The sequence below is a fragment of the Paenibacillus hodogayensis genome, assembly GCF_039536325.1.
Classification (GTDB): Bacteria; Bacillota; Bacilli; order Paenibacillales; family NBRC-103111; genus Paenibacillus_AB; species Paenibacillus_AB hodogayensis.
In genome coordinates, this window is sequence record NZ_BAAAYO010000020.1 from 1 (window position 1) to 173,214 (window position 173,214).

Genomic DNA, 173,214 nt, shown 5'->3' on the forward strand with positions numbered 1-173,214 from the left:
ATTAGGCACGCCGCCAGCGTTCGTCCTGAGCCAGGATCAAACTCTCCAATAAGGTCGACAACCCCCTCGCGGAAGTCACCGTTTATTCTAGAGCAGATTGCTCATTTCGTACTGACTTGTTTGTTGAATCCTAATCGCTTGCGCGCTCAGAAACAACGTTTATGGTCCGTTTCATTTGTTCAGTTTTCAAAGAACTTTGTGAGTCTGTCCGATGATTCTCTAGCCTTAGAGACAAGCTCGTTTTTTAGCGAATCATGCGGTGACAAGAACTTATATTAACAGGTTTAAAAACGAAATGCAACTGTTTTATTAAAAAAAGTAAAAAGAAGTGTCGCGGCAGCGATGCCGCGAACACTTCTTGTCTGTCCGAATCAGCTTTCGAGCAGCTTCAGCAGCTCCTCTTCGTCCTCGATAACCGGGATACCCAGCTCTTTCGCTTTGGCGAGCTTGCTGCCTGCGCTCTCCCCGGCGATGACCAAATCGGTCTTCTTCGACACGCTCCCGCTGACTTTGGCGCCCAGCGCCTCCAGCTTCTTGGAAGCGTCGTCCCGGGTCAACTTGGTCAAGGTCCCGGTCAGCACGACGGTTTTGCCGTAAAGCGGATGCTCGGTATTCGCCGGGGCCGTCTTCTCCTCCGCGAACGGCTTGACGCCTGCGGCCAGCATCCGTGCGATGCTGCCGGTCATGACGGGATCGGCAAAAAACGAAACGATGCTCTCCGCCACAATTCCCCCGATATCCGGAATCACGACCAATTCCTCGGCGGAAGCGGCCGATAGCTTCTCCAGGCTGCCGTAATGTTCGGCCAGCGCCTTCGTCGTTGTCTTGCCCGTGTTCGGGATGCCTAGCGCAAACAGGAAAGACGCCAAATCGCGCGTCTTGCAAGCCTCTAACGCCTCCAGCAGCTTTCTCGCCTTCTTCTCTCCGAAACGCTGCAGCTTGACGAGATCGTCAAACTGCAAGTCAAACAAATCGGCCGAATCGCGCACCCCCAGCTCGTCGTACAACTGTTCCGCGGTTTTCACACTGAACGTCTCGATATCCATCGCATCGCGCGAGGCGAAGTGCGTAATGCGGGCAACCAGCTGAGGCCGACAATCGACCCGATTCGGACAAAACAGATGCGCGCCCCTCTGCTCCAGCTCCGTACCGCAAGCCGGGCAGCGATCCGGGAATATAATCTCTCCGCCATCGGGCTCATCGGTTACTTTGCCGAGAATTTCCGGAATTACTTCATTAGAGCGTCTGACAAAAATGGCGGTGCCGAGGGCAAACTTCAAGTTTTTGCGCTCAATGTCGCCGATATTATTCATTGTCGCATGCTGCACGGTAGCGCCGCCGATATCGACCGGCTCGAACGTCGCACCCGGCGTCAGCTTGCCCGTCCGTCCCACTTCCCAGGAGACCGACTGCAGAATCGTCGTCGCTTCTTCCGCCTCGAACTTGAACGCAACGGCCCAGCGCGGGAACTTGTCGGTATAGCCCAATGCTTCGCGCGTCCGCATATCATTGATCTTCACGACGGCTCCGTCGATCAAATAATCAAAATCATGACGAACCGTCTCCAGCCGGCGCAGCTCCGCGAAGACGTCTTCGATTTGATCGAAGAAGGTGACGTACGGATTGACTTTGAACTTGTTGTCGCGCAAAAACTGCACCATCTCGCGGTGATCGGCAAAACGTACTTGATCGGAAAAACCGACATTATACATAAAAGCGTTCAGCTTTCGCTCCGCGGTCGCCTTCGGATTCAGGTTGCGGAGAGCGCCGGCGGCAGCGTTGCGCGGGTTTTTCAGCACTTCGGCGGCTGTCTTGTTATAAGCGTCGAACACCGACAGGAACATCATGCCTTCGCCCTGAACCTCGATCAGGCCGTCGCGATAAGGAATCTCCAGAGGGATGGAGCGAATCGTCTTGACTTGGGCCAAAATCCCCTCTCCCACTTCTCCATTACCACGGGTGGACGCTTGGACCAATTGACCGGCTTCATACGTTAAATTCAAGGAAAGACCGTCGAACTTCAATTCCACCACGAACGTCGGGGAAGGCAATAGATTCTCCGGGTTGCGCGTATTATAGTCCTGAATCAGTTTGAGCACGCGCGTATGCCATAGCATGAGGTCGTTCTCGTCTTGGGCCTTGTCCAAGCTCCATAGCCGGGCTTTATGACGGTGCGGCTGGAAGCCGTCCAGCAGTTCGCCTCCGACGCGCAAAGTCGGAGAATTCGGCAGCGTTACGCCGGTTTCCCGTTCAAGCTCCACCAACCGGTCGTAAATTTCGTCGTACTCCTTGTCGCTGATGGTCGGCTCGTCCAAGGTGTAGTATTGATAGTTGTGTTTGCCGATTTCCTCGATCAGTTCTTTCATGGCTTCCATCGCTTGTGCCACCGTTCGACTCATCCTCTCTTCAACGAATCCAGCCGTTGCCCGATCTCGCCCTATGCAGCGCGTGGTTCCGGCGCCCGATTTTTTATATAGCATGGCCGATTATGCCGGCAAATATGGGAAGCGGACGAACCGCCGCACCTACTCCTTCGTAATCGGCGCAAACTTCGCCAAAAGCCGTTTGACGCCGACGGGAGCGGGGAAGGCGATGTGCAGCTCCGTATTGTCGCCCGTTCCTTTCACGCTTACAACGACCCCGGTCCCCCATTTGCCATGGCTGACCTTGTCGCCGTTCGTATACGACGTGGCCCCGCTTCCCCCTGTCGGAGCTGCGGCAGGACGCTGCTGCGCGCCGCCCGGACGGGCCGCGGACGAACCACCGAGCGCGCTGCCTGCGGGAGCGCCGTAAGCTCCGCGTCCGGACGAACCGTACGCCGACGAGCCTGCTCCTCCATAGCTTCCGCGCCCGCCGTAAACGGTTCCTCCGCCTCCCGAGCCGTAGCCCCCCACGGTGTCGACTAGCTCACCGGGAATCTCCTTGAAGAAGCGGGACGGGGCGTTCGCCGTCGTCTTCCCGTACAGCGTCCGCATCCGAGCGCACGTCAAGTACAGCTGCTCTTCCGCTCGTGTAATGCCGACATAGGCGAGCCGCCGCTCCTCTTCCAGCTCTTCATTATCCATAAATGCCCGGCTATGGGGGAATACGCCTTCTTCCATGCCGATAATGAAAACGAATGGGAATTCGAGGCCTTTGGCGCTGTGCATCGTCATCAATATAATCGAGTCTTTGCTCGTCCCGTCGTCTTCCTTGTCCATCGTGTCGATATCGGCGATCAAAGCCAGATCGGTGAGGAACGATACGAGCGATTTCTCTTCGCTGCGCTTCTCGAAGTCCAGCGTAACGGACAAGAACTCGTCTATATTTTCCAGACGGGACTTCGATTCGAGCGTATTTTCCCGCTGCAGCTCCATGCGGTATTCGGTCATTTCCAACATTTTCTCGGTGAGCTCGGTTACTGACAAATATTCGAGCATGGCGTTCAGATTGCGGATCATGCCGTAAAAATCGGTCAACGTGCCTCGAAACCGGGCGCTCAGCTCCAGCGAGTCGACCTGCTCCAGCATGGCGAAGATCGAGATGCCCCTCGCCGCGGCGGCGTCGGCCAGCTTGTCCACCGTCGTATCCCCGATTCCCCGCTTCGGGACGTTAATAATCCGCCGTAGGCTAATATCGTCGTCCGGATTGGAAATCAAGCGCAAGTACGCGAGTATATCCTTGATTTCTTTGCGGTCGTAAAACTTGATGCCGCCTACAATCTGGTACGGAATGTCGGATTTGATCAAAATTTCCTCGATAACCCGGGACTGGGCATTCGTCCGGTACAAAATCGCATGCTTGGCGTACGCCCTGCCCTGCTTGCGGCTTTTGTTGATCTCTCCGGCGATAAAATAACCTTCCTCCTGCTCGGTCGCCGCCTCATAGCGGATCAGCTTGCTTCCGCCGCTGCGATCGGTCCACAGGTTTTTGGGCTTGCGCCCGGTGTTGTTGTTGATGACGGCATTAGCCGCATCGAGTATATTCGAACTGGAGCGGTAATTCTGCTCCAAATAGATCGTCCGCGCTTCCGGGTAGTCTTTCTCGAAGTTCAAAATGTTGGCGATATCCGCGCCGCGCCACCGGTAGATAGACTGATCGCTGTCACCGACGACGCAGATGTTGTGATGCTTGTCCGCCAGCATCCGACACAGCATATACTGCGCCCGGTTCGTATCCTGATACTCGTCGACATGAATGAACCGGAACTTGTTCTGGTAAAAGTCGAGCACTTCGGGGACGTTCTTAAACAGCTCGATCGTCTTCATGATCAAATCGTCGAAATCGAGCGAATTGTTCGCTTTGAGCTTTTTCTGGTAAAGCGTGTATACTTTGGCCACGAGACCTTGGAAATAATCTCCGATCTTCATCTCGTAGCGGTCGGGGGTAACCAGCTCGTTCTTCGCCGTGCCGAGCTCGGCCTGAATGGCTTTGGGCTCGAATTTTTTGGCGTCTATATTCAGTTCCTTCATGCACGTTTTGATGACGGACAGCTGATCGGTGGAATCCAAGATGGAGAAGTTCGAGGAGTAGCCGATCCGCTCGATATCACGCCGCAAAATGCGTACGCACATGGAGTGGAACGTGGATACCCAAATATCCGAAGCGGAAGCTCCGACGATTTTGCCGATACGGTCCTGCATTTCCCGGGCCGCTTTATTCGTAAATGTAATAGCCAGGATGCTCCAAGGAGCCGCTTGACGGGTGGCGATCAAATAAGCGATGCGATGGGTCAGCACGCGCGTCTTTCCGCTGCCCGCACCCGCCATAATCAGGAGGGGACCGCTCGTGGCTTCCACCGCAATGCGCTGCTCCTTGTTCAGCTTGGCTACCGCTGCATGAATATCGATGCTTCCATTCATAATTATAGACAACCTTTCTCCACGTCTTGTATCGCCTGAACCGTCTCCAGCGCCCGGTCCAAGTTCTCGTAAATGGCGTTGCCGACTATGATCGTATGGGCCGCCGCCGCCGCCTGTCTGGCCTTCTCCGGGCCGTCGATTCCTCCCCCGTAAAACAACCGGGCATCTTGCAACGAGGACGCCGTCCGTCGAACGAGCTCCATATCGCCAAACGTTCCACTATATTCCAAATACAGCACGGGCAGGCGAAACAAGCGCTCGGCAATCTTCGCGTAAGCTTCCACATCCGAACGTTCCAGCTCCGTACGGGCTTCCGTCACTCGGGCTGCGGTCGAATCGCCGTTCAAGATGACGTAGCCTTCCGCCACGATCTGGTCCCATTGCATCATCGGTCCGTATTCCTTGACGGCCAAATGATGGTGTCCGATGATCCAGTCCGGGTTGGAGGCGTTCAGTACGATCGGAATGAAATATAAGTCAAAACCGGGAACGATCGCATCCCGGTCGGAAATTTCCAGCACGCAATCAACTTCGAACCGGCGGATACGGGACAACAGGTCCACGGTGTTATCGAATGTCACACCGCTCGTTCCGCCGACCATGACGGCATCAGTGCCGGACAAGCAAATCCGCTCCAGCGCCATGTCGTCGATGTCGCGATCAGGGTCAAGCTTGAACACATGTTTCCAACGGCGCATATCGATCATCTGACAGATTACCCTCCGCATAGTGAAGCGTAGTATGCAATAGCGCAATTTCGGCCCATTTCGATAACCGATTGGTTGCGGCCATCGGGATGGTTGCTTCTTTGCGCCACCGTGCAGCTGTTCTTCGAGAGTACAAGCTACTATCAGTCTATGCGAGCGTCCCGGGAGTGTCAATTCTCCCTCCATCATAACAAAAGCGAATACACGTTCGCAATAAGTCAAAGGTAGCGCAACAGGGCATTCGCCTTGAAAACACGGATTTTTCTGTTTCGATCATACCGGGTGTTGCTTGCATGCAAAAAAGGCGCCCCCATTCCGCTTATGTAGCGGAGCTGGGAGCGTCTTATAGCGCGTACGGATGTTTTGCCAACCGTTCTATTTGATAGGGGGACAGGACCTGTTCTAAGATTGCTTGTCGTCCTTCTCCAACCGGGCCAGCTTGGCGCGCAGCTCGTCAATCTCCTTTTGCAGCGCCTTCTTCTCCACATCCTTCATCATCTCGTCTATGCTCGGACCGTTCGAAGCGGCCGTTGGCCCCCGACCGTGCGGCGGCATGCCGCCATTCCCATAAGGCGGCGTATTCGTGCCGTAACCGGCCGAATACGAACCGGCTCCGTTTCCATACGGCTGATGCGTCCCTGTAGGTCCGCCTCCATAATACGTATGCGTAGGACCGGGGTTGGACGAGTACGGACCGTAACCCTGCTTGTTTGAATATCCGTAATTCGGATCGTAATACGAATCGAATGCCGGCTCTTTCGGAATAACCAGACACGATATAAAGTAGATGGGAATGAGCGTACCTCCCGTGAAGAAGGTCGTCACCAATAATACGACACGCAGCAGCGTGGAATCGACATTAAGCAATTCCGCCAGCCCGCCGCATAAACCGAACAGCTTGCTGTCTGTACGGGACCGGTAAAGTTTCTTCATGACGGACATCACCTTTGTTTGGATTGGCCGCCCCGCCCGGAAGCGGACAGTACTCGGCCTTATACCCCTAGTATAGAGAAATTGCGCCTCGTCCAGAACCGACCGGAGATGGTTTACGGACTGGACCTAAGCCGGGGAACATACGCTCTCCGCGTCCTCTGACGGGAACCGTTATTTCCTTCAATGGCAGAATGTATTACTATTAAGGATAACGTCTTGACGGCAGCAATTCAAGAAGCAACCGCGCGCAAATTCGGCCAAGCCGGATGAAGCCCGGTTTTGAATCCTATACAGAAAGTGGGCATACCCGATGAATACTTACCTGCAGCTATGCAAAACGATATTGGACGAAGGCGTGCGCAAGTCCGATCGGACCGGAACGGGAACGATCAGTCTGTTCGGCTATCAAATGCGCTTCGATTTGGAGCAGGGCTTCCCTCTGCTGACTACGAAAAAACTGCATCTGCGCTCGATTATTCACGAGCTGCTCTGGTTTCTGCGCGGGGAGACTAATATCGCCTATTTGCAGGAGCACGGTGTGACGATCTGGGACGAATGGGCCGACGAAGCCGGCGATCTCGGGCCCGTCTATGGCCAGCAATGGCGTTCGTGGCCGAAGCCGGACGGAACGACAGTCGACCAGATCTCCATCGTGATGGACCAAATACGCAACAACCCGGACTCCCGCCGCATGATCGTCAACGCCTGGAACGTCGCCGATCTGGACCGGATGGCGCTGGCACCCTGCCACTGCCTGTTCCAGTTTTACGTGGCCGACGGCAAGCTGTCGTGCCAGCTGTATCAGCGGAGCGCGGACGTCTTTCTGGGCGTGCCGTTCAATATCGCTTCTTACGCTCTGCTGACGCTGATGATGGCACAGATTGCCGGACTCAAGCCGGGACATTTCGTGCATACGCTCGGGGATGCGCATATTTACTCCAACCACCTGGAGCAAGTCAAACTGCAATTGACTCGGGAGCCGCATCCGCTGCCTGTCATGACGCTGAATCCGGAAGTTACGTCCATATTCGACTTCCAATACGACGATTTTACGCTGTCCGGCTACGACCCTCACCCGCGCATCAAAGGGGAGGTGGCCATATGAGCAGCAAACCGACCGTCTCGATGATCGTGGCGATGGACCGAAACCGCCTGATCGGCGCCGATAACAGACTTCCTTGGAGGCTCCCCGCCGACATGGCCTTTTTCAAACAGACCACGATGGGCCATCCGGTGCTGATGGGACGCAAAACGTACGAGTCGATTGGCAAGCCGCTTCCCGGCCGTCTGAATATCGTGCTGACGCGGGACCCGAACTTCTCAGCGGAAGGCTGCGAAATCGCTCGGACGGTAGACGAAGCGCTTCGGATAGCCGGCGACCGGGAGCTATTCGTCATTGGAGGAGCGCAGGTGTACGAGCTGTTCGCGCCAATCGCCATGAAGCTGTACGTTACGCAAGTGGAGGGCGACTTTGCCGGGGACACCCATTTTCAGGAAATCGACGAGAACGAATGGGAGCTGGCCGAAAGCCGTCCAGGAGTGGTCGACGAACGCAATGTTCATGCGCACGACTTTCTCACCTACTTACGAAAGCACCCATAAGGAGGAGCCATCATGACCAACGAACATACGACCGATTTGATCGCTGCGTACAATCACCACGCCGAGGAACGGAACCATATGCACATCGCCGACTGGAAAGTGCGGGAACGCGGGCAGTTTTTGGACATGCTGAAAAAACGCAAAGCCGCGACGCTCCTGGAGATTGGCTCCGGTCCCGGAAGGGACGCAACCTTTTTTCAACAGGCAGGGCTCGATGTAACCTGTACCGACCAGTCGCCCGAAATGGTGCGGCTGTGCCGGGAGAAGGGACTGAAAGCGGAAGTACGACCGTTCCAGTCGCTCGGCTTTCCCAATGGTACATTCGACGCCGTATTCGGCCTGAATTGCCTGCTGCATGTGCCCAAAGCGGAGCTGCGCGGCGTGCTTGAGGAAATCCGTCGGGTGCTCAAGCCTGGAGGACTGTTCTATATGGGCGTCTATGGGGGCCCCGACACCGAAGGCGTATGGGAGCAGGATACGTACGAGCCGAAGCGGTTTTTTGCGATGTACACAGATGAGCGGCTGTTGAAGGCGGTGGGCGGGGTGTTTACAATTGTGTATTTCAATACGGTACCTCTGGAGGCAGGAAACCCCTACTTCCAATCGCTCGTGCTAGAGGCGCCGCTCTAAGTGTACGCCATGTACTCGGGAAAACCCGCAGAACGAAAAGGACGGTCCGTCTGAGGTCGGCCTTTTTTGGCATGCGCTCCAGAAAAGAGGGTTTGACAATAAATCAAACAAAATATTAAAATGTTTACTATAAATCAAACAAAATTAAAATGATCTAAAACGGGGAGGATTGAATATGGATCGCAGAAAAGAGCTGGTCGAACAATACAAGGAACTCAAGACGGAGGCCGGTATATACAAAATCGAGAATACCCGGAACGGAAAACTATTTGTCGCGAGCACCAACAACTTCAAATCGATGAACAGGATGCGAATGATGCTCGGTCTCGGCAGTCACCCGAACCGCGCTTTGCAACTAGAATGGACGCAATACGGCGGAGACGCCTTTACGTTCGAGGTTTTGGAGGTTCTGAAGAAAAAGGACAGCGCGTATTTCGACACGAAGAAGGAATTGAAGAAGCTGGAGGACCAGTGGCTCGATCGGCTTCAGCCGTTCAAGGAGCGCGGCTACAATACCCCTGCTCCCGCACGCGAGTAAGAAAAGGGCGAATGCTCTCGCCCCTCCCCGCACGCTAGGACACGGGCACAGCCGCCGGCGCGATCGCCTCCACGCGCGAACGAAACGTCTCCTCGTCCAACAGCCCCGCCCAGTACAGTTGAAGCTCGTAAAACAATTTCCGATACTCCCCTTCCCCGATGTTCAGGTCCGTAAACAGCCGATAGCTCGGAATAATTTCGCGGAACAAGGAAAAACGCGAAGGGCGATTGATCGCCGTCGCTTCCGGCCCCGACCATTCTGCGGCCGTAATGCGGGCAGGAAGGCTGCACGTTTGCTGCCGAATGAACAGCTGCGTCTTGGCGGAAGTCATGAATTCGACCAGTTTGTGCGCCGCTTCTTTATGCTTGGAATGACGATGGACCGCCAAACCGATCATAAGCAGTACCGTCAGCGCCTCCCCGAAGTGAGGGACGGGCGCTATGTCGTAGTCCAGCTCGGCATCGCGCAAATGATTGAGCACGAAATAACTGGTCATCACAATGGACAGCTTCCCTTGACGGAACATCTCCATCTTGGGCGCATCCCAGTCCATCAAGCTGTTCGGCAGCGAAGGGATATGCTCGTAGATGTCCCGGCTATAGCGGAGCGCATCCATCATGCGAGTGCCTTCCAGCCGAATGCGCCCGTCTTCTCCACGCTCGAACGCATGACCCCTCTGCATCAACAAAACACTCGCCCGATTCGACGTAGAAAAATAGCAGTGAAACCCGAGCCGCTCGTTCGGAATGCGGAGCGATTCCGCGCATTCGAACAGCCGCTGCCAGCTCCAGCCGCTATTCGGCTCCTGCAGCCCCTTCTGCGCAAAATGACTGCGGTTGTAGCACAGGATCATAGGCGAAAACACGAAGGGCTGCACCCTAAGCGTACCGTCCTGCGTAAAAGCGTCATTCAAAAACGGATACAGCTCCTCTTTGCGCGCGAAGCCGTCCAGGTCGTCCAGACAGCCGTTCTCGCGGAATTGACAGAAGCTGTCGTAGTTCATTGTCATGACGTCGAGCATGCCGAGGTCGAGATACGACTTGAACTGGTCGTGGCCGATTTCGCCAAGCGGCACAGCCTGGACCCGGATCGTCGGATGCTCCCGGTGGAACAAAGCAATCAAGCTGTGGATGTCCGCATCGTCGGGGATCGTAGACGTATAGCCGAATCGGATCGTCACGGCCCCCTTCTCGGCCGGGTCCACCACCTGGCTCCCGACCTTCGGAATTTTGACGATCAGCCCTTCGCCCACAAGCAGCTCCAGCCCTTTGCGAACGGACTGCACGCTCAGTCCATATTGCTCGGCCAGCTGCTTTTCGGAAGATAAATATTGCCCGGGCTCCAAATTGCCCGTAATGATATTGTTGCGGATCGAGGAAACCATTTCGTCCAGCCGGGGACGAAACGTTTTGCGGCTGGGCCGGCGCTCCATATCAGTATCAACCTTTATAAGTGATTTGCTTTGATCTTAGTGGATCGTATCCGTCTTGTCAAACGTTTGTAATTGGCATCGAAACAAACTTTTCGTCATTACAAATCAGATAAGTATCAGCATATAAGAATACCCTTATAAAAAACCACATTATTAACGAAAAAACGGGACTAAATTTTAATATTGACAGTATCTGATTTTTAAAATATATTCTAATTGTTCTCATTAAGTATCAGTTGCATATCAATTTTACAACAAGACTCTTACCCGCAATGAATACCATCCGCATGTAACCTTTATCTGCACTGTAAAGGAGGGTACAAAATGTAAGCGCTTTACATTGTTGTTGTAATTGGCAGTACCCGCTCATAATCCAGATGACTATGAAAAGGAAGGTCGATCCGCTTGAGCACAGTTCACAAATGGACCCATCGACTACTCGGCCTGTCGCTGGTCGCGCTTCTCTCTGCGTGCAGCGGCGGAAGCACGGCCCCGAATCCGGCCGCCCCGGGCGGGGACGCCGGCCCCAAGGCGGAAAAGCCGCCGGAGACGATCGAATTGAAACTGCACTTTTACGGCGTTACCGAGCAGGAATTCAACACCCGCTTCAAGGACATTCTTCAAAAAAAGTTCCCTCACATCACGTTCGTCTGGCTCCCGGCGTCCGGCCCGCAAACGCTGCAGGAGACGATCGCACAAGGAACGGTACCCGACATTGTTCGCGTTATTTCCAGCACCGTGCATACGAACTACTTGAACCTGGGACTCGGTTACGACATGAACGAGCTGGTGCGGGCCAACAATTACGATCTGAGCCGTTTCAATCCGATCTTCGTAAAAGGCTTCATGGACCTCACCTCGCAAAACGGCGAGCTGTACGGACTGCCCGTATCGCCGTTCTTTTCAAGAGTGCTGTACTACAACAAAGACTTGTTCGACAAATTCGGCCAGCCTTACTTGCGGGACGGCATGAACTGGGATCAAATCTATGACGTTGCCCGGAGCATGACCCGAACCGAAGCCGGCGTCGAATATCGCGGCTTCAGCGCCAACGTCTCCACCTTCCTCACCTACAACGAGTACTCGCTCTCTACGCTGGATCCCGCCAAGGATGAGCTGTCGCATTTCGATACGTGGCAGCGCATCTTGAACAACTACATGCGCTTTTATCAAATTCCGAACAATGCCATCCGCCCGAATCTGACCGAAGAGGGCGCCATGTTCCAGAAAGGAACGGTCGCGATTCACGCCGATATTTACTCCCCATACCTCGATTTGAGCATGCTCAAAAACTGGGATATGGTATCGACCCCGATCATCGACGGCGCGCCCAAAAAAATCGGCATCTTCCCGCCCGGCTACCTCATGATTACGAAGCAAAGCAAGCATAAGGAGGAAGCGTTCCGGGTCATTATGGAGATGCTCAGCGACGAAGCGCAGATGCGGGATTCCCGCAACGGCTTTTTGCCGACGTTAGCCAAGAAGGAGTTTCTGGACGTTCTCGGCCAAGACAGCGCCGTCTACAAAGGCAAGAACATGAACGCCGTCCGCTACTACGAGTTTGCCCCGCTGCGCCCGTCGCGCAACAAAGGCATGACCGTGATCGAGACGAATACCGCCGATGCGCTCATGCGGGAAGCGTTTTTGAACACGGCCCAGGGCAAGGATGACGTCAATACGGCTCTCAGAAAAGTGGACGAAATGCTGCGCAAGGAAGTGGAGAAGGAAAAGAGCAAAACCAAGTGATGCCGCACGTGCGCACCGAGAAAGGAGTCCGACAGCGATGACATTACTCCTCACTATGAATCCAAGGAGAGGTCCCTATGATCGTCGGAAGCAAGCTCATCCAACGCTGGAGCGCGATCTTGTCGTTCGCGCTCCTCTTCGGGCTGGTGAATACGATGTCCTATAATTCGGTTGTCCAAGCGGCGGATGCCGGATGGCCGCCCTCCGTCCTGAACGGGCTGAATATGCCGTTTCGGCCAGCGGATACGCTGGCCACGACGCAAAATCCGCCCGACTTCAGCTGGCCGTTTGTCGCTGATGCGGACTCGTACCATCTGCAGGTCAGCGGCGATTCGGCGGTGACGCAGGTCGTTTACGAGCAGCAAGCGCTGGCGATGAATGTGTACAATTTCCCGCACGTGTTCGAAGCGGGAACCTGGTACTGGCGCGTTCGATTCCATACGCCGAATACGGACTGGTCGGCCTGGAGCGATGTCCGCTCCTTCCGCATCGATCCGCAATACGTGCCTTTCCCCGTTCCGCCGATCGATTCCATCATGGCGAACATCCCGGTGTCGCATCCTCGCGTATGGGCCACTCAGGATACGCTGGCCGACTTCCGGGCGCTGTCCCAAACCGTCGGCCAAACGGTATATCAGTCCAAGCTGACGTCTGTGACAGCCAATCTGAACAGCCCTCTGCCGGCAGAGCCGACGTTCGCTTACCCGCCGACGTATCCGAAGAACGACCCAGCCTACGTGAAAGCCCAGCAGGTACTGTTGACCGCGTCCAATGCGGCGGTCAACCGGATGCTCGATGCAGCCTTCGTCTATCTCATCAGCGGCTCGGCGGAAATCGGCCAAAACGCCAAAGCCCGTCTGCTCGGCCTCGCGTCCTGGAATCCGAACGGGGCGACCGGCTATGCGGTACACGATCAGGCGCATCGCTACATCACCTATTGTTCCGCCATGGCGTACGACTGGCTGTACGATCTATTGTCCGAGAGCGAGAAGCAGCAGGTGCGGAATATGATCCAGACGCGTACGGAAACCATGATGCACGATATTGTGCTGGCCTACCCGATTCAAAAATATCCGTACAACTCTCACGGCTGGACGGCGTTCGGGTATATCGGCATTATCGCCACCGCCATGCTTCACGACATTCCGGAGGCCGAGGACTGGTATAAACGGACGGTACCGGCTTATATCAATATCATGCCTCCGTGGGGCGGCGAGGACGGCGGCTGGTCGCAGGGCACCGGCTATTGGCAATGGTCGTCCATGTTCGGCAAGGAGTTTATGGACGTTCTGCTGAGCTCCAGCGGTTTCAATCTGTACGATAAAGCCTATTCCCGCAACGAAGGGCTCTACCCGCTGTATGCTTTCCCGCATGGCAGCCCGAAGGGTATTTTCGGAGACGACAGCGAGTATGCCCCCGGGCCGACGAGCGTCAGCATGCTGAACCGGTTGTCCCAGGTCAACGGCGATCCGCGGCTGAAATGGGGAGCACAAGCCATCGGAGCGGCACCTCGGCCGGAATTGAACAATTATTTCTACGGAGACCCCGGACTCGACTCGCGGCCTCCGGCCGATTTGCCGAAAACGCGATGGTTCAAGGATATCGGGCTGGTCGCCATGCATTCGGAGCTGTACGATCCGGATCGCGTATCCATGTATTTCAAATCGAGTCCGTACGGAAGCTTCAATCACAGCCATGCCGATCAGAATAGCTTTATCGTGAACGCTTTCGGCGAGTCGCTGGCGATCGAGGGCGGGTTTTACGACTTCTACGGAAGCGTCCACGATCTCCAATACGGCAAGCAAACGTTCTCCTCCAATGCCATCACGTACGACGGCAAGCGGGGACAGCCGATCGACAATATCGATGCCGACGGCCGGATTTTCGGCTTTGCGACGCATCCCGCATTCGATGCGGCGAGCGGAGACGCGTCGGCCGCTTACATGGGCGCGCTGTCACAGGCGCAGCGGCACATTTTGTATGTGCGTCCTTCGACGTTCGTCGTCATCGACAAGCTGAAGACGAATCAGCCTGGCGGCTCCGAATTCGAGTGGCACCTGCATGCGAAGGATCATCTGGAGCTGAAGGCGGATTCGTCCGGAGCGACCATCGTGAAGGGCAACGCGGCGCTTCAGGTCGACCTCCACTCCCCGCAGCAGCTGCGGACGACGCTGGAAACAAACTATTTGAGCATGAACGGCACCGAGGTCAAGCCGACAGGCGCGTATGCCGATGAGCAGCAGCTGCACGCCGCATTCATCACGAACAGAACGAGTGCCGCAACCTTCGTCGCCACGCTGGATGCCTATAGACGGGACGACGCCCCGCACAGCGTGCAAAGCGAAACCTACGGCAACTATATGAAGCTGACCTTCCAGGACGGGACCGTCGTATACGTTCGGATGACGGACAGCGGGGAAATCGACGCCGGAAGCGTTCGCTTCGACGGAGCGGCGTTGGCGGTCAAAGGAAACGCGGTGCTGCTGGTCGACGGGACGAAGGCCGTCCGGAACGGCGTCACGATCATCGACAGCGATAAACCGGCTACGATCGCCTACGGCGATAACGTATTGTCCGTCTCCTCTCCTTCGCCCGTACAGGTCGAGTTGAATGCCCCGTCCGTGACCAGGGTGCGGGACAGCGATAGCGGCCTCGATATTCCTCAAGGCGGAGCCGCGGAGGAAAACGTCCGGCTGCGCGGCGTACATTGGCAGACGGCGGGCGGCACGCTCTCGCTCCGGCTGGAGAAAGGATACCGTGCGTTCAAGCTGAACGATGCGCCCTCCCCGCAGCCGATCGCACCGGTCGTACTGCCGATCGAGACCGACGGCGCGGCAAGCTCGGTCACCCTGCAAGCGTACAGCGACATCGACGGTGTCAGCGTCGCTTGGGGCAAGCTGTATAACGACGCGGGCTTCTACGACATCGTGTCGGCCCCGGACGGATTGACCTTCGAGAAGTATGGCTTCCGCAAAAGCGTGTTCCTCGATGCCAACGCTTCGGTCATCGTTCGCGGCACCCCTGGGACGCTGAAGCTGAAGCGGATCGGCGCGGGCACCGCCTCGGACACGTTGCTATGGCCAAACCCCGATGAGAAGCGGGCCAGCCTGTCCATGCTTTGGCAGGAAGCGGAAGCCTTTGCCGGTTCGGGCGGCAAAACGCCGAGCCGCTACACGAACCGTCCCTTTTTGTCCGGCGGCATGGGCATGGGCGACTGGGATCAGACCGGGCAATGGGTCAAATGGAATTTCACGGTTCCGAAAGCCGGAACGTACGACCTTGCGCTCAAATATGTAGCCGGCTGGGACTTGCCGGCAGGCACGCAGACGGCGCGTTACGCCATGCTCGGAGACGAAACCTACTATTTCGAGGCGCCGACTACGGCTGACTTCGGAACGGTTCCGGAGCATTGGCGCGGGCTGCGCATCAAGACCGGGAAGGCGTTGCCCGCAGGCCCGGTCGAGCTAACGATGTGGCACGGACGCGGAGGGATGAATCTGGACTGGCTGGCGCTGATCGAGGTCAAGGACGACGAGCAGGTGCCGACGACACCGGGCGATTTCCGGCTTGTCTCCAAAACGGACCAGTCCGTCACGCTCGCCTGGAACGCGTCCGACGATAATGTAGCGGTCAAGGAATACGTCATTAGCGTAAATGGCGTCGAGCAACAGACTGTACCGGCAGGGACGCATACCGCGACCCTTACGGGGTTGAACGCGGGCCAAACGTATACGTTCGCGGTGAGAGCCGTCGATACGAGCGACAACCGCTCCCCCATGACGAACCCGATTACCGTGACGCTGGACGATACGACCGCCCCGACTTGGGGCTCCTCCGCCTCTCTGCGCGCGGTTCGCCTGTTCCCGAATGCCGTAAGGCTCGAATGGGATGCGGCGAACGATGATTCGGGAAGCGTGGTCTCCTACTCGGTGTACCGAAGCGACGCCTCGGCAGCGCAGCCCGCGACCGTTACCAAGACGACCTACGATGCGACCGCGCTCTTGCCGGGCATGACGTATACGTTCAAGGTAGAGGCCCGCGATGCGGCAGGCAATACGTCTGCGGACGGCCCATCCCTGACGGTGACCTTGCCCGCAACGAGCGCCTCCTTCTACGATTCGTTCGACGAGTGGCCGGTCGGAGAAGCCGCGGACGGAGGAGGCTGGACGTATACCCGCAGCGACGGAACGCTTGTCACGATCGCGCCCTTGCAAGAGGGCGGCAACGGCATGAAGCTGACGGACAACTATTATTCGCCTTCCAACGAATATGCAACGTCCCCGGTCGTCCTGAGGCAGCATGCGCACATGAACGGCAAAGTGACGGTGGAGACGAAGACCCGGTTTTCCCGGCTTCAGCACAACGTAGGCAATTATCAGATCGATATTATCGGGAACGGCAAAATCGCCGCGCAATTCATCGGCTTCTCCGACGGCACGTTCGGCTACCAGCAAATCGTCAACGGCTTCACCAAGTCGATCAAGTTCCCGTCGGCGAGCGGGTATATCCAACCGCCGGATGAATGGATGACCGTCCGCTTCGACATCGATTTCACGACGCGAACGTACGGAATCACGATGCAAGCCGACGCATTCCAATCGTATGCCGGTTATGTCGATCCTCCGGGAATGCTGGATAAACAAAGCGGCGTATATCGGGTGGACGGCATTCCGTTCTACGACAGCAGCGCCTCGCTCGTGAACATCGATCATTTCCGGTTCCGGGCGTCCCGATTTACGGGCATCTACACCCTCGATTACGTCACGATGTACCCGACGAACGAATAGCCGCGGGACTGCTGCCCGGTAAGCAGGGCATGCTGCCGCCCCCGCGGAAACGCAAGGAAAGAAGCAGTACACACGGATAGAGGAGACTGGCAGCCATGAGCTACAACTTGTACGAACTGAATCAGAGAGGCTTGCCCCGGTTGCTGGAGGGGGTGAAGAACGTCGAGGACTGGAAGGTCAAACGCAGCGGGATTCGGCGGCAATGGCTGGAGGTGATAGGCGGGGTGCCTGAGCGCGCCCCCGTCTCCTGGAATGTGTGGAGCGAAGAGAAGGAACGCGACCATATGCGGATTCATCTCGCGTACAGCACGGCATATGGGGACACGGTCCCGGCCTACTTGCTCGTACCGGACGATACCGTAGCGGGACAGGACGAAGCGGGCCGCCGCCCGGCGGTGCTGGCCCTTCACCCGACGCACGAATCGGGCAAAGCTAACGTCTCCTTGTCGACCGGCCGGGACAACAGACGCTACGGACTGGAGTTGGTCTCGCAGGGCTATATCGTCCTCGCCCCAGACGCATTGACGGCCGGAGAGCGTATCTACGAAGGGCTTCCCGGCTTTCACAGCGATCCGTTCTACGAACGGCACCCGACCTGGTCCACAGTGGGCAAAAATGCGGTCGACCATCAGTACGGGATCGATCTGCTCTGCTCGCTCGACGGCGTCGCCGCAGACAAAATCGGCGTAATCGGTCATTCGTTCGGAGGCTACAACGCCTACTTCCTGGCCGGACTTGACGACCGGATTCAAGCCGTCGTCAGCAGCTGCGGCTTTAGCCCGTTCTACGGAGACCATCGGCCGACGCATTGGGGCGAGCGCGACTGGTACACGCATTTGCCTGCAATCACGGACTATTTAAGCCGGTACGAGGTTCCTTTCGAATTTCACGAAATCGCCGCCCTCGCCGCTCCAATACCGTCGTTTCATTATTTTGGTCAAAGCGATACGATCTTTCCGCACTGGAAGGCGATCGGCGAGTGCATGGAGGAGCTGTACGGACTGTACCGGTTTCTCGATGCGGACGATTGCTTCCAGTCGGTAATGACCGTTCGGGAGCATGACTTCCCCCCGGACATCCGCAGCATGGCGTATAGGTTCCTCGACCGCTTTTTGAAAACCGGGCATGTCTAAGCCGCACAACCAACGCATGGCACGGAAACATACCAAACGAAAGAGCAGAGAGGCCGCATCGGCTTCCCTGCTCTTTTCGTTTTATCCGCGTTCCCCTTGTTACTGCGCCGCAGCTTCCGGTACCTTGATTTTGTCGAATAACTCCTGGATGGTCGCTACCGGAATGGAGTAAGCCCACATCCCGCCCTGCTGCGCCAGCCAGATTTGCTCGCCGTCGATTTTGCCGACGTACACGGAGGCTGTCTCCTTGCCGTCCTTGCTCGACTTAAGCGCCAGCTTCATTTCCGGCCCGTCCAGCTTCACCTCGGAAGCGGCTTTCAACATCTCGTCGGAGTTCATCAGCAGCATTTTGTCGAGAATCGGCTCGACGTCGCTGCCCTTCAGCTCCTTATCGCCCAGCTTCCAGGCCGACTCTGTGGACGTTTTGGCGACATCGACCTTTTGCAGCGTCTTGGAGGCGCCCTTCCAATCCATCTGAATGTTGGACACTTCATTGTACGTCATTTGGAACGGACTTTTGTCCACGAATTCCGCCACGTCTTTTTGCAGCGCGGTGATCTGATCTTCCGGCACCCGGTAAACGCTCGGAGCTTCTTTGAGCTTCGCGTAACGATGGCCCGCAATCGGCAGCGACGCGCCGATCTGTACGGTTTTCACGGACCCGTCCGCCAACGTGACGGCAAACTCCTGCTCCGGAGCCGACAAGCCGTATTTGGACAAATCGGAGGCATTCGCTTCGATCTCATCGTCCTGGGTCAAGGCTATGAACGCCCCCGCCCAGCTGTCGCCCGAGTATGCATTGGTCGGATAGGCGGCCGGCTTGGACATCGTCCATTTGCCGTCTTTTTTCTGCAATTCGACCCCGCCTTGCTTGATCTGGATACCCGTGATGTCGGTTTGCTTGACGGCTACGAGCGGCTTCGGCTTGGCAGCATCGTCTTCTTTCTTGAAAAACGATTGGCTGGAGGCATACCAGAACGCTCCGATGCATACCACGACGAGAATGATCGTTGGAATGAACCGTTTCATCCTTTTCTCCTCCTCCACCAGATGGCTCCGCCCAGCGCCAATATCGCCAGCGGGAATATGACGACCGTACCATAGAATATCATGTTGGCCTTGTTCGGCATAATAAACGCTTGCTGCAAGGCCGCCTCCTCGCGGGGACGAATGGTCACCTGCTCGGTTTGTTCCTGCATCCAGTTCACGCTATTCAAGGCAAAATCGCGGTTGCCTTGCTCGGTAATGATCTGGTTCTGGAGGAACTGGGCATTGCCGATCACGACGGCCTTCGGCTTGTTATCCTTGTCCATAACGGCGTAAGCCATATCCAGCGGCCCTTTCAAATCGGCGGCATCCTGCTTGGAGGCATTGGACGTAAGCTGGTTCATATCCGTCTCGCCGTAAGCCTTATCGGACGATTTGAGCAAGGAGTTGGCTTTCCAGTTCGCATTGCCCGAATCGGTCGAGAACGCGATGGCGACCGGCAGCACGACGACCCGATTTTGATCGGCCAAATCGTTCGTGATGGTGTGAAATTGAATGTTAGGCACGATTGTCAACGGATTGTTGTAAAGGGTCCGGCCCGTTTCCACGACGACAGCCTTCTCGTTCTTGACGTTTACGGCCGTCAGCAGTTCGTCGAGGTTTTTCGTGTTTTGCAATTCTTTGGAATAGCCAAGCGAGATGAACAGCTTGCCTTTGCCTTGTACGTATTCTTTCAGCAAAGCGGTTTCCTTGGGATCCAGATCGGTCTGCGGGCCCAGGATGAAGATCGCCTCGGCGTCATCCGGAACTTTGCCTTCTTTGTACAGGTTCAGGTCGGTAATCGAGTAATTCTCGCCTTCCAGATACGTGCGGAACATCGAGATTTGCGCAGCCGGCAATTCGTTATGGCCGGTCAGGAAATAAATCGGATGCTTCACGTCGGAGATGAGTCCCATGATCGATTGCGTAAATTTGCTTTCGCCCATGAAGGAGTAGGCTCCCTGCGACTGTCCGGCCATAAACAGCTCATAGCTGTATACTTTCTTCTGCTTGTCGCCCATCTCGAAGATAATCGTGCCGGCCTGATCAATCTTGTACTCCTGCGCCTTCGCAGGGTCGCGATTCGGATCGATTTCCTCGAACGTAATTTTGCCGGAACGCTTCTTGTACTCGTTCAGCAAATCCCGCACGTCCCGGTACATGATCCCTTCGTCGGTCGAGCCGCCGCCGGTGAACATCGTAATTTTGATATCCTTGTCGAGCTTCTTCAGCACGGAAATCGTCTGCTCGGACAACGAATATTTCTTGTTAGCGCTCAAATCCCATTGAATGCCCTTCATCGAGTTCAGGAAGAGCGTAACGATAATAAATATCCCGATCACGGCGATGGAAATGATCGTCGCGTTCGTTCCTCTTATCCACTTGTTCACGTCTCTTCCCCCTATCTCCACCGTTTTCGTTCAAGCGCTTGAATGCTCAGGACCAGGAACACGGCAACAAGCAGCACGTAGAACATGATGTCCCCCAGATGCAGGATGCCCTTCTGCAGGTTCACCTGGCGCTGCGTCAGCGAGAATTGGTTGACCCAATCCTTCAGCTTGCCGCCGAAGCCTTCTCCGGCCCAGTCGATAATCCACAGCAGCAGCAAAATAACGAACCCGGCAATACCCGCGACCATCTGGTTGCTGGACAAGGTGGAGGCGAACAACCCGATCGCCATCATCGAGGCTCCGAGCAGGAACATGCTCAAGTACGACAGCCACAGCACCGTCTGGTCCAGATCGCCAAAGCCGGACATGATCCACGGATAGATCAGGCTGCAGATGACCAGCAGCAACTGAAGCGTCAAAGCGGCGAAATATTTGCCCATGACAATCTCCGTAATGCTCGCCGGCGACGTCAGCAGCATCTCGTCCGTGCCCTGGCGGAATTCATCGGACACTAGCCGCATCGTGAGCAGCGGAATAATGAACAGGTAGATAAACGTCGTATTGCCGACCACCAGACGCGCATCCACAATGCTTGTGCTCGTCAGCACGAAGTTCAGATAGAACATGATGCTGGAAAGGAGCACATAAAACGCAAACGCCACATAAGCGGTGGGCGAATAAAAATAGAGCTGCAGCTCTTTGCTGCATATCGCAAATGCTCTACGCATGGGCTTCGACCTCCGGCTCTTCTTCCTGAGAGTCGGGAACTTTCTCGTCCGTCGTCAGCTTCAGGAATATATCTTCCAGACTGAGGCTTTCTCTCTTCATTTCCAATATCGGATAGCCGCGCTCGGCCATGCGGTAAAACAAAGCTTCCCGTATATCGTTGCGGTCTTTGGCTACGACTTGCAGCAGCACCGTGTCCGATTCGATCGCCTGATCGCGCTCCACTTCCTTGACGCTGCCGACGTCGGACAAACCGCCCAGCTCGCGCAATACGTCTTCCTTCGGACCCTTGACTTCCAGCCGGACCTGGAACGACTCGCCCATTGCCCCGCCGATCTGCTCCGGGTGTTCGTCCAGCACGATGCGCCCCTGGTTGATGATCAGCACCCGGTTGCAGATTGCGTTGACCTCGGGCAAAATATGCGTACTGAGCAGTACCGTATGATTTTCGCCCAACCCATGAATCAGTTGGCGAATTTCAATAATCTGCTTCGGATCGAGACCGGAGGTCGGCTCGTCCATAATGAGCAGATCGGGCTTGTGCAGGATCGCCTGTGCCAAACCGAGCCGTTGCCTGTAGCCTTTGGACAAATTGCGGATGACCTGCTTCTCCCGGCCTTGCAGTCCCAGCTTCTCGATGACTTCCCCGATGCGCATCTTCTGCTCGCGGACAGGCACGTCGCGCAGATTGGCAACGAATTTCAAGTAAGACGTGATGGTCATCTCCGGGTAGAGCGGCGGCGTCTCCGGCAAATAGCCAATCTTCCGGCGCGCCTTGCGGGGATGGTCGGACATCGACAAGCCGTCAATGGCAATCGAGCCTTTGGTCGGATTTAAGTACCCCGTGATCATGCGCATGGTGGTCGTTTTGCCAGCGCCGTTCGGTCCCAGAAACCCGACGATCTCGCCGCGGCTCATCGAAAAGTCGATGTTCTGGACCCCTCTCTGATTCTCGTACAGCTTGCTGACCTGCTTTACTTCGAGCACCTTGACTCCCTCCTCATCAGTGGCGGCAACCTTAACAAACTTGTTGCAAACGTTCTCAATATCGAGCTTAACCAAAAACAATACTACTTCCCTAACAATAAGCAAACCTTAAACAAATCTGAAAATTGGCTTAAAATTTTGTGTCTAAATTGTGACAATGAAAATCCTTTGGAAAAAAAAGGACCCCATTCATTATGGAGTCCTTTCCTATGGCTTGTCAACCGCTTAGATCAGCTTATGCCGGTTGGCCGCCGCCTGCCGCGATGCGTGTTCTGACGACCTTTGCCGCCTCGACCATGTTGGTCAGCGAAGCGACCGTCTCGTCCACGCCTCTTGTCTTCAATCCGCAGTCCGGATTGACCCAGAACAGCGCCGGATCGAGTACTTCCAACGCACTGTCGATAATCGACACCATCTCCGGAACCGGGGGAACGCGCGGGCTATGAATATCGTAGACGCCGAGACCGATGCCGAGCTCGTAAGGCTCGCGCTCCAGCGCCGGAATCATTTCCCCGTGGCTGCGAGACGTCTCGATCGAGATCACGTCGGCATCCAGGGCGCGGATCGAATCGATCATATCGTGGAATTCGCAATAGCACATATGCGTATGAATTTGCGTGGACTCGCCGACGGAAGAGGTCGCGAGCTTAAACGCCCGTACCGCCCATTCCAGGTAACCCGGTCCGTCTTCGTCTTTCAGCGGCAACCCTTCGCGCAAAGCCGGTTCGTCGACCTGAATCATGCCGATGCCGGCCTTCTCCAGCAGCTCGACTTCCTCGCGCAGCGCCAGCGCGATCTGGTTGGCCACTTGCTCGCGGGACAGATCGTCCCGGACGAACGACCAGTTCAAAATCGTAATCGGTCCGGTCAGCATGCCTTTGACCGGCTGGGACGTCAGCGATTGGGCATAAGCCGTCTCCGCTACCGTCATCGCCTTCACATGCTCCACATCGCCGTAGATTACCGGCGGTTTGACGCATCGGGAGCCGTACGATTGTACCCAGCCGTTAGCCGTGAACGCAAACCCGTTCAATTTCTCGCCGAAAAATTCGACCATGTCGGTCCGCTCGAATTCCCCGTGCACGAGCACGTCCAGGCCGATCTGCTCCTGACGCTCGATCCACAAACCGATCTGCTCGCGAACGAACGCTTCATACTGCTCCTCGGTCCATTCGGCGGAACGCCACTTGCGACGCGCCTGGCGAACGTCAGCGGTCTGCGGGAAGCTGCCGATTGTCGTCGTAGGCAGCACAGGCAAGTTCCAGCGGGCCAGCTGAGCGCTGTACCGCTCGGCGAACGGCTTGCTGCGCGCCGGCTCCGATCCGTCGGCTGCGGCTACGGAAGCGCGCACGCCGGCGCTGACGCGGCCCGGATGAGCCTCAAGCGCCTCAAGCGCTTCGCGGGAAACGAGCAGCTCGTCGGCAACCGCCGCTTCTCCTTCGCGGAGCGCGCGTACGAGCAGGACGATTTCTTCCAGCTTCTCGTCTGCATAGGCGAGGGCTTGCTTCAGAACCGGATCGAGCTCCTTCTCCCGGCTTGTCGTCACCGGTACGTGCAGCAGGCTGCAGGAAGGCTGGAGGATCTGCCGGTCCAGCGGGACTTGGGCTGCCAGTTCGTTCACAAACGCCAGCTTGGCGCCCAGATCGCTCCGCCAAATATTGCGGCCGTCGATCAATCCGACCCCGAGAACTTTGTCAGCCGGGAAGCCGAACTGCTCCAAATGCTTCTTGTTCCGCACATAGCCGTGCACGAAATCGAGTCCGATGCCGTCCACCGGCAAAGCGACCGTTTCCTCGTAATGCTCGACTCCCTCGAAATACGTTTGCAGCAAGATTTTCACGCGCGGAGCAGCACGACGCACTTCCTCATAGATACGGGCAACCCGCTTCATCTCGGCCTTTGGCAGCGATACGGACAGGATCGGCTCGTCGATCTGCACCCACTGTACGCCCTCTTCATCCAGCTCGCGAATCAATTGCAGGTAAGCCGGCAAAAATTGATCGACCAGTTCGTCCAATTGTTCGGCTTTGTAGCCTTTGGACAGCTTCAGGAATGTGTACAAGCCGAGCACGACCGGTTTCCCTTCGATCGAAAGCTTTTCTTTGGCTTCCCGGTACGCCTGCAGCGGACGGTTTTCCAGAAGTGCGGGCTTCGCTCCTTCCAGCTCGGGCACGATATAGTGGTAATTCGTGTTGAACCATTTGGTCATTTCGGAAGCGGTCGCCCCTTGCACGCCCCGAGCTATCGCGAAATAAACGGAGAGCGGCACCGGTCCTCCCGTATGCCCGAAGCGCTCCGGCACGACGCCCAGTTGGACCGCCAGATCAAGCACATGATCGTACAAACTGAAGTCGCCTACCGGCACCAGATCGATGCCTTTGTCGCGCTGCGTGCGCAGATGATTCAAGCGGATCGTTTCCAATTGGGCCAGCAGTTCGACCTCGCTCGTCTTTCTCGCCCAAAATGCTTCAAGCGCCTTCTTCCATTCCCGGTCGGCCCCGATTCTCGGATACCCGAGCGAGCTGCTGCGTATTGTTGTTGTCCCCATAGCCGTTCCTCCTCTTATTGTCTCGCGGACTGCTTATTGCTTGAAAACATCAAAAAAGACATCCTTTACCCGGAAAAACGCATAGGTAAAAGATGCCCCCTCATTAGTACGTATGATGGCCGCTATCTTTAACACCTCCCTATCTCCCGTAGGTAAAGCAGTGCTGTCAGAACAGGCAGGTCTCCTGGCTCCGGGATCGACATGTTTGACGGCCTTCCCGATCATTCGATCAGTGGCGTTGTTCGTCAAACACTACTCCGTTACAGTGGCGGGACCGCGTCGGTATTGCACCGATCTTCCCTTTTAAGCACCGGCAGCGCCGGCACACCTATTCCCACATTATTCGGTTATGAAAACACAGTTACACAAGGATCATACAACACAATGCCCGGTTGTGCAAACCCTATCGGAATAGTTATTATTGGATTAGGTGCCCGAAGAATCGGTCGAGAGATGTTCTTTCTCCTCCGCCAGCCGCTCGATTTCCGCTACAGACAAACCCGTTACTTTGGCTATGACAGTCATGTCTATCCCCTCGATCAGCATAGCTCTGGCCGCCTTGGCTATTCCTCTTGCTTCTCCTTTTGCTTCTCCTTTTGCTTCTCCTCTTGCTTCTCCTTCGGCGATAAGACTGTTTCGCTCAATCAGCGAATGTTCTCGCGCCTCGTATAAACGGATCGTTTCTTCATCGCTGCTCAGCCACTCGAGCCGTTCTTCCGTTTTGGCAATAATAGGGTCCATCCCGATCAGCTCCTTCAAATTGTGACAGTCAAACCTGATCGGCAAGCATGTCCCGGAAGAGTACTCCGTTTTTTAAACCTCGTTTATACATATAACTTCGGCCAAACTGTGAAGATGATTGATTTTTTCTTCATAGGCGAATAAGACCGCCACCTGTTCTTCAGGTAGTCGGTCTTGCAACATTTTAAATAAACTGATGATCTCTGTCTTTGTCTCATCGTACTCGGACAACCGGTCAGCCAGCAGCTGCCCATGCATAATCGTTTGATCGAGAATAAGCTTTTGAAAGGAATGGCTGATGCTCATCAAAATCCCTCCGCCTCAAAATTTCAGGAATCAGGCGTAAGGAAAATGAGTTCTATCGAATTCCCATCACGCCTTCTTCTAATTTTATCCTATAATGGGAATATGGCGCTACGGTTTATACTTGGTTAACTATAGGTAGAGAACTATACTTCGCAAATGCAAGCCCGAGCGTCACTTCACAATCATCACCGATCCCCTCAACCATGCGACACTGCATCGTCAATGTTTGCCAAATGTCTTCGCCGCGCCAGAACGATAATAACACCAAGTAACACCATGCAAGCTCCGAAGAAAAACGGGATACGCGGACTGAACCACTCGGCCAACTTGCCCGCAAGCCATGGCGAGATTGCTCCGCCCATGAACCGGACGAAGCTATAGGCGGCGGATGCGACAGAGCGTTCTACCGGAGCCGATTCCATAACCGCCGTTGTAATCAGCGTGTTGTTAATACCGAGAAAAACGCCGGAAACGACTACGCATGCAATAATGACTGTCGGGGTGTACGCCCCCGCGCCCATAACGAACAGAACGATGGCGAACAAAGTAAGCACGATGCTGATCGAAGCGACCGTGCCCAACCGCTTCTGCAGCTTTGGCGCCACGAACACCGAAGTAACGGCGAGAAGCAGTCCCCAGCCGAAAAACACATAACCCAGCCCCCGCTCGTTCAGCTCCATCACATAAGGCGAGTAAGCCATCAGAGTAAAGAAACCGAAGTTGTACAAAAAAGCGGCCAACCCGAGCGTCAGCAACCCCGGATAAGCAAGCGCTCTGAACGGCGCGCTGAGCGGACTTGGCTTCTTGGGCTTAGCCACGTTAGGCATAATCACAAGCAGAAAAAGAAACGCTATACCCATCAGCACGCTGACTCCAAAAAACGGACCTCGCCACGAAATCGAGCCGAGTTCGCCGCCAAGCAGCGGACCAACCGCTATACCTAGACCCAGCGCGGCTTCATAGAAAATAATCGCCTTTGCCGTTCCGGACGTGGATAAACCGACGATCGCCGAGAGGGCGGTGGCCAAAAACAGCGAATTGCCAAGGCCCCATCCCCCACGAAGTCCCACGATTGCATTGATGGTATCGGAATTGCCGGCAAGAGCGGAAAATAAAACGATAAGCAAAATCCCCATGATCAGCGTCCACTTGGTCCCCAATCGGCTTGAGACGAAGCCAGTAATCAGCATCGCGATGCCGGTAACGAGATTGTAGCTGGTAAATAATAGCGAGACCTGACTGGGCGTAGCGTCCATCTTCTTGGCGATAGCCGGCAAGATCGGGTCGACCAGCCCAATGCCCATAAAGGAGATAACGCAAGCGAACGCAACGGCCCAAACCGCCAAAGGCTGGCTGAACGTGCCGGAGCGCTGACGGATTTCCTGATACTGCGGGTCTGTCGAAACGGTTGACATCATCGATAGCCTCCAAATTATCCAAAATAAAAGCTTTATCCTTCATCCGCTAACATCCATGGGAGCCCAAAACTAATTGTATAGTACAATTATTATTTATTTGTATTATACAACTTCATTCGGCAGTGTCAATGGATTTCCGCAAAAACCCCGTAGGGTCACGGCTTGCCCTTTCCGCGAGATTTCGGGTAAAGTTAACGAATAAGAGAAGGAAAGCAGGAGGTTGATAACGAATGGACAAGCACGATCTGGAGGCGCTCGATCTGGAGCTGGCTACATTCGGTCGGAGGGCAACGGCTGTGGCAATGGATAAGAAGCTTGGAACGCTGGAAAGGTCGGCGTACTTGCTTCTTCATCATTTGTCTGTCCACGGGCCGACCGGAGTCAAATCGCTGGCCGAGCAATTCCGGCTGGATATTTCCACCATCAGCCGCCAGACGGCCGCTCTGGAAAGCAAGCTTTACATCCACCGTTTGCCCGACCCGACGGACGGACGGGCCAGTTCTTTTGAGATTACGGAGTCCGGTTCGGCGGAGCTGCGCAAAACAAAGGAGCTGCGCCTGGCCCGCTTCGCCAAGCTGTTCGAAGGATGGACGCCTGACGAGTCCGATCAGTTCCTTCACCTGCTTGCCAAGCTGAACCGCACATTTGTCGATTAGTCGACGGGACTGACACAGCGGTGGAAAAGTGTTTTTTATTCGGCTACATCCACCGGCTTTCCCGACGTATAAAAAAAGAGAACCCCTATGAACCGGGATTCTCTTGTGGACTTATCACGCATTTTCTTTTATTTCACCAGTTGCCCGCGCGTAACACCCAGCTGATTGGTAGCCTTCAACGACCGCCAAACGGTCGTTCCGGATATTTTCCCCGCCAGCGCCCGTCCGTACAGATCGAGCACCTCGCGAACCTGTTCCGGCGACTCCTCCAAAAACTCGACGCGATAAGCGGTCACGCCCAGCTCCCGGAACTGCGGCAAATATTCCGCACCCGATTGTTCGATGGCATTGTATACGGTATTCCGGCAGCCTTCGTCCACCCGCACCGGGTGCGACATGCCGATCCGGTCCTGAAGCGACACCCGGTGTTCCTCGCAAGGCCGCCCGCAATTCGTATAATTCGTCCCTTCGCTCAAAAACGTGCAGTACACGCAATGCTCGGTATGGAACATCGGCAAATGCTGGTGGATCACAATCTCCACCTGCGACGGGTCGGTACGGCGAAGCAGGTCGATCATCTGCTGAATGTTCAGGTCGTACGACGGCGTGACGCGGCTGCAGCCGGCATCGGCGAACAGCTCGACCGTCTTGTGATTGACCGCATTCAGCGAGAAATCCCCGATCAGCTCCGGCGTATAGCCGTCTTTGCTTTCCGCGCGGTGCTTCATGAAATAATACATCGCGCCCGTATTGCGGATCAGCATGGCGTCGGGACGCAGGTTCAGCATATTTTTGAAATAACCGGTTTCGTTCGGCATATGAATGCGCGGCGTCGCCAGCGCGATTTTCCGCCCAGCCGCACGAACCGCTTCGATCGCTGCAGGGAACTGCTTAATGAATTCGAAATCGGCGTACACCCACTCTACGTCCGTGGTCAATACCGCTTTCACCTGCTCCACATTGCGGCATAGCGCAATTAGCCGCGGCTCTTGCCTCAAACCTGCCCCGTCCGTCGACACGGAGCCTGTAGCAGCTAAAGACGGAGCGTCCGAGCCGGCGGCGAACGATCCAGCCGGAACTATCCGGTGCGCGTCGCCGTATACGTCCACCTCGCGCTTCACGTAGCGTGGCGGCTTCTGCCTAGCTTCGGCCAGCAGCTCCACCGCCTGACGGCGCATCTGGTTCAGCTCCCGCATCGGAACGATCAGCGATCCCTCCAAATCCAAATCCAAAGCGCTCAGGGCAAAATAAGTGCCGCCGAGCCGCCCGAATTGCTCCTCGAACAACGTCCGGTCCATCGGGCGCTTCTCCGCCTGCACGGCATGCAGCTCCGAGCGCACCTCTACCTCCTGGCCCGTCTGCTCGTCCGTCCATACCGCCTGCAGCGGCTCGCCGAGCCTTCCTTTCACAGCGACGCGCACCGGGAATACGCGGTAAGGCTTGTCGGTTTCGAACGTCTGACGCAGACGCTTGTCCAGATGAGGATCGCTTGTCTTCCAAATTCGGTCGCCGACGCGCACCCTCTTCAGATCGACGTCGTTCCTCCCCGGGACGATCTCGATTAGGCCGCCAGCCGCTTCGCCCTCCAGCTTCTGGCCTTTACGGCGAATGTCGTAGACTCGCCCGCCCTCCTCCGGCTTGGTCGGGTCCCCGGCATCGAACACGATGCCGTCTCCGCGCTTGAGCGGAGCCTCCAGCTCGCACAGCACCCCGTCGCGAAGCAACTGCTTGACCCGGCCCAGATAGACGCCACGGCTTTTCGGAAACGTTCCTTCCACCAGTTGCTTATTGTCCGTCCCTTTGAGGAAACCGTACGTGAATCCCCGGGAAAAGCTCTGCTGCAGCTCGCGCAGCTCTTCCTTGGACGGCAACGGATCGCGTCCGGCGAAATAGCTGTCGATCGCCTTGCGGTATTTGCCGACCACATTGGCCACATACTCCGGCGATTTCAGACGTCCCTCGATTTTAAACGACGTGACACCCGCCTCGATCAGCTCCGGCACAAGCTCCAGAGCCGCCAAATCTTTGGGGGACAGCAGGTAGGCGATATCGCCCATCGGCTTCTGCACGCCATCGATCATCAGGTCGTACGGCAAGCGGCACGCCTGGGCGCATTCGCCGCGGTTGGCCGAGCGGCCTCCCCACATTTCCGACGTGAGGCATTGCCCGGAATAGGACACGCATAACGCCCCGTGCACGAACACTTCCATCGGCAGCTTCGCTTGATCGCCGATCTGACGGATCTGCTTCAGGTTGTTCTCCCGCCCGAGCACTACCCGTTCAATATCGAAAGGCTTCGTAAACTCCACGGCCTCCGGCGAAGTGATCGTCATCTGCGTCGAGCCGTGGATCGGGAAGTCCGGCGATATATCGCGGATCAGCTTCACAAGCCCGAGATCCTGCACGATCACGGCGTCCACCCCGGCATCGATGCACGCTTCGATCAGTTTTTTGGCATCGTTCAATTCTTCCTCGAACACGAGAATATTGAATGTCACGAAGCCTTTCACTCCGTACAGATGCAGGAAAGACATTACATCCGGGAGCTCGTCCATCGTAAAATTTTTTGCCCTCACGCGGGCATTGAATTTGTCCACGCCGAAGAAGACGGCGTCGGCCCCATTGGCCACGGCCGCCCTCAAGCAGTCCCAATCGCCGGCAGGGGCCAGCAGTTCAATATGTTCGATGCGAATATCTTCGCGCATGTCTCGTTCCTCCAATGTCTTGCGTGAAACGGTCGAATACCGCTCTCTATTCTACCAGTTTACCAGAAAAGGAGAGGTTCATGCCATCCCGCCTGCGGAGGAAGAAGCAGGGAGCTGTTTTCGGCAGTGTCCGAGCCGCTCGGATCGGGAGCCTAGGTCAGTTACTGCTCTTCGTTCGGAACGACCAGCCGCCGGATTTCGTCAAACGAGACGGGCGTATAATCCCAATGCTCCACGCTGACGTTGATATAGTGGCTGCCTTCGTATTTCTGGCCATGAATATGACCGTGAATGTTCACGTACGGCATATGCTTATTCATATACATCGGCTCGTGCGAGAGAAAGAAAAAGCCCGCGTATACGATCGGATGCTCGCTGACCTCGTCAAAACCGGCTTCGAGCCACCATGTCCGGGAACGCCCCCGGTCGTGGTTGCCCATAATCAGTGTCTTGTATCCATGCAGCCGATCCACGATTCCCCGCGTCTTCTCTTTGTTCAAAAAGGAGAAGTCGCCCAAATGAAACACTTTGTCGTCGGACCCGACGACGGCGTTCCAGCGGTCGATCATCGTCTCGGTCATCTCCTCGGCGTCGCCGAAAGGACGCGATTCGAAATCGATAATCGATTTATGGCCGAAATGATGGTCGGATATGACAAAAACGTTTGCCATCCGTTCAACCCTCCTCGCCAAGCTTCTCGTTAACTTGGGAAAGCGCAGGCAGTGCCGGAATCGCTCCCCGCCGGGTCGTGGTCAAGGCGCCTACGGCATTGGCAAGACGCAGCGTCCTCTCCGCAAAGGCCCGGTCCTCCATCGCCTTCTCCAGCTCCGCCGCCTTCACCCCGGCCTCCGCCAGTCCCCACAACAGACCGCCTACGAAGCCGTCTCCCGCCCCGGTCGTGTCGACAGCCTCGACCTTCACGCCGGACACCGTCGTCTCGATCGTCCGCGTAAATACGCGGCAGCCAGCGGAGCCCAAGGTGACGATGACGCAGCGCGGTCCCAGGCTGAGCATCAGACGCACGCCTTCTTCCGTATCCGCGCCTTCATACAGAAATCCGACCTCCTCCTCGCTCACCTTCACCAGATCGGCGAATGGCAGCTGGTCGAGAATGATCCGTCGGGCGGTCTCTGCGTTCGGCCACAGCGGCAGACGCACGTTCGGATCGTAGGAGACGAGGGCACCGCGGGCTCTTGCCCTTCGGGCAGCGTCCAGCGTGGCGCTGCGGCTCGGCTCCACAATCAGGGACAGCGATCCGAAGTGGAAAATGGCCGTATCTCTCAGCCATTCCTCCCGCACATCCTCCTTGCGAAGCAGCATATCCGCCCCAGGCTCGCGATAAAAGATAAAATCCCGCTCCCCGTCTTCCTTTAAAGAAACGAACGCCAAGCCGGTACGCGCTTCGTCCGTCTCGACCAGCGCCGGCTCCACTCCGGCCTCCCGGAGCGCCTCGTGCAAATACCGCCCGAACGGATCCCGGCCGACTTTTCCGATAAACCGCGAACGTCCGCCCAGCTTGGCCACGGCCGCCGCTACGTTGGCGGGAGCTCCCCCCGCCGCTCTATGAAACGCTTCGACTTGCGAAAGCGGCAATCCGTTTACATCCGGCACGAAATCAATCAACAGCTCGCCCAAACAAACGACCGTATGCTTTTCCATGAGACCTTCATCCTCCTTGGTGGAACTCCTTGTCTCGAATTATAGCCGACCGTCCGACAAAAGTGGAGCATAAGCGGCAACTTTCTCCCCGCCCATTCGTCAAATGTTTAACAAGCCGTATCCGAAATGCTATAATGTCACTAGTCCTTTAACCAAATCGACACCATTCGAACCGGAACGACCATCCTACAAGTTTTGAGGGATCGCTTTGTCATTGCGCAAACAAGCGGCCTGGTTCGCCGGCGCCCTTCTGCTCGTCGCAGTGTTCGCGCTCGTCTTCGGCCACAGGCAGGAACGGGTAAGGCTGCTGTATGCGAGCAACGGAGACGCTTACGACCAGGCGGCTTATCTGAACTTTCAACAATCGCTCGTCGCCAACGCCGAAATGAATCGATTTTCGCTGGACAAGCTGAGCGGACGAAACCTGGCCTCCTACGACGCGATTTATCTCGACGTCTCCTTGAAGCATTCGGCTGTTCTTCGGGACGCCGTTCCGAAGCTCGAAACCTATGTCAAACAGGGCGGCCATCTGTTCGTCGAGAACGATCTGCTCGCCGACCTGCCGATGCCACTGCTGGGCGCATCCGCGCTGGTGCCGGTCACCAGTATGGCCAAGCCCAAGTTCGATTATCCGGCGGTACGCGGGAATGTGCAGGGCATCCAGCAGGTTTTCAAGCAATTTGCCGATAATTATACCGCCCATGGCTACATAACCGATATGAACGACACGATGCCGGGCTTCGACTGGGGGCAAGCGATCGTCCCTGCCACCGCGGAAACGGTAGTCGCGATGAACGGCCAAGCGCTGTTTACGGTAAATCGGTACGGGAGCGGAACCGTTATGGCCGCCAGCACGTTTTTGCCGAACCGCTACTTTATTACCGGCTTCGATCTGCAAAGCGGGATGGATCCTGCCAAAGGCTTCCCGACTCGGGCAGAGATGCACGACAAGGCGCTGGCGACGCCCGGCCGGTCGCTTTATTTCGACTTTAAAACAGGGCTTCCGCAGGAGCCTTACTTTCATTTCGCTTTCGCTGCGGCCAATCATCTGCTTCGCAACGAGTATATGGCCTATGTATCGAAGGAAACGCTGGGTTATAGCCTGAAAAAAGTGCTAGGCCCATACGGACGGCCCGCGATGGCCTACCAGAACCATTTCGAGGCGCTGCCGGCCATCGAGCATAAGGAAGGAATCGCCTGGGCCGAGCTGCTCAAGACGTACAACCAGCTTCCTTCGTTCTCACTTGTCCGTTCGTCGTTCGACTGGCATCACTGGTATGAGGGCGTCACCGTCCACTTGAATACGGGTACGAACGCCGAACCTCGATTCGTCGGGGAATTCCCGAACTCGTTCTATTCCAGCGGCACGCTGCTGGCCAGCCAAGGCTCCCCGCTGACCGTGGCGGCGTATCCGGGTAAAAACCAGCTCGGTATGAGACTGGAGCTGCCTTATCGCGCTTATCCCGCTCTGGCCGACCTGAACGGCGACGGTAAGCCCGATCTGCTTGTCGGCAGCGCCGACGGCTATGTGTACCGTTACGCGAACGCGGGGACGACGCTGACGACGCAAATGGTGCCGGAAGGCTCCGCTTATCCGGACGGCTTCGGGGCCCCCGAGAAGCTCCGACTGGACAACGGGCAGCTATTCCGCACCGACGGCTACGCTACCGTAACAGCGGCAAGCTTGCGGGGCAACGGCTTGACCGATCTGATCGTCGGCAGCGCCGACGGCTCCATCGTAGCGCTGCTTCGCCAGCCAAAGGGCGGCTTTGCGGCTCCCGTCCCGCTGCTGTCCGGCGGAAAACCGATTCGCGCCGCCGCTAACTCCGCTCCCGCCCTGGGCGACCTTAACGGGGACGGCGTACCGGACCTGGTCGTTGGGGACGCGGACGGGAACGTGACGGCCTATTACGGTGTTGCCGGCCAACCACTGCACTTCGGCCCAGCCGTACCGCTATTTACCATTGACGCCAAATACGCCGCTCCGGCGGTGCGCGACATGAATGGCGACGGGAAAGCCGATCTCGCGATCGGCAATAGCGAAGGCGACCTGCTCGTTTATGTGCAGCGTGACGGAACTTGGGTGCCGCAAGGCCCTATCGCCGGCCAGACGAGCAACCAGATGGGCACCAAGGCGCTCGTCGGCGGTCAATATTCCGTACCGCTGTGGGCCGATCTGAACCATGACGGCAAAGAGGATCTGATTGTCGGACAGCTCCAGTACAGCAAGCCGGTAGCGCTGGACGATCCGGCCTTCCCGCACAAGCCAGAGCTCCAGGCTTTTCTCGACTACGCGCGGACGAACAAGCTGGAGATCGTGCCGCACGTCTACATGCATAGCTTCCTTAGCCCGGAGCAGGAGAAGCTGGAGCTGGAACTGCAGCGCAAAACGTTCGCCGCGCTCGGCTTGCCGTGGACGAAAACCGGGACGAACCAGCATACGTGGCGCATTAACCAAATGGACCGGCTGCAGACGCTGCGCAACGAGAACGAGGCCGATATTTGGTACAATTTCGGGTTCAAGCCGTCCAACAGTCCGACCGAGCCGCAGTGGGGACAAGACTTTATATGGAGCTTCCCTTTCCTGCTGGAGGACGACAAGCTAAAATCGCCGATGCTGCTATATGCCCCCGGCTTTCTGTTCAGACCCGGAGAAACGGCTGGGACGGCGGATCTATACAAATCGCAAGCCGCCTTGGATATGCCGATCGATTATTTCGAGCATATCGAGTACCAATACGACGATCCGGCCAAAACGGCCATGCTGACCGAGTTTGTTCGCTTCTTCGACGAACTGCGAACGTCGTATGACTACAATTTCATGTCGGAACCGCAAATGGCCCGCTCGTTCCTCTCCGCGATGAAAAGCGATATTCGCGTGGAACGTCCTTGGCTGTTATATGCAATCGACAAATTGAAAACGAAGCTCGGGCGCGGTCTTCATCTGACGCTATCCATCTCCGCGGACACGCGGGACGTGCCGGACATGGCCGCGGAATACCGCGACACCGCCGGCGTCGTCTTCGAGCCCGGGGAGAAATACGACGGCTATCCGTTCGCTACCGATTCTCCGGCCTTTACGAACAACGGCGACAAGCTGTATATTGGTCTCGGATTGCGCCGATTGACGAGCGTTTCCGTCCAGTGGGGCGACGAGCCTTTCCATATCGTCCGCTCCAACGTACCGGTCCGAATCGAGAACAGCGGCTCCGTCTGGAACATAAAGCTTGATTCCGAGGGTATGCAGCAGATCAAGCTGTATGGCCCGCTGCCGCTCCAAATCGCCGGAGACGACTTGAAGATCGAGAAAGACCCCGACCGCAATCTGTACACGGTCACCCATTTCGGAGATAAGACAAGCATCACCGTCACGATGCCTAGCGACTGAGGCGCGTTAACGCTTTGGCCCTCGCGTCGCGGCAATGACCCTGACCCGTTCCGACCGCGGTTCCAAGAATGGAATTCAGCCTTTTCAGACCAAAGGAGACTTTGCCATGGATGAGATCATAGAGCAGCTCGAACGTCATATCCGTGAACGTTACGAGATCGAAAACGACGACGATGATTTTGGTACCGACGTTCATTTGTTCGACTACGGGTTTATCGATTCGATCGGGGCTACAGCTTTGATCGCCCATATCGAGAAAACGTACGGCATTCAAGTGACGAATCAAGATTTGATGCTCTATTCGCTGAATACGATCACGGAGATCGCCACCTTTATCGCGGCGAAGACGGGGAGGTAATACCATGAAAACCGATAATTCGACCCTTTATACCATTTCTCTCGAGCGTCTTGACCCGAATCAGCACGGGCAATTGAAGTACGCTTCGGCCTTCGTCAGCGAGTACATCGACGACGTTCGTTTGGATAACGGGACATTGACGATCGTCCATCGCGACCCCGCCGGCAGCGATCGCATCCAGGCCGGCGTAGAAAAGCTGATCGAGCGTTTCTCCAAGGGCGACTTTGGCTTTAAAGAGCATATCTTATTCGAAAATCGCGGCAGGATGCCTTATCGCGGCGATATTATCGCCGACCTGGTCGCAGCCAAAACGATCAAAGTACTCGACCCGGGGCTGTTTATATTCCGCGAGCCGTTCTCCAGCCTGCTGCGCTTCTTCGACGATACGTTCGTGCAGCGGATTGCCAAGGCGTTCGGAGCCAAGGAAGAATCGTATCCGGCCATCATTCATTTGTCGACGTTGGACAAAACGAACCATTTCACTTCGTTTCCGGAGCATTTGCATTTTCTGAGCCATCTGCGGGACGATCTGGACGTCATCGAGTCGTTCTCCGATTCGATCCGTGCCGCCGGTGGCTGGAAAGAAGACGCGCCGCTCGATCTGAATCGCAATATGCCGAAGCCGCGCTTTGCCATGAACCCCTCCACCTGCTACCACTGCTACGAGGGGCTGCAAGGCGAGACGTTGGAGGGCGACGGTATTGTCGCGACCGCCGTAGCCAAATGCCACCGCTACGAGTCGAAAAACCATACCGATTTCGGTCGGCTGCTCGACTTCAGCATGCGGGAAATCATTCTCGTCGGCAAGCCGGAATTCGTCCGTGAAAACCGCCTGAAAGCGGTAGAGCATCTCAAGCAGTTGGCTATCGAATGGGAGATTGACTGTCTGATCGAGAACGCCAACGATCCGTTCTTCACGAACGATTTTCAAGTGAAGGCCTCGTTCCAGCGCAATCAGGAAATGAAATATGAAATGCGCTTGACCATTCCGTCCATCAACAAATCGATCGCCTGCAGCTCGGTTAACTTCCACAGCACCGCTTTCGGCACGGCGTTCGATATCAAGACCGGCAAACGGCCGGCCACGACCGGCTGTATCGGCTTCGGCCTGGAGCGGTGGGTGTTCGCCTTCCTGGCGCAATTCGGCTTGGATGAAGCGGGCTGGCCTGCAACGTTCCGCGAGCAGTATCACGCATGGCACAATAAATCCAAATAACGAGTGATTGTCATGAAGGTATGGACGTATGTGAGAAAAAACAGCTTCGTGCTGCTGCTCGTCATTGTCTTCGCGCTCCTCGATGCGTTCGTAGCCTGGCGCGATCCGATGTCGGTTTCCGAGCGGTTCGAGAAAGACGATTTTACGAAGACGCTTATTCACCATCAATGGCAACGCTCCGGCGCCGTCTTCTTCGGAAACTCGGCGGTAACGGGCGCCTATATGGAAGACAAGGCGAAGCGGCCGCTTGTGGAGATGGGGATGTCGTACGGGAAATTGACCGATCTGAAGGAAATTTTGCAGAGAGGGCTGTATGAACCCAAGCAGAGGCTGGTGGTCGGGATCGATGTCCACACGATGCTGGATCAGATGCAGACCGACCCGCGTTTTCCTTGGTCCCGGCCTTGGTATAGTCCCTATCTGTTCTACTACCGGGACTATTTCCAGGATGCGGGCAGCGAATGGCTTCGCAACGCTTGGACGGGAGCCCGTTCGGGCAAGCTCGATTTCCATACGTACGTGCCTCGCTGGATGGACAAAGAGCTATATTTTGGCCACGAACCTGCGGAACAGTTGAAGAAGGACTTACAGCGGTACGAGGAGCATTATTACTGGATGACGCTTGCAGATATGAAGGACAACCTCGCCGCCCTGGATTGGGTGGTCGCCTATGCGCAGCAAAACGGGCTGCCGCTTCAAGTCGTATGGATGCCGCTGAATCCCGATCCGGCCTATCCGCAGCCGAAATACTGGCAGGCGTTGAGACAGAGCGTGAACAAGACGCTGCAAGCGAACGCCATTCCGATGCTCGATTTGGCCGACGCCTTCAAGCCGGACGAATTTCACGATCTGGTGCACTTGAACCGGGAAACCGGCGCGCCGAAATTTACCTCGGAGGTGGACCGATGGCTGCAATCCTTCGAAAAGCCGGCGAAGTGATCGCGTATGCGATCATGCTCGCGCTGGTGGCCATTTGCTTTACGGGCAAAGGGCTGTTCATCTATGAAGGCTTTTAAGCTTCCGCCTATTTCCAAAGGAGCCCTCCCATGTCTTACTTGTTGAACCTGCACGCCTTGGCCGCGCTGCTCGGCATGGTCGTCGTGCTGCTGCTCACGCGGCGTTGGCCGCACAACAAACGAATACTCGTGCTCTTGTTCAACCTCTGCTTCCTGTATCTGTTCAGCCGGAAGCTGTTCTTGTTCTCGGCTGTCTATGTCCTGATCAACTATGCGGGATATGTGTGGCTGTGCTATGCGCCAAAGGGCAAGAGACTGCTGTTCGGTGCAGCGATTGTGCTGAATGTGGCTGGCGTCTCTTCGCTGCGGCTGTTTGGCATGAACGTGCTGGAGCATCCGTTATTCGACGCGATCTACTTATTCGGTCTAATCTACACCGTGCTAAAGGTCATCGATGCCTACTACTTCGCCTACTATATCGGTAAGGACGGCAAGGCGCCGCTGCTCGATTTCGTCAATTATTTGCTTTTCATTCCGACCTTTACGTCCGGACCGATTTTAAAATTCCGCGACTTTATGGCCGACTCCCGGAAGCCGTACACCGTATCGGCCAAAGACTTCGAAGCCGGTATTAAACGAATCATACTCGGCTTGTTCAAGAAGGTCGTGCTGGTGGCGGGAATGACGGTCGTCTTCCATGACGTGCTCGATCATGACTTGAAGTTTTACCACAGCCTGTTTTTGATGATCTGGTTCTATGCGCTTATATATTTCGACTTCTCCGGCTACTCCGATATCGCCATCGGTTTCGGCCGGCTGATGGGCTATACGATTCCAGAAAACTTCAAGCAGCCGTTCCTGTCGCCTACGCTGACCCAATATTGGCGCAATTGGCACGCTACGCTGGGAGACTGGTTCCGTGATCACATCTTCATGATTTTTTCGCGCCGGTTTTCGTCAAGAGGAGCGGCGGCCGGATTGTCCATTGTGATCATGCTCGGCATCGGCTTGTGGCACGGGTTCTCGTGGTTGTACCTGCTATGGGGACTGTACCACGGGATATGGATGGCGATGGAAAGCTTGCTGCAACTGTCGTTGGTCAATCGTAAAAAAGTATCGCGCTCCTACTTCTACTTCCGCTGCATCTGCACGCAGCTGATCGTCACCTTCGCCGTTATCGTCTACAGCGGCAACAGCGATGTCGTGCTGCGAATTTATAAAGGCTTGCTTCATTTTTGAAAAAGACCGGTCCTTTCCCAGAAAACCGTTGGGTTCTAGCAGCCTAACGGTCTTTGTCGTGCCCTATGGGAAGGGAAATCCGCAAACCGGGGAGGTAGAAGGCCAACAGGCTGAGCCCGCAGGGGCTAAAACAGGCACTCGCCGAAAACAAAAAAATGCCGGGCCTGAGTGCCCGACATTCCTCTTTACCGAAAGTATTACAAGGTATGACCGATTCGTTTCCTGAAGCTATCCGGCTCTTAGCCCATCCAGCCTTGAACCATGAACACGTCCAGTACGAGGAACACGAAAAGGCTGAAAGCGCTAAAACCGATCGCAAATTTATTTTTAACCGGCGCCGCGACGCCTCTCACCAACGCGACGATCAACAGGATCGTGAACAAAATCATGAAAAGATCGAACGTATGGAAGTTGGACGTACTTGCCGCAGCTGCTTCATCTGCCAAAAACATAGCTAGGGACCTCCTTATGGTAACCATCGAATAAATAAACACACTTATTCTCATTTTCTTCTATGTTATCGTGCCCAGTCAACCGTTGCAAGCGAATTTTGCTTTGTTAACAACTTTGTCACCATTTGAACCGTGCTTTTGAAAGTACGGACCTTTCGGAACCGGAACAGCCCAGCTTCACGTATAAGATGTCCATCTTTGCTAACATTTATAAGTCCCCTCACAAACAGAACCAAAGAACGGACTGATGCTCTCCGTCCTCTGGTTCGCGTTAGGGCCATACTATCGTCAAACGGCCGCATTCTCCTGTACCTGATCCACCTGTTCTTGCGCTTGCTGAATCGTTCTTTCGCGATCCCGCTCCAGAATCGGCCTCAAATATTTGCCCGTATATGATTCTGCCACCTTCACCACTTGCTCCGGTGATCCCGTCGCAACAATCGTGCCTCCCCGATTGCCGCCCTCGGGACCCAAGTCGATCAAGTAATCGGCGGTCTTGATGACGTCCAGGTTATGTTCGATGACCAGCACCGTTTCCCCGCTATCGACGAGCCGGTGCAGCACGTGCAGCAGCCGGTCGATATCGTGAATGTGCAATCCCGTAGTCGGTTCGTCAAGAATGTAGATCGTCTTGCCGGTGCTGCGACGGTACAATTCGGCCGCGAGCTTCACCCGCTGCGCCTCGCCCCCCGACAGCGTCGTGGCCGGCTGGCCGAGCTTCATATAGCCAAGTCCGACATCCAGAAGCGTCTGCAGCTTGCGGTAAATGCGCGGAATGTTCTGGAAAAATTCGCAGCCGTCCTCAATTGTAAGCTCCAGCACCTCGGCGATGCTTTTGCCCTTATACTTAATATCCAATGTTTCGCGGTTATACCGTTTGCCTTTGCATACTTCGCAAGGGACGTAGACATCGGGAAGAAAATGCATCTCGATCTTGATAATGCCATCTCCCCGGCACGATTCGCAGCGGCCGCCCTTGACGTTAAAGCTGAAACGGCCTTTCTTGTAACCTCGCACCTTCGATTCTGTAGTCGATGCGTACACGTCGCGGATATCGTCGAATACTCCGGTGTATGTGGCCGGATTGGATCTCGGCGTGCGCCCGATCGGCGACTGGTCGATATCGACGACTTTCTCGATATGCTCCAACCCCGCGATTTCCTTGTGTTCGCCTGGACGCGTCTTGGCCTTATTCAGATCGCGGGCCAGCGCCTTGTACAAAATATCGTTAATCAAGGTGCTCTTACCGGAACCGGACACGCCGGTCACGCAAGTGAACACGCCAAGCGGAATTTTCACGTTGACGCCCCGCAGGTTGTTTTCCTTCGCCCCTTTGACTTCCAGCCATTTTCCGTTCGGCTTCCGCCGCGGATTCGGTACGGCTATAAACTTTTTACCGCTCAAATATTGGCCGGTCAACGAAGCGTTATCGTTCATAATTTCTTCGGGGGTCCCCTGGGATACCACTTGGCCTCCGTGAATGCCCGCTCCCGGTCCGATATCGATAATATAATCCGCGGCCAGCATCGTATCCTCATCGTGCTCGACGACGATTAGCGTGTTGCCGAGGTTGCGCATATGCTCCAAAGTCTGAATCAACCGGTCATTGTCGCGTTGATGCAAGCCGATGCTGGGCTCATCCAAAATGTACAAAACGCCCATTAGGCTGGAGCCGATCTGGGTTGCTAACCGAATCCGCTGCGCCTCCCCCCCGGACAACGTTCCCGCCGAACGGCTGAGCGACAAATAATCCAGACCCACATTCACGAGAAAACCGAGACGCGACTCGATTTCCTTAAGCACGAGGTTCGCAATGGTGCGTTCCTTTTCGGTCAATTGCAGTCCTTCGAAGAAACGTGCCGCTTCGCCGATCGACAAGTTCGTCACGTACGCCATGTTTTCGCCCGATACCGTCACGGCCAGACTTTCCCGCTTCAGCCGGTGGCCTTTGCAGCTTTGACAAGGCTTGGCGCTCATATATTGCTCGATATGCTCGCGAATGCCGTCCGATGCCGTTTCCCGGTAACGCCGCTCCAGGTTGCGTACGATGCCTTCGAATGGGACTAGAGCGTCCTTCGTAAACCCGAAGTCGTTTTCGTAGCGGAATTTAATTTTCTCTCCGCCAGTGCCGTACATGATTTTCTTCATATGCTCGGCGTCCAGCTCGGAGACGGGAACGTTTGTCGGGATGCCGTAGTGCTGGCAGACTGCTGCCAGAAACTGCGGGTAATAATTGGACGTGCTTCCCGCCCACGCTTCGAAGGCGCCTTCCTCGATCGTAAGCTGCGTATCCGGGATGAGCAGGTCCGGATCAACGATCATTTTCGCCCCCAGACCGTCGCAATCCGGGCAAGCTCCGAACGGGCTGTTGAAGGAGAACATGCGCGGGGCCAGTTCTTCGATGCTAAACCCGCATTCCGGGCAAGCAAACTTCTGACTGAACAGAAGCTCCTCTTTCTCCATCACATCGACGATAATGCGTCCGTCCGCCAGCTTGAGCGCCGTTTCCAACGAATCGGCGAGACGGGCTTGAACATCGCTTTTGATCACGATCCGGTCGACGACGACCTCGATCGAATGTTTTTTGTTTTTCTCCAGCTCGATTTTCTCGGACAGATCGCGAATTTCTCCGTTGATGCGGACACGGACAAATCCTTGCTTCTGTACGTCGGCCAGCAGCTTCGAGTGCTCGCCCTTGCGGCCGGATACGATCGGAGCCAATATTTGCAGCTTAGTCCGTTCCGGATATTCCATAATGCGGTCGATCATCTGCTCCACGGTCTGGGATGTAATCTCGACCCCATGATCCGGACAGTGAGGCCGACCGATACGGGCAAACATCAAACGTAAATAGTCGTAAATTTCCGTGACCGTGCCGACGGTGGAACGCGGATTGCGGCTCGTCGTCTTCTGGTCGATGGAGATAGCGGGAGAAAGCCCTTCGATCGAATCTACGTCCGGCTTGTCCATTTGGCCTAGAAACTGTCTGGCATACGCGGACAACGATTCTACATAGCGCCGCTGTCCTTCTGCATAAATGGTATCGAAAGCAAGCGACGATTTGCCCGAGCCGCTCAGGCCGGTCAGCACGACGAATTTGTCGCGGGGAATCGTCACATCTATATTTTTCAGATTATGCGCTCTTGCTCCTTTAATAACGATGCGGTCTTGTGCCACTTCGGATCACCCTTTCCGGTCTGGCGTTTCATTATTTCATCATAGCACGGCAAGAAGGGCGGCGAAACAGGCCGCTTGTTGGAACATTCTCCAAGCGGCCTTGCCGGTTACTGCGCCTTCAATTCCAATATAGCATCGCGAAGCTCTGCGGCCCGCTCGAACTGCAGGCTCTTGGCCGCTTCCTTCATCTCCGCTTCCAACCGTTCGATCAACGAAGCGCGGTCCTTCTTGGACAGCTTCTCCGTCTTTACGTCCGCCAAGTAGCTGGACTTTTGTTCGGCGACCTTCGTAGCCTCGATAACGTCGCGAACGCGCTTCTGCACCGTCTGCGGCGTCACCCCGTGCCGTTCGTTAAACTCCATCTGGACGCTCCGGCGACGCTCGGTTTCCGCAATCGCCCGATTCATCGAATCGGTCCGCTTGTCGCCGTACATAATAACGCGTCCGTTTGCATTCCGGGCGGCCCGGCCGATCGTCTGGATCAGCGAGCGATCCGAACGCAGGAAACCTTCCTTATCGGCATCCAAAATCGCCACAAGCGATACTTCGGGCAAGTCCAGGCCTTCCCGCAACAGGTTAATGCCGACGAGCACATGGTACGTGCCTAGCCGCAAATCGCGAAGCAGCTGCATCCGCTCCAGCGTCTTGATGTCCGAATGCAAGTAACGGACCTTGATGCCGAGCTCTTTCAAATAATCGGTCAAATCCTCCGACATTTTCTTCGTCAGCGTCGTAACCAGAACGCGCTCGTCCTTGGCAATCCGATCGTTGATCTCGCCGATCATGTCGTCAATCTGCCCTTTGGTCGGACGCACTTCTATCAACGGGTCCAGCAGGCCGGTCGGCCTTATAATCTGCTGGACCATCGTAGGGCACTGCTCCAGCTCGAACGGCCCCGGCGTGGCCGATACGAAGATGGCCTGGCCGACCTTTCCTTCGAATTCCTCGAACCGCAGCGGCCGGTTATCGAGCGCGGAAGGCAGCCGGAAGCCGTGGTCGACTAGCACTTCCTTGCGCGCCCGGTCGCCGTTGTACATCCCACGAATCTGAGGCAACGTTACGTGCGACTCGTCGACGATAACAAGCATGTCGTCCGGAAAATAGTCCATCAGCGTATAAGGCGTCGCCCCCCGCTCCCGAAACGTAAGCGGTCCGGAATAATTCTCGATGCCGGAGCAGAAGCCCATTTCGTGCATCATCTCCAGATCGTAGCGAGTCCGCTGCTCCAGCCGCTGCGCTTCCAGAAGCTTGTTTTGCGAGCGCAGCTCGGCAAGCCGGTCCTCCAGCTCCTGTTCGATATGGACGAGCGCTACCTTCATCGTATCTTCATGAGTGACGAAGTGAGACGCTGGAAAAATAGCCACATGATCGCGCTCGCCGATAATTTCCCCGGTCAGCACGTCGATTTCGGTAATTCTCTCGATCTCGTCTCCGAACAGCTCGACGCGAATCGCCTGCTCGCCCCGCGAGGCCGGGAAGATCTCGATCACGTCTCCGCGCACGCGGAACGTGCCGCGCACGAAGTTCAAGTCGTTGCGCTGGTATTGAATATCGACCAACTTGTGCAAAATCTCGTTGCGCGGCCGCTCCATGCCGGTCCGCAGCGACAGCACGAGATTGCCGTATTCGATCGGCGAACCGAGGCCATATATGCACGATACACTGGCTACGATAATCACGTCTCGGCGTTCGAACAGCGAGCTGGTGGCCGAGTGACGAAGCTTATCGATCTCTTCATTGATGCTGGAATCCTTCTCGATATACGTATCGCTGGACGGGATATACGCCTCCGGCTGGTAGTAGTCATAGTAGCTGACAAAGTATGACACGGCGTTGTTGGGGAAAAACTCCTGAAACTCGCTGCAAAGCTGGGCAGCCAGCGTCTTGTTGTGGGCGATGACGAGCGTCGGCCGGTTCAGCTTGGCAATAAGCTGGGCGGCGGTGAACGTCTTCCCGGTTCCCGTAGCGCCAAGCAACGTCTGATATCGTTTACCTTCCTTGATTCCTTGAGCCAATTCCTCGATTGCCCTCGGCTGATCGCCCTGGGGCTGGAAGTCGGATACCAGTTGAAACGGTTTGCGTTCAAGCACAATATCGCTCATTGATTTACCCTCTACTTGGGTCTTTCGCCTCTATTGGTTCATTTGGCGCAGACCGATATATGGTATGACATGCAGGGAACCACCGAATGTTTGTTCTCATTATTATACCTCTTTTCCTGAAATGTTGCAAATTTTCAAACAAAGGGTGTGGGCCTGGACTTATGGATGTGACTACGCTGCTAGGCATTGCGCTCGGCCTGATCGCCCTGATCGGCGGCTTCCTGCTCGACGGCGGCCATATTAGCGGACTGCTTGTTTATACCGCCGCTATCATCGTCTTCGGGGGAACGTTCGGGGCCGTGCTCATCAGCTTTCCGAAATCTCAGCTTAAACAGATTCCCAAGGCGCTCCGCCTGGCGTTTCGCGAGTCGAAATCCGAACCGGACGCATTCATAACAGAGCTGGTCGAGATGGCCGTCATCGCCCGCCGCGAAGGCGTGCTGGCGCTTGAGGATCGCGCGCAGCAGCATCCGAACCCGTTTCTCCGCGACGGCTTACAGATGGTTGTAGACGGCACCGATCCCGATCTGATCCGCAACATTTTGGAGGTCGAGATCGAGTCGAAGGAGAAGCTGTACGCCGGCTATACGAAAATATTCGAAGCGGCCGGCGGCTATGCCCCGACCATGGGTATTATCGGCACGGTCATGGGTCTGATTCATGTACTCAGCAATTTGTCCGATCCCGAATCGCTCGCCAGCGCCATTGCCGTCGCTTTTACCGCTACGTTGTATGGGGTGGCCAGCGCCAATGTGATCTATTTGCCGATTGCCAGCAAAATCAAAGCGCGCAGCGAAGAGCATATCGCCGAGATGGACATGATGCTGGAAGGCATCTTGTCGCTGCAAGCGGGGGAAAATCCTCAGCTTATCCAAAAAAAGCTGACTTCATTCCTGCAACTGGAGACGTCGGGCGACGGAAAGGGTCAGAAGGCCGATGGCGAGAAGACGTAGATCGAAAGAAAACAATCATTCGACCAACGAACGTTGGCTCATTACGTATGCCGACCTGATTACGCTGTTGATGATATTCTTCGTCATCATGTATGCGATGAGCAAAGTAGACTTGGCCAAATACGAGACTTTATCCAAAGCGCTGCAAATGCAGTTCGCCGACGGCCCCTCCATCATTCCGAAAGGGACCGGCGTGATGGGCGAAGCCGTTCCGGGCGACAGCAGGGCCGGAGACAACGCCAAGAAGGACCCCGACGCTCCGGAAGCAAAGCTTGAGGACAAGACCAACCAGGAAGAGCAGGCGAAGAAGGAAGCCGAGCTGCAAAACCTGCTCAAGGTGGTCCGTGAATATATCGCCGATCAGCATTTGGAGGGTCAGGTGTCGGCCAGCGACACATCGCGCGGCATTGCCATCACGCTGAACGATTTGTTTTTGTTCGACCTGGGTCAGGCGGATTTGAAGAAAGACGCTTACCCTGTGCTGGAGAAGCTCGCCAGCCTATTCCCGAAGCTGAATGCGAAAGTAAGCATCGAGGGGCATACCGACGATTTGCCCTTTGCCGCCGGCTCGCTGTTCCAGGATAACTGGGGCCTCTCTCAAGCCCGCTCCGTTTCGGTTATCCGGTATTTCGTCAATTCGTCCAAGCTGCCAGCGGATACGTTCATGTCCTCGGCGTATGCCGATACGAAGCCGGTAGCCCCGAACGATTCGGAAGCCAACCGGCAAAAAAACCGCAGGGTCGAAATCGTCGTCTTGCGGGGCCAATCTCAAAATTGATATCGATACTCCAGGGCAGGCGCGAATCGATCCTAGCGGCCCTATGGGTCAAACAGGTAAAGCCTTCAGGACGGCGAAATCGTCCCGAAGGCTTTATTTGTTTGTAGCCTGCCATTCCGGCGAATTACGTTTACAGCGAACGTCCCGAGCCTGAGCTTCCTCTGGATACGGCTGACGATTTGCGCCGCTTCGCTGCCGTCCACCAGTGGATGTTGCGTTCCTCCAGCACGACCATCGCCTTCTCGTCGGGGGCCAGAAGGACGCCCAGCAGATGGTGCTCTCCGGCGAACAAAGCCCGCTGCACGAATTTGCTGTGACCGTCGGTATTGATTACCTCCAGCTTGCAGAAAGCGCCGTTCGACTGCAGCGCCTCGTGCAGCTCCTCCTTCGTCCCCACCTTGATGCCGTTCACTTTGTGTATGATTTCCCCGGGCAGCAGACCCATCTCTTTGGCTGGGCTGCCGGGCAGCACGGCCAGCACCTTCAAGCCCCGATCGTCGTGAACGAAATAAGGGGGGTGCACAATCTCCTCGCGTCGGCTCCACCATGTCAGCGCCTCATGCAGCGCGATTACGCCGATTGAGCCGACTATCGCAAATCCGGGGGCCCATTCGGCGCACGCCGCCAGCCCGAGCACCAGGCAGGCGTAAACGGCCAGCCCGCCCGCACTCCGCTTCGCCTTCGCGTCCGGCAGGAGAGTCGTCGTTCTTTCGGCAAAGCCGAGCATCACCGGCAGCGCCGCAAACGCCCATCCGGCAGACCATATATCGCCGCCGAACAGCGGGGTCCATGGCAAGGCGGGACCCGAGGCTCCCTGGACAGGAACGAGCAGCAGCAGCGGGACAGGCCAAAACTGCTGCAGCTGATAGCCTCCAATAACCTTGCCCCGCTTGCTTTCCACGAAAAGCGGCATGGCCATGGAGGCCCCCTGCTTGCCGACAAAGATGGCCTCGATGGCGTGGAGCACGCCGACCAGTGCAAGCAAGGACGATACAGGCAGCTCGCTAAGCGGTTCTAGCGCAGATCCGATATAAGGGATATCCACAACGGCGGGAAAGCCACGGACGACCGCATGCAGCAGTCCCAGCACGCCAACCGCGTAGGCTAAGCAAATGAAGCGTACCTGAATGAGGGCGAACAGCGCGGTTATCCCCCACAGCCATACGATAACGGCAGGCGGTACCGTCGCTCCGATGAAAGCCATAACAAACGACGCGGCCATGCCCGCTATTAGACCCCACAAAACCGTTTTCCAGGCAGTGTCGAGCATCGTATGCAGCCGCGTGGAGAACATTTGCCGCTCCAGCACGATTTGCCTGTGGTATTGCAGCAAAACGAAGATGATTCCGATATAGTAAAACGGTTGCGCTGCCAAATGCAGCAACGCGCGCAGCACGTTACGCGCCAGCTCTGCCGCGACGTCCATCAAACCCGCTCCTTTAGCTTAACGAACTGTGAAAAGGGAAGGCCGGGTAGTCCGGCCTTCCCTTTCTATTTTCGACGCGATCGCATGCGTTTCCTGCCGACCGGCCTATTTTCCAGTTGCTTCCTCAGCCTGCTACTTGATCGCTTTCTTCATCTCGTCCACAGCGGCTTTCAATTGCAGATCGCTTTCCGGATTGCGGATTTGTTTCGTAATCGCATCCTCCAGCGTTTGAGCCGTCTTAACGTCGACCTCGCCGTTTGCCGTCAGTCCGTGCTGGCTCTGGAACGATTTTACCGCTTGCGTGGTCTTGTCGCCAAAGTAACCGTCCGTGCGTCCAGGCGGGAATCCGAGCCCGTCCAGCATCAGCTGCAGGTTTTTGACGTCGTCCCCCAGCATATCGTACTTGAGCGTCGTTTTCTTGGACATCGGCGACGCCTTGTAATAGGGCGGCTGCTCGACCGCCACGTCGGGGGCGATCCCCTTCTGATGAACCCAGTTGCCGTTCGGGGTCAACCATTTCATCACGGTCATTTTGATGTTGCTGCCGTCTCCAAGCTCCTGCTGATACGTGACCTGCACCGTGCCTTTGCCGTATGTCTTCTCGCCCACCAGCTTGGCTCCGGCCGCCTCCTGAAGTGCGCCCGCCATAATCTCCGACGCGCTGGCGCTGCCGTTGTTGATCAGCACGGCAATCGGATACGGCTTGGTCGAGCCTTTGGATACGGTCTGCTCCCGCTGGCCGTTGCGGTCTTCGACCTGCACGATCGGCTTGCCCTTCGGCACGAAAGGTTCCAGCATCTCGACAACCGCTTGCAGCATGCCGCCCGGATCGTTACGCACATCGATGACGAGCGCCTTCATGCCCTGATCCTCGAGCGCCTTCAATTGATCCTTAAAGTTCTTGGCCGTGTTTTGCACGAATTCGCGGATTTCGATCTTGCCGACCTGACCGTCGATCATCTCCGACAGCACGGTTTCAATCGGGATATCGTCGCGCACGACGACGATCTCGATCGGCTCCGCACCCGCCCGCATCACTTGCAGCTTGGCTTGCGAGCCTTTGGTTCCGCGGATTTTCATCACCGCTTCGGATAACGACAGCCCGTCCAGCTTCTCCCCGTTGACCGACAAAATAATGTCGTTCGTCCGGATCCCCGCCTTGTCCGCCGGGGAGCCTTTAATCGGCGATACGACCTTAACACGGCCTTCCTCCAGCGACACTTCGGCGCCGATTCCTTGAAAGGTGGAGTTCAGCATGTCGTTAAACTGCTGCGCTTCCTTCTGATCCATGTAGGTAGTGTACGGATCCTCCAACGAGCCCAGCATGCCGCTGATGGCGCCGTTGATTACCTTGGTTCGATCTGTCTCGTGCAGATATTGATTCTGAATCAGCTCGTATGTCGTGGTCAGCTTCTTCAATTCCTGAGGGGTGAAGCTTCCCGTCCCGGTTTTGCCCCCGGACACGCTCTGTCCGGGCTCGGCCAGCGAATACGGTCCGACAATCGTAAGCGTCAGAATACTGCTTGCGAACATGGCAAGCAGGACAAACGCTAGCAAAATGTACAGATTGCGCCCTTTCCAGAACATCAGTCTTACTCACCGCCTTCGCGTGCTTGTCTCGATATGCCATTCTAGTGTATGAAGAAGACCGGATAATTAGTAGACTATTTTGTTACGTACGGAATCGGATCGACCGGCACGCCGTTCTGGCGCACCTCGAAGTGCAGATGGTTCCCTGTCGATTGCCCGGTGGAGCCCACGTAAGACACGACATCGCCGGTCTTGACGTAATCGCCTTCGGAAGCGGCCAGCCCGCGCGCATGCCCGTACCACGTTTGCAGCCCGCCCCCATGATCGATCACGATCGTATTGCCGTAGCCGTTCACCCACTGGGCGATAATAACCGTCCCGGGCGCGGCGGCATGAATCTCGGTGCCTGCCGGAGCCGGAATATCGATGCCCTTATGGCTCTCGTTCTTCTTGGTAACCGGGTTAATCCGCTGCACGAATCCCGAAGAAATCGTCGAGCGGCCGGGCAGCGGCCAACTAAGCTTGCCCCCGCTGTAAACGGCCGTCGGCTTGTTTTTGGTGTTGTTCTTGTTCTTCTCCGCCCAAAGCTTGGATTTCTCGTCGGCCAGCTTACGCGCGTATTCTTCCTGCTCTTCGGTAATCTGCTCCGTCTTCTCTTCCTCGCGGGCAAGACTTGCAATGACGACTTCCTTGTCCTTTTGCTTCTGCATCATTTCGTTCTGCGCTTTTTCGCGTTCTGCATATTGCACTTGGACCATAGCAAGCTGTTCCTCGACCTTAACCTTCTTCTGCTCCACCAAGAGACGATCCCGTTTATTGGACTGCAAAATTTCCTTGTCCTGGCTGACAATCGAACGGAGCGCATGGTACCGGTCCAGGAAATCGCTGAAGCTGGTCGATTCGAACAGCACCTCCATGTATGAAACGAAGCCATTCGTATACATGAGTCGAACCCGGGATTTCAGCAGCTTGTCGCGGCTTTCCACGCGTTCCTCAGCTTCCTGCAGCTCGTCGTTCGTTTGCCTCACCGTTTCTTTGGTAGACGAAATTTGCTCTTGAATTTCGTTCAACCGCTTGCCTTGGTCTTCGATTTGTTTCTTGATGTCTTCCAGACTTTTCGTTTCCTCGGTTTTGCGGGCGACCAGTTCTTTCTTCTGCTTCTCGTTGTCTTCCAGCTTCTTGGCGTTGTCGGCCTCGATTTTTTGAATTTGAGTGAGTCGTTTGTCGATTTCCGTATTGGTCATAGCATTGCCCAAATCGGGCGTGCCCATAAGCAGCAAAACGGCGCTGCAAGCGAAAACGATCGTTTTTTTCACCGTGTTCAAGAAGTAACTCCTCCTTGGCCTGTAGGACTTCCGTCGAAAACGGGCTTATACTTTCAAAAATTTGCGTACAGACAACAAGCTTCCCCAGATGCCGATCATTACGCCGATGCCGACTAGAAGCACCGGAATGATGAAAACAAGCTCGTGCAGCGGAATGAGCCGGATGAGCATCAAGCCTAGCGGCACCTGCGTATATTTCAGAAACTCCGCATAGCCCCACAGCAGCACGCCTACTGGAATAGCCGAGCCAATAAAGCCGAGCAGCGACCCTTCTATAAAAAAAGGCCAGCGTATAAAGCTATTCGTCGCGCCGACCAGCTTCATAATGCCGATCTCCCGCCTGCGTGCGACTATCGTGATCTTAATCGTATTGGAGATCAGGAACATGGCGGTAAAAGCAAGCAGCAATACGAATACGAGCCCCACATTGCGTACGATGTCGGTCGCCTTGAACAGCGTCTCTACCGTGCCTTTGCCGTAATTGATTTTATAGATCAACGGAGGATTTCGGGCGGCATCCATCGCTTTGATCTGCTCGGCCACGCTGCCGACCAGACGCGGATCGGTCACCTCTACCGTGAACGAGTCGTTCAGCGGGTTATTGTCCCCGTCGAAGCCCTCGAGCAGCTCCTTCCCTTCATCGCCCATCTTCTCGCGTAAAATGACCAAGCCTTCCTCTTTCGACACGAAGGTCACTTTTCTCACATCGGGAAGGGCGGCAATGTCGCGCTGAACAGTATTTCTTAACTGCTCGCTCGTGTTGACCTCCAAATAAACGCGAATTTCAATCTGACTTTCGAATTGATCGGCCAGCCGGTTCACATTCAGCGCAAGCAGAAGAAAAATGCCCAGAACGAACAGCGAGATGGAAATCGCGCTAATGGACGCAAACGTCATCCAGCCGTTGCGGGCGACGTTGCGGGCACCTTCCTTCATGTGCCGACCGAAGGTGCTAATCCTCATAGCCGTATTCCCCTCTCAGCTGATCGCGGGCGATATTCCCCTTCTCGATGGCAATGACCCGTTTGCGAATCGTGTTGACGATTTCCTTGTTGTGCGTAGCCATGACGATCGTGGCGCCGCGGAAGTTGATCTCCTCCAACAGCTTCATAATGCCCCACGACGTTTCCGGGTCCAGGTTGCCCGTCGGCTCGTCCGCGATAATAACCGCCGGGTTATTGACGATAGCCCGGGCGATCGCGACGCGCTGCTGCTCCCCGCCGGAAAGCTGCCCCGGCAGCGAAGCCGCCTTGTCCTTCAGCCGGACAAGCTCCAATACCTCCATCGTACGCTTCTTCATCAGCTTCTTCGGAGCCTCGATCACTTCCATCGCATAGGCGACATTTTCGTATACCGATAGCTTCGGGAGCAGTTTGAAGTCCTGAAAAACAATGCCGATATTGCGGCGGACATAAGGAATTTTACGCTGCTTCAGCTTCTCCAGATTGAATCCGTTTACGAAAATGTGGCCTTTGCTCGGACGCTCCTCACGATAGATGAGCTTCATGAAGGTCGATTTGCCCGCCCCGGAGGGGCCGACCACGTATACAAATTCATGCGCGTCGATTTTTACGTTTATCCCTTTCAATGCATGGGTTCCGTCCGGGTACGTTTTCCATACATCCTGCATTTCAATCACACCATCACATCCTGTTGAAAAGCTGCTAATGACGAAAGAAGTCCGCATCGCGCCGGACTTTCCTGCTATATCGACAAAAACGAACAGCCGCGTATCGCCCCTTGCGGACGATTTCCGCAGCCCTACCTGCTCCAGCATATAGAAGTTCGACACTTGGCACGAAAATCCTCTATGAAACTTTGTGATTCAACATATTCTTTCAGCATTCCTTGTTCGACAGCGGACGCACACGGCGCCAACGAACGACTTCCACATTCCAGGCAAATCGGGACAGCCTGCCGCATATACATGGACAAGAGCGTAGGAGACGCCGTTCATTCCGATGATCGGCCCGGCACTCCATGCCATGTCATGAACGGAGGAACATATCCTATGAGTCGCCAACTGGCAAACCGCTTCCTGCTTGCCGCCGTGGCCGCCATCGCGTTGTTGTGGGGCTGGTTTTGGTGGTACTCCGGACTTCGCACCGTTCCGGCGGGCGTTCGTCTGGGGGGATGGAGCATAGGGGGATTAACGCAGCGCGAGCTGGAGCTGGGATGGCAGTCGCGTCTGGAGCGGCTGCGCGCCGAAAAGGTCCGCCTGGTGCCCGACGGCAAGGAGGAGGCTGCGCGAACGTTTACGTTGACCGAGCTTGGCCTCATTGCGGACGAAAATCGTTTGGCGGAGCTGACCGATTACGTATTCGGAGGATCCCGGCTGGACAAAGCCAAACGGCGCTGGGCGATGCGCAAAGCGTATTTGCCTTTCGAAGCCGGGCTGTCCGCGCAAGCCATGAACGGCGTTCTGACCGCCGCCTGGCCGCAGGGCATGAAGCCGAACACCATAAATGCCAAACGGATCGTAACGGCTGACGACCGCATCGATTATACGCCTGAACAGGGCGCTACGGTCATCGATACGGCAAAGTTGGCCGAGCGCCTTACCGCTTTGGCGCGGGAACATTTCGATTCCTTCGCTACCGTGGAATCTGCCGGGAATGGCGCGAATCCCGAATCGGCGACGGTCATGCCGCTACCGAAGCGGGAAGTGCCGCCCGAGGTCACGGTCGAGCAATTGAAGGCGCAAGGCGTAAGCCGGAAAATATCCGAATTCTCGACATCGTTTCCCGGAGGCGCGCCAGGCCGGGTACACAACATTCAGGCTACGGCCGGCACGATTCACGACAAGCTGCTTGCGCCGGGAGAGCGCTTCGATTACAGCACTGTGATTCGAGAAACCGAGCTTCGTTCGGGCTACCAGGAAGCGCCCGTCATCTTCAACGGCAAGCTCGTCCCGGGAATCGGCGGCGGCATCTGCCAAGTGTCTACGACGCTCTACAACGCCGCCCTGCGGGCGGGACTGCAGATCGACGAGCGGCGCAACCATTCCCTGCCCGTCAGCTACGTACCGCTCGGTCAGGACGCCACATTCGCCAGCGGGTACATCAACTTTCAATTCACCAACAATACCGGAGCCTATCTGCTGATTCACACCGAATCGGGCGCAGATCGGATCACCGTCAAGCTGTTCGGCACGATGCCGGAGTCGGCCGTATACGAGATCGAATCCCATATCGTTCAAACGCTCGAGCCGCCTGTCAAGTATGTGCGCAACCCGACGCTCGCTCCCGGTGCGCAGTCCGTCCTGCAGAAGGGCAAACCCGGTTATGTGGTCGAAACGTTCCGCACCCGTAAGGAAGGCGGGGTTGTCGTCAACAAAGAGCGGGTGTCCAAGGATACCTACCAGCCGCAACCGACTCTGATCGCCATTCGCGGCTCGGATGCCCCTTCCCCCGACGGCAAGGAGCCTCACCAAGGGGGCGGAACCGTCATCGAAGACGGCGTAAGCGGACCGGTATTTCCGCGGGGAAGGTAGTCTGGGACAATCGACTGTTCCACGCAAACGGAGATCTCCCCTCTCAAGCATATTCGTTCTTCCGCCGAGCGGGCCGCAGCGCAACACCCGGCTTCCGGATCACTCTACGCATAGGCTTCCATATAGCAAAAGAAAGCTTCCATCTCCACTTTATCAGTGGTTCCGGAAGCTTTTTTGGCGAGGATGTAACACACGGTTTGCTTATTTGCTTTTTTCCAAATATTGCTCAAGCCAGGCGGCATTTTCCGCGAGGGCTTCCTCGGCCCGGCCAATCGCATCGGATACTTGCGTTGTCGCCGTACCGCCGTATACGTTGCGGGCGTCCACGACCCGTTCCGGCTGCAGCACCTCATAGATGTTTTCGTCGAACAGATCGGAGAACTGCAAAAACTCCGGCAGCGTCAAATCAAGCAAATATTTTTGCTGCTGGATGCAGTAGAGCACCGTCTTGCCGATGACCTCGTGGGCTTGACGGAACGGCATGCCTTTGCTCGCCAGGTAATCGGCAATGTCCGTCGCGTTGGAGAAGTCCTGGTTGACCGCCTGACGCATCCGGTCGCGATTGACCTTCATCGTGGCGATCATCGGCGCGAACAGTTGGAGAGCGCCCTGGAGCGTCCGTACGGTGTCGAACATGCCTTCCTTGTCTTCCTGCATGTCTTTGTTGTAAGCCAGCGGGAGAGCTTTCAGGACGGTCAGCATCCCGACCAGATTGCCGTATACGCGTCCCGTCTTGCCGCGCACCAGCTCCGCCACGTCCGGGTTTTTCTTCTGCGGCATGATGCTGCTGCCGGTCGTGAACGCGTCGTCCAGCTCCACGAACTGGAATTCGGTGCTCGACCACAGGACGATTTCCTCGCACAGCCGGGACAGATGCGTCATTATAAGCGAAGCATTGGCCAGAAACTCGACGATAAAATCACGGTCGCTGACCGCGTCCAAGCTGTTCTCATAGACGCGCCCGAAGCCAAGCTGCTCGGCCACGAAGTGGCGGTCGATCGGGAACGTCGTGCCGGCCAAAGCGCCGGCTCCGAGCGGCAGCATGTCCACCCGCTTGTAGCTGTCGCGCAGACGTTCGATATCCCGTCCGAACATGGACACATAAGCCATCAGGTGATGGGCGAACAAAATCGGCTGTGCCCGCTGCAAATGCGTGTAGCCCGGCACAATCGTATGGAGGTTGGCTTTGGCTTGTCCAATCAGCGCCTCCTGCAGCTTGACGAGCATGCCGACAAGCTCGACGACCCTTTTGCGCAAATACAGATGCATATCGGTAGCGACTTGGTCGTTGCGACTGCGGCCCGTGTGCAGCTTGCCTCCGACCGGTCCGATCTGATCGATCAGCGTCTTCTCGATATTCATATGGATGTCCTCGTCGGACACCGAAAATTCGACTTCGCCGCGACGGATCATCTGGGCAACTTGATGCAGCCCGTCTTGGATTTTCTCCACGTCCTCGGCCGGCAAAATGCCGCACTTGCCCAGCATCGTCACATGGGCCAGACTGCCCTGGATATCTTCCTCGGCCAATTCCTTGTCGAACAAGATCGAAGCCGTATACTCCTCGACCAGTTGGTCGGTCTTCTTCGTAAAACGTCCACCCCAAAGCTTCGACACGCTATCGATTCCCTCCTCCGGTATCGTTCGTCCATTCGCCCGAAAGGCAAGGGACGAGCCGCTCCGTCCGCTGTGCTGCGGATGGCGCCGGCGCGTCGCCTTGCCCCTCGTGAAGGATCAAATCGGTTACAATGCTTATTGCTTGCCAGCGTTCTGAGCGACGCCGGACGCGACGCGCAGACGCAAAGCGTTCAGACGGATAAAGCCGGTCGCATCGCCTTGATTGTACGCCTTCGACGGATCGGCCTCCATCGTGGCGATGTCCGGGTTGTACAAGCTGACCGGGCTTTGCACCCCTGCTCCCATGATGTTGCCCTTGTACAGCTTCAAGCGGACCGTACCGGTTACGTTCTTCTGGCTTTCCGCCACCAGCGCTTGGATCGCATGGCGCTCCGGAGCGAACCAGAAGCCGTTGTATACGAGCGAAGCGTATTTCGGAATAAGCGAATCGCGCAAATGCATAACCTCGCGGTCCATCGTTAGCGACTCCATCTTGCGGTGCGCGGTGAACAAGATCGTGCCGCCCGGCGTCTCGTACACGCCGCGGCTCTTCATGCCGACAAAGCGGTTCTCGACCATGTCGACGCGGCCGATTCCGTGCTTGCCGCCCAGCTCGTTCAGCAGCTCCATCGCTTCGAGCGGGTTCAATCGCTTGCCGTTAATCGCCACACAGTCGCCCTGCTCGAATTGCAGCTCGACATATTCGGCCTCGTCCGGAGCTTCCTCCGGCGCGCGGCTCAATACGTACATCTCGCGGTTGGAATCCGCGCTCGGATCGAACCACGGATCTTCGAGCATGCCGCTCTCGAAGCTGATGTGCAGCAGGTTGCGGTCGGTGGAGTAAGGCTTGGACGCCGTTGCCGTCACCGGAATGCCGTGCTTCTCGGCATAAGCGATCATCTCCGCGCGTCCCGGGAATTGCTCGCGGAACTCCTCGATGCGCCATGGCGCAATGACGTCCAGCTCAGGCGCCAGCGCCGCGGCGGTCAGCTCGAAGCGCACTTGGTCGTTGCCTTTGCCTGTCGCGCCGTGCGCGATTGCCGTAGCGCCTTCCGCGCGGGCGATCTCGACCATGCGCTTGGCGATCAGCGGGCGGGCGATGCTCGTACCGAGCAAGTACTGCCCTTCGTACAGAGCGCCGGCCTGGAACATCGGATAAATAAAGTCGCGGGCGAATTCCTCGCGCAGGTCGTCGATATAAGCCTTCGTCGCCCCGGTGCGCAGCGCCTTCTCTTCAAGTCCGTCCAGCTCGTCCTTTTGTCCGATATCGGCGGTAAACGTAATGATCTCCGCATCGAACGATTCCTTCAGCCATGTCAAAATTACCGATGTATCGAGCCCGCCGGAGTAGGCCAATACGATTTTTTGCTTTGCCATCGTTTTGTTCTCCCTTTCTATATCGCAGTATCAGCCCATCAATGCGGCCATGACCGCCTTTTGCGCGTGCAGGCGGTTTTCCGCCTGATCGAAAATAATCGAATTCGGACCGTCGATGATCCCTCCGCTCACTTCTTCCCCGCGGTGTGCCGGCAAGCAGTGCATGAACAAATAATCCTTCTTCGCATAGCGGGCCAAGTCCTCGTTCACCTGGTACGCCGCGAAGGCGACTTCCCGTTCCTTCTGCTCGGCCTCGAAGCCCATGCTCGCCCATACGTCCGTATACACGACGTCGGCGTCGGCGATCGCTTCCTTGGGGTCGCGGGTGAGCAGCAGCGAACCTCCGGTTTGCGTCGCATTTTCACGGGAATTGCGCGCAACCTCTGGATCGGGATCATACCCTTCGGGCGAGGCTACAGCCATATGCAGGCCAAGCTTGGCCGCGCCCATCATTAAGGAGTGTACCATATTATTTCCGTCGCCGATATATGCGATTTTAAGGCCCGAAAGCTTGCCCTTCTTCTCCAGAACGGTCTGATAGTCGGCCAGCGCCTGACAAGGATGCGAACGATCCGTCAAGCCGTTGATGACCGGCACCGTAGCCCCGCGCGCCAAATCGATAACCGTACGATGTGCATACGTCCGGATCATGATGCCATCCAAATAGCGCGACATCGTTTGAGCGGTATCCATCACGTTTTCCCCGCGTCCCAGCTGCAGGTCGTTTTTGCTCAAAAACAGCGCATGACCGCCAAGCTGGTACATGCCGACCTCGAACGATACCCGGGTGCGGGTGGACGATTTTTCGAATATCATGCCAAGCGTCTTGCCCTTGAGCGGCTGAGCGCCGATTCCGGATTTCTGCTTCTTCTTCAGGTCGATGGCCAGATCGATCAAATAACGGATTTCCTCGGGTGTGTAGTCGACAAGCCCCAGAAAATCGCGGCCCTTCAAGCTGGCCGCCATGTCTTGCAGCAATATTTCGGACATCGGTATTCCTCCTTTAAGCAAAGTCCGGCCCCTTTCGGAGCCGACTTTATGATGAATAGCTCAGTTGACTGAAGCTGCCGCTTTCTGCGCCAGTACGGCGGCGATAATGGCAACCCCTTTATTCACGTCTTCTTGGGTGACCAGCAGGTTCGGAAGCAGGCGGATGACATTCGGTCCTGCCGCAGTGACCAGCAGGCCCGCTTCATGAATGGCCGGAACGAGTTCAGACGCCGGAAGCGTGCACTCGATACCGATCAGCAGACCCTTGCCGCGAATTTGCTTCACGAGCGGATTGCCCGCCAACTGCTCCTGCAGCTTGCTGACCAGGTAATCCCCTATCTCGGCCGCCCGTTCGGGCAAACGGTCCTCGACCAAAGTCTCGACAGTAGCGATACCGGCCGCGGTCGCAATCGGCGTGCCGCCGAAGGTGGAACCGTGGCTGCCCGCGGAGAACGCTTCGCGCAGCTTGGCTTTGCCGAGCATGGCGCCGATCGGGAAGCCGCTCGCCAACCCTTTGGCCAGCGTGAAAATGTCCGGCTCGAAGCCGTAATGCTCGTAAGCGAACAGTTTGCCCGTACGACCCATGCCAGTCTGAATTTCATCGACGATCAGCAGCAGGTCGTGCTCCTTGCACAGTCTTACAACCTCTTGGACGAATTCGGGATCGGCCGGGTTCACCCCGCCCTCGCCTTGCACCAGCTCGAGCATGATCGCGCACGTTTTGTCGGTCACGAAGCTTTTCAACGCCTCGGCGTCGTTGTAAGGAGCGTATACGAATCCTTCCGGAAGCGGATGAAACCCTTCCTTCACCTTGTCCTGACCCGTAGCGGTCAGCGTAGCCAGCGTCCGGCCGTGGAACGAAGTATGGAAAGTTATGATTTCGTAGCGGGGCTTGTTCAGCACCTTCGCATTGTAGCGGCGGGCCAGCTTGATCGCCGCTTCGTTGGCCTCGGCTCCGCTGTTGCAGAAGAAGACGGCGTCGGCGCAGCTGTTATCGGCCAGCAGGCGGGCCAACCGCTCTTGGTTCGGAATGTGGAACAAATTGCTGACATGCCACAACTCGCCCAGCTGCTCCACCAGTTTATTTTTCACACGTTCCGGCACATGGCCCAAGTTCGTAACCGCCAGTCCGCTGGCAAAATCGAGATATTCCTTCCCTTGGTCGTCCCATAGACGGCTGCCCTCGCCTTTGACCAACGTAATCGGGAACCGTGCATATGTCGGGAACAAGGCGCTCTGTTGTTCGCTCACAAGTGTTCACTCCATTTCTATAGTGGATACATTCCGCATTAGCGCTGAATGCGCGTACCGATCGGCTCGCCGCGCAGCACCTTGCTCAGCACTTCCGGCTCGCTTCCATTGACGATGACGACCTCGGCTACTTGCCCTTGAATGCACTGAATGGCGGCGCGTACTTTCGGGATCATGCCGCCGTAGATATCGCCGCTTGCGATCATCTGCTCGATATCGGCAACCGTCACGACCGGCAGCACCTTCTTCTCGCCGTCGACCACTTTCAGGATGCCCGGTACGTCGGTAACGACGATCATCCTTTCCACGCCCAGGTGAGAAGCGACCGCCCCGGCCGCCGTATCGGCATTGATGTTATAGCGCTGGGCGTTCTCACCGATGCCTACAGGGGCAATGACCGGCATATATCCCATCTCGACAATTCCTTGAATGAGCGGCGCATTCACATGAATAACGTCCCCGACAAGGCCGACTTCGGCGGCATGAGCCACCGGCCTTGCTTCGATCAGATAACCGTCCACACCGGACAAGCCCAAAGCTTTCGCTCCCGATTGCTGCACCTTGCGAACGATCTCTTTATTGATTTGCCCGGACAGCACCATCTCCACGACGTCGAGCACCGCTTCGTTCGTCTTGCGCAGCCCGTTCACGAACTCCGTCTCAATGCCCAGCTTGCCGAGCGTATCGGAGATCGCCGGGCCGCCGCCGTGAACGATGACCGGAATCGTCCCTTCGTCCTGCAGCTTCTTCAGATCGCCGAAAAAGGCGTCTGGCAGCGCCGCGAGCGTGCTGCCTCCGCATTTCATCACAAAACAATGATTGCTCATCATCCTAACCGTGCTCCTTTATCCAAGAGAAGGCCGCTCAAAACCGGAAAATGCAGCCTTCGGTAATAGGTTCAAACGAATAAGCCGTCCTGCCCCGATCAAGTCCGATATGCGGCGTTAATGCGGACGTAGTCGTACGTAAGGTCGCAGCCCCAAGCCGTTGCCGTATGGTCCCCCATATGCAGATCGACGTGGATGAGCACAAACTCGCCTTTCAAATACTCGGCGGCCTTCTCCTCGTCGAATTTGACCGGACGGGATTGCTCCAGCGTCACAATGTCGCCCAGGCGAATGTCGACCGTCTCGACGTTGACCGGGTATCCGGCCCGGCCGATCGCCGCAATAATGCGCCCCCAGTTGGCGTCGGCTCCGAAGCATGCGGACTTGACGAGGCTCGAGCCGATGACGGTTTTGGCAAACGCCCGCGCCGCCTCCAACGATTCCGCCCCTGTCACGCTGACCTCGATCAGCTTCGTCGCGCCTTCGCCGTCGCGGGCGATCGCTTTGGCGAGCACCTCGCCGACATAACGGAAGCCGGCGGCAAAAGCCGCCCAATCGGCATGCGCCTCATTCAACTCGCCGTTGCCGGCCAGACCGCTGGCCAACACGACAACCATATCGTTCGTGCTCGTATCTCCGTCCACCGTAATCATGTTGAACGTCGTATCCGTCGATTCGTTCAGCAGCTTCTGAAGCGAAGCCGGGGAAATCGCCGCATCCGTGGTCATGAAGCCGAGCATGGTGGCCATATTCGGATGAATCATGCCCGATCCTTTGGCCGCTCCGGCAATATGTACCGTACGGCCGTCAACCGTCAAACGGACACAGACGGTCTTCTTCACCAAGTCGGTCGTCAAGATGGCCTGGCTAAACTGATCTCCGCCCTCGTCTGTGGCCGAAACGCGTTCCGGCAGCCGCTCGATGCCGGCCTTCACCCGGTCCATCTTCAACAATTCCCCGATCACGCCCGTGGACGTCACGCCGACGTAATGATCCGGCACCCCGAACATGCGCGCCGCTTCCGCCCGCATCGTTCTGGCGTCCTCCTCGCCCTGCTTGCCCGTGCAAGCATTGGCATTGCCGCTATTGACGAGCATGACCTGCAGCTTGCCTTCTACGGCAATGCTTTCCTTCGTTACTTGAAGCGGAGCCGCTTGAAACGCATTTAACGTGTACACGCCCGCCGCCGCAGCGGGAACGTCGCATACGATCACGCCAAGATCGTTGCGCTCCGTTTTCTTCAATCCGCAGTGCAGTCCGCCCGCACGAAATCCTTGCGGCGTCGTGACCGACCCGTTATCCACCACTACAAATTCGTTACGATGTCCCATACCGCAACCCTCACCCATCTTTCTGCAAACATGCTATCGGAATCTATGATTATCGCTTACGGGTATACCGGCGTAAACGCCAGCCCCGTCGCTTCGTCCCAGCCCATCATCAGGTTCAAGTTCTGTACGGCCTGCCCGGCCGCGCCCTTGACCAGATTGTCAATGACAGAAATAACCGTCACCCGGTTCGTCCGCGAATCGACGGATACGCCGATGTCGCAATAGTTGGAGCCGTATACTTCTTTCGTTGCCGGCCATTTGCCGACCGGGCGCACGCGTACGAAGGGACGTCCTTCGTAATAGTGGCGGAACAGCTCCAGCACGTCCTCGTCCGTCCTAGCCTGCTTCAGCTTGGCATAGCTCGTTACCAAAATACCCCGGGTCATCGGCAGCAAATGCGTAGTAAACGTAATCGTAACGTCTTCGCCAGCTACCCGGCTGAGCGTCTGTTCGATTTCCGGTGTATGCTGATGCTTGTTCACTTTATAAGCGAATGTACTTTCGTTGATTTCCGAGTAGTGATAAGCAAGGCCAAGGCCCCGCCCGGCTCCAGATACTCCTGTCTTGGCGTCAGAGATAATCGTCTCCGGATCGATCCAGCCTTCCTTAAGCAGCGGCACAAGACCGAGCGCCGTCGCCGTCGGGAAGCAGCCGGGGTTGGCGATCAGGTCGGCGCCGCGAACGTCGCTGCCGAATACTTCGCACAAGCCGTATACGGCGCGGTCCAAGTAAGCCGGATCGGCCGGCTTTTTCTTGTACCACTGCTCGTATACGTCTCCCCGCTTCAGACGAAGGTCGCCGGATACGTCGATGACTTTCAAACCGGCCTCTATCAGCTTAGGCGAAAGCTCCGTACTTACGCCGTGCGGAGTCGCCAGAAAGACGACGTCCGCTTTGCCCCGAATCGCCTCAACGTCGATGGCCTCCAAACGATCGGTAATAATCTCCGATAAATGAGGGTAACCCTCCGCATATAAAGCTCCTGCATTGGAAGAAGAAATAACCGAGGTCAACTCTACTTCCGGATGCTGCAACAACAACCGGATCAATTCGACTCCGCCATAGCCTGTCGAGCCTATGATGGCAGCCCGTAATTTGCCGCTCATATGAAAACCTCCCCTATTCAAACTTTGCTTCTCCGCCGTCTCCTCCAGATGCCGTTCCGCACGAAACATATGCATCATTATACATTTCCAAGAATAATAATTCAATGGTTTTTTTCGTGCCAAAGCACTCGCCAATAAGGGCTCTGGGCCTTCCCAAACCGCGCTCAATCTGAGGGCTTGAGGTTGTTCCGCTGGCCCTCCCGGTTACTTTAAAGCGATTTTGTGCTTGCGGAAACACCCGCCTGCGCATCGGCGGCGAGCGGTACTTTATTAAGCGGAATTTTTACCGGCTTATCTGCGAGGATAACCTTGGGATACACTCTTCATCGATCATACGGAATATTGCCGGCAACTGCAATAGCCGGATCTTGGTCGGCGCAATTTCATCGCCCGCAGCGCCTGATTTTGTGAGAAATTTGTGAGTCAGCCGGGCCTAGGCGGTCGTCATGTTCAAACATCGTTCGGCAGTTTGTCTCATTCCTGGATTAGTCGCCATGAAGAATACCCCGACAGCAGGAGCATTCCTTTCCACTGCGGGGTACTTTTTTGATTGTGCCTGCATTCTGAGATCCGACAGACCGTTCACGCCTAAGGGGCAAACGGCTGTTCCAGCAGCTCCGCTATTCGTCCCAGTTTCGCCGCGTCCCAGACTTTATTGTGATCAATGCTTACTGACCGTTCGGCTTAAATCCTTCTCCCAGCACCTCATTGGCATCGGCCAGTATTAAAAACGCGTTCGGGTCTACTGCACGGACAAGCGTTTTTAGCCGGGTCACTTCCGTCTGGCTGACCACGACCATGAGCGTCGGGCGCTCTTCCCCTGAATACCCTCCGCGTCCGTCCAGCAGCGTCAAGCCGCGGTCCAGCTCGAACAGCACCGCCTGACGGATGCCCTCCACTTCTTTGCTTATAATAAAGGCGACCTTGGAATAGCGGAAGCCGGTTTGTACGACATCGATCGTCTTCGTCGTGACGAACAGCCCGATCAAGGCATAAAGCGCCTTTTCCGGAGAAAACACGATCCCCGCCGTCAAAATAACCGCCCCATCGAGCATCGCTACCGCAATGCCGTAACCGATACCGGTCCAGCGGTGAATCAGTTGAGCGGCCGAATCGATCCCGCCTGTAGACCCTCTGCCGCGAAAAACGATGCCCAGGCCGGCCCCGATACCCAGGCCCCCATAGATGGTAGCCAACAGCGCATTCGTCGTCAACGGCTCCAGATCTCGGGTCAGCAGCACGAATAAAGGAAGCACGACCGACGCGATCGCCGTCTTCAGACCGAACTGCCCGCCGAGAAACAGCATGCCCAAAATAAACAACGGGATGTTAAGCACCCACTGCATCACCGCCGGCTCGATTCCGAACAGCTGCTGGATGATCGTGGATATGCCCGATACGCCGCCGGAGGCGATCTGATTCGGATTTAGAAAAAAATTAAAGCTGAGCGCAATCATCAGACAGCCTGCCAACAGCAGCGTATATTCGATCGTTTGATGCAGCGGGCCTCCAATCCGCAGCACCGGTTGTTTGCGACGCATCGACGCCCTCCTTTCCCGTTCCAGTCATGATATGAGCCTTTTGCGGGAAAAATCCGCGGTCCCGTTGCGTGTCGGAATAAAAAAATCCTACACTTCTACGTGTAGGATAAACGTTCCGGAGCTTAAATATTTAAGCTTCGTCCGGTTTTATTTGTTGACGCAAATAAGCATCGATAAAAGGCTCCAACTCCCCGTCCATGACAGCCTGCACATTACCGGTCTCCGCCTGGGTCCGATGGTCTTTGACCATGCTGTACGGATGGAACACATAGGAACGAATTTGACTGCCCCACGCGATTTCCGATTGCTCGCCGCGAATTTCGGCCAAATGCTTTGCCTGCTCTTCCAGCTTCTTCTCGTAGAGCTTGGAGCGGAGCATTTTCATCGCCCGTTCGCGGTTCTGAATCTGCGATCTTTCCAACTGGCACGCCACGACGATACCGCTCGGAATATGCGTAATCCGTACTGCCGATTCCGTCCGGTTGACGTGCTGGCCGCCCGCTCCGCTGGCGCGGTACGTATCGACCCGCAAATCCTCCGTACGGATTTCCACTTCAACGTCCTCTTCGATTTCCGGTACCACGTCGCACGATACGAACGAGGTATGCCGGCGTCCGGAAGCGTCGAACGGCGAGATCCGTACAAGGCGGTGGACGCCCTTCTCGGCCTTTAAATAGCCGTAGGCGTTATGACCCTTGATGGACAGCGTAACGCTCTTGACGCCCGCCTCGTCGCCCGGCAAATAGTCGAGCAGCTCGACCTTGTAGCCTTGCTTCTCCGCGTAACGCCGATACATGCGCAGCAGCAGATCCGCCCAGTCCTGCGACTCCGTTCCGCCGGCGCCCGGATGAAGCTCCAAAATGCAATCGTACTTGTCGTACGGCTGGTTCAACAGCAATTGGAGCTCAAAGCTTTGCAGCTTGGCATGAAGGTCGCGGATGCTTGCCGTGAGATCGTCTGCAAGACTATCGTCGCCTTCCTCCTCCGCCAGTTCCAGCATCACTTCGATATCGTCATAAGAACCGGCCAGTCCTTGAAACTCATCGACTACCGACTTGACCGCATTCATCTCGCCGATGACTTTCTGCGCTTTCTCGTTGTCGTCCCAAAAATCCGGGGCGGCCATCTTTTCTTCATAATTGCCGATCTGCTCGAGCTTCAGATCTAAGTCAAAGAGACCCCCTAAGGTCTTGGATACGTTTCGCCACTTCTCGTAAATCTTGTTTTACATCTGCTTCCAACATAAGGACGATCACCTCTTCAAGTATTGTACATCTGCCGGTATTTCCGGCAAAAGGCAAGCCTCCTGGCACACGAGTGCGGGATGTGACCCGCAAGAAGCGTGCCGTCCCCTAGTCAACAGGGACGGTCTTCAAGGAGTCGCTGCCCGCGCCATCGCGTTATCGATCAGGAGGCGCATTTTCTTGCCGGGCAATTGCGCTTGATCATACAAGCGTCAGCGCTTATTTGCCGTGGCATTGCTTATATTTTTTGCCGCTTCCGCAAGGACAAGGATCGTTGCGGCCGATCTTATCCTCGGTGCGGACCGGCTGCTTACCTTCCTCTTCCGCCTTCGGATCGACGGCCTGCCCTTCAGCCACGACTTGACGCTCCAGGTTGGATTCGACGTGAGCCTTCATGATGTATTTGGATACTTCTTCCTGAATGCTCTCGATCATTTCCTGGAACATTTCGAAGCCTTCGAACTGGTATTCGCGCAAAGGGTCGGTTCCGCCGTAGGCGCGCAAATGAATTCCTTGACGCAGCTGCTCCATCGCGTCGATATGGTCCATCCATTTGCTGTCTACCGCACGCAAGACGACGACCTTCTCGAACTCGCGCATCGTCTCGACGCCCATCTCCTGCTCGCGCTGATCGTATAGCTCCTTGACCAGGTTTTGGATATGCTCGATGACTTCGTCGCGCTCCTTGGCCCATAACTCTTCGGACGTCAAGTGTCCCTCGTCGAGGAACGTCGTGTTGGCATATTCGGCAATGGCGGCCAAGTCCCACTCTTCCGGAACTTGATCTTCCGGGGTATGCGCTTTGACGATCCGCTCCACTACCGGCATAATCATATCGAGCGTGATTTCTTTAATATTGTCATGCCCCAGCACTTCACGGCGCTGCTTGTAAATAATTTCACGCTGCTGGTTCATGACATCGTCGTACTGCAGGACGACTTTCCGTGTATCGAAGTTGTTACCCTCGACCCGCTTCTGAGCCGACTCGATCGCCCGTGTAATGAGCTTGCTCTCGATCGGCTGGTCTTCCTCGAAGCCGATTCTTTCCATCATGCCCATAATGTTTTCCGCACCGAACCGGCGCATCAACTCATCTTCCATGGACAAGTAAAACTGCGACGAGCCCGGATCGCCTTGACGTCCCGCACGTCCGCGCAGCTGATTGTCGATCCGGCGGCTTTCGTGTCTTTCTGTACCTATAATATGCAGACCGCCAAGATCGGCAACTCCGTCTCCCAACATGATGTCGGTACCTCGACCGGCCATGTTGGTGGCGATCGTTACCGCGCCATGCTGGCCGGCTTGAGACACGATCTCGGCTTCAGCCGCATGATGCTTGGCATTCAAAACTTTATGGGGAACGCCTTTTTTCTTCAGCAGCTCGGACAGTCTTTCCGAGTTTTCGATCGATACGGTGCCGACCAGAACCGGCTGGCCTTTCTTGTGCCGCTCGACAATTTGTTCCACAGACGCCTTGAATTTACCGTTTACGCTTTTGTATACGACATCCGGCATATCGTTCCGGACCATCGGCCTGTTCGTCGGAACGACAATAACCTCAAGACCGTAAATTTTCTTCAGCTCTTCTTCCTCGGTCTTCGCCGTACCGGTCATCCCGGACAGCTTGCGGTACATACGGAAGTAATTTTGCAGCGTGATCGTGGCGAGCGTCATGCTTTCGTTTTGCACCTTGATCTGTTCCTTGGCTTCAATCGCTTGGTGCAGCCCGTCGCTATACCGACGGCCCACCATGAGCCGCCCCGTAAATTCGTCGACGATGATAACCTCTTCGTCCTGCACGACGTAATCGACATCGCGCTTCATAATAACGTGAGCTTTCAACGCCTGCGAAATATGGTGGTTCAAAGTGACATTGGCATGATCGTACAAATTCTCGATACCGAACGTTTTCTCCGCTTTGGCAGCGCCGGCGTCGGTCAAGTTGACGGCACGCACCTTAATATCGACAACGTAGTCCTCTTCTTGCGTCAACCGTTTCACAAACCGGTCTGCCGTGTAGTACAGGTCGGTCGATTTGGCGGCTTGTCCAGAGATAATAAGCGGCGTTCTCGCTTCGTCGACCAGAATGGAGTCGACTTCGTCAATGACCGAGTAGAACAGAGGACGCTGCACCATTTGTTCCTTGTACAGCACCATGTTGTCGCGCAAGTAGTCGAATCCGAACTCGTTATTTGTTCCGTACGTGATGTCGCATGCATAAGCCGCCTGCTTTTCGCTGTGCGACAAGTAGTTCAGGTTGACCCCGACGGTCATCCCGAGAAACTCATAAATTCTTCCCATCTCCGCGCTGTCGCGTCCGGCCAAATATTCGTTGACCGTGACGACATGGACGCCTTTGCCCGACAGAGCGTTCAAATAGACCGGCAATGTACCGACGAGCGTCTTGCCCTCCCCGGTGCGCATCTCCGCAATTTTACCTTCATGGAGCACCATGCCACCGATCAATTGCACATCGTAATGCCGCTTGCCAAGCGTTCTGAACGACGCTTCGCGCACGACGGCGAACGCTTCCGGCAGAAGCTCGTCCAGTTCTTCTCCTTGTTCGATTCTCGAACGGAATTCCGCTGTTTTGTCACGCAATCCGTCATCGGTCAGTTTCTTGATTTCCGGCTCCAGCCCGTTGATCACTTCAACGGTCCGCAGCAGTCGCTTGATTTCGCGGTCGTTCGTATCGCCAAATATTTTTTTTACGAGTCCTAGCATGCGAGAACCCCTTTCGCTATACGTAGTTCGCTGTCCGGCACACCAGCCCGCATAACCTGTCCATGAATAACGACCGGCTATCGGTCGGCCCTGAGAGCCGCTTTTACTGCTGTGTCGATCGTCCCGAACGTACGGGATGGGTGTAAGAATAGTCCCTTTTTGCCGATTAATCGGGTTTGCATAAATTGTATCAGTTTGCGCTCATTGCCGCAACAATCGGGTTCGTTCCCCTCTGCTTCTTAAAAGCGTTAGTTTAACGCAGGAATGCCCATCTGAGCGACGCCCCACATCATGAAGATCAAATAGGCGGCGAGACCGAAGTAAGCCAAGCCATAACCGAGTCTCGTACGGGAGGGCACGTCGTAATAACTGTCGCTTTCATGAGTATGGCCTTGGATGGCGACAACTATGACAAGCCGTGGCTCCTCATCGTCGGTTTTCCGAACGACACGGATTACCTCCGCCTTCTCGATCAACAGCTGCCCCTTCAGATCGGCCGTATGTTCCAGCCCCAACGAGTCCCACTTCACTTCGATCCGTTGAACGCCATCGGTCGTGCAGTACGTCGTGAACGGAAGTTCCCTCCGATGCTCTTCCCCCGGAATAAAGTACCCGTCGTCCAGCAATGGCTGTAGAGGGGTCGTCCACATGATCATTTCTTTGGCCGGCGGACCTTTTACTTTGCGGATGTACTTCTTATATAAATCGTAGGCGAACAACAGCCAGAAAATAATCAGAATCCATGCATTCAAAAAGACGATGCACAGCGCTCCGCCGATCAAACCGACGATCCACAGCCACCGGCTGACCGCCGAGGCAATGCGTCCCCCGTCCAGCGGCTGCATGGGCAGCAGGTTAAACAAATTAATCATAAAGCCGATTTTGGCGATGACGATCCACACGTACCATCCGGCCCCGCCGTCTCCCTGCAGACCGAACCAGCCGATCGCCAATGCGATTGTAGCGCCCAACGTACCGATCAGCGGACCCCCGTAGGCGATGTAGGCCTCCGTCACCGCATCGCGCGGATGGCGCTTCATCATGATCGCCGCCCCCACGAACGGAATGAAGAAAGGGACGCTTACCGGCAAGCCTTTGCGCTTGGCGGCAAATACATGTCCCATCTCATGGATAAACACCATTACGACCAAACCGACGGCAACCTGCACCGGAAATACGATCGTATACGCCCATACCGTAACCAGCATGCTGATCAAGGCGGAACCGAACTTGCTGAATTTTAACAGGGCCAACAGGGCCTTCGCTTTGCTGAGCAAGAAAATCCCGGCTGCACCGAATACCCACCCGCCGCCCTTGCGTTTAGCCGGCTTGTCTTCCACTCTTTCGAACCTCCTTGCCCTTTCTTGTTATTACGCAGAAAAGCGCAATCCGTTTCAGGATCGCGCTTGTTGTCCGGCGGAAGCCGGTCGTTTTTTCAGTTTGGCCAAACCATTATGCAGCTATACTTCCTTACGTCTTATATGTTCAACATGTACAATGTCATAAAAGTGCTTATGCTATACGCTCAATCGGGTTCGATCAAGCCGTATTTGCCATCGTTCCTACGGTAGACGACATTCACTTCCTTGGAATCCGAGTTGGCAAATACGAAGAAGCTGTGGCCGACCATATTCATTTGCAAAATCGCTTCTTCCACATCCATCGGCTTTAAGTTGAAGCGCTTCGTGCGCACCAATTCCGAATCTTCTTCTTCATCCAAATAGCGAACAGCGGTGGAGCTGTCGTAACTTTCCTTGAACAATGTGCGGATTCCGTCCTGACGGAACTTACGATTCGCTTTTGTTTTGTGCTTGCGGATTTGCCGCTCCAGCTTCTCCGTAACGAGATCAATCGAGGCGTACATATCCTCACTTCGAACTTCGGCCCGGAGCATGGTGCCGGGTAAAGGGATGGTCACCTCGACGGTTTGCATATTTTTGAGTACGCTTAACGTGACCGTCACATCTGAGGTGGGAGCAGCTTCAAAGTACCTTTCCAGCCTTCCGATTTTTTTTGCCGCATAATCTTTGAGAGCGTCGGTGAGCAGCAAGTTTTGACCGCGAATGGTAAAGTTCATTGTCCAACAGCTCCTTTCATATGGATAAAGCATGTTTGCTTCCACGCTAGCAGACAGTGGAGAACAAAGATCTTTATCGGGAAAAACGCCCCGCCTGTCCGTCCCCGGTTCGGGTCGAATGCGGTTGTTTTTCTTACTCTCACTATATCATATTTGCCCGCCCACTTCAAAAAAACTTTACAATAATTCAAAATGTTTTGTATTTTCTGATAACTATTGACAAAACGGTGTCGAACCGTTGTCGAAGCATGCAAAAAAGACACCCCGGTTACCCGGGGCGTCTTCGCTGCTAGCGTATATATTCAATCGCGGCTGACAGCCGTGTTGATTATAATTTTACGACGTTAGCTGCTTGCGGACCGCGTGCGCCTTCCACGATGTCGAATTCTACGGCTTGACCTTCTTCCAAAGTCTTGAAGCCGTCCGATTGGATTGCCGAGAAATGAACGAATACGTCTCCGCCGTCTTCGCGCTCGATGAATCCATAGCCCTTCTCTGCGTTGAACCATTTAACTTTACCTTGCATGCAAAACATTCCCTTCATCTTCAAATAGCTGCAGGCTGTGCCCACACCCTGACTATACCATCCGGCCCGCTTATTGTCAACGTGAAAGCGATACCGAAACGGCTAAAAAACACCTAAGTTTTACTAGAGCAAATTGCTAGAAAATTTGGCTATTTACAAACCGTTCACATTATGAAAGCTTGTTTTCATTAGTTATTAACAGAGTTATGCACATTATCCACAGGGTAGTTGTTAGGTTGTATTCAAGAGATTTACCGTAGAACGAGCCTATATTAGCCGATCAGAGCAGTGCACATCGATCCCATCGCGAACGGAACGATCTGGGTACCTCAAACACCTCATTTTGAGTTCTCTTGGGGAGTATAAAAGCAACAACAAAAACAGCTTCCCGACCTATAAAGGCGGCAAGCTGTTGTCCTCATTTAATTTTATTTACGTTTATCGAACATGACACTGCCCATGCTGTATTCAGAGTCATATAACATCTTTTGTTTTTTGGCATTCTGAATTCGATTCATCTCGGCTTGGCCTTGAAGTTGAACTTCCGTCATCCGTTGTACAAGGACGGAATCGTACTGGAGAATAGCCTTTACGCGCTCGCTAAACACAGCGCTTTGCTCCGCGGTCGGTTGCAGCGATTTAATGGAATCGATGAGCTGCTCCCGTTCCTCGACAAAAGCGGCCAATTGTTCCTCATTGAGCAGATGCAGATTGGATACGGTCTGCGAGGTTAGAACCTCCAGCCGTTTCAAAATCTCATCCATGCTGCGCCCCGGTCTTTGGTGCATTTAATTGACGGGCTGCCTGAATCCACGTTTCCTTCAGCTCGCCAAGAAACCCCATTACTTCTTGGATCGGTTCGATCTCTTTCTTCATATTCGCTTGAATCAGCCGGTACAAGAAATAATCGTACAGCCGCAGCAAGCCGTCGGCAAGAGGAGAGCTTTGATCCAGGGTAATCACGAATTCGCTAATAATATCTTGTACCTTTTTAATATGTTCATTGGCTGTAAGCAACTCGTTATTCTTGATGTCCTCTATACTTAATTTGCAGAACCGTATGCCTGCATCGCACAGCATAATGAGCAATTGAGCGGGTGAGGCCGTCTGGACGGAGTTTTCCAGGTACTTGTTAGTCTGTGGAGTTATCACGGAATATCCCCCTTATTTCGAACTGCCGCCGAATTGGTTTGCCAAGTATTGCGATTGCGAGTTGTAGCGGTTCAAAGCCGCCTCCATGGACGAGAACTTGGTGTAATAGCTCTTCTCCAGAGCCTCAAGCCGCTTCTGCTGCTTGGAAATAAGCGCGGATATATCGTAAATTTCTTTGGCCAGGCGGCTGTCGTCATTGCTGATGGAGGGAAGTCCGGCTTTTTTGGTCAGCTCATCGGTGCCGAGCTTTAATTTGTCGTACAACCGCTCGCCCAACCCGACTTCCGTCCCGGATCCGCCCGGTACCGCGTCCTGCGTAAAGAGAGCCTTGACCGCCTCCGGGTCGCTCTCGATCGCCTCCCGCAGCTTTTCCTCGCTTTCTACGTACAGCTTGCCATTCTCGAAAAACTGCCCCGTCTTGATGCCGATGTCTGCCAGCGAGCGGATTTTAGGGTTGCCCGTATTGACCAGGCCGGTGGCGATGCTGCGCATGCTGCTGATGAGCGAGGTCAAAATCGGATCGTTGCGAAGCTGCCCGTTCTTCGCCTTCTCTTCCCACTTCTCGATCTGCTTCTCGGACAAAGACTCTTTCTGCTCGTCGGTCAACGGCTCGTAATCGCGGTCCTTGACCTCCGTCACCTTCTTCTGCAGCATTTCCAGCGTCTCGTTGTAATCGGCAACGAACTTTTTGACCGACTCCATAATTTCGTCCGGATTCGTCTGAGGCGTTATAATGGCCGCGCTACCGCCTGCTTTGTTCAGCGTCACTTCGATTCCGTTGACCGTGATCGTATTGCTCGTACGCGTTGTCTCCAGGCCGTTGATGACGACACTTGCGTTCTTGCCATCCTTCTTATTATCTCCGTCCGTGTGCACTTGCGCCAGCGATTCGAAGAAATTGCCCGTCTTGTCCTTGAAAGTAATATACTTGCCATCTTTATCCGAGCCGTTCGTTAAGCCGGTTTCTTTGGCTGTAAACGACAACCGTTTGCTGGTGGCGTCAAAATAAGCCGTCACATTCGACTCGCGGTTGATTTTGGCGATCACATCATTCAGCGATTCTTTGGCCGGATCGACCTTGATCTCCTTGCCGTTGATCTCGAACGTATAGGCTGCGGGAATGACGGAGCCGTTCGTCAGCTTCTCGCTTTGCGAAAGCAGCGTTTTGGTGCGGTCGAAACCATCCTTCGTAACCTCGCCTTCGCTGAAATTAGACGCGGCTACCGCAATCTCCTTGACTTGCACGGAGATGGTTCCCGTCGTGGCCGAAGCCGTCGCCTTGGCCGTCACCGCCTCGGCATTGCCCGATACGGAAATGGTCTTTTTGTTAAACGTGCCTTCCGCCTTGAAATTGAACAGCTTGTTGTTGCGAAAATCGGTCATCTTCAAATTGATGTCTCGGTAAGCGTCCCGGCGCCATTCCGTCGACTGCTTCTTCTTCGTGAGCGTGTCCAAGGGAATCCGCTGCGCCTGCATCAATTTCGCAACTGTGCCATCTACGTCAAATCCTGACAAACCGGCTATACGCATTTTCCGCGTGCACCACCTTTCCCGAATCTACCTGCGTTCGTCGATCATAATGCCTGCCATTTCCCAAAGCTTGGCTACAAAATCAAGCATCTTTTCCTGCGGGATTTCGCGAATCACCTTGCCTGTTTCTTTCTCCAACACTTTGACCATAATCTGTTTTGTTTCTTTATGGACAGAGAAATCAAGCTCGGTTTCCGATCCTTGCGACGCCTTGATGGCTCTGTCAATGGCCTTGATCAATTGCTCGTCGCTGACTGGAACGTTTTCCCCCTGTATTTCGGCTCTCTTCAAATCTTTGGCTGTATGGATCATGGATAGTTGAGAAGGCACCGACGGAACATTGGACGAACCATTACCTACCGATTGGGATGGACTCTCCATTTAAAAAGCTCCTCCAAAGTTACATTTCTATTACTGTTATCGGAAGATGGAAGATGGTTTGTTAGTGGTTTTTAAATGTTTTAAATTGACAATTCCTTTATTGCTAGTTTCCAATTAGTTTTGTTACAATGAGCTTGCGATAAATCAAACTCAGAAGATATAAAAGGAGATCACTACATATGAATATGCAAAAAAAGCCCTTCATTATTGCCGAAATCGGCTGCAATCATAAAGGTGAGTTTGAAATAGCTGAAGAGTTGATCAAAGTCGCTGCGCACTACTGCAAGGCGGATGCCGTTAAATTTCAAAAGCGTCACTCCAAAGAGTTATTGACTGAAGAAGAGTACCATGCTGTGCATCCTAACCCCTCGAATTCATATGGAACTACTTATGGAGAGCATCGGGAGTTTTTAGAATTTTCAGTCGATCAGCACCACAGGTTACTTGAAATTTGTAATGAACATAATATTATATACAGCACATCCGTCTGGGATTTAACATCAGCCAAAGAAATCGCAGCCTTGAATCCGGAGCATATTAAAATTCCTTCCGCCTGTAACTTAAACTTCGAACTTTTATCTTATTTGACTCGCAATTATGGTGGGGAAATTCATTTATCGTTTGGCATGACATCGCCAAAAGAAGAACAACAAATTATTGAGTTTTTCCAAGATGAGAAACGAAATCAAGATCTGGTCATCTACTCTTGTGTTTCAGGATATCCTGTCGCTTTTGAAGATCTGTCGTTATTGGATATCAGACGATTAATTGAGCAATACGGAGATAAAGTTAAGGCTGTGGGCTTCTCCGGACACCACTTAGGTATTGCTGCCGATATAGCTGCCCTAACTCTGGGGGCTACCTACTTCGAAAGACATTTCACACTCGATCGTACATGGAAAGGGACCGACCATGCCGCAAGCTTGGAACCGGGTGGTATGGCAAAACTTGTGCGCGATTTAAGAAACGTCACCAAAGCGCTTACTTACAAAAGAGAAGACATATTGGATGTGGAAAAAGTGCAGCGAAAAAAACTTAAAAGAGAGAATAAATAATGAACCAATACCATGCATTTATACCTGTCAGAGGCGGGAGCAAAAGCATCCCCCTAAAAAATATTCAGTCTTTTTGTGGAAAACCCCTTGTTTATTGGACAGTAAAAGCGGCATCGGATTGTCCCAGTATCACGCATGTTTATGTATCTACGGATAGTGCCGCTATTCGTGACACAGTAGAACAATTCCAGTTACCTAAAGTACAAGTGATTGATAGGAATGAGGAGACGGCGACAGATACAGCATCAACCGAATCGGTTATGCTTGAATTCGCTAGGCAATTTCCATTCGATCATATCGTTCTGATTCAAGCAACCTCGCCCCTTTTAGAAAGCAGACATCTTGAAGAAGGAATTAGTCTATACATGGAGAAACAAGCTGACAGTTGTCTTTCCGTTGTGCGCCAAAAACGATTTCTCTGGGGTACAAATGAGAGCGGCTTTGGGACTCCCCTCAATTATGACCCTACCCGCCGACCACGTAGGCAGGAGTGGGCAGGGCAACTGGTGGAAAATGGGGCATTTTATATTACCTCTCGCCAAAATCTTTTGGACCATCGCTGCAGAATATCTGGTAAGGCTACTTTATACGAAATGGAAGATGATACTTATTTTGAAATAGACGAAACGACGGATTGGCTTATTGCTGAGCAGTTGAAATACAATCGGCTAAAAAACACATTAAATAATACAATCGATTTCTCATCCATTAACTTGCTTATTTGTGATGTAGACGGCGTTTTAACGGATGCTGGCATGTATTATTCTGATGACGGAAGCGAATTAAAGAAGTTCAATACAAGAGACGGAAAAGGTTTCGAACTGCTGCGAGAAGCCGGTCTACGGGTTATGCTTCTTACATCGGAGGATAATGAACTAGTAGCACGACGAGCAAAGAAGTTGAAAGTCGACTATTTGTTTATGGGCGTAAAAAATAAAAAAGATTTTTTGGATGATTTTTTTGCTGAGCATGGACAATTCAGTTATAATCGTTCAGCCTACATCGGGGATGACGTCAATGACTTGGATGCTTTAAAGCATATCCATTTGTCTGCGACACCGTACGACGGGCACCCGTCTTTAAAAAGCTTTGTGAAGTATATCTGCGTTCAAAAAGGCGGCCAGGGTTGCGTACGAGAACTTTGCGAATTGATATTAGAACATAAGGACAAACTTTAACTTGAAAAGGTTCGCTATCACCCGACTAAACCAAAAAGGACCAGAATCCGAATGGATATACTGGTCTTTTTTGGTGTCAATTTTCTTGTAGTTCAACACGGCTACTGTGTACAATATATTGATTCAAATGAGCGTATAGATCCGCTACGGATTCGAGCACATGATATATTTCATAGATTAGACTCCCAAATAAAGATACTACTTTGCTTGCTTTCCCAGAAAGGTCTGTCTCAAATCGTATCTGGGTGATATCTTTCTGAAATAATTCAAACTCATTTCGAATCATGGGTTTGACAATGACATCAAAAAATATGTTTCGGTGCATATTTTTAACATGAGCGTCCAATTTACCGTAAACCTTTTCGAATTGCTTAGCTTCTTGATAGTGGATGAGCGTATTCAACTTCTTAATGCATTTTGTAATTTCATTTAATAGCTCCGGTAACTCATTGTAATTTTTTTGTAATTCATCTGCCCTCTGTTTGATTGAGTCCACATTATAATAATGAACTATACGGTTATGCCAGTTGGAAACAACCGCAGCTTCAGATAACCTTGTCTTAATTACATCTTCCAAGCATTCAAAGTCGGTGCCACGAATCTTTGCACCACCTCGAGTTGTGTTAATAACTTCCATGCCCTCGAATTTCTCCAAATATCCTTCCATTTGGAACCTGCCACTGTTATGCGTTTCAGTAGTCTTAACGAAGCCGCCATCCGCAGCTTCAACATCGAATAACTCCTGTTGCTCTTTATCGGATAGTTGCGTGGGCCTATGCTCATAATTTATCCCTTGCGAGTAATACTGGTTATCCCGGTAGCCAAAATTTTGACCGACCAAAATAACACGCCCGCAACCGAGCTTATACAGCAATTCTAGCGTGACTACGGCAATCGTCGGAGCATCCGACAAAATTTCGTTCTTTTCAGTAATTTTCTGGTCCTTCAATAAGTATGCACCGACTGTATCTTGGCTAGTTACCATATGCAGCAGTGGTCCTTTAAAACCCGGTAATGTTCGATAACCTACACTGCTCCCAAAAATCATCGGAACCGTATCGATTTGCTTTTCGAAGAACTCCTGAAAAACACCCGCGTTGCTTGCGTTGGGGTCATAAGTTGTTACAGCGTCCGGAAGAATTCCATTGGCCAGCAACGCCCTATTGGCTGAACCGATGGATATGATATACGCAAGTTTGTGCTCTTTGATGAACCGCAGGTTCTCAAATTCATCCTGCAAAGAAGGGCCTGCTGCGACCATGACCACAGGCTTCTTCTCAAAAACGGAACGATCAAGATGGAACACGCTCGGAGTATCTAGAACTTTAACAAAATTGCTCATACTGTTAATAGTCCAAAGCCTCTCATAACGGGTATTGATCGCCAAATGTTTCGTATATTGATGGACCATCTTTTTAAACAGCTCTATAAATGTCCTAGTCTTATCCAAATAAACGCGCTCATACACGGGGTGAATAAATAAATATGCCTGTGCATGCGAACTTTCCACAAAGTGCTTAAGATATACCTCTGACATCATTGGGATATATTCGACAAATAAATGTTTGACACGCTTCATCGGCATATGTTTGAGATTTCGATTAGATACATAGTTATAAAAAATGTGGAAATCCGGCTCATACAACGTAAACTCAGCATCCGGGAATCGGTTCATTAATTCTTCTACATGGTATCCAAAACCAATACCATATACAAAAATATGATTATACGTTTTGATTTCATTCTCAAACTTGTCAACCCATTGAACAGCTTCTTGATACGGGTCATACTTGCTGTGAAGAAAATTGCTCTTGCCTTCCGCCTGAATTTGTACCGTCGGCAATCCCTTTTTAGATTCGATTACCGGAATAGCATCCAGACTACTCCGGTCTTCAAACTGGTTCAGAAGAGAGAGAACTTCCGGGAACCGCCTCTTCATCAAGATCAGGTTATCAACCATTATCATTTCTTTACTTCCTCCTGTTCCCTCTCTAACACCTTCAATAATTGATTAAAAATATCAACTAACTCGTATTGTAAAATATCGCTTATTAGGCCATAATCCGAATTGGTCATGGCTATATGCAAAGATTCAAGCAGTTCTGCCAAAGAATCAACTGTCACCACAAAATCTGCTGTCGAATAAGCTCTTGAATTCAGCAGCCATTCTATGGCTTCCAATAGCTCATTAAGTGAAGACCAAGATTTTGCTTCAGGGGCGGTACAAAACTGCTCCGATAAGGACTGAATCAAAGGAATTGCTCTTTTCAAGTACTGTTGCATTTGCAACTTTAGTTCTTGTTTAGCCTCGATGACCGTTTGTGTAACCACCTCGAACTGATCTATAGGGCCCATCTCTATAAATGTATCTTCAAACCGTTCGTGAATAGCTCTGCCATCAAAAATTAAGTACTGAATGATTAAGTCATGTTTTGAAGTATATTCCTCTATATAGGACATGCATTGACCAAGCGTTGGGGCGTTTTCGAAAAATTTTGTGTGATCCCGTATAGTCAGCTGCAACCGGATAACCTCCAATAGTTCATTTTGGCTCTATTATATTTATCGGCATATTGAATCGGAATGTTAACAAAAAAACGAGGAATCCATGTAGGATTCCTCGTGGTTCAGAGAAAAGGATATTAACGAAGCAATTGCAGTACGCCTTGAGGTTGTTGGTTCGCTTGAGCAAGCATCGCTTGTGCTGCTTGAGAAAGAATGTTGTTCTTGGTGAAATCCATCATTTCCTTCGCCATATCTACGTCGCGAATACGGGATTCGGAAGCAGTCAGGTTTTCGGAAGACGTTCCCAGGTTGCTGATTGTGTGCTCCAAGCGGTTTTGATAAGCACCCAACTTAGCGCGCTCGGTCGAAACCGTCTCAAGTGCGTTGTTGATTACGCTGATAGCCGTTTGAGCGCCGGTCGATGTAGATACATCCACATCTTGCAGACGAAGTGCGTTAACGCCTACGTCATTAATGTCAACTTGAAGCGTTTGTCCTTGGTTCGCACCGATTTGCATCGTAAGCGACTTGTCGGAGCTGCCGTTTTGCGCTTCTTGAGTCGTATTAAACGATCCGAATACGCGATTGAAGTTCGTTACAAGCGTTGTATCCGTAGAGGACTTTTGAGCTGCAAAAGACAAGTTGGAAATATCATGAGTTGCTCCATCCGCACCTTTTACAACGATTGTACCTTTGGTCGCATCAAGAGAGACGGTCGAGCCAGCAAATTGATCCAAGCTGCGCAAGGAATTCAACACATCAGCAATACTGGAATTTTCGCCAACTGTTACAGAAGTAGAGAATCCTTTACCACCTTGTGTACCGGTGATTTTGATTACATTGCCATTTGTTAGACCGAGATTGTTTCCATCGGAATCGGCCAGAGTGGTAAGCAAGGTATCATTGCTCAAGACGTTGGTCTTCGCATCTTCGCCATTCACTTTCACATTGTTGCCATCAGTTGCTACAAGAGCAGTCTTGTCGCCGCCAAACAAGGTTGCTGCGCCAGCTTGTCCCGATCCATCAGCAACTTGGAAAGTAGCACCACGTACATTGTTCGTAATCGAAAGCTTACTGCTGCCAGCCGTATTAATGGTGTCAACCGTGAGAGCATTGGCGCCGAATGCTTTGTCCAATTCAGCTTGCAGTGCCTTTACAATAGCGTCTCTAGAGGAGACGGCCGCTGCGCCACTTGCACTGTTTTTAATAATAGCTTGATTAGTCAAATCAATCGTAACGGTCTTATTGCCGAGCGTTACGTTAAACTGAGCCACACCACCAGAAGCATTAAGATTGAGACCGTTAAGAATGTTGGAACCGGAACCGGTAGCCGTGATGCCAGCAGCCGAACCAGCGTAGCCGAGAGCGGCAAGCGCTGACTGTGCATTCGCTGTTGGCTTGGACAATTCTACGTCAGAAGCGGCACCCGTCTTATTCGACTTGAATACGACTTTACCGTCCTGCAAAGATGCCGATACTTTTCCGACCAAATCGTTATTAGCATTGAGTTGATTGTTAACTTCATCAACCAGCGATTGGGCTGTTTTGTATTGTCCTGCTTTCAGTGTAACGGTAACGTTGCTGCCTCCGTCAACACTGATATTGAACTTGTCATTTGCCCCAGCTACGATGGTAGTGCCACCAGTATTGCCGATTACCGTTTCAGTACCTTTTACTTTCACGATCGAGGCCTGAGACTCGGCACTCGCCGTTTTGCTTCCAAGTCCGATAGAGTCCGCAAAAGCACCAGTTAAAATCTGAAAACCATCGGCCCCTACATTGTTTTTCAAAGTCAGTGCGCCATTATCGATGCCAACCTTAATTGCATCTTTACCAAGCTTTTCGTCAAACGCAAGTTGAATAGCTTTTTGATAATCATCAATCGTATGTGCCTTGCCCGAACCGATCAAAGTCGGATCCAAGGTTACGGAACCACTCAAATTGCCGATTTTATATGCAATAACGTTACCGCTACCACCTTGGGACGTTACATTGCTGGTAGCAAACTTTTTGTCGCCAGTAATTGTCACATGTTTTGCAGTGAAGCCCATTGCTGACGTAGCCGATCCAACACCGCTCGCAGCCGGAGCGGTGATGCTAACCTTGATGCTTGCACCGCTATAGCCAACACCCGTAGCAGTCGTCGTTACTTTCAAATTACCATTATCTACAGAAAAAGATACGCGGTTATACTCATTTGACCACGCTCCGGAACCAACAGCATTTTGCACGGCATTATTCAATGCTGTTTTGAACTCTTCCTTCGTATACCCGTTAGCGGAGCTTGCTTCGATCGTAACGCCAGAATACGTGGTTCCATTAATTTCGATGTCGAACTTATCATTGGCCCCGGCAATAATGATCGTACGATCAGCCAGCGCAGCGCCGCCTGTTTCGCTATAACCGGTTCCTGCTTTACCGTTCGTTACATTGCTCAAGTCAATACCGTAACCTGCTTTGGATGCAGCCGACGTTGCAGCCGTGTCTGCAGCATCGATAATGTTGGAATTGGCAACGGTCCCTTGCAAAGCTTTGGAAGCGCTCAAGCTGCCATTCAACAATTTCTTAGTGTTGAACTCAGTCGTGCTCGAAATACGGTCGATCTCGCCTTTAAGCTGCGTAATTTCCTTTTGCAGTTGCGCGCGGTCGGAGTCGGTCGACGTATCATTGGATGCTTGAACTGCAAGTTCACGCATACGTTGCAGGATATTGTGAGTCGTGCTCATTGCGCCTTCAGCCGTTTGGATCAGCGAGATGCTGTCTTGTGCGTTGCGGGATGCTTGATCCAAACCGCGGATTTGGCCGCGCATTTTTTCGGAAATCGCAAGACCCGCTGCGTCATCAGCCGCGCGGTTGATGCGGAAGCCCGAAGACAGTTTTTCCAAAGACTTGCTGGTAGCGCCTGTGTTGCCGGTCAGCTGACGATGAGTATTCAGTGCCGCAATGTTGTGATTAATTCTCATTTTTCTTCCTCCTTGAAATGATCCCCACATCCTTGTGGGAGATTGGTTGGGCTGCTTGCCAGGTCGGCCGCCCGGACAGAAACAGCACCTTATGTATATATCGGATAATAGTCTTCCATATGTTCAGCACGAATTAAAACAAAAACAACCAATATATGATTAATATTGGCGTTTTAATCGAATAAAAGCATGTTTATCTATCGTTTCCTTCATTTTTCGCGGTATTATTCTTCCATTTGCTCAATTCCTCTATACTGGGCACGGATATTGTCGCTTCCTGGTTCGATTGTTGAATCATTTCATAGATCTCGCTTCGATAGACTTGTACAGATATCGGCGCCTTAATTCCAATTTTAACCGAGTCCCCCTCGCTCCCGAGAACGACTACCTCTATATGATCCCCGATCATAATGGACTCGCCCTTTTTACGTGTCAATACGAGCATGCGTATCCCCCACTTCCTTTCCCTTCTCCGCTTCCACCGGAGCCGCGAGCGGGTGCTTGGTCGTATAACCGCTGCCATGCAGGATGCATTGCTTCCCTAGACCTTCCTTCATGTTAATAATGACCGGCGCAAGCAAATTGAGGGTCGAAGCGGCCATCTCTTCTTTTAGCGATACGATGGCCCATACCGCGACATCCTGATCCCTTTCCAGCTTCAGGCTGTCTTGCACTTCTTCAGGCAGCTCAAACTCGTAATGGGGGTAGAATAGAAAGGGGTTCACGATGACAAAAGCTACATTTCCATCCTCCATCGATTGCATAAAGGAGAAGGGCAGCTCCGGATCGGGGGTCAAAATGGAAAAGAGACGCAGCTGCTCAAATCCCGGAAGCCCTTGCTCGAACGAAATCATGTTCTCCGGCTGAACATCCAGTTCGCCGAATCGCAGCGTTTGGATAATCATATATCGATACACTCCTTATTCTTTCTCGTCCGTACAAAAACAAAAAAACTACAGATGCAACCATCCATAGTTATTGTAAACATCCTATACCCTTACATCAACCTCAGGCGGAATAATATCCACCTTGCCGTATTGCTGCATATATATGTCCAGCTTTCCTCTGTTGTATTCCACTTCCGGCCAATTCGGATGCGAATTTAAGCGGACTTGACCAGGCTCGGCTTCAATCTCCGGCTTCCTGGCGGTGTAGAAAACGTCGACATTGTCGTAAGAAGCCTCACCGGCGTACTGCATTTCCGGAAAGCTAACCCGGACATCTCCGGCCAATTCGGCAAATGCATCGGCACTGCTTTTATGAATCGCAGCCATCCTGTTGCCATCTTCCACGATTTTAGCAATTCCTTGAAGGGCAATATCCTTGGCTTGGCTATATATCCGGTTCATTACCTCTAGAATATTAGTCCGGGCCAAAGCATCCCACGCTTTCGTCTGATCGATATCCATCTCCCCACGGGGCTGCCGGATCGTCAGCTTTGCTTTGGGCTGCTCCAATTCGAACGTCGGACGAGGCTGCTTCATCGTGTATTGCCCCAAATCGGCATCGATACCGATACGCGCATACTGCTGCCTGATTTGAATTTGGGGAATGGACGGCATCGATTTTACACCTCTATCCGGGTTCGTATAGAAACTTTATGAATTACCTCAGGAAATCAAGCAGGCTCGGCTGGATCAGCTTGGATCCCGTTGACAATGAAGCCTGGTACACATTTTCGTTCATCTTCAAATTCGTAATGACGATAGCCATGTCGGCATCTTCGGTTTTGGACTGGAGCTCGGACACGTTGAGGGAAATATCTTTCAGACGGGCTTCAGCGAGCTCGATCCGATTCGTTTTGGCGCCGATGTCGGACCTGACATCAAGCATCTTGGTCATACGTGATTCGATTTTCCCGATCATATCGCTGATCTTGCTGAAATCCCCTTCCGTAAGCACCTCCGAGAACTCTCCGAATACACTGAACATGTTATCTTCGTCCTCAGGTTTGCCGAACACATGATTGCCTGTCACATTAACCGGAATTCTGACGCCCGCCCCTATTTCAAACAGTATGAGCGCGTCATCCGTAGCTTCGTCTTTAGCCCCATCGAGCGTATACGGTTTCGTATCGGTCATTTGGCCATTAAACACATATTTTCCGTTAAACTGGCTATTCCCGATATCCACCATTTGTTCGTACAATTGATTGACTTCCTGCTTCATAATATCCAACGATTGCTGAGGGTTTGTGCCATTAGCAGCTGTTACAGCCAGCTCACGAAGCCGCTGAACGACGCTTCCCGCCTGATCCATCATTGTATCCGCATAAGAAAGCCAGGACAGCCCTGCATCGGTATTCGACTGATACTGGTCATTAGCAGAAAGATCGCTTCTGTACCTCATGGCAAAACTGATTCCTACAGGATCGTCGGATGGCTTATTGATGCGCCTTCCTGTCGAAAGCTGATTTTGCAGCTTGTCCATCTGCATGGCGTTATTGTTTAAGTTGCGCAACAGCTGCGTATTCATCATATTTTGGGTAATACGAAAAGGCATTCGCCGGCCTCCGTTCAACGTTAGTTATCGGAACTCTCAGCTTTAACGGCCGACGATTCCCATTCCATTAATGACTTTATCGAGTATCTCGTCCTGTACGGTAAGCGCGCGCGCGGCAGCATTGTATGCATGTTGGAACTTGATCATATTGCTCATCTCTTCGTCCATCGATACTCCGCTTACCGATTGGCGCCGCGAATCGACCTGCTCGACAAGAATTTTTTGATTCGTGGCCTGGCGGTTCGACTCCTGCGACTGAACGCCTAATTGCCCTACGACGGCCCTGAAAAATTCATCCAAGGTTCCCCCATTTAAGGGCAGCGTTCCGGTACTGCTAGGAAGAAAATCAAATTTACTGGAGCGAAGTCCCGCAGCAAGTAAAGCCAGATCATTGTTGCCTTTGACTACCTTCACTTTGTTATCGGTAGCATCCAAATAAGTCCTCATCGAAGAAGCGATATTGGACACATTGTTTACGATATTTGGATTTACGGTAATATTTTCGGCCGTTACATCGGTGCTTCCATTGTTCGTTTGGAAGAAGGTCCCGCCCTGCTTGGCCTCGCCGTCACTCAAAGCATAACCTAAACTGTGAAGGCCGTTAAACCCCTTCACCATGGCTTTGAGCGGCTCGGTCAAGGTCCGTTGCTGGATCGTTCCGTTATACGTTTTATTGCCGAGTGTTACGCCTGCGGGGATGACGGCACCGGCCGGAATCGTGATCTCCGTTTCGCCGCTAACCATCGTACGAATCATGGAGTTCAGCTCATTGCGATAACCGGCAACAATCTCATCCCGGGACAAAATCATGCCGTATACTTCGCCGCTCGCCAACTCTTTATTCCTGTAGGCATCCTCCAAAGTTTGAGCGGTAAATTGGGTTGCTACGTCTCTCCCGTTCACCAAAGCCATGTTGCCCATCCGCACATTGTAACCCGTCTCGGTTTCGGTAATATTGATATTGATTACTTTGGATAAAGTATCCGCCAGCACATCGCGCTGATCTCTTAAGTCGTTAGCATCGTTGCCGAGACCTTCGATTCGGTATATTTCTTCGTTTAATCTCGCTATTTGCTGTACAGTTGTATTGATTTCGGTAACTTTGACATTAATGTTATCGGTCAAATCGGAAGATAAATCGTTTAATTGCTTGGCCGTATGATTGAAAGCGTCTGTAAGAGCAATCGCACTCTCTTTCACAACCGATCGAGCCGTTAAGTTATCCGGCTGTTTGCTTAACTCCTGCCACGAATTCCAAAAATTCTCGATAACTTGACGAATGCCGGTATCGGTCGGCTCATTAATGATAGCCTCCACCTTTTCTAGCGTATCGTTACGAATCGACCATTCGCCAAGAGATTTATTCTCGTCATAGTACTGCTTGTCCAAAAATTGCTCGCGTACCCTTGTAATAGAAGTGAACTCCACCCCTTGTCCAGATTGGCCGGGTATGTTGGAACGCATCATGCCGACCGCTTCCAGCGGCCGCGCCGCGACGAGCTTGACCACTTGTCTGGAGTAACCTGTCGTGTTTACATTGGCAACGTTATGGCCGGTTGTCGTAAGGGCAGCCTGATGCGAGAACAAGCTGCGTTTCGATATTTCAATTCCGCCGAATGTGGACCTCATTGCCTATCCTCCTATACAACTCTCTGCGTTTTCCAGCTTGCTAAGCTTTGCGATCAAACATCCGATTGGCCCGATAAGGAGCCTGCTCTTGCAGCGGATGATGGTAGATGGCGTCCTGTTCGCCTGAATCCACCAATAAATCCATCGAATAGTTAATGTACGCCAGAGAATGTTGAATCAATTGCTGATTCAATTCGTTCGCTTTTCGGATCTCCTCAATCAAGTCCAACAGCTGCTCTCTGCGATCCGCAAGTGACTGCTTCTCTTCCAGCTTTACGGCAATTTTGCTCAAGGTTTGGATCGTGATTGCCGCCGTGACGTACATATTACGCGATCGCATGTAAGACTGCACCGCATCCGCTCGTTCCGTCTCGAGTTGATCCACCTGTCGAATCAACCTGGTCTCCTTCTGCGTCATCTGCATCAGTTGCTCTACATCATTGGAGATAATCGACTGCCGTTTCTGTAAACTCAGTTCAAGCAAGTGCCGGTGAACTTCAATTTGCTGATCCAGAATCTGCACTATCGCTTCCATCGTTGTCGTTCACCCGCTCCCTTGTCCGTAAGGTCACAAATACGGAAATAGCTTCTCCGCAATTTTGCTGCTCTCTACCTGATACGTTCCCGTCGCTACCGATTGCTTTAGCTCCTGCACCTTCTGGATGCGCTGCTCGGCATCCATTCCCTGTGCGACCAGCAGTTCCTGCGCCTGCACGGATATTTTTACCTCATCCTTCTGTTTATCGCGTCTTCCCTTCAAATCGATCAGCTTCGCATCCTGTCTTGCGTAAGGATTCGGCGCGCCTACCCGATTGATTCCGTTAATCTTCATATCCATCACTCACTCTCTTGCCCGGCTCGACTTCGTTTCTTGTTAACACTTATATCGGACGGCTTTGCTTGTTTGTTTATAGCATAGTCGCTCTAAATGAAGAAGGTGAAGTTTTAATTCGAATTTCCCGGACCATGTTTATCGTGCTTATCCCGATCTTTCATGTAAGTGCTGCCGAATTCGCCGGCATGCCGTTCCTCTTTGCGTCTTTCGTCCTCATGCATATGCTTGACGTCCCTGGACAGCTTCGCTCGACAGTTGGCGCATAATGTGCCTTCCCGAATCAGCTCTCCGCACGACTCGCAAGGCGTCAGCACGTTTGGAGCATCCTTGGTAGCGATCCGACCCTCGCGTATAAAACGCGTAATCATACGGATCGGAACGCCCGCTCCTTCGCTGAGCTCCTGAAGCGTGCAGCCGCGATTTTTGCGCAAATGCTCGACGCATTTTCTGTACTGATCCTCGATTTCCCGTAAGCAGCTCGGGCACAATTCATAATTGTTTTTGACATATACTTTCCCGCACTGCGGACAATTGGACAAATTCAAGGCAAACACCCTTTCTCTTTAATCCACTAAACGGTCCGTCCTGTTAGCCCTTTATCGGCAACCACTATCTTGCCCATGTCAGTCCGTACACGTTCGCATCGACCTTTTCCGCAAGAGTCGCGGCGCAATGATGCAGCGTGCTTCCCGTCGTATACACATCATCTATAATTAGTATATTTATCGGTCGCTCGGGCGTATTTGTTAATATCCAGTTTAAGGCATCGTCATCCCATACAAAAACGTCATGCAAATCCGTTATCCGCTCAGCCCTTCCTTTGTAGCTTTGCTGGGCCGTATCCCTCCGGCGCTTAAGCAGACCTACGACGGAAATTCCGGTCCGGACACCTAACCAGGCGGCCAATCGCTCGGCCTGATTAAAACCGCGCTCTTCCAGCCTTTGCAGGCTTACCGGTACATACGTAATCAAGTGTACGGCTCCCGTGCGGGTAAAGTCTGTTTCGTGGCGTTTATAAGACCGGTACAGCATCGCTGCCAACAAATCGCGCAGCCGCTCGTTCCGCCGATATTTGTACGCAGCCAGCCATTCCTTCATCCGTTCGTCGTACCGAACGGCGCTCCGGTTAAGCATCAGTCGGGAATGCATCCTCCGCTCGCAATCCGGACAATGATCCGCCCTGCCGCAATGCGAGCACTGCACCTGCTCGATCCACGCTATATGGCCCGTGCAGCGGCCGCATATTGGCAGGTCCAAGGCTGCAAACCGTTTCACAGAAGCATTGCAATACAGGCAAGGTTGCGTGGGCGTACCCAGCAGTCCTTCGCCGGAACGAAGCAAACGTCCCCATAATTGCCGTATCATCCTTTTCCCCCATTCGTCGTATCCTTTTTCGGATTGTCCTCTTGTGTGCGATTCCCCCTTATATGCTGCTGGTTTGAGTTGATCAAATACCCTTTTCGCGAAGCCAGCCGATTCATCGCTCTAATTTGCCGTATCGCCTCTGCTTGGGAGTTCGTATACTCGACAGCGGCAAAGTACACCCGCCCATGGGGGTCGTCTTTGGAGCGTCCGGCCCGCCCGGCCATCTGAACCAAAGCGGATGCGTTGAACAGCGGCGAATCGGCCTGCAAAATAAATACATCCGTTCGCGGGACGGTTACGCCACGCTCCAGTATGGTCGTCGTCACCAAAATGCGGATGGCTGCCTGACGAAATTGGATCACTTTCTGAGCGCGTTCCGGATCTTGGGAGGACGTTCCTTCAATAGCGTATGGTTGAAAATGAGTGCGCAATACGTTCACAATCGGATTCACGTCGCGAATACGCGATACGAATACGAACAATTGGGCTCCACGCTCAATAGAGCGCTGAAGCGGCGTCAGCAGCTTGGCAGGCAAGCTGCCTCTCCATTTTGCCGGGTCTTTTATCGCAATCGTACGTGGAACGGGCAGCGGATAACGGTGATAGCGGACCGGCACCTTTACATGATGCAACGCTTTGCGCTTAGCCTGCCTCATCAGCTCGGCCGGAGGCGTAGCCGATAAGAGCACATAAGCGCCGCTTTGCTTGCATACCCGCTCGGCTGCATACTGGAGCATCGGATTATTGTGGTAGGGAAAGGCGTCAATCTCATCCACGATGACCAAGTCGAAGCTCCGGCTGAACCGCAGCAGCTGATGCGTGGTCGATAGCGTAATCTCGCCCCGGTCCCAGCGTTCCGCGCTTCCCCCATATAGCGTCACTACCGATCGCTCGGGAAAAGCTTTCTGGAGCCGCGGTTGGAGCTCAAGGACGACATCGCGGCGCGGCGTGGCGATCAGCACCCGATGGCCGCGGTCCAGCTCGTAATCGATGAAGGGGAATATCATTTCCGTCTTGCCCGCTCCCGTAACCGCCCAGATCAGGAATCGTCCAGGTTTCTCCGTTCTTGCTCCGGCCAGATACGAAAGTCCCTGATGGGCCGCCTCCGTCTGGGCAGGGCTTAGACCCCATTTACCAATGTAAGCTTCGGGATTCGTTAAAGCTGCCGTCGACGTCGGTCGTACTCCCTGACCAGTCCCCTGATCGCTGCCATGGCCGGTAATGAGCAGCGAGCACGATTGCATTCGTCCCATCGTCAAACATTCCTCGCAATAGAGACAATCCCCCGAGCAGTACAGACAATCGGTTCGATACATCTTGTCCTCCCTCGTCCCGCATCGTCTGCACCGGAAACCGCGAACTTTCCTCGACCAGAGGTAACGCCGCTTCCATTCCGCAACCAAGCCCCCCTGCAGCTCCACGTGTCCCCGTAAGTAAGCCGCCTGAACATAGCTCGTCCATGCCGCTCCAGCCGCCTCCATTCCGTGATGCTCCAGAAACGTCAGCAATTCTTCCTTTGAGAGGCACCGGTCGGCAAGCAATCGCTCCAGCTTGAGCAGCTCTTGCATATCAATAGGGATCGAATGAGCCTGATTACTATGCTCGAAGTATGTAACAAGCCTTAGCCCGGGTTCCGGCAAGGTCCAGCGTACGCCCGCCTCCGCACATACGGCGCTCCATTGAGGGATCGAGCCTTTCGTATCATTCGGGTATCTTCTCTGCAGAACCGGCAGCAGCGCGCAACTTTCCGCTAAAGACAAAACTGGTTCCAACAGATGGAGGGATGCTTTCCCGCCATACTGTTCGAACCAGTATGCGCTATCGATATTCATATCAAGCGTAAAACGCCATTCCATCCTTCCGCGGACGGCTGCGGCGTATAAACGGACTTTCACCCGAGTCCCTCCAGAACCGTTGTAAGCGGTTGATTATTGAAATAGCGGAATATGTTGCAGTTCCTTCGAATTGCTCAGCCGAACCAAGACCACCTCTTCATTCTCGTAACGCGAAAGCATCGAATCGATCGAGGTATCCTGCCATTCGGTGAATTCGATATGATCGGGTGCCAATGCCGCGAAACGTGCCGCGATAACCAGTGTCTCATCCTCCGAGCGTTCGTCCAGAACGACAATATGAACCGCTCTTGCCTTTACTTTGGAAAAGAACAGCAGCAGACGCAAGTACCACTCGATATGCATCCCGTTGTTTCTCGTAACCAGCACATAACGAATCGGTTTGGGCCGATTCCAGTCTGGCCGCGACCGTCGCCAATGGACCCATAGGATAGCCAACCCATACACGCCAAAAATCGACAGCAACCCGAAAATCATAGCGGCACCTCCCTCACCGCTATTATATGCCGCTATGATGTCCATGGTGCCTGCGTTACAGCGTGACCCATCCGTTCTTGATCGCGATAATGACCGCCTGTGTCCGGTCCTCGACTTCCATCTTTTGCAGAATGCTGCTGACGTGGTTTTTGACTGTCTTCTCGCTGATAAACAGCATTTCCCCGATCGATTTATTGCTTTTCCCTTCGGCCAACAGACGAAGCACCTCGGCCTCGCGACGGGTCAGCGGGCTATTCGGCTGGTGAATGTATTTAACGCCTGCCTCTTGCGCATTTTGATTGCCAGCTACTCCGTTCGGATCGAGATAAGTCATCCGGCGAAGCTGATTGATAAGCTTGCCTGTTACCTTCGGATGAATGTAGGCATGTCCGGCCACTACGGAACGGATCGCGTTAATAAGCGACTCGGCCTCCATGTCTTTGAGCAGGTACCCTGTTGCTCCTTTGCGAAGCGTCTCGAATACGTAGCTTTCGTCATCGTGAATCGATAAGATAATTACTTTGATTTCCGGGAAAAAATCCTTCAATCTTTCGGTCGCTACAACGCCGTTCTCGATCGGCATGTTGATATCCATCAGCACGACGTCGGGGCGAAGCGAATTGCACAGCTCGACGACTTGAATGCCGTCGCCGCATTCGCCGACGACCTCAAAATCTTTTTCCATGTTCAATATGCGCTTGACACCTTCGCGCAGAAGCTGGTGATCGTCGGCAATGACGATTTTGACATTTCGTTTTTGTTCCATAACATTACTCCTCTCTTAGGTCCAGACTGATCGGAATGATCATGGTGAGCTTCGCGCCTGCATTAGGCTCGGACTCGATATCCATTCGCCCCCCTAACAGCTCCACCCGCTCCCGCATTCCCATAATGCCGAAGTGCGAGTTGCCTCTGGCAATCATGGCTTCCAGCTTATCCAAGGCAAAGCCGACGCCATTATCTTTCACAACCACTTTCACCATTTGCCTCTGATATGTAATTTCCACACCTGTATGGGTGGCCCGTGAATGTTTCAGCACATTCGACAGCGCCTCCTGGACGAGGCGGAAGACGGCCACTTCCATAGCGGAAGGCAGTCTGGCCTCAACGCCGATAATTTCAAAGCGCATATGAATTTTGGTGCGATCCTCGAAGTCCTGCACATACTTGCGCAAGGTTGGCATCAACCCAAGATCGTCAAGCGCCATCGGCCGAAGGTTGAATATAATTTTGCGGACTTCCTCCAAACCGAAACGAACCGCCCCCTTCAGGTCGGTCAGTTCCTCCTTCAAAGTCGAGTATTCTTTGCGGTCGATCATCATCTCGGCGATTTCCGAGCGCAACACCATGTTGGCCATGGCCTGGGCGGGTCCGTCATGAATTTCCCGGGCAATCCGCTTGCGTTCCTCTTCCTGTGCCAAAATAATCTTCAGACCGATCAGCTGCCGGTTTTTGGCGGTTTCGAGAATACGGGTAACTTGGTTCAGGTCGCCGGACAAATACTTATGAACGACATTCATCTGTCCGACCAGCGCTTCCGCCCGCTCGACCGTCTTCTCGACATTCCGGATCCGCTTCTGCAGCTCGTCCCTTCTTGCCCGCAAATGATGCTCTTTCTCGCGGGCCATAATGAGCTGGAGCTGCATTTGCGTGGCCGCTTCATAAGCGATCCGGATGTCCTCTTCTTTGAATCGATGAAAATCCCGGCTCACTTCCGTGAGCCGGATACGGGAACGCTTATATTCAACTTCGAGCTTGTCCACTTGGTCAATCGTCCGGGAGACCTCTTCCTTCACCTGGTGCAGTTCCCTGCCCAATGCCTCCCATTCGCTACGGGCGCTTTCGCAAATTTCAAACATCTGATATTTGCTCGATTCCATGACTCCAATCGCATTTTTAATGACTTTGTCGATCGCGTCGAATTGCAAGCTAACCCGTGCCCCTTTACCCATTTTTTTGCCCTAAATCATATACTACCATATTTCGACGTTTTTGGACCGGGATATTTGGCCCTAATTTATTCCAGAGTCACAGAACGGGTCTTCTCGTCCCAAGTGACCTTCCAGCCCATCCGCTCGGAGATGACGCGTAGCGGCACCATGGTGCGTTCCGTCATCAGCAGAGGAGGCACTTCTGCCGTAACGGCTACGCCATCCGCTATCAATTCCGTCCGGTCGAGCCATAATTCGATCAGATGATCGTCTTTCATCACTATTACTTTACGCTCAGCCTCGACCCAGGTCAATTGTCCCCCCATCGCCTCGACGACGAACCGAACCGGGACCATGGTATTTTCTTTGTAAATGACCGGAGCTTGATCCAAGACGAGCGGGTTTCCATTCACGGTCAGCGATTTTTTGTCGATTGTCAGCTTTACGCTATTTTTGACCGGGACAGTTGCCTTCCTGTACTGGAATGCAATATCGTCAAATGAAATTTGCCCTTTGAGTTCGCGCTCATCGTGGCCGTTGGCGGGATTAGCCACATACAGCTTTGTGAGCGAGATCGGATAGGCGAAGTTGTATCGCTTCAGATCGGCGCTCAGCGTCTTCCAATCCGACCAATTGGCCAGTTCGCTAAGGCTGATAAGCTGAACGTTACCGGCGCTATCTTTGATTTCCGCGCGCACCCAGTTCCGGCTGTTATCCGCTTTTACTTTGACGCTAAACGATTCCGGCTGCCCTTCGATTTTAAGCTCGTTCGTAAAGACGGCATAAGCTGCCGTCGTTCCAGCCCCTGCGGTGAAATCATATTGCAGCGTCAAAGCCTGATTCGTTACGGAAGTCGTATTGGCTCCCGGGGACTTATAGACGCTTCCCGTTACGGCGTCGGTGCCTTTGAACGTTATCGGCGTAGACGTATCGAATGACTCAGCTATACGCGTATCGACAATCGGCATCGTCAGCATCGCCGAAAATCCGTCATACCGCGCGATAATCCGACCTTCCGTTACGTCTTTGTCGATACTATCGACGGTCAGCCTGCTGCCGTCCATCGTTCCTTTAAATCCGATAAATTCCCATTGCAGCGCTTCGCCCGGCAAGCTCCCCTTCGCTCCCGACTTCGATGCGACGTTTGCTGTCAGCGTATAGACCGAGTTCGCCATCAGGGAGGTGGACGAAGCGTTTATTTTCAAGGAAGCGATGTCCTTGCCCCCGATCACTTCCACGTCTATGCTTCTTGTCGCGCTCCCGGAAGCTACGGTCAGCGTCGTTTTGCCCGGTGCTTTGGCTGTAAATACATTGCCTTCGAACGTCCCGATCGGCAGCGAGGACGTCCATACGGCCGGCATTTGATCCGTCTGAACCGGATTATAATAGCTGTCGTAGGCTTTCAGACTATAGGAGGCCTTTTGCCCGGGGAACAACGCAGTCGCTCCTTGAACTTGAATATCCTTGACATCGCCTTTCGGTGACAGGGAGTAAACGCCCACCCCATTGACCACCGGCCGCTCGTAGCCGATGTCTGCGCTTATGAGGTTCGTTTGAAACTCTCCGAGCGGACGGATCGCCATCTGCGTAGAACCTCCTCCGTCCAGGTTAATGCCCTTATACACGCCCACTTTGATCATAAACTGCTGAAGCTCGGGCAAGGTCAGCCCCGAATCGACAGCAATAAGATAGGCATACTGCTCGTTCTGCGAATAGCCGATAGCCGTACGGGCTACAGGGGAATAGCCGCTTACCCCGCCGACCTCATGAGAGAAATTGGCGGGCTGGCCTCCGTCGACGAGTATAGTATGCCCTCCGATCATCGTTTTGAGCGCAGTCGTGTCGTACGGGAATGTCGGATTCTGCGGCGTTATTTTATAATCGGCCACGACGAGATCGCCAACCTTGACATGCTGGGCTACGAAATCGTCGGCTTTGCCGGAAGCCCGCAATATATATCCATCGGCGGGTGCCACCATTTCCAGTATGCCGGGACGCTTGATTTCTTTGACAACGCCGTTCTGAACGAGAATTTCCGTCGGTACGGTGACTCCGTCATTCGAACGGTTCACTTGCCCCCACGTATTCGTATACATATAAAGACCGTCGATCATACTATGCGCGTTTTCTACATGAACGCCGTCGTTTTCATACCAATAATACGTTTTATTGATGCCTCCGAGCGGAAAACTCGCTCCGTCTTTGGCTACAATTTTGCCTTGAAAAGAAAACGTGTCGATAACCGGCTTGTTGTCTTTGGTCAATGCAAACGAATACCAGCCTACCAAATAAGGCGGTGTGGCCAAGAGCTTGCCACCCGAAACTTGCGGTCCCATCGGAACCCCTTCGGCTTGGGTATTGAAGAAATCGCCATTGATAGCGGCTACCGCATTCGTCTCATTGGCCATCTTCCGGACGCTTTGTTTCTTAGTGAACTGTTCGCCCGTACCGGCAATGGTATCCAGCTTTACGTACGGATTTTTCAGATCCACTTCGACGACATTGGCCTTGACGGTTACCGGTTTCTTATTCCGATCAAAGCTCCATTCATACGTTCTGCGAATCGCGCCATACGTAAGCGGAACTTGTTCCGTCATTGTAACGGCCGCTTCGACCGCTGACGCAGCCTGTACCGGCTCCCGCAAGAACCAAGGCTGAACCGCAAGTGCAGCTGCTACAAGAAAAGCGGTGAAACGTCGTGTCCTCTTCTGTCTGTTTGTTACGAGCTGTTGCAACATTCCGGCTCCTCTCCGAATCTCTCTATCTCTCTCCATGTCTATTTACAATTGTATAGACTCCTTTTGAAGCCAAAAAGTTACGATTTCCGTCTTGAAATTGCCGCCGTCGTTTTCAAAAAATAAAAATAAAGGGAGCCTTGTCCGCCTATGAAATCTAATTCTAGCAAACGAGAGTTTTGGGCGCACCTTCTTATAGACTTCGTAGCTAACCGGGACTTTTAGGGGAGGGATGTCCCGATGTATGCCGCAATAACGACAAAAAAGCCACCCCTAACAAAGGGGTGACTTTCTTTTCGTATGCGAATGTGGATTAAATTTATGCCAAAGCGTCCTGCTTAAGCTTCTCGGCTTTGTCGGTACGTTCCCAAGGTACATCCAAGTCGGTACGTCCAAAGTGTCCGTAAGCGGCTGTTTGGCGGTAGATCGGCCTACGCAGATCCAGTTCTTTGATAATGCCGGCTGGACGCAGGTCAAAATTGTTGCGGATCACTTCTTCCAGTTTCTCTTCGCTGACTTTGCCCGTACCGAACGTATCTACATTGATCGATACCGGACGCGCTACGCCGATTGCGTAAGCGAGCTGAATTTCCACCTTCTCGGCCAATCCCGCAGCGACGATGTTCTTGGCTACATAACGTGCAGCGTAGGCGGCCGAACGGTCCACCTTCGTCGGATCCTTGCCGGAGAACGCACCGCCGCCATGGCGGGCATAACCGCCGTACGTATCCACGATAATTTTCCGTCCAGTCAATCCGGCATCGCCTTGAGGACCGCCAATGACAAAGCGTCCTGTCGGGTTGATGAAATATTTCGTTTGATCGTCCAGCCACTCGGCAGGAACGACCGGCTTGATCACATGCTCGCGAATGTCCTGTTGAATTTGCTCCAACGTAATTTCTTCGGCATGTTGAGTGGAGACAACGATGGTGTCGACCCGTACCGGCTTGTCTCCTTCGTATTCGACCGTAACTTGTGTTTTGCCGTCCGGACGGAGGTAGGCCAGTTTGCCATCCTTACGCACTTCCGCAAGGCGACGAGCCAGACGGTGAGCCAGAGCGATCGGCAAAGGCATCAGTTCTGGAGTTTCATTCACAGCGAATCCGAACATAAGACCTTGGTCGCCTGCGCCCAACGATTCGATTTGCTCGTCCGTCATCGTTCCTTCTTTCGCTTCAAGCGCTTTATCCACCCCGAGGGCAATATCAGCGGATTGTTCGTTCAGCGAAGTCAGGACCGCGCATGTCGAAGAGTCAAAACCGTATTTAGCGCGCGTATAACCGATCTCCTTGATTGTGTTGCGCACGATCGACGGAATGTCCACATATTCGGAAGAACTGCTGATCTCCCCAATAACGAGCACTAAACCGGTAGCGACCGATACTTCGCAAGCTACGCGAGCGTTCGGATCGTTTTGCAAAAAGGCGTCCAATACCGCATCGGATATTTGATCGCAAATTTTATCCGGATGTCCCTCCGTGACGGATTCCGAGGTAAACAAACGGCGGCTGCTTTTCAATGACATAATTCCAATCAACCTCCTACAACTATTATTTATCATGAGTGCGAACTCTACAAGAACAAGAAATTCCCAAATTGTTCCGAACCAAAAAATGAACCTTTTCCTAGTGGAAAAGGTTGCAATGCAATACCTTCAGATATTGATGTTACTGGATTTGTCGAGCTCTGTCAATAAACGAAAAGCTTGAATTATTGCAGTCCGAACAACACTTGCTCCGCTTGTTTGACGAGTCTGCTCGTAATCGCCCCGCCTACGGCGCCGGCATCCCGGCTTGCGATATGCCCCCAATAATCCTCTTGAATGGAAGAAGCGGGAACGTTGCCCAATTCCGTAGCAAACTCCACATTGCCAAAAGTAGACTTATTATACCCTACAGGCAAGCCAAGCTCAGCAGCGATTTCGTATTTCATTTGATCCAGCGCCTTATGGCATTCTGGAACCACTTTACGGTTGCTGGCCATCAGGTTCACCTCCCTCAATAATGGTGTACCTGTAGTATGACCGCATCCGGTTTCTTCACCCTCATGGATTATTGTTAAAGCGGGCAAAATTATGGAGTTCCTTTGGATCCATCCTCATTTAGCAAAATATAGGTGCCGCGGACCATCACGTAGATTTCATCCTTCACTTTTGGGTCGGGTTTAATACCCCGGCCTTCGCGGGGAATGACGAGAAGATGATTGTTATCGACGGTTGATCCAGCTGCTATATCTTTTCCGGCCGTAACGTCCGGAATCCCGTCATCGTTGCTGACGACGATCGTTTTGCCCGAACGGACGATCAGTTCCGCTCCGATTCCGCCGTAGAGAGTTTGCCCTTGTTGCAGCTTCAGAACGATTAGCGCAGAATCTCCTGAAGGCGTTGAAGGAGGTACGGTTGCCCCCTGATTTTGCAGCTGTTGCTTAAGCTTGGCAATTTCTGCAGCCAGCAGCTCTTGTACGCGGGCCTCGGAGACGCCCGATGAAGTTCCGGTTCCGCCCGAACCCGTCTGTCCTGCCGGTGGAGTCGCAGGCGTCCACTGTCCGCCGCTCAGCTTCTTCAGTTGCTCGTCCAAATAGCTTTTCGTAACCAATGGATCGTCTGCAGAGCCCGGTTGGGTCGCCCCGTCCGCTTTGGACACGATCGCAACTTGTCCCGCATAAATACCCACCGCAATGCCCAGCCCAAGCAAACCGGTCAGCAGCAGCTTTCGTTTTTGTTGCAATGCATTCGCCTCCTGACTTCCATACATTCGACACGGTAAAAAAAGAATCCTTTCGATCAGAGAAAATTGACCGAAAGGACCCGGGGTTTTATTTTAGTCGGAGTAAACAAACCAATCCAGCTCTTTCGTGGCAACCAGTTTTTTATTGCCCTGGAACTGATGGTATATATTCAGTTGATATTTCTTCAAAGTAGATACTTTAAAGAGGAAATCAGCGTCGGTGATGGACACTTCCATTTTATTTTTACCCAAAAGTAGTGCTTTGCCACTGTTACTTGAGCCTGAGGATTGCCCCGATTTTTCCAAATCGAAAGTGGATTCCAAAGTAGCGTCTCCATTAACGTCTTTTAATTCCACTATTACCTTGTATTCGTCTGTATTGATTTCATATTGACTGTCGCGATTCAGTTCGTAATCAAACTTAATTTTTACCGTCGAGTCGGTTACCGATGTGCCCACTCGGCTCAAGCCCAACGTATACGGGAACAAATTCATATCTTTGATCGAATCCGAAGGTGTCACATTTTCTGTAGGAAGCGCAAACGATACCACGTTCACATAAGAATCCGGCTTCCCTTCGGCTGTTGTAAACTTCCCATCCGTAATACCCTCGCCAATCAACAGTTGAGTAATTTCATTCGTTCTCGTTTTTGGCAGATTGGCGTAAAGATTCAACAGCGCTTTGCCCGAAGGACTGATCTTCGTTTTTATTTCCGTAATGGTAGCCGGATATACATTGCCATCGGAGCCTTTAAAGTGAGCCACCAACTTTGAAATATCATTCGGACGTTTTTCCAGATTGGTAAGCTCCACTTGAGCCACGAGCAGGTTCGAGCTTTTTCCTGTAAACTGATGCAAATCGTGAATTTTATAATCGGCGGAACGGCCGACACCGCCAATTTGATAATGGTCTCCTGATCCAACAAGCGGAATATTATCCGTGTCCGCATTCACTTTGAATGTAACGAGATCGGTAAGAGTACCGGAAGCGTTGGTTCCCGTACCTGCACCTTCTGACGAATCCGATTTCTCTTGCAGAACGATTTTCATGTTGGAGTAGTCGTATGTGTAAGGAATCCGACCAAGCAGCTGCAAACGAACTTCGGTATCTGGCTGCAACCCGATTACATTGTCCGATTTGATTACTTTAATATCCACTTTTACGGAGTCTTCCAATTCAATGTAGCCGGTAAGATTAGGAATTGCTAAAGACTTAGCCTCTTTTGACTTTAAAGTCAGAACGGCCGAAAGCAAATCGTCATTATCCCACGGCACTCTTTGAATCGAATTCAGTTTGGCGATATAAGTACCGTTTTGGTTGGAGAACGATTGTTCTTTCTCCGTAGACGATTGATCGTCCGTTAATTTGGGTATGACGAATTCGGCTACCGCAGAGCTAATGTTCGTGCTGTTACCTGTATCGGTATTTTCCGTAATAACCAATTGCCAGTTATCGGCGGAAATGCTCCGTGGAAGCTTACCGCTTAGCGTGATCTCCTTTTTCATCAACGGATCGATTGTCGTGTTTTCCGTCAAACCCGCAGCCTTCAGCGGATACAGCAGCCCGTCCGAAGTCCGAATCATATAATTCAATGTAGGCAATTTCAAGCTTCGGCTATCCGTATTTTGGAGTTCAAGCAATATCGTTGGCAAAAAATTTTCTTCATTGCTACTGATAGTAGATTTTTTTATGTAGCTCTGAATAGACGTTTTGGCGATTTTAATATTTGACTTATATCCGGCCGGGGCTACGGTTGTATAAGTTTCCGGTATTTGCAAAACACCTAACGATTTCTGATAATCTGCAGCCGAGAAGTCCCATTTGATAATTTTGAATTGGAGATCTTTCAGCGATACTCCATTGGTGACATTGGCATAAAATTTAATTTCCTGCGTCCCGCCAGCGGGAATTGTATTTTTGTCCTTATCCTGCGGCACTACCGATACAGTGAAGTTGGCCCCGCTTGTGGAAGCGAGACGTATCCAGTAATCGATAAATTGTATATCGCTCGTTCCGCCATTATAAATCTTCAAGGTGAAAGTAACGGTGTTCAGTTCCGCTCCGACCGATTGTCTCGCGTCCTTAATTTCGAAAAAACTCTTGTCGTTAATCCAAACAGATCCTACGGAAGGTACATCGAATACGGATTCGGTTTGTACTTGAGTCCCGTCCGCATAGGAATATGTAGGGATAGCAACCGCCATAAGGGAAAAAGTAAGCATCGAGTGGAGAGCAAGTCGTTTGAATTTCGATTTCCTGTTTACCATAAGTCCTCCTTCAATATCTTCTATATACTAATAGACGAAAGATTTGAAGAATTGTTTCGAGTTTGGGTTAATTTTAAAAAGGAATTATTAGTTAACTCTGAACAAACGTATTGGAATTATTTAATAATCTAATTCGCTCAATTTTCCTAAAAAAAAGAGGCCCTATTGGGCCTCCTTTTTAAAACATTACTGTTATCTTCCTCTAACTTTAACATTTGTAGAAGCTGTTTGGCCGGAAGCAGATGTAGCTCTGAGTACAAAGCTATCACCGTTTTGTGGTACGTAAGCTGCACCATCGTACTTGATCGTACCATCAGATTCAACCGTAAGTTTGCCGTTGTCTTTGCCTGGCAGAGATACGTCTGTAACTTGATAGAATACACCGGTGATGTTTCTGTAGATATCAATGTTGGTCGTTGCATACTCGGTTCCATATTGGTCGAACAACTTCAGGTTCATGAACTGATATGCATTAGTATAGTTTGCTCCCGTCGGTACAGCACCTTTACCATAGTAATTGGCAAGGGTTGTAACTCTATTGACGACTGGTGCTTCGTCCTTAACATTGACGTTAACAGAAGCCAGCTTGGTTTCACCCAGAACAAGCTTGTTGTTCCCATCGACTTTCAGTTCTCTGTACTGAACATTCACAGAAGAAGTACCAGCTTTATAACCGAGTACACGGCCAACGCCAGTATTCAGCGGGTTGTTAGCTGTAGTTCCACCAGTAGGTGTAAATGTAGCAATATCGATAGCAGTCCGCGCAACATTATAGACACTAGGCGTCACGTTAAGAACCATATCGTTCGGCAATCTCAAAGCATTACCAGCGGAATCTTTGATGGTAAGTGCAAAAGATTTTTTGTACAAAGATTTAAGCGGATTTTGCGCATCAGGGATTGACTTCGTCAACGTGTTATCCGTATCAGCAGCAGCATACAAATCGGACGGTTGAGATACAGTGTAAGTCAAATCTTCTTTCTTAAGATCCGCCCACGTTACCGACTTGGTAATCGTCGTCAGATCATTAGCTTTGCCGTCGACAATCTTACGAAGAGTCAGCTTCAGGGTAAGATCGTTGCCCGAGCCATTATTATATTTGAAATCATTCTTCACTTGGAATCTGAACGTGTTATTTACTTCAAACATGTGCTCGCCATCAAAAGTAGTGTTTGTTTTTCCATTTGCACTGAGCGTATCAACGGTTGCACCCAGAGCGTCACGCACAAGAATTTCCATATTAGGCTCACCGGATACTTCTGCGTAGACGGAGTACGTTACAGCTTTGCCATTCTCATTAACGCTACCTACTCTGTCCAGTGCATAACCGTTTTGGTCTTGTACTTTGACCGACAGGTCTGTAGATCCGCCAATCGTTTTCTTAGCTACATCACCAACAACTTTAAGCGATTCCGGTACACGTGTCTTGGAGATCGAGAAGTTTTTGTTAATATAGCTGTTGTTACCCGAGTAAGAGTTCAGATATGCCGAGAAGTAAGCATAGCTGTTATTTTGCCCTTCAACGCGAGTGATCAAAATTTGACCTTTTTTATCACCAGTCTTAATGATCGGGCTATTTTGCGGATTAATAATGCTATCGCCAGGGCCACGAACATTGCTTGCCGTTACCTTAATACGATCATAGTTCTGATTGTCGACAATGTCATCAGCAGACAATTGATTTCCTTGCTCATCATACGCAATGATCGGCAAGTAAATATCGCTTTGATCATTCTCGGTCAAAGGAGCCGACAATTCACCGAATTGAATTTTCGTAGCGAGCTTCGAGGATGTAACTGCAATCTTCGAAGTAGCGCTTGCTCCTTCGATTTGAACGTTAACCGAGAATTCTTCCGTTTTCTCGACGCGCTCTTTCAGCCACAGTTTAACTTCGCCAAAGTTGTCGTTGTCATGATCCTTGAACTCCCAAGACAATTTGTCCAGGTAAGGCGTGGTGAATACATTAGCAATCCAAGCCGATTCATTCTTGATGTCGTAGCCTACCGGATTACCATATTGATCGTATAGAATAACCGGAATGATTACAGAGTCGCCAGTGCTGGAAAGGGCCTTCTTATCCGACGAATATTTCGCGGCGCCCAATTCCATCTTCTGAATGAAAGGCTCTGTGCCAAGTTTGAAGTTTTGCTGAATCCCAATACGCGAAGTATTATCGTATACATGAATCGGAATAATCGTAGTGTTCGGGAACAATTGTTGCCCGTTAATCGACTCTTCCGTATTCAGAGTGATAATGAATCTACCGTTAGCATCCTTCTTTACGCTGCTGTTGAAGTTCGGAGTGTTGACCGTAAAATCACCAGAGCTCAGCGATGCATTCTCACCGTATTGGTTGGATGCTTTGAATTCTACGTAAGCCTTCTTCGATTTAGCAATCGTATCCGATGCTGTTACGAACTTAATTTCTTTCACTTGCTCATCTTCAGCCGTGAAGCTTCCAGATGCCGTACCAATGTCAGTGGTAGCCAAACCGCCGAGAGTTACTGTGTACTCTCCTTGGGCAAGTTTCACGTCTTTCAGTTCCAAAGTAGCGGTTTTCTTATCTTCCGACCACTTAGTGTTTACAGCAATGTCCGTTGCTCCCTTTTTCAAGGACAAGGTCGCTTTGGATGTATCAACGTCGCGGTCAAGCGTTACTTCAACTTTCTTCACGCCAGTTGCTTTGACAGCTTTAACAGAAGCCTTAGCCGGTTTTTCGGATTCAGCAAGAACTTGCTTAGCAGCATAAGAAGCTTCTACCAGCTCAGAGCGGATTGCCGGCTTCGTGTAGTCTGTTTTTTCGCCCAACAAACCGTTGGCGATTGCAGCTGCTACATAACCTTTAGCCCAAGTGGAGACTTCACCTTTAACTGCTGCGCTGCTTGGTTGAAGACCCAAAGCACGAACAGCTACAGTTGCCAGTTGCTCGAGGGTAACGTCGCCAGCCGGGTTGAACACGCCGTCTGCTACGCCATCCATCAAGATAGGGGATGCTTTCGATACAGCTTGGATGAAGCCAGCGGACCAACGGTCAGCAGCTACGTCCGTGTAGCTAGTACCGGAAACTTCTTTCAGGCTCTTCAATTTAACGAGGATTTTTGCCAGTTGCTCACGGGACATGTTGGAGTCGAGCTCGGAGCCGTTACCAGTTCCGTCTTTATCAAAGATGCCAGCGGCAATCAGGGCGTCCAATTTTTGTTGAGTCGTCAGTGTTGCGTCAGCTGCAAATGCAACGGATGCGAAAATGGACGACACCATAGCTGTTGCTACGAGTACAGACAAGCTTTTTTTCATAACCTTTTTTTCTCCTCCTCGATTATCATCATACGATGGTTGAGTGTTTAATTTAAAGGATAAGCTCTTGTTACTCATCGGCCAATTCACCTCCTTTCCAGAGTTTGAGCGCTACTTCCTATTAAGACTCTGCAACGTTTGTCGCAGAAACTAGTAAACTGTCGAAGTAGAAAACTAGCCACTTTAACATTATACAATGGCGCTTTCGCAGCGTAAAGAACAAATTGTGAAAAAGTACCACTGCGAACTAGTTTTCTTATGTCTTTGGCCTTACTCCAGCGCTTTTGTTGATTCTCACCTAATTAAACGCATGGTTTCGAAAAAAGTTGCGACATTTCAAAAAAACTTTTTTATGTCCGCGCTCTAAACTCTGTCGGCGCTGGCCGTCCGTGGCGTGTAGCAGTTTGTATATCACTCGGCCACAAAGTAAGTATACCTGCATCTATCAGTTTCGTCATCACGAAGTATTTTCCATGTAACCATTGCTTTTGCCGTTAAAAATCAAGCTGCCGGAGTTCATCCGGCAGCCTGTCGTGGCGCATTATTTCGGGATTTTCTTTTGGTTCTTCAGAACGCGGATAGCGACCACAGCGGCCTCTGCGCGGGTAAACGTTTCAAGCGGATCGAATCGCGTCGTCGACTTGGTTTGACCTTGCAGCAATACGTTCTCTTTGCCTTCGATCAATCCGGCTTTGGTAACGGCTTCGACCGCCGTTCTCGCATAAATATCAATCGTATTGGCATCTGTAAACGATTTTTGCAGGCTGGCCAGCACTCTATCCAGCGTCGATTCCGAGCTCAGCTTTAACTCAGCCGCCCGGGCAATCATAATAGCCGCATCTTGACGGGTGATTGCGTTGTCCGGCAAGAATCTGCCTCCGCTGGAACCGCGAACGATACCGGCTTTGGCCGCAGTCTCAATATACTTATAATCATAGAGCTTGGTCAGCAAATTAATCCGCTGAACGTCCGAGAACGTCGGAACCTCCGTATAGTTCAACGGCAAATCGAATATTTTGACGAGCATCGTAGCAAATTCTCCGCGGGTGATCGAGTCGTTCGGCACGAAGCTCGACGTTTCTTTAGAGAGCATATAGCCTTTCGAATACAGCGTATCGATATCGTTGCGCGCCCATGGATGGCCCGTAACGTCGTCAAAACTCTTGTCCATATACATGACTTGATAGTACCCGAACGTATCGAATGGAACAGTTATCGTGTTTTTGCCGGTATCCACGACGCCTCCGAGGTTTTTCCACCTTCCTTGCACAATGCCGGTGTAGTCCTCGTAAATATCGAAATGGTAGACGCTCAAATATTTCCAAGCATCGTTCCGGATAGCCGGGTCATACTTTAATGTAAGCGTACCGCGGTCGGTCGTCACGACCAGATCTTCTTTCGTTCTCAAATAAAACTGCTCCGGATCGTAAGGCAGACGGCCGCTGCCGTTCAAAGCCTTGATCATATCGGTTTCGTTTTTCTTGATTGTTCCCGCATCGATCCAGAACAAATTACTCGCAGAGCGGAACCGTCCTGTCGTTTCCGTCAGCATCAGCTTCCCTACGCCGTCGATAACCGGATTCGTGTTCCCGATTTGTCCATCGGACGCCGAAGGATGTTTGATCTTGTCCACGCGTCCGTCGGCTTTGCTGGCAATTCCATACAAGATTTTACGGTCCGAGGTCAAAAACTGATTGATGGCTCCAGGCTCGTTACGCATGAAGTTTGTGCCTTTCGGGAACTTCAGAGAAAGCTGACCGTCAAATACAGTCGTTGTAGCCTGCAGCGGCGCTTTGTACTGAGCGCCTTCCACAGCCGTATCGCTGTTATACAAGATGAAGCTTCCGTTTAATTTCTCGGTGCCCCGAACGACAGTAAATTTAACTGTGTTTTTACCGGCCTTCAAGCCTGTCACTTCATGGAAGAAATGATTTTTCTTAACGCCGTTTTCCGTCACTTCGCGTACGACGGCTTCGTCTTTGCCGAACAAAATGGAAGTGGCGTTCTCCGCCTCGATCTCAACCTCGATGTAGTTGCTGTTGATGTTCGCTTGATCTTCTTTTTTCTCGTTTTTGATCAGCTTCGGCGATTTGATAATATACGGCAAAGGCTCGCGATTGATCGTAAGGACTTTGGTAACCGTAATGCCCGAAGCGTTCGTTATGGAGAATTCAAAGATCGTATCGCCCTTGGACAAAAGCGGCAGCGAATTGGTTCGGAACTGGCCGGCGTTTATTGAATTGAAAAAGCCGGGATTATTGATCTGAGGATCAATGTTGCCGAAATTCCCGCCGAAACGGCGATCGTATTTGACTACCGGCGCGCCGTTGGCGTCCTTGGTTCTCATCGTCAGCCTGATTTCAGAAGCGTTGGCGAATTGTCCGGAAAACGACACAAACGTTTCGCTAGTCGCATACGTATCCGGTTTCGTTCCCGGTATAAACTTCTTCACATCGGTCGTCTCAACCGGATTAACCGAAATAAACTCGGGCGCATCCGTGCTGAAAACGAATATTTCGTAAGAAGTCGTCGTTACCAATACCGAATTGATGTAGATCTTGAAAACAAGCGTATTTTTACCTTCCTGCAGACCCGATACGAGCAGGGTAAACGTATTGTTTGCCGCTACCAGCATCGTTTCATTTTTGATGCCGTTCAAGGAAACGTCAATCCGATTGCTGCTGTTATCCAGTACCGGCATATTCACAATACGTCCGGATACGCAGCTTCCGGTTAAGCCGCCGCGATCGCAAGTAATTTGCGTGCCAGGGGTTTTGACTACCAGACCGTTATAGATATTGTTAACAATCAAATACGGCGTGTTGGAAATCAGCAAATCGTATTGCTTTTTACCCGACAAGTTTTCTCCAGCCTTGGTCGCGTTGGCGGGAGTAACATTGTCCGAGCTCGGGACGATCGTCATTTGCGTCAAGCCGTTTGCAACATTGGCCGGAAGCGTAAAAGTAAACACTCTCAGGTTAACACCTGAAGTCGAGTCCACCGGATTGTTGACCGTGTCGTATGGAATGGTCGCATAAATATTCGAGTTGCTATCGAATTCGCCCAAGTAAACATTGAGCTTATGCGTGTTGCCGTTAGCCAAAATGCGGAACGTTTTAGGCAGTTCGGATACATTGTTAACGACCGTTTCCGACAAAGAATCAACGCTTTCCACGTATGGCAAATTGTTGTTTACATAGTTGAATGTGAAGGCAGAAACCGGTATTTCATCGGTAAACGTATTGTAAAACTTGAATTGAACAAGCTGTGTGCGATCGGACGGTATGTCCATGTCTGCCGAGAACTGGAACACCTTATATTTGCCGGCTTTCGACCATTCGGCAGCTTCATTGAGCTGGGCAGCGGCCGCATTGACGCTGTAGTTGAACGAATTGCCGACGATCGTGTCATTGTACAGCAAGTTTACGGTGTAGCTCCCGTTGGACAAATCCGCAGGCTTATTGAAAATGGCGGACCGCCCGGAAATGACTTGAGTAGCTACAGACTCCGATACATAATTCGAATTTTCATTCGAAGAGAACCGAAGCTTCAGCTTGGAAGTGTCGCGTCCAAAATTAACGCCGGTTACCGTCAGCGTCGTATCCGATGTCGTAAATCCTGTCGGCGCCGGGTCGGCGATCGTAAACGGATATTGTCCGAGCAAAACGTTGCCATAGGAAACCCTCAGCAAGTAGTTGCCAGCGGTAATGCCGGAAATCGTCGAGAAATCGCCGATAACTGTATTTCCGTCGGCCGAGACGGAGGCCACCCTAGCGCTTCTTTGGTTGGATCCATCCTCGTTCATGATGACGATAGCCGGACCCTTAGCTCTATCGATAAAACCGTCCCCCTGAATCGTAAAGGAAGCCGTATTCACGTCAGCCAAAGTCGTTTGCGGAATCGTCACCGAGCTGATGCTTGCCGTGCTTATCGCACTGGAGACATAGACCCCGCTTGTCACCGTTCCGGCCTCAATAGTCGGAGACATGTCCGCCTTATCTCCATTCGGATAGCGCAATTGCTTTTTAAAGGCAAGCTTGTACGTTACGCCTGGCTTCAAATTCGTTTGGCCCAAAACTGGATCCGTCGCGATGGGCTGCAGCAGCAGTGCGTTTTCCCGGGCTTCGAACACCTTTAACGGCACATCCGGGGCGGTAGGATCATTCAGGCTGATCAGTTTGAGGTCTTCAATGTCCGCCGCAATGGTTCCCAAGTTTGTACCGCCTACATAAAACGTAGTCGGAGAAGTAGTTTGCGTCAAGCTAATGGCGGAAGCAATCGTAACCGTCGGCAATTCCGGATTTTTACGGTCGATTTTGAACGCTCTTTCCGTAATCGGAATGCTGTTATACATAATTTTGTAACGGTAAAGGCCTTCTGTCGTGACAGACGGGCCAGCAAACCTAACTTGGTTTGGATTTCCAGTTTTCGAACCTGCTGATTGGCCGACAGGCTTGCCGGTCATATCGGTATAACTGATCGAGAAATTAACTAAATCATCCGATGCCACTCCAGCCACTTCTACGGTAGGTTGCGGCATAGGAGATTGTCCGACTTTGGCAAACGCAGAATCAGGAGCCGGAATCGATATCGGTGGTGGATTTCCGGAAACTTGCGGCGCAATAGTCGGCAAAGGAGTCGCGGACGCATTGACCGTTATGGAGAAAGGTTCGGCGCTTAATGAAGGGGCGTCGGAATCCCCATTACGGATTGTCACTTTATACGGACTCTTCGCCTTCACGAAAGCTCCCACCGGAATTTCGTAGGAAGCGGCAGTTTTAGCCGAGTTGATGCCACCCGTTTCCGGCATAATATCTTTCAATACTTTCCCGTCTGCCGTAACGACGGCACCGACATTATCGGTTAACGTCAGCTTCGTATTGGCGCTAAGCTCTTGTCCGGTAACGAACAATCTGGTGCTGCTGTGACCCTCGTACACAATATTGGGTGCCAGCCCCGTAGCTCTAGGGGAAGCGGCCGCGCCGGACAAATTGTACGGGCCGAATTTTTGCCCGCCAACCAGCACGTCGACAAAATTGTATTGCAAGTCCCCAAGCACCGTCAGGTCGTCTTTTAGCAATGCGGAAATGTTTACTTTGGACGTCGTGACAGTCGGGTTTTTGATCAACTCTTTTTGCGGTCCTTTAACGCCCTGATCTGAGATTTCGCTAATTTTGGCGTTAAAAGCAAACGGCAAACCGTTGTTATAAATCAAATTTTTGCTGATCTGATAGGACTTCGTGTTGTTGACCGACATGATCGTCAACGGGTTGTCCCCGGCGCGTAGCCGCAGGTTGGCCGTGGACTGGGCTTTATTAATATCGTCGGCCACAAAGAAAAACTCGCCGCTATTCAGGTAAGCATTGATCGGGTTCGGATTACCTTCGGTATAAGCCTTGACCTCGGTAGCATTCGGAGCCGAGCCCGATATATTCAATACGGTCGTTTGTGCCGGATTTTCCGGGTACATGTTGCCGTCTTGAAAAGGTTGTCCATTAATATTAATTGTCGTCAGGGTCGTGGTAGGGGTAAAGTAAACCCATCCTGGAGCGGAAGAAATAACGCTGGTGTCACCCAGCTTAATAACAATTTTGTTCAACCCTTCCGTCAGTTGAACATTTTTAAATACGACATCGAATGGACCGGTCAATTGTGCCTTATTCGTTTTCTCTACGACAGGCGTCTTCGTTGTCGTCATATTGGTCACTTCATAATACAGTTCATTCACTTGAGTATCGCTAATATTCTCAACGGTTGCTTTAATATCGACCGGGTTGGTAATAATTCTGGGAATAACCGAATCATCGGCCGGCTGCGCATCCGACGTGTACAAATCCTTGATCGTGATTCTGGCGGTAGCGGCTACTGCGGACATAGCCGGAAGCAGACTCATCAGCATGGTCGCAATAAGCACCACGCTCAACCACTTGCGATATGACTTTCTCAAAGCCTTTTCCTCCTCGATAAAGTAATGATCCTGCAGCGGGCTTGTCTGCGGTTGATTGTTTTATAAACTGCGCCCCTTTCTGCTCCTTCCTTTCCATATACTCGTCTCCATTAGAGAAAAAACGGAAACCCTCTAAGTTAACAGTCCCATACCATTTTTATCGGTCATACAAGGTTGAAATGTTATAGATTTTCATGGAAAAAATGCGCAGCAAAAAACCCGGCATCATCCATCTCCGGGTTTTCATCGTGTTTCTTCTATTATATAGCGTTATTTGGAAACGTTTTTGGATCTCGCCCGCAAAAACAAATTAAGCACCGGCCGCTTGCTTTTGCCGACAATGCCAATGGCTTCCGCCCCTAGTTGAAGAATAATCAGAATGACGGCAATCAGCACGACCGCAACCCACTGGGACGTCTGCGACAATAGGATGGCGCAAAGGCCGAAAAACAACGACACGCCGTAAATGACCAGAACTGTATTTCGATGGCCGAGTCCCAGTTGAAGCAAACAATGATGCAAATGGTTTTTATCGGCTACGGATATCGGCATCTTGTTCAGCTTGCGCCGTACGATGGCGAAAAACGTATCCGACAAGGGTACACCAAGTATCAAAATCGGCACAATAAACGAGATCATTGTAGCTTGCTTAAAGCCAAGGACGGAAAGCGTCGCTAGGCAAAAGCCGAGAAACAGCGCCCCGGAATCGCCCATAAAAATTTTGGCCGGATGGAAATTGTAAAACAAAAATCCGATGATGCTTCCCAGCAACAAAGCGCTAAACAAAATAACCGTAACGTTGCCCATCATAATAGCCATGACAAGCATGGTTCCGTTGGCGATTCCGGACACGCCCGCCGCCAAACCGTCCAATCCGTCAATCAAATTGACCGCATTGGTAACCCCGACGATCCAGAAAATCGTTAAAGGAACGCTTAGCCACTTTGTTTCAAACGTATCGCCAAAAGGCAAATTGACCAAATCAATTTGAATATCCCCGTAAAACACGATCACCATCGCCGCAATCAATTCGACCAACAGCTTCACTTTCGGAGACAAGTCGAATCTATCGTCCAGCGCCCCGACCAATACGATCAACGAACCTCCGATCAGCAGAGCGGATGATACTTGCCAATTCAATTCGTCCGTCATCGGAGCGATGACGAAGAAAGCCCCCACAAACGCTAAAAATACGGCCAGCCCGCCAAGTCTTGGCATAATGCGCGTATGTACTTTGCGCTGGTTAGGTTTATCTACGGCTCCTACCATAAAGGCGAACCGTTTTACTGCAGGTGTCAGGATGACGGCTAATACGCAAGCTGCCAAAAAACCGATGCCGTAGTATATATACTCCATCCGACTTTCCCACCCCCGTCTCTGTTACGCAAATCCCCCGATTGCTTTTTGCAGGAGACTAACGGACCAATTATACTCCGAAACGCAAGGAAACTCCACAAGCGAAAATGAGCAAAAAGTGCTGCTTTTAGGCGGTTATCGAGCCAATTATCGGCTAAATTGGACATTCTCATGGGGCCGAATACCGTTGCTCCGCCTATCTCGACAAAGCAACGTTTTTTCGGTCAACCTTAGTATGCACCATCTCGACAATTTGTTGCGCCGGAAGCCGGGCTTGCTGCTTTAATTGCTCAATGGCTTCCCTTTTCTCGGTAATCCAGTCCGTCTGATGATCTAAAAGCTGCAAACCCTGGGCCGTTACAGCCTCAGAATCGAAGCTGGAAGTCGAAGCGACCGCCTGCATACCCAATCGGTTCAAAAACTGATCGATCTTCGGGTCATAGGAAATGCCTAACAGCGGAACGTGTTGGGAAGCGGCATAAATTAACGAATGGAGCCGCATGCCGATTAACAAGTCGCAGGAAGCGACCTCTGCCAGCATATCCTGAGGATGATCAATCCCTTCCCGCATGTCCCACTCTGCATGGTCAGGCAGTGCCCCCATCCGTTCAATCACATAACGGGACGCTTTCACATCGTCCGGCATATGGAAGGGAAGCATGCGGATGACGACTGGACGCCGCTCGGCGATCGATCGAAGCGACCGAGCCAAGCTATCCAACTCTGAACGGTCGCCATTCCAGAAGCGGACGGAGACGCCGATGACCGGCTTGTCGTTTTTCTTTGTATTCGAACGTAGAACGCTCTCCTTTACGTCGAGTCCCATCACAGGATCCGGCACAACCGTTAATCCGGAAGCGCGAACCCCCATCGTTGCCAAAAGATCCGCCGATTCTTGGTCCCGCACGGAAACGTATGCGCATTTGTTGAACACGTGCCGGATAAACGGGAAGAACATAGACCTTCGAACGGGACCTATTCCTTGCGCATAGATAAAGGTGGGCTTGCGGAGCAGCTGCGCTATTTTCAGGACGGCCAAATAGTACGGGATTGTCTTGATACCGGTCGCATCCTGCAGCAAACTCCCCCCGCCGCTGATCAGACCGTCGCATTCCCGCAAAGCGCGCACAAGCTCGCCGAGACGCATTCTGTGCACAGCCGTTACTCCGTACATAGCCGCCGTTTCCTTCGGCCGGATTGATAACACGATCGGCTCGATCCGGACCTGCTGTCGTTCGCCCTCGGCGCGCAAAGCCAACAGAATGGACTGCAAAACGGCTTCGTCACCGCTGTTCCCAAAACCGTAATAACCGGAGAGAACCAGCTTTTTCACCGGGTTACCCATCTGCGCCATCCTCTCGCTGCAAGTTCCCAAACCGCCACATAAGCCAAGCTAACCACAATCCCCAACACGATGCCCATTCCGATCCGGATAAACGAAATATACAGCGGCGTATGCAGATGGGCGAACGTATCGATAATCGAAAGCTGTCCCATAATCGCTCCGGCAAACAGATAGATGGCGTTGCGGTATTTGACGAACAAATACGCGGCCAAAATAAACAACGGGTGGGCAAATACGAATTCCTTGAAACGCGGCCGTACGCCCAGACCGTTCTCCAAATACGTTCGGATCAGCTTCTCCATCTGGGTCGCCTGACCTTCGTTGCCCGTACGAGTCAAGTAGTAGTAGGCCATCGCTCCGAACACGGCCGCGAGTAAGATCCACAACACCGTGATCTTGGCCAGCAAGATCGCCCGAATTCGAGCGACGATACCTTTCAAACCCAAAGAATCTGCAAATAGCAAAGCATAAACGGCAACGAGCCCAATCGGCAGCAAATGCAGCAGAGCTACTCCGCGGAATTGCTGGAGCACCAGATAGTACGTAATCCCGCTAAGCAGTGCGACCACGTAGAGCACACCCACTACCGAAAACATCGACGTTACAACGAAAACTGCAGTGGCCTTCCACCAGCCAAAAACCATCTTCTTTTCCCGCAAGCGGCTTATATAACGGATCGCCAGCAGCGTCGCAAGCGTAGGCGCGCACACGCCCACTCCAAAGGCCATAGCCTGAACCGCAAGCGAACTGGATAGCACGTACAAGCCCAACGATCCCAGCGCGCCAATGACAAAAGCACCGGAAACCAGCATAGGGAAAAACAGACCGATCGTCAAAGCGATCAAAGCCGCACCGCCAACCATGACTACCGGCTTCAGCGGCGTCAGCCCCGTACCGTACAGGACGAACGGATGAGCCTCGCCAAGCTCATATCCGAGCTTTTCAATGCGGGCAATCGCCCCTTCCGACGGGTTGTCTTCAGGTCCGGTCAAACTTGTCAAAATATTGTCCAAGTAGTCGTTGATAAACCCTTTATCCATATCTTTGGCAGCCTTGGTGTTCAAAAACAAGATCCGCAAATTGCGGTCTTTTACGGCCAGCACCAGCTTGTCCGCTATAACTTCAGGCTTCAAGTTCGCTTCCGTTTCGTAGAGAGGGAACAAACGAACTACATTATAATCCAATTCCTCCGCGAAATGGACCGTGAACCCTTTTTGCGGAGCTTTCAACCGGTCGATAATGGCCGAACCCATGTCGTATTTTCGCAGCAGCTCGGCTGTTTCTTTTACGTTGTTCAAGTCCGGGTCCTCATCGTAGCCGGTGACGGCGCTGCCATCGAATACGATTCGTTTGATGTTGCGGTGACTTAGCTTTTTAAGCAAGCCTTCAAGTTCCTCTTCAGAGTAAGGCTGCATCCGGTTGGAAATCCGGGCGATCAGACGGAAACCTTGACCTTCGAGCATATCCATCGTTATCGGGTCCGGCTCCATCGGTTTGGTGTTCGCTTCCTCGTAAGGCAAGCTAATAATCAGCCCCGGGCGGTTGTTATAGGACCAGGAATTTACGCTTACTTTAAGGCGTTCCCGGTATGTTTTTTCAATGATCGGCTGAAGCTTGTCCCTCGCTTCATTCGAGGTGAACAGCAAATACGTATTGTTCTCTCCCGGCGTAATCGGCTTCCCGGTTAGAAGAGAATACTCCTGCGGGGTATACAGTTGGATGCGTCGGCTGTTTTTCAGCTCCTCCAACGTACTCTCGTTAACGGACATGCTGCCGATGCCGGCTTCCTTCATCAATTTCAGCTTCTCCAGAATGTAAGATTCCGGGTTAGGGCGGTAAATCGATGCATCGAGAAGGTCGCGGTAATCGAATACGATATCCACCTGATTCGTGGATCTTTCTGTTTCGATACGTTTGTAGACAAGTGGCAGCGTGGCAATCAAGCCAAGCACAACCAGCCACCAAAGCCATTTTTGGGCCCGTTTATTCACCGATATATATCGCTGAAGCAAACCATTCACTCCTTGCCACTTAGTCGTCTAGGGTATGTACATGGATGTCCAACCCGGAAAGCCTCTTCGAAGGCGCTTGACCGAACCGGGCCGAAGCCCGGTGACACGCCCTTCGAAGAGGCATTCTCCGCCACCTATGGAAGCTGATCGATCCGGGACATGACGGCAGACCGCAGACGCTCCAGGCGCTCTGCCGACTCTTCTCCCGTCGAGCCGCGTACGGCAAAATAGGTTTTGATTTTCGGTTCCGTGCCGGACGGCCGAAGGCAGAACCAGGAGTCGTCCGATAATGTATATTTTAACACATTTTCTGCCGGAAGACCGTCAATGCCCCGCAAGTAGTCCTGCACGCGCACCACGGATACGCCCGCCACGGCAGCCGGAGGAGCTTGCCGCCAGTCGTCCATAATCGCCGCAATTTTCTCGATGCCGTCCTTGCCTTTCAACGTCCGCGATTCCAACTGCTCCTGGAAAAAACCGAATTGACGATAAAGCTCCTGCAAGATATCATACAAGGTTTTGCCTTGACTCTTATAGTAGGCGGCCGCTTCGCAGATCAGCATGGAAGCCAGCACTGCGTCCTTATCGCGGCAATAGTTGCCGGCCAGATAGCCGTAGCTTTCCTCGTATCCGAACAGGAATTGATATTGACCGCTTTGCTCGAACTCCGTCATTTTTTCCCCAATATATTTGAAGCCCGTCAACGTATTCAGAACGCTGACCCCGTAACTCTCGGCAATAACCGCACCCATTTCGCTGGTCACGATCGTTTTGATCAATACACCGCGCTCCGGCAGCTTCTCTTGTCGCTTCAAGCTGTCCAGCACATAGTAAGCCATAATCGCCCCGGACTGATTGCCGTTCAACACAACGAATTGTCCGCGGTCGTCCTTGACTACCGCTCCCATCCGGTCGCAGTCCGGATCTGTACCGATAATGATATCCGCGTTCACTTCTTTGGCCATATGCAGAGCCAGCGTAAACGCTTCGCGCTCCTCCGGATTCGGCGACTTGACCGTCGAGAAATTAGCGTCAGGCAGTTCTTGCTCCGGCACTACATGCACATGGGTAAAGCCGATTGTGCCGAGAACGTTTCGAACCGACAAATTGCCAGCCCCATGCAGCGGCGTGTACAAAACATGGAAGTCGTCGCTCACCGATCGAACAACGTCCGGGTGCAGACTAACGCCAGCAACCGCCTGGACGAACGCTTCGTCCACCTCGGCGCCGATCCAGACCAAAAGGCCTGCCGCCTCCGCTTCGCCGCGCTCCATTCGTTGAATGCGGGCAAGCGTATCGACCGTATGTATTTCTGCCAAAACACGCTCTGCGTCGTGCGGAACCAGTTGTCCGCCATCGCGACCGTATACTTTGTAACCGTTATATTCCGGCGGATTATGGCTGGCCGTAATGACGATGCCTCCTCCTGCCCCCAGATGCCTCACGGCAAAAGAAAGTTCCGGCGTCGGCCGCAGAGACTCGAACACGTAAGCCTTTACTCCGTTTCCAGCCAACACAAGCGCGGCCTCAAGCGCAAACTCCGGAGACTGGTTGCGCGAATCGTAGGCGATAACCGCCGACGGACGTTCACCCTGCTGCTTGATAAATTGCGCCAGACCTTGCGTAGCCTTCGCAACCGTATAACGGTTCATCCGGTTCGTGCCCGCGCCAATGACACCCCGCAGTCCGCCCGTTCCGAACTCCAGATCGCGGTAAAAGCGATCCTCCAGTTCTTTCTCGTCATGCAGGGAAGCAAGCTCCCGCTTCGTATCCTCATCGATCAAAGGATCGTTCACCCACAGCTTGTATTCGGTCATCGCACGTTCCAGACTCAACACGCATCTCTCCCGGTTTCATAATGGTACGGATAACGGTATTAATCGGCTATCTTGGTTTACGGATTAGCCAGTGCGAACATCAATTCGCCTTCGGCCACCACTTTTTCTCCCACCTTGGCGACGCCATGGCCTTTGCCAATCGTGCCCTTCATGCGGGTAATTTCCATTTCGAGTATAAGCGTATCCCCGGGCTTGACTTGATCGCGGAAACGAAACCCGTCGATGCCGGCGAGCAAGCCGATTTTACCCCGGTTTTCCTCCGAGCTTAGCATGGCTATCGCCGCCACTTGCGCTAGCGCCTCGGCGATGAGCACGCCCGGCATTACCGGATATCCCGGAAAATGCCCGACGAAAAACGGCTCGTTTATCGTTACGTTTTTCAACCCGACGGCGCGTACGCCCTGTTCCACTTCCAAAATGCGATCGACCAGCAGAAACGGATAACGGTGCGGTATCGTTTCTTGTATTTGTTTAATATCCATGATTAAAAACGGCCCCTTTCCCGGCTTCTGTATAAAATGGCTGCGGTTAACCTAGACTAGTGATGTCCCTTCACGACCTGCAGTAGTGAAGGTTGATATAAGGGAGCATAAGTGCGCCGACTCCGATATAGTCATGCGCTTATGCTCCTTTTATGTATCCAACGAACGGTCGCCCCGGTTAAGGCTCAAAAACAGGACAATGTATATCACCGACGTCACGAAGGATACGCCGACTACAAACCATAAGTACGTTAAAGCGAACGAAAAGTCGAAAAAAATAAACAAAAACGCGAAGTAATACAAAACGGTGGTCAGCTTTCCCATGCTGTTGGCGGGAACCGTACGCTTGCCGCGAAAATGAAAAAAGGCGGAGCCTGCGATCATGCCGACATCCCGAATAAACATGGCTACGGCCAGCAGCCAAGGAATCATACCGGATACCAGCAGCGAGATAATGACTGTCAGCATCATGCACTTGTCGGCAAGCGGATCGAGCATGATACCAACCTGCGTAATCTGTCCCCGCTTCCGGGCCAAATAACCGTCCAATACATCGGTCGCCCCAGCCAAAACGACAATCAGAAATGCCGTCTTGAGATGATTGGTGGTGAAAAAGACGACGTATATCGGGATCAACCCAAATCGAGACAACGTCAAAAGATTTGGCAAGTTCACCCGTTTCTCTCCCCCGGATCTTACTTCCACACCTATCCATTATACCGTTGTTATCCCAAAAATAAAACTCCCCGGACCGGGGAGCGAAGGAGTTGTCTTTCATTCGGCCTGACATGCGGGCCGGCTATAGATTGAAGATCATGGAGAAGCGCTCCAATCGGCAGAGTCCAAGTTCAGTTGCCGAAAATCAGATCGAACACATGCCTCCATGTCGTCCATTCCCAAACGTCCGCCCCGCTTTTACCGCCGATATAGGCATAGCCTACCCATAAGCCGACGAGCAGTGCCACCGCACATAAAAACGGAACGAGCAGCGCCCGTAAAATCCACAGGATGATGCGAACCCAGCGCCGCTTCAGCTTGCGCTTCGATTTTGGCTTCTCCTGCTGTTTTGGCTTTTCCTGCGGTTTCGGCTCCAGTACGGGGTGGACGTTTGTTTCTTGATCATTCATTGCGGGCCTCCTCGAACGTCGAATTAGCCGCGGAGTGTATTGGCCAAAGACATCATAGTGTCGGCGGATGTGAGCGCTTTGGCGTTCAATTGGAAAGCCCGCTGCGTCAACATCAGCTCGGTCATTTCTTCCGTCATATTTACATTGGACTGCTCCAGAAACCCTTGTCGCACGCTTACTTTATCCGCTTCCGGATTGGCCCCGTCCAGAGCGACCACCCTCAAAACTCCCCCAAGCGCGGGATCGACGGAATCCGGGAGCTTATATAAGTTGTCTCCCATGTTCTCGAGCCATTGCGGACGTACGACCTGTACCAGCTTCAACGCCCCCGCCGGAACCGGTGGCTGCCCAGGGTCCAGATCGTTATAAGCGGTAACGGCCCCGTCCGCACCGATCTGCAGCCGATAGTTGTTTGGTATACGGATAGGCTGATCGTCGGTTCCCAGCACCAGATGTCCTTCGGCCGTCATCAAATAGACGTTCGCTTGATCATCGGGCAGCTCTTTGAGAGTGAAAGACCCGTCGCGGGTCCAAGCCGTCTGCCGCGTCGGCTGACCGTCCGCGCCGATTCCGGGGATCGCGACCTCAAAGAGGGCGTCTCCTTCAATCGCCAGGTCAGTAGGCCGATCGGTCTGCTTGAACGAGCCTTGGGCCATCAAGGTTTGAATCTGCCCGATTCTGGCTCCCCAGCCTTGAGTCAATCCGAGCGGCGACAACCGTCCGGCCTGCTGAAACGAGTCGGGTTGACGCATCGTGGTCGTCAGGACGTCGTGAAACGTCGCTTCCTTCCTTTTAAAGCCGGTCGTCCCGATGTTAGCCATATTGTTGGCAATAATATCAAGCTTCTGCTGAATTCCCTGCATGGAGACGTATGAGTTGATCATCGAATGGTTCATCTGTTATCCCTCTCACACTCTGCCGACTTCATTCACGGCTTTTTCCATACTCTTGTCGTACGCTTGAATGACCTTTTGATTTGCCTCGTACATCCGGGATGCGGACATCATATCCACCATCGCCTGAGTCGGATCGACATTGGACGTTTCCACGAAGCCTTGCTTCACTTCCACGCTATCTGTCGGAGCCGCCTGCACGGCTTGTCCGGCATCTGCCGGATCGAGACGGAACAAGCCGGACCCTTCCGGAATCATCCGAATCGGATTGTCCACCCGGGTGATCAGCATCCGGATCGGATTGCCTTGGCCATCGAGCAAAGCTTGTCCATTGACGGAGTCCAAAAGTTGGCCAAACTTATTGACGGTCACATTCGTAATCGGAATTTGCGTTTCGGTATCCAGCAAGACGATCGGCTGGCCGTTATCGCCAAGAACGCGAAACCCTTCGGCCGTCACCAAATCGCCTTGATCGTTGACATTCCATTTGCCGTTGCGCGTAAAACGCTGCTCCCCGGCTTCATTGGCCACAGTAAAAAACGCTTGCGGTTGAAATATGCGCTGTCCGTCTGCCGTTATCGTTTTCCCGCCGTCGAATGCCATTCCGGGCACTTGGATGTCGGAAACGATAGCGAAATCGAACGGGTTGCTCGTCTCCCGCATAATTCCCTGCACGTTGACCGTAAGCGCCTCTTCCGCCAGCACGCCCGTATTCAAATGGCCCGTGTTCGCGACTTCCATTCCCGGCTTTCCTTCCATCAGACCGATCAGCATTTCCGGAAAAGATCGCGACACCGCCCGGCTCTGCTTAAATCCGGGCGTATTAATATTCGCGATATTGTTCGTAATTGTGTCATGCTTGCGCTGCTGCGACAGCATGCCGGCGGTAGCGGTGTACAGTCCCCTTAGCATGGAACGCGTCCTCCTAAACGAATCATCCGTTTCGGTCCGGCTTTATCAGCCAAACTTTTTCTTGCTCACTTTATCGAGATTGTCCAGCATAATGCCTGTCCCGCGTACGACACAGCTCATCGGATTGTCGGCGATCAGCACGGGCACCCTCAATTCATCGGCCAGCAATTGGTCGATGCCGTGCAGCATGGCGCCCCCTCCGGTCAGAATGACCCCCCGGTCGATAATATCCGCCGACAGTTCCGGCGGCGTCCGCTCCAATACGACCTTGGCCGCAGAAACGATCGAAGAGACGGTTTCCCACAACGCTTCCTTGATTTCATCCGAACGAATCGTGACGGTCAACGGCAATCCGGACACCATGTCCCGTCCGCGAATATCCATCTCTTCCTTGCGCGTGTCCGAGTAGACCGTTCCAATCTTCAGCTTGATGTCCTCCGATGTCCGCTCTCCGATCAACAGCTTGTACTTCGATTTGATATACTTCATGATGGCCGCGTCGAACTTGTCTCCGGCCACCTTGATGGAAGAGGAGGTCACGATGTCGCCCATGGACAGAACGGCAACGTCCGTAGTCCCCCCGCCGATATCGACCACCATATTGCCGCTAGGCTGGAATATGTCCATTCCAGCCCCAATAGCAGCAGCTTTCGGTTCTTCCTCCAAATACACTTCCCTTGCGCCGCTCCGTTCGGCCGCTTCGCGAATCGCTTTCTGCTCCACGGAAGTGATGTTGGCCGGAGCGCAGATCAGGATTCGCGGATGACTGTACCAACGTTTACCGCCGATCTTCAAAATAAAGTGCTTCAACATGAGTTCGGTAATTTCAAAATCGGCAATGACTCCGTCCTTCAAAGGGCGAATAGCCACAATATTGCCGGGCGTTCGGCCGACCATGCGATGAGCTTCCTCGCCAACGGCGAGAACCCGTTTCGAATCGCTTTCGATCGCGACGACGGAAGGCTCGTCCAGTACGACTCCCCGACCCTTGACGTGAATCAAAACGTTGGCCGTTCCCAAATCGATTCCGATATCTTTGCTTAACATCCTACATCCTCCCGGGAGCATTACGGAGCAATGCCACCACGCATAGACCTTGTACAAAGCCAGAGCTAATTAAGATCCGACTTTGTACAAGAGCCGTCCTGCGGGCGAACAATCCGTACAATACCTGCATACACATAAGTATACTTAATTCGACAACTTTTTCAAAATTCCTTTTTTTTAAACAAGGGTTTGTTCAATTTTTCACGGACCTTTATTTGCGCTTCCGAAGCAGAAGCGCTTTATTACCGTACCGTCACAAGATGATCGGCCGGTTTTTGCTGGCGAGTGCGCTTGTACTTGACCTTGGTCGCTTCTCCTCCCCTCAAATGCCGGATGGACTTGTGGTATTCCAGAATCAACTTGACCTGATTGGCCAATTCCGGGTTAATCTCGGGCAGACGCTCCGTCAAATCTTTATGAACCGTGCTTTTGGAAACTCCGAATTCCTTGGCAATCGTACGGACCGTCTGCCTCGTTTCCACAAGACTGCGACCGATCTTGATCGTGCGCTCTTTGATGTAATCGTGCAAGCCCCTCGCCTCCCTACTCGAGTTGGTTTGGTACAGTATATGAGGGGCAGGGCCATATATTCTTTGTTTCCAAGACTGACAAGCTTGCCTGTTCAAATTATTTTACAAAAGTCAAAAAAAAACAGCCGGAGCAATAAGCTCCGGCTGGCATTCCCTCATATGTAGCGATTACTTTCGAATAAGCGATTCCGGATTGACCGGTTCTCCGTTTTGCCGAACCTCGAAGTGAACGTGTGTGCCAAGCTGTTTTTCCAGCTCGCTGCGGCCGGAGGTTGCGATTACTTCGCCCTTCTTGACCTGAACGTCCTTCGCGACCTTTACTTCGGACAGGCTTTGGTAAACGGTGACCGTGCCATCGTTGTGCGTAATCTCCACAAGCTGGCCGACGAGCGGATCGGTTTCGACTCTCGTCACTTTCCCGCTAAGGGCAGCCAGCACCTCGAACGGCTTGTCATCTTGTCGCGCCAGATCCACTCCGACGTGAGGAGTTAGCGTATCTCCATACTCGATCATAGCTGCCTGACGAACTTCGCTCGAAGCTTTGCTGTCGAAAAACTGCATGATGGTTTCTACATCATTCCGGTCTTTGACCGGCCATTGCATCGTTTCCGTATTGGCGGTTACAGCTAGCGCATCCGGCTTGTTAGTGGCGTCTGTCACGGACTGCGTCTTATTGACGTCCAGCCCGAACTCGTTTTCGGACAAGTTCTTCACGCCCGAATCCGTGTAGACCCACATTAACGTTAGTATAATTGCCGCTGCTGCCATGTAAGTCGCCGGGAACACCCACTTTTTGCCCAACAGTTTTTTCCAGCCGCTAGATTTGGCTCCTTCGGTTGTTTTTGGAGCTTGTTCTACGGCTTGCAACTCTTTTTCTTTGTTTTGTTCATTCATAGTTATATCACCTCAGTCACCATTGTTGCCAGTTCACTAGGTTTTATACGTGAGGTGATCCGAGAATTCATAGGATTATGGAAGAGAAGAGATTTGCTCCAGCTTCACGCCTTGATAGTAGTATTGGATAATGGCCGCAGCGTTTTTCCCTTCCTTGGCCATTCCATTGGCTCCCCATTGGCTCATGCCGACGCCGTGACCGTAGCCGTACGTCGTCAGTTCGATAGACGCCCCTGCGAGCTTCCATGTAAATTGCGAGGAGTTCAGCTGCAGCTTTTCCCGAACCTCTCTTCCGGTAAATGCTTTGCCGCCGATCGTCACCGTCTTGATCCGATGCCCCTCGGTAGTGGAAACGATCTTCAAACCTCCGCTCCTGGCGAGCGCTGAGACGTCCGTAATCCCGAGACGGGAGGCAAACTCTTTCAAAGCGAATGTCGTCTTGGCCGTAAATTTGGGAGACAGCTCCTTGTCCCAGGGGCTGGGCACGCTGCGCAAATAAGGAATATAGTCCCGCCAGTAATCTTCGGAGTTCTCCGTATATCCGTTGCTGGTCGAGAAAAAGGAAGCTTGGATCGGCTTATGGTCATAGGTGATGATAAGACCGGCCGTTTCGTTGACGGCACGGTTCAGCTTGTCCAGCCGGGAGTCAAATTCAGTCTCCCCCCAATTACGCTTCATCTCATCCACGGTCACATAAGCTTGATGGGCAGTCGTATCGGTCACCAGCGCTCCTTCGGCGGGAACCTGGGACGTGTCGTGATCCATCCAACGTTTGACGATATAGGTTCGAGAAGCGATCGCTTGCGCCTTCAACGCTTCCAGTTCGAATTGGGCGGGCATCTCCGCCGCCACTACATTGCGAACATAGGTTTCCAACGGCACTTGCTCCACTTTCTGTTCCCGACTCAGGTAGACCGGTATAAGTGGAAGAGAGGTTCGGTCCGATCCTCCCTGTTGCAGCGAATCGACCGTAACGGAAGGAAGGGCTGCAGGCGTCCTCTTGACCAGCATGCCGGGAAGCAGCAAGGTCACGCTCAGCAAAGCAGCCAGGAAAGCGGCGGCGGGCAACCAGACTTGCAAGGAAATTCGGTTCTTCATTGGCTCCTCCAAGGACAATTCAGTCATCTGCGTCTCTAGCGGATGTACTGTTATCCTATGAGAGGAAGAGAGACCATAGAACGCAAGCGGCGGCAAAATAGAAGAACCGGTCCACTTTTGGTAGTGAGACCGGCTCTTTTCCGACTTGACTGCTATGTATTCGTATTACGCCCATGTGGGCTGTACCGTAAAGATACTCATCTCGTGATTGGCAACTTGCTCGATTTCCTCGGCAGGCTCGACTCTCCGAATGTCCGCTCCCAATTCGCGCAGCTTCCGTTCAATATCCACGTACCCACGGTCGATATGGTGCGTCCCCGTAATTTCCGTTTCTCCGTCTGCCGCCAAAGCGGCCAAAATCAACGCCGCGCCGGCGCGAAGATCGGTTGCGCACACTTTAGCGCCCCTCAGCTTGGAGTTGCCGCTGACAATAGCGGTGCGTCCGTCTACTTTGATCTGGGCCTGCATGTTGCAAAACTGCTCGACATGCATGAACCGGTTCTCAAACACGGTCTCGGTCACGATGCCGGTGCCGTCAGATACGGCCAGCAAAGCCATCATCTGCGATTGCATATCGGTCGGAAAACCCGGGTACGGAAGCGTTTTTACGTCGACGGCACGCAGCGGCCGTTCTCTGGAAACTTGCACTCCGTTCTCGTCTTCTCCGACGGTAACACCCATCTCCTGAAGCTTGGAGATCACGGGACGGAGATGGTCGGCGATCGCCCCTTCGATATAAAGGGAGCTTCCCGATATGGCCGCTGCGATCATGAATGTACCGGCTTCAATCCGATCCGGAATGACGCAGTGTACCGCGCCCTGCATCGATTCGACTCCATCGATCCGAATGACACCCGTGCCCGCGCCACGAATACGAGCTCCCATTGCGTTCAAATAGTTGGCCAAATCGACAATTTCCGGCTCGCGCGCGGCGTTCTCGATAATCGTTGTTCCTTCGGCCAGCGTAGCCGCCATCATAATGTTTTCGGTAGCGCCTACGCTTGCTACGTCCAAATATATTTTCGCCCCGCGCAGTCTGCCTTTCACCCGAGCTTCGATAAATCCTTGGCCGAATTCGATTTCGGCTCCTAGCGCTTCGAAGCCTTTCAGATGCTGATCGATCGGACGGGTGCCGATCGCGCAGCCGCCGGGCAGCGATACCCGGCAGTAGCCTTGGCGAGCCAGAAGCGGTCCCATGACTAAAAACGAAGCGCGCATTTTACGAACCCATTCGTACGGGGCCTCACAGGTCGAGATGTGCTCGGCATTGACTTGAATCGTTTCATTATGATAATGAACGCGTACGCCCAAGGACTTCAACACCTGACTGATCGTCATGACATCATCCAAAGGAGGCGCGTCGTGTATAACGCTTTCTCCCTTCGTAGCCAATAAGGATGCCGCTATAATCGGCAATACCGCATTTTTGGCTCCGCTGATTTTGACTCTTCCCGACAATCGTTTGCCACCGCGGACGATTATTTTGCTCATCTTGTTCCCCCTCCGCGTTAGTTGAGCGGTATCCGACGCCGTCTGTACGGGAAAAGCCCCGAACGCCCAGCGTCCAGTTTAACACCCGGCTATCGGCCCGGCAACTGTCAAAATAAGGCGCCGGCACGCTCCAGCTAAAGGTTTCGTAACCGCATTGCTTTTTGGAACGGTAGTCCGCTCCGAGTTCTACAAAGTTATTTCGTATCAACCAGTTGTATTACCATTGTTGACAACATCCGACAATGTTATTCGCTCTTAAAACATCCCTTTCAGCAGACGCGACCAGCCGAAATAATCGAGTATAAATCGCGCGGTCTGGTAGCCGAGCGCAATCGACAGCAGCACTTGCAGCATTTTAGCGGGCGCGCTTCTCGGCTGCTTCAGGAACAGGTCGAAACGGAACTGCTGCAGCGCCCACCAGGAAAGGCCAATGCACACGACCGTCACCATAATGGAAATCAGGCTGTTCCATCCAAGCGAGTAATCCATTGCATCGGTAACGTCCATCCGTTAGTTCATCCCTTTCATATGGGGTTCGCTCTCGATCTATTCCCGATGCAGGATCCGGTTCAGCAGCACGGCGAATTCCGCCCGTGTTGTCGGCGCATCCGGTCGGAAGGTGCCGTCCGCATACCCCGTAATCCAGCCTTCCGCGCTCATCTGTTTCAAGATCGGCAATGCCCAGTAATTCGTTGATAGATCGGCAAAAGGAACGTCTCCCCGCAGCTTTCCTCCGATCCCGAGCGCTTTGGCGAACAATACCGCCATCTCTACCCGGGTTAAGGAGCCGTCGGGCTTAAAGCTGCCGTCCGGATAGCCTTGCACGATGCCGGCCTGCATCGCCTTGGCTACCGCATCGTAAGCCCAGTAGTCGGTCTTGACGTCGGGGAAGCTGACATCCCGCTTCTTGACGTATCCAAAGGAACGTACGATCAGAGAGACCGCCTCGGCACGGGAAATCGTACGGTCCGGCCAAAATTGAAACGTGCCATAGCCTTCAATAATATGCTTCCCGCTTAGCTCGGCGATCGCATCTTTGGCCCAGTGATCGGAAATATCGATATATCCGGCAAACATCGCTTCGGTATGAACAAGAAGCTTGTACATTCGGTCGCGGAACGCATGATCCGCGGACAGCCTGACATAATAAGTCCCCGGCTCCAAGGTTGCCGTCAAGTCGAGTCGGCTGGCTCCGGGCGCGTTCGCCTGCTTGGCAATGCCCTGCAGGTTACTGCTCTGCAAAGCGGCCGTCACTTCACGATTGTTCGGTATATCCGTCACCGATAGGCGAACGAGACTGTTTTCCGAGACAATGAATTTAAAATAATCGATGTCCGAATCCCGGTCAAAAACGCCCTCGTATGCGGTGTCCGGGCTTACGAAAGTCGCTTGATAAGGGCGATCGTTCGGTTCGTTCGGATCCAAAAACTGCGGTTTATAGTCGAAAGCAAGCGAATACTCGCCTATGGCCGGGTCGGGCAGCAGCTTCCCTGCCTTAAAATAGTAGGTGCCGGGAAACACGTCGAAGGTATAAGTTTCAAGCTCACCTTCTTCGTTGTCGTCGATCGTGATCGCCCGTTCGCCCTTCTTCTGGATCGTCAAGATCGGATCAATGCGCTTCGTGTCCGGCGTAATCGTCACTTTCATAATACCCGATTGCGTAAAGGTCATGGAATACCAGTCTTCGTCACCCTCGTGATCGAACGTGCCCACGACGGTTTGGCTGCGCGGCGGCAGCTTGTAAGCTTGGTACTGCCGGTCGTTGTCTTCGAAAGGGTCCCGGTATACGGTAAAAGAACTGGACAGCCGGTAAATCCATGCCCCAGGCTCTTTCGCGTTTTCGAATTGCAGCGCTATCCGATTGTTGCCCCTGGATACTTTCAGTTCCAGCGGCGTGCCCGGCACGATCGGATACGCGAATACGCCTGCGCTGCCCGCATGCGTCAGCTTCAACGCCGAAGGCGCCGGCAGATCCGATGTCAGCTTTAGCTTCAACGTGCCGTCATAAGGAGCTTCCAGCGAGAACCAATCCGCATCGGCGCCACTGGTCAGCTCTGCGGAAATCATCCTGCCGATCGAATACGGCTTGGCTGTCGCCCGGCTGTCATTCGGCTCGTACATATCGGTTTTGTAAGGCTCGCTCAGAACGCGGTCCACCCTCAGCAATCCATATCCGGTGAGCTCATCCCATCCGGGATCCAATAAATCTTCCGCCGTCTGGCGAAGCAGATTACGGATTTCGTAAGGTTTCATATCGGGATATTTGGCCCAAGCCATCGCAGCCGCGGCGGCTACTTGAGGCGCTGCCATCGAAGTCCCGTCCTTATATTCGTACTTACCCCCCATCGCGGTTGTGAAAACCGACCAAGGCGCAACCAGATCGAGTTCCGGACCGTAATTCGAGCGTTCCTCGACTGTGTAGTCTTCCCCTATACCGCCAATGGCCAGGACGGTCGGATATGCCGCCGGATAACGGATAATGCGTCCTTCGTCATTGCCGGTAGCCGCGATAAGCAGCACATTGTGGTCTTCCGCATACTGGACGACCTCCTGCAAATACGCATCGTTGCGCAGCAATCCGACCGACAGCACGACGATTTTCGCTCCATGGTCAACCGCATATCGAATTCCGGCACCCAGCTTGTCTTCATCTCCGCGTCCGTTTGGCTCCAGCGCTTTAATCGGCATGATGCCGGCCTTCCACAGCATTCCTGTAACGCCTATGCCGTTATCTCCAATCGCGGCTATAACACCGGCCACATTCGTGCCGTGTCCGTTATCGTCCGCCGGCTTCAGCTTCGGCTGAACGAGATTAATGCCAGGAACGAGATTGTCCTTCAAGTCGGGATGATCCAGATCGACCCCTGTATCGACAACGGCGATCACAATCGACTCGTTACGGTTTATTTCTTTCCATGCCTCAATCGTATGCGTTTGATTCAAATAAGTCTGCTTATCCAGAAACGGATCGTTCGCAGCCGCCGATATCTGGACCTTCCGGTTGGCTACTATATAACTCACGCCTGGGAACGAATCCCATTGACTCAGCCATTCGGCTTCGCTTCTCCCGTCTGCCGGTTTCGCCAATACCGTGCGGGATGAGTCGTAGGCACGTACGATGACGCTTGAAGCAAGAAATTGCGGATCGGGCTGCCCTTCCCATTTGACGATCCAAGTAGCTTCCGGATCATCGGAATCCCTAATGTCTTGGAATATAGCATCTCTTTCCGCCTCGGCCGCCGCTATATGCCCGACCCCGCCTAGCAAAACCGGCAGTATCAATGCACTAGCAAGAATCCATATCCATAGTCTTCGTTTATTTTGCATTTCCAAGTCCCCGTCGCTGGAATCGATACAAAGAACTACGTGTGCAGAAAGTGAACATGCGGATGCACCAATGGTCCATTAGCCGGTCCATCCTAAGCTGGGCTTGCATTTACTATTTACCCGAACTTATAGATTTCGTAACAGCTGCCCACATTCCTTTCCATTGTAACAAAATCGGGTCGAAAGGCCCACCGACGAAATACCGAACTTTCCCGGGAAATAAAGCCTATATTTAAATAAAAAAGACCTCCCCGCACGGGAAAGGTCTCATGGATCGGCGACAGACACGTATTACTTGAAGAACATATCGCCTTGTACACTAAAGATCGTTTCAACAAATCGAAGAAGCACATGGGGGAAAAATCCGGTTAGCAGCGTTGCCGCCGTACATATCCAAATCGTAATTTGGCTCGTAAGCGAGCGGCTGATCGGCATCTCTTCCGATGCCGACCGTAGAAACATTTGCCGGATAACCGAGAAATAATAGTAGAAAGAGATAACGCTCGTGCCGATCATAACCGCAGCCAGCCAATATTGATGCATTTGCAGCGTTCCCAGCATAATGTACAGCTTGCCGAAGAAGCCGCCGGTCACTGGCAAACCCGCCAATGACAGCAAGAGGATGACCATGGCCACCGCCGTTGCAGGAGCGCGGTAATAAAGCCCCGCGAAGGCGGAAATGTTTTCGTTTTTGCCTGAATTGCTGACTACCATCAGGACTGCAACTGCGCCGATATTCATGAACAGATAGGCGATCAGGTAAAAAAACAGCTCCGAAAAATTAGACAGATGCACGATGCCGTAATGGGTGCTGATCGGCACAAGCAAATAGCCGGCGTTGGCTACGCCGGAATAGGCAAGCAACCGCTTCATATTTTTTTGCCGCAATGCGACGGCGTTGCCTACAATCATCGCTGCCGCGGCTACCACCGATATAGCCGTTAGAGCATCGGTATGAATGTTTTGTTGGATCAGCCCGCCGATACCGAAAATGCCGTACAGTACCCGGAACGTAATCGCGAAGCCCGCCGCTTTAGAGATGACTGCCAAGTAGGCGGTTACCGGCGCCGGAGCCCCCTCATAAACGTCCGGAGCCCACATATGGAACGGAGCCGCGGCAATTTTAAAACCGAACCCGGCCAAAAGCATGAAGAACGCCACATAAATCAACGGCTCGAATGAAGCGTAGTTGTCCGACAGCGCCTGATTGATTTGCACCAGTTTCGTCGAGCCGGACATCCCGTACAAGAACGACATCCCGTACAAAATAATAGCTGACGATATACCGCCCATGACGACATATTTGAACGCGCTCTCGTTGGAGACATAGCGCTTCTTGTGCATGCCGACCAGAACGTAAGAGGTGATGCTGAGCAGTTCTAAGCCGACGAACAGCGTGATCAGATCGCCGGAGGACGCCATCACCATGGCCCCGATCGTTGCCGGCAGAAACAAGTAAAAAAATTCGCCTCTATGCGGGATATCTTCATCCTTTATATTGCCGATGCTCATAAACAGCACTAGAGCCGTTCCGCCAAGGAAAAGCAGTTTGAACAAGTTGGCATAATCGTCAATCCGCCAGCTGCCGCCAAGCAGCGTAATCGGTTCGACGGACTGAGCCGCATCAGCGGGATTCAATGCGGCGATATCGCCGATTACAAAAGCCGCGGACACCGCCAGGCCGACAAGCGCCAGCCAACCGAGCCATGTCCGGTTGAATGAACGCGGCAAAGCAAGATCGAGCAGCGACAGGATAACCGCAAAGATGACCAGGGAGAGCTCTGGCGCCAGATGGACAATATCGCCTGCCGTCAAACGTTGAAGTTGATCCATTGGCCTATCCCCCCATCTTCCCGATGTTGTGAATCCACGCGTCGATGCCGCTGACCGTTTGCTGCAACGGTTCGCTGAGCACGGCCGGATAGATGCCGATCAACACGATAAACGCCGCCAAAGTAATCATCGGAACGGCCTCGACGAGCCGGGCATCGCGCAACCCTTTGAACGATTCCCCGATCGGCCCGTAGCTGACCCTCAGTACCCCGCGCAGCACATAGACCGCCGTAAAAATAATACCCAGGGCGCCGATGACCGTAACGATCGGCATGCTGTCGAACAACCCGAGGAACGCGAGAAATTCGCTAACGAAACCGGACAGCAGCGGCATTCCGAGAGAAGCCATCCCACCCAGCATGAGAAACCCGCACAGAAACGGCAGCGTAGCAGCGAGTCCGCCCAGCTTGCGAATATCGGTCGTCTCCGTTCGTTCTACCAAACTGCCTACAATCAGGAACAGGAGCGCGGATATCAAACCGTGGGAGACAAGCTGAAATATAGCGCCCTTCAGCCCGATTTCATTGAATGCCGCCAAGCCGAGCATCACAATGCCCATATGACTGATACTGGAGTAGGCCAGAATAAGCCGGAAGTCGGTTTGACGGAAGGCGACGATCGCTCCGTACAAAATATTGACGACACCCAATATGCCCAGCGCCAGTGCAGCCGATTTGGCCTGCTCCGGAAACAACATAATGCCGAAGCTGAGCAAGCCGTACGCGCCCATCTTGAGCAAAACCCCGGAGTGAATCATGACTACGGCCGGATGAGCCTCCGCATGCACCTTCAGCATCCACGTATGGAACGGAAAGATTGGCAGCTTGATGCCGAAAGCGACGAGCAGCATCAGGAACAGCGACCATTTCATCGTCCCGCTCATATAAAATGGATTTCCGGGAAATACGTCCGGAGCGGCATGAACGAACGCCGACGTATCCTGGAACAAGTTTTTCGTAATGACTTCCAGACTTCCGCTGTAAAAGAACGTCGTAGCCTCGCCGTTTGTCTGGGTCGTAAAGCCGGCGGTATTCACAATAATGAAAAAGGCAAGCAGCATGATCGCGGACCCGATGCCGTTGTACAGCAAAAATTTGTTGGCTGCCTTCTCCCGGTCGACGTTCCCCCATATGCCGATGAGGAAAAACATCGGAACGAGCGTAACTTCGAAGAATAGGAAGAACAGGAACAAGTCCCGTGCCATGAACACCCCAAACATCCCGATTTCCAGCAGTAAAAACCAGATGTAAAACGCCTTCCAGCGTTTTTTCACATGCACCGACGCAAGCGCGGCCATAGCCGTGACGAGCGCCGTCAGAAACACGAGCGGCAGCGACAGCCCGTCGATCCCGATCGTGTAATTGAATTCATAATAGAAATCGCTCGCTTCGCTGATTTGACTGTCTTGCTTATTGAGCGGAATTTGAATCCAGTCGGCATGCTCTTTATACTGCATGTCCGCGGAATCGTTCTGAAAGTCTGCGTAAAGCAGCGCCGCGAGAATGAGCGGAATGAACGTGGCGGCAATCGCCGTCGTTTTGAGCGCCCGCCCCTTATGCTTCGGAATAAATAGCAAGGCGATGATGCCCAAGAGCGGCGAGAAGACGATTGTCGAAAGTATCGGCCAGCTACCAAACATTCCAGAACCTCCTCCCGACAAACACCAATGTTAAAGCGACGAGGCCAAGCAGCATGACGAGCCCATACGTCTGCACCTGTCCGTTCTGCATGCGCGAGCCGAGTCTTCCGACACCGGAAACCGCAGCCGCGCAAAGACGCACAAGGCCGTCCACTACATAAAGATCGAACAGCGTCAGAAGGGAGCCAAGCGCTTTCAACGGCCGAACGATAATGACTCCGTATAGCTCATCGATATAATATTTGCGGTTTACAAGCTTATACAGCCATGGAGCTCCTTCCGGGATCGCGGTACGGGACACTTTATTCGATACGTACATCAGGTAACCCAGTCCGATGCCGAGCAGTCCGACTACGGTAGACAGCGTCATGACCAGTCCGGCGCTATGTTCCTCGGGGGCCCGACCGGTCAGCCATTCGCCAAACCAACCGTTGAACGGAGTCATCACAAAGCCGGCTACCACCGCTAGCACAGCCAATATGACGAGAGGCACCGTCATGACCGACGGAGATTCGTGAGCGTGCTCGTAAGCATGCCGGTCGCCGCGCGGCTTGCCCGTAAACACGAGGAAGAACAGGCGGGACATGTAGAAAGCCGTGAAAAATGCCGCGATCAGTCCGACTGCAAACAGTCCGGTATGCCCGCTTGCATACGCCTCGGACAAAATCGCGTCCTTGGACCAAAATCCCGAGAACGGCGGAATCCCCGACAGCGCCAACGCGCCGATACCGAACGTCCATGCGGTTATTTTCATTTTGGACGACAATCCGCCCATTTCATGAATGTTTTGCGTATGTACGGCATGAATAACGCTCCCCGCTGCCAGAAACAGCAGCGCTTTGAAGAAGGCGTGCGTGAACAGGTGGAACATACCCGCAGATATGGTGGCGCTAACGCCAAGCGCCATCATCATATAACCGAGCTGGCTAACCGTGGAATAAGCGAGCACCCGTTTGATATCGTTCTGGGCGACACCGATCGTAGCCGCGAAAATGGCCGTAAAGCCGCCGACGTAGGCGACCGTTTCCAACGCAGCGGGCGACGCTTGGAAAATATCGAACGTCCGCGCTACCAAATAAACGCCGGCCGCCACCATAGTCGCCGCGTGAATCAGCGCGCTGATCGGCGTAGGGCCTTCCATCGCATCCGGCAACCAGGTGTGCAGTGGAAATTGCCCCGACTTGCCCACCGCTCCGACGAATAGGAGCAAGGCGATTATCGTCGCGGTTCCGCCGGTAATTTTGCCTTCCGCAAAAACATTGTGAATATTCGTGAAGTCAAGCGAGTGGCCCGGCATATGCCAGAACAGCATCAGAATGGCCAGAAACAGACCGACATCGCCGATACGGGTAATAATAAACGCCTTCTTCGCCGCAGCCTTCGCTTCCGGCTTGAAGTACCAGAAGCCGATCAGCAAGAACGACCCGAGTCCAACCAGCTCCCAAAAAATGTATAGCTGAAGCAAATTCTCGGCGATTACCACTCCGAACATGGCGAACGTAAACAGCGAGACATAGCTGTAGAACACCGAAATCCGCTCGTCTCCCTGCATATATCCTTTGGAATACAAGTTAACCAACAAGCCGACAAGTGACACGATCACCAGCATCAGCGCATTCAGGTTGTTGATTTCGTATCCCATCGATAGCGAGTAGTCCCCGAGCTTGAGCCACTCCAGATTGTTCCACGTGTAATCCTCCGCTCCCTTGCCCAGCCTCTCGACAAAGACGAGCGCGGCTACGATGAAGGACGCCAGCGCGGCAATAATGCCGACGTAAGCTCCCCCGTCTTTCCATTGTCGACCTGCGGCGATCAGAACGAGGAACGCAAGCAGCGGAAACAGTGGAATGAGCCATGCGATTTGTGCGAACGATTCCATCCTTTTCCCCTCCCGTTACTTCCTCAATTCGTTCATGTCGTCCACATTCGACGTCCCTTTATTACGGTATAAAGCGATCAGAATGGCGATCCCGATCGCCACCTCGGCCGCAGCCACCGTCATGTTGAACAAGGAGAAAATTTGCCCTTGCAGCGACGGAACCGCCCCGAACTTTGAGAATGCCACCAGATTCAGGTTGGCCGCATTCAGCATCAGCTCGATGGACAGCAGCACGATCACCGCGTTCTTCTTCGTCAGCGCGCCATACAAGCCGACACAGAACAAGATCGCTCCAAGCGTCAAGTAGGGCAGAATCGTGTTGCTCATGCTACTCTTCCTCCCTCTTCGCCAAAACGATGGCGCCGATAAACGCCACGGTCAGCAGGATCGACATCAGCTCGAACGGAATGACATGCTCAGTAAACAGCAGCTTGCCGATCTCAAGCGTGTTGTCTTCCGGCGACTGAAGCTGCGCTTGCGGAAACGACGTCTTTTGAAAGGCGTAAAACAATAAGCCGAACAACCCGAGGCTGCCGATCCACAGCAAGGCGCTGTGCCAGGGACGTTTCGCTTCCGTCTCGTCCCCCTGGTGACGGGTCATCATGATGCCGAAAATCATCAGGATCGATATGCCGCCCGCATAAATCAGCACTTGAGCCATCGCGAGGAACTCCGCTTCCAGCAGCACGTACAGGCCGGCCAGACTCAGAAACGTCACGGCGACCGAGACGACCATGGAGACGACCTTCGTAAAGCTGATCATGAAGATCGCGCCGCCGATCGCGAATAAAGCGAACAGGAAGAAGAGCAGGTTGGTTCCGCTGGAGAAGAAGTCGCCGATATTAGCCAGCATCTTTTTTGGCTCCTCCCTTGGGCGCGGCCAAATTGTTTTCCTTGCGGACGTTCGTATTGTTTTCGTTCAGCCATTCCAAGTTTTTGAACAAATCGTCGCGGCTGTAGGTACTTAGCTCGAAATTGTTCGTCATGACAATCGCTTCCGTCGGACAAACCTCGGTGCAAAAATCGCATAAAATACAAATCTCGAAGTTGATATCGAACGTATCGATGACGAGCTTCATTTTGCTTTCCGGATCGGGGTTTTTCTTCCCGGTCAAGGTAATGCAATCGGTTGGGCATATACGGGCGCACTGATTGCAGACAATGCATTTTTCCGGATCGAAATGCTGTATGCCGCGGAACCGGTCAGGCAGCTGGAGAGGCACGTCCGGATACGCGTACGTGACCTTCTTTTGCAGCATCGTCTTGAACGTCAGCCCTAACCCTTTCACAATCCCTTTCATGTGGCCTTCCCTCCAATCCTGTCGGGTTTCATTAGCGCAATATTTCCTTCACGATCGCCGTCAGAAAAATGTTCACCAGCGCCAACGGCAGCAGTACTTTCCAGCCTATGCCCATCAGTTGGTCGACGCGTACGCGAGGCAGCGTGGCGCGCAGCCAGAACATGAAGAACACGCAAAACGACATTTTGATCAAAAACCACAGAATGCCCGGTATGAAGTCCAGGAACGGAAAAGGCGCATGCCAGCCCCCAAGAAACAAAACCGTAGTCAATGCGGCAATGGCAAACGTATATACGTACTCCGATAGCATAAAGAAAGCGAAGCGAAAACCGCTGTACTCGACATGATAGCCGGCGACCAGCTCCGATTCCGCCTCGGGCAAGTCGAACGGCGTCCGATTCAGCTCAGATACGGAGGCGATCACGAACACGACGAACCCGATAATCTGTGGAATAAAATTCCATTCCCAGAACCAGTTGCCCTGCGCTTCGACGATCTTGCGCAAATTCAGGCTCCCGCTCATCAAAATAACGCCTACCATCGACATGACAAGCGGAATTTCGTAGCTGATCATCTGGGCTGCGGAGCGCATGCCGCCAAGCAGCGAATATTTGTTGTTGGACGCCCAGCCGCCAAGCACGATGCCGATCGTGGAAATGCTGGACAGCGCGGCATAGTAAAGCAACCCGACATTCAGATCGGCAAACTGCCACGTTTTCGTAAACGGAAAAGTAGCCAGTACGGCAAACGCCGGCACGAAGGTAAGCGCAGGCGCCAAAATAAACAGCTCGCGGTCCGCCTTCTTCGGAATCGTATCTTCTTTGATCAGCAGTTTAAGCACGTCGGCGACCGTCTGCAGCAGCCCGAGCGGCCCGGTCCGGGTAGGTCCGTGACGGAATTGCATCCAGCCAAGCACCTTGCGTTCGAAATAAATCGCATACGTTACATAACCGAGGATCAGCAGCAAGAACAGCACGGCCAGGGCGAACATGATGCCGAAGCTGGCCCACGTCAACGGTTTGGACAATAAGTCGAGCATCAGCAGTCGACCTCCCCGAGTACGATGTCGATCCCGCCCAATATCGTAATCATATTGGCCATCGGTTGTCCGACAAGCAGCTTCGGTAAAATTTGCAAATTAACAAAAGACGGACGTCGGAATTTCAGACGGTACGGCTTATCTTTGCCTTTGGATACGATGTGGCATCCGATCTCGCCGCGCGGCGACTCGATGCGAACGTACGTCTCTCCCTCCGGCGGGCGAATGACTCTGGGCGCTTTGCCCATAATGTCCCCTTCCGGAAATTGCTCCACCGCCTGTTCCAGTATACGCAGAGACTGGCGCAGTTCTTCGAGACGAACCAAATAACGGTCGTAGCAGTCTCCATTCTGTCCGACCGGCACGTCGAAGTCGAATCGATCGTATATGCCGTAAGGTTGACTTTTGCGCAAGTCCCATTTCACGCCGGTGCAGCGCAGATTGGCTCCGCTTAATCCGTAGTCGATCGCTTCCTGAGCCGTATATTTGCCGATTCCCTTGATACGCGCCAGGAAAATCTCGTTGCCGCTTACCAGATCGTCATACACTTTCAACTGCTCGCGCATATGGGGGACAAACTTCCGCACTTTCTCGATCCAGCCTTCCGGGGCGTCCCACTTCACGCCGCCAACCCGCATATAGTTGTAGGTCAACCGAGCCCCGCAAAGTTCGTTGAACAGATCGATAATAATTTCCCTGTCTTTAAAAGCAAACAAAAACGGGCTAATCGCTCCGATATCAAGTAGGTAGGTGCCCCACCAGACAAGGTGACTCGCCACACGCTGCAGCTCCATGACGATCAGACGCAAATATTGCGCGCGCTCCGGTATTTCCAGCTGCATCATCGTTTCGACGGCATGACAGAGCACATAATTGTTCGTCATCGCCGAAACGTAATCCATCCGGTCTGTATAAGGAATGATCTGCATGTAGCTCAAATCTTCCGCAAGCTTCTCCGTCCCCCGGTGCAAATAGCCGATGACAGGCTGCGCTTCGGTGATGACCTCGCCATCCAGCTTGACGATTACGCGGAAAACGCCGTGCGTGCTCGGATGCTGGGGGCCGACGTTAAGCAGCAGTTCTTCGGTCCGAATCAAAGGTTACACCTCCGGATCAATCGGTTCATAATCTTTGCGAAGCGGATGACCGACCCAGTCGTCCGGCATCATGATGCGGCGCAAATCCGGATGGCCCGGAAAGTCAATGCCGAGCAGGTCATACACTTCCCGCTCATTCCAGTTGGCCGTCGCCCATACGGGCGTTACCGATGGAATCGAAGGCTCTTCCCGGTTCGTCTTGACCTTGAAGCAGTAGGAATGGTTTTTATTCAATGAAACGATGTAGTAAACGGTTTCCATATGCGTTTCGTAATCGACTCCACTTAAATTGCTCAAGTAGCTCAAATCCAGCTCTTCGTGAGTCCGCACAAACCGGGCTACGTCCAGCCAACGTCCGCTTTGGATCTCCAGCGTTGGCAGGTCCCGGTCCCGCTCGTTGATAAAAGACCCGACAATCGCATCTTCCCCTACCTGTTCCTTGATCAGCTGGACGATTCGATCCAGCCGCGGCTGGTTGGGCGATGGAGGTTTCGGCGCCGGCGGTTCTCCGCCGGCATCTTCACCGGTCTTCTGAGCGCGCGCAGCGGCTCGGGCAGCCCGGGCTTCCGCAGCGGCTTTGGCCTTCGCTTCCTTCTCCTCGTCGGTCGGGCCTTGTCCGTCCGAGACCGCTTCAGCGGCGGTCGCGCGAGGCTTCCGCTCCGGCTTGGCAGCGGAAAGGGCTTCCCCATCTTCTTCAGGCACTTTCTTTAACTCGCCAGAAGTGGAAGTGGTTACGCTTTCTTGTTTGCGATCTTCGTTTTCATCGCTCAAGCGTTCGTCACCCTCTTTCCGGTTTTCGCCTCGTAACGAATTTTCTCTTGCAGTTTGTTGATCCCGTAAATGAGCGCAGCCGGATTAGGCGGGCAGCCCGGGATGTATATATCGACCGGTACGATCTGATCGACGCCTTTGACCACCGCATACGACTTGATATAAGGACCGCCGGCTGTCGCGCACGAGCCCATGGCCACGACCCATTTCGGCTCAGGCATCTGCTCGTACAAGCGGCGCAGCAGCGGAGCCATCTTCTTCGTTACCGTACCGGCTACGATCATCACGTCGGATTGCCGTGGCGAGGTGCGAAATATAACCCCGAACCGGTCAAAATCGTAATGCGCTCCGCCCGTACCCATCATCTCGATGGCGCAGCAAGCAAGACCGAACGTCAGCGGCCATAACGAGCTGCTGCGGGCCCACGCTTTGATCTGGTCGAGCGATGTGGTCAGCACATTGCGCTCCAGCTCCTGCCTTTCTTCGGGCGATATCGACTCTAGATTGAGCTCCATTGCAGCACCTTCTTTTTCCAGGCGTATAGTAGTCCCACGACCAACAACGCGACGAAAATCAGCATCTCGACCAAAGCGAACAGTCCGAGAAAATCGTAGGCGACCGCCCACGGGTAAAGGAATACGGTTTCCACATCGAAAATAACAAACATCAAAGCAAACAAATAATAGCGGATATTGAATCGGACATGGCTTTCGCCGACGGCCTCGTTACCGCTTTCATAGGTTGTTTGCTTCTCTTCCGTCGGTTTGTTCGGCCGCAGCCATCTCCCCAACGTCAACGCAACGATCGGCAACAAAATACCAAGCGCGATAAAGATCGCCACAAAAACGTAATTGTTGCTGTACAATGCCATTCCATCGCCTCCCGCTTTCCATAGCTTATGAGTTTTTTAGATGGAACCTCGAATAACTACTAATATTACCCACACATTATAACAAAAACGACTATGGACGTCTATTCAAGGATATTTGTCCTTAATCGGTCTAAAAAGCCGCGGCCTTCTATAAGCTGTCTTATTATTTGGGAACGGCATCCATTTCATACATACCTGATGCCTTAAACAACAAAAAAAGCAAAGGAACTTACTCCTCTGCTTCGCATATTTACTTCTTTTGCAAAGTATCCAGACGATTCATCGCCCGTTGCAGCGCCAATTCGGCACGACGGAAATCAATTTCGTCCTTCTTCGCCATATTCAGACGATTCTCGGCACGATCTTTGGCCGCACGGGCGCGATCCACGTCGATGTGCTCCGGAAGTTCAGCAGATTCCGCCAAAATGACGACCTTATCTTTGCGCACTTCCATAAAGCCGCCGTTTACTGCAATCAGATCGTTTGCTTTGCCTCTTTTGATGGTGACCGGTGCGATTTTGAGCGGCGTTACCAACGGGATATGGTTCGGAAGAATCCCCAACTCCCCGGAAACGCCTTTTACGACGATCATGTCGACATCCTCAGCGTATACTTTCCGCTCGGGTGTCACTACTTCCAATAGAAAAGTACTCACGCAAATTCCTCCTGAGAGCTTTCGATTCCGAAAGCTTCATCGTGTGCCGAACCGATGCCTCCGGCCGTACAACTTCCGGCAAGCGTGTACCGGACAAGTCCCCCGTAAGCATCGGCATGGCACGGTTAACCGGATTATTGCATCGATTTGGCTTTTTCCACTGCTTCTTCGATGGTGCCGACGAACAGGAACGCCGCTTCCGGAAGGTCGTCATGCTTACCTTCCAAAATTTCCTTAAAGCTGCGAACCGTTTCTTTAACCGGCACGTATTGGCCCGGGAAACCGTTGAACTGCTCGGCAACGTGGAACGCCTGGGACAAGAACCGTTGGATTTTACGGGCGCGCAATACGATAACTTTATCGTCATCGGACAACTCGTCCATACCCAGAATTGCGATAATATCTTGAAGCTCTTTGTAGCGCTGAAGAATCTTCTTCACGCCTTGAGCGACATTGTAATGCTCTTCTCCGACAATATCCGGAGCCAGAATCCGCGAGCTGGAAGCGAGCGGGTCAACCGCCGGATAAATCCCCATCTCGGAAATTTTACGCTCCAAGTTGGTCGTTGCATCCAAGTGGGCAAATGTCGTTGCCGGAGCCGGGTCCGTATAGTCGTCCGCCGGAACGTAGATGGCTTGGATCGAAGTAACCGAACCTTTTTTCGTCGAGGTAATACGTTCTTGCAGCTGACCCATTTCGGTTGCCAGCGTCGGCTGGTAACCTACCGCGGAAGGCATCCGGCCCAGCAGGGCGGATACTTCGGAACCGGCTTGGGTAAAGCGGAAAATATTGTCGACGAACAGAAGAACGTCTTTGCCTTCGTTGTCGCGGAAATACTCGGCCATCGTCAACCCGGTCAAAGCTACGCGAAGACGCGCGCCCGGCGGTTCGTTCATTTGTCCGAATACCATTGCCGTCTTGGAAATAACGCCGGAGTCTTTCATTTCATGGTACAAGTCATTACCTTCGCGGGTTCTTTCCCCAACGCCGGCAAAAACGGAGATACCACCATGCTCCTGAGCGATATTGTTAATCAATTCCTGAATCAATACGGTTTTACCTACGCCCGCGCCGCCGAACAGACCGATCTTACCGCCCTTGGCATAAGGAGCAAGCAGGTCGACGACCTTGATTCCCGTTTCCAGTACTTCCGCTTGAACCGACAAATCTTCGAAAGCGGGAGCTTGACGGTGAATCGGGTCTTTTTGAGGAGCGCCTACGTCGCCTGCATTATCGATCGGCTCGCCCAATACGTTAAATACGCGACCCAGCGTTGCGCTGCCGACAGGAACACTGATCGGTTTGCCAGAGTCAACAGCTTCCGTGCCGCGAACCAGACCGTCCGTGGAAGACATGGCCACGCAGCGCGCTACGCTGTCGCCCAAATGAACCGCTACTTCAACCGTCAGGCTGATAGCAGGCTCGTTCGGGTTTTGCGGTTTGGATTCAATTTTGACCGCATTTAAGATTTCAGGAAGGTGACCTTTTTCGAACTCGATGTCGACGACAGGTCCCATTACCTGCAAAACGCGTCCTTTGTTCATTCTTTTCCCTCCTAAGAGCTTTCCGTAAAGAAAAACTCACTTCGTAAGCATGACTAAGTTCCTGATTAGCCCTGCGCGTTGGCGCCGGCTACGATTTCCGAAATTTCCTGCGTGATGGACGCCTGACGGGCACGGTTGTACATCAGCGAATAGCGGGCGATCATCTCTGTCGCATTGCGCGTAGCGTTGCCCATGGCCGTCATCTTCGCGCCGAACTCGCTTGCTTTCGCTTCGAGCAGTGCGCTGAACACCAGCGTCTCGGCGTATTTCGGCAAAAGTACGTCCAGCACTTCTTCCGGCGACGGCTCGTACTCGTAATCGGCCACCTGCCCGCCCTCTGTCATAGAAAGAGGCAGCAGACGATTCAGTACCGGCTCCTGCGATATAGCGCTGTGAAACTTGTTATAAACGATATACAGCTCGTCATACTTGCCGTCTACATAATTGCGAACGGCGGATGAAGCAAGCTCCTTGATATCGCCGAACTTAGGCGAATCCGAAATGCCCGTTACTTCGCCGATGACAGGAATACCGCGCTTCTTCAAAAAGTCGCGACCTTTCCGTCCGACGACAAACACAGCGTATTCGTCCTTCGATTTATGCTTCTCGCGAATCGTAATCATCAATTTACGAAGCAGGTTGGAGTTGTAGCCACCGGCCAATCCACGGTCTGATGTAATAACCAAATAGCCGGTTTTCCGGATCGGGCGAGACACGAGAATGGGGTTTTTCGTCCCTTTCGAGCCTGCTGCGATACTCGATACGACTTCCTGGATTTTCTCCGCGTACGGTCTGGCAGACTGAGCAGCTTCCTGCGCTCTTCTCAGCTTGGAAGCGGCGACCATTTCCATCGCTTTCGTGATCTGCTTCATGTTTTGCGTGCTTTTGACTTGCCTTTTAATTTCGCGCATACCTTTTGCCATGCTTTCACCACCTCAGAACTTTCCCGAAGGGAAAGTTTACTTCGTAAGCATAACTGAGCTTTTGCAACGCAAAAGCTAACTTCGTAAGCATAACGTTCTATGAACGCGCTTGTGCGGCCTGGAAGGGCCGCTCAAGCGGAAGTCGTCTTATTGTGCCGATACAGCAAAACCTTTTTTGAACTTCTCGATCGCTTCGACGAGAGCTTTCTCGTTGTCGGCGGTCAGATCCTTCGTCTCGCGGATGTTTGCGTATACGTTGCCGTAGTTGGCATCGACATAAGCCAAGAACTCGCGGTCGAAGCGAAGCACGTCTTGTACCGGGATATCGTCCAGGAAGCCTTTGACCGCCGTGTAGATCGATACGACTTGCTTCTCGACCGGCATTGGCTGGTTGTTGCCCTGTTTCAATATTTCCAGCGTGCGTTGTCCGCGGTTCAAGCGGGCAAGCGTGCTCTTATCCAAGTCGGAGCCGAACTGGGCGAATGCCGCGAGTTCCCGATACTGGGCAAGGTCAAGCTTCAAGGAGGAAGCGACTTTTTTCATCGCTTTGATTTGCGCGGAGCCGCCGACACGGGATACGGAAATACCGACGTTGATCGCCGGACGTTGACCCGAGTTGAACAAATCGGACTCCAGGAAGATTTGTCCGTCCGTGATCGAGATCACGTTCGTAGGAATATAGGCGGATACGTCACTCGCCTGGGTTTCAATGAAAGGCAAAGCGGTCAACGAACCGCCGCCGAGTGCGTCGCTGAGCTTGGCAGCGCGCTCCAGCAAACGGGAGTGCAAATAGAATACGTCGCCCGGGTAAGCTTCGCGGCCCGGAGGACGACGGAGCAGCAAGGAAAGCTCGCGGTAAGCGGCAGCTTGCTTCGTCAAGTCATCATAGATGATGAGCGCATGCTTGCCGTTGAACATGAAGTATTCGCCCATTGCCACGCCTGCGTAAGGAGCCAGGAACAACAGTGGGGAAGGCTCGGAAGCGCCGGCCGTTACAACGATCGTATAATCGAGAGCGCCGTTGCGGCGAAGCGTTTCTACGACGTTGGCCACAGTCGATTGCTTTTGACCGATTGCGACGTAGATGCAAAGCACGCCGCTGCCTTTTTGGTTGATGATCGTGTCGATGGCGATCGACGTTTTACCCGTTTGACGGTCGCCGATGATCAATTCGCGTTGTCCGCGGCCGATCGGAACCATCGCATCGATCGCTTTGATACCGGTTTGCATCGGCTCGTGAACGGATTTCCGGTCGATAACGCCCGGGGCTTGCGATTCTACCGGACGGAATTCCGTCGTTTCGATCGGACCCTTGCCGTCTACCGGTTGACCGAGCGGATTAACGACGCGGCCGAGGAGCGCTTCCCCTACCGGTACTTGCATGATCCGACCGGTCCGTTTGACTTGGTCCCCTTCACGGATATCCGTGTAAGGACCCATGATAACGATACCGACATTGTCTTCCTCAAGGTTGAGCGCCATGCCGATAATGCCGTTCGAAAACTCCAGGAGTTCGCCGGCCATGCAGTTTTGCAGACCGTGCGCACGCGCAATACCGTCACCGATGTAAATGACCGTACCGACATCGTACACTTGGATATCCGATTTATATTGCTCGATTTGCTGCTTGAGCAGCGTGCTGATTTCTTCAGGTCTGATACTCAACGAATCTCACCCCTAACATTAGCTTTAAGCTTGTACCAACGCTTTTTCGATTCTTTCCAGCTTGCCGGACAAGCTGCCGTCGTACAAACGGTCGCCGATCCGGACTTGCAGTCCGCCCAGCAGTGCGGGTTCCACAAAGCTTTCAATGCGGATTTTCTTGCCTGTCACTTGCCCGAACGCGGTAGAAATCTTGTCGGACTCTTCCGCCGTAAGCGGCAGCGGCGTATATACTTTCGCTAGGGCTTCTCCCAACGCGTCATTTGCAACCAAAGAATACTGGGAAACAAGATCGAGCAAGATCGATTCTCTTCCCCGTTGTACGAGCAATTGCAGCGTGTTGAACACTTCCTCGGATACGCTCGCTCCAAAAGCTTGCTTCAGCATCTCCGTTTTACTGGCGGCGCTAATGTTTGGATGCTCGAGCAGCTTGACGTAGTCCGGATTCGCACTCAGCGCATCGGCAATCGCTTGGAGCTCGCGCTCCACGTCGGCGATTTTGCCGCGTTCCCGGGCAACCTCGAACAACGCTTTGGCGTACCGTTTCGCTACGATCGATTCCTTGCTCATACTTTGCCCCCTACCTCTTTCAGGTAATGGTTGATCAACTCTTCCTGAGACTTCTCATCGACTTGCTTCTCGACGATTTTGGAAGCGATCATAACCGACAATGCGCTAACTTGGCTGCGCAGGGCGATAATGGCTTTGTTTTTCTCGCTTTCGATATCTTTCAAAGCATCGTTCTTAATACGAACGGATTCTTCTTTAGCTTGTTGAATAATGTCGTCCGCTTGGCGAACGCTCGTTACCCGGGCTTGCTCGATCAGCTCGTAAGCTTCTTTGCGAGTATCCTGGATCGCTTTCTTCTGATCTTCCAGCAAACGCGAAGCTTCCGCGCGGTTTTGCTCGGCCGATTTCATTTGGTCCAGAACCTGCTGTCTGCGCTTTTCCATAATGCCGAAAAGCGGTCCGAACGCATATTTGTTCAGCAAGATATACAGGACGGTGAATGCGACGATCGCATAGACGAATGACTCCCAATGCCATGCCATAACAGGTCACTCCCTTCTATAAGCTGTAGTTCGAATTGGTGATGAATGGGCTCTGACAAAACGAAGGCGCGGACGGCATAGGGCCTTCCCCGCCTAACCCAAACTATTCCTTACGCGCCGAAATACAGCAGGAAGCCCAATACTACCCCGATGATCGGTACTACTTCTACGATACCAACGCCGATAAACATAGTCGTTTGCAACGTGCCTCTGAGTTCCGGTTGACGAGCGATCCCTTCAACGGTTTTGCTGACGATCAGACCGTTACCGATACCAGCGCCCAAAGCGCCCAAGCCGATTGCTAATGCTGCTGCCAAAAAAGTCATTGTAAAGTCCTCCTTAAATTGTTTCCTCGATATAGAGTATTTGTTAATTCTTTTATATCCCAACCCTTAAATTTGCAAGGGATTGAATACCGGCAATCTGTGCGGCGCCAAGATGATTAGTGTTGCTCTTCGTGCACCGTCGATTCGGAAATGTAAACCATCGTCAGGATCGTGAACAGGAAAGCCTGAATCGCGCCGACGAACAAACTGAATCCCTGCCAAGCCAATAGAAGCGGCGTTCCCCAGACACCCGCCATCAAGATCGTAGCGATCAGCACCTCGCCCGCAAAAATGTTTGCGAATAGACGAAGAGCCAGCGTCAGCGGCTTGGAGAATACTTTGATCAGGTTGAGCGGCAGGAAGAACCAGAACGGCTCCAAGTAATGCTTGAAGTAGTGTTTGGTATTGTTTTTGATACCCAAATAGTGAATCAGGAAAAAGACCACGATCGCCAAGCCGCTAGTCACCGATAAGTCGGCCGTAGGAGATTTCCACCAAGCGAACTCATGACCTTCGATCTGTTGTCCGAAAAGCTTCAGTCCGTGCTCATGTTCCGTTACGATCCCGAACGGCAAGCCGAGAAGGTTCGAAACGAAAATGAACAAAATAATGGTCAGCCCGAGCGACAAGTACTTTCTCGCTTCTTTAAGCGGCATGGTGCTGGCCGTCAAATTGTGGACAAATTCGACAACCCATTCCATGAAGTTTTGCAGCTTGGACGGATTATCGACCGACAAATTTCGCACAGCCAGGCGAGCTAGGACCAAAACAACAATAAACGAAACGGTAATCGCCAAAAAGGACGATATGTCAATGTTGAAGATGCCCAGCTTTAACACGGGAAAATCATGCATCGAATGTTTTCACCCCTTTCCAGTAAGTTGTTGGCGACTCACGTCGATTTCCTGAAAAAAGCGACCGCAGCAGTTATAAACAAAGCCGCTTGTCCGTAAAACAAACCGATAATCGTGGTAACCAGTTCGAATTGCTCGGATTTATACGCGAGCATGACGGCTAGAATCGCCATCGCCGCTCGGGTCAAGAAACCGAGATTGAACCGCTTTCTCTCGCCTCTTTGCGCGGCAAGATCAGCCAATTGTCGAGTCTTCATGCCCAGATACATCACATTGACGTAACTTGCGAGCATGCCAAGCAGCAAACCGGCCACATAAGGGCGGTAAGTCGGCAACACGCTCCATAGCACCAAACCGGCTGCGAACAGTACTAGGGAGCTTCTAGATATCGTTTTCAGAAAGCCTGCGAGATCGTTCATTTGGAATCCTTTACATAATACCGAATTAACAGAATGACGCTTAATATGCCTACAAACAGACCGACCAATGCCCCGATTGCGATGTAAATGGGCTGATTGTCCATCTGGACGCTAACCCACTTGCCCGCATAATAACCCAACACAATACAGAGAGCCAAGTCAACTCCAACGGCTCCAGCCATTCCTGCTGCTCTCCATGGATTATTGTCGGATTTTCGTTTTTGCATACATGTCTCCTGTTAATCCTCAATTATTGTATCGAAGCATTGTCTTGTTTGTCAATTGATATAATATCAAACATTGTGTGAACAGGATAGTAAAAAATCCTTGTGCTCCAACGGCTCCGGGATTTTGCAAACCAAACACCGTACAGTAGTGCTGTTTGGTTTGCCATCCTGTTTATCGATTACGCGCGATATGGTTCCGGCGGATGATCGAGCAGCCCGAAACGGTGCAAAATCGAATCGACGATCCGCTCCGAGGAATGCCCGTCCCCATAAGGATTCGCCGCCTGACTCATACGCCGATAAGCCTCGGAGTCGCTCAGAAGCGTCTTCGCCCGCTCATACACAAGCTGCTCGTCCGTGCCGACCAGCTCCAGCACGCCAGTCTGCACGCCTTCCGGACGCTCTGTGGTGTCGCGCAGCACGAGCGTAGGCACGCCGAACGAAGGAGCTTCCTCCTGGATTCCCCCGGAGTCGGTCAAGATGAGATGCGTATGCGGGTAGAAGTTGTAAAGATCGGTTACATCAAGCGGATCAATCAATTGAATCCGCTCGTGTCCGCCCAGCAGCTCATATGCAGGGCCCTTGACCCCCGGATTCAAATGAACCGGATACACAATGGCGATATCCTCGAATTCGTCGGCAATGCGGCGAATGGCCCGGAACACACGACGGTGGGGTTCTCCGATCGATTCCGACCGGTGCGCCGTGACGAGCACAAGCCTGCGTCCTTTCGCCCAGTCAAGCATCGGATGCGTATACTCGTCCTTTACCAAGTATTGCATAACGTCGGTAATCGTATTCCCGGTTACGTAAATCGTCGATTCCGCCTTATTTTCCTGGCGTAAATTCCCTGCCGACCAGTCTGTCGGAGCGAAATGCATGTCCGCCAGAACCCCGGTCAACTGCCGGTTCATTTCCTCCGGAAACGGGGACATCTTATTCCAGGTACGCAGACCCGCTTCGACGTGGCCTACGGCAATCTTCTGCATGAAAGCGGCGAAGCTGGCTAGAAACGTCGTTCCGGTGTCGCCGTGAACGAGCACAATATCGGGTTTCGCCTCGCGGAGAACCGGCTCCAAGCCTTGCAGGACGCGAATGGCCACTTCGTTCAGCGTTTGCCCTTGCTTCATTACATTCAGATCGTAGTCGGGTTTGATTTGAAAAATATCAAGTACCGAATCGAGCATTTCCCGATGTTGAGCGGTCACGCATACGATCGATTCAATCTGTTCCTGGCGTTTGTTCAACTCCAGTACGAGCGGAGCCATCTTAATCGCTTCCGGTCTGGTACCGAATACGGTCATTACCTTAATGCGGCTCATCGGCCAGCCCCCTTTACCCAGTATGATTGTGTCTTTACTTTGTCCCGAACAGCCGGTCTCCGGCGTCTCCCAGTCCAGGCACGATATATCCGTGATCATTCAAATATTCGTCGACCGCCGCAACGTAAATATCCACGTCTGGATGAGCCTCCTGAACGGCTGCTATTCCTTCCGGAGCGGCAATGAGGCACATCAGCTTAATTTGGCTGCAATCCCTTTTTTTCAACACGTCGATCGCGGCGTTTGCCGAACCCCCGGTCGCCAACATCGGATCGATGACGATCAGCTCCCGCTCTTGAACGTCGGTCGGCAGCTTTACATAATACTCCACCGGCTGAAGTGTATCCGGATCGCGGTACAAGCCGACATGGCCGACCTTGGCAGCGGGAAGCAGCTTCAAGATGCCGTCCACCATGCCGAGACCTGCGCGCAAGATGGGGATGAGCCCAAGCATACGTCCGGCGATGACTTTGCACTCCGCCCTCTGGACCGGCGTCTCGACCTCAAACGGCGCCAGCGGAATATCCCGCGTAATCTCATAAGCCATCAACGTCGCCACTTCGTCGACAAGTTCCCGGAAATCTTTCGTGTTCGTGTTTTTATCCCGAATGTACGTAAGCTTATGTTGAATCAACGGATGATCGCACACGAAAACCTTGCTCATAAACGTTCCTCCCGATTACAAACGCCGAGCTTTTCAGCCAAATTGGCTGGTCTCGGCAACCCTTTTGAAGGCGAACCCTGTTTATTATATCATTGTCCGAACAGCGTTGCACGAATGTTTTTGACAGCGTTTGCGCTTTTCAAAGGGGTGCGGCTGCGGCATGCGGGCATCGGGTTTCGCGTAAAAAAGCCCCCCGCTGACGGATCGATGCGGGAGGCGACTTGGAACAATTATGGATGGGTTGAAACCTTTTAGTAAGAAAGTCCCGGGTAAAGCGGGAATTGTGCGGTCAACTCTTTAACCAAGCCGCGCGCTTGATTATGAGCTTCTTCATTGGTCGGGTTTTTCAGCGTGAGCGCGATAATTTTGGCAATGGTCTTCATCGCTTGCTCATCCATGCCGCGGGCTGTAGCCGCAGGCGTACCGAGACGCACGCCGCTGGTCAGCATCGGCTTGTTCGGGTCGAACGGAATGGCGTTCTTATTGCATGTAACGCCCACTTCGTCGAGCAGATGCTCCGCGTCTTTACCGGTCAGATTAATGTTGCGCAGATCGACGAGCATCAAGTGATTGTCCGTACCGCCCGACACGAGGTCGAGACCTTCGGACAGAAGCGCTTCGGACAATGCTTTCGCATTGCTTACCACTTTTTGCGCATAAGTCTTGAACTCCGGCTGCAGCGCTTCTCCGAAGGCGACGGCCTTTGCCGCAATGATGTGCATCAGCGGACCGCCTTGCGTTCCCGGGAACACGGCCTTGTCGATTGCCGCGCCCCAAGCCTTTCGGGCGATAATCAATCCGCCGCGCGGTCCGCGCAGCGTCTTGTGCGTCGTCGTCGTCACAAAATGCGCATGCGGCACCGGGCTCGGGTGCAGGCCTGCGGCGACCAGACCGGCGATGTGCGCCATGTCGACCATGAACAAGGCGCCTACGTCGTTGGCGATCGAAGCGAGTGCTTCGAAATCGATCGTGCGCGGATAGGCGCTAGCGCCGGCAACGATCATGCGCGGACGATGCTTGAAGGCCGCTTTGCGCACTTCATTGTAATCGATACGGGAATCCGTTTCGCTGACTCCGTATGCGACGAAATTGTACAAAATACCGGATGCGTTAACCGGGCTTCCGTGCGTAAGATGGCCGCCGTGGGCCAGATTCATGCCAAGTACCGTGTCGCCCGGCTTCAAAGCAGCCAAATAAACGGCCAGGTTCGCTTGGGCTCCGGAATGGGGTTGAACGTTGACATATTCGGCGTCGAACAGCTCCTTGGCCCGGTCGCGAGCGATATCCTCGACGATATCGACATACTCGCAGCCGCCGTAATAACGTTTGCCCGGATAGCCTTCGGCATATTTATTGGTCAGTACCGTGCCCATCGCCTCGAGCACCGCTTCGCTGACAAAGTTTTCGGAGGCGATCAATTCGATTTTATCCCGTTGACGGTTTAATTCCAGGCCAAGAGCTTCCACGAGTTTCGGATCGGATTTACGTAAGTTTTCCATAAGTTCGGTTCCTCCCGTTTTGGATAATCCATTATTATAGTTGTTTCATTCGCAGCTGTCCGTTGATTCAGCGACCTGCTCGACGGTATACACCGCCCGTGCGCCGCCGATCAGCTTTGGACGCGTATAGGCCATCGTCACATGAGCGTGACCGATCGTTCTCACGGATGGCCTTGCCGGCACGGCTACCCGACGCAGATGCATGCCGATGAACGTATCCCCGATGTCCAATCCGGCGTGAGCCGCAATCGTCTCCACGACACACGCATCGTTCAGCTGCCGGAACGCATAAGCCGCCATCGATCCGCCCGCTTTTCTCACGGGAACGACGGCAACCTCTTCCAGCTGCGGGTACCGTTCAAGCAGCTCCCGGTCCACCACAAGCGCCCGATTCAAATGCTCGCAGCATTGAAAGGCGGGATAAAATCCTACATCACGGCGAACCGCCTCTACGGCCTGGAAAATCCGTTCGGCGACATCCTCCGTCCCCGCCGTACCGATCCGGTGACCAAGCACTTCGCTTGTGCTTGTCCCGATGACGACAATATGGCTGCGGCCAATTTGGCCGAACTGAACCAATTCGCGCAGGATCTGCTCGACATCCGAACGGATCCGATCGAGGTCTGGAGTACTCGTTTCATCATTCGGATGCACGTTGACGGGAGAATCGCCGCCCGGCGCTCCACCGGACAATCCTTCCGGCTGTTCATAATAACGCCTGTGGATTTCTCGCATTGCGATCACGGTAAGCCACTCCCTTGCCATACGTATACACCCGAATTAAGAACGGGCGCCGTATTTGTCTTCAAGACGCTTGATCTTGTCGATTCGGCCTTGATGCCGCGGCCCTTGCGAAAACTCCGTCTCTATCCATACTTTAACGATTTCCAGAGCAACGCCCGGCCCGACCACGCGTTCACCCAGGGCCAGCACGTTCGAATCGTTGTGCTCACGGGTCGCTTTTGCCGAGAACAGGTCGCCGGCAAGCGCACAGCGAATACCGGGAATTTTGTTGGCGGCGATCGACATGCCGATTCCCGTCCCGCAAATCAAGATGCCCCGGTCCGCTTTGCCGGACACGACCTGCTCGCATACCGGAAGAGCATAGTCGGGATAATCGATGGAATCGGCGCAATGACAGCCGAAGTCTTCCACCACATGGCCTTCCGCCTGCAGAGCGCGGATAATGTCATCCTTTAACCGAAAACCCGCATGGTCTGCACCAATCGCGATCTTCAATCCTGTTCCCTCCGTTCCATAATGCCCAACCTGACTGCATACCAATCGACAATGCTTGGCAATCGTGGATAATGAAAAAAAGAGCACGGCACACGTCCCCTATTCGGAAAACGCTGCTGCTCTTTCGCCCAGGCGACCGGCCGTATACCCCGATGCTCCATTGTGGTAATCTCCACTTGTCGCCAGTTACATCGGAACCTTTATTGATATACTCATCATAACGCATTCGGTTATCGCTGTAAAGAAGTTTGCTGTCCCTAAAATGTCCGGATCAGCTTCATTCGGAACGCAGTTTGCGAACCAGCTTGAGCAAATAGGCTTCGATTTCGTTGGAGCAGCTTTCGTAGGTTTGCCGGTCGCCTCCGTAAGGATCGGCAACATCGAAATCCGGGATACGGATTTCCGTCTGGCGAAGCTCGCGCAGCTCCTCCTCCGTAATCGTCTGCCCCAGCGCACGCTTGATCTGGAGGTCCGAATATAGCCGCTGTCTATCTCCAATGGCTTGCGTCACTTGCAGATCGTCTTCGGCAAATTCTTTAAGCGTATATATCATATCGACGGCTGCCGGATAGCGGCGAATCAGCGCCTCCTTATGGGCGGAGGTCATGGTCAGAATCAAATCGGCCCAAGCGATCGTCTCGTCTGTAATCTGACTTGATGCAAGCCTGTCATCGATCCCTTTGGTACGCAAAATAGCGGCCGAATGCCGGGATATTGGAGAGCCATCCCATGCGGATACGCCGGCCGACCGCGCTTCGCAGCGCAAGCCTTCCCGCTCCGCCAAACGGCGGAACATCCCTTCGGCCATCGGACTGCGGCACGTATTGCCCGTGCAAACGAATAAAATACGCTCGTACATCCGAATCTCCCCCTACTGGAAATGGCGTGTCCGACCGTCTCGCGAACCGGTCGGTTGTGCAGGAGTTTTGCTTCCTTCTCCTTGCCCTTTATTGTACCTCAAGCCGCATGTTATATCAAAAACCGGATGCCGAATGCCAGCAAAATAATGCCGCCCAGCGCCTCCCCATATTCGCCGATCCAAGAAGACGCTCTTCGGCCGAGCAGCAGGCCGAACACGGACATGAGCCCTCCTGCCGCCCCGAACATCAGCACCGTAAAGAGAAGATCCGTCGCGAACATGCCGAGCGACACGCCTACCGACATCGAGTCTACGCTAACGGTAAGCGCGAACAGCAATAGCCCTCCCAGCTTGCGGTGATCGAACGAGCGAGCGTCCCCGCCACTTTTGAATGAACTGAAAATCATATGAGCTCCCAGCATAATCAGGAGCATGCCTCCCAATAAAGTCGCGACGTTGCCAAGCAGTTCGCCAACGTAATGTCCCATATACATGCCGACCAGTGGCATGAGAACGTGAAACAGACCGATGACGAAGCTGATTTTCAAAATATCGAGCAGCCGGATTCCCCGAAGGCCAATGCCGATGCCCAGTGAAAAAGCATCCATTCCGAGCGCTATGGCCATGACGATAACCGTAATCAACTGTCCCGTACCGGCTGAAACTGCTACCATCCCATCTCCCCCATGTCCACATGTCTCTAAACAACATATGCGGACAAACAGGGAAACATTCAGCTTTCGCTCTCTCCAATTCGTATGAGCTGATTGCCGGCCGCCTTGATCAGCCGGTTCAGAACGGCTAGACCGATACCTTCGGCCGATTCGTACCCCTCGGCGACGATATACGTAATGCCGTTATCGTCAAACCGGCGAAGCGCGGCGTACAGCTCCTGCGCGACTGTTTCCATTCGATCCTCACGGCCGCAGCCGACGACCAGATCGGCCTCATACAGAGAAGCGCGTTCCGCGACAGTAAGGACGCCGGTGCGGTCCCCAGCGCGCTTAGCGTCGGCAACCGCTTCGCGAACCCATTCCGTGCGAAGCCTTTCGCTTCCCTGTACGACAACGAGCCTGCCGCGCGGTGCGTAGTGGGTATATTTCATTCCCGGCGATCGGGGAGCCTCTGTCACTTCCGAAACCGCCTCGAAGGCTATTTGCGCCTCGGGCACCGCAGCCTTCAGATCGTCTACGGTTATCCCGCCAGGGCGCAAAAGTCGAACAAGCCGTCCTCCTTCCTCCACCACAACGACCGACGACTCTACTCCGACACCGGTCGGGCCTCCATCGACAATACCGTCGATCCGCCCGTCCAGGTCGGTGCGGACGTGCTCCGCCAACGTCGGACTCGGCCGGCCGGAACGGTTCGCGCTGGGAGCCGCCACCGGGCAGCCCGCGGCGCGGATCACGCCAAGCGCCACCGGATGGTCGGGCATGCGTACTGCGATCGTGGGCAAGCCCGCGGTCACTCGCGCCGAGACAGCCCCGACCTTCACCGGCAGCACCAGCGTTAACGGGCCCGGCCAGAACCGCTCCATCAGCAGACGCGACGTGGCATCAACCTCCTCGACCAAGAGGTCCAACTGCCCGATATTCGCAATATGAACAATCAATGGATTGTCCGACGGTCTGCCTTTAGCAGCAAATATGGCCTCTACCGCTTCCGTATTGCCTGCATCCGCCCCCAAGCCGTATACCGTTTCCGTAGGAAATGCAACCGTGCCGCCCCTAGCGATAACCACTCCCGCTTCGGCTATGGCTGATGACAGAAAGGTCCCATTTCCCTCCGCTTTCCATAGTTTTGTCATGCTTCTTCATCCCTTTGCTCGCTGCGTAGGGAGGTTCCGGCTATTGGCCAGTCCTCACCGTACGCCCCTTTAATTAATATCCAAGCCATTATAGCGCGGAACCCTGAATCCTGTCACGCCATCCAGCCAGTTCCAGTACCCCGACAAAGAACGAGTAGCCGGCCTTTGCCTCCTCCTTAAACGACAACGAGGATACGGTTCATCCGCATCCTCGCCATAGATCTGGTATAAGGGCATTAAGCAATTAATCCTTTTACGAATCCGACAGCTTTTACGATAACGTCCCACAAGAAAAATTTGACTTCGACCTGCTGTCCTTCGTTTGCGGCCGGTGCCGGCTGCACCGAAGGTTCGGCAGATGCTTTCTTGACCGTATCCGTGGTTTTCTTGGCAACTGCCACTCCAGCGTTGCCGTCCACGAAGCATAACGGCGGGAACAGCACGCACCACCAGTTTTGCCCCTCGCCTTTGCCGAGCGTTATGCGCAGCGCTTCATAGTCGCCGGCGGGATATACTTTATTGCCATATATTTTAGTAGGAAAAGGCACTTGGCCCAGCTCCACCGTGTAATCGTAGTTGTAACCGTTTTGGGCAAGCACTTCACCCACGAGCGCTTCCAGATCGGATATATGATCCGTAACGGCACCGCGCGCAACTTCAATCCCTTGCGGCTCGGTCACCCACAGGCTCATTTGGCGGATAACCTCGTCGCGCAGCAGACGCTTGATCCATTGATCGTTCGGAGCGTCCGAGTTGGCCAATATGCGAAGCCGAATCGATTCCTGGGGAATTCCCGGATCGAGTACGGCGGCTTGAGTGCGGTTCGATTCCCAGCAAGTCATCATGATGACCAATGCAAAGGCAACAAGGAAATAAGTGCGAAGCGATAACCGTTTAACCATGTCCATAACCCCTCTTTCGTCTTCCTGCTACCCAGTATGGGCAGACGCGAGGGGTCTTAAACCTAGCAATCTATTAATTTTCCCGCCAGCCTATCACATGACGCTCGATGCCGGCATAGTCGGAGACAATAAGCGTTTCACTCCAGTAACCACTCTGCCGGACAAGCTCTTCAACGGAACGCGCCTGTCCTTGCCCAAGCTCAAAACCGATCAGAGCGGGAGGAGCCGGCAATAGACCGATCTGCTCGACGATCCGGCGATAAAACATCAGTCCGTCCGGCCCACCGTCCAAGGCAAGTAGAGGCTCGTGCAGCCTTACCTCACGCTGCAATAAGGGAATGTCTCCCGACTCGATATACGGAGGATTGGAAATCAGGATGTCGATGATTAACCGTCCCTTGATATAGGCTTCAAGTAGATCTCCCCGAAAGAAGGTTATCCGCTCTCCTACTTCATTCAAAGCCGCATTGGAGCGGGCTACTTCTAGCGCATCCGGAGATATATCGGAAGCCGAAATGTTCCACGAGGAACATTTTACGGCTGTAGTGACGGCGATCGCGCCGCTCCCGCAACCTATATCGGCAAATAGCGGACTTCCCGCCGGCCACAGCTTTTTACCGATCTCCACCGCCTTCTCCACCAGCAGCTCCGTCTCCGGGCGGGGAATAAGAACGGCGGGCGTAACCCGGAACGGCAGACCGTAAAACTCTTGCTCGCCGGTAATGTACTGCGCCGGTTCGCCTTGGGCTCTGCGCTCCAGCATATGCTGCCAAATTGTCCCGTACGATTCCGGAAACGGCTCGTTCCAGCGCAGGAATAGCTCGCTGCGGCTGCAGCCCAGCAGATGCTCGAGCAGCCATTCCGCGGAATCCGTATCCTCTTCCACCCCGCGGTGACGTAAAAAAGAAGAAGCCTGCAAACAGGCTTCCCGAATGGTCATTGCGACAGCCGGACCCGGGCCGGGAGTTCGGGGCATTCGGCTGTCCGAACTCCACGAGCCAGACGCTGATCCGTCAAAACCGTCGGTCCCGCTTCCCGTATTTTTATCCGCATCGCTCATGACCTTGTTACTCCCCTTTTTCCAGCAGCTCCGACTGGGCTTCCAGCGTAAGCGCCGATATAATTTCTTCCAGATCACCGTTCAGCACCTGATCCAACTTATGCAGCGTCAGACCGATCCGGTGATCCGTTATGCGGCTTTGTGGAAAGTTATATGTCCGAATCCGTTCACTGCGATCTCCGGTCCCGACTTTGCTTCTGCGCTCGCCGGCATACTTGGCGTCCTCTTCCTGCTTGAGCTTATCGTAGATTCTCGCCCGAAGCACCTGCATGGCCTTCTCTTTGTTCGAGTTTTGCGATTTGCCGTCCTGACACGATACGACGATGCCGGTAGGCAGATGCACGATTCGGACTGCCGATTTCGTCGTATTGACGGACTGCCCTCCCGGACCGCTGGAGCAGAACGTATCGACGCGAATATCGTTTTCGTGGATTTCCACCTCGATCTCCTCGGCTTCCGGCATAACCGCCACAGTCGAAGTCGACGTATGAATACGTCCGCCGGATTCCGTCGTCGGTATACGCTGCACGCGATGGGCGCCGCTTTCGAACTTGAGCTTGCTGTATGCGCCATTACCGCTGATCATGAACACGATTTCCTTGAAGCCACCGAGATCGCTTACGCTCGAATCGAGCACTTCCGTACGCCAGCCCTGCCCGTCGGCATACCGGCTGTACATCCGGTACAAATCGCCCGCAAACAAAGCTGCCTCGTCGCCTCCGGCCGCGCCGCGGATTTCCAAAATCACGTTTTTATCGTCGTTAGGGTCCTTCGGCAGCAGCAGCAGTTGGATAGACGCCTCCAGATGCTCCTTGCGCTCCGCCAGCTCATCCAGCTCCAGCTTGACGAGCTCCCGCATCTCGTCGTCCATCTTTTCGCCCTGCATCTGTTTGGCCGCTTCGTATTGCTCCACAACGCTCTTATATTCCACATAAGCCTGATAAGGTTCTTGCAGTCCCGACTGTTCCTTGGAATATTCGCGGAGCCGTTTCGAATCGTTCACGACATCCGGATCGCAGAGCAGCTCGCTGAGCTTCTCATACCGGTTCGCCAATGCTTGCAGCCGATCCAACATAAGCCTTCACCTCCATCCTGTCTATTCCTTGATGATCTCCACATTCCTATACATTAAAACGGAAATGCATAACGTCGCCGTCCTGCACCGTATATTCTTTGCCTTCCAGACGAAGCTGGCCTTTTTCCTTCGCTGCGTTCATCGATCCGCTGGCAACGAGATCGTCGTACCCGACCACTTCCGCGCGGATAAAGCCTCGTTCGAAGTCGGTATGGATAACGGCTGCCGCCTGTGGCGCCTTCGTCCCCTTGCGAATCGTCCAGGCTCTTACCTCCTGCACGCCGGCCGTAAAATACGTATACAGCCCAAGCAGCTTGTAAGCGGCCCGAATAAGCCGATTCAGCCCCGACTCCGTCAAGCCGAGCTCCTCCAGAAACATATCCTTGTCTTCGCCTTCCAGCTCGGCAATCTCCGACTCCACCTTCGCGCTGATCGGAACGACCTCCGCTCCGCCGATAGCCGCATATTCGCGCACCTTGGCGACATACGGATTGCCTTCGGCATTGGCTGCCTCCGCTTCGCTTACATTCGCCGCATACAGCACAGGCTTCATCGTCAGCAGGTGAAGATCGCGTACCAGCGTCTTCTCTTCATCGTTCAGCTCGACGCTGCGGGCCGGCTTATCTTCGTACAAAGCTTCCTTAACCCGTTCGAGCACTTCCACTTCCTGGGCGTATTTCTTGTCCCCGCCCTTCATATTTTTGCGCGAGCGGTCGATTCGTTTCTCCACGGACTCGATATCGGCAAGAATCAGCTCCAGGTTTATCGTCTCAATGTCGCTGATCGGATCGACCTTTCCCGAAACGTGCGTGATGTTCTCGTCCTGAAAGCAGCGGACTACATGCACGATCGCGTCCACCTCGCGAATATGAGCGAGAAATTTGTTGCCGAGCCCTTCGCCTTTGCTCGCCCCTTTTACAAGACCGGCAATATCGACGAACTCAAAAGCGGTCGGAACGATGCGGTTGGGAACGACGATGTCGGCCAATTTCTGCAAACGGTCGTCCGGCACCTCCACCACGCCGACATTCGGATCTATCGTACAAAACGGATAATTGGCCGATTCGGCCCCCGCCTGTGTAATTGCGTTGAACAAGGTGGATTTCCCTACGTTGGGAAGCCCGACAATGCCTGCCTTCAGTGCCATGAAACGATACAACTCCTCATCCTTCAAACTGAATACTCCCATCATTATATAGCACGGCAGAACGATATACAATGACGGCAGCGGCTTGAAACGACTGCCAATTCGGCTTCTTAATGCCGATATTTACACGCCGCTTCTCTCTCGTCCACAGTTTATCAACAACAAAGAACAACATTATCCTCTATATTTCCGACAGTTATCCACAAGTTAATAACATATCTGAATATTCGAATTTGCCCCTCGCTTTTAAAATCGAACGGTTCCCCGCTTGCTTCGACGTATCGGTTACCATACAATGATGGGGGTCGACTTTACGAAAAGCAGACCTTTATCCCCATCCGGAGGACGGTTATATACAGGATCGATATAGTTGTCCACAATGTTATCCACAACATGTTAACAGAATGGACGTTCGCACTTGTTCACATAGGCAAAACAACAGAAAGGATTGGTCGGATGAACGAGCATGAGCTGTGGATGGAGGAAGCGATCAAGGAGGCCAGAAAAGCAGCCGAGCTGCGCGAAGTGCCGATCGGAGCCGTGATCGTAAAAGACGGGGAGGTCATCGCCCGGGGCTATAATTTGCGGGAAACGACGCTCGATCCGACCGCTCACGCCGAGATGATCGCAATCCGTCAGGCGAGCGAGGTTCTGGGCGCCTGGCGACTGCTCGACTGCACGCTGTACGTGACGCTCGAGCCTTGCCCGATGTGCGCGGGCGCAATCGTACAATCCCGCGTTAAGACAGTCGTGTACGGCACGCCCGATCCGAAGGCAGGCTGCACCGGAACGCTGATGAATCTCGTGCAGGAGGATCGGTTCAATCACCGCGCCGAGCTTGTGCCCGACGTGCTAAGGGAGCAGTGTTCGGCGCTGTTGACCGATTTTTTTCGCGGGCTTCGCAGTCGTAAGTCTGCAGCACCCGATACTGGCGCCGGATCGGCCGAGACGTGAACGGAACTTGTTGACCGAAGCCTCGCATAACGCTCCCAACCAAAAGCCGGGCCCCTTCATGAAGTGCTTCCCCCTGCAAGGAATTCGGATAACCGGTAAGGTCGATCCTAATGTCCATCATACGAGGGGGGCTTCGTGAAGGAACCCGGCTTCTTCTTTCTTGCATGCCATAACCCGACCGAATGCCCACAGCCCTCGGCACAACGGTAGACAGAGTCTTCTACCCGCTTCTTATCCACAGCACAGTATCGTAAGCGGTTTTTACTGCAGCACCCCGTCTATAGCGGTCAACGCATCGTCGGGAATGACGATTCCGGAAGCTTTCACATTTTCCGTCACCTGCTCCGGACGGCTCGCCCCGATAATCGCGCTGGATACGTTCGGCTGACGCAGCACCCAAGCGAGAGCCAGTTGTGGAAGGGTCAGCCCGAGCTGCTCGGCAATACCGCGAAGCTGCTCCACCTTGTCCAGGTTGGGCTCCGTCAAATACCGCTGGATGGATTGCTTGCCGCGTTCGTCCGCCGCCCGGCTGTCCTGCGGCACATCGGTCGCCGGCTTGTATTTGCCCGAAAGCACTCCCTGCGCCAACGGAGAATACACGACTTGTCCGATTCCGTACTTCAGCCCGACCGGAATGATCTCCTTCTCGATATCCCGCCGCAGCAAGCTGTAAGGAGGCTGGCTGGCCACAATCCGGTCCAGAAGCTTGCGATCCGCAATATGTACCGCTTCCGTCATCATCGCCGCGGTCCAGTTGCTGACTCCCGCGTAAAGCACTTTGCCTTGCCGGATCAGATCGTCCATCGCCCGCAGCGTCTCTTCGAGGGGCGTCGTCGCATCCGGACTATGGCAGTAATACAAATCGATATAGTCCAGACCAAGCCGTTTTAAACTAGCGTTGCATTGCTCGATCATATGTTTGCGCGACAGTCCCCTATCGTTCGGGCCATCGCCCATCGGTCCCCATACTTTCGTAGCCAATACGTAGGAATCGCGCCGGTAGCCTGCCAGCGCCTCGCCGACAACCTTCTCCGCCTCGCCTCGCATATAGATATTGGCTGTATCAAAAAACGTAATCCCCGAGTCCAAGGCCAATTGAATGGTCTGTACGGCCCGCTGCTTCTCCACATATCCGCCGTAGGTCAGCCAGCTCCCCAGACTGATTTCGCTTACCTTCAAGCCCGAGCCGCCTAGTCTGCGATATTGCATGTTTTCTCCTCCTCCATCCTGAATCGGTTATTGCACGATCTGCTTGATCGCACGATCCGTCTCCCGAATGTTCTGCTGAATCTCGATATTTTGTTTCAGCAGCGATTCCAGGGTAGCCGACAGCTGCTCGAGTGTCGCTGACGACTGCTCGCTCACCGAAGCGAAGTGTTCCGTCGATTCCTGGATCGAACCGTTCGCGTTACGGATTGCGCTCATCATATCATGATAGCCGCTCGTCATGCCATCGAGCTCGGTAATGGAGGCGTTGATTTCCTGAAACGTTTCCCGCGTATCCAGCGTCATCGCCGCATTTTGCTTCATTTGCTCGGCAATCCGCGTCATGCTGCCGCTTGTAGCGGTCGCCTGCCGCGTCACGACAGATAGCTTCTGGGATATTTCCTCGGCCGCTCGGCCGCTCATGTCAGCTAATTTACGTATTTCCTGGGCAACGACCGCGAAGCCTCGGCCACTTTCCCCGGCTCTTGCCGCTTCGATTCCGGCATTCAGCGACAGCAAGTTCGTTTGCTGGGCAATTTGCTGTATCGATTCATTGAAGGCTCCAACCTCCCTGAGCGTTCCCGTCAAAATGGCTATTTCCTCGTTCATCGACCCCAGACTTTGCTGGAATTCGTTCGTCGCCCGGAACATTGTATCCATTTTGGCCCTTCCGTCCAAACTGTGCCGATTCGTTCCTTCCGTTTTCCGCTTCAGTTCGGCGAGAGAGTCGAGCATTTCCGTAATCATCCGGCCGGTCTCCTGCACCGCAAGGTTAATGGACATGGTAGAATCGACCTGGATATTGGCTCCTGCGGCGATTTCCTGAAATGCCGCATTCATTTCGCTGAACGAGCTTCCGCTATCTTCGCTGGCCGCAGCAATAACCGTCATATTGGACGATACGGAAGCGGCCGTATTCAGCAGCATCTCCTTGTCGTCCTTTTGCTGCGCTAGAAGTTGTCCCGCCTCCATGCCGAACTTCTCCATTTTTTTCGCCATACGGATCGCCGTGGCCAGAAGCGCAATGAGCATGGCGCACACGAGCGCGTAATAGACGAAAAGGACCGTTTCATTTCCGGCAATGCCCGGAGTTTCGTTTTGCGTAACGACAAAATAAACAAGCAGAGCGGTGCTGATGGTCATGCTGACTACCGTCGGCCACACGCTCATATAGACGGCCGCCAATATCAATCCGTAATAGACGCCGAACACATTGCTGATCGATTCGCTTTGCGACCCGGTCACCAAGGATATCGCGGCATTGCCGACAATCGCGATAAAAGGGAGGACGTGAGGATACCGCTTGGTAAAATGAAGGACTCCGAACACCCCAAGCAGACCGACTAACAAGCCCATGGTAAGCCACGACTCCGCCGTTATTTTCTCCCCGTGGTTCAAAGCCGCAATACTTAAGGCCGCCAGTAAACAAGTCGCCGCCAAAGCCATGAACACGACCCCGTTTTTTTGGCGCAAAACATCCGCTTTGATCGATTGTTGAATATCCATCCGGGCACCTGTCCTATGTATCAATTTGCCCAAATTATACTCGTATTTTGTCGAATAGGCGAGTGTTTTAACGAAAAAAAGAAGCTGCCTTTATGCCGGCACCTTCCATCGGTTTAATACACAATTTTGCGCTCTAGCTCCTCCATCCGTTCGATGGAGATCAGCTTGTTGCGGATCGTAATAATTTTCTCGTCCTGAAGTTCCTGAAGCACTTTCGTCACCGATTCACGGACTGTTCCGACCAGATTGGCGATCTCCTGGTGGGTCAGCTTGACGGAAATTTGCACCGAGTTTTGCCGCCGTTCCCCGTGCTGCTGGGACAGCTGGTAAATCGTCTTCAGAATGCGCGAGCGCACGTCGAGAAAAGTCAGGCCGTGGATTTGCTCGTTCGCCCGGCGCAGCCGATCCATCGTCACTTCCAGCAGGCGCATGCACAAGCCCGGCGAACGCGACATGAAGTCGTAGAACGTCGAACGTTTCAGGGAGTACATGACGCTCGCCTCCAACGTCTCGGCGTTGGCGGAACGGGTGCCCCCCTTTGTTACAATCGACATGTCACCAAAAAAATCGCCGCTGCGAAACAAAGCCAGCGTGATTTGCTTGGCATTATCGATCCGGAAAATTTTCACGGTTCCCGACTCAATGACGAATAGTTCCTCACCGGGCTGATCTTCCAAAAAAACGATTTCGTTCTTTCTGAACTTCCGTTCGTAGAACAGCGCCGAAATATCGATAAGCTCGGCCTCGCTCAAATCTTGAAATAACGGAATATCGCGTATGAGTTCGACGACATGATGCACGTGGATCGCACTCCCTTCTTGCCCGGGACCGGCTACTGAGCGGACGCTTCTCCTACGCGATCGATCATGATGCTGAGATGCCGGGACAAGTCAATTTCGTAAGGTTCTTTAAGCGTCGTCCCGGAACGGTCCTTGAGAACCCGTACGACAGGGCGATGTTTGTAGTCAGGGAATACTTTGGAGACGATTCCGCTTTCGCCGGAGCTGAGTTGGACGGTAAGTCCGAGCGGAAATATGGATACTTTATTGCGAAACAGTTTCACCTTATCCATATCATACAACGTTCCGGCTCCGCTGTACAAAAGTTCGATCGCCTGATGCGGCAAAAGCGCATCACGGTGGGCTCGTGGATGGGTTAGCGAATCGTACGTTTCGAGCAGTCCGATCCATTGGGAGAACGAATGGGTCTCGTGCTTCTTTAGGCCATAAGGATAACCGCTGCCGTTCACCCGTTCGTGATGCTGGAGCGCGCATTGGGCGGACAGCACCGGGATACCTGGCGCATCCTTCAGCAGCTGAAAGCCATATTCGGGATGCTTTTTCACCTCTTCGAACTCGGCTGGACTGAGAGGTCCGCGCTTGTTCAGAATTTCGCGGGATATTGGGTCAGCTTGAAGTGGGCTCCAACCAATATTTGCCCCTCGTGGTTAAAAATCGGTTTACCCAGACTCATACCAGGTTGGCACATATACATCGGAATCAGGCGCATAGAATGAATCCTTTCCACCGTCGAGAATTACTTTACATACTCCATAATACCTATATCATACATTTATTTACAGACTATTCGCAATAAAAAAATAAGCCGATACGGCCAAGTATCGCTCCCCATCAGTCATTTCAAACTATTTGTACGATTTAACCCACGGGAAGCCTCTGGATTCAGCTTCAGATTTATGTCGTATAATGTCGAATTAATGCAAGCATACACGATCCTTGTCACGAAGACTCTATAGTAAGACGATAGCGATAATTCCGTTCGCACAGCTGGAGCAAATGCCGTTTGGCACCTTTGACCGGCAATACGACCTTTACTTTCCGGCCGCGCTGGCAAGCCAGTCGAACGATCGAATCGGTCCGTTCCCGATCGTTCGTCACGAGCTCCGCTTCCCCAGCATCGGGCAGCAGCGCGAACAAGGTTTCTTGGACTTCCTGCTCGAGCCCTTCGCCCATCGCCAGCCAGACGAATCGTGTCCGGAGCATCCCATATTCGAATTGGGCAGCCAACAGATAAGCGTTACCGAAATAAACCACTAACTGACTGTAATCGCGTTGTCGATTGACCGCCTGCTCTTCCAACATGCTCTGCAGCGCTTTGCGCCGTGTGTGCAGCTCCTTCGCCCTCTCGAACAGAAGACGCTCGGACAAACGCTCGATGCCGTCCTGCATCGCTTCGGTCACTCGTCGCGGGTCCGACAGTACGCTCAGCGCCTCCTCCAACCGCTCGCCGTACTGTTTGCCGGTCTCCTTCTCCTCGCAGATGCCTCCGCATTTATCCAGGTAATAGCGCATGCACAGCCGGCTCTCCAGCGGCTCGCACGTTCTGAGCCGGTAGTGCTCGATGACGAAATCCAACGCATAATTGCGAAATACGGGATTCGGATAAGGCCCAAGCAAAGCCGATTTGGACTGCTGCCGCACATTGACCTGCGACTCCTGTCGCTCCCGGTCTGCGGCTAAGAGTCTCGGCAACCCTTCTTCGGTGGCTGCTATGTACGCGTATACGGACTGCTCGCGTTTTTTCGCCCTATTGTAAGGAGGCAAGTAGTACTGGATCAGATTGGTTTCGAGTGTCAAGCTTTCATTTTCGTTCCGTACGATCATGATTTCGATGTCGTCGATTTCTGCGACAAGCCTTGCCGTCTTTTCCCGATCCGGTTTGCCGTGAAAATAAGAGCTGAGTCTTTTGCGCAAATTAACGGCTTTGCCGACGTACAGCAGCCTGCCCGACCGATCGAACATCAAATAACAACCTGGCTCTTCCGGATACCGCTCCGCTTTGAAATAAAAATCGCTCACAACCGTTCCCTCCCGCTTGATGTCAGTATACACGATTGGCTGGGCGAGTGGGGAGCATGTACTTTACAGGAGGTAAACTTTATGATATAGTATCTATTGCCTCTTCAATATTTGCGCCCGTAGCTCAGTTGGATAGAGCGACAGTTTCCTAAACTGTGCGTCGCGGGTTCGAATCCCGCCGTGGCGCGATTGACGAATTTGATACAGGTAATATCGACGGAACGTGGCTCAGCTTGGTAGAGCGCTTGGTTCGGGACTAAGAGGTCGCAGGTTCGAATCCTGTCGTTCCGATATGATGGATAGATGAAGACGGGCTGACGCCCGTCTTTTTCTTTTACCCCAATATCCGGCTCCGTGCTTGTGCTCGTCCTTGTTTCTTTCTCCTTTCGTTCCATTCCGTCTCTGTACCCGAATCTGCATGAATAGAGATGTTTCATTTCGGTAAGCATGGTTACAATACATACGGGAGGAATGTCCATGAAAACTAAAAAGCTGACCAAACATGCGATCGATATTGCTTACCGGGATGAGGGTCAAGGCATGCCGGTCGTACTGCTGCACGGCTTTTGCGGCAGCTCCGCTTATTTTGACGAGATCGTACCGCTGCTTCGCGGAAAAGCGAGGCTAATCGTCCCCGATTTGCCCGGACATGGGCAGTCCGGTACTCCGACGGCCCCATACCCGATCGAATCGTTTGCCGACGACATTTCCGAGCTGATTGAAAGCCTTGGTATCCCCAAAGCTATCTGGTTCGGTCACTCGTTAGGCGGATACGTGACGTTGGCCGCCGCAGAGCGGCACGCGGCCGGGATCACCGCATACGGCCTCATCCATTCGACCGCTTATCCGGACGATGACAAAGGCAAAGAAACCCGGCTAAAGTCCATTCAAACGATCCGCGACACTGGAATACAACCATTCGTGGACGGATTGATCCCGAAACTGTTCGCGCCTGAGCATGTCCAGACGATGGTGGATAAAATCGAGACCGCCAAAAAAATCGGCTACACCACGACGACGGAAGGCGCTATCCGAACACTGGAAGCGATGCGGGGCCGACCCGACCGCAATGCCGTCCTGGAAGCGGTTAATTGCCCCATTTTGCTCGTAGCCGGAGAAAGCGATCAGATCATCAAACCGGACAAAACGTTTTCGGTGAATAAAGATAATATAACTCAAGTCTTGATTCAAGGTTCCGGTCACATGAGCATGATGGAGCATCCGCAACGCTTGACCGACGCGCTGCTTGCTTTTTTATCCGATATCAACCTTTGATGCAAAGGAAAAAGGACCCTCTCGGGTCCTTTTTTGACGGTGAACGGTTTGTATGAATCATTTGTTACCTTCCACTTTCGCTTTGGTTACTCCGATCGCTGTCAGCCAGCCAATCGTTGCCGCATGTGTCCGGAACACGCTAACGTGTCTTTGGCACATCCCCTCCGCTTCCTTGTCCGGTATCTGATCCTTACTTGACGCGATTTTGCGGATGCATCCTCACGCCAGGTGTTGCTGTTGAAACGTTCAACGGAACCACACCTCTCTTGTTTCACCGTCGATTATAGATTGTCCCTTAAATATCTTCTTTATACGTCGGCCGGAAAACTTTTTTCGCTGTTACCCTTCGCCGTTATTATGCCGGGAATGGTTGGCCTGTTTCGTTTTTTTCGAGCCGGATAACGGCTCTTGCTGCCGCGATTTGCTTGAACGCCGCTCTTGGGCTCCCGACGGCGGGTTAACGGGTTGTGGAATGTCTTTGGGCATGGATCGTAGCTCCTTTCTTAGGTTACCGTCGTTTGATCGTGATTGTGACGGTCCTGCTTCTGGCGATCATTCGTATCCTGTTGAAGCTGCTGGGCATGATGGGCGTTAACGGGTTCCTGCGCCAAATCTTTGACTACATTTTGCAAATTTTTATCTGCCGCTTTTCGCTTCGTCATCGTTCGCGCCTCCTTCAGGTGTGGGTCAAGCTTTTCAAAGCTTGCGCGCATTCGTGAATATGACGAATATAATCTTCGATCAAGTGCTGAATGACTTCATTTCGCTCATCGACCGTCTGTTCGGCCTTCTCCGCATCCACCAGTTCCACTTTGACTTCCCGGGTATCCACATATGTGACTTGAAAGTCGAACGAATACATGGAATGTCCGGCGCTGCGAATATGGATGCGCAAGGAGCTCGGGTTATACTCGTCGGCAACGACTTCGGCCTGATCCGATTCGTTCAGAACCGTTGGAAGCGTACGGCTCCATGCTTCTTTCAACTCGTTCTGATCGACTGTGAGCACGTTTGTTTGGCTCATGACAAAAACACCTCCGCACTGTTAAGGTGCGAAGGTGGACGTGGTTTTATACGTGGAGTTGGACTAAGTAAGATTAACCGGAGAGGGTGGGATTCGAACCCACGGAAGAGTTTCCCCTTCGCTGGTTTTCAAGACCAGAGCCTTCAACCACTCGACCACCTCTCCAAAAATCAGGCGCCCAATCGGACAACAAGATCATCATGCATTTTATCACACGATTGGGGCGCTCTGCAAGTCTATTTTACCGAGATCGTCTTGACTCCGTTCATGTAAGGCTGCAATACGTCGGGCACGGTCACGCTGCCGTCCGCTTGCTGGTAGTTTTCCAATATCGCCGCCACCGTCCGTCCAACCGCCAGCCCTGAACCGTTCAACGTATGCAGAAATTCCGGTTTGGATTTGGCATCGCGACGGAATCGCATATTAGCGCGCCGCGCCTGGAAGTCTTCAAAATTGCTGCAGGATGAAATTTCCCGATACATGCCGCTGTTCGGCAGCCATACTTCCAAATCGTACGTTTTGGCGGAGGAGAAGCCCAAATCACCCGTACACAACGTCAAAACCCGATAAGGAAGCTTCAACAGACTAAGCACCTTCTCTGCATGCTGGGTCAACGTCTCCAACTCGTCGTACGAATCCTCCGGCTTAACCAGTTTAACCAGCTCGACCTTGTTGAATTGATGCTGGCGGATAAGTCCACGCGTATCACGACCGGCGGAACCGGCCTCGGACCGGAAGCAAGCGCTGTACGCGACATAATATTTCGGCAGCTGCTCAACCGGCAATATTTCATCGCGATGCACGTTCGTAACGGGCACCTCTGCAGTCGGAATGAGGAAGTAATCCGTATTCTGGATCTTAAATACGTCCTCTTCGAACTTGGGCAATTGACCGGTTCCGGTCAAACTGTCCCGATTGACGATATAAGGCGGAAGTATTTCCTCGTAGCCGTGAGTGTCGCTATGCAGATCCATCATAAAATTGATCAACGCCCGCTCCAAACGCGCCCCCAGCCCTTTATAAAACACGAACCGCGATCCGGTTACCTTCGATCCCGCTTCAAAGTCAAGAATGCCCAGCCGATCTGCCAGCTCCCAATGGGCTTTAGGCTCGAATGCAAACGAATGGATTTCGCCGACACGGCGCATCTCCACGTTCTCATCTTCGGAAGTACCTACGGGCACCGATGGATGAGGCATATTCGGTATTGAAAGCAGCAGCTTGTTCAACTGCTCCTCCAGTATTCTTACTTCCTCATCGAGGCCTTTGATGCGATCGTTCACTTGACGCATCTCCAGGATCAACGGCTCGGCGTCTTCCCCATTGCGTTTTTTGGCGGCAACTTCCTGGGACACGGTATTTCTGCGATTTTTCAACTGCTCGCTTTCCTGCAGCAGCTCTCTACGTTTTCCGTCCAAACCGGTGAATTGGTCGATGTCCTCCACGGATTTGCCCCGCCCGGCCATCGTTTCCTTCACCCGTTCAATCTCATTACGCAACAGCTTGACGTCAAACAACAAAAACCCCTCCCAAAAGGGAACTAGTGTACAAGTTATGCCATATAATGTACTATACTACGGTCAAATATTCAACTTGAAGGTACCGGCAAGCCTTCGTAGAGGCTCTGTATCCCAAAAAAGAAGCACCCCCGGCATTCGCCTAGGTGCTCGAAGAAGAATGGGCCGCCTGTTTTACCATATCGAGAAAATAGCTGTGCATCCGGAAATCGTTCGTCAGCTCGGGATGGAACGAAGCGGCCAGCAAGGTCCCTTGCCTTGCCGCTACGATTTCCCCATTGTGCGTCGCCAGTACGTCGACTTCAGGGCCAACTTCCTTGATCAGCGGGGCGCGGATAAAGACCGCATGCACCCGCTCGTCAATGCCTTTGATCCAGAGCTCCGTTTCAAAGCTTTCCCGTTGACGGCCAAACGCGTTGCGCTGCACTTTCATATTCATCAGACACAGGTGCGCCTGCTCGTTGCCGACGATGTTGTCAGCCAGTATGATCAGCCCGGCACAAGTGCCGAACACCGGTTTGCCTGCCGTGTTAAACGAACGAACCGCTTCGATGAAGCCGTATTCCCGCATCAACTTGCCGATGGTAGTGCTTTCCCCGCCCGGAATAATAATGCCGTCCAGGTCCGCGAGCTGTTCCGTCCTTTTCACGACGACGCCTTCCGCACCGGCTGCCTCGATCATCTTGATATGTTCCGCCACCGCCCCTTGCAGGGCAAGAACGCCAATTCTCATCGCTTACCCTTCTTTCTTAGCTTACCAGCCGCGGTCTTGCATCCGTTGGGACGCCTCCAGCTTGGAAATCTCGATGCCTTTCATCGGAGCGCCCAGGTTTTTGGAAACTTCGGCAATTAGTGCATAATCGGTATAATGAGTCGTTGCTTGTACGATCGCTTTCGCGAATTTCTCCGGGTTGTCCGACTTGAAAATACCGGATCCTACGAATACGCCGTCTGCGCCCAAATGCATCATCAATGCCGCATCGGAAGGCGTTGCTACGCCGCCGGCTGCGAAATTGACGACAGGCAAACGACCGTTCTCATGAACGTACAAGACCAAATCGTAAGGAGCGCCCAAGTTTTTCGCTTCCGTCATCAACTCGTCTTTGGACATGCTTTGAATTTTGCGGATTTGCGAGTTAATGATCCGGATATGACGGACCGCTTCTACAATGTTACCCGTTCCAGGCTCGCCTTTCGTACGCATCATGGCTGCTCCTTCGCCGATGCGGCGAAGCGCTTCGCCGATATCTTTGGCGCCGCAGACAAACGGTACGGTAAAATCGTTCTTGCCGATATGATACACTTCGTCCGCCGGCGTCAGCACTTCGCTTTCGTCGATGTAGTCGGCTCCGAGCGATTCGAGCACGCGTGCTTCTACATAGTGGCCGATCCGGCATTTGGCCATAACCGGAATGCTTACCACTTTCATGACTTCTTCCAATACTGTAGGATCAGCCATGCGGGCTACGCCGCCGGCGGCGCGAATATCCGAAGGTACGCGTTCCAGAGCCATAACCGCGCAAGCTCCTGCCGCTTCCGCTACTTTAGCTTGCTCGGCGTTCATAACGTCCATGATGACGCCGCCTTTTTGCATCTCGGCCATCCCTTTTTTGACAGTCCATGTTCCTGTTTCCATCTTGTATTCCTCCTGTATATAAATAGCTGTAATTCCCATAATGAAGCAGGCTGTCCCTGCTTTCATGACCGTTTCCAACAGAGTCATTGTACATCAAGCCTATGCAATTAACAACCCGTGTCAGCCCGTTTAGAATAGGTTTTTTAGTCCGTTGGCGATGCCGGAAAAAATACCGCCGAAGAAGTTTTTGATTCCTCTCATCATTAACCGGAACCAACTGCCCTTCTCCAGATCCTGGGCGGCGATCAGATTGACCGTTTTCTCCATATCGTTCATCTTCACCTTTACTGTACCAAGCACATCGCCTGTTTGGATCGGAGCGCTTTTCAATTCTTTGCCCGGAGCCGCCTCCATCGTCAGTAGAGGCGTTTCGCCTTTCTTGACGACAAAATCGACAGCATCTGCCGTGACGACCGGTACTTCCGTTTTAATCCCCTTTTTGACAGCAATCGTTTTTAAGGAGTCAACCTCGCTCTTGGCGGGAAGAACCGATTTCATCTCAAACGTGTTGAAGCCATAGTCCAGCAGCTTCTGCGTCTCCCGGAATCGTTTGGCTTCCGACGGCGTGTTCATGACGACGCTTATGAGCCTCATCCCGTTGCGGCTAGCCGTTCCCGTGAAACAGTAGCCCGCCTCCAACGTATGCCCTGTCTTCAGACCGTCCATACCTTGATACACGTAGGATTTGAAGTTCGGTTTATCCTTGTTCCCTTCCAGCATCCAGTTCCAATTGATCATCGGCGCCGGATCGTTGGGACGGAACTTTTTGGACGGAATGCTGGAAAACTTCAGCACTTCCGGATGCTCGTTCAAGATATGATAGGCGAGCACAGCGGCATCACGCGCAGTAATCATCGTATCCGGCTCGGTTCCGGGCGGTGCGTATTTACCCAAGTCGGCGCGGGACAGCCCCGTGGAGTTAATGAAGAATGATTTCTCGTTAAAACCGAATTTCTTCGCCGTATCGTTCATCATCTTTACGAAAGTTTCCTCAGTGCCTCCGATAGCTTCGGCTAAGGCAACTGTCGCATCGTTAGCCGAATAAATCGACATGGCGCCAAACAAATCTTCAACCGAATACTTCTCGCCCGGTCCGATCAATTGACCGGAACCAATGACGTCGACGGAGTACTGACTCGGCGAGACGATCGTATCCCAGTTTATTTTTCCCGATTTGACCGCGTCCATGACCAAATATTCCGTCATCATCTTGGACATGCTGGCCGGAGGCATCGGCTGATCGGCATTCATTTCATAGAGCACCTGTCCCGTCGTTGCCTCGATCAGGATCGCCGCTTTTGCTTCCAAATTCAAATTGACCGGCTCGGCGGCCTGCACCTTGGCCGGTTGAACGAATAGCAGCCCATTAAACAATACGGTAACCATACAGGCCCCTGCTATCCATCGAATCCACCTTGCATTTCCTGCTCCCAACACGCTTGTCCCATCTCCCTTGTATGTAAGATGCTCCCCTGATTCCCCCGTTGCTCGTGTATGTAAAAGATGCATGTCCATCATGCATAAAGAATGTCCATTTTTTATTGTACCACACCCGGACAGGCCGGCAAAAGTTATATAACACCCTCAAGCCATCCACCAGTCCGTTTCACGATGCGGATCAGATTTTACCTCAAAACATGATAAATAATGTCGAAAAAAAATGGCAGGGCACGACCGCACCCTGCCATTGCCTTACGTCGATTATAACGAATAGTTAGGAGCTTCCTTCGTAATCTGCACATCATGCGGATGACTTTCCCTAAGACCGGAGCCCGTAATGCGTATGAATTCCGTGTCTTCCTTCAGCTCCCCGATCGTACGGGTGCCGCAGTAGCCCATCCCTTGAATGAGGCCGCCTACGAGCTGATGAACCGTATCGTGCAACGGGCCTTTGTAAGGAACACGGCCTTCGATGCCTTCCGGAACGAGCTTGGATTGGCCCTCTTGAAAATAGCGGTCCTTGCTGCCTTCCTTCATGGCGCCGATCGAGCCCATGCCGCGATACACTTTAAACCGGCGGCCTTGAAAAATTTCCGATTCACCCGGGCTTTCTTCGCAGCCCGCGAACAAGCTACCGATCATGATAGCATCCGCTCCGGCGGCGATCGCTTTCGTAATATCCCCGGAATATTTCACTCCGCCGTCGGCGATAATCGGCACATCGTACTGCCGTGCCACCGAAGCGCAATCGTAGATAGCCGTTATTTGCGGTACGCCGATACCGGCAATGACGCGCGTCGTACAGATCGAGCCCGGTCCCATACCGACTTTAACGATGGAAGCACCGGCTTCGATCAGATCGCGGGTACCTTCTCCAGTAGCCACGTTGCCGGCAATGATCACCAAATCTGGAAACTCTTGACGAAGCTTGCGAACCGTCTCCAGGATGTTGATATGGTGGCCGTGAGCCGAATCGACGGCGATGACGTCGACCCCCGCTTTGACGAGCTCGCTGGCGCGCTCCATGGCGTCTCTGGACGCTCCGATGGCCGCCCCGACCAATAACCTTCCTTGAGCATCCTTCGCCGCATTCGGAAACTGGATGGCCTTCTCGATATCCTTAATCGTAATTAAGCCTTTGAGCGTATTCGATTCGTCGACAAGCGGCAGCTTCTCGATCTTATGCTTCTGCAAAATGACTTCCGCTTCCGCCAAAGTCGTACCGACTGGTGCGGTAACCAGATGCTCGTGGGTCATTACGTCCTTGATTTTAATGGAATAGTCATGAACAAACCGTAAATCGCGGTTCGTCAAAATGCCGACCAGCTTTTTCTCTTCATCCACGATCGGAACACCGGATATCCGGTATTTGCTCATCAATTCTTCCGCTTCGTAGACGTGATGGTCCGGCGTAAGCGAGAACGGATTCGTAATAACGCCGCTTTCCGAACGTTTGACTCGGTCCACTTCTTCCGCTTGCTGAGCGATCGACATGTTTTTATGAATAATGCCGAAGCCGCCTTCGCGAGCCATAGAGATGGCCAGCGCCGCTTCCGTCACCGTATCCATTGCCGCGCTGATGAGCGGAATGTTCAGCTTCAGCTTTTTGGTCAGAAGGGTAGAAACATCAACTTCCCGTGGCCCGAACACTTCCGATTTTCTGGGGATCAGCAGGACGTCGTCGAACGTCAAGCCTTCCTTGGCAAACTTATTTTCCCACACGAGAAGAACCCTCCTAGAATAATTGGTGTAGTACTTGCTTTAATATTATTGAAATAGTATCAAAAGCGTTTTTCCCGTGTCAAGGCAATACGGCAGGGAAAAGGAGGTATTGGCGGCAACGCCTTCGTTCTGTCAAACTTTTACCTGAATGTGTAAGTAGAAACCTGTTAAAAAACAAAAAAGCCTCTCCGGGGTAACCGGAAAGGCTTGTATGTTCGCTTGGCGACGTCCTACTCTCCCAGGACCCTGCGGTCC

General features: G+C 53.1%; 145 protein-coding genes, 3 tRNA genes, 1 pseudogene and 2 riboswitches. Of the genes and pseudogenes, 22 read left to right on the plus strand and 127 right to left on the minus strand.

Annotated features, from left to right (window positions below):
- Nucleotides 1–371: 371 nt before the first annotated feature.
- The 4 genes from ligA to ABD796_RS32420 all read right to left on the minus strand — a co-directional run bounded on the left by ligA (nt 372) and on the right by ABD796_RS32420 (nt 6,481).
- Nucleotides 372–2,375, minus strand: a complete 2,004-nt coding sequence (ligA, locus tag ABD796_RS32405) for an NAD-dependent DNA ligase LigA (RefSeq protein ID WP_344916599.1) — start codon at nt 2,373–2,375, stop codon at nt 372–374.
- Between the two features lie 150 nt (nt 2,376–2,525).
- Nucleotides 2,526–4,841 (minus strand): DNA helicase PcrA, encoded by a 2,316-nt coding sequence (gene pcrA / locus ABD796_RS32410; RefSeq protein ID WP_344916336.1) that lies wholly within the window; start codon nt 4,839–4,841, stop codon nt 2,526–2,528.
- A gap of 2 nt (nt 4,842–4,843) precedes the next feature.
- Nucleotides 4,844–5,548: a heptaprenylglyceryl phosphate synthase gene (gene pcrB / locus ABD796_RS32415; RefSeq protein WP_344916338.1), complete on the minus strand. Its 705-nt coding sequence runs from the start codon at nt 5,546–5,548 to the stop codon at nt 4,844–4,846.
- Between the two features lie 402 nt (nt 5,549–5,950).
- Entirely contained in the window at nt 5,951–6,481 is a 531-nt protein-coding gene (locus tag ABD796_RS32420) for a PspC domain-containing protein (protein WP_344916340.1), read from the minus strand.
- Nucleotides 6,482–6,791: 310 nt separating this feature from the next.
- Here ABD796_RS32420 and ABD796_RS32425 point away from each other — a divergent pair, with 310 nt between their 5' ends.
- The 4 genes from ABD796_RS32425 to ABD796_RS32440 all read left to right on the plus strand — a co-directional run bounded on the left by ABD796_RS32425 (nt 6,792) and on the right by ABD796_RS32440 (nt 9,251).
- A complete protein-coding gene (locus ABD796_RS32425; protein WP_344916342.1) occupies nt 6,792–7,586 on the plus strand; it encodes a thymidylate synthase in 795 nt (264 codons plus the stop codon).
- Nucleotides 7,583–8,083, plus strand: a complete 501-nt coding sequence (locus tag ABD796_RS32430; protein WP_344916344.1) for a dihydrofolate reductase — start codon at nt 7,583–7,585, stop codon at nt 8,081–8,083. The genes ABD796_RS32425 and ABD796_RS32430 overlap by 4 nt, the downstream gene beginning before the upstream one ends.
- Nucleotides 8,084–8,095: 12 nt before the next feature.
- Entirely contained in the window at nt 8,096–8,713 is a 618-nt protein-coding gene (locus tag ABD796_RS32435) for a class I SAM-dependent methyltransferase (RefSeq protein ID WP_344916346.1), read from the plus strand.
- 175 nt (nt 8,714–8,888) lie between these two features.
- Nucleotides 8,889–9,251, plus strand: coding sequence for a GIY-YIG nuclease family protein (locus ABD796_RS32440; protein WP_344916348.1), 363 nt, complete (start codon nt 8,889–8,891; stop codon nt 9,249–9,251).
- A 34-nt stretch (nt 9,252–9,285) separates the two neighbouring features.
- On the opposite strand, the gene ABD796_RS32445 is transcribed toward ABD796_RS32440, so the two are convergent.
- The gene (locus ABD796_RS32445; RefSeq protein WP_344916350.1) at nt 9,286–10,683 is read right to left on the minus strand and encodes an extracellular solute-binding protein; all 1,398 of its coding nucleotides are present in this window, start codon (nt 10,681–10,683) and stop codon (nt 9,286–9,288) included.
- A 405-nt stretch (nt 10,684–11,088) separates the two neighbouring features.
- Here ABD796_RS32445 and ABD796_RS32450 point away from each other — a divergent pair, with 405 nt between their 5' ends.
- From ABD796_RS32450 to ABD796_RS32460, 3 genes are all read left to right on the plus strand, one after another.
- On the plus strand, nt 11,089–12,429 hold the full coding sequence (locus ABD796_RS32450) for an ABC transporter substrate-binding protein (protein ID WP_344916351.1): 1,341 nt from the start codon (nt 11,089–11,091) through the stop codon (nt 12,427–12,429).
- Between the two features lie 77 nt (nt 12,430–12,506).
- Nucleotides 12,507–17,216: a DUF4962 domain-containing protein gene (locus tag ABD796_RS32455; protein ID WP_344916353.1), complete on the plus strand. Its 4,710-nt coding sequence runs from the start codon at nt 12,507–12,509 to the stop codon at nt 17,214–17,216.
- Between the two features lie 95 nt (nt 17,217–17,311).
- Nucleotides 17,312–18,349: a dienelactone hydrolase family protein gene (locus ABD796_RS32460; protein ID WP_344916355.1), complete on the plus strand. Its 1,038-nt coding sequence runs from the start codon at nt 17,312–17,314 to the stop codon at nt 18,347–18,349.
- Between the two features lie 99 nt (nt 18,350–18,448).
- Here ABD796_RS32460 and ABD796_RS32465 read toward each other — a convergent pair whose 3' ends face one another.
- From ABD796_RS32465 to ABD796_RS32500, 8 genes are all read right to left on the minus strand, one after another.
- Nucleotides 18,449–19,378 carry a DUF4340 domain-containing protein gene (locus ABD796_RS32465; protein ID WP_344916357.1) on the minus strand — a complete coding sequence of 310 codons (930 nt, stop codon included), beginning with the start codon at nt 19,376–19,378 and terminating at the stop codon, nt 18,449–18,451.
- A complete protein-coding gene (locus tag ABD796_RS32470; protein WP_344916359.1) occupies nt 19,375–20,766 on the minus strand; it encodes a GldG family protein in 1,392 nt (463 codons plus the stop codon). Before ABD796_RS32470 ends, ABD796_RS32465 begins: the two co-directional genes overlap by 4 nt.
- 11 nt (nt 20,767–20,777) lie before the next feature.
- On the minus strand, nt 20,778–21,494 hold the full coding sequence (locus ABD796_RS32475; RefSeq protein WP_344916360.1) for an ABC transporter permease: 717 nt from the start codon (nt 21,492–21,494) through the stop codon (nt 20,778–20,780).
- Nucleotides 21,487–22,479, minus strand: coding sequence for an ABC transporter ATP-binding protein (locus ABD796_RS32480; RefSeq protein WP_344916362.1), 993 nt, complete (start codon nt 22,477–22,479; stop codon nt 21,487–21,489). The genes ABD796_RS32475 and ABD796_RS32480 overlap by 8 nt, the downstream gene beginning before the upstream one ends.
- A 235-nt stretch (nt 22,480–22,714) precedes the next feature.
- Complete coding sequence (metE, locus tag ABD796_RS32485; RefSeq protein ID WP_344916364.1) at nt 22,715–25,027, minus strand: 5-methyltetrahydropteroyltriglutamate--homocysteine S-methyltransferase; 2,313 nt, start codon at nt 25,025–25,027, stop codon at nt 22,715–22,717.
- Nucleotides 25,028–25,184: 157 nt separating this feature from the next.
- Nucleotides 25,185–25,374: riboswitch (cobalamin riboswitch) on the minus strand.
- 79 nt (nt 25,375–25,453) lie between these two features.
- Nucleotides 25,454–25,768, minus strand: a complete 315-nt coding sequence (locus ABD796_RS32490) for a hypothetical protein (protein WP_344916366.1) — start codon at nt 25,766–25,768, stop codon at nt 25,454–25,456.
- Nucleotides 25,769–25,840: 72 nt separating this feature from the next.
- Nucleotides 25,841–26,074 (minus strand): hypothetical protein, encoded by a 234-nt coding sequence (locus ABD796_RS32495; RefSeq protein ID WP_344916368.1) that lies wholly within the window; start codon nt 26,072–26,074, stop codon nt 25,841–25,843.
- Nucleotides 26,075–26,271: 197 nt separating this feature from the next.
- Nucleotides 26,272–27,492, minus strand: coding sequence for an MFS transporter (locus ABD796_RS32500; protein ID WP_379120915.1), 1,221 nt, complete (start codon nt 27,490–27,492; stop codon nt 26,272–26,274).
- A 230-nt stretch (nt 27,493–27,722) separates the two neighbouring features.
- Here ABD796_RS32500 and ABD796_RS32505 point away from each other — a divergent pair, with 230 nt between their 5' ends.
- Nucleotides 27,723–28,148 (plus strand): MarR family winged helix-turn-helix transcriptional regulator, encoded by a 426-nt coding sequence (locus tag ABD796_RS32505; protein WP_344916369.1) that lies wholly within the window; start codon nt 27,723–27,725, stop codon nt 28,146–28,148.
- Nucleotides 28,149–28,276: 128 nt separating this feature from the next.
- Here ABD796_RS32505 and ABD796_RS32510 read toward each other — a convergent pair whose 3' ends face one another.
- The 3 genes from ABD796_RS32510 to ABD796_RS32520 all read right to left on the minus strand — a co-directional run bounded on the left by ABD796_RS32510 (nt 28,277) and on the right by ABD796_RS32520 (nt 32,512).
- Nucleotides 28,277–30,853 (minus strand): U32 family peptidase, encoded by a 2,577-nt coding sequence (locus tag ABD796_RS32510; RefSeq protein WP_344916370.1) that lies wholly within the window; start codon nt 30,851–30,853, stop codon nt 28,277–28,279.
- A 161-nt stretch (nt 30,854–31,014) separates the two neighbouring features.
- Complete coding sequence (locus tag ABD796_RS32515) at nt 31,015–31,524, minus strand: phosphoesterase (protein ID WP_344916371.1); 510 nt, start codon at nt 31,522–31,524, stop codon at nt 31,015–31,017.
- Between the two features lie 4 nt (nt 31,525–31,528).
- Nucleotides 31,529–32,512, minus strand: a complete 984-nt coding sequence (locus ABD796_RS32520; protein WP_344916373.1) for a PfkB family carbohydrate kinase — start codon at nt 32,510–32,512, stop codon at nt 31,529–31,531.
- Nucleotides 32,513–32,720: 208 nt separating this feature from the next.
- Here ABD796_RS32520 and ABD796_RS32525 point away from each other — a divergent pair, with 208 nt between their 5' ends.
- From ABD796_RS32525 to ABD796_RS32545, 5 genes are all read left to right on the plus strand, one after another.
- Nucleotides 32,721–35,900: an FG-GAP repeat domain-containing protein gene (locus tag ABD796_RS32525; RefSeq protein ID WP_344916375.1), complete on the plus strand. Its 3,180-nt coding sequence runs from the start codon at nt 32,721–32,723 to the stop codon at nt 35,898–35,900.
- Between the two features lie 106 nt (nt 35,901–36,006).
- Complete coding sequence (locus tag ABD796_RS32530; RefSeq protein ID WP_344916377.1) at nt 36,007–36,258, plus strand: acyl carrier protein; 252 nt, start codon at nt 36,007–36,009, stop codon at nt 36,256–36,258.
- A gap of 4 nt (nt 36,259–36,262) precedes the next feature.
- Nucleotides 36,263–37,474, plus strand: a complete 1,212-nt coding sequence (locus ABD796_RS32535) for a class-II aminoacyl-tRNA synthetase family protein (RefSeq protein WP_344916378.1) — start codon at nt 36,263–36,265, stop codon at nt 37,472–37,474.
- A gap of 12 nt (nt 37,475–37,486) precedes the next feature.
- Nucleotides 37,487–38,413 (plus strand): type 2 periplasmic-binding domain-containing protein, encoded by a 927-nt coding sequence (locus tag ABD796_RS32540; protein ID WP_344916380.1) that lies wholly within the window; start codon nt 37,487–37,489, stop codon nt 38,411–38,413.
- 107 nt (nt 38,414–38,520) lie between these two features.
- On the plus strand, nt 38,521–39,669 hold the full coding sequence (locus tag ABD796_RS32545; RefSeq protein WP_344916382.1) for an MBOAT family O-acyltransferase: 1,149 nt from the start codon (nt 38,521–38,523) through the stop codon (nt 39,667–39,669).
- A 239-nt stretch (nt 39,670–39,908) separates the two neighbouring features.
- Here the strand turns inward: ABD796_RS32545 and ABD796_RS32550 are convergent, their stop codons facing one another.
- The 3 genes from ABD796_RS32550 to uvrB form a co-directional block, all read right to left on the minus strand.
- On the minus strand, nt 39,909–40,121 hold the full coding sequence (locus ABD796_RS32550) for a hypothetical protein (RefSeq protein ID WP_344916384.1): 213 nt from the start codon (nt 40,119–40,121) through the stop codon (nt 39,909–39,911).
- Nucleotides 40,122–40,409: 288 nt separating this feature from the next.
- Nucleotides 40,410–43,298, minus strand: coding sequence for an excinuclease ABC subunit UvrA (gene uvrA / locus ABD796_RS32555; RefSeq protein WP_344916386.1), 2,889 nt, complete (start codon nt 43,296–43,298; stop codon nt 40,410–40,412).
- A gap of 107 nt (nt 43,299–43,405) precedes the next feature.
- The gene (gene uvrB, locus ABD796_RS32560) at nt 43,406–45,400 is read right to left on the minus strand and encodes an excinuclease ABC subunit UvrB (RefSeq protein WP_344916388.1); all 1,995 of its coding nucleotides are present in this window, start codon (nt 45,398–45,400) and stop codon (nt 43,406–43,408) included.
- 161 nt (nt 45,401–45,561) lie between these two features.
- On the opposite strand from uvrB, the gene ABD796_RS32565 reads away from it, so the two are divergent.
- Together ABD796_RS32565 and ABD796_RS32570 are read left to right on the plus strand one after the other, a co-directional pair.
- Complete coding sequence (locus ABD796_RS32565) at nt 45,562–46,353, plus strand: flagellar motor protein (RefSeq protein ID WP_344916390.1); 792 nt, start codon at nt 45,562–45,564, stop codon at nt 46,351–46,353.
- Entirely contained in the window at nt 46,337–47,131 is a 795-nt protein-coding gene (locus ABD796_RS32570; protein WP_344916392.1) for a flagellar motor protein MotB, read from the plus strand. Before ABD796_RS32565 ends, ABD796_RS32570 begins: the two co-directional genes overlap by 17 nt.
- Nucleotides 47,132–47,261: 130 nt before the next feature.
- Here the strand turns inward: ABD796_RS32570 and ABD796_RS32575 are convergent, their stop codons facing one another.
- From ABD796_RS32575 to ftsE, 5 genes are all read right to left on the minus strand, one after another.
- Nucleotides 47,262–48,557 carry a PDZ domain-containing protein gene (locus tag ABD796_RS32575; protein WP_344916394.1) on the minus strand — a complete coding sequence of 432 codons (1,296 nt, stop codon included), beginning with the start codon at nt 48,555–48,557 and terminating at the stop codon, nt 47,262–47,264.
- Nucleotides 48,558–48,689: 132 nt separating this feature from the next.
- A complete protein-coding gene (locus ABD796_RS32580; RefSeq protein ID WP_344916396.1) occupies nt 48,690–50,144 on the minus strand; it encodes a S41 family peptidase in 1,455 nt (484 codons plus the stop codon).
- Between the two features lie 77 nt (nt 50,145–50,221).
- Nucleotides 50,222–51,403 (minus strand): murein hydrolase activator EnvC family protein, encoded by a 1,182-nt coding sequence (locus ABD796_RS32585; RefSeq protein WP_344916603.1) that lies wholly within the window; start codon nt 51,401–51,403, stop codon nt 50,222–50,224.
- A 54-nt stretch (nt 51,404–51,457) separates the two neighbouring features.
- Nucleotides 51,458–52,375, minus strand: a complete 918-nt coding sequence (ftsX, locus tag ABD796_RS32590) for a permease-like cell division protein FtsX (protein ID WP_344916398.1) — start codon at nt 52,373–52,375, stop codon at nt 51,458–51,460.
- Nucleotides 52,365–53,051, minus strand: a complete 687-nt coding sequence (gene ftsE / locus ABD796_RS32595) for a cell division ATP-binding protein FtsE (protein WP_344916605.1) — start codon at nt 53,049–53,051, stop codon at nt 52,365–52,367. Before ftsE ends, ftsX begins: the two co-directional genes overlap by 11 nt.
- A 372-nt stretch (nt 53,052–53,423) precedes the next feature.
- On the opposite strand from ftsE, the gene ABD796_RS32600 reads away from it, so the two are divergent.
- Nucleotides 53,424–54,905 carry a VanW family protein gene (locus ABD796_RS32600; RefSeq protein ID WP_344916400.1) on the plus strand — a complete coding sequence of 494 codons (1,482 nt, stop codon included), beginning with the start codon at nt 53,424–53,426 and terminating at the stop codon, nt 54,903–54,905.
- Nucleotides 54,906–55,106: 201 nt separating this feature from the next.
- Here the strand turns inward: ABD796_RS32600 and argH are convergent, their stop codons facing one another.
- From argH to ABD796_RS32685, 17 genes are all read right to left on the minus strand, one after another.
- On the minus strand, nt 55,107–56,522 hold the full coding sequence (gene argH / locus ABD796_RS32605; RefSeq protein WP_344916402.1) for an argininosuccinate lyase: 1,416 nt from the start codon (nt 56,520–56,522) through the stop codon (nt 55,107–55,109).
- Between the two features lie 135 nt (nt 56,523–56,657).
- Nucleotides 56,658–57,899 (minus strand): argininosuccinate synthase, encoded by a 1,242-nt coding sequence (locus tag ABD796_RS32610; RefSeq protein WP_344916404.1) that lies wholly within the window; start codon nt 57,897–57,899, stop codon nt 56,658–56,660.
- 30 nt (nt 57,900–57,929) lie between these two features.
- Complete coding sequence (gene argF, locus ABD796_RS32615) at nt 57,930–58,889, minus strand: ornithine carbamoyltransferase (RefSeq protein WP_344916406.1); 960 nt, start codon at nt 58,887–58,889, stop codon at nt 57,930–57,932.
- 60 nt (nt 58,890–58,949) lie between these two features.
- The gene (gene argD / locus ABD796_RS32620; RefSeq protein ID WP_344916408.1) at nt 58,950–60,140 is read right to left on the minus strand and encodes an acetylornithine transaminase; all 1,191 of its coding nucleotides are present in this window, start codon (nt 60,138–60,140) and stop codon (nt 58,950–58,952) included.
- 38 nt (nt 60,141–60,178) lie between these two features.
- Nucleotides 60,179–60,967: an acetylglutamate kinase gene (gene argB / locus ABD796_RS32625; RefSeq protein ID WP_344916607.1), complete on the minus strand. Its 789-nt coding sequence runs from the start codon at nt 60,965–60,967 to the stop codon at nt 60,179–60,181.
- Between the two features lie 98 nt (nt 60,968–61,065).
- Nucleotides 61,066–62,298, minus strand: coding sequence for a bifunctional glutamate N-acetyltransferase/amino-acid acetyltransferase ArgJ (argJ, locus tag ABD796_RS32630; RefSeq protein WP_344916410.1), 1,233 nt, complete (start codon nt 62,296–62,298; stop codon nt 61,066–61,068).
- 56 nt (nt 62,299–62,354) lie between these two features.
- Nucleotides 62,355–63,404, minus strand: a complete 1,050-nt coding sequence (gene argC, locus ABD796_RS32635) for an N-acetyl-gamma-glutamyl-phosphate reductase (protein ID WP_344916413.1) — start codon at nt 63,402–63,404, stop codon at nt 62,355–62,357.
- A 668-nt stretch (nt 63,405–64,072) separates the two neighbouring features.
- A complete protein-coding gene (locus tag ABD796_RS32640; RefSeq protein ID WP_344916415.1) occupies nt 64,073–64,945 on the minus strand; it encodes a YitT family protein in 873 nt (290 codons plus the stop codon).
- A gap of 130 nt (nt 64,946–65,075) precedes the next feature.
- Nucleotides 65,076–66,189 (minus strand): peptide chain release factor 2 gene (gene prfB / locus ABD796_RS32645; protein WP_344916417.1). Its coding sequence is split into 2 segments (ribosomal slippage): nt 65,076–66,116 and nt 66,118–66,189, totalling 1,113 coding nucleotides; the frame shifts between segments, so codons are not numbered across the junction.
- Between the two features lie 219 nt (nt 66,190–66,408).
- On the minus strand, nt 66,409–68,913 hold the full coding sequence (gene secA, locus ABD796_RS32650; protein ID WP_379120936.1) for a preprotein translocase subunit SecA: 2,505 nt from the start codon (nt 68,911–68,913) through the stop codon (nt 66,409–66,411).
- Nucleotides 68,914–69,161: 248 nt separating this feature from the next.
- Nucleotides 69,162–70,253 (minus strand): site-2 protease family protein, encoded by a 1,092-nt coding sequence (locus tag ABD796_RS32655; RefSeq protein ID WP_344916419.1) that lies wholly within the window; start codon nt 70,251–70,253, stop codon nt 69,162–69,164.
- A gap of 185 nt (nt 70,254–70,438) precedes the next feature.
- Entirely contained in the window at nt 70,439–70,990 is a 552-nt protein-coding gene (gene hpf, locus ABD796_RS32660; protein ID WP_344916421.1) for a ribosome hibernation-promoting factor, HPF/YfiA family, read from the minus strand.
- Nucleotides 70,991–71,318: 328 nt separating this feature from the next.
- The gene (locus ABD796_RS32665; RefSeq protein WP_344916423.1) at nt 71,319–71,516 is read right to left on the minus strand and encodes a cold shock domain-containing protein; all 198 of its coding nucleotides are present in this window, start codon (nt 71,514–71,516) and stop codon (nt 71,319–71,321) included.
- Between the two features lie 428 nt (nt 71,517–71,944).
- Nucleotides 71,945–72,280, minus strand: coding sequence for a flagellar protein FliT (gene fliT, locus ABD796_RS32670; RefSeq protein ID WP_344916425.1), 336 nt, complete (start codon nt 72,278–72,280; stop codon nt 71,945–71,947).
- Entirely contained in the window at nt 72,273–72,668 is a 396-nt protein-coding gene (fliS, locus tag ABD796_RS32675; protein ID WP_344916427.1) for a flagellar export chaperone FliS, read from the minus strand. The genes fliT and fliS overlap by 8 nt, the downstream gene beginning before the upstream one ends.
- 12 nt (nt 72,669–72,680) lie before the next feature.
- On the minus strand, nt 72,681–74,198 hold the full coding sequence (gene fliD, locus ABD796_RS32680; RefSeq protein ID WP_344916429.1) for a flagellar filament capping protein FliD: 1,518 nt from the start codon (nt 74,196–74,198) through the stop codon (nt 72,681–72,683).
- 27 nt (nt 74,199–74,225) lie between these two features.
- Nucleotides 74,226–74,579: a flagellar protein FlaG gene (locus ABD796_RS32685; protein ID WP_344916431.1), complete on the minus strand. Its 354-nt coding sequence runs from the start codon at nt 74,577–74,579 to the stop codon at nt 74,226–74,228.
- Between the two features lie 179 nt (nt 74,580–74,758).
- On the opposite strand from ABD796_RS32685, the gene ABD796_RS32690 reads away from it, so the two are divergent.
- Both ABD796_RS32690 and ABD796_RS32695 read left to right on the plus strand, forming a co-directional pair.
- The gene (locus tag ABD796_RS32690) at nt 74,759–75,634 is read left to right on the plus strand and encodes an N-acetylneuraminate synthase family protein (RefSeq protein WP_344916432.1); all 876 of its coding nucleotides are present in this window, start codon (nt 74,759–74,761) and stop codon (nt 75,632–75,634) included.
- Entirely contained in the window at nt 75,634–76,812 is a 1,179-nt protein-coding gene (locus ABD796_RS32695) for a cytidylyltransferase domain-containing protein (RefSeq protein WP_344916434.1), read from the plus strand. The genes ABD796_RS32690 and ABD796_RS32695 overlap by 1 nt, the downstream gene beginning before the upstream one ends.
- A 76-nt stretch (nt 76,813–76,888) precedes the next feature.
- Here ABD796_RS32695 and ABD796_RS32700 read toward each other — a convergent pair whose 3' ends face one another.
- The 73 genes and pseudogenes from ABD796_RS32700 to ychF form a co-directional block, all read right to left on the minus strand.
- The gene (locus tag ABD796_RS32700) at nt 76,889–78,778 is read right to left on the minus strand and encodes a motility associated factor glycosyltransferase family protein (RefSeq protein ID WP_344916436.1); all 1,890 of its coding nucleotides are present in this window, start codon (nt 78,776–78,778) and stop codon (nt 76,889–76,891) included.
- Entirely contained in the window at nt 78,775–79,335 is a 561-nt protein-coding gene (locus ABD796_RS32705; RefSeq protein ID WP_344916438.1) for a hypothetical protein, read from the minus strand. Before ABD796_RS32705 ends, ABD796_RS32700 begins: the two co-directional genes overlap by 4 nt.
- 119 nt (nt 79,336–79,454) lie before the next feature.
- The gene (locus ABD796_RS32710; protein ID WP_344916609.1) at nt 79,455–81,368 is read right to left on the minus strand and encodes a flagellin; all 1,914 of its coding nucleotides are present in this window, start codon (nt 81,366–81,368) and stop codon (nt 79,455–79,457) included.
- Nucleotides 81,369–81,859: 491 nt separating this feature from the next.
- Nucleotides 81,860–82,280 (minus strand): annotated as a pseudogene (locus tag ABD796_RS35825) (flagellin N-terminal helical domain-containing protein); the annotation flags it as partial.
- Nucleotides 82,281–82,473: 193 nt separating this feature from the next.
- On the minus strand, nt 82,474–82,725 hold the full coding sequence (csrA, locus tag ABD796_RS32720) for a carbon storage regulator CsrA (RefSeq protein ID WP_344916440.1): 252 nt from the start codon (nt 82,723–82,725) through the stop codon (nt 82,474–82,476).
- On the minus strand, nt 82,706–83,185 hold the full coding sequence (gene fliW / locus ABD796_RS32725) for a flagellar assembly protein FliW (RefSeq protein ID WP_344916442.1): 480 nt from the start codon (nt 83,183–83,185) through the stop codon (nt 82,706–82,708). The genes csrA and fliW overlap by 20 nt, the downstream gene beginning before the upstream one ends.
- 84 nt (nt 83,186–83,269) lie before the next feature.
- Entirely contained in the window at nt 83,270–83,842 is a 573-nt protein-coding gene (locus ABD796_RS32730) for a DUF6470 family protein (RefSeq protein WP_344916444.1), read from the minus strand.
- Between the two features lie 43 nt (nt 83,843–83,885).
- The gene (gene flgL / locus ABD796_RS32735) at nt 83,886–84,782 is read right to left on the minus strand and encodes a flagellar hook-associated protein FlgL (protein ID WP_344916445.1); all 897 of its coding nucleotides are present in this window, start codon (nt 84,780–84,782) and stop codon (nt 83,886–83,888) included.
- A 42-nt stretch (nt 84,783–84,824) separates the two neighbouring features.
- The gene (gene flgK / locus ABD796_RS32740; RefSeq protein WP_344916447.1) at nt 84,825–86,411 is read right to left on the minus strand and encodes a flagellar hook-associated protein FlgK; all 1,587 of its coding nucleotides are present in this window, start codon (nt 86,409–86,411) and stop codon (nt 84,825–84,827) included.
- A 40-nt stretch (nt 86,412–86,451) separates the two neighbouring features.
- On the minus strand, nt 86,452–86,946 hold the full coding sequence (locus ABD796_RS32745) for a flagellar protein FlgN (protein ID WP_344916449.1): 495 nt from the start codon (nt 86,944–86,946) through the stop codon (nt 86,452–86,454).
- A 33-nt stretch (nt 86,947–86,979) separates the two neighbouring features.
- A complete protein-coding gene (gene flgM / locus ABD796_RS32750) occupies nt 86,980–87,249 on the minus strand; it encodes a flagellar biosynthesis anti-sigma factor FlgM (RefSeq protein ID WP_344916451.1) in 270 nt (89 codons plus the stop codon).
- Nucleotides 87,250–87,356: 107 nt separating this feature from the next.
- Nucleotides 87,357–87,791 carry a flagellar protein gene (locus ABD796_RS32755; protein WP_379120956.1) on the minus strand — a complete coding sequence of 145 codons (435 nt, stop codon included), beginning with the start codon at nt 87,789–87,791 and terminating at the stop codon, nt 87,357–87,359.
- Nucleotides 87,792–87,855: 64 nt separating this feature from the next.
- Nucleotides 87,856–88,380, minus strand: coding sequence for a ComF family protein (locus ABD796_RS32760; protein WP_344916455.1), 525 nt, complete (start codon nt 88,378–88,380; stop codon nt 87,856–87,858).
- Nucleotides 88,381–88,607: 227 nt separating this feature from the next.
- On the minus strand, nt 88,608–90,506 hold the full coding sequence (locus tag ABD796_RS32765) for an ATP-dependent helicase ComFA (protein WP_344916457.1): 1,899 nt from the start codon (nt 90,504–90,506) through the stop codon (nt 88,608–88,610).
- 33 nt (nt 90,507–90,539) lie between these two features.
- A complete protein-coding gene (locus ABD796_RS32770) occupies nt 90,540–90,941 on the minus strand; it encodes a hypothetical protein (protein WP_344916459.1) in 402 nt (133 codons plus the stop codon).
- A gap of 55 nt (nt 90,942–90,996) precedes the next feature.
- Nucleotides 90,997–91,707 (minus strand): response regulator, encoded by a 711-nt coding sequence (locus tag ABD796_RS32775; protein ID WP_344916461.1) that lies wholly within the window; start codon nt 91,705–91,707, stop codon nt 90,997–90,999.
- Between the two features lie 4 nt (nt 91,708–91,711).
- Nucleotides 91,712–92,869: a sensor histidine kinase gene (locus ABD796_RS32780; RefSeq protein WP_379120960.1), complete on the minus strand. Its 1,158-nt coding sequence runs from the start codon at nt 92,867–92,869 to the stop codon at nt 91,712–91,714.
- Between the two features lie 89 nt (nt 92,870–92,958).
- Nucleotides 92,959–95,469: a stalk domain-containing protein gene (locus ABD796_RS32785; RefSeq protein ID WP_344916465.1), complete on the minus strand. Its 2,511-nt coding sequence runs from the start codon at nt 95,467–95,469 to the stop codon at nt 92,959–92,961.
- A gap of 457 nt (nt 95,470–95,926) precedes the next feature.
- Nucleotides 95,927–97,132: a methionine adenosyltransferase gene (metK, locus tag ABD796_RS32790; protein WP_344916467.1), complete on the minus strand. Its 1,206-nt coding sequence runs from the start codon at nt 97,130–97,132 to the stop codon at nt 95,927–95,929.
- Nucleotides 97,133–97,317: 185 nt separating this feature from the next.
- A complete protein-coding gene (locus ABD796_RS32795; RefSeq protein ID WP_344916611.1) occupies nt 97,318–97,593 on the minus strand; it encodes an alpha/beta-type small acid-soluble spore protein in 276 nt (91 codons plus the stop codon).
- Nucleotides 97,594–97,679: 86 nt separating this feature from the next.
- The gene (locus tag ABD796_RS32800; protein ID WP_344916469.1) at nt 97,680–98,333 is read right to left on the minus strand and encodes a hypothetical protein; all 654 of its coding nucleotides are present in this window, start codon (nt 98,331–98,333) and stop codon (nt 97,680–97,682) included.
- A 93-nt stretch (nt 98,334–98,426) separates the two neighbouring features.
- Complete coding sequence (locus ABD796_RS32805; RefSeq protein WP_344916471.1) at nt 98,427–100,601, minus strand: hypothetical protein; 2,175 nt, start codon at nt 100,599–100,601, stop codon at nt 98,427–98,429.
- 192 nt (nt 100,602–100,793) lie between these two features.
- The gene (locus ABD796_RS32810) at nt 100,794–103,973 is read right to left on the minus strand and encodes an S-layer homology domain-containing protein (protein ID WP_344916473.1); all 3,180 of its coding nucleotides are present in this window, start codon (nt 103,971–103,973) and stop codon (nt 100,794–100,796) included.
- Between the two features lie 463 nt (nt 103,974–104,436).
- On the minus strand, nt 104,437–109,842 hold the full coding sequence (locus tag ABD796_RS32815; RefSeq protein ID WP_344916475.1) for an S-layer homology domain-containing protein: 5,406 nt from the start codon (nt 109,840–109,842) through the stop codon (nt 104,437–104,439).
- Between the two features lie 270 nt (nt 109,843–110,112).
- Nucleotides 110,113–111,198, minus strand: coding sequence for an MraY family glycosyltransferase (locus tag ABD796_RS32820; RefSeq protein ID WP_344916477.1), 1,086 nt, complete (start codon nt 111,196–111,198; stop codon nt 110,113–110,115).
- 196 nt (nt 111,199–111,394) lie between these two features.
- Entirely contained in the window at nt 111,395–112,543 is a 1,149-nt protein-coding gene (gene csaB, locus ABD796_RS32825) for a polysaccharide pyruvyl transferase CsaB (RefSeq protein ID WP_344916479.1), read from the minus strand.
- Nucleotides 112,528–114,555, minus strand: coding sequence for a DUF5693 family protein (locus ABD796_RS32830; RefSeq protein WP_344916481.1), 2,028 nt, complete (start codon nt 114,553–114,555; stop codon nt 112,528–112,530). The genes csaB and ABD796_RS32830 overlap by 16 nt, the downstream gene beginning before the upstream one ends.
- Nucleotides 114,556–114,689: 134 nt before the next feature.
- On the minus strand, nt 114,690–116,372 hold the full coding sequence (locus tag ABD796_RS32835) for a phospho-sugar mutase (protein ID WP_344916613.1): 1,683 nt from the start codon (nt 116,370–116,372) through the stop codon (nt 114,690–114,692).
- A 77-nt stretch (nt 116,373–116,449) separates the two neighbouring features.
- Nucleotides 116,450–116,875, minus strand: coding sequence for a 3-hydroxyacyl-ACP dehydratase FabZ (gene fabZ, locus ABD796_RS32840; RefSeq protein ID WP_379120967.1), 426 nt, complete (start codon nt 116,873–116,875; stop codon nt 116,450–116,452).
- 150 nt (nt 116,876–117,025) lie between these two features.
- Nucleotides 117,026–117,550 (minus strand): CDP-alcohol phosphatidyltransferase family protein, encoded by a 525-nt coding sequence (locus ABD796_RS32845; RefSeq protein WP_344916483.1) that lies wholly within the window; start codon nt 117,548–117,550, stop codon nt 117,026–117,028.
- A gap of 173 nt (nt 117,551–117,723) precedes the next feature.
- Complete coding sequence (locus ABD796_RS32850) at nt 117,724–118,002, minus strand: DNA-directed RNA polymerase subunit beta (RefSeq protein ID WP_344916485.1); 279 nt, start codon at nt 118,000–118,002, stop codon at nt 117,724–117,726.
- Between the two features lie 23 nt (nt 118,003–118,025).
- On the minus strand, nt 118,026–118,898 hold the full coding sequence (locus tag ABD796_RS32855) for a flagellar hook-basal body protein (protein ID WP_344916487.1): 873 nt from the start codon (nt 118,896–118,898) through the stop codon (nt 118,026–118,028).
- A gap of 12 nt (nt 118,899–118,910) precedes the next feature.
- Nucleotides 118,911–119,807: a flagellar hook-basal body protein gene (locus ABD796_RS32860; RefSeq protein WP_344916489.1), complete on the minus strand. Its 897-nt coding sequence runs from the start codon at nt 119,805–119,807 to the stop codon at nt 118,911–118,913.
- A gap of 45 nt (nt 119,808–119,852) precedes the next feature.
- Entirely contained in the window at nt 119,853–120,854 is a 1,002-nt protein-coding gene (gene mreB / locus ABD796_RS32865) for a rod shape-determining protein (RefSeq protein WP_344916491.1), read from the minus strand.
- A gap of 242 nt (nt 120,855–121,096) precedes the next feature.
- Complete coding sequence (gene spoIIID / locus ABD796_RS32870) at nt 121,097–121,384, minus strand: sporulation transcriptional regulator SpoIIID (RefSeq protein WP_139603800.1); 288 nt, start codon at nt 121,382–121,384, stop codon at nt 121,097–121,099.
- 168 nt (nt 121,385–121,552) lie between these two features.
- On the minus strand, nt 121,553–122,278 hold the full coding sequence (locus tag ABD796_RS32875; RefSeq protein WP_344916496.1) for a peptidoglycan DD-metalloendopeptidase family protein: 726 nt from the start codon (nt 122,276–122,278) through the stop codon (nt 121,553–121,555).
- Nucleotides 122,279–122,353: 75 nt separating this feature from the next.
- Entirely contained in the window at nt 122,354–123,376 is a 1,023-nt protein-coding gene (gene spoIID / locus ABD796_RS32880; protein ID WP_344916497.1) for a stage II sporulation protein D, read from the minus strand.
- Between the two features lie 165 nt (nt 123,377–123,541).
- On the minus strand, nt 123,542–124,867 hold the full coding sequence (murA, locus tag ABD796_RS32885) for a UDP-N-acetylglucosamine 1-carboxyvinyltransferase (protein WP_344916499.1): 1,326 nt from the start codon (nt 124,865–124,867) through the stop codon (nt 123,542–123,544).
- Between the two features lie 255 nt (nt 124,868–125,122).
- Complete coding sequence (locus ABD796_RS32890; protein ID WP_344916501.1) at nt 125,123–125,374, minus strand: DUF1146 family protein; 252 nt, start codon at nt 125,372–125,374, stop codon at nt 125,123–125,125.
- A gap of 39 nt (nt 125,375–125,413) precedes the next feature.
- Nucleotides 125,414–128,194, minus strand: a complete 2,781-nt coding sequence (locus tag ABD796_RS32895; RefSeq protein WP_344916503.1) for a S8 family peptidase — start codon at nt 128,192–128,194, stop codon at nt 125,414–125,416.
- Between the two features lie 291 nt (nt 128,195–128,485).
- Entirely contained in the window at nt 128,486–130,027 is a 1,542-nt protein-coding gene (locus tag ABD796_RS32900) for an NADH-quinone oxidoreductase subunit N (protein ID WP_344916505.1), read from the minus strand.
- A gap of 4 nt (nt 130,028–130,031) precedes the next feature.
- On the minus strand, nt 130,032–131,666 hold the full coding sequence (locus ABD796_RS32905) for a complex I subunit 4 family protein (RefSeq protein WP_344916507.1): 1,635 nt from the start codon (nt 131,664–131,666) through the stop codon (nt 130,032–130,034).
- Nucleotides 131,656–133,545, minus strand: coding sequence for an NADH-quinone oxidoreductase subunit L (nuoL, locus tag ABD796_RS32910; RefSeq protein ID WP_344916509.1), 1,890 nt, complete (start codon nt 133,543–133,545; stop codon nt 131,656–131,658). Before nuoL ends, ABD796_RS32905 begins: the two co-directional genes overlap by 11 nt.
- Nucleotides 133,546–133,560: 15 nt before the next feature.
- Nucleotides 133,561–133,872: an NADH-quinone oxidoreductase subunit NuoK gene (gene nuoK / locus ABD796_RS32915; RefSeq protein ID WP_344916512.1), complete on the minus strand. Its 312-nt coding sequence runs from the start codon at nt 133,870–133,872 to the stop codon at nt 133,561–133,563.
- Between the two features lies 1 nt (nt 133,873).
- Entirely contained in the window at nt 133,874–134,398 is a 525-nt protein-coding gene (locus tag ABD796_RS32920; RefSeq protein WP_344916514.1) for an NADH-quinone oxidoreductase subunit J, read from the minus strand.
- On the minus strand, nt 134,388–134,846 hold the full coding sequence (gene nuoI / locus ABD796_RS32925; protein ID WP_344916516.1) for an NADH-quinone oxidoreductase subunit NuoI: 459 nt from the start codon (nt 134,844–134,846) through the stop codon (nt 134,388–134,390). The genes ABD796_RS32920 and nuoI overlap by 11 nt, the downstream gene beginning before the upstream one ends.
- A 31-nt stretch (nt 134,847–134,877) precedes the next feature.
- Nucleotides 134,878–135,885 carry an NADH-quinone oxidoreductase subunit NuoH gene (gene nuoH, locus ABD796_RS32930; RefSeq protein ID WP_344916518.1) on the minus strand — a complete coding sequence of 336 codons (1,008 nt, stop codon included), beginning with the start codon at nt 135,883–135,885 and terminating at the stop codon, nt 134,878–134,880.
- Nucleotides 135,885–136,982: an NADH-quinone oxidoreductase subunit D gene (locus ABD796_RS32935; RefSeq protein WP_344916520.1), complete on the minus strand. Its 1,098-nt coding sequence runs from the start codon at nt 136,980–136,982 to the stop codon at nt 135,885–135,887. Before ABD796_RS32935 ends, nuoH begins: the two co-directional genes overlap by 1 nt.
- A 3-nt stretch (nt 136,983–136,985) precedes the next feature.
- Nucleotides 136,986–137,753 carry an NADH-quinone oxidoreductase subunit C gene (locus ABD796_RS32940; protein ID WP_344916522.1) on the minus strand — a complete coding sequence of 256 codons (768 nt, stop codon included), beginning with the start codon at nt 137,751–137,753 and terminating at the stop codon, nt 136,986–136,988.
- On the minus strand, nt 137,750–138,268 hold the full coding sequence (locus ABD796_RS32945; RefSeq protein WP_344916524.1) for a NuoB/complex I 20 kDa subunit family protein: 519 nt from the start codon (nt 138,266–138,268) through the stop codon (nt 137,750–137,752). The genes ABD796_RS32940 and ABD796_RS32945 overlap by 4 nt, the downstream gene beginning before the upstream one ends.
- Nucleotides 138,253–138,624 (minus strand): NADH-quinone oxidoreductase subunit A, encoded by a 372-nt coding sequence (locus tag ABD796_RS32950; protein WP_344916526.1) that lies wholly within the window; start codon nt 138,622–138,624, stop codon nt 138,253–138,255. Before ABD796_RS32950 ends, ABD796_RS32945 begins: the two co-directional genes overlap by 16 nt.
- Before the next feature lie 250 nt (nt 138,625–138,874).
- The gene (locus ABD796_RS32955) at nt 138,875–139,279 is read right to left on the minus strand and encodes a F0F1 ATP synthase subunit epsilon (protein ID WP_344916528.1); all 405 of its coding nucleotides are present in this window, start codon (nt 139,277–139,279) and stop codon (nt 138,875–138,877) included.
- A gap of 134 nt (nt 139,280–139,413) precedes the next feature.
- A complete protein-coding gene (gene atpD / locus ABD796_RS32960) occupies nt 139,414–140,823 on the minus strand; it encodes a F0F1 ATP synthase subunit beta (RefSeq protein ID WP_344916530.1) in 1,410 nt (469 codons plus the stop codon).
- A 65-nt stretch (nt 140,824–140,888) separates the two neighbouring features.
- Entirely contained in the window at nt 140,889–141,746 is an 858-nt protein-coding gene (gene atpG / locus ABD796_RS32965; RefSeq protein WP_344916532.1) for an ATP synthase F1 subunit gamma, read from the minus strand.
- Nucleotides 141,747–141,893: 147 nt separating this feature from the next.
- Entirely contained in the window at nt 141,894–143,411 is a 1,518-nt protein-coding gene (atpA, locus tag ABD796_RS32970; RefSeq protein ID WP_344916534.1) for a F0F1 ATP synthase subunit alpha, read from the minus strand.
- 24 nt (nt 143,412–143,435) lie between these two features.
- On the minus strand, nt 143,436–143,978 hold the full coding sequence (locus ABD796_RS32975) for a F0F1 ATP synthase subunit delta (protein ID WP_344916536.1): 543 nt from the start codon (nt 143,976–143,978) through the stop codon (nt 143,436–143,438).
- Nucleotides 143,975–144,460 carry a F0F1 ATP synthase subunit B gene (gene atpF / locus ABD796_RS32980; protein WP_344916538.1) on the minus strand — a complete coding sequence of 162 codons (486 nt, stop codon included), beginning with the start codon at nt 144,458–144,460 and terminating at the stop codon, nt 143,975–143,977. The genes ABD796_RS32975 and atpF overlap by 4 nt, the downstream gene beginning before the upstream one ends.
- 110 nt (nt 144,461–144,570) lie before the next feature.
- The gene (gene atpE, locus ABD796_RS32985; RefSeq protein ID WP_139603779.1) at nt 144,571–144,786 is read right to left on the minus strand and encodes a F0F1 ATP synthase subunit C; all 216 of its coding nucleotides are present in this window, start codon (nt 144,784–144,786) and stop codon (nt 144,571–144,573) included.
- A gap of 116 nt (nt 144,787–144,902) precedes the next feature.
- Nucleotides 144,903–145,640 carry a F0F1 ATP synthase subunit A gene (atpB, locus tag ABD796_RS32990; protein ID WP_344916541.1) on the minus strand — a complete coding sequence of 246 codons (738 nt, stop codon included), beginning with the start codon at nt 145,638–145,640 and terminating at the stop codon, nt 144,903–144,905.
- 38 nt (nt 145,641–145,678) lie between these two features.
- The gene (locus tag ABD796_RS32995; protein WP_344916544.1) at nt 145,679–146,059 is read right to left on the minus strand and encodes an ATP synthase subunit I; all 381 of its coding nucleotides are present in this window, start codon (nt 146,057–146,059) and stop codon (nt 145,679–145,681) included.
- A complete protein-coding gene (locus ABD796_RS33000) occupies nt 146,056–146,286 on the minus strand; it encodes an AtpZ/AtpI family protein (protein ID WP_344916546.1) in 231 nt (76 codons plus the stop codon). The genes ABD796_RS32995 and ABD796_RS33000 overlap by 4 nt, the downstream gene beginning before the upstream one ends.
- Before the next feature lie 179 nt (nt 146,287–146,465).
- The gene (wecB, locus tag ABD796_RS33005; RefSeq protein WP_344916549.1) at nt 146,466–147,608 is read right to left on the minus strand and encodes a non-hydrolyzing UDP-N-acetylglucosamine 2-epimerase; all 1,143 of its coding nucleotides are present in this window, start codon (nt 147,606–147,608) and stop codon (nt 146,466–146,468) included.
- Nucleotides 147,609–147,642: 34 nt separating this feature from the next.
- The gene (upp, locus tag ABD796_RS33010) at nt 147,643–148,272 is read right to left on the minus strand and encodes a uracil phosphoribosyltransferase (protein WP_344916552.1); all 630 of its coding nucleotides are present in this window, start codon (nt 148,270–148,272) and stop codon (nt 147,643–147,645) included.
- Nucleotides 148,273–148,523: 251 nt separating this feature from the next.
- The gene (gene glyA, locus ABD796_RS33015) at nt 148,524–149,771 is read right to left on the minus strand and encodes a serine hydroxymethyltransferase (protein ID WP_344916555.1); all 1,248 of its coding nucleotides are present in this window, start codon (nt 149,769–149,771) and stop codon (nt 148,524–148,526) included.
- A gap of 45 nt (nt 149,772–149,816) precedes the next feature.
- Nucleotides 149,817–150,506 (minus strand): TIGR01440 family protein, encoded by a 690-nt coding sequence (locus ABD796_RS33020; protein WP_344916617.1) that lies wholly within the window; start codon nt 150,504–150,506, stop codon nt 149,817–149,819.
- 45 nt (nt 150,507–150,551) lie between these two features.
- Nucleotides 150,552–151,010 (minus strand): ribose 5-phosphate isomerase B, encoded by a 459-nt coding sequence (gene rpiB, locus ABD796_RS33025; RefSeq protein WP_344916557.1) that lies wholly within the window; start codon nt 151,008–151,010, stop codon nt 150,552–150,554.
- Nucleotides 151,011–151,129: 119 nt separating this feature from the next.
- A riboswitch (ZMP/ZTP riboswitch) is annotated at nt 151,130–151,210 on the minus strand.
- 77 nt (nt 151,211–151,287) lie between these two features.
- Nucleotides 151,288–151,869: a low molecular weight protein arginine phosphatase gene (locus ABD796_RS33030; RefSeq protein WP_344916559.1), complete on the minus strand. Its 582-nt coding sequence runs from the start codon at nt 151,867–151,869 to the stop codon at nt 151,288–151,290.
- A 110-nt stretch (nt 151,870–151,979) separates the two neighbouring features.
- Entirely contained in the window at nt 151,980–152,543 is a 564-nt protein-coding gene (locus tag ABD796_RS33035) for a manganese efflux pump MntP (protein ID WP_344916561.1), read from the minus strand.
- A gap of 59 nt (nt 152,544–152,602) precedes the next feature.
- Nucleotides 152,603–153,676, minus strand: coding sequence for an L-threonylcarbamoyladenylate synthase (locus ABD796_RS33040; RefSeq protein ID WP_344916563.1), 1,074 nt, complete (start codon nt 153,674–153,676; stop codon nt 152,603–152,605).
- A gap of 236 nt (nt 153,677–153,912) precedes the next feature.
- Complete coding sequence (gene spoIIR / locus ABD796_RS33045; protein WP_344916565.1) at nt 153,913–154,578, minus strand: stage II sporulation protein R; 666 nt, start codon at nt 154,576–154,578, stop codon at nt 153,913–153,915.
- Between the two features lie 73 nt (nt 154,579–154,651).
- Nucleotides 154,652–155,554, minus strand: a complete 903-nt coding sequence (gene prmC / locus ABD796_RS33050; protein WP_344916619.1) for a peptide chain release factor N(5)-glutamine methyltransferase — start codon at nt 155,552–155,554, stop codon at nt 154,652–154,654.
- Nucleotides 155,555–155,645: 91 nt separating this feature from the next.
- Nucleotides 155,646–156,713 (minus strand): peptide chain release factor 1, encoded by a 1,068-nt coding sequence (prfA, locus tag ABD796_RS33055; RefSeq protein ID WP_344916567.1) that lies wholly within the window; start codon nt 156,711–156,713, stop codon nt 155,646–155,648.
- Nucleotides 156,714–156,759: 46 nt separating this feature from the next.
- Nucleotides 156,760–157,860, minus strand: a complete 1,101-nt coding sequence (ychF, locus tag ABD796_RS33060) for a redox-regulated ATPase YchF (RefSeq protein WP_344916570.1) — start codon at nt 157,858–157,860, stop codon at nt 156,760–156,762.
- 456 nt (nt 157,861–158,316) lie between these two features.
- Here ychF and tadA point away from each other — a divergent pair, with 456 nt between their 5' ends.
- Entirely contained in the window at nt 158,317–158,814 is a 498-nt protein-coding gene (gene tadA / locus ABD796_RS33065) for a tRNA adenosine(34) deaminase TadA (RefSeq protein ID WP_344916572.1), read from the plus strand.
- A gap of 261 nt (nt 158,815–159,075) precedes the next feature.
- On the opposite strand, the gene ABD796_RS33070 is transcribed toward tadA, so the two are convergent.
- The 5 genes from ABD796_RS33070 to ABD796_RS33090 form a co-directional block, all read right to left on the minus strand.
- A complete protein-coding gene (locus ABD796_RS33070; RefSeq protein WP_344916573.1) occupies nt 159,076–160,023 on the minus strand; it encodes an aldo/keto reductase family protein in 948 nt (315 codons plus the stop codon).
- A 27-nt stretch (nt 160,024–160,050) separates the two neighbouring features.
- Nucleotides 160,051–161,526: a methyl-accepting chemotaxis protein gene (locus tag ABD796_RS33075; RefSeq protein WP_344916574.1), complete on the minus strand. Its 1,476-nt coding sequence runs from the start codon at nt 161,524–161,526 to the stop codon at nt 160,051–160,053.
- A 113-nt stretch (nt 161,527–161,639) separates the two neighbouring features.
- The gene (locus tag ABD796_RS33080) at nt 161,640–162,326 is read right to left on the minus strand and encodes a Crp/Fnr family transcriptional regulator (protein ID WP_344916576.1); all 687 of its coding nucleotides are present in this window, start codon (nt 162,324–162,326) and stop codon (nt 161,640–161,642) included.
- A gap of 32 nt (nt 162,327–162,358) precedes the next feature.
- A complete protein-coding gene (locus ABD796_RS33085; RefSeq protein WP_344916621.1) occupies nt 162,359–162,958 on the minus strand; it encodes an HD-GYP domain-containing protein in 600 nt (199 codons plus the stop codon).
- Between the two features lie 307 nt (nt 162,959–163,265).
- Nucleotides 163,266–164,345 (minus strand): GIY-YIG nuclease family protein, encoded by a 1,080-nt coding sequence (locus ABD796_RS33090; protein WP_344916578.1) that lies wholly within the window; start codon nt 164,343–164,345, stop codon nt 163,266–163,268.
- 113 nt (nt 164,346–164,458) lie between these two features.
- Between ABD796_RS33090 and ABD796_RS33095 the strand changes: the two genes are divergently transcribed.
- The 3 genes from ABD796_RS33095 to ABD796_RS33105 all read left to right on the plus strand — a co-directional run bounded on the left by ABD796_RS33095 (nt 164,459) and on the right by ABD796_RS33105 (nt 165,620).
- Nucleotides 164,459–164,533, plus strand: a tRNA-Arg gene (locus tag ABD796_RS33095).
- Nucleotides 164,534–164,562: 29 nt separating this feature from the next.
- A tRNA-Pro gene (locus ABD796_RS33100) sits at nt 164,563–164,636 on the plus strand.
- A 186-nt stretch (nt 164,637–164,822) separates the two neighbouring features.
- Entirely contained in the window at nt 164,823–165,620 is a 798-nt protein-coding gene (locus ABD796_RS33105; protein WP_344916580.1) for an alpha/beta fold hydrolase, read from the plus strand.
- Between the two features lie 503 nt (nt 165,621–166,123).
- On the opposite strand, the gene ABD796_RS33115 is transcribed toward ABD796_RS33105, so the two are convergent.
- From ABD796_RS33115 to guaB, 8 genes are all read right to left on the minus strand, one after another.
- Complete coding sequence (locus ABD796_RS33115; RefSeq protein WP_344916584.1) at nt 166,124–166,282, minus strand: hypothetical protein; 159 nt, start codon at nt 166,280–166,282, stop codon at nt 166,124–166,126.
- A gap of 14 nt (nt 166,283–166,296) precedes the next feature.
- Nucleotides 166,297–166,644 carry a hypothetical protein gene (locus ABD796_RS33120; RefSeq protein ID WP_344916586.1) on the minus strand — a complete coding sequence of 116 codons (348 nt, stop codon included), beginning with the start codon at nt 166,642–166,644 and terminating at the stop codon, nt 166,297–166,299.
- A gap of 78 nt (nt 166,645–166,722) precedes the next feature.
- Nucleotides 166,723–166,809 (minus strand) — tRNA-Ser (locus ABD796_RS33125).
- Between the two features lie 71 nt (nt 166,810–166,880).
- Complete coding sequence (serS, locus tag ABD796_RS33130; protein ID WP_344916588.1) at nt 166,881–168,161, minus strand: serine--tRNA ligase; 1,281 nt, start codon at nt 168,159–168,161, stop codon at nt 166,881–166,883.
- 142 nt (nt 168,162–168,303) lie between these two features.
- The gene (pdxT, locus tag ABD796_RS33135; protein WP_344916590.1) at nt 168,304–168,894 is read right to left on the minus strand and encodes a pyridoxal 5'-phosphate synthase glutaminase subunit PdxT; all 591 of its coding nucleotides are present in this window, start codon (nt 168,892–168,894) and stop codon (nt 168,304–168,306) included.
- Nucleotides 168,895–168,915: 21 nt separating this feature from the next.
- Complete coding sequence (gene pdxS, locus ABD796_RS33140) at nt 168,916–169,797, minus strand: pyridoxal 5'-phosphate synthase lyase subunit PdxS (protein WP_344916592.1); 882 nt, start codon at nt 169,795–169,797, stop codon at nt 168,916–168,918.
- A gap of 129 nt (nt 169,798–169,926) precedes the next feature.
- Nucleotides 169,927–171,183: a D-alanyl-D-alanine carboxypeptidase family protein gene (locus tag ABD796_RS33145; protein WP_344916594.1), complete on the minus strand. Its 1,257-nt coding sequence runs from the start codon at nt 171,181–171,183 to the stop codon at nt 169,927–169,929.
- A 315-nt stretch (nt 171,184–171,498) separates the two neighbouring features.
- Nucleotides 171,499–172,959: an IMP dehydrogenase gene (guaB, locus tag ABD796_RS33150; RefSeq protein ID WP_344916596.1), complete on the minus strand. Its 1,461-nt coding sequence runs from the start codon at nt 172,957–172,959 to the stop codon at nt 171,499–171,501.
- Between the last annotated feature and the right edge of the window lie 255 nt (nt 172,960–173,214).

Excerpts from the sequence above, each read along its gene's own strand:
- ABD796_RS33075 (WP_344916574.1), bottom strand. The coding sequence starts at position 161,526 with ATGGATATTCAACAATCGATCAAAGCGGATGTTTTGCGCCAAAAAAAC.
- ABD796_RS32945 (WP_344916524.1), bottom strand. The coding sequence starts at position 138,268 with ATGGAGCTCAATCTAGAGTCGATATCGCCCGAAGAAAGGCAGGAGCTG.
- ABD796_RS32505 (WP_344916369.1), top strand. The coding sequence starts at position 27,723 with ATGGACAAGCACGATCTGGAGGCGCTCGATCTGGAGCTGGCTACATTC.
- atpB (WP_344916541.1), bottom strand. The coding sequence starts at position 145,640 with ATGCATGATTTTCCCGTGTTAAAGCTGGGCATCTTCAACATTGACATA.
- ABD796_RS32850 (WP_344916485.1), bottom strand. The coding sequence starts at position 118,002 with ATGAATGATCAAGAAACAAACGTCCACCCCGTACTGGAGCCGAAACCG.
- ABD796_RS32685 (WP_344916431.1), bottom strand. The coding sequence starts at position 74,579 with ATGGAGAGTCCATCCCAATCGGTAGGTAATGGTTCGTCCAATGTTCCG.
- csrA (WP_344916440.1), bottom strand. The coding sequence starts at position 82,725 with ATGCTCGTATTGACACGTAAAAAGGGCGAGTCCATTATGATCGGGGAT.
- argJ (WP_344916410.1), bottom strand. The coding sequence starts at position 62,298 with ATGGGACATCGTAACGAATTTGTAGTGGTGGATAACGGGTCGGTCACG.
- spoIIR (WP_344916565.1), bottom strand. The coding sequence starts at position 154,578 with ATGGTTAAACGGTTATCGCTTCGCACTTATTTCCTTGTTGCCTTTGCA.
- ABD796_RS32745 (WP_344916449.1), bottom strand. The coding sequence starts at position 86,946 with ATGGAAGCGATAGTGCAGATTCTGGATCAGCAAATTGAAGTTCACCGG.
- ABD796_RS32700 (WP_344916436.1), bottom strand. The coding sequence starts at position 78,778 with ATGATAATGGTTGATAACCTGATCTTGATGAAGAGGCGGTTCCCGGAA.
- ABD796_RS32545 (WP_344916382.1), top strand. The coding sequence starts at position 38,521 with ATGTCTTACTTGTTGAACCTGCACGCCTTGGCCGCGCTGCTCGGCATG.
- ABD796_RS32975 (WP_344916536.1), bottom strand. The coding sequence starts at position 143,978 with ATGAGCAAGGAATCGATCGTAGCGAAACGGTACGCCAAAGCGTTGTTC.
- ABD796_RS32510 (WP_344916370.1), bottom strand. The coding sequence starts at position 30,853 with ATGCGCGAAGATATTCGCATCGAACATATTGAACTGCTGGCCCCTGCC.
- ABD796_RS33030 (WP_344916559.1), bottom strand. The coding sequence starts at position 151,869 with ATGTACGAGCGTATTTTATTCGTTTGCACGGGCAATACGTGCCGCAGT.
- ABD796_RS32515 (WP_344916371.1), bottom strand. The coding sequence starts at position 31,524 with ATGGCAAACGTTTTTGTCATATCCGACCATCATTTCGGCCATAAATCG.
- atpG (WP_344916532.1), bottom strand. The coding sequence starts at position 141,746 with ATGGCAAAAGGTATGCGCGAAATTAAAAGGCAAGTCAAAAGCACGCAA.
- ABD796_RS33105 (WP_344916580.1), top strand. The coding sequence starts at position 164,823 with ATGAAAACTAAAAAGCTGACCAAACATGCGATCGATATTGCTTACCGG.
- argF (WP_344916406.1), bottom strand. The coding sequence starts at position 58,889 with ATGTCCGAAATATTGCTGCAAGACATGGCGGCCAGCTTGAAGGGCCGC.
- ABD796_RS32855 (WP_344916487.1), bottom strand. The coding sequence starts at position 118,898 with ATGAACCATTCGATGATCAACTCATACGTCTCCATGCAGGGAATTCAG.
- fliT (WP_344916425.1), bottom strand. The coding sequence starts at position 72,280 with ATGGATGAGATTTTGAAACGGCTGGAGGTTCTAACCTCGCAGACCGTA.
- ABD796_RS32895 (WP_344916503.1), bottom strand. The coding sequence starts at position 128,194 with ATGCAAAATAAACGAAGACTATGGATATGGATTCTTGCTAGTGCATTG.
- ABD796_RS32430 (WP_344916344.1), top strand. The coding sequence starts at position 7,583 with ATGAGCAGCAAACCGACCGTCTCGATGATCGTGGCGATGGACCGAAAC.
- ABD796_RS32610 (WP_344916404.1), bottom strand. The coding sequence starts at position 57,899 with ATGGCAAAGCAAAAAATCGTATTGGCCTACTCCGGCGGGCTCGATACA.
- pcrB (WP_344916338.1), bottom strand. The coding sequence starts at position 5,548 with ATGATCGATATGCGCCGTTGGAAACATGTGTTCAAGCTTGACCCTGAT.
- atpD (WP_344916530.1), bottom strand. The coding sequence starts at position 140,823 with ATGAACAAAGGACGCGTTTTGCAGGTAATGGGACCTGTCGTCGACATC.
- ABD796_RS32530 (WP_344916377.1), top strand. The coding sequence starts at position 36,007 with ATGGATGAGATCATAGAGCAGCTCGAACGTCATATCCGTGAACGTTAC.
- ABD796_RS32695 (WP_344916434.1), top strand. The coding sequence starts at position 75,634 with ATGAACCAATACCATGCATTTATACCTGTCAGAGGCGGGAGCAAAAGC.
- pcrA (WP_344916336.1), bottom strand. The coding sequence starts at position 4,841 with ATGAATGGAAGCATCGATATTCATGCAGCGGTAGCCAAGCTGAACAAG.
- ABD796_RS32875 (WP_344916496.1), bottom strand. The coding sequence starts at position 122,278 with ATGAATGAACAAAACAAAGAAAAAGAGTTGCAAGCCGTAGAACAAGCT.
- ABD796_RS32820 (WP_344916477.1), bottom strand. The coding sequence starts at position 111,198 with ATGGAGTATATATACTACGGCATCGGTTTTTTGGCAGCTTGCGTATTA.
- glyA (WP_344916555.1), bottom strand. The coding sequence starts at position 149,771 with ATGGAAAACTTACGTAAATCCGATCCGAAACTCGTGGAAGCTCTTGGC.
- ABD796_RS32665 (WP_344916423.1), bottom strand. The coding sequence starts at position 71,516 with ATGCAAGGTAAAGTTAAATGGTTCAACGCAGAGAAGGGCTATGGATTC.
- ABD796_RS32425 (WP_344916342.1), top strand. The coding sequence starts at position 6,792 with ATGAATACTTACCTGCAGCTATGCAAAACGATATTGGACGAAGGCGTG.
- metE (WP_344916364.1), bottom strand. The coding sequence starts at position 25,027 with ATGGGGACAACAACAATACGCAGCAGCTCGCTCGGGTATCCGAGAATC.
- ABD796_RS32440 (WP_344916348.1), top strand. The coding sequence starts at position 8,889 with ATGGATCGCAGAAAAGAGCTGGTCGAACAATACAAGGAACTCAAGACG.
- ABD796_RS32575 (WP_344916394.1), bottom strand. The coding sequence starts at position 48,557 with ATGGACGTCGCGGCAGAGCTGGCGCGTAACGTGCTGCGCGCGTTGCTG.
- ABD796_RS32920 (WP_344916514.1), bottom strand. The coding sequence starts at position 134,398 with ATGCTGGCTAATATCGGCGACTTCTTCTCCAGCGGAACCAACCTGCTC.
- nuoL (WP_344916509.1), bottom strand. The coding sequence starts at position 133,545 with ATGGAATCGTTCGCACAAATCGCATGGCTCATTCCACTGTTTCCGCTG.
- ABD796_RS32420 (WP_344916340.1), bottom strand. The coding sequence starts at position 6,481 with ATGAAGAAACTTTACCGGTCCCGTACAGACAGCAAGCTGTTCGGTTTA.
- nuoI (WP_344916516.1), bottom strand. The coding sequence starts at position 134,846 with ATGAAAGGGATTGTGAAAGGGTTAGGGCTGACGTTCAAGACGATGCTG.
- ychF (WP_344916570.1), bottom strand. The coding sequence starts at position 157,860 with ATGGCACTGAAGGCAGGCATTGTCGGGCTTCCCAACGTAGGGAAATCC.
- wecB (WP_344916549.1), bottom strand. The coding sequence starts at position 147,608 with ATGAGCCGCATTAAGGTAATGACCGTATTCGGTACCAGACCGGAAGCG.
- ABD796_RS32690 (WP_344916432.1), top strand. The coding sequence starts at position 74,759 with ATGAATATGCAAAAAAAGCCCTTCATTATTGCCGAAATCGGCTGCAAT.
- ABD796_RS33035 (WP_344916561.1), bottom strand. The coding sequence starts at position 152,543 with ATGGTAGCAGTTTCAGCCGGTACGGGACAGTTGATTACGGTTATCGTC.
- ABD796_RS32835 (WP_344916613.1), bottom strand. The coding sequence starts at position 116,372 with ATGACCGAATACAAGCTGTGGGTGAACGATCCTTTGATCGATGAGGAT.
- secA (WP_379120936.1), bottom strand. The coding sequence starts at position 68,913 with ATGCTAGGACTCGTAAAAAAAATATTTGGCGATACGAACGACCGCGAA.
- ABD796_RS32860 (WP_344916489.1), bottom strand. The coding sequence starts at position 119,807 with ATGCTAAGGGGACTGTACACCGCTACCGCCGGCATGCTGTCGCAGCAG.
- hpf (WP_344916421.1), bottom strand. The coding sequence starts at position 70,990 with ATGAACTTTACCATTCGCGGTCAAAACTTGCTGCTCACCGACGCTCTC.
- ABD796_RS32760 (WP_344916455.1), bottom strand. The coding sequence starts at position 88,380 with ATGCTTAACCGGAGCGCCGTTCGGTACGACGAACGGATGAAGGAATGG.
- ABD796_RS32730 (WP_344916444.1), bottom strand. The coding sequence starts at position 83,842 with ATGCCGTCCATTCCCCAAATTCAAATCAGGCAGCAGTATGCGCGTATC.
- ABD796_RS32995 (WP_344916544.1), bottom strand. The coding sequence starts at position 146,059 with ATGAACGATCTCGCAGGCTTTCTGAAAACGATATCTAGAAGCTCCCTA.
- uvrB (WP_344916388.1), bottom strand. The coding sequence starts at position 45,400 with ATGAGCGATATTGTGCTTGAACGCAAACCGTTTCAACTGGTATCCGAC.
- nuoH (WP_344916518.1), bottom strand. The coding sequence starts at position 135,885 with ATGCTCGACTTATTGTCCAAACCGTTGACGTGGGCCAGCTTCGGCATC.
- metK (WP_344916467.1), bottom strand. The coding sequence starts at position 97,132 with ATGTCATTGAAAAGCAGCCGCCGTTTGTTTACCTCGGAATCCGTCACG.
- ABD796_RS32890 (WP_344916501.1), bottom strand. The coding sequence starts at position 125,374 with ATGGACGTTACCGATGCAATGGATTACTCGCTTGGATGGAACAGCCTG.
- ABD796_RS33120 (WP_344916586.1), bottom strand. The coding sequence starts at position 166,644 with ATGAGCCAAACAAACGTGCTCACAGTCGATCAGAACGAGTTGAAAGAA.
- prmC (WP_344916619.1), bottom strand. The coding sequence starts at position 155,554 with ATGCCCCGAACTCCCGGCCCGGGTCCGGCTGTCGCAATGACCATTCGG.
- flgL (WP_344916445.1), bottom strand. The coding sequence starts at position 84,782 with ATGCCTTTTCGTATTACCCAAAATATGATGAATACGCAGCTGTTGCGC.
- murA (WP_344916499.1), bottom strand. The coding sequence starts at position 124,867 with ATGAGCAAAATAATCGTCCGCGGTGGCAAACGATTGTCGGGAAGAGTC.
- ABD796_RS33115 (WP_344916584.1), bottom strand. The coding sequence starts at position 166,282 with ATGACGAAGCGAAAAGCGGCAGATAAAAATTTGCAAAATGTAGTCAAA.
- ABD796_RS32490 (WP_344916366.1), bottom strand. The coding sequence starts at position 25,768 with ATGGACCCTATTATTGCCAAAACGGAAGAACGGCTCGAGTGGCTGAGC.
- pdxT (WP_344916590.1), bottom strand. The coding sequence starts at position 168,894 with ATGAGAATTGGCGTTCTTGCCCTGCAAGGGGCGGTGGCGGAACATATC.
- ABD796_RS33070 (WP_344916573.1), bottom strand. The coding sequence starts at position 160,023 with ATGCAATATCGCAGACTAGGCGGCTCGGGCTTGAAGGTAAGCGAAATC.
- ABD796_RS32465 (WP_344916357.1), bottom strand. The coding sequence starts at position 19,378 with ATGAAACGGTTCATTCCAACGATCATTCTCGTCGTGGTATGCATCGGA.
- ABD796_RS32445 (WP_344916350.1), bottom strand. The coding sequence starts at position 10,683 with ATGGAGCGCCGGCCCAGCCGCAAAACGTTTCGTCCCCGGCTGGACGAA.
- ABD796_RS32540 (WP_344916380.1), top strand. The coding sequence starts at position 37,487 with ATGAAGGTATGGACGTATGTGAGAAAAAACAGCTTCGTGCTGCTGCTC.
- ABD796_RS32455 (WP_344916353.1), top strand. The coding sequence starts at position 12,507 with ATGATCGTCGGAAGCAAGCTCATCCAACGCTGGAGCGCGATCTTGTCG.
- ligA (WP_344916599.1), bottom strand. The coding sequence starts at position 2,375 with ATGGAAGCCATGAAAGAACTGATCGAGGAAATCGGCAAACACAACTAT.
- ABD796_RS32600 (WP_344916400.1), top strand. The coding sequence starts at position 53,424 with ATGAGTCGCCAACTGGCAAACCGCTTCCTGCTTGCCGCCGTGGCCGCC.
- ABD796_RS32475 (WP_344916360.1), bottom strand. The coding sequence starts at position 21,494 with ATGCGTAGAGCATTTGCGATATGCAGCAAAGAGCTGCAGCTCTATTTT.
- fliW (WP_344916442.1), bottom strand. The coding sequence starts at position 83,185 with ATGATTATCCAAACGCTGCGATTCGGCGAACTGGATGTTCAGCCGGAG.
- nuoK (WP_344916512.1), bottom strand. The coding sequence starts at position 133,872 with ATGAGCAACACGATTCTGCCCTACTTGACGCTTGGAGCGATCTTGTTC.
- atpF (WP_344916538.1), bottom strand. The coding sequence starts at position 144,460 with ATGGCATGGCATTGGGAGTCATTCGTCTATGCGATCGTCGCATTCACC.
- ABD796_RS32500 (WP_379120915.1), bottom strand. The coding sequence starts at position 27,492 with ATGATGTCAACCGTTTCGACAGACCCGCAGTATCAGGAAATCCGTCAG.
- argB (WP_344916607.1), bottom strand. The coding sequence starts at position 60,967 with ATGAGCAATCATTGTTTTGTGATGAAATGCGGAGGCAGCACGCTCGCG.
- argC (WP_344916413.1), bottom strand. The coding sequence starts at position 63,404 with ATGAGCGGCAAATTACGGGCTGCCATCATAGGCTCGACAGGCTATGGC.
- ABD796_RS32805 (WP_344916471.1), bottom strand. The coding sequence starts at position 100,601 with ATGGTAAACAGGAAATCGAAATTCAAACGACTTGCTCTCCACTCGATG.
- ABD796_RS32565 (WP_344916390.1), top strand. The coding sequence starts at position 45,562 with ATGGATGTGACTACGCTGCTAGGCATTGCGCTCGGCCTGATCGCCCTG.
- fabZ (WP_379120967.1), bottom strand. The coding sequence starts at position 116,875 with ATGGATATTAAACAAATACAAGAAACGATACCGCACCGTTATCCGTTT.
- ABD796_RS32810 (WP_344916473.1), bottom strand. The coding sequence starts at position 103,973 with ATGAGTAACAAGAGCTTATCCTTTAAATTAAACACTCAACCATCGTAT.
- ABD796_RS32535 (WP_344916378.1), top strand. The coding sequence starts at position 36,263 with ATGAAAACCGATAATTCGACCCTTTATACCATTTCTCTCGAGCGTCTT.
- mreB (WP_344916491.1), bottom strand. The coding sequence starts at position 120,854 with ATGTTAAGCAAAGATATCGGAATCGATTTGGGAACGGCCAACGTTTTG.
- spoIID (WP_344916497.1), bottom strand. The coding sequence starts at position 123,376 with ATGAAGAACCGAATTTCCTTGCAAGTCTGGTTGCCCGCCGCCGCTTTC.
- ABD796_RS32710 (WP_344916609.1), bottom strand. The coding sequence starts at position 81,368 with ATGGGCTTCACTGCAAAACATGTGACAATTACTGGCGACAAAAAGTTT.
- ABD796_RS33020 (WP_344916617.1), bottom strand. The coding sequence starts at position 150,506 with ATGCGAGAAATCCACAGGCGTTATTATGAACAGCCGGAAGGATTGTCC.
- ftsX (WP_344916398.1), bottom strand. The coding sequence starts at position 52,375 with ATGAGGATTAGCACCTTCGGTCGGCACATGAAGGAAGGTGCCCGCAAC.
- ABD796_RS32550 (WP_344916384.1), bottom strand. The coding sequence starts at position 40,121 with ATGTTTTTGGCAGATGAAGCAGCTGCGGCAAGTACGTCCAACTTCCAT.
- ABD796_RS32460 (WP_344916355.1), top strand. The coding sequence starts at position 17,312 with ATGAGCTACAACTTGTACGAACTGAATCAGAGAGGCTTGCCCCGGTTG.
- ABD796_RS32785 (WP_344916465.1), bottom strand. The coding sequence starts at position 95,469 with ATGACGGAACAAGTTCCGCTTACGTATGGCGCGATTCGCAGAACGTAT.
- ABD796_RS32775 (WP_344916461.1), bottom strand. The coding sequence starts at position 91,707 with ATGGAACAAAAACGAAATGTCAAAATCGTCATTGCCGACGATCACCAG.
- csaB (WP_344916479.1), bottom strand. The coding sequence starts at position 112,543 with ATGGGTAACCCGGTGAAAAAGCTGGTTCTCTCCGGTTATTACGGTTTT.
- pdxS (WP_344916592.1), bottom strand. The coding sequence starts at position 169,797 with ATGGAAACAGGAACATGGACTGTCAAAAAAGGGATGGCCGAGATGCAA.
- ABD796_RS33145 (WP_344916594.1), bottom strand. The coding sequence starts at position 171,183 with ATGGTTACCGTATTGTTTAATGGGCTGCTATTCGTTCAACCGGCCAAG.
- ABD796_RS32435 (WP_344916346.1), top strand. The coding sequence starts at position 8,096 with ATGACCAACGAACATACGACCGATTTGATCGCTGCGTACAATCACCAC.
- ABD796_RS32905 (WP_344916507.1), bottom strand. The coding sequence starts at position 131,666 with ATGTTTGGTAGCTGGCCGATACTTTCGACAATCGTCTTCTCGCCGCTC.
- ABD796_RS33040 (WP_344916563.1), bottom strand. The coding sequence starts at position 153,676 with ATGACAAAACTATGGAAAGCGGAGGGAAATGGGACCTTTCTGTCATCA.
- ABD796_RS32770 (WP_344916459.1), bottom strand. The coding sequence starts at position 90,941 with ATGATTTTCGGGTTGCTGTCGATTTTTGGCGTGTATGGGTTGGCTATC.
- ABD796_RS32580 (WP_344916396.1), bottom strand. The coding sequence starts at position 50,144 with ATGTTCTGGAAAGGGCGCAATCTGTACATTTTGCTAGCGTTTGTCCTG.
- tadA (WP_344916572.1), top strand. The coding sequence starts at position 158,317 with ATGAACGAGCATGAGCTGTGGATGGAGGAAGCGATCAAGGAGGCCAGA.
- ABD796_RS32520 (WP_344916373.1), bottom strand. The coding sequence starts at position 32,512 with ATGGAAAAGCATACGGTCGTTTGTTTGGGCGAGCTGTTGATTGATTTC.
- atpE (WP_139603779.1), bottom strand. The coding sequence starts at position 144,786 with ATGACTTTTTTGGCAGCAGCATTAGCAATCGGCTTGGGCGCTTTGGGC.
- ABD796_RS32640 (WP_344916415.1), bottom strand. The coding sequence starts at position 64,945 with ATGCGTCGCAAACAACCGGTGCTGCGGATTGGAGGCCCGCTGCATCAA.
- ABD796_RS33000 (WP_344916546.1), bottom strand. The coding sequence starts at position 146,286 with ATGCAAAAACGAAAATCCGACAATAATCCATGGAGAGCAGCAGGAATG.
- ABD796_RS32900 (WP_344916505.1), bottom strand. The coding sequence starts at position 130,027 with ATGGATCAACTTCAACGTTTGACGGCAGGCGATATTGTCCATCTGGCG.
- ABD796_RS32950 (WP_344916526.1), bottom strand. The coding sequence starts at position 138,624 with ATGGCATTGTACAGCAACAATTACGTTTTTGTGGCGATCTTTATCGCG.
- prfA (WP_344916567.1), bottom strand. The coding sequence starts at position 156,713 with ATGTTGGATCGGCTGCAAGCATTGGCGAACCGGTATGAGAAGCTCAGC.
- flgK (WP_344916447.1), bottom strand. The coding sequence starts at position 86,411 with ATGAGGTCCACATTCGGCGGAATTGAAATATCGAAACGCAGCTTGTTC.
- upp (WP_344916552.1), bottom strand. The coding sequence starts at position 148,272 with ATGAGCAAGGTTTTCGTGTGCGATCATCCGTTGATTCAACATAAGCTT.
- ABD796_RS32570 (WP_344916392.1), top strand. The coding sequence starts at position 46,337 with ATGGCGAGAAGACGTAGATCGAAAGAAAACAATCATTCGACCAACGAA.
- fliD (WP_344916429.1), bottom strand. The coding sequence starts at position 74,198 with ATGCGTATAGCCGGTTTGTCAGGATTTGACGTAGATGGCACAGTTGCG.
- flgM (WP_344916451.1), bottom strand. The coding sequence starts at position 87,249 with ATGGATATGAAGATTAACGGAATCAATCGGGTAGGCGCGCCGAATCCT.
- ABD796_RS32495 (WP_344916368.1), bottom strand. The coding sequence starts at position 26,074 with ATGAGCATCAGCCATTCCTTTCAAAAGCTTATTCTCGATCAAACGATT.